Annotated in this window: 207 protein-coding genes, 2 tRNA genes and 3 pseudogenes (2 of these 212 only partly in view); 76 read left to right on the top strand and 136 right to left on the bottom strand. The window is 41.0% G+C overall.

The features are described from left to right. The 20 genes from PSH48_RS01605 to PSH48_RS01510 form a co-directional block, all read right to left on the bottom strand. Nucleotides 1-147 carry the start of a cupredoxin domain-containing protein gene (locus PSH48_RS01605; protein ID WP_273610776.1) on the bottom strand. The gene continues 204 nt to the left of window position 1, outside the view, so the window shows 147 of its 351 coding nt (coding positions 1-147); its start codon is at nucleotides 145-147; its stop codon lies off the left edge, out of view. Nucleotides 148-157: 10 nt separating this feature from the next. After that, entirely contained in the window at nucleotides 158-2,401 is a 2,244-nt protein-coding gene (locus PSH48_RS01600) for a heavy metal translocating P-type ATPase (protein WP_273610775.1), read from the bottom strand. Next, nucleotides 2,398-2,835, bottom strand: coding sequence for a MerR family transcriptional regulator (locus tag PSH48_RS01595; RefSeq protein ID WP_024033781.1), 438 nt, complete (start codon nucleotides 2,833-2,835; stop codon nucleotides 2,398-2,400). The genes PSH48_RS01600 and PSH48_RS01595 overlap by 4 nt, the downstream gene beginning before the upstream one ends. A 150-nt stretch (nucleotides 2,836-2,985) precedes the next feature. After that, a complete protein-coding gene (locus tag PSH48_RS01590) occupies nucleotides 2,986-3,483 on the bottom strand; it encodes a DUF2059 domain-containing protein (RefSeq protein ID WP_054982209.1) in 498 nt (165 codons plus the stop codon). A gap of 292 nt (nucleotides 3,484-3,775) precedes the next feature. Beyond that, nucleotides 3,776-4,108 (bottom strand): Na+/H+ antiporter subunit G, encoded by a 333-nt coding sequence (locus tag PSH48_RS01585; RefSeq protein ID WP_004585897.1) that lies wholly within the window; start codon nucleotides 4,106-4,108, stop codon nucleotides 3,776-3,778. Between the two features lie 9 nt (nucleotides 4,109-4,117). Next, complete coding sequence (locus PSH48_RS01580) at nucleotides 4,118-4,387, bottom strand: K+/H+ antiporter subunit F (protein ID WP_004585896.1); 270 nt, start codon at nucleotides 4,385-4,387, stop codon at nucleotides 4,118-4,120. After that, nucleotides 4,381-4,917, bottom strand: coding sequence for a Na+/H+ antiporter subunit E (locus tag PSH48_RS01575; RefSeq protein ID WP_029772199.1), 537 nt, complete (start codon nucleotides 4,915-4,917; stop codon nucleotides 4,381-4,383). Before PSH48_RS01575 ends, PSH48_RS01580 begins: the two co-directional genes overlap by 7 nt. Then, nucleotides 4,917-6,434 (bottom strand): monovalent cation/H+ antiporter subunit D, encoded by a 1,518-nt coding sequence (locus PSH48_RS01570; RefSeq protein ID WP_273610774.1) that lies wholly within the window; start codon nucleotides 6,432-6,434, stop codon nucleotides 4,917-4,919. The genes PSH48_RS01575 and PSH48_RS01570 overlap by 1 nt, the downstream gene beginning before the upstream one ends. Then, a complete protein-coding gene (locus tag PSH48_RS01565) occupies nucleotides 6,431-6,784 on the bottom strand; it encodes a Na+/H+ antiporter subunit C (RefSeq protein WP_004585893.1) in 354 nt (117 codons plus the stop codon). The genes PSH48_RS01570 and PSH48_RS01565 overlap by 4 nt, the downstream gene beginning before the upstream one ends. Beyond that, the gene (locus PSH48_RS01560) at nucleotides 6,784-9,576 is read right to left on the bottom strand and encodes a monovalent cation/H+ antiporter subunit A (protein WP_055253048.1); all 2,793 of its coding nucleotides are present in this window, start codon (nucleotides 9,574-9,576) and stop codon (nucleotides 6,784-6,786) included. The genes PSH48_RS01565 and PSH48_RS01560 overlap by 1 nt, the downstream gene beginning before the upstream one ends. A gap of 154 nt (nucleotides 9,577-9,730) precedes the next feature. Beyond that, a complete protein-coding gene (locus PSH48_RS01555; protein WP_054982206.1) occupies nucleotides 9,731-10,864 on the bottom strand; it encodes a hypothetical protein in 1,134 nt (377 codons plus the stop codon). Next, nucleotides 10,848-11,726, bottom strand: a complete 879-nt coding sequence (nlpI, locus tag PSH48_RS01550; RefSeq protein WP_029773956.1) for a lipoprotein NlpI — start codon at nucleotides 11,724-11,726, stop codon at nucleotides 10,848-10,850. Before nlpI ends, PSH48_RS01555 begins: the two co-directional genes overlap by 17 nt. A gap of 140 nt (nucleotides 11,727-11,866) precedes the next feature. After that, nucleotides 11,867-13,993: a polyribonucleotide nucleotidyltransferase gene (gene pnp, locus PSH48_RS01545; RefSeq protein ID WP_004585889.1), complete on the bottom strand. Its 2,127-nt coding sequence runs from the start codon at nucleotides 13,991-13,993 to the stop codon at nucleotides 11,867-11,869. Nucleotides 13,994-14,493: 500 nt separating this feature from the next. Then, the gene (rpsO, locus tag PSH48_RS01540; protein ID WP_004585888.1) at nucleotides 14,494-14,763 is read right to left on the bottom strand and encodes a 30S ribosomal protein S15; all 270 of its coding nucleotides are present in this window, start codon (nucleotides 14,761-14,763) and stop codon (nucleotides 14,494-14,496) included. A 109-nt stretch (nucleotides 14,764-14,872) separates the two neighbouring features. Then, the gene (gene truB, locus PSH48_RS01535) at nucleotides 14,873-15,817 is read right to left on the bottom strand and encodes a tRNA pseudouridine(55) synthase TruB (protein ID WP_054982205.1); all 945 of its coding nucleotides are present in this window, start codon (nucleotides 15,815-15,817) and stop codon (nucleotides 14,873-14,875) included. Continuing rightward, on the bottom strand, nucleotides 15,817-16,224 hold the full coding sequence (gene rbfA, locus PSH48_RS01530; protein ID WP_004585886.1) for a 30S ribosome-binding factor RbfA: 408 nt from the start codon (nucleotides 16,222-16,224) through the stop codon (nucleotides 15,817-15,819). Before rbfA ends, truB begins: the two co-directional genes overlap by 1 nt. 109 nt (nucleotides 16,225-16,333) lie before the next feature. Continuing rightward, nucleotides 16,334-18,991: a translation initiation factor IF-2 gene (gene infB, locus PSH48_RS01525; protein WP_004585885.1), complete on the bottom strand. Its 2,658-nt coding sequence runs from the start codon at nucleotides 18,989-18,991 to the stop codon at nucleotides 16,334-16,336. Nucleotides 18,992-19,016: 25 nt separating this feature from the next. Then, nucleotides 19,017-20,516 (bottom strand): transcription termination factor NusA, encoded by a 1,500-nt coding sequence (nusA, locus tag PSH48_RS01520; protein ID WP_004585884.1) that lies wholly within the window; start codon nucleotides 20,514-20,516, stop codon nucleotides 19,017-19,019. 38 nt (nucleotides 20,517-20,554) lie between these two features. Beyond that, entirely contained in the window at nucleotides 20,555-21,010 is a 456-nt protein-coding gene (gene rimP / locus PSH48_RS01515; RefSeq protein WP_004585883.1) for a ribosome maturation factor RimP, read from the bottom strand. Between the two features lie 280 nt (nucleotides 21,011-21,290). Next, nucleotides 21,291-21,367: transfer RNA gene (locus PSH48_RS01510), tRNA-Met, on the bottom strand. 376 nt (nucleotides 21,368-21,743) lie between these two features. Here PSH48_RS01510 and PSH48_RS01505 point away from each other — a divergent pair. Both PSH48_RS01505 and PSH48_RS01500 read left to right on the top strand, forming a co-directional pair. Beyond that, nucleotides 21,744-22,205: a globin gene (locus PSH48_RS01505; protein WP_273610773.1), complete on the top strand. Its 462-nt coding sequence runs from the start codon at nucleotides 21,744-21,746 to the stop codon at nucleotides 22,203-22,205. 90 nt (nucleotides 22,206-22,295) lie between these two features. Next, complete coding sequence (locus PSH48_RS01500) at nucleotides 22,296-23,852, top strand: cryptochrome/photolyase family protein (protein WP_273610772.1); 1,557 nt, start codon at nucleotides 22,296-22,298, stop codon at nucleotides 23,850-23,852. Nucleotides 23,853-23,910: 58 nt separating this feature from the next. Here PSH48_RS01500 and PSH48_RS01495 read toward each other — a convergent pair whose 3' ends face one another. From PSH48_RS01495 to PSH48_RS01455, 9 genes are all read right to left on the bottom strand, one after another. Continuing rightward, nucleotides 23,911-24,357, bottom strand: a complete 447-nt coding sequence (locus tag PSH48_RS01495; RefSeq protein ID WP_004585880.1) for an Hsp20 family protein — start codon at nucleotides 24,355-24,357, stop codon at nucleotides 23,911-23,913. Between the two features lie 246 nt (nucleotides 24,358-24,603). Continuing rightward, nucleotides 24,604-25,134 (bottom strand): peroxiredoxin-like family protein, encoded by a 531-nt coding sequence (locus tag PSH48_RS01490; protein ID WP_004585879.1) that lies wholly within the window; start codon nucleotides 25,132-25,134, stop codon nucleotides 24,604-24,606. A 258-nt stretch (nucleotides 25,135-25,392) separates the two neighbouring features. Continuing rightward, nucleotides 25,393-26,787, bottom strand: coding sequence for a sigma-54-dependent transcriptional regulator (locus PSH48_RS01485; RefSeq protein WP_273610771.1), 1,395 nt, complete (start codon nucleotides 26,785-26,787; stop codon nucleotides 25,393-25,395). 11 nt (nucleotides 26,788-26,798) lie between these two features. After that, nucleotides 26,799-27,170 carry an Hpt domain-containing protein gene (locus tag PSH48_RS01480; RefSeq protein WP_138577442.1) on the bottom strand — a complete coding sequence of 124 codons (372 nt, stop codon included), beginning with the start codon at nucleotides 27,168-27,170 and terminating at the stop codon, nucleotides 26,799-26,801. A 96-nt stretch (nucleotides 27,171-27,266) separates the two neighbouring features. Then, nucleotides 27,267-28,088, bottom strand: a complete 822-nt coding sequence (locus PSH48_RS01475; protein WP_223230600.1) for a putative bifunctional diguanylate cyclase/phosphodiesterase — start codon at nucleotides 28,086-28,088, stop codon at nucleotides 27,267-27,269. A 298-nt stretch (nucleotides 28,089-28,386) separates the two neighbouring features. Then, nucleotides 28,387-28,677, bottom strand: a complete 291-nt coding sequence (locus PSH48_RS01470; protein ID WP_024033795.1) for a hypothetical protein — start codon at nucleotides 28,675-28,677, stop codon at nucleotides 28,387-28,389. A gap of 538 nt (nucleotides 28,678-29,215) precedes the next feature. After that, on the bottom strand, nucleotides 29,216-32,035 hold the full coding sequence (locus PSH48_RS01465) for a PAS domain-containing protein (RefSeq protein WP_273610770.1): 2,820 nt from the start codon (nucleotides 32,033-32,035) through the stop codon (nucleotides 29,216-29,218). Then, on the bottom strand, nucleotides 32,028-32,624 hold the full coding sequence (locus PSH48_RS01460; protein ID WP_024031899.1) for a cysteine hydrolase: 597 nt from the start codon (nucleotides 32,622-32,624) through the stop codon (nucleotides 32,028-32,030). Before PSH48_RS01460 ends, PSH48_RS01465 begins: the two co-directional genes overlap by 8 nt. A gap of 21 nt (nucleotides 32,625-32,645) precedes the next feature. Continuing rightward, nucleotides 32,646-33,674, bottom strand: coding sequence for a response regulator (locus PSH48_RS01455; RefSeq protein ID WP_273610769.1), 1,029 nt, complete (start codon nucleotides 33,672-33,674; stop codon nucleotides 32,646-32,648). Between the two features lie 264 nt (nucleotides 33,675-33,938). Between PSH48_RS01455 and PSH48_RS01450 the strand changes: the two genes are divergently transcribed. The 3 genes from PSH48_RS01450 (at nucleotide 33,939) to PSH48_RS01440 (ending at nucleotide 36,905) form a co-directional block, all read left to right on the top strand. Beyond that, complete coding sequence (locus tag PSH48_RS01450; RefSeq protein ID WP_004587283.1) at nucleotides 33,939-34,202, top strand: GrxA family glutaredoxin; 264 nt, start codon at nucleotides 33,939-33,941, stop codon at nucleotides 34,200-34,202. A 162-nt stretch (nucleotides 34,203-34,364) separates the two neighbouring features. Beyond that, complete coding sequence (locus tag PSH48_RS01445) at nucleotides 34,365-36,182, top strand: DEAD/DEAH box helicase (protein ID WP_004587284.1); 1,818 nt, start codon at nucleotides 34,365-34,367, stop codon at nucleotides 36,180-36,182. Nucleotides 36,183-36,314: 132 nt separating this feature from the next. Further along, entirely contained in the window at nucleotides 36,315-36,905 is a 591-nt protein-coding gene (locus PSH48_RS01440) for a hypothetical protein (RefSeq protein ID WP_273610768.1), read from the top strand. A gap of 80 nt (nucleotides 36,906-36,985) precedes the next feature. Here the strand turns inward: PSH48_RS01440 and PSH48_RS01435 are convergent, their stop codons facing one another. The 8 genes from PSH48_RS01435 to prmB form a co-directional block, all read right to left on the bottom strand. Continuing rightward, nucleotides 36,986-38,542: an AbgT family transporter gene (locus PSH48_RS01435; protein ID WP_273610767.1), complete on the bottom strand. Its 1,557-nt coding sequence runs from the start codon at nucleotides 38,540-38,542 to the stop codon at nucleotides 36,986-36,988. Between the two features lie 151 nt (nucleotides 38,543-38,693). Next, nucleotides 38,694-38,969 (bottom strand): YfcL family protein, encoded by a 276-nt coding sequence (locus PSH48_RS01430; protein ID WP_004587288.1) that lies wholly within the window; start codon nucleotides 38,967-38,969, stop codon nucleotides 38,694-38,696. Between the two features lie 4 nt (nucleotides 38,970-38,973). After that, nucleotides 38,974-40,104 (bottom strand): ATP-NAD kinase family protein, encoded by a 1,131-nt coding sequence (locus PSH48_RS01425; RefSeq protein WP_055253039.1) that lies wholly within the window; start codon nucleotides 40,102-40,104, stop codon nucleotides 38,974-38,976. Beyond that, a complete protein-coding gene (locus PSH48_RS01420; RefSeq protein ID WP_055253038.1) occupies nucleotides 40,094-40,648 on the bottom strand; it encodes an elongation factor P hydroxylase in 555 nt (184 codons plus the stop codon). Before PSH48_RS01420 ends, PSH48_RS01425 begins: the two co-directional genes overlap by 11 nt. Before the next feature lie 101 nt (nucleotides 40,649-40,749). After that, nucleotides 40,750-41,397 carry a glutathione S-transferase family protein gene (locus PSH48_RS01415; protein WP_096042031.1) on the bottom strand — a complete coding sequence of 216 codons (648 nt, stop codon included), beginning with the start codon at nucleotides 41,395-41,397 and terminating at the stop codon, nucleotides 40,750-40,752. 118 nt (nucleotides 41,398-41,515) lie between these two features. Next, complete coding sequence (locus PSH48_RS01410) at nucleotides 41,516-41,893, bottom strand: DUF4112 domain-containing protein (protein WP_273610766.1); 378 nt, start codon at nucleotides 41,891-41,893, stop codon at nucleotides 41,516-41,518. Between the two features lie 120 nt (nucleotides 41,894-42,013). Further along, on the bottom strand, nucleotides 42,014-43,111 hold the full coding sequence (gene aroC, locus PSH48_RS01405; protein WP_024031890.1) for a chorismate synthase: 1,098 nt from the start codon (nucleotides 43,109-43,111) through the stop codon (nucleotides 42,014-42,016). A gap of 58 nt (nucleotides 43,112-43,169) precedes the next feature. Then, nucleotides 43,170-44,105: a 50S ribosomal protein L3 N(5)-glutamine methyltransferase gene (gene prmB, locus PSH48_RS01400; RefSeq protein ID WP_004587294.1), complete on the bottom strand. Its 936-nt coding sequence runs from the start codon at nucleotides 44,103-44,105 to the stop codon at nucleotides 43,170-43,172. 151 nt (nucleotides 44,106-44,256) lie between these two features. On the opposite strand from prmB, the gene smrB reads away from it, so the two are divergent. After that, nucleotides 44,257-44,814 (top strand): endonuclease SmrB, encoded by a 558-nt coding sequence (gene smrB, locus PSH48_RS01395; RefSeq protein WP_273610765.1) that lies wholly within the window; start codon nucleotides 44,257-44,259, stop codon nucleotides 44,812-44,814. A 15-nt stretch (nucleotides 44,815-44,829) separates the two neighbouring features. Then, on the top strand, nucleotides 44,830-45,762 hold the full coding sequence (locus PSH48_RS01390) for an AEC family transporter (RefSeq protein WP_055253036.1): 933 nt from the start codon (nucleotides 44,830-44,832) through the stop codon (nucleotides 45,760-45,762). A 6-nt stretch (nucleotides 45,763-45,768) separates the two neighbouring features. On the opposite strand, the gene PSH48_RS01385 is transcribed toward PSH48_RS01390, so the two are convergent. After that, complete coding sequence (locus tag PSH48_RS01385; protein WP_004587297.1) at nucleotides 45,769-46,119, bottom strand: RidA family protein; 351 nt, start codon at nucleotides 46,117-46,119, stop codon at nucleotides 45,769-45,771. Nucleotides 46,120-46,134: 15 nt separating this feature from the next. Next, nucleotides 46,135-46,605, bottom strand: coding sequence for a phosphohistidine phosphatase SixA (sixA, locus tag PSH48_RS01380; RefSeq protein WP_004587298.1), 471 nt, complete (start codon nucleotides 46,603-46,605; stop codon nucleotides 46,135-46,137). Nucleotides 46,606-46,788: 183 nt separating this feature from the next. Between sixA and PSH48_RS01375 the strand changes: the two genes are divergently transcribed. Next, nucleotides 46,789-49,512 (top strand): insulinase family protein, encoded by a 2,724-nt coding sequence (locus PSH48_RS01375; protein WP_273610764.1) that lies wholly within the window; start codon nucleotides 46,789-46,791, stop codon nucleotides 49,510-49,512. A gap of 55 nt (nucleotides 49,513-49,567) precedes the next feature. Continuing rightward, nucleotides 49,568-51,826, top strand: a complete 2,259-nt coding sequence (locus tag PSH48_RS01370) for a sensor domain-containing protein (RefSeq protein ID WP_024031884.1) — start codon at nucleotides 49,568-49,570, stop codon at nucleotides 51,824-51,826. Nucleotides 51,827-52,231: 405 nt separating this feature from the next. On the opposite strand, the gene efpL is transcribed toward PSH48_RS01370, so the two are convergent. Further along, nucleotides 52,232-52,804 carry an elongation factor P-like protein EfpL gene (gene efpL / locus PSH48_RS01360; protein WP_004587302.1) on the bottom strand — a complete coding sequence of 191 codons (573 nt, stop codon included), beginning with the start codon at nucleotides 52,802-52,804 and terminating at the stop codon, nucleotides 52,232-52,234. Nucleotides 52,805-52,998: 194 nt separating this feature from the next. Here efpL and PSH48_RS01355 point away from each other — a divergent pair, with 194 nt between their 5' ends. Next, nucleotides 52,999-53,385, top strand: coding sequence for an MmcQ/YjbR family DNA-binding protein (locus PSH48_RS01355; protein ID WP_004587303.1), 387 nt, complete (start codon nucleotides 52,999-53,001; stop codon nucleotides 53,383-53,385). A gap of 37 nt (nucleotides 53,386-53,422) precedes the next feature. On the opposite strand, the gene PSH48_RS01350 is transcribed toward PSH48_RS01355, so the two are convergent. The 3 genes from PSH48_RS01350 to fadI form a co-directional block, all read right to left on the bottom strand. Continuing rightward, complete coding sequence (locus PSH48_RS01350) at nucleotides 53,423-53,932, bottom strand: GNAT family N-acetyltransferase (RefSeq protein ID WP_248462515.1); 510 nt, start codon at nucleotides 53,930-53,932, stop codon at nucleotides 53,423-53,425. 286 nt (nucleotides 53,933-54,218) lie between these two features. Next, the gene (fadJ, locus tag PSH48_RS01345; RefSeq protein ID WP_273610762.1) at nucleotides 54,219-56,441 is read right to left on the bottom strand and encodes a fatty acid oxidation complex subunit alpha FadJ; all 2,223 of its coding nucleotides are present in this window, start codon (nucleotides 56,439-56,441) and stop codon (nucleotides 54,219-54,221) included. Beyond that, the gene (gene fadI, locus PSH48_RS01340) at nucleotides 56,441-57,751 is read right to left on the bottom strand and encodes an acetyl-CoA C-acyltransferase FadI (RefSeq protein WP_004587306.1); all 1,311 of its coding nucleotides are present in this window, start codon (nucleotides 57,749-57,751) and stop codon (nucleotides 56,441-56,443) included. Before fadI ends, fadJ begins: the two co-directional genes overlap by 1 nt. A gap of 329 nt (nucleotides 57,752-58,080) precedes the next feature. Between fadI and PSH48_RS01335 the strand changes: the two genes are divergently transcribed. From PSH48_RS01335 to PSH48_RS01295, 9 genes are all read left to right on the top strand, one after another. Further along, nucleotides 58,081-59,037 (top strand): AAA family ATPase, encoded by a 957-nt coding sequence (locus PSH48_RS01335; protein WP_004587307.1) that lies wholly within the window; start codon nucleotides 58,081-58,083, stop codon nucleotides 59,035-59,037. A 3-nt stretch (nucleotides 59,038-59,040) separates the two neighbouring features. Continuing rightward, the gene (locus PSH48_RS01330) at nucleotides 59,041-59,985 is read left to right on the top strand and encodes a DUF58 domain-containing protein (RefSeq protein WP_004587308.1); all 945 of its coding nucleotides are present in this window, start codon (nucleotides 59,041-59,043) and stop codon (nucleotides 59,983-59,985) included. A 2-nt stretch (nucleotides 59,986-59,987) separates the two neighbouring features. Next, on the top strand, nucleotides 59,988-60,422 hold the full coding sequence (locus PSH48_RS01325; RefSeq protein ID WP_029773479.1) for a DUF4381 domain-containing protein: 435 nt from the start codon (nucleotides 59,988-59,990) through the stop codon (nucleotides 60,420-60,422). Continuing rightward, complete coding sequence (locus PSH48_RS01320; RefSeq protein WP_024031872.1) at nucleotides 60,415-61,401, top strand: vWA domain-containing protein; 987 nt, start codon at nucleotides 60,415-60,417, stop codon at nucleotides 61,399-61,401. The genes PSH48_RS01325 and PSH48_RS01320 overlap by 8 nt, the downstream gene beginning before the upstream one ends. Next, entirely contained in the window at nucleotides 61,401-63,302 is a 1,902-nt protein-coding gene (locus tag PSH48_RS01315) for a vWA domain-containing protein (RefSeq protein ID WP_273610761.1), read from the top strand. The genes PSH48_RS01320 and PSH48_RS01315 overlap by 1 nt, the downstream gene beginning before the upstream one ends. Then, nucleotides 63,296-64,960, top strand: coding sequence for a BatD family protein (locus PSH48_RS01310; RefSeq protein ID WP_273610760.1), 1,665 nt, complete (start codon nucleotides 63,296-63,298; stop codon nucleotides 64,958-64,960). The genes PSH48_RS01315 and PSH48_RS01310 overlap by 7 nt, the downstream gene beginning before the upstream one ends. A 63-nt stretch (nucleotides 64,961-65,023) precedes the next feature. Next, the gene (locus tag PSH48_RS01305; protein WP_039972214.1) at nucleotides 65,024-65,581 is read left to right on the top strand and encodes a sigma-70 family RNA polymerase sigma factor; all 558 of its coding nucleotides are present in this window, start codon (nucleotides 65,024-65,026) and stop codon (nucleotides 65,579-65,581) included. Further along, the gene (locus PSH48_RS01300) at nucleotides 65,581-66,333 is read left to right on the top strand and encodes a DUF3379 family protein (protein WP_273610759.1); all 753 of its coding nucleotides are present in this window, start codon (nucleotides 65,581-65,583) and stop codon (nucleotides 66,331-66,333) included. The genes PSH48_RS01305 and PSH48_RS01300 overlap by 1 nt, the downstream gene beginning before the upstream one ends. A gap of 160 nt (nucleotides 66,334-66,493) precedes the next feature. Further along, complete coding sequence (locus PSH48_RS01295) at nucleotides 66,494-67,339, top strand: Tim44 domain-containing protein (RefSeq protein WP_273610758.1); 846 nt, start codon at nucleotides 66,494-66,496, stop codon at nucleotides 67,337-67,339. Nucleotides 67,340-67,602: 263 nt separating this feature from the next. Here the strand turns inward: PSH48_RS01295 and PSH48_RS01290 are convergent, their stop codons facing one another. The 4 genes from PSH48_RS01290 to PSH48_RS01275 form a co-directional block, all read right to left on the bottom strand. After that, nucleotides 67,603-68,793: an amino acid aminotransferase gene (locus PSH48_RS01290; protein ID WP_273610757.1), complete on the bottom strand. Its 1,191-nt coding sequence runs from the start codon at nucleotides 68,791-68,793 to the stop codon at nucleotides 67,603-67,605. 80 nt (nucleotides 68,794-68,873) lie between these two features. Continuing rightward, nucleotides 68,874-69,533 carry a GAF domain-containing protein gene (locus PSH48_RS01285; protein WP_055253026.1) on the bottom strand — a complete coding sequence of 220 codons (660 nt, stop codon included), beginning with the start codon at nucleotides 69,531-69,533 and terminating at the stop codon, nucleotides 68,874-68,876. 56 nt (nucleotides 69,534-69,589) lie between these two features. Then, nucleotides 69,590-71,239, bottom strand: a complete 1,650-nt coding sequence (locus PSH48_RS01280; RefSeq protein ID WP_029773472.1) for a fused response regulator/phosphatase — start codon at nucleotides 71,237-71,239, stop codon at nucleotides 69,590-69,592. Continuing rightward, complete coding sequence (locus PSH48_RS01275; RefSeq protein ID WP_004587319.1) at nucleotides 71,239-71,544, bottom strand: STAS domain-containing protein; 306 nt, start codon at nucleotides 71,542-71,544, stop codon at nucleotides 71,239-71,241. Before PSH48_RS01275 ends, PSH48_RS01280 begins: the two co-directional genes overlap by 1 nt. A gap of 129 nt (nucleotides 71,545-71,673) precedes the next feature. On the opposite strand from PSH48_RS01275, the gene PSH48_RS01270 reads away from it, so the two are divergent. Beyond that, a complete protein-coding gene (locus PSH48_RS01270) occupies nucleotides 71,674-72,003 on the top strand; it encodes a translation initiation factor SUI1 (protein ID WP_029773471.1) in 330 nt (109 codons plus the stop codon). A gap of 12 nt (nucleotides 72,004-72,015) precedes the next feature. Here the strand turns inward: PSH48_RS01270 and PSH48_RS01265 are convergent, their stop codons facing one another. Continuing rightward, nucleotides 72,016-75,030 (bottom strand): bifunctional diguanylate cyclase/phosphodiesterase, encoded by a 3,015-nt coding sequence (locus tag PSH48_RS01265; protein ID WP_273610756.1) that lies wholly within the window; start codon nucleotides 75,028-75,030, stop codon nucleotides 72,016-72,018. Nucleotides 75,031-75,388: 358 nt separating this feature from the next. Between PSH48_RS01265 and PSH48_RS01260 the strand changes: the two genes are divergently transcribed. Then, nucleotides 75,389-76,546, top strand: coding sequence for a chorismate mutase (locus PSH48_RS01260; RefSeq protein WP_054982179.1), 1,158 nt, complete (start codon nucleotides 75,389-75,391; stop codon nucleotides 76,544-76,546). A 104-nt stretch (nucleotides 76,547-76,650) separates the two neighbouring features. Here the strand turns inward: PSH48_RS01260 and tyrA are convergent, their stop codons facing one another. The 6 genes from tyrA to ffh all read right to left on the bottom strand — a co-directional run bounded on the left by tyrA (nucleotide 76,651) and on the right by ffh (nucleotide 81,629). Further along, the gene (gene tyrA, locus PSH48_RS01255; RefSeq protein WP_029773468.1) at nucleotides 76,651-77,784 is read right to left on the bottom strand and encodes a bifunctional chorismate mutase/prephenate dehydrogenase; all 1,134 of its coding nucleotides are present in this window, start codon (nucleotides 77,782-77,784) and stop codon (nucleotides 76,651-76,653) included. A 252-nt stretch (nucleotides 77,785-78,036) separates the two neighbouring features. After that, on the bottom strand, nucleotides 78,037-78,396 hold the full coding sequence (rplS, locus tag PSH48_RS01250) for a 50S ribosomal protein L19 (protein ID WP_004587324.1): 360 nt from the start codon (nucleotides 78,394-78,396) through the stop codon (nucleotides 78,037-78,039). Nucleotides 78,397-78,429: 33 nt separating this feature from the next. Next, entirely contained in the window at nucleotides 78,430-79,197 is a 768-nt protein-coding gene (trmD, locus tag PSH48_RS01245) for a tRNA (guanosine(37)-N1)-methyltransferase TrmD (protein WP_004587325.1), read from the bottom strand. Further along, on the bottom strand, nucleotides 79,197-79,733 hold the full coding sequence (gene rimM, locus PSH48_RS01240) for a ribosome maturation factor RimM (protein WP_004587326.1): 537 nt from the start codon (nucleotides 79,731-79,733) through the stop codon (nucleotides 79,197-79,199). Before rimM ends, trmD begins: the two co-directional genes overlap by 1 nt. Nucleotides 79,734-79,750: 17 nt before the next feature. Next, nucleotides 79,751-79,999: a 30S ribosomal protein S16 gene (gene rpsP, locus PSH48_RS01235; protein ID WP_004587327.1), complete on the bottom strand. Its 249-nt coding sequence runs from the start codon at nucleotides 79,997-79,999 to the stop codon at nucleotides 79,751-79,753. 250 nt (nucleotides 80,000-80,249) lie between these two features. Continuing rightward, on the bottom strand, nucleotides 80,250-81,629 hold the full coding sequence (ffh, locus tag PSH48_RS01230) for a signal recognition particle protein (RefSeq protein ID WP_024031859.1): 1,380 nt from the start codon (nucleotides 81,627-81,629) through the stop codon (nucleotides 80,250-80,252). A 253-nt stretch (nucleotides 81,630-81,882) separates the two neighbouring features. Here ffh and PSH48_RS01225 point away from each other — a divergent pair, with 253 nt between their 5' ends. Next, entirely contained in the window at nucleotides 81,883-82,689 is an 807-nt protein-coding gene (locus PSH48_RS01225) for a cytochrome C assembly family protein (protein ID WP_024031858.1), read from the top strand. Between the two features lie 61 nt (nucleotides 82,690-82,750). Continuing rightward, nucleotides 82,751-84,019, top strand: coding sequence for an HlyC/CorC family transporter (locus PSH48_RS01220; protein WP_004587330.1), 1,269 nt, complete (start codon nucleotides 82,751-82,753; stop codon nucleotides 84,017-84,019). 61 nt (nucleotides 84,020-84,080) lie between these two features. On the opposite strand, the gene PSH48_RS01215 is transcribed toward PSH48_RS01220, so the two are convergent. Together PSH48_RS01215 and gshA are read right to left on the bottom strand one after the other, a co-directional pair. Continuing rightward, complete coding sequence (locus tag PSH48_RS01215; RefSeq protein WP_024031857.1) at nucleotides 84,081-84,692, bottom strand: transglycosylase SLT domain-containing protein; 612 nt, start codon at nucleotides 84,690-84,692, stop codon at nucleotides 84,081-84,083. Between the two features lie 133 nt (nucleotides 84,693-84,825). Continuing rightward, nucleotides 84,826-86,412, bottom strand: coding sequence for a glutamate--cysteine ligase (gene gshA, locus PSH48_RS01210; RefSeq protein WP_273610755.1), 1,587 nt, complete (start codon nucleotides 86,410-86,412; stop codon nucleotides 84,826-84,828). 615 nt (nucleotides 86,413-87,027) lie between these two features. Between gshA and PSH48_RS01205 the strand changes: the two genes are divergently transcribed. Then, a complete protein-coding gene (locus PSH48_RS01205) occupies nucleotides 87,028-88,575 on the top strand; it encodes a methyl-accepting chemotaxis protein (RefSeq protein WP_273610754.1) in 1,548 nt (515 codons plus the stop codon). A 46-nt stretch (nucleotides 88,576-88,621) separates the two neighbouring features. Here the strand turns inward: PSH48_RS01205 and clpB are convergent, their stop codons facing one another. The 3 genes from clpB to rluD all read right to left on the bottom strand — a co-directional run bounded on the left by clpB (nucleotide 88,622) and on the right by rluD (nucleotide 93,004). After that, on the bottom strand, nucleotides 88,622-91,198 hold the full coding sequence (gene clpB, locus PSH48_RS01200) for an ATP-dependent chaperone ClpB (protein WP_273610753.1): 2,577 nt from the start codon (nucleotides 91,196-91,198) through the stop codon (nucleotides 88,622-88,624). A 97-nt stretch (nucleotides 91,199-91,295) separates the two neighbouring features. Then, nucleotides 91,296-92,027 carry a peptidoglycan editing factor PgeF gene (pgeF, locus tag PSH48_RS01195; protein WP_273610752.1) on the bottom strand — a complete coding sequence of 244 codons (732 nt, stop codon included), beginning with the start codon at nucleotides 92,025-92,027 and terminating at the stop codon, nucleotides 91,296-91,298. Further along, on the bottom strand, nucleotides 92,027-93,004 hold the full coding sequence (gene rluD, locus PSH48_RS01190; RefSeq protein WP_004587336.1) for a 23S rRNA pseudouridine(1911/1915/1917) synthase RluD: 978 nt from the start codon (nucleotides 93,002-93,004) through the stop codon (nucleotides 92,027-92,029). The genes pgeF and rluD overlap by 1 nt, the downstream gene beginning before the upstream one ends. A gap of 141 nt (nucleotides 93,005-93,145) precedes the next feature. Between rluD and PSH48_RS01185 the strand changes: the two genes are divergently transcribed. Beyond that, nucleotides 93,146-93,910 (top strand): outer membrane protein assembly factor BamD, encoded by a 765-nt coding sequence (locus PSH48_RS01185; protein WP_024031852.1) that lies wholly within the window; start codon nucleotides 93,146-93,148, stop codon nucleotides 93,908-93,910. Nucleotides 93,911-94,188: 278 nt separating this feature from the next. Here the strand turns inward: PSH48_RS01185 and PSH48_RS01180 are convergent, their stop codons facing one another. Then, a complete protein-coding gene (locus PSH48_RS01180) occupies nucleotides 94,189-96,411 on the bottom strand; it encodes a TonB-dependent receptor (protein ID WP_273610751.1) in 2,223 nt (740 codons plus the stop codon). 414 nt (nucleotides 96,412-96,825) lie between these two features. Between PSH48_RS01180 and PSH48_RS01175 the strand changes: the two genes are divergently transcribed. After that, on the top strand, nucleotides 96,826-97,416 hold the full coding sequence (locus PSH48_RS01175) for a LuxR C-terminal-related transcriptional regulator (RefSeq protein ID WP_273605720.1): 591 nt from the start codon (nucleotides 96,826-96,828) through the stop codon (nucleotides 97,414-97,416). On the opposite strand, the gene PSH48_RS01170 is transcribed toward PSH48_RS01175, so the two are convergent. The 6 genes from PSH48_RS01170 to PSH48_RS01145 all read right to left on the bottom strand — a co-directional run bounded on the left by PSH48_RS01170 (nucleotide 97,406) and on the right by PSH48_RS01145 (nucleotide 103,140). Beyond that, the gene (locus PSH48_RS01170; RefSeq protein WP_138611129.1) at nucleotides 97,406-98,251 is read right to left on the bottom strand and encodes a hypothetical protein; all 846 of its coding nucleotides are present in this window, start codon (nucleotides 98,249-98,251) and stop codon (nucleotides 97,406-97,408) included. The genes PSH48_RS01175 and PSH48_RS01170 overlap by 11 nt on opposite strands. Then, on the bottom strand, nucleotides 98,241-100,652 hold the full coding sequence (locus PSH48_RS01165) for a fimbria/pilus outer membrane usher protein (RefSeq protein ID WP_273610750.1): 2,412 nt from the start codon (nucleotides 100,650-100,652) through the stop codon (nucleotides 98,241-98,243). Before PSH48_RS01165 ends, PSH48_RS01170 begins: the two co-directional genes overlap by 11 nt. Then, a complete protein-coding gene (locus PSH48_RS01160; RefSeq protein WP_273610749.1) occupies nucleotides 100,649-101,290 on the bottom strand; it encodes a hypothetical protein in 642 nt (213 codons plus the stop codon). The genes PSH48_RS01165 and PSH48_RS01160 overlap by 4 nt, the downstream gene beginning before the upstream one ends. Nucleotides 101,291-101,376: 86 nt before the next feature. Then, a complete protein-coding gene (locus PSH48_RS01155) occupies nucleotides 101,377-102,075 on the bottom strand; it encodes a molecular chaperone (RefSeq protein WP_273610748.1) in 699 nt (232 codons plus the stop codon). A 62-nt stretch (nucleotides 102,076-102,137) separates the two neighbouring features. Next, nucleotides 102,138-102,614 carry a hypothetical protein gene (locus tag PSH48_RS01150; protein WP_029773456.1) on the bottom strand — a complete coding sequence of 159 codons (477 nt, stop codon included), beginning with the start codon at nucleotides 102,612-102,614 and terminating at the stop codon, nucleotides 102,138-102,140. Nucleotides 102,615-102,669: 55 nt separating this feature from the next. Further along, on the bottom strand, nucleotides 102,670-103,140 hold the full coding sequence (locus PSH48_RS01145; RefSeq protein ID WP_029773455.1) for a hypothetical protein: 471 nt from the start codon (nucleotides 103,138-103,140) through the stop codon (nucleotides 102,670-102,672). A gap of 512 nt (nucleotides 103,141-103,652) precedes the next feature. Between PSH48_RS01145 and PSH48_RS01140 the strand changes: the two are divergent. After that, nucleotides 103,653-103,866 (top strand): annotated as a pseudogene (locus PSH48_RS01140) (hypothetical protein); the annotation flags it as partial. A 288-nt stretch (nucleotides 103,867-104,154) separates the two neighbouring features. On the opposite strand, the gene PSH48_RS01135 reads toward PSH48_RS01140, so the two are convergent. The 7 genes from PSH48_RS01135 to rlmE all read right to left on the bottom strand — a co-directional run bounded on the left by PSH48_RS01135 (nucleotide 104,155) and on the right by rlmE (nucleotide 110,395). After that, nucleotides 104,155-104,239 (bottom strand) — tRNA-Leu (locus PSH48_RS01135). 81 nt (nucleotides 104,240-104,320) lie between these two features. After that, nucleotides 104,321-104,668 carry a preprotein translocase subunit SecG gene (gene secG, locus PSH48_RS01130; RefSeq protein WP_004587340.1) on the bottom strand — a complete coding sequence of 116 codons (348 nt, stop codon included), beginning with the start codon at nucleotides 104,666-104,668 and terminating at the stop codon, nucleotides 104,321-104,323. Between the two features lies 1 nt (nucleotide 104,669). Further along, the gene (gene tpiA / locus PSH48_RS01125; RefSeq protein WP_055253015.1) at nucleotides 104,670-105,419 is read right to left on the bottom strand and encodes a triose-phosphate isomerase; all 750 of its coding nucleotides are present in this window, start codon (nucleotides 105,417-105,419) and stop codon (nucleotides 104,670-104,672) included. A gap of 80 nt (nucleotides 105,420-105,499) precedes the next feature. Next, entirely contained in the window at nucleotides 105,500-106,840 is a 1,341-nt protein-coding gene (gene glmM, locus PSH48_RS01120; protein WP_004587342.1) for a phosphoglucosamine mutase, read from the bottom strand. Continuing rightward, entirely contained in the window at nucleotides 106,840-107,685 is an 846-nt protein-coding gene (gene folP / locus PSH48_RS01115; RefSeq protein WP_029773450.1) for a dihydropteroate synthase, read from the bottom strand. Before folP ends, glmM begins: the two co-directional genes overlap by 1 nt. Nucleotides 107,686-107,755: 70 nt before the next feature. Then, nucleotides 107,756-109,699 (bottom strand): ATP-dependent zinc metalloprotease FtsH, encoded by a 1,944-nt coding sequence (gene ftsH / locus PSH48_RS01110; RefSeq protein ID WP_064386937.1) that lies wholly within the window; start codon nucleotides 109,697-109,699, stop codon nucleotides 107,756-107,758. A gap of 66 nt (nucleotides 109,700-109,765) precedes the next feature. Continuing rightward, a complete protein-coding gene (rlmE, locus tag PSH48_RS01105) occupies nucleotides 109,766-110,395 on the bottom strand; it encodes a 23S rRNA (uridine(2552)-2'-O)-methyltransferase RlmE (RefSeq protein WP_004587345.1) in 630 nt (209 codons plus the stop codon). Between the two features lie 88 nt (nucleotides 110,396-110,483). Here rlmE and yhbY point away from each other — a divergent pair, with 88 nt between their 5' ends. Further along, nucleotides 110,484-110,780 carry a ribosome assembly RNA-binding protein YhbY gene (gene yhbY, locus PSH48_RS01100; protein WP_004587346.1) on the top strand — a complete coding sequence of 99 codons (297 nt, stop codon included), beginning with the start codon at nucleotides 110,484-110,486 and terminating at the stop codon, nucleotides 110,778-110,780. 134 nt (nucleotides 110,781-110,914) lie between these two features. Here yhbY and PSH48_RS01095 read toward each other — a convergent pair whose 3' ends face one another. After that, nucleotides 110,915-112,039: a serine hydrolase domain-containing protein gene (locus PSH48_RS01095; protein WP_443197766.1), complete on the bottom strand. Its 1,125-nt coding sequence runs from the start codon at nucleotides 112,037-112,039 to the stop codon at nucleotides 110,915-110,917. Between the two features lie 136 nt (nucleotides 112,040-112,175). Here PSH48_RS01095 and PSH48_RS01090 point away from each other — a divergent pair, with 136 nt between their 5' ends. From PSH48_RS01090 to PSH48_RS01065, 6 genes are all read left to right on the top strand, one after another. Further along, nucleotides 112,176-112,979, top strand: coding sequence for a hypothetical protein (locus PSH48_RS01090; RefSeq protein WP_029773447.1), 804 nt, complete (start codon nucleotides 112,176-112,178; stop codon nucleotides 112,977-112,979). A gap of 87 nt (nucleotides 112,980-113,066) precedes the next feature. After that, complete coding sequence (locus tag PSH48_RS01085; protein ID WP_004587349.1) at nucleotides 113,067-113,924, top strand: MipA/OmpV family protein; 858 nt, start codon at nucleotides 113,067-113,069, stop codon at nucleotides 113,922-113,924. Further along, entirely contained in the window at nucleotides 113,914-114,297 is a 384-nt protein-coding gene (locus tag PSH48_RS01080) for a DUF3019 domain-containing protein (protein WP_004587350.1), read from the top strand. Before PSH48_RS01085 ends, PSH48_RS01080 begins: the two co-directional genes overlap by 11 nt. Before the next feature lie 195 nt (nucleotides 114,298-114,492). Continuing rightward, nucleotides 114,493-115,200, top strand: coding sequence for a response regulator transcription factor (locus tag PSH48_RS01075; RefSeq protein ID WP_273610747.1), 708 nt, complete (start codon nucleotides 114,493-114,495; stop codon nucleotides 115,198-115,200). Between the two features lie 17 nt (nucleotides 115,201-115,217). Then, complete coding sequence (locus PSH48_RS01070; RefSeq protein ID WP_273610746.1) at nucleotides 115,218-116,510, top strand: HAMP domain-containing sensor histidine kinase; 1,293 nt, start codon at nucleotides 115,218-115,220, stop codon at nucleotides 116,508-116,510. Nucleotides 116,511-116,981: 471 nt separating this feature from the next. Beyond that, the gene (locus PSH48_RS01065) at nucleotides 116,982-118,334 is read left to right on the top strand and encodes a sodium-dependent transporter (protein WP_054982160.1); all 1,353 of its coding nucleotides are present in this window, start codon (nucleotides 116,982-116,984) and stop codon (nucleotides 118,332-118,334) included. 101 nt (nucleotides 118,335-118,435) lie between these two features. On the opposite strand, the gene PSH48_RS01060 is transcribed toward PSH48_RS01065, so the two are convergent. Together PSH48_RS01060 and PSH48_RS01055 are read right to left on the bottom strand one after the other, a co-directional pair. Continuing rightward, nucleotides 118,436-118,885, bottom strand: a complete 450-nt coding sequence (locus tag PSH48_RS01060) for a GNAT family N-acetyltransferase (RefSeq protein WP_273610745.1) — start codon at nucleotides 118,883-118,885, stop codon at nucleotides 118,436-118,438. Between the two features lie 58 nt (nucleotides 118,886-118,943). Further along, the gene (locus PSH48_RS01055) at nucleotides 118,944-119,687 is read right to left on the bottom strand and encodes a sporulation protein (protein WP_273610744.1); all 744 of its coding nucleotides are present in this window, start codon (nucleotides 119,685-119,687) and stop codon (nucleotides 118,944-118,946) included. A 266-nt stretch (nucleotides 119,688-119,953) separates the two neighbouring features. Between PSH48_RS01055 and PSH48_RS01050 the strand changes: the two genes are divergently transcribed. Together PSH48_RS01050 and PSH48_RS01045 are read left to right on the top strand one after the other, a co-directional pair. Beyond that, nucleotides 119,954-121,528 carry a cation:proton antiporter family protein gene (locus tag PSH48_RS01050; protein WP_054982159.1) on the top strand — a complete coding sequence of 525 codons (1,575 nt, stop codon included), beginning with the start codon at nucleotides 119,954-119,956 and terminating at the stop codon, nucleotides 121,526-121,528. 405 nt (nucleotides 121,529-121,933) lie between these two features. Then, nucleotides 121,934-122,155 carry a DUF3820 family protein gene (locus PSH48_RS01045; RefSeq protein ID WP_004587357.1) on the top strand — a complete coding sequence of 74 codons (222 nt, stop codon included), beginning with the start codon at nucleotides 121,934-121,936 and terminating at the stop codon, nucleotides 122,153-122,155. 313 nt (nucleotides 122,156-122,468) lie between these two features. On the opposite strand, the gene PSH48_RS01040 is transcribed toward PSH48_RS01045, so the two are convergent. From PSH48_RS01040 to ilvY, 6 genes are all read right to left on the bottom strand, one after another. Continuing rightward, nucleotides 122,469-123,716, bottom strand: coding sequence for an ATP-binding protein (locus PSH48_RS01040; RefSeq protein ID WP_064386818.1), 1,248 nt, complete (start codon nucleotides 123,714-123,716; stop codon nucleotides 122,469-122,471). A gap of 23 nt (nucleotides 123,717-123,739) precedes the next feature. Then, entirely contained in the window at nucleotides 123,740-124,432 is a 693-nt protein-coding gene (locus tag PSH48_RS01035; RefSeq protein ID WP_024031826.1) for a response regulator transcription factor, read from the bottom strand. A 14-nt stretch (nucleotides 124,433-124,446) separates the two neighbouring features. Beyond that, complete coding sequence (locus PSH48_RS01030) at nucleotides 124,447-124,815, bottom strand: DUF3019 domain-containing protein (RefSeq protein ID WP_036963332.1); 369 nt, start codon at nucleotides 124,813-124,815, stop codon at nucleotides 124,447-124,449. A gap of 13 nt (nucleotides 124,816-124,828) precedes the next feature. Next, a complete protein-coding gene (locus PSH48_RS01025; protein WP_273610743.1) occupies nucleotides 124,829-125,653 on the bottom strand; it encodes a MipA/OmpV family protein in 825 nt (274 codons plus the stop codon). A gap of 150 nt (nucleotides 125,654-125,803) precedes the next feature. Continuing rightward, a complete protein-coding gene (locus PSH48_RS01020; protein ID WP_004587362.1) occupies nucleotides 125,804-126,850 on the bottom strand; it encodes a GGDEF domain-containing protein in 1,047 nt (348 codons plus the stop codon). 121 nt (nucleotides 126,851-126,971) lie between these two features. After that, nucleotides 126,972-127,877, bottom strand: coding sequence for an HTH-type transcriptional activator IlvY (gene ilvY / locus PSH48_RS01015; protein ID WP_121637162.1), 906 nt, complete (start codon nucleotides 127,875-127,877; stop codon nucleotides 126,972-126,974). Between the two features lie 139 nt (nucleotides 127,878-128,016). On the opposite strand from ilvY, the gene ilvC reads away from it, so the two are divergent. From ilvC to PSH48_RS01000, 3 genes are all read left to right on the top strand, one after another. Then, a complete protein-coding gene (gene ilvC, locus PSH48_RS01010; protein ID WP_029773436.1) occupies nucleotides 128,017-129,489 on the top strand; it encodes a ketol-acid reductoisomerase in 1,473 nt (490 codons plus the stop codon). Nucleotides 129,490-129,653: 164 nt separating this feature from the next. After that, nucleotides 129,654-131,573, top strand: a complete 1,920-nt coding sequence (locus PSH48_RS01005) for a methyl-accepting chemotaxis protein (RefSeq protein ID WP_273610742.1) — start codon at nucleotides 129,654-129,656, stop codon at nucleotides 131,571-131,573. Nucleotides 131,574-131,652: 79 nt separating this feature from the next. Then, complete coding sequence (locus tag PSH48_RS01000) at nucleotides 131,653-132,831, top strand: tetratricopeptide repeat protein (protein WP_121637161.1); 1,179 nt, start codon at nucleotides 131,653-131,655, stop codon at nucleotides 132,829-132,831. Here the strand turns inward: PSH48_RS01000 and PSH48_RS00995 are convergent. After that, nucleotides 132,817-133,131: a GIY-YIG nuclease family protein gene (locus PSH48_RS00995; protein WP_273610741.1), complete on the bottom strand. Its 315-nt coding sequence runs from the start codon at nucleotides 133,129-133,131 to the stop codon at nucleotides 132,817-132,819. The genes PSH48_RS01000 and PSH48_RS00995 overlap by 15 nt on opposite strands. A 107-nt stretch (nucleotides 133,132-133,238) precedes the next feature. On the opposite strand from PSH48_RS00995, the gene PSH48_RS00990 reads away from it, so the two are divergent. Next, entirely contained in the window at nucleotides 133,239-133,598 is a 360-nt protein-coding gene (locus PSH48_RS00990) for an outer membrane protein assembly factor BamE (RefSeq protein WP_004587368.1), read from the top strand. A gap of 64 nt (nucleotides 133,599-133,662) precedes the next feature. Here the strand turns inward: PSH48_RS00990 and PSH48_RS00985 are convergent, their stop codons facing one another. Together PSH48_RS00985 and PSH48_RS00980 are read right to left on the bottom strand one after the other, a co-directional pair. After that, a complete protein-coding gene (locus tag PSH48_RS00985) occupies nucleotides 133,663-133,980 on the bottom strand; it encodes an RnfH family protein (protein WP_029773434.1) in 318 nt (105 codons plus the stop codon). Next, a complete protein-coding gene (locus PSH48_RS00980; protein ID WP_273610740.1) occupies nucleotides 133,980-134,417 on the bottom strand; it encodes a type II toxin-antitoxin system RatA family toxin in 438 nt (145 codons plus the stop codon). Before PSH48_RS00980 ends, PSH48_RS00985 begins: the two co-directional genes overlap by 1 nt. 145 nt (nucleotides 134,418-134,562) lie before the next feature. Here PSH48_RS00980 and smpB point away from each other — a divergent pair, with 145 nt between their 5' ends. Together smpB and PSH48_RS00970 are read left to right on the top strand one after the other, a co-directional pair. Further along, complete coding sequence (gene smpB, locus PSH48_RS00975) at nucleotides 134,563-135,042, top strand: SsrA-binding protein SmpB (protein WP_004587371.1); 480 nt, start codon at nucleotides 134,563-134,565, stop codon at nucleotides 135,040-135,042. A gap of 378 nt (nucleotides 135,043-135,420) precedes the next feature. Further along, a complete protein-coding gene (locus PSH48_RS00970) occupies nucleotides 135,421-138,012 on the top strand; it encodes a TonB-dependent receptor (RefSeq protein WP_024031815.1) in 2,592 nt (863 codons plus the stop codon). 88 nt (nucleotides 138,013-138,100) lie between these two features. On the opposite strand, the gene PSH48_RS00965 is transcribed toward PSH48_RS00970, so the two are convergent. Together PSH48_RS00965 and fadR are read right to left on the bottom strand one after the other, a co-directional pair. Then, nucleotides 138,101-138,706: a peroxiredoxin gene (locus PSH48_RS00965; RefSeq protein WP_004587374.1), complete on the bottom strand. Its 606-nt coding sequence runs from the start codon at nucleotides 138,704-138,706 to the stop codon at nucleotides 138,101-138,103. Nucleotides 138,707-138,941: 235 nt separating this feature from the next. Further along, entirely contained in the window at nucleotides 138,942-139,655 is a 714-nt protein-coding gene (gene fadR, locus PSH48_RS00960) for a fatty acid metabolism transcriptional regulator FadR (protein WP_004587375.1), read from the bottom strand. A gap of 522 nt (nucleotides 139,656-140,177) precedes the next feature. Here fadR and dsbB point away from each other — a divergent pair. Continuing rightward, nucleotides 140,178-140,696, top strand: a complete 519-nt coding sequence (gene dsbB / locus PSH48_RS00955; RefSeq protein ID WP_024034224.1) for a disulfide bond formation protein DsbB — start codon at nucleotides 140,178-140,180, stop codon at nucleotides 140,694-140,696. Nucleotide 140,697: 1 nt separating this feature from the next. Further along, nucleotides 140,698-141,000: a DUF6170 family protein gene (locus tag PSH48_RS00950; protein WP_054982151.1), complete on the top strand. Its 303-nt coding sequence runs from the start codon at nucleotides 140,698-140,700 to the stop codon at nucleotides 140,998-141,000. An 11-nt stretch (nucleotides 141,001-141,011) separates the two neighbouring features. Here the strand turns inward: PSH48_RS00950 and PSH48_RS00945 are convergent, their stop codons facing one another. Further along, a complete protein-coding gene (locus PSH48_RS00945; RefSeq protein ID WP_024034225.1) occupies nucleotides 141,012-141,308 on the bottom strand; it encodes a ComEA family DNA-binding protein in 297 nt (98 codons plus the stop codon). Nucleotides 141,309-141,653: 345 nt separating this feature from the next. Here PSH48_RS00945 and PSH48_RS00940 point away from each other — a divergent pair, with 345 nt between their 5' ends. From PSH48_RS00940 to PSH48_RS00930, 3 genes are all read left to right on the top strand, one after another. Next, on the top strand, nucleotides 141,654-141,968 hold the full coding sequence (locus PSH48_RS00940) for a YebG family protein (protein ID WP_024034226.1): 315 nt from the start codon (nucleotides 141,654-141,656) through the stop codon (nucleotides 141,966-141,968). Between the two features lie 138 nt (nucleotides 141,969-142,106). After that, nucleotides 142,107-143,270 carry a M23 family metallopeptidase gene (locus PSH48_RS00935; protein WP_273610739.1) on the top strand — a complete coding sequence of 388 codons (1,164 nt, stop codon included), beginning with the start codon at nucleotides 142,107-142,109 and terminating at the stop codon, nucleotides 143,268-143,270. Next, nucleotides 143,260-143,751: a bactofilin family protein gene (locus tag PSH48_RS00930; protein ID WP_004587381.1), complete on the top strand. Its 492-nt coding sequence runs from the start codon at nucleotides 143,260-143,262 to the stop codon at nucleotides 143,749-143,751. Before PSH48_RS00935 ends, PSH48_RS00930 begins: the two co-directional genes overlap by 11 nt. Before the next feature lie 7 nt (nucleotides 143,752-143,758). Here the strand turns inward: PSH48_RS00930 and PSH48_RS00925 are convergent, their stop codons facing one another. Then, nucleotides 143,759-144,232 carry a hotdog fold domain-containing protein gene (locus tag PSH48_RS00925; protein ID WP_029773430.1) on the bottom strand — a complete coding sequence of 158 codons (474 nt, stop codon included), beginning with the start codon at nucleotides 144,230-144,232 and terminating at the stop codon, nucleotides 143,759-143,761. Nucleotides 144,233-144,415: 183 nt separating this feature from the next. Between PSH48_RS00925 and PSH48_RS00920 the strand changes: the two genes are divergently transcribed. From PSH48_RS00920 to PSH48_RS00910, 3 genes are read left to right on the top strand one after another with little or no spacing between them, the layout of a single operon-like run. Next, nucleotides 144,416-145,609 carry a multidrug effflux MFS transporter gene (locus tag PSH48_RS00920; protein ID WP_273610738.1) on the top strand — a complete coding sequence of 398 codons (1,194 nt, stop codon included), beginning with the start codon at nucleotides 144,416-144,418 and terminating at the stop codon, nucleotides 145,607-145,609. Further along, nucleotides 145,606-146,247 carry a LysE family translocator gene (locus PSH48_RS00915; protein ID WP_273610737.1) on the top strand — a complete coding sequence of 214 codons (642 nt, stop codon included), beginning with the start codon at nucleotides 145,606-145,608 and terminating at the stop codon, nucleotides 146,245-146,247. The genes PSH48_RS00920 and PSH48_RS00915 overlap by 4 nt, the downstream gene beginning before the upstream one ends. A 60-nt stretch (nucleotides 146,248-146,307) precedes the next feature. Beyond that, the gene (locus PSH48_RS00910; protein WP_004587385.1) at nucleotides 146,308-146,772 is read left to right on the top strand and encodes a methylglyoxal synthase; all 465 of its coding nucleotides are present in this window, start codon (nucleotides 146,308-146,310) and stop codon (nucleotides 146,770-146,772) included. Between the two features lie 10 nt (nucleotides 146,773-146,782). On the opposite strand, the gene yegD is transcribed toward PSH48_RS00910, so the two are convergent. The 6 genes from yegD to PSH48_RS00880 all read right to left on the bottom strand — a co-directional run bounded on the left by yegD (nucleotide 146,783) and on the right by PSH48_RS00880 (nucleotide 153,739). After that, nucleotides 146,783-148,147, bottom strand: a complete 1,365-nt coding sequence (gene yegD, locus PSH48_RS00905) for a molecular chaperone (RefSeq protein ID WP_273610736.1) — start codon at nucleotides 148,145-148,147, stop codon at nucleotides 146,783-146,785. Nucleotides 148,148-148,208: 61 nt separating this feature from the next. Beyond that, nucleotides 148,209-149,051, bottom strand: a complete 843-nt coding sequence (locus PSH48_RS00900; RefSeq protein WP_273610735.1) for a DNA ligase — start codon at nucleotides 149,049-149,051, stop codon at nucleotides 148,209-148,211. Nucleotides 149,052-149,084: 33 nt separating this feature from the next. Then, a complete protein-coding gene (locus PSH48_RS00895) occupies nucleotides 149,085-149,741 on the bottom strand; it encodes an HAD family hydrolase (protein WP_096042066.1) in 657 nt (218 codons plus the stop codon). A gap of 53 nt (nucleotides 149,742-149,794) precedes the next feature. Further along, nucleotides 149,795-150,094 carry a hypothetical protein gene (locus tag PSH48_RS00890; RefSeq protein ID WP_004587389.1) on the bottom strand — a complete coding sequence of 100 codons (300 nt, stop codon included), beginning with the start codon at nucleotides 150,092-150,094 and terminating at the stop codon, nucleotides 149,795-149,797. Nucleotides 150,095-150,200: 106 nt separating this feature from the next. Then, nucleotides 150,201-152,465, bottom strand: coding sequence for a TonB-dependent receptor (locus PSH48_RS00885; protein WP_273610734.1), 2,265 nt, complete (start codon nucleotides 152,463-152,465; stop codon nucleotides 150,201-150,203). A 410-nt stretch (nucleotides 152,466-152,875) separates the two neighbouring features. Further along, entirely contained in the window at nucleotides 152,876-153,739 is an 864-nt protein-coding gene (locus PSH48_RS00880; protein WP_024034237.1) for a mechanosensitive ion channel family protein, read from the bottom strand. A gap of 197 nt (nucleotides 153,740-153,936) precedes the next feature. On the opposite strand from PSH48_RS00880, the gene PSH48_RS00875 reads away from it, so the two are divergent. From PSH48_RS00875 to PSH48_RS00855, 5 genes are all read left to right on the top strand, one after another. Then, a complete protein-coding gene (locus PSH48_RS00875) occupies nucleotides 153,937-154,143 on the top strand; it encodes a hypothetical protein (RefSeq protein ID WP_004587392.1) in 207 nt (68 codons plus the stop codon). A gap of 212 nt (nucleotides 154,144-154,355) precedes the next feature. Next, nucleotides 154,356-156,491 carry a M3 family metallopeptidase gene (locus tag PSH48_RS00870; protein ID WP_096042068.1) on the top strand — a complete coding sequence of 712 codons (2,136 nt, stop codon included), beginning with the start codon at nucleotides 154,356-154,358 and terminating at the stop codon, nucleotides 156,489-156,491. 103 nt (nucleotides 156,492-156,594) lie between these two features. Further along, on the top strand, nucleotides 156,595-157,458 hold the full coding sequence (locus PSH48_RS00865; RefSeq protein WP_248462566.1) for a carboxylate/amino acid/amine transporter: 864 nt from the start codon (nucleotides 156,595-156,597) through the stop codon (nucleotides 157,456-157,458). A 55-nt stretch (nucleotides 157,459-157,513) separates the two neighbouring features. After that, nucleotides 157,514-158,845 carry a glycerophosphodiester phosphodiesterase family protein gene (locus PSH48_RS00860; protein ID WP_273610733.1) on the top strand — a complete coding sequence of 444 codons (1,332 nt, stop codon included), beginning with the start codon at nucleotides 157,514-157,516 and terminating at the stop codon, nucleotides 158,843-158,845. A 77-nt stretch (nucleotides 158,846-158,922) separates the two neighbouring features. Continuing rightward, on the top strand, nucleotides 158,923-159,657 hold the full coding sequence (locus PSH48_RS00855; RefSeq protein WP_273610732.1) for a dienelactone hydrolase family protein: 735 nt from the start codon (nucleotides 158,923-158,925) through the stop codon (nucleotides 159,655-159,657). Between the two features lie 12 nt (nucleotides 159,658-159,669). Here PSH48_RS00855 and PSH48_RS00850 read toward each other — a convergent pair whose 3' ends face one another. Next, nucleotides 159,670-160,593 carry a LysR family transcriptional regulator gene (locus tag PSH48_RS00850; protein ID WP_024034243.1) on the bottom strand — a complete coding sequence of 308 codons (924 nt, stop codon included), beginning with the start codon at nucleotides 160,591-160,593 and terminating at the stop codon, nucleotides 159,670-159,672. Nucleotides 160,594-160,758: 165 nt separating this feature from the next. On the opposite strand from PSH48_RS00850, the gene PSH48_RS00845 reads away from it, so the two are divergent. From PSH48_RS00845 to PSH48_RS00825, 5 genes are all read left to right on the top strand, one after another. Beyond that, a complete protein-coding gene (locus PSH48_RS00845; protein WP_029773419.1) occupies nucleotides 160,759-161,442 on the top strand; it encodes a type 1 glutamine amidotransferase domain-containing protein in 684 nt (227 codons plus the stop codon). A gap of 104 nt (nucleotides 161,443-161,546) precedes the next feature. Beyond that, nucleotides 161,547-162,128: a rhomboid family intramembrane serine protease gene (locus PSH48_RS00840; RefSeq protein ID WP_024034245.1), complete on the top strand. Its 582-nt coding sequence runs from the start codon at nucleotides 161,547-161,549 to the stop codon at nucleotides 162,126-162,128. 90 nt (nucleotides 162,129-162,218) lie between these two features. Then, on the top strand, nucleotides 162,219-163,058 hold the full coding sequence (gene yghU / locus PSH48_RS00835; protein ID WP_004587400.1) for a glutathione-dependent disulfide-bond oxidoreductase: 840 nt from the start codon (nucleotides 162,219-162,221) through the stop codon (nucleotides 163,056-163,058). Between the two features lie 146 nt (nucleotides 163,059-163,204). Beyond that, nucleotides 163,205-165,145, top strand: coding sequence for a putative bifunctional diguanylate cyclase/phosphodiesterase (locus PSH48_RS00830; protein ID WP_055252986.1), 1,941 nt, complete (start codon nucleotides 163,205-163,207; stop codon nucleotides 165,143-165,145). Between the two features lie 4 nt (nucleotides 165,146-165,149). Further along, nucleotides 165,150-166,451 (top strand): MFS transporter, encoded by a 1,302-nt coding sequence (locus tag PSH48_RS00825; RefSeq protein ID WP_273610731.1) that lies wholly within the window; start codon nucleotides 165,150-165,152, stop codon nucleotides 166,449-166,451. 128 nt (nucleotides 166,452-166,579) lie between these two features. On the opposite strand, the gene PSH48_RS00820 is transcribed toward PSH48_RS00825, so the two are convergent. After that, nucleotides 166,580-167,032, bottom strand: coding sequence for a hypothetical protein (locus PSH48_RS00820; RefSeq protein WP_273610730.1), 453 nt, complete (start codon nucleotides 167,030-167,032; stop codon nucleotides 166,580-166,582). A gap of 11 nt (nucleotides 167,033-167,043) precedes the next feature. After that, the gene (locus tag PSH48_RS00815) at nucleotides 167,044-167,319 is read right to left on the bottom strand and encodes an EF-hand domain-containing protein (RefSeq protein WP_004587403.1); all 276 of its coding nucleotides are present in this window, start codon (nucleotides 167,317-167,319) and stop codon (nucleotides 167,044-167,046) included. 254 nt (nucleotides 167,320-167,573) lie between these two features. Between PSH48_RS00815 and PSH48_RS00810 the strand changes: the two genes are divergently transcribed. Then, nucleotides 167,574-168,428 carry a PA4780 family RIO1-like protein kinase gene (locus PSH48_RS00810; protein ID WP_273610729.1) on the top strand — a complete coding sequence of 285 codons (855 nt, stop codon included), beginning with the start codon at nucleotides 167,574-167,576 and terminating at the stop codon, nucleotides 168,426-168,428. Nucleotides 168,429-168,446: 18 nt separating this feature from the next. Here the strand turns inward: PSH48_RS00810 and PSH48_RS00805 are convergent, their stop codons facing one another. From PSH48_RS00805 to PSH48_RS00790, 4 genes are all read right to left on the bottom strand, one after another. Further along, a complete protein-coding gene (locus PSH48_RS00805; protein ID WP_029773415.1) occupies nucleotides 168,447-169,121 on the bottom strand; it encodes a response regulator in 675 nt (224 codons plus the stop codon). 9 nt (nucleotides 169,122-169,130) lie between these two features. Continuing rightward, a complete protein-coding gene (locus PSH48_RS00800; protein WP_273610728.1) occupies nucleotides 169,131-170,585 on the bottom strand; it encodes an ATP-binding protein in 1,455 nt (484 codons plus the stop codon). 262 nt (nucleotides 170,586-170,847) lie between these two features. After that, nucleotides 170,848-172,776, bottom strand: coding sequence for a S9 family peptidase (locus PSH48_RS00795; RefSeq protein ID WP_004587407.1), 1,929 nt, complete (start codon nucleotides 172,774-172,776; stop codon nucleotides 170,848-170,850). Between the two features lie 70 nt (nucleotides 172,777-172,846). Next, nucleotides 172,847-173,455 (bottom strand): flavin reductase family protein, encoded by a 609-nt coding sequence (locus PSH48_RS00790; RefSeq protein WP_154944808.1) that lies wholly within the window; start codon nucleotides 173,453-173,455, stop codon nucleotides 172,847-172,849. An 84-nt stretch (nucleotides 173,456-173,539) separates the two neighbouring features. Here PSH48_RS00790 and PSH48_RS00785 point away from each other — a divergent pair, with 84 nt between their 5' ends. The 3 genes from PSH48_RS00785 to PSH48_RS00775 all read left to right on the top strand — a co-directional run bounded on the left by PSH48_RS00785 (nucleotide 173,540) and on the right by PSH48_RS00775 (nucleotide 175,766). Continuing rightward, nucleotides 173,540-175,042: a cryptochrome/deoxyribodipyrimidine photo-lyase family protein gene (locus PSH48_RS00785; RefSeq protein ID WP_273610727.1), complete on the top strand. Its 1,503-nt coding sequence runs from the start codon at nucleotides 173,540-173,542 to the stop codon at nucleotides 175,040-175,042. A 1-nt stretch (nucleotide 175,043) separates the two neighbouring features. After that, nucleotides 175,044-175,181, top strand: a complete 138-nt coding sequence (locus tag PSH48_RS00780; RefSeq protein ID WP_024034255.1) for a DUF2256 domain-containing protein — start codon at nucleotides 175,044-175,046, stop codon at nucleotides 175,179-175,181. A gap of 147 nt (nucleotides 175,182-175,328) precedes the next feature. Beyond that, nucleotides 175,329-175,766: an OsmC family protein gene (locus PSH48_RS00775; protein WP_273610819.1), complete on the top strand. Its 438-nt coding sequence runs from the start codon at nucleotides 175,329-175,331 to the stop codon at nucleotides 175,764-175,766. A gap of 58 nt (nucleotides 175,767-175,824) precedes the next feature. Here the strand turns inward: PSH48_RS00775 and PSH48_RS00770 are convergent, their stop codons facing one another. Continuing rightward, the gene (locus PSH48_RS00770) at nucleotides 175,825-176,013 is read right to left on the bottom strand and encodes a 2TM domain-containing protein (protein ID WP_004587412.1); all 189 of its coding nucleotides are present in this window, start codon (nucleotides 176,011-176,013) and stop codon (nucleotides 175,825-175,827) included. A 239-nt stretch (nucleotides 176,014-176,252) separates the two neighbouring features. Here PSH48_RS00770 and PSH48_RS00765 point away from each other — a divergent pair, with 239 nt between their 5' ends. Next, nucleotides 176,253-177,038 (top strand): putative porin, encoded by a 786-nt coding sequence (locus PSH48_RS00765; protein WP_273610726.1) that lies wholly within the window; start codon nucleotides 176,253-176,255, stop codon nucleotides 177,036-177,038. A 74-nt stretch (nucleotides 177,039-177,112) separates the two neighbouring features. On the opposite strand, the gene PSH48_RS00760 is transcribed toward PSH48_RS00765, so the two are convergent. Next, nucleotides 177,113-178,600 carry a dipeptidase gene (locus PSH48_RS00760; protein ID WP_273610725.1) on the bottom strand — a complete coding sequence of 496 codons (1,488 nt, stop codon included), beginning with the start codon at nucleotides 178,598-178,600 and terminating at the stop codon, nucleotides 177,113-177,115. A 215-nt stretch (nucleotides 178,601-178,815) separates the two neighbouring features. On the opposite strand from PSH48_RS00760, the gene PSH48_RS00755 reads away from it, so the two are divergent. Further along, entirely contained in the window at nucleotides 178,816-178,989 is a 174-nt protein-coding gene (locus tag PSH48_RS00755; RefSeq protein ID WP_004587415.1) for a DUF2986 domain-containing protein, read from the top strand. A gap of 42 nt (nucleotides 178,990-179,031) precedes the next feature. Here the strand turns inward: PSH48_RS00755 and PSH48_RS00750 are convergent, their stop codons facing one another. The 3 genes and pseudogenes from PSH48_RS00750 to PSH48_RS21235 all read right to left on the bottom strand — a co-directional run. Next, a complete protein-coding gene (locus PSH48_RS00750) occupies nucleotides 179,032-181,161 on the bottom strand; it encodes a TonB-dependent receptor plug domain-containing protein (protein WP_273610724.1) in 2,130 nt (709 codons plus the stop codon). Between the two features lie 98 nt (nucleotides 181,162-181,259). Beyond that, nucleotides 181,260-181,685 (bottom strand): annotated as a pseudogene (locus PSH48_RS21240) (methyl-accepting chemotaxis protein); the annotation flags it as partial. Nucleotides 181,686-181,790: 105 nt separating this feature from the next. Then, nucleotides 181,791-182,561, bottom strand: a pseudogene (locus PSH48_RS21235) (PAS domain-containing protein); the annotation flags it as partial. A 370-nt stretch (nucleotides 182,562-182,931) separates the two neighbouring features. Here PSH48_RS21235 and PSH48_RS00740 point away from each other — a divergent pair. Next, nucleotides 182,932-184,134: an MFS transporter gene (locus PSH48_RS00740; RefSeq protein ID WP_096042083.1), complete on the top strand. Its 1,203-nt coding sequence runs from the start codon at nucleotides 182,932-182,934 to the stop codon at nucleotides 184,132-184,134. A 69-nt stretch (nucleotides 184,135-184,203) separates the two neighbouring features. Here PSH48_RS00740 and PSH48_RS00735 read toward each other — a convergent pair whose 3' ends face one another. The 8 genes from PSH48_RS00735 to PSH48_RS00700 form a co-directional block, all read right to left on the bottom strand. Next, a complete protein-coding gene (locus PSH48_RS00735; protein WP_273610722.1) occupies nucleotides 184,204-185,253 on the bottom strand; it encodes an NAD(P)-dependent alcohol dehydrogenase in 1,050 nt (349 codons plus the stop codon). 203 nt (nucleotides 185,254-185,456) lie between these two features. Further along, entirely contained in the window at nucleotides 185,457-186,170 is a 714-nt protein-coding gene (locus PSH48_RS00730; protein WP_273610721.1) for a DUF1499 domain-containing protein, read from the bottom strand. Between the two features lie 256 nt (nucleotides 186,171-186,426). Further along, on the bottom strand, nucleotides 186,427-187,767 hold the full coding sequence (locus tag PSH48_RS00725) for a DUF1501 domain-containing protein (RefSeq protein ID WP_273610720.1): 1,341 nt from the start codon (nucleotides 187,765-187,767) through the stop codon (nucleotides 186,427-186,429). 9 nt (nucleotides 187,768-187,776) lie between these two features. Continuing rightward, complete coding sequence (locus PSH48_RS00720; protein ID WP_273610719.1) at nucleotides 187,777-189,684, bottom strand: DUF1800 domain-containing protein; 1,908 nt, start codon at nucleotides 189,682-189,684, stop codon at nucleotides 187,777-187,779. Nucleotides 189,685-189,794: 110 nt separating this feature from the next. Next, nucleotides 189,795-190,835: a sterol desaturase family protein gene (locus tag PSH48_RS00715; protein ID WP_273610718.1), complete on the bottom strand. Its 1,041-nt coding sequence runs from the start codon at nucleotides 190,833-190,835 to the stop codon at nucleotides 189,795-189,797. 10 nt (nucleotides 190,836-190,845) lie between these two features. Next, nucleotides 190,846-193,080 (bottom strand): TonB-dependent receptor family protein, encoded by a 2,235-nt coding sequence (locus PSH48_RS00710; RefSeq protein ID WP_273610717.1) that lies wholly within the window; start codon nucleotides 193,078-193,080, stop codon nucleotides 190,846-190,848. Nucleotides 193,081-193,088: 8 nt separating this feature from the next. Then, nucleotides 193,089-194,363, bottom strand: coding sequence for an imelysin family protein (locus tag PSH48_RS00705; protein ID WP_273610716.1), 1,275 nt, complete (start codon nucleotides 194,361-194,363; stop codon nucleotides 193,089-193,091). 85 nt (nucleotides 194,364-194,448) lie between these two features. Beyond that, a complete protein-coding gene (locus PSH48_RS00700) occupies nucleotides 194,449-196,176 on the bottom strand; it encodes a DUF4856 domain-containing protein (protein WP_273610715.1) in 1,728 nt (575 codons plus the stop codon). An 876-nt stretch (nucleotides 196,177-197,052) separates the two neighbouring features. Here PSH48_RS00700 and PSH48_RS00695 point away from each other — a divergent pair. Beyond that, nucleotides 197,053-197,268, top strand: coding sequence for a hypothetical protein (locus PSH48_RS00695; protein ID WP_273610714.1), 216 nt, complete (start codon nucleotides 197,053-197,055; stop codon nucleotides 197,266-197,268). Nucleotides 197,269-197,350: 82 nt separating this feature from the next. Here PSH48_RS00695 and PSH48_RS00690 read toward each other — a convergent pair whose 3' ends face one another. Together PSH48_RS00690 and hrpB are read right to left on the bottom strand one after the other, a co-directional pair. Next, nucleotides 197,351-197,815 carry a nuclear transport factor 2 family protein gene (locus PSH48_RS00690; RefSeq protein WP_273610713.1) on the bottom strand — a complete coding sequence of 155 codons (465 nt, stop codon included), beginning with the start codon at nucleotides 197,813-197,815 and terminating at the stop codon, nucleotides 197,351-197,353. 94 nt (nucleotides 197,816-197,909) lie between these two features. After that, nucleotides 197,910-200,336: an ATP-dependent helicase HrpB gene (gene hrpB, locus PSH48_RS00685; protein WP_273610712.1), complete on the bottom strand. Its 2,427-nt coding sequence runs from the start codon at nucleotides 200,334-200,336 to the stop codon at nucleotides 197,910-197,912. A gap of 272 nt (nucleotides 200,337-200,608) precedes the next feature. Between hrpB and PSH48_RS00680 the strand changes: the two genes are divergently transcribed. Beyond that, a complete protein-coding gene (locus tag PSH48_RS00680) occupies nucleotides 200,609-200,806 on the top strand; it encodes a CsbD family protein (protein ID WP_002958133.1) in 198 nt (65 codons plus the stop codon). A 69-nt stretch (nucleotides 200,807-200,875) separates the two neighbouring features. Here the strand turns inward: PSH48_RS00680 and PSH48_RS00675 are convergent, their stop codons facing one another. The 8 genes from PSH48_RS00675 to metA form a co-directional block, all read right to left on the bottom strand. Then, nucleotides 200,876-203,137, bottom strand: coding sequence for a xanthine dehydrogenase family protein molybdopterin-binding subunit (locus PSH48_RS00675; RefSeq protein ID WP_273610711.1), 2,262 nt, complete (start codon nucleotides 203,135-203,137; stop codon nucleotides 200,876-200,878). Further along, nucleotides 203,134-203,631 carry a (2Fe-2S)-binding protein gene (locus PSH48_RS00670; protein WP_024034278.1) on the bottom strand — a complete coding sequence of 166 codons (498 nt, stop codon included), beginning with the start codon at nucleotides 203,629-203,631 and terminating at the stop codon, nucleotides 203,134-203,136. The genes PSH48_RS00675 and PSH48_RS00670 overlap by 4 nt, the downstream gene beginning before the upstream one ends. A 185-nt stretch (nucleotides 203,632-203,816) precedes the next feature. Continuing rightward, nucleotides 203,817-204,572, bottom strand: coding sequence for a hypothetical protein (locus tag PSH48_RS00665; protein ID WP_273610710.1), 756 nt, complete (start codon nucleotides 204,570-204,572; stop codon nucleotides 203,817-203,819). A gap of 13 nt (nucleotides 204,573-204,585) precedes the next feature. Beyond that, nucleotides 204,586-204,852, bottom strand: a complete 267-nt coding sequence (locus tag PSH48_RS00660; RefSeq protein ID WP_055019831.1) for a hypothetical protein — start codon at nucleotides 204,850-204,852, stop codon at nucleotides 204,586-204,588. A gap of 64 nt (nucleotides 204,853-204,916) precedes the next feature. Beyond that, nucleotides 204,917-205,771 (bottom strand): abortive infection family protein, encoded by an 855-nt coding sequence (locus tag PSH48_RS00655; RefSeq protein ID WP_273610709.1) that lies wholly within the window; start codon nucleotides 205,769-205,771, stop codon nucleotides 204,917-204,919. Between the two features lie 158 nt (nucleotides 205,772-205,929). Next, nucleotides 205,930-208,563, bottom strand: coding sequence for a methionine synthase (gene metH / locus PSH48_RS00650; protein WP_273610708.1), 2,634 nt, complete (start codon nucleotides 208,561-208,563; stop codon nucleotides 205,930-205,932). Between the two features lie 8 nt (nucleotides 208,564-208,571). Next, complete coding sequence (locus PSH48_RS00645) at nucleotides 208,572-209,645, bottom strand: homocysteine S-methyltransferase family protein (RefSeq protein ID WP_273610707.1); 1,074 nt, start codon at nucleotides 209,643-209,645, stop codon at nucleotides 208,572-208,574. Beyond that, nucleotides 209,635-210,582, bottom strand: a complete 948-nt coding sequence (gene metA, locus PSH48_RS00640; RefSeq protein ID WP_004587433.1) for a homoserine O-acetyltransferase MetA — start codon at nucleotides 210,580-210,582, stop codon at nucleotides 209,635-209,637. The genes PSH48_RS00645 and metA overlap by 11 nt, the downstream gene beginning before the upstream one ends. 234 nt (nucleotides 210,583-210,816) lie before the next feature. Here metA and ettA point away from each other — a divergent pair, with 234 nt between their 5' ends. The 3 genes from ettA (at nucleotide 210,817) to PSH48_RS00625 (ending at nucleotide 213,936) form a co-directional block, all read left to right on the top strand. After that, nucleotides 210,817-212,490: an energy-dependent translational throttle protein EttA gene (gene ettA / locus PSH48_RS00635; RefSeq protein WP_029773845.1), complete on the top strand. Its 1,674-nt coding sequence runs from the start codon at nucleotides 210,817-210,819 to the stop codon at nucleotides 212,488-212,490. Between the two features lie 118 nt (nucleotides 212,491-212,608). Further along, the gene (locus PSH48_RS00630; protein WP_029773844.1) at nucleotides 212,609-212,965 is read left to right on the top strand and encodes a PilZ domain-containing protein; all 357 of its coding nucleotides are present in this window, start codon (nucleotides 212,609-212,611) and stop codon (nucleotides 212,963-212,965) included. A gap of 62 nt (nucleotides 212,966-213,027) precedes the next feature. Then, nucleotides 213,028-213,936: a histone deacetylase family protein gene (locus PSH48_RS00625; RefSeq protein WP_273610706.1), complete on the top strand. Its 909-nt coding sequence runs from the start codon at nucleotides 213,028-213,030 to the stop codon at nucleotides 213,934-213,936. 21 nt (nucleotides 213,937-213,957) lie between these two features. Here the strand turns inward: PSH48_RS00625 and PSH48_RS00620 are convergent, their stop codons facing one another. Together PSH48_RS00620 and PSH48_RS00615 are read right to left on the bottom strand one after the other, a co-directional pair. After that, complete coding sequence (locus PSH48_RS00620; RefSeq protein ID WP_273610705.1) at nucleotides 213,958-214,956, bottom strand: helix-turn-helix domain-containing protein; 999 nt, start codon at nucleotides 214,954-214,956, stop codon at nucleotides 213,958-213,960. Further along, on the bottom strand, nucleotides 214,940-215,857 hold the full coding sequence (locus PSH48_RS00615) for a GGDEF domain-containing protein (RefSeq protein ID WP_121637121.1): 918 nt from the start codon (nucleotides 215,855-215,857) through the stop codon (nucleotides 214,940-214,942). Before PSH48_RS00615 ends, PSH48_RS00620 begins: the two co-directional genes overlap by 17 nt. 285 nt (nucleotides 215,858-216,142) lie before the next feature. Between PSH48_RS00615 and PSH48_RS00610 the strand changes: the two genes are divergently transcribed. The 4 genes from PSH48_RS00610 to PSH48_RS00595 all read left to right on the top strand — a co-directional run bounded on the left by PSH48_RS00610 (nucleotide 216,143) and on the right by PSH48_RS00595 (nucleotide 222,307). Continuing rightward, nucleotides 216,143-218,437, top strand: a complete 2,295-nt coding sequence (locus PSH48_RS00610; RefSeq protein WP_273610704.1) for a TonB-dependent receptor plug domain-containing protein — start codon at nucleotides 216,143-216,145, stop codon at nucleotides 218,435-218,437. A 63-nt stretch (nucleotides 218,438-218,500) separates the two neighbouring features. After that, the gene (locus tag PSH48_RS00605) at nucleotides 218,501-219,475 is read left to right on the top strand and encodes a metallophosphoesterase (protein ID WP_273610703.1); all 975 of its coding nucleotides are present in this window, start codon (nucleotides 218,501-218,503) and stop codon (nucleotides 219,473-219,475) included. Nucleotides 219,476-219,486: 11 nt separating this feature from the next. Next, nucleotides 219,487-221,454 carry a phytase gene (locus PSH48_RS00600; RefSeq protein ID WP_273610702.1) on the top strand — a complete coding sequence of 656 codons (1,968 nt, stop codon included), beginning with the start codon at nucleotides 219,487-219,489 and terminating at the stop codon, nucleotides 221,452-221,454. A gap of 133 nt (nucleotides 221,455-221,587) precedes the next feature. Then, nucleotides 221,588-222,307 (top strand): hypothetical protein, encoded by a 720-nt coding sequence (locus PSH48_RS00595; protein ID WP_273610701.1) that lies wholly within the window; start codon nucleotides 221,588-221,590, stop codon nucleotides 222,305-222,307. 11 nt (nucleotides 222,308-222,318) lie between these two features. Here PSH48_RS00595 and cyoE read toward each other — a convergent pair whose 3' ends face one another. From cyoE to nqrF, 9 genes are all read right to left on the bottom strand, one after another. Beyond that, on the bottom strand, nucleotides 222,319-223,203 hold the full coding sequence (gene cyoE / locus PSH48_RS00590; RefSeq protein ID WP_004587443.1) for a heme o synthase: 885 nt from the start codon (nucleotides 223,201-223,203) through the stop codon (nucleotides 222,319-222,321). Nucleotides 223,204-223,212: 9 nt separating this feature from the next. Continuing rightward, nucleotides 223,213-223,569, bottom strand: coding sequence for a cytochrome o ubiquinol oxidase subunit IV (gene cyoD / locus PSH48_RS00585; protein WP_004587444.1), 357 nt, complete (start codon nucleotides 223,567-223,569; stop codon nucleotides 223,213-223,215). Further along, nucleotides 223,569-224,204 (bottom strand): cytochrome o ubiquinol oxidase subunit III, encoded by a 636-nt coding sequence (cyoC, locus tag PSH48_RS00580; protein ID WP_273610700.1) that lies wholly within the window; start codon nucleotides 224,202-224,204, stop codon nucleotides 223,569-223,571. Before cyoC ends, cyoD begins: the two co-directional genes overlap by 1 nt. Further along, complete coding sequence (gene cyoB, locus PSH48_RS00575) at nucleotides 224,201-226,189, bottom strand: cytochrome o ubiquinol oxidase subunit I (RefSeq protein WP_004587446.1); 1,989 nt, start codon at nucleotides 226,187-226,189, stop codon at nucleotides 224,201-224,203. Before cyoB ends, cyoC begins: the two co-directional genes overlap by 4 nt. A 2-nt stretch (nucleotides 226,190-226,191) precedes the next feature. Then, nucleotides 226,192-227,145: a ubiquinol oxidase subunit II gene (cyoA, locus tag PSH48_RS00570; protein ID WP_154945878.1), complete on the bottom strand. Its 954-nt coding sequence runs from the start codon at nucleotides 227,143-227,145 to the stop codon at nucleotides 226,192-226,194. Nucleotides 227,146-227,455: 310 nt separating this feature from the next. Further along, nucleotides 227,456-227,875, bottom strand: coding sequence for a hypothetical protein (locus PSH48_RS00565; RefSeq protein ID WP_064386878.1), 420 nt, complete (start codon nucleotides 227,873-227,875; stop codon nucleotides 227,456-227,458). A 937-nt stretch (nucleotides 227,876-228,812) separates the two neighbouring features. Continuing rightward, nucleotides 228,813-229,025 (bottom strand): (Na+)-NQR maturation NqrM, encoded by a 213-nt coding sequence (gene nqrM, locus PSH48_RS00560; RefSeq protein WP_004587136.1) that lies wholly within the window; start codon nucleotides 229,023-229,025, stop codon nucleotides 228,813-228,815. 162 nt (nucleotides 229,026-229,187) lie between these two features. After that, nucleotides 229,188-230,219: an FAD:protein FMN transferase gene (locus tag PSH48_RS00555; protein ID WP_273610699.1), complete on the bottom strand. Its 1,032-nt coding sequence runs from the start codon at nucleotides 230,217-230,219 to the stop codon at nucleotides 229,188-229,190. Nucleotides 230,220-230,317: 98 nt separating this feature from the next. Continuing rightward, nucleotides 230,318-230,686, bottom strand: the 3' end of a protein-coding gene (gene nqrF, locus PSH48_RS00550) for an NADH:ubiquinone reductase (Na(+)-transporting) subunit F (protein ID WP_004587138.1). The gene runs 861 nt beyond the window's last position; the window shows 369 of its 1,230 coding nt (coding positions 862-1,230); its start codon lies off the right edge, out of view — the gene reads right to left on this strand; it ends in the stop codon at nucleotides 230,318-230,320.

Raw genomic sequence — 230,686 nt, 5'->3', positions numbered from 1 at the left:
TTTTATATGACTTGGTTGATAAACGCCGTTATCTACCACTATGGTTTGCGTATTATCATTACTGTGTATTTGCTTTGGCTTATAAAGCCAAAACCAATAAATAATGGCCACTATTAATACTGCACCAAGTAAATTTATCATTAACATTACCGACTCCTTAGCGCTTATTGGGTTTATAAAAACGTAAGCGATTAGCATTAGTGACTACTGTCAGTGATGAAAGCGCCATAGCTGCGCCCGCCACTACTGGGTTTAGTAGTACACCAATAAACGGATACAACACACCGGCTGCAATAGGAATGCCCGCAACGTTATAAATAAAGGCACCAAACAAGTTTTGTTTAATGTTTTTAATTGTTGCGCTGCTAATGGCAATAGCATCGGCAAGGCCATGCAGTGAGCCACGCATTAAGGTAATATCGGCGCTTTCTATGGCTACATCTGTACCTGTGCCAATTGCAAAACCGACATCTGCTTTAGCAAGCGCGGGGGCATCATTGATCCCATCACCCGTCATACCTACAATTTCGCCTTGCTGTTGACGTTTAGTGACTTCGTTTACTTTATCCTCTGGCAACACTTCTGCGATAAAATCATCAATACCGACTTTTTTAGCCACAGCGTGTGCGGTCGCTTTATTATCGCCAGTGAGCATTACTAGATGAATACCTTCATTTTGCAGGCGCTTGATTGCCTGTAATGAGTCTTCTTTCAGCGGGTCCGCCACCGCAATTAAGGCCATAAGTTGGTTATTACAGGCAAAGTACATCGGGGTTTTTGCATCATTTGCAAAGGTGTGCGCTTGCTCTGTGGCGTTATCGACTGCAATCTCGTATTTATCCATAAGCGCTTTATTGCCAAATAACAGTGTTTGCTCATTCACCGTTCCACTTACACCTTTACCGGTAATCGCATCAAAGTCGGTAACTTTACTCAAGGTTACGCTTTGTTTTTTAGCGTACTGTGTAATCGCCTCCGCAAGTGGGTGCTCAGAGCTACTCTCGAGGCTTGCAACTAATTGCATTACGTTATTTTCATCTACGTTATTAAACGTTACAACATCTGTTACCTGTGGTGCACCTTGGGTGATGGTGCCGGTTTTATCTAAAATCATGGTAGTAATTTTAGAGGTCGTTTGCAGTGACTCGCCATTGCGAATTAATATGCCAAACTCGGCGGCTTTACCTATCCCCACCATTACCGACATAGGCGTTGCTAAACCCAGCGCACACGGGCATGCAATAATCAGCACGGTGGTTAACGCTACCACTGCATAAGCAATTGAAGGGGCTGGGCCAAAATTCAACCATGCAAGGGCTGCTAGTATCGCAATTATCATTACTGTGGGCACAAAAATGCCCGATATAACATCGGCTAATCGCCCTATTGAAGGCTTAGAGTTTTGCGCGCGTTTTACCATATTAATGATATTGGCAAGGGTTGTTTCTTGCCCTATATGTGTGGCTTCAAATAATAATGTACCACTTTTATTAATGCTGCCAGCAACCACTTTATCGCCAGCTTGTTTACTCACTGGCATAGGCTCACCCGTGAGCATAGATTCATCTAATCTGCTGCTACCTTCGAGCACATCACCATCTACCGGGATTTTTTCGCCTGGGCGTACCCTTACATGGTCGCCCTTTTGCACATCACTAATGTCTATATCTTGCTCTGCGCCATCGCGTATTACACGGGCTGTTTTTGCCTGTAAGCCAATTAAACGCTTAATAGCCTGCGAAGTACGCCCACGCGCTTTCACTTCAAAAGCCAAGCCTAAACTAATTAACCCGATTATCATTGAAGAAGCTTCAAAATAAACGTGCCTTGCAACCTCAGGTAGTAAGCTAGGCGCAAGTACAACAAACATTGAATATAACCACGCAGTGCCCGTTCCCAAAGCAATAAGCGTATCCATGTTAGCCCCATGATTTTTAAATGACTGCCAAGCACCTTTATAAAATTGCTTACCTGCTACAGCCATAACGACAAACGTGATAATACCGACCACACCCCATGCAATTCGCTGGTTAGTGGTTGTTACGCTCATATCAAAAATAAGCCCATAAATCATAAGCGGTACGCCCACACCTAAAGCCAGCATCATGTTGCGCATTAGCTTTTTGTAATGTGCCTCGTCTGACTTGGCTTTTTCATCAAGCGCATCTTGCTCTGATGTGTTATCCATAGGTTTTGCGCCGTAACCTATATTTTCAACGGCGCTAATTAATGTGCTTTGCTGCGCGCTGCCCTCTACTCGTACCGTGCGATCTGCAAAGTTCATTTCGACATTGTTTGCGCCTTGCACACTATTGAGGGCTTTTTCTATTTTGGCTACACAACTGCCACAATTAGCACCTTCAATAATAAAGTTTTGCTCTGTTGTTTTACTGCTACTCATTGCACATCTCCGCTTTTGTTTGGCTCAACAAGTGGGTCAACAAACGTCTCTATTAAGCTACACACATCACTTGCAACAGCGCCATCTGCCGATGTTTCCCACTGCTTTAACGCCGCTTGCATACGCACTCGTAATTTAAGGGTTTCTTGAAACAAGGCTTCGGTTTCTTCTAAACGTTTTGCAATAATTTGCCGTGTAAGTGGGCATGGGCAATGCCCTTGTTCTGACTCGCCAATGATATGCTGTATATCTTTTAGGGAAAACCCGAGCTTTCGGGCGCTTATAATAAACTGTAAACGTTGGCGGTCTGCTTTTGTATATTGTTGATAACCATTACTTTGGCTACGTATGGGCGTTAAAAGTCCTATTCGTGTGTAATGACGAACTGTATCAGGCGTTACACCCATTAACTTCGCTAATTGCTTAACATACATAATTTAGCCCCCTTAGATTTTAGAGCTCAATTGTAAACCTATGTGTGACACACAGGTCAATAGAGGAGAGCATTAAAGCATAATTTAAATTTACTGGAGCTGATAAAATAAAAGCGCGCTAATGAGCGCGCTTAAAAAGAGGCAGAGAGATTAATTTTCTTGTTGGCGAGAGGCTTTTAGCTCTTCACTTAGTTCACCGGCTATTTGCTGAATTTTTGGCATTGCATCTTGCACTAAGCTTTGCGACATTTGCATAGACTCTTGCATTACTACGGGCATTTTTTGGAGAATTTTTTGCCCTGTTTCAGTTTTATAAAACGCCAACATGTCGGCAATTTCTTGCTCGTTAAAATGTTTGTCGTAAACGTTAACCATCATCGGCTGCATTTTTTTCCAGCTCATTTCGGTTTTAAGTACGTTGGTCATATCTGCGTAGTATTTATCAAAAATAGCTTGCTCAGAGGGCTTAACACCCATTTGTGCAGACATGTTTTTCATCATGCCTTCAACTTGCCCGTACATAGAGTCAACCATAGCATCCATGTTCATCACGTTTATCAGCTCATCTATTTTTTGCTGCTTAGTTGCCTCGTCAGCCAATACGCTGCCAGAAAATATAAGTAACGAAAGTAATAGTGCCTTAGCCATTGTCATATCCTTAAATATAAAAAGTAAGACCATACTCACATTATTAATACCAATCCGCAATAATACTTACTCATTTTGCGGGGCTAAACGGGCCGTTACTTACGTTAAAAAATGCTCATTCAGAACAACTAAATAGCTAATTTTTTTACTAAATTATCAACACGTTTTACCAGCTTCAGAATAAATCACTTAATTAAGCGAACGGGTATAAAATAGTTTGTAAATGTTTAAACCCATACTAAAAAGGCCAAATAAAACATGTTTATTTGGCCTTTTTATCAGTGCACAGGGGCTAATCGTCTTCTACGTTATCGAGCCCTTTTGTGCCTTCTTTTGCTTTAAGCTTATGATGAATCGCTGATTTTATTAACATATACCCACTAATAGGGGCAGTAATTAATAAAAACACGGTAATTAAAATCTCTTTTACGCTTATGGTGTGCACCGACGTTGCAAAAAACACCATTGCAGCAATTAATATGCTGGCCATACCCAGTGTTGTTGCTTTAGTAGGGCCGTGTAAGCGCATGTAAAAATCAGGTAATTTAATTAAGCCCAGCGACCCTATTAAAATAAATAGCCCACCAAAAAGTAGTAATATTGATACAACCCACTCGCTTATCATTTTAATATCCTATTCAATTAAGTCGCCGCGTAGTAAATACTTACAAACTGCAACAGTACTTATAAAGCCAAGCATCGCGATTAATAACGCGGCTTCAAAGTACAAACCAGTGCCCATACTAATACTGTATAAAATAATTAACGCGATAACATTAATGTACATAGTATCTAGGGCTAAAACTCTATCAGGCACTGAGGGGCCAATAATTAATCGCCATAGGTTTAACAGTAACGATAAACCAATCATGGCAAATACAATAAGTAATACAGTATCTAACATTGAAATATCTCCTTTAGGGGAGCTTCGTAGCGCTGTTTAATTTGTTTAATAAGTGCCTCTTCATCTTTTAAATCAAGCACATGTATAAGTAAATAGCGCTGTTTAGGCTTTTCGCCTTCATCTAGTGACTCAGGAATAGGATATACCTCAGCACTTACTGTACCAGGTGTAAGAGATACACAACTGGCAAGAATAGTAATGGGCATATCGTGTATTAAATCTATAGGCACTTTAACAAAAGCAGGACGTAACTTTTTAGCTGGGCCAATGATTAATAAGGCTACCTGCAAATTAGCAACCACTATATCGTAAAGTACAATGAGCAATTGTTTTAGTGCCAAACCTGGTTTTAGTATTAAGGGTTGCGGATCACGTAATGAAACACTTAATAGCGGTATAAATATCGCAAAAAACGTAGCTAATACTATATGCCCTGCGGATACACTATTATTAAGCAACAACCAAATTAAAAATAAAAACAAACTACGAAACGGCGTTGGCAACCAACGATAACGGGCTTGTAACCTCATTACTCACCTCCCTTCATAACTGCATTAATGCCACCACTTATGTCATGCAATTGCGTAGCAGCACTAACCATGTATTCACTTATTGGTCCGCCAAAAACAACTAACAAAGGTGAGCACGCAAGTAGCCCTACAATTATCATCACTTGTAATGGGTGAGCATTTTCGCCCTCGGCGCTTTCTGTTTTATTGCCTTTTCTTTCCCAAAACATACTTGTACCAGCACGAGAAAGTGCAACTAATAAAACAAAACTAGCAATTAAATAGACAGGCCAAAATAGTAAGGCTTGCTCGCTATTTAAGGTTGTTTTGAGGATCCAAACTTTTCCAACAAACCCCGATAGCGGCGGCATACCTACTACGGTTAATGCAGCAATTACAAAGCATGCTCCTAATAAGTAAGGTTGGTTTACGGCTCGTCCGGCAACCAGTCTATCCCCTACTTTGCCCCTTTGTGTGGCAATTAAATCAGCTAATAAAAATAGTGCAGCGCTGACTAATGTGGAGTGTACTAAATAATAAAGCAGTGCAGCTGTTGCAGTGACGTTTTGCAGTGCAATTAGAGCGACTAACGTCCCTACTGATACAACAACTAAATTTGCCGTTAACTTACGTAAATCTTGCGCAGCCATTACGCCAATTGCACCAACCACTATAGTCGCAATGGCTAAGCCCCATAACCACGATTGCGCCATATGTTCAAGCTCACCGGCTTGCTCACCAAAAATAACGGTATAAACGCGCAACATGGCGTATACACCCACCTTGGTCATAATAGCAAATAAAGCGGCAACCACAGGCTTTGCACTGGCATAAGTATTTGGTAGCCACAAGTGCAAAGGGAGCAATGCGGCTTTTAAAGCAAATACAACTAACAGCAGTAAGCCGCCGGCCTTCGCCAAATAGACATCATCGCCCGTTAACAGGGCTACTTTTTGCGTCATATCAGCGATGTTTAATGTACCCAGTACGCCGTATAAAATACCTAAACCAATTAAAAATACGCTCGAGCCAACCAAATTTAATATCACATATTGGAGCGCTGCACGGGTATTTTGTTTATCTCCGGCATGCATAAGTAGTGAGTATGAGGCAATCAACAGCACCTCAAAAAATACAAATACATTAAATAAGTCACCCGTTAAAAATGCCCCATTAACACCTAATATTAAAAAATGAGCTAATGGATGAAAAAAGTTTCCTTTTGCATCATCGCCGGCACAGCCATATAAAATGACTCCCATTCCTAAAAAGGATGTGAGTGCAACCAATAAAGTAGAAAGCATATCGGCAACAAGCACTATGCCAAAAGGAGCAGACCAATTACCAATAGCGTATACGTTGATACCACTGTTATATACATGGATTAACAGCAATGCACTAACAACAAATGTGATCACCGCCATAATTGATGAGGCAATACGGCGAATACGTAAACTTTTACCACAGGGTGGCAAAAGCAATATTACCGCTGCCAACATAGGTAATAAAATAGGCAAAGAGGTTAAATGTTGAATCATTTTTGCTCCTTGCTATCGGCTGCACTTTTGATGATTTGCCCATCAACATGATCGCTCCCTAAATCGGCTCTACCACGTATAGCCAAAATAACCACAAAGGCAGTCATTGCAAACCCTATCACTATTGCAGTAAGTACTAGTGCTTGAGGTAAAGGGTCGGCATATTCAGCCCCTGTACCAAGCACAACCGCTTTATTTATGGTTAAGCGACCCGCAGAAAACAAAAATAAGTTAACGGCATAGGAAATCATAGTAAGGCCAAGCACTACCGGAAACGTACGGGCCCTTAGCAGTAAAAACACACCACAACTAACTAATACACCAACGCAAGATGCGTACAATAGCTCCATTAAATATTTACCTCTTTTTTCTGGGTATCTGCTGTCATGTTGCCAAGGCTTGCTAATATCATTAACGTGGCTCCAACCACTGTTAAATAAACGCCTAAATCAAACACAATTGCGCTTGCAAGTTCTGTTTTGCCAATAAATGGGATATCGAAATAATCAAACCACGTAGTTAAAAACGGCCGTTCAAAGAACCAGCTACCGACTCCAGTAAACAAGGCAATACCGATACCTGATGCAATAATTTTCCGGTAGTTGACTGCAAAGCGCTCGCTAATCCAAGCTGAGCCATGAGCCATGTACTGCAATATAAAGGCAATTGATGTTACTAACCCTGCAATAAAGCCACCGCCAGGTAAGTTATGACCACGTAAGAAAATATAAGCCGATACTAATAATGCAAGCGGTAATAAGCTATGCGAAATACTGGCAAGTAGTATAGGGTGGCGCTCGCGTGCCCATGGGCGCCCTTCACCATCACTTGCTGGCATGAACAATGGAATGCGAGAAAGCACTTTAAATATACCCAACGCTGCAATACCTAATACGGTTATTTCGCCTAGGGTGTCAAACCCCCTAAAATCAACCAAAATAACGTTCACTACATTGGTACCGCCACCTCCTGTTTTGGCATTGGCTATGAAAAAATCTGATATCGATTCGAGTGGCCGTGTAAGTAATGCATAACATATACTTGCCACCACAACACCTAAAGTTGAGGCTATCCCTAAATCTCTGAGTACTCGTAATGAGCTAGACTCTTTAGGCGTATGTTGTGGTAAGAAAAACAACGCCAACATTAATAAAATAACGGTTGCGACTTCTACCGTTAATTGCGTAAGCGCTAAGTCGGGCGCAGAAAAACGCGTAAACGCCACCGACACCATGAGTCCTACAATAGAAATCATTAGTAACGCAACTACGCGTGAGCGATGCCAAATAACGGTAGCAAAAGCACCTATAATCAGTAGGCCTGCACCTATTGCGTTATGCACATCAACCGGAATACGCGGCATACTTCCCGCTAATTGTTGCATTTCAAATAATGGCCAACCGGCACATAACAATACCACCGCCAGCATTACAAAAATGTAGCGTTGTAATGAGCCGTTTTCGATAGTGTTTACCCTGCTTTGGCACCAATTAATAACCTTAAGCACAATTAGCTCAAAGGTTTTTTTAGCATTAAGTGGCGGTAATGATGCTTGAAATTGAAATAGGTATTTACGATTTATATAAATAAACAAACCACCCACTACCGCCATGGCGCTCATTAATAGCGGTAAGTTAAAACCATGCCATATAGCCAGTTCGTACTCTGGTACCTTTTGACCAAGTACAGCCAAAGACGCAGCAGATAAAATGCCATCGACTGAAAAATGCGGGAACAAACCAACCAGCACACACAGCACAACCAATACTTCAATAGGGAGTCGCATATAACGCGGAGCCTCATGCGGCTGGCGTGGTAAATCAATTGGCTCGCCATTAAAAAATACATCGTGAATAAAACGCGACGAATAAGCCACCGATAACGCCCCTGCAATAGTGGCTAACACCGGGATTAACCACGACATAGAGCCAAGCACTTGCTGATGTAAGGTTTCGGCAAAAAACATTTCTTTAGATAAAAAGCCATTAAGCAATGGTACACCCGCCATTGAAGCAGCCGCAACCATGGCAAGTGTGGCCGTATAAGGTAAATACCGCCACATACCATTAAGCTTACGCATATCACGAGTGCCGGTTTCATGGTCAATTATACCTGCAGCCATAAATAGCGAGGCTTTAAACGTGGCATGATTAATAATATGGAATATTGCCGCCACAGTAGAGAGCTCAGTATCTAGGCCCAATAACAGGGTAATTAACCCTAAATGGCTAATGGTTGAGTACGCTAACAGGCCTTTTAAATCGTGTTTAAATAAGGCGATATAAGCGCCAAACAAAAGCGTTGTTAAACCGGTTAAACCAACCAGTAAAAACCAAGTATCTGTACCAGAAAGCACTGGGTGAAAACGCGCTAATAAAAATATACCTGCTTTTACCATAGTCGCAGAGTGTAAATACGCACTAACAGGTGTTGGGGCTGCCATAGCGTGAGGTAGCCAAAAATGAAATGGAAACTGTGCCGATTTAGTAAATGCACCTAGCAAAACTAATACCAGTGCTATTTCGTATAAATCATGTGATTGAACAATTGCCTTGCTAGCTAAAATTACATCTAGGTCGTAACTGCCAACTATATCGGCCACTAACATTAAACCTGCCAGCAATGCTAAGCCACCGGCACCAGTAACAGCTAGCGCCATACGAGCGCCCTTTCGTGCTTCTGTTTTATGCCACCAATAGCTAATTAATAAAAACGAGCTAATGCTGGTCAGTTCCCAAAACAGCCAAAGCTGAATAACATTGTTAGACATAACAATGCCCAGCATTGCGGTCATAAACAACAATAAGTAACTATACAGCTTAGCTAAGGAGTCGTTTTTACTCAGATAATAACGTGCGTAGGTAATTACCAGTATGCCTATGCCTAAAATCATAAACATAAACAGTAAGCTCAAGCCATCAAGACGAAATGATAAGTCCAGTCCAACAGCGGGGATCCACGTTACAGCATAACGAATCGTTTCACCTGCTAAAATAGCGGGGGTGTGGTATAGCGTAATACCTAATGCTGCTAAAGGGGCAAGTACAGTGACAGCTGCAGCTTGCGTACGGGATAGTTTGCCGGTGCATGAAGAAATAACACTGCCAATTAAGGATAACAAAGGTATCCAGAGCAAAGTCATAATGTAGGGCCTTTTATAATCATAAGTTTATCCTTACGTTTTATACATCACGAAAAGATGCTTTTACTGTCTGTTTTTAAACGACATTAATACGTACAGTTATACTTATAAACGGCCATTTTGTCTATAGATAGCAAGCCTAATCGATTTAAATTTAATCAAGCTGAGCGGTTTTAGCAGCATTGATTTGATCAACCCACAAAGCCCTGTACCGCTTTGATAAACCGAGTTGTTGATACTGCATAATTGACCATTGCTTAGCTGGCTTATATGCCACGCCGCCTTGCTGGCAACTTAAGCTTTTGTGCCATCCATTTGGCGCAGCCTCACCTTGCGAAATATATAAATTTGGGGCCACGTATCCTTGGCGTTTACACAACCAACGCTGTTTAGAAATAGGTAGCGTATATTCATCTTCAAAACCACTAAAGTGCATTAGCTCATGCAAAAATACATTATAGTTTGCTTGGGTACTTAGCTGCATTTTTTTACCTGTTACATTGGCGCTGCCGCTCGTACCCATAATTACAGTGTAGTCATAGCCGTTAGTAGACTGCGCTTTTAAGTGCGCGTTTTGCCATAGGCAATTAGCCATGCCCGAGGTGGTAGCGCAGTCAATTGCGCCCCCAGCGTAAACCGGTTTACTTAAGCAATACGCCCCGCTTTGCGGCTCAGGTTTTTTATTATACTGCGCGGCAAAACTTGATAACTTAAACAAGGCTTCTCTATTTACACCCAATAGCAGCACATTGTAACTACAGCTATTGTTAATCGGCGGGCGTGTATTTAACGCTGCAAAACCAAGTTGATGTAAAAAGGAAGGCGAAACTTGCTCATAGTCACTCCCTTTGTGCAGCGCTAAATGGTTAAATGCCGCGCCTTTAGGCAGTAAGTTTTGGGTTAACAATAGTTGAAGGTCATTCCAGCGACCTTGCTTTAAAAGAGCATGCGCGAGTTGTTGGCGCTTGTTATGCCCAACATGCTCAATACTTTGTAGCCAAAATAACTTTGCTTGTTCGTTTTTGCTTGCATTAATCAGTTTTAAAGAATAATTGTACTGGGCTGATGGGATATTTTTACGCGCTAAAAAGCCTAATGTCAGCTCGGGAAGATGCGCAATATTATTTGAAAAGTAACGGGGAAATTGCCAATAACTTTGCAGCGGATTAGCCTGAGCGTGAAGTACATGCCAAAAGCTAATGCTGCTTAACTGGTTGCTAGAGCCTGCAATAAACAGGCTAAATAGCAAACCAATCAGATAACACGGGTATTTAACTAGCGTCTGCACCAGCCATAAGCTCAAGCTCTAAACGTGCATATTTGTATTCAATAAACTCATGCACATTAGTGGATAATGCCAACCTAAAGTAATCAGCAGCTAAAAACTGCTCCCCGGCTGCTTGGTGCATTTTGGCTAAATAAAAGTACGCCTCGCACAAGCGCTGTGCGTATTCTTGCTCTGACTTAACGCCCTCGCTAATACCCGATAAAAACGTATGCTCACTCATATCGCCGGTATAAAGCGAAATTAACTGATACGCCCATTGCGATTCATCAAGGGCTGCAGCATTTGTTTTAAGAGCCGCTAATGCTTGTTGTTTATCCTCTTGTGATTGTGCAAGGTAAAGCCATAACACACGATAAGGATCGTTTGGTGAACGTGCTAAAAACTCATCAAAGTCACTTTGCGCTAGGTTTGCTCTTTCACCATAATACAGTGCAATGCCACGGTTTAAATAAGCGTATTCATGCTCTTCATTAAGCTCAAGGGCTGAGTCAAAAAACTCATACGCTTTTTCGTATTGCTGCATTAAAGTGTGCTGAATACCTAAAAAGTTATACACCTCAGCTAAATCAGGCTTTAGTTTTATAGCGCGGTTAAAATCAATGCGCGATAACGTGGTCATTCCTAAGCTATCAAATAATACCCCACGGTCATAGTAAAGCTTAGCTTGTTGCTCGGTACTTAAATCGGCTCTATTTAATAGCTCAGAGTAACGTGCAATCGCAATTTCACTTCTAAAGTCAGATGCAAGGGGTGCAGTAAAAGGCACATTAACAATCGGCGTAGGTTTTGATTCAGTCGTGGTTTGGCAAGCGCTTAAAGACAAAATAGCAAAAGATGCCAAAGCTAAATGTTTGAGTATCATTAAAATCCTTAATACCAAGATATATCGCAATAAAAATAAGACAGACCTTGTCTAATAAGGTTTCATTAAAGCATAAAAAAAGGGGCTAAACAGCCCCTTTTTTATTATCCCGCGTATATTAACGGGTTAAAGTTTAGCAATTATGCGTCTTTCGACTCATCAGCTGCAGGTGCTGCTGATTCCATTGCTTCTTTAATGCTTAGACGTACACGGCCTTGGCGGTCTACTTCTAGTACTTTAACTTTAACTTCTTGACCTTCACTTAAGTGGTCAGTTACGTTGTTAACACGCTCTGTGCTGATTTGAGAAATATGCACTAGGCCATCTTTACCAGGAAGAATGTTTACAAACGCACCAAAGTCAACAATACGTACAACTTTACCAGTGTAGATAGTACCTACTTCTAGTTCTGCTGTTAATTGCTCAATACGTGTAATTGCGTTTTGCGCGCTTTCACCGTCTGTTGCAGCAATCTTAATTGTACCGTCGTCTTCAATTTCAATTGTTGTGCCTGTCTCTTCAGTAAGTTGACGGATTGTAGCGCCACCTTTACCAATTACTTCAGCAATCTTCTTAGCAGGAATTTGCATAGTGTAGATGCGAGGAGCAAACATTGATAATTCTTCAGAAGGAGCAGAAATCGCTTCATCCATCACACCTAAAATGTGTAAACGTGCAGCTTTTGCTTGTTTAAGCGCAATTTGCATGATTTCTTGTGTGATACCTTCAATCTTGATATCCATTTGTAGTGCAGTGATACCGTTAGTAGTACCTGCTACTTTAAAGTCCATGTCACCTAAGTGATCTTCATCACCTAAGATATCTGAAAGAACAACAAACTTCTCATCTTCTTTCACAAGACCCATCGCGATACCCGCAACAGACGCTTTAATTGGTACACCCGCGTTCATAAGTGCTAGTGACGTACCACAAACAGATGCCATTGAAGACGAACCGTTAGATTCAGTGATTTCAGATACAACACGAATTGAGTAAGGGAACTCAGTAAGTGTAGGCATTACAGCAGAAATACCACGCTTAGCTAGGTTACCGTGACCAATTTCACGACGCTTAGGAGAACCTACAAAACCAGTTTCACCTACACAGAATGGAGGGAAGTTGTAGTTAAGCATGAAGTGGTTTTTGTGAGTACCCGTTAAATCATCGATTAACTGTGAATCACGTTCTGTACCAAGTGTAGCTGTAACTAATGCTTGAGTTTCACCACGAGTAAAAATTGCAGAACCGTGAGTACGTGGTAATACACCTGTCATTACGTCTAGTGCACGGATCATGTCTGGTTCGCGACCATCGATACGTTTTTCACCAGCAGTGATGCGGCCACGTACAATTTTCTTCTCTAAAGAACCAAATACTTTACCTACTTCTTGCTTATCAAGTGTTTCATCTTCAGCAAGCTCGCTTGTAAGCGCTTCAATTACAGCGTCTTTTGCTGCAGTTAATGCTTCTTTACGCGCTACTTTATCGGTAATACGGTAAGCTTCACCTACTTTATCAGCAGCAAGTTCAGCTACTTTTTCTTCAAGCGATACGTTTTTCTCAGGTGCAGACCAATCCCATGTAGGCTTGCCCGCTTCTGCTTTAAATTCGTTAATTGCGTTGATAATAGCTTGAGATTGCTCATGGCCGTATACAACCGCACCTAGCATTACGTCTTCAGCTAGTACGTCAGCTTCTGATTCAACCATTAGTACTGCGTTATCAGTACCCGCTACAACTAAATCAAGTTGGCTTTCTTCAAGCTCTTTTAGTGTTGGGTTAAGTACGTACTCACCGTTGATGTAACCAACGCGTGACGCACCAATTGGGCCGCTAAATGGGATACCAGAGATAGCAAGTGCTGCTGATGTACCAATCATCGCAACCATATCTGGTTGGATTTCAGGGTTTACAGATACAACGGTTGCAATAACTTGTACTTCGTTTACGAAACCATTTGGGAAAAGTGGACGAATTGGACGGTCAATAAGACGTGCAATAAGTGTTTCGCCATCGTTAGGACGACCTTCACGCTTTAAGAAACCACCCGGGATACGACCAGCAGCGTACATACGCTCTTGGTAGTTAACTGTTAGTGGGAAAAAGTCTTGACCAGGTTGAGCTTCACGCTTACCAACGACAGTAACTAATACTGACGTGTCACCGATGCTTGCTAATACTGCGCCGTCTGCTTGACGTGCGATTGCACCTGTTTCTAGGGTAACTGTGTGTTGACCTAGTTGAAATTCTTTAATAATTGCTTGCACTTAAAATATTCCTTAAATGTTTTTATATTTCATTAATAAGTGTCATTAAAAGGGCCAATTACAGTACATAATTGTATTCAGTTGGAAATCAATTAAGTACTACAATTGGCAAAATTTTTAATGACTGCAGATAACCTATTTATCTACGCGCATAGTATATACCAAAGCGACGTAAAATTGCGAGCCTACCCAAAGATAAAACGTAATCGCTTTTGCCACATTATTTTTTAATTGTTTTATAGAAAGGCGTTTAATTAAGCGTGTAATTTTTAGCTATTAAAAACCTTTAGATAGCTAGGTGAATAATTCGCTATTAAATTGTTCTTAAAGATAATTTTAACGCAGTTGTTGCAAGCGTCGCCTACGCTTAATTGCTAAGTGCTAGCACAAGGTTGGTGTTATTTATATTAAAGGGAGATTAAGTTAACGATGGAGTGTGAAGCGTTAAATTTAGGCACAAAAAAAGGAGCTATAAAGCTCCTTTTCTCGTAATCAAGTTCTTAGCGACGTAGGCCAAGCTCTTGGATTAACGCAGTATAACGCGAGATATCTTTACCTTTAAGGTAATCAAGCAATTTACGGCGAGTACTTACTTTACGAAGCAGACCACGACGTGAGTGGAAGTCATGCTTGTGGTCAGCAAAGTGACCTTGAAGCTTGTTGATATCAAAAGTAAGTAAAGCTACTTGTACTTCAGGTGAACCAGTGTCGCCTTCAGCACGTGCAAATTTAGCAATGATATCGATTTTTTCTTGATTGCTTAGTGACATAATAACTCCAAAAGTTAAATTTAATAGGTGCTTTAGCCGATCACTAATTCAGCCAAAACGATTAAGCGGGCGTATTCTACCAACTATGAGAATAACTACAAGTTAAAGTTTACTCGGGTTGCTGATTAGACAAGCCACGCTTTGATTTTAAATGCCCGTCAGGGTTGCGCTCACCGGTACCAATAAACACACCATCGGCCAGGACTTTAATTGCCCCTTCGGGTAAATCAGTGCCTAGTACGACTGCTTGGCCATGGCTAAACGAAACGCCCTGCTCTTTGCTAATTTCTACAACGGGTAAATCAACCAATGCACTATCCATTGGCAATAGTAATTCATCAAGGTATGTAGAAGGGGCAACCTCTTCTTCTTTAGCCTTAGCTAACAAGGTTTCAAGGTGCTCAAGCGATACCATTTTATCTTTAGGGTAATGGCCAACCGCTGAGCGATGCAGCATAATAACATGTGCGCCACAGCCTAGGTTTTCGCCTAAATCATCAACAATAGTACGAATGTACGTCCCTTTAGATACATGGGCGGTCATTTGTACTTCGTTATTTGCTTCATCAAACTCATCAAGCGTTAAGCTAAACACGTTTATTTTTCGGCATTTACGCGGTACTTCAATGCCCTCACGCGCGTATTTATATAAAGGCTTACCTTCATATTTAAGCGCTGAGTACATTGATGGATACTGATCTGACTCGCCTAAAAACTTTTCAATTTCTGCGGCTAACTGTTCAGTGGTAACGTTTACATCACGGGTTTCAACCACTTCGCCATCTGAATCAGAGGTAGTTGTGCGCTCACCTAGCTTTGCTCTTACCACATAAGTTTTATCTGTATCGAGCAAAAATTGGGTAAACTTAGTCGCTTCACCAAAGCAAATAGGCAGCATGCCAGTGGCCAGTGGGTCTAGCGCACCGGTATGGCCAGCTTTTTGGGCAAAATAAATACCTTTAGCTTGCTGTAGGGCTTTGTTCGATGAAATGCCTTGAGGTTTGTTTAACAACAAAATACCATCAATCGGACGGCCTTTACTGCGTCTTGCCATTAGTCTTTAGTGCCTTCTTCGCTATCAGTTTCATCATCAACATGTTTAGCGTTATCTTCGCGAATAACCGAGTCCACTAAGTTAGAGATACGCATCCCTTCCATTAGTGAGTTATCTACTACAAATTTAAGCTCAGGCATTATACGAGCACGAATACGCTTACCCAGTAACGAGCGGATATAGCCCGTTGCTTCGTTAAGTATTTTTGCGCTTTCTTTTGCTTTGTTTTCATCTTCGGTATTAAACACCGTAATAAAAACTTTTGCGTAAGATAAATCGCGCGATACTTCTACCGCAGACACTGTCACCATGCCTAAGCGCGGATCTTTAATTTCGCGTTGTAAAATTACAGCAATTTCCTTTTGAATTTGCTGAGCAACACGATCAGTGCGAGAAAATTCTCTCATGATTGTTTTCCTAAAATCATAACTTACTGAATTAAAATAATAAGTTAATTAAATAATGGATACAGAAATGGGGGCAAAGCCCCCATTTACAATCTTAGTTTACGAGCAATTAAAGTGTACGTTGTACTTCAACTGTTTCGAATACTTCGATTTGGTCACCAACGCGAACATCGTTGTAGTTCTTAACGCCGATACCACATTCCATGCCGTTACGAACATCTTGAACGTCATCTTTAAAGCGACGTAGTGACTCAAGCTCACCTTCGTAAATAACCACGTTATCACGTAGTACACGAATTGGTGCGCTGCGTTTAATAGTACCTTCAGTAACCATACAACCAGCAATTGCGCCAATTTTTGGAGACTTAAACACGTCACGTACTTCAGCAAGACCAATAATCTCTTGCTTAAACTCAGGAGCAAGCATACCAGACATGGCTTGCTTAACTTCTTCGATTAGCGCATAGATTACGCTGTAGTAGCGAAGGTCTAAGTTTTCAGTATCAATCACTTTACGTGCAGATGCATCGGCACGAACGTTGAAGCCAACTACGATTGCGTTAGATGCAGCAGCAAGTGTTGCATCAGTTTCGGTGATACCACCTACGCCAGAACCAACAATCTTCACTTTTACTTCATCAGTAGAAAGCTTAGTTAGTGAGTCTGAAATTGCTTCGATTGAACCTTGAACGTCTGCTTTAAGTACCACGTTAACTTCTGATACATCGCCTTCAGCCATGTTAGTAAACATGTTTTCAAGCTTCGCTTTTTGCTGACGAGCCAATTTAACGTCGCGGAATTTACCTTGACGGTATAAAGCAACTTCACGCGCTTTACGCTCATCTTTAACAACAGTCGCTTCATCACCTGCAGCCGGAATACCAGAGAGACCTAAAATTTCAACTGGAATAGAAGGACCTGCTGATTTAATGTCTTTACCGTTTTCGTCTTTCATTGCACGAACACGGCCGTATTCAAGACCACACAGTACGATATCACCTTGGTTAAGGGTACCTGATTGAACTAAGATAGAAGCAACCGGACCACGCCCTTTATCAAGACGAGATTCAATTACAACACCTGCTGCCATGCCTTCTGATGGAGCACGAAGCTCTAAAAGCTCAGATTGCATAAGAACAGCTTCTAGTAAGTCATCAATACCTAAGCCTGTTTTAGCTGAGATATGAACGTACTGCGTATCGCCGCCCCAATCTTCTGGGATAACGTCTAGCTGAGCTAGCTCGTTTTTAACGCGATCTGGATCTGCGCCTTCTTTATCCATTTTGTTTACAGCAATAATTAAAGGAACGCCAGCTGCGCGAGCATGCTGTACCGCTTCTTTAGTTTGTGGCATTACACCATCGTCTGCTGCAACCACTAGGATTACAATATCTGTCGCTTTAGCACCACGTGCACGCATTGATGTAAACGCGGCGTGACCTGGTGTATCTAAGAAAGTGATCATGTTGCCGTTAGTTTCAACGTGGTATGCACCAATGTGCTGTGTAATACCACCGGCTTCGCCTGATGCAACTTTAGCTGAACGAATGTAATCAAGCGTTGATGTTTTACCATGGTCAACGTGACCCATTACAGTTACTACTGGCGCTCGCGGCTCAGACTTACCATCTTCATGACGGTCATTTAGTACTGTTTGCTCTAATTCGTTTTCTTTAACGATGATAACTTTGTGACCCATTTCTTCAGCAACAAGTTGTGCTGTTTCTTGGTCAATCACTTGGTTAATGGTAACCATGTCACCCATTTTCATCATTGTTTTAACAACTTCAGCGCCTTTAACAGCCATGCGCGATGCAAGCTCAGCTACTGTAATTGTTTCGCTAATACGCACTTCATTTTTAACATCGGCAGTTGGTTTTTGGAAACCATGTTGCAATGATGTAGGTGCTTTTAGCTTGCCTTTACGGCCTTTAGCGCCTGCAAATTTATCTTTTGCTGGGGCTTTTTTCTTTTTCTTCGCGCGGCGTGAACCTTGCTCATCACGTGCATCGGCAACATCTTCTGCCTCACGTGCATAAGTAGAAGTCGTAAGATGGTGATCCGCGGTTTCTTCGCGTTTCTTACGTTCTTCTTCTTCTTTTTTCCAGCGAGCTTCATTTTCTTCAGCTAGCTTTCTTGCCTCTTCTGCTTGACGTTTCGCTTCTTCTTCAGCTTTCTTCAATGCGGCCTCTTCTGCTTCTTTCTGCAGACGCTCAGCTTCGATGCGATCTTTCTCAGACTTAGCACTTTGCTCTGGGGTCATCTGCTGTTGTTTAGCTTTACGCTCTGCATCTGCTTTGCGTTTAGCTTCTTCTTTGGCTTTACGATCAGCGTCTTCTTTTGCTTTACGTTCTGCCTCTTGTTTCGCTTTTAATTCAGCGGCTTCTTGTGCAGCTTTTTGCTGCTCTTCGATACGCGCTTTTTCTTCAGCGGCTAGACGTTGCTGTTCTTGCTCTTGCTCCATTGCGCTCTTTTTCACGTAAGTACGTGTTTTGCGAACTTCAACTTGAACAGCTTTTGCCTTACCCGTAGAGCCCGTTACACTTAATGTGCTTTTGCTCTTACGTTGTAAAGTCATACGTGCTGGGCCATCTGAACCAGTACCACCGTGCGATTTGCTTAAGTGATCAAGTAACTGTGCTTTTTCAGCTTCAGTTACATTATCACCTGCTTTTTTAGTGATACCCGCTTGTGAAAATTGCTGAAGCAATTTATCAACAGTTGTACCTATATCGCCGGCTAGTTTTTCAACATTTACTTCTGCCATAGTGTGTAATACCTCCGTTAATAAATTACTCGTCTGCGAACCAACAAATATTACGTGCAGCCATAATTAGCTCACCTGCTTTTTCAGGTGTTAGCTCTGTAATATCTACCAATTCATCAATACCTTGCTCAGCTAAGTCTTCAAGTGTAATTACACCCTTGCTTGCCATAACAAATGCTAGATGACGCTCTAAGCCTTCAAGCGCAAGTAAGTCTTCAGCAGGCTCTACACCTTCTAAGCTTTCTTCCGTTTTAAGCGCTTTAGTGGTTAATGCATCTTTTGCACGTGAGCGCAGTAAATCAACCGTTTCTTCATCTAGGCCGTCGATTTCTAAAAACTCAGAAGCCGGCACATATGCTACTTCTTCAAGTGTTGAGAAACCTTCGTTGATAAGTAATGATGCAAATTCATCATCAATATCTAAGTTTTCAGTAAATAAGTTAATTAACTTATCTGACTCTGCTTCGTTTTTAGCGCGCATGTCTTCAACAGTCATTACGTTTAGTTCCCAGCCAGTTAATTGGCTTGCTAAACGAACATTTTGACCATTGCGACCAATTGCTTGTGCTAGGTTATCAGCTTCTACAGCGATATCCATTGAATGAGTGTCTTCATCCATTACGATTGAAGCTACTTCAGCCGGTGCCATTGCGTTAATAACAAACTGCGCTGGGTTGTCATCGTAAAGTACGATATCAACACGCTCGCCACCAAGCTCTGATGATACAGCTTGAACACGTGCACCACGCATACCAACACACGCACCTACTGGGTCAATACGCTTGTCGTTAGATTTAACGGCGATTTTAGCGCGTGAACCCGGATCGCGTGCTGCAGCACGAAGCTCAATCATTTCTTCGCCAATCTCTGGCACCTCAATGCGGAATAATTCCATCAGCATTTCTGGTTTTGAACGCGTTACAAATAACTGTGCGCCGCGAGCTTCAGGTTTAACTTCGTAAAGAAGACCACGGATACGATCTCCTGGACGGAAGTTTTCACGTGGCAGCATATCGTCACGGTAAATAACCGCTTCTGCGTTGTTACCTAAATCAAGTACGATTGCATCACGTGTTGCTTTTTTAACGACACCTGTTACTAGCTCGCCTTCTTGATCTTTATAAGCTTCTACAACTAAAGCGCGCTCAGCTTCACGTACTTTTTGTACGATAACTTGCTTTGCCATTTGTGTAGTTATGCGGTCGAATTTGATAGATTCAATCTGTTCTTCAACATAATCACCCAGTTGCAAGTCAGGTTCTTCAACTTGAGCTGCTTCTAATGTGATTTCGCTGTAAGGGTTTTCTAAAGAACCATCTTCTTGAACTTCTGCAATCTGCCAACGACGGAACGTGTCGTAATCACCGGTTTTACGGTCGATTGATACACGTACTTCAATTTCGCCATCGTGTTTTTTCTTTGTCGCTGTTGCTAGAGCGAACTCTAACGCTTCAAAAATCTTTTCTTTTGGAACCGCTTTCTCATTGGAAACGGCTTCAGCAACCAATAATATCTCTTTTGCCATGGGTAATGCCTCGCTTGCCCTATTCCTTCGCACTCGAATTAAAACTTTGCGATGATGTTCGCACGTTCGATATTGCTAAGCATGATTAAGTGCTCTTCGCCATCGCTTTTAAGTGTGATCATATCACTGCTAACTGCTACTAAGTCGCCTTTAAAATTACGGCGACCGTCTTGTGGAAGCTTAGTACGCACACGTACTTCCTCTCCTTGCGCCTTCTCGTAATGATCTTGTTTGAATAATGGACGATCAACACCAGGAGACGATACTTCCAAATCATATTCATTTGTAATTGGGTCTTCGACGTCTAAAATCGCACTAATTTGGCGACTCGCATCCGCACAATTATCAACAGATATTCCATCCTCATGGTCAATATAAACCCTTAAGGTAGAATGGCGGCCTGCTTGTACAAACTCAAGACCATGTAATTCAAAGCCTAACATTTCTACTGCAGGCGTAAGCATGGTTAATAAATCTTGCTCAAGTTTTGTCACGAAAATCCTCCATACAAACAAAAAAAGGGCTTATAGCCCTAAAATACTGAGTTTAAGTTTTGATTTAATGACAAAGCCATAAATCAATGGTGCAGATACAACAACGCCCCGAACCAAGCGGGGCGTCACACCAATAAAGCATAAAACTGTGTGGCCTCAGGCCAAGCTTGGCTGCGGGTCATTACACTGACCAAATTAAACTACATTAGCTTAAACGCAAAACGCGCATTACTTAGAATGCGCGATATAGAATTAGTAAGGATATACCTACTATAAAAATTGGTTGCGGGAGCCGGATTTGAACCGACGACCTTCGGGTTATGAGCCCGACGAGCTACCAGGCTGCTCCATCCCGCGCCAATAGATATTAAACCTAAAATTCAATATCGCTGTTAGTGGTTAATCAACCGCTAAACAATGGCGGCTATTATAAGGATATACGGGGTAATTAGCAACCATAATAACTAATAAGTTTGATAAAATCAGTGAACCCCCATTTTAAGCTTCACCAGTATGTACTATGATTATGCAGACGTTAAAATGGTAATAGTAACGTCACTAATACGTACGTAAAAAGCCGTATATTCATAAATAAAATATCTAAAATTCATAAAACTGATACAATTTTGTGCTTTTTACGTTTAGATTACGTGCGATATTTGAGCAACGCACTATACTAAAAGCTCACCGATGTGGATAAAAATAAAAATTACAAAATTTAATGAGATTGCTAATGAATACTTATCAGCCACAGTTAATTAAAAGTTTGCATATAGTAAAGCCAAACTTTCATGCGTTTACCGCGCGCTTTCATGCAAAGCTTGAAGGGTCAAATATAACAATGCAGTACCCAAGTGCCGCTTATTTTAACGAAAAAAGTTATATTTTATATTGTGTTTTAGAACGTATAGTTAGGCATTTAGATAACCCATCTTCTGTTGCCCCATTTTTAACCTTTCACTTGCAATACTTAAAAAAGATGGGCGTTACACCAAAAGAAATATCGCTACTGTGCGATGCCTTTTACGATACCTTAAACGAGCACTTAGGGCGTTTATTCACCGCACAAACACAGTTTGCTTGGCAAAAAGCGCTTCGTTATTTTGAAAGTTTTGCTAATACAACGCTGTTTAACAAAACAAATGTTATTTCGCTTGAGCAAAAAATCACTCAACTTCGCACAAGTAAGCTTTAAGTAATACAAGCTTTAGCTTTTATGCACGTATGAGCAAACTACCTAGATCCACGTTGTCGCTTTTTACGTACAACTAAATTTAGGTGGTTTATGGCTCATTATAAAGTGTTGCGCCTAATTTTAGGTGATCAACTCAATGCTTCGCATTCGTGGTTTAAAGAAAAAGAGCCTGATACGCTTTATTTAATTGCCGAGTTAAAACAAGAAACCAATTACGTTAAGCACCATGTGCAAAAGTTATGTGCTTTTTTTTATGCGATGGAGCGTTTTGCTTCAGCTTTACAAAGTGCGGATTACAGCACACTGCACCTTACCCTTGATGATACCCACCAAGACAAAACCTTGCCTGATTTACTCACGCGCATAGCTAAACTGTATCATTGCAGTGAAATACATTATCAATACCCTGATGAATTTCGCCTCAAAGCACAGCTAAGTAAATTTAAAAAAGAGTCTGATCTTCTTGTTAAAGCCTATGACACCGAGCATTTTATGCTGCCATTTGAGCGAATTTACGATCGGTTTGAAAAAAACAAACATGTGACTATGGAGCACTTTTATCGTGCTATGCGCAAGCAATACACTATTCTTATGGATGGGAGTAGCCCGCAAGGAGGGCAATGGAACTTTGATAGTAATAACAGAAACAAATTTAAAAAAGCAGATTTAAACGCTATCCCCCCGCCAAAATTATTTATTAACGATGTAAGCTCTATCATTAGCAGACTTAAAAAACATAACGTAAATTACTTTGGTGAAATAAATCCTCAGCAGTTGCCATGGCCGCTCACTCGCAAACAAGCCAAAACGTGTTTAGAGTATTTTTGTACCCACCTGCTAAAAAATTTCGGCCAGTTTCAAGATGCAATGACCGACCAAGTTACAAATAACGCCAGCTTGTACCATAGCCGTTTATCATTTGCTTTAAACGCCAAGTTAATCCACCCGCTGTACGTTATTAGGCGTGTAATTGACGAATTTAATGCTCACCCCGACACAATTTCGATTTCTCAAGTAGAGGGCTTTGTTAGGCAAATCCTAGGTTGGCGTGAATATGTTCGCTGTATATATTGGACAAACATGCCCGACTATGCACAAAAAAACCAATTACAGGCCAACCAGTCGTTACCAGGGTACTTTTGGCAGGGTAATGTAAAAATGAACTGTTTAAGCCATGCATTAACGCAGAGCTTAGACACCGCATACGCTCATCATATTCAAAGATTAATGATCATTGGTAATTTTTGCTTATTAACAGGCATCGACCCTAATGAAGTCGACCAGTGGTATTTAGGGGTTTATATTGATGCCATTGAATGGGTTGAAATGCCTAACACCCGTGGCATGAGCCAATTTGCAGATGATGCCATTATTGCCACTAAACCCTATGCAGCCAGTGGTAATTACATCAATAAAATGAGCGATTACTGCAAAAACTGTCATTATGATGTTAAGCAAAAAATAGGTGAGAAGGCGTGTCCTTACAACAGCTTATATTGGCAATTTATGGATAAACACCGCGCATTACTTGAAAAAAACCCACGCATTGGCATGGTTTATAGAAACTGGGATAAACAAACACCTCAACTTCAACAGCAGACCTTAGCCCAAGCAAATTATTATTTAACGCATATAAACGAGTTATAAAAACGAAAAAGCCGCCTCAGTTGAGGCGGCTACAATCAGGGAAAATGTTTATTAGCGATTATTTACCTTCGATTAGGTTTCCACCGCCAATTTCAATTTTACGAGGTTTAAGTGCTTCTGGGATTTCGCGCTCCAGGTCAATGCTAAGCAGACCGTTGGCTAAATCGGCACCGAGTACTTTTACATGATCCCCAAGTTGAAACTTACGCTCAAAGTTACGTTCAGCAATACCTTGATGAATAAACTTGCGCTCTTCATTTTCATCTTTGTTTGGTTTAGTGCCTGCAACTTTTAAAGTGTTGTTCTCTGACTCAATGGTCAGTTCATTTTCACTAAAACCAGCAACGGCCATAGTGATTCTGTATTTGTCTTTATCAAGTGCTTCGATATTGTAAGGAGGAAAGCTAGGCTGCTTGTCTGTACGAGCTGCCGCATCCATTAAAGATGCTAAATGATCAAAGCCGATGAATGAACGATAAAGTGGTGATAAGTCTACTGTACGCATAATAATATCCTCATATTTAAGCGATATAATGTTGTTACTTTTCGTTTGAACAAGTACAACACAATTAAATTAATAATATAAATTTCAATAACTTCTGTCTTTTTGGGGACCCATCAGGCGTCCTCACTAAACTATTTATGGGCAGTAAAATAGTTTTCAAGTAATTAAATTAAAAAAAGTGAAAAAAATAAAAAAGGGCACAAAAAAGTGCCCTCTTCGTATATTCATCAAATTACTCAATACACGTTACTTAATAAAAGTACCGCGAATTGGGTAGTCGTTTTCGCGTGAAAATTTAATACCGCCTAGCACCTGCTTAAGGCTTGGGCGAACAAATGGGCTATTTGATTTATCAAGCATCTGTACTTGGTTGTCTTCGTTTAAAACAATAATACAAGGCTCAGAAAATGGGTGATCTGTTTCAGCATCACTGCGCGGTTCACTAATGTATAAGCCTAAATCAGTCATTTGCTCAATGGTTAAATTGTAATAAAGAGGGAAATTTACGTCTATTTTTTCAAGATGCTTTTTAAGCTGCTCTTCGCTATCGCCACTTACTGCTACAACTTCTACACCTGCGCTGGCAAAATCGTCATGCATTGTTGCAAGCTCGTTGAGTTGCTCGGTACATTTAGGGCAATGCTGGCCTCTGTACACCACTATCATTTTCCAAGGTTTGTCGCTTACGCGGTCAACTAAATTCACGTCATTGTTATCTAAATCGCTTACCACTAAAGGCTGCATTACACTCGCTGGCTGTAAATTAACGTTACTCATTGTGATCTCCTTTTACTATTAAACTTGGGGTGTAGTAATAGAGCTTAGGGTATCTTTGTTTATTTCAACCATGAAAATGTAACTGAGAACGAAATGGCAGGCGCCTCGCTTTTATTAAGTAGCCTTGTTTAATGTGATTAGGAGAATTATAAGCTGTAAGCAGAATAATAAAATGTTAGATAAAACAGGCATCTTGCTCTTTTTAACTAGCATTAGCACAGTATAAACACCAAGCAGGTGTATGTAAGAAGCGTAAAGCTAACTCCAGCCTTTTATTTTTCTGTAAATAGTCGAGGCGCTTACGCCTAAATAGGCCGCAGCAAGTGGAATGTTATCATCGCATACGGCTATTGCCGACTCTATTGCCCTTTTTTCAACTTGCCAAAGGGGCTCTATGTCGTGTACGCCCATAAGCGAGTTAGTTTGTATTTGCTCTGCGGGTTGAGACGAGCTGGTATTTTTGATTGGAATAGCAGAATTAACACCAAATGAGCTTGGCAACATATCTAACTCAACTACGTCACCCTCGTTGATAACAACGATATTTTCGATAACATTTTGCAGCTCGCGGATATTACCGGGCCAATCGTAGTTACAAAAAAGGTTTTCAACTTCTTTTGAAAAGCGATGGAATAACTTAGCGTTACTTTCACTTTTTTGCTTTAAAATATGCTTTGCAAGCAACATTATATCGCCAGCTCGCTCGCGTAGCGGAGGTAACTTTACAGGAATAACATTAAGCCTATAGTATAAATCTTCTCTAAAACGCCCTTCGGCAACTTCAACTACAGGGCTTCTATTTGTTGCACACACTAGCCTTACATTACTGTGTAAAACCTCGCTACTACCTACCCGATTAAACGCACCCGTTTGTAAAAAACGCAATAACTTAGCCTGTAGGTTGAGCTCCATTTCACACAGTTCATCTAAAAATAAAGTACCACCGTTTGCAACTTCTACAGCCCCTTTCCTGTCACTTAGCGCTCCGCTAAAGGCCCCTTTTACATGGCCAAAAAACTCTGACTCAAATAACTCTCCTGGAATAGCAGCACAGTTAATTGCAATAAACGGCCCTTCACTTCGTGGGCTAGTGTCGTGCAAAGTTTGCGCGCACACCTCTTTACCTGTGCCACTCTCACCGGTAATAAAAACACATGCTTTGCTTCGCGCTGCACTATCTAAAAGCCTAAACACCGTTTGCATTGCTAACGATTCACCAATAAACCCGGAAGTGTTTTGCGCTTTTTGTTCTTGAATTTTAACTGCAGGAGGTGCTTTTTGCGAAAGCGCGCTATCTACGGCGCTCACTAAGCGCTGGCCTGAAAACGGTTTTTCTAAAAAATCAAAACCACCTAAACGCATTGCCTCTACTGCAACATCAATAGAGCTATTTGAGGTGATCATGACTACGTTAGCGGGCTTTTCTTGCTTTTTAACAAACTGCAGCACTTCTAAGCCACTAATATCGGGTAAACAAACATCTTGGACAATGACATCAGGCATCATCTCTTTTATACCTACCAAGGCCGAGTAGCCATCGGTAAAGTGTTTACATTCGTGCCCTGCTTGCTCTAATTGACTCGCATAAAGAGCCCCGCTTGCAATGCTGTCTTCTACTATGTAAACCAGTGATTTTTTTTGAGAATCGTTCATGGCAGAGCCTTTTAGGTAATATTATTAGCAATAACTTGGTATGCAGCGTGGGTTTTTTCTAGATTATGTTGAACGATCTGAGCAGCGTGAATATTTTCTTCAATGGTAACAGGGGGGTAATCATGTAATTGACTGGCAAGGGCTGCCAAAGTTAATGCGCCATATAGCGCCGCAGAATTTTTAAGTACGTGCATTATATCTTTAATATTATCTTCATCTTGCTCATCAATTGCATTTTTAAGACGAACTCGCATTTCTTCTAATTCATTAATAAATAAGTTTACCAGCCTTACTAAAGTGAGTGATCCAACATCTTGCTCTAATTGCGCTAGCACATGAGCTTGAGTGATGGTGTTATCAATATATTCTTCAGGTATTGGCATATTAGGCCTTTATTTATTATTGTGATACGAAGCTTTTATACGTTTTATACTTTTAGAGTAAGTCGTTTTTCGCATTTTGCAAATCTAAACATTAAGTTAAGTGTACATTTTTACCCATGTCGCCGTATTATTAGCTAAACTGCTTGGTCTTCCGAGTAAGTAACCTTGTGCTACATCACACCCTAGCTGCTCTAATATTTGTAATTGTTCGCGCTGTTCAATCCCCTCAGCAATGGTTTCTAAGCCGAGTCTTTGCGCCATAGCAATAATTGCGCTACACAGGGTAAAGTCTTCATTGTTCGTTGTAATGCCACTTATAAAGCTGCGATCTATTTTTAGCCCATCAATATTAAACTGCCTTAAAAGGCCTAAAGAGGCATAGCCCGTTCCAAAATCGTCTAGCCAAATTTTTACCCCTTCTTTATGAAAATGCTCAAATGTTTTAGCAATCCGCTGCGGACTTTTTATTAATGCTGTTTCTGTTAATTCTACTTTTATGGCTGCGGGGTCTATTTTATACTTATCAAGTAAGCTCATTACTTTAGAAAACACATCCCCTTCAATAATTTGTACCGGCGAAATATTCAATGAAATAGTTATATCATTCATACCTATTTTTCTCATTTGGCTTAAATCGCTTAGGGTTTGCTTAAAAATCCAATCACCTAAATCTAAAATCATACCTGACTGTTCTACATGCGGAATAAATTCATCTGGGCCAACAACACCATAGCGTGAAGATTCGCAGCGCACTAATGATTCAAAGCCAACTAATTGCCCACTTGTTAAAGATACAAGCGGCTGGTACACCATATTAAAACAATGGTTTTTCATTGCATGAGCCATAATTTGCTCAAGTTCATGCCAGCGTGCAATGTTGACCGTATTGATAGGCTCTAAACTTTTAAAAGCATTCATAAATTTCTCCACAAATAAGGGCTCACCGTAAGCTTGTTACATAAATTGCAAATTGCAGACCAAAACGACCCGTCAAAATAAAAAATAAACACATAAAATTCAATTAGTTAAAAGCGGACTGTTAGTCTAAAATTATTGATAGGTATATTTGCATTTTGCAAATCACACTGACACGCAAGCTGATTTAAAGTGGGAGCAGGAGTAAGCGATGGTTTGGGTATAAAGTGGCTTTAAAAATAAAAAGGCTGACCTAATTGCTTAGAGTCAGCCGAAATAAATACTAAAGGAGAAGTATTGTTTAGTTGTTTAAACCTTGTGTGCCTGATTGGGCAGATTGCTCATCTATGTTTTGAGCGTAGTTTAATGTGTTGCTTTCAATAGTGGCATTATCTAAATCACTATTACTAAACTTATTGGTGAACATCTCGGTATTACCTTTATTAACAGGTTCAATAGTAACGGTGCCTCGCAGTGCTGTTGCACCAACAATAACAGCTGCAACAATAATAATAGACAGCACCATTAACTCTGGAGTAAGAACAAAAGACATTTTTTTTGGTTGCTGTTTAACTTTAGTATTAGTTTGCATAATGGACACCCTTAAAATTTATTTAACTACTTAGCAAATTTATATCAATGATAACTTCGCTCTACTTGGTGTTTATATTGCGAAAGCCATGCCATAATAAATTTAATGATGATAAAAAATTTAAGTCTTTATAAATCAATGGGTAAATGAATTACTTTGATAGGGAGAATAAAAAATAGCTGAGCGGATATTTGCATTATGAGATTCAATTTCATTTTGATTTGCAAAATGCAAACCAATTTAAAAATAATCATTAAGAACCAACCCGAAAAAAATTTAAAATCAAAAAGAACTAGTATTTTAGTGCTATTTAATAATTTTTTAATACATTAAGGCTTTTTAGGCAGTAAAAGTAATTGACTACGCAATACTCAATCGCCACCGCTTTTTTGAGAAAACAGTCAATTTTAACCTTTTGAGGTTAAATTTTTGCTAAACCCACTATTTATGTTTATTTACTTAACAACTAAAAACTTTAATCACAAATACCTTAAGGCCATCTATAACTATTTACCTAAAAGCACGGTTGCATTGCTTGTTACTTTAATAATGACCAAATTTCGTTAATGCGCTCTAACTTAGAGTGTTTAGCGTCATTAAGTTTTGGTAAGTATTGATTTAAGAGCAAATTGAGTTTTTCGCTAATAATTGGTTTAGCTAAATAGTCATTCATTCCTGCTTTAATAAAACGCTCTTTATCACCATGAATCGCATTCGCTGTTAACGCTATAATAGGGGTGACAATAGCTAACTCTCTGATTTTTTTAGTGGCAGAAATACCGTCTAAAATTGGCATCTGAATATCCATAAATATTAAATCTATTGTTTGCGTTTTAACTTTTTCAATCGCCTCTTGCCCATTACTGGCTATTTTAACTAAGCACCCTTGCTGCTCTAAAAATTGCTGAATCACAATTTGGTTATTTTTATTGTCTTCAACCACGAGTACGTGCGTACCTTTAAATGGCTGAGCATTAATAGTGGCTGTGTTTAGTGTGGTTTCTTTTTTATTAGTAAAAATAATATCAAGATGAAAAAGCTCTTCCTCAAGCGCAGCAATCGCTCTGGGCAAATGCGAAGGCTTAAAAGGCCCATTAAACATCAACATACCAGAGCTCGGCGCCTCTGTTTTTTGGTTTTTACCCAGTAGGTCTATGAGTAATAAACACGGTTTATTTAGGCTCTTATAACTTTTTAAAAATTGTTGCGCTGCGTCTAAATCGGCTTTATTAGTGGTAACAATAGCGTCGGGCGTATCGATACAGTCTAGCTTTTCGATGTTTTCAAGGCGTGAAAAATCTATCGAATGGCGAGTAAGCATATGCTCTATCGCCTTGTTTAATGGCAAGTTTTTACTTATCACACACACATAGGGCTTTTTAGTTCTGGCAGAAAAGCCTTCTCTTTGCACCTGCTCGCTTGTATCTATTAATAAAGGGTAATTCACAATAAACTCACTCCCTTTACCAAACTGCGAGTTAACCGTAATACTGCCCCCTGCAGCATCACATATTTGCTTACATATGGCTAAGCCTAAGCCACTTCCGCCATATTCCCGAGTGATAGAGTTATCCGATTGTATAAACGGCTTAAACATACTCTCGAGCTTGTTTTGCGCAATCCCTATTCCTGTATCTTTAAAGCTAAGCTGCAGGGTAAATTTATTATTTTCAAACTCAACACACTGTGCTGTCACTATAAGTGAACCCTTTTGAGTAAACTTAATGGCATTGGAGAGTAAATTTATTGCAATTTGCCTAATACGACCATGATCGCCCACCACCTGCGCAGGAACATCAGGGTGCAGATCAAAAATAAGTTCGAGGCCTTTTTGCACGGCGCTTTCACTTACAATATCAATAGCCTCTTCTAAGCAAATATCGAGGCTAAATGGCTGATTATCTATTGAGATTGCTTGCGCTTCAAAGCGTGAGTAGGTCAGCACGTCATCTAAAATACTCAATAATGCATCTGAACTTGTTTTAATCATTTGGGTGTAACGTTTTTGATCTGTTGTAAGCCCAGTGTCGTGTAAGATATCTGCACAGCCAATCACTGCATTTAAAGGTGTGCGTATTTCATGGCTTATATTGGCCATAAAGCGACTTTTAGACTCAGCCAACGATTCAGCCTGATGCTTAGCATCTAAGAGTATTTGTTCAGCTATCACACGTTCTTGAATATCAACCACGGTCGCCGCTATAGACGTTAAGTGTGTGCCATTAAATGAGGTAATGGGTGTGAGGGTCATTTCAACCCAATTTGGCTCATTAAGCGCGTTGGTTAACCTAATATCTAAACGTTTAACTTCTCGATTGCCACTACTGTAACCTGTAAGAGCTGTGTTTAGCTTTTCCACATCCTCGCTCATTACAAAATTAGCAACGGGTAAACCAAGGTGTTTATTTATGTCTGTTTGGAAAAAATCTTGCCATGCTTTGTTCATAAACAATAACCCGCCCTGCGCATCTAACCTCAATACAATATCAGGGATGTTATCGACCACAGAGTGGTAGTTATATTCTATTTCTGCCATGGCTTGTTCAGCTTTTACACGCTGGGTAATGTTGGTTTCTATGGCTATAAAATGCTTAACATTACCGTCATCATCTTTTACAGGGGTAGCATCAATAGCAACCCAGTATTCGTTTTTATTTTTATCATAATTAACGGTTTCTATTTGAAAAGGCTCGGCATTTTTAATCGCTTTAGCCATTAACTGGCGCGACTCTAGGCTTGTTTTAGGCCCTTGCAACAGTTTACCGGGGCTAAGCCCGATGACTTCTTCACATTTATAACTAGTAAGCGTTTCAAAGCTTTTATTAACCCATTCTATTTTGCCAAATCGGTCGGTAATTATAACTAAATTATTGGTGTGGCTTGCCACTAAAGAAAGTCGCTTAGCGTACTCTTGTTGCTGGGTGAGTAAGTATTGGTAGTCTTTATGTCGTTGAATGTCGTGTAACGAGCCAATAAACCCGCCGCTATCGTCGCAGGCCAAGCGCATTTCAAACCAGTTAGTAAGGCCGTCATTATTTTTTACTTGCAGCTCTATACTGGCACTAAAAACGCCTTCAAAAATAGACTCAATATACGCTGACAGCTTTAACGAGTCTTTGGTCTCTAACAGCGATGTGATTTTTTTACCTATTAGCATGGCCGGCGTAAAACCCAACTTATTAAGCCATGCTTCGTTCACGTAGCTAAACACTAAATGTTTATCACATTCAAATACACATTCATCAAGTAAGGCAAGTAACTTAGTTTGCCTGCGGGTATTTGCAGAAAGCTGCTCTATTAGCGCGTAATGAACTTGTACTTGTAGCTCGTCTTTTTCTTCCATATGCGCCTCATTCATTTACTAATTCTGTATGGCTGCACACCTTGGCATAAAGCGGAAAAACCTCTTCACAGTAAAATGATTGCTCAAACGGCGTTCTGCTTGATGTACAGTCATTAAGTACCGTCACATTAAAGCCAAGCTCTACCGCTGAACGCGCCGTAGAGTCAATGCAAATAGAGGTCACCGTGCCTGCTAAAACAATGTTATTGATGCCATTTTTATTAAGCACATTTGCAAGCTCTGTATGAGTAAACGCATTTAACCCGCGTTTACCGGGTATTTGCATAATACGTTTGCCATATTTATCAAATTCTTTAATGCCTTGAGCACCATAAGAGTCGGCTTTAAAAGCCCCTACTTCGGCAATCACTTTTAATATACCAATTGGGTTTTTAAGCTCGCTATAATCTTGTGTAAAGTGAATAGGCGTACTGAGCACTAATGCAAATTTATCTATGTATTTGTCAAGCAGCGCTAACGTGTTATTTACCACGCCGGTTACTCTTGATGACTCTTCAACCACTTGGTATAAAATGCCATCAGGCGAAAAGTAATCATTTTGAAAACCAATGAGCAGCAAAGCTGTTTTTGATAAATCGTTCATAGCGTCCTCCTAAACGGGCCTTTAGGCAGCTTGCCAAGGCTTAATAAACTCTTCTAATACAGCTTTTGTTACCGGTTTTTGAAGGTAGTGCGTCACCCCTTTTTCGAATAACTGAGCAATTTGTTGCTCCTCAGTAATGCCCGTTAAAATAACTTTTGGCGTGTTATCGTTTGGGGTGTTTTGTTTAATGAGCTGCTGAGCCACATCACTGCCAAACATACCTGGCATACGCTCATCTAACAGCAGTAAATCGAAAGGTTCTTGCTGGGCAATAAGTAAGGCACTTGAGCCATTTTCTGCACAGGTTACTGCGCAGCCAAGCATTTCAAGCATGACTTTGGTCGCAACTTGGCTTGGCAAGCTGTCATCAGCAACCAATACAGATAATTTGCTGTGGGTATTTAAATTATTAACCGCATTTACTAAGTCAGTATCAAAAAACGGCCACGCCAATACAGGTTGAGAAATAGCGTGATGGCTTTGCAGCTCACTGAGCGCATCAAATGCGCAAATTTTAATACTCTGAGACGCCCCATTATTTAAAAAATCACTCACAAGTTGCTCTGCAGATAGGTGACGCGCATCTTCAATTTTTAAAGCGTTGGTGTGGTTGCTGTCGGCGAGTTTTAAACCATAGTTTTGCGCACTAAAATTAACTAGGTAATGAATGCTTTGCTCTAAGTCGTCTTTATTATTGGCTGCGCTAATAAACTCTTTGTTTGTATCTACCGCTGAAATTGGCTCACGGGTTGCAAGTAAACCGTGTATATCAATGGTGTGCATTTCAGGATTCGAATCTACCCAGTAATTTAAATTAATGCCCTGTAAATTGGCCTCTACTGTTAGCAAAAAATGGCTTTTAGCGGCTTTTAGCGAAGGCAAAATAAACGCTTCACACTGGATAATCATTTGCTCAGGAGACACCTGTAAACAAATATAATTACACTGTAATTTGTTGATGAGTGTAATTGCCACATTTGTGTTGTCTGCTTTGCAAAAGCGGGCAATTACCCCTTGAATAATTTCTAAAACATGACTGTTATTACTCATCATCGTTCCTAATAAGAATGGCTCTGTAGTTAAATATCAATTTACATGCCACTTGCAGCGTCTTTACTAATACGATGAATTCATTAGATTTAAAAATTACACATCCTTTGCATAAATGCGCTTTTGCAAATTGCAATTCAAAATGCATGGCAAATGAGTAATTAAGCGAGTTAACAGTAAAACAGAATTAACCAATCGATTTTTTGCGCTTTAAATTATTAATTAATCGTTTAATATGAACCCAACTAAATTGAGGAGAGTATTATGCTTACAGTAATTTTTGGCCGCGAAGGCTGCCCATTTTGTGTACGTGCTAAAGACGTTGCCGAACAACTATCAAATGAGCGTGATGATTTTAAGTTTCGTTACATCGATATTATCAAAGAAGGCATTAGCAAAGCGGATTTAGAAAAGTCTGCAGGAAAACCATGCCCAACTGTGCCACAAATTTTTGTAGATCAAACCCACATTGGTGGATTTACTGAATTTGAAGCTTACGCAAAAGAAAATCTAGGCCTATATAAATAACGCTTTGTATATAGCTTGTTAACCAGTTTAAAAAATCAAAAATTTAAACTGGTTAAATTTCGACCAACATCAACCACATACAAATTAGTTGTAATTTATACAAGCAATTGCCTCGTATTTCCTATACAATGCGCGCCTCTTTAAATTCGTTGAGGCGTATTAATGTCAGAACCAGTCACGTTTGAATCTCTAAATCTTTCTCCTGCAATTTTAAAGGCAGTTGAAGAGTTGGGTTACAAGACACCATCTGAAATCCAAGCTCAATGTATACCGTTATTGCTAGAAAGAAAGGACGTACTGGGACTAGCACAAACGGGTACAGGTAAAACTGCAGCATTTGCACTGCCGTTACTAAACAATATTGACCCGTCTGTGAAACAGCCACAGATCCTTGTACTCACACCTACACGTGAGCTTGCGATCCAAGTTGCTGAGGCATTTGAACAATATGCAAAAGGTACTCGTGGTGTTGAAGTATTAGCACTGTACGGTGGCCAAAGCTACAGCATTCAATTAAGCGCACTTCGTCGTGGCGCACAAATTATTGTTGCTACTCCGGGTCGATTAATCGATCACATAAACCGTGGCACTATCAAGTTTGATGCTTTACAAGCACTTGTACTTGATGAAGCCGATGAAATGTTACGTATGGGCTTTATCGATGATGTTGAAAACATCATGGAAAAAACACCGCGCGAGAAGCAAACATGTCTTTTCTCTGCGACCATGCCTAAGCAAATTCAAAACATCAGCAGCAAATATATGAATAACCCTGAACAGGTTCATATTTCTGCGCGTAACTCAACTGTATCATCTGTTGAGCAAGTGTTTTGGAATGCACACGTACATAAAAACAAAGCCATTGTTCGTTTCTTAGAAGCAGAGCAATACGAAGGTGCTATTGTTTTCGTACGTACACGTAACGACACAGTGCAACTTGCTGAGTTACTAGAGCGCGAAGGTTTCTCTGCTGCGCCACTTAATGGTGACATGAACCAGCAAGCACGTGAGCGCACGGTAGATCGCTTAAAAAGCGGTATGCTAAACGTTGTTATTGCAACAGACGTAGCAGCACGTGGTCTTGATGTAGACCGTTTAAGCTTAGTTATCAACTACGATATTCCACAAGACTCAGAAGCCTACGTTCACCGTATCGGCCGTACAGGTCGTGCTGGACGTACTGGTAAAGCAATTTTATTTGTTAAGCATAACGAACGTTATTTACTTAAAAATATCATTCGTCATACTAAGTCTGAAATTGCACAAGTTGAGCTACCTACAGCTAAAGTAGTTGAAGAAAAACGAATTAATGCGTTAAAAGAAAAGCTTACGCTTGCTCTTGAAAACAAAGACATTACGTTCTTCAATGAAGTTGCTGCTAGCATGGCACAAAAACTAGACTTATCTTTAGAAGACCTAGCGGGTGCATTACTGTGTTTAGCACAGCAACAATCGCCAATTAAAGTTGAAGAAGTTAAGATTCAACCTCGCAACGAGCGTAATACACGTAACGAGCGTGGCGATCGTAATGACCGTCGTCGTAACGAACGTGGTGACCGCCCTGAGCGTAAACCTCGCGAGCGTAACAGCCGCGATGCAGGCCCTATGGATACTTACCGTATCGAAGTGGGTCGTGAGCACGGTGTACAGGTTAAAAACATTGTTGGCGCGATTGCTAACGAAGCTGATATCTCAAGCAAGTTTATTGGTGACATTCGTCTACACGACAGTCACAGTACGGTACAATTACCGCAAAACATGCCTAAAGATGTACTTGATCACTTCCAAAAAGTGTTTATTTGTAAACGCCCAATGGGTATGACACTAACACAAGATCAAGGCCCAGCTGAGCCACGTGGTGAACGCGCTGAGCGCCCAAGTGGTGATAAAAAGCGTAGCTTTAACAAAGACAACCAACGCGGTGATAAGCGTGGCGGTCCTCGTAAAGAACGTCGCCCTGTGAGCTTCACATCTAACTAAGCTTTATAGCTTACGTTATAAAAAACCTTGCCACGAAAGTGCCAAGGTTTTTTTGTTTTAAAGCCACTGCTTTTGTAAAAAATAAAAATTCTGTAAACTAAGAAAAAACTATAATTCACGGATGAATTAAAATTGAAAAAATATAATGACAACTTGCTCTTTGCAGCAATAATAAGCTTTCCAATACTGAGCATTGCCATGCTTATGTTAATGGATTTTACCGACCCGCCATTTATCGAAAATAAAATTTATGAGGCTATTTTTTATATAGCGCTTCCTATTTTTTGCGGGGCATCATTTATCTATCTCCATGTACTTGTAATCAAAAAATATAGACGTTGCAGTGACTATAGAGAGCACCTTAAAGATAGCTTTTCAGATACAAAAATGAAGTTATCATTAATCTTCATCTACCCATTACTCCCTTTGTTAATCTATGCAACTCTCTATTTTTTACTCTCTGCCCCCATTGAGTTATGGGCTTACTACACGCAAGGCGATTATTGGTATAAGGAATATATCCTCACTGATGTACAAGAATGTGGGTCTGATTATGAAGATAGTTGTACTCGTTTATACTTTAAAGACCCTACAACTAACACAACGCACGATTTTAGATGGTACGACGATAAATCTACAATAATGAATAACAAAAACGATTATGTGTATATTGTTGGTGAGGCCAGTTTGTTTGGCTATATAGTGAGAGAATTAGAAAGGTAATTAACACTACTTTTTACATTGCAGCAATTTTATATAAAAACCTCACTCAAGTGAGTGAGGTTCATAAATTAAGGTTTAAGTTAAGGTAACGCCGGATAAACGTAACTCGCATCTAACCCTAACGGAATACCGAGTGCCCAATACCCTAGCAAGAAAATACTCCAGCCAATCATAAACGCGATTGAGTAAGGGATCATAAGCGCGATGAGCGTGCCTATACCGGTATCTTTTACGTACTTTTGGCAGTACACCACAACCAATGGGAAATACGGCATAAGTGGCGTAATTATGTTTGAGCTAGAGTCTCCGATTCTGTAAGCCGCTTGGGTTAAATCGGGTGATATACCTAGTTGCATTAACATTGGTACAAAAATAGGCCCTAGTAATGCCCATTTTGCTGAGCTTGAACCAACGAACAAGTTTACGAAGCCGGTTAAAAATATAATACCCACAACCGTTACGGCGCTGGGTAACTCCATTGCTTTTAAAAGCTGCGCCCCTTCAATGGCCATTAATGCCCCTAAGTTAGACTTAGAAAACGCAGCAATAAATAACGCACAAAAGAACGCCATTACAATGTAATAGGCCATGCCACTCATCGCGGTACTCATCGCATCTATCATATCTTTTGAGGTTTTAAAGGTACCAACGGTAAAACCATACACGGCACCGGGTATCCAAAATAATAAAAAGATTAAAGGCACGATAGATTGCATCAGGGGCGATCTAAAATTAGTCAGTGAGCCATCGGCACTGCGCATTGCTGAATCGGCAGGAGCGGATACAAACGCAAGTAAAGCAAGTCCTGCAATCATTACGCTACTGGCTATAAAAAAAGCGCGTTTTTCATCACTTTTAGCTTCATCAAACGCGGGTAAGTTTTGGGTGTCTTCATTAAGTGCTGTGTTTTTTAACCGAGGCTCTATTATTTTGTCAGTGATATACCAGCCTAATAACACAATAAATAAACTCGAGGCAGAAGTGAACGCCCAGTTATTAAGGGGGTTAATCGACATATCGGGGTTAATAATTTGCGCTGCACTTTGGGTAAAGCTTTGCAGTAATGGGTCTATTCCTGATGGGATAAAGTTAGCGCCAAATCCACCACTCACACCAGCAAATGCGGCTGCAATACCCGCTAATGGGTGTCGCCCTGCGGCAAAGAAAATTACACCCGCTAATGGGATCACTAATACGTAGCCAGCATCGGTTGCTGTATGGCTTACAATAGCTACCAAAATGACTGAAGGGGTTAGCAGTTGCCTTGGGGTAACTTTAAGCATTAGCTTAAGGCCTGTATTGATATAACCTGAGTGCTCAGCCACTCCCACACCTAACATGGCAACCAGTACCACCCCTAGCGGTGCAAAGCCTGTAAAAGTTTTTACCATGGTAGATAAGAATGTGGCAAGTGAGTCGCCCTCTAATAGGTTATTTACAACAATGGCTTGGCCTGTCCGTGGGTCTAACGCGTCAAAGCTCACCCCCGACAGTAACCACGAGCACAACCAAATAAGTAACATAGCGAATAAGAAAATAATCGCCGGATCGGGAAGTTTGTTACCAACTCGCTCCACAAAGTTTAAAAAACGCGCGATTAACCCTGTAGGTACCGCAGCTTGATTATTATTGTTCATTTAAAGCTCCCAAAATAGGTTTAAGTAACAATATACTATTAATGTGTAACAGTAAATTAACTAATAAATCTATTATGGGCACAAATAGAGCATAAAAAAACGCGGCTTCGTTATCGTCGCCGCGTTTTTATAATTGTGAACTAAACATTGGTTAAGCGAGGGCTTTCACCTCTTCCCAAAGCCTAACAACCAAGGTTTTATCTTCTTCGTTTAGCTCGCCATTACGGTATGCTTTTACTAAGCTTTGCTCCACGGTTTCGTTGAGCTCATCAATAGAGATTGTCAGCTCTTCTACTTCTGCATAGCCTACTGCAAGGTCGTAATGTCCGCGCAAGTAACCACCAGCGAACAGCTCATCATCTGTTGCTTTAATTACTAAATCATCAAAGTATTGCTGCGCAGCATCAATATAATTCACTAAACTCATTGTGTTACTTCTCCTGGTTTTCATAACCGACAGCATACATAATATGGTCGTTATAGCCGGTGGTTACTTTAATGTAACCTGTTAATTCATCATCTAAAGCGCTGTCGCCGGTGTCACAAATAAGTGGACGCCCGTTCAACGCGTGTAATTTGGTTTTAGTTGCCACCACAATAATGTTTTCTTTGCCAATGGTGCGAATAAGCTCCGGGCTTAGCTGCTGATTCCCTCGACCAAAAATATGGCCTTGCCCGCCTATTAATGTAATAACTAATTGAGTAGCTTGCCCGTGCGTGTACTCAAGTAGCTGTTTAGCAGTTAAGTCTTGCGCAACTAGGGTTTGATCTTTAATTAAATCTACGCCTAATAGAGTATTATCTAGCCCCATTTCTTGCATTATCGCTTCAACAGTTGAGCCACTACCCATAATGTAATAGGTGTCTTCATCCATTTCGCTCACCACATGCGCTGCAATGTCGGCAAGTACTAATTCGTCTGTTTCTTTACCACCATTTTTAACCGCTTGTACATAACGTACTTCGCTTGGTATTTGCATTTCTCCGTAGCGCTTAGCTTTTACGGTGCCTAGCCTAAACGCCTCTTCGTCAATATCCATTACATCGGCATCTGCAAGTGTAACTAGCTCGCCTTTTACTAGCATTTCTACTACGCGCCCTGCTGCTTTAGGTGTAATTGCATATACGCCAGAGTGGATTTTACAGCCAGCAGGTATACCCAGCACTGGTACGGTATCTTCTATGGCATGACAAATATTGCGCGCAGTACCATCGCCACCAGCAAACAGGACTAAATCTACGCCTAAATTTTTAAGTAGTTTAGCGCTAGCCTCTGTATCATCGGCGCTTGTTACGGTATTGGCGGTATAAATTACTTCAACATTGAAGCCTAGTGCGCGTGCTGCTTTTTCGCCCATCTCGCCATTTACAGTATAAATTGTTAACTGCTCTTTATAGGGTACAAGTACTTCTAGGGCTGCCTGTGTGCGGCTGTTAGCTTTGGCTTGCGCACCCAGCTCAATTGCCTTTGCAGCAGTGTTTTCGCCATCACTGCCTTTTAAAGCAACGCTGCCACCAAGTCCTGCAACAGGGTTAATAATTAAGCCTAACTTAAACTGCATTTTGTAACTCCTGAGGGTGGTGCCAATTAAATTGCTGAGCGGTTAACGGCCACGGTGTTTTATAAAAATCACTTAACGCTTTTAATAATGCATGGGTACGTGCGTTAACCCCCTGCTCTAATAACATTAATACTTGCTGGTGTACTCGCGCCTGAAAATCAAACCGACAAGTTTGCTCGCCGTTCAAGTTATCTACCGACACATTAAAATCAAAGCCAGCAGCGGTGCTGAGCAGCCACTCTATGGCTTGTGGTTTTATTTCTACGTTTTCAAATTCAGCTTGCTGGTGTTTATCTCGCCCATCTGGGCAGTACCAATACCCATAATCTTCAAGCTCTCTGCGTTTATTGCCAGCCACTAACCAATGCGCTATTTCATGTAGGGCACTGGCGTAAAAGCCGTGTGCAAATACAATTTGATTAAAACCATGGGTATTATTGGCAGGTAGATAAACAGGCTCATCATCGCCTTTTACTAAGCGAGTGTTATGGCTTTGATAAAAAACACTATCGAAAATAGATATAAGATCGGCTATATGATGCATAAAAACTGATTAATTCGTCTCGGTTACAGCGCAAAATTAGCGCACTAAAAACGAGACGAATTGTACGGGCTTTTACCTTTAAAGTAAAAGTGATGAGCAAGTTATACCTCTACTCCCGCCTCATCGCACTGCACTATATCGGTTTCTGTAAGTGCTTGGGTTATCCACTTTTGCAAAACAGGGCAACGCATCACAAAATCACAATACTGCTGCGCCGCTAGGGATAAGGTAATCTGATAGGTTTTTAAACGAAGTACAATGGGGGCATACATCGCATCGGCAATACTAAAGTCGCCAAAAAACCATTCATTAGGAAACATATCTTGCTGCTGGGAAAATATCTCATCAATACGTTGAATATCTTTTAGTGCAGCACTTGAAAGCGTTACTTTACGTGTGGCTCTTATATTCATCGGCATTTCGTTTCTCAGTGCCATAAAGCCGGCATGCATTTCAGCGCTTAATGCGCGCGCTGTAGCTCGCTGAGTAATATATTTAGGCCACCCTGCTCCCGATAAATGGGCATCGTTAATATATTCACAAATTGCGAGCGAGTCCCACACTTGCAAATCACCATCAATTAACGCCGGCACTTTTTGAACGTGGAAGTGTTGTTTTAGTTCGTCGTAAAAGTCACTGGTGTCGAGCACAAGCTGGGTTTCGTCAAACGGGACATCAAATTTACTCATTAAATACCATGCGCGTAATGACCAGCTAGAATAGTTTTTATTACCGATAAATAATTGCATTTTGTATATACCAAAGTGAATAGGCTTCCCTACCTTACTAGGTGATTAAACAACCAACAACACTTTGTTTTTTATTCTTAATGCTAAATTTAAAGCCTCTAAAAAAACAGTATTACTATCAATTATCTAACTGCGCATTTAAATGTTTTTTTAATAAACGGGTATTGCGGGTGTTGGCTTTAAAAAAAGCATCAAATATATCGCCAAAAAATGGCACTAAGCCGCCTACAAAATCAATCAGCATATTAATGATCATCTTCGTTTTTATGCGTTTACTTACGCCCAAACGCTGCGCCTCTACCAGTACATAGCTTGATAAAATAAGCCCTGCGGCATCACCTATAACGGGTATTAAACCAATCACAGCCTCTAGGCCAATATTAAATTTAGTAAAAGGAATGCCAATGCTGCTGTCTGTAAGCTTACTAAAGCGCTCTAGCCTTGCTATAGCAGCTTGGCTTTCAAGGTGTGTGTTATCGTGCTTATTATCGTTCATGATTACTCTCCTCCTTAAAACAGTATATAGCGCAAACTTGAACAACCCCTGAAAGGCTTAAATGCAAGTTACAGGCACAAAAAAACGCGGTACTCCGCGCTTTTTTTAAAATATTAACGGTTAAACAGAGCCGTTAATTGGTCCATGTTCGTGGTTAACATGTGGGTTTTGCCCGCGCTGGCGCAGTAAATGGTCCATTAAGGTAATAGCCATCATTGCCTCAGCAATAGGAATTGCACGAATACCAACGCACGGATCGTGGCGCCCTTTGGTGATCATCTCAACTGCCTCGTTTTCAGTATTAATACTTTTACCTGGAATAGTAATACTTGATGTAGGCTTAAGCGCAATAGAGGCAATAATATCTTGCCCTGTAGAAATACCAGCAAGTACGCCACCCGCGTGGTTTGAGGTAAAGCCTTCTGGGGTTAACTCATCACGATGCTCTGAGCCTTTTTGCTCTACCACATCAAAGCCATCGCCAATTTCTACACCTTTAACGGCATTAATGCTCATTAGTGAATGCGCAATTTCAGCATCTAGCCTATCAAATACAGGCTCACCTAATCCAACCGGTACGTTGCTAGCCACTACTTTTACTTTAGCGCCCACTGAGTCACCTTGCTTTTTAAGGTCTCGCATGTACTCATCAAGCGCTTCTAGCTTACTTGCATCAGGGAAAAAGAATAGGTTGTTTTCAACTTCATCCCAGTCATAACTTTCGGCTTTTATTGGCCCAAGTTGGCTTAAACATGCTTTTACTTCAATACCATGAAACTGCTTTAAGTATTTTTTAGCAATTGCGCCTGCCGCTACACGAATTGCGGTTTCACGCGCAGAAGAGCGACCACCGCCGCGATAATCGCGCAGGCCGTATTTGTGCCAGTAAGTGTAATCGCCATGACCTGGGCGAAACACATCTTTAATTTTACCGTAGTCTTTTGAGCGCTGATCGGTATTTTCGATAAGTAAGCCAATGCTGGTACCTGTGGTTTTACCTTCAAAAACACCTGAAAGAATTTTTATCTGATCGTCTTCTCGGCGCTGCGTTGTATAGCGGCTTTGCCCAGGTTTACGACGGTCTAAATCAATTTGTAAGTCAGCCTCTGTGATCTCAAGGCCTGCGGGAGTACCATCTACAACACCGCCTAGGGCAACGCCGTGGCTCTCACCAAAGGTGGACACTTTAAACAACTGCCCTATGCTATTACCTGCCATTAACTTTCCTCATTCCTAATGACTACAAAAGTTGCCGAGCATACGCTCGGCCTAAAATTTATTTTGCAAAATACGTATCAAGCTGCGCTTTGCTTATTACAAATACACCTAAGCCGCCTTGCTCAAACTCAACCCACTCAAATGGTGCGCCCGGATACAAAGCATCCATATGTACCATAGAGTTACCAACTTCTACAAATAACAAACCGTTATCAGTTAGATGATTGCTAGCATGCTCTAAAATAGTACGGGTAACGTCTAAGCCATCATGCCCAGATGCTAAACCAAGCTCAGGCTCATGATGAAATTCTCGTGGTAAATCAGCCATGTCCTCAGCATCAACATACGGTGGGTTGGCTACTATTAGGTCATACTTTTGCCCTGGTACACCACTAAATACATCTGACTGAATAGGCAGTACGCGGTCACTTAGCATATAGTCGTTTATGTTTATATCTGCTACTTCAAGCGCTTCATACGAAATATCAACCGCATCGACTTGCGCCGTTTCAAACGCCTGAGCAAGCGCAATAGCAATACAAGCAGAGCCTGTGCATAAATCTAAAATACGGTTAACGCTTTGCGGCTGCTCAAGCCACGGTGAAAACTTATTAGCAATAAGTTCAGCAAACGGCGAGCGCGGAATAAGCACACGCTCATCAACATAAAATGGCATGCCCGCAAACCAAGCAATGTTTGTTAAATAAGGAACCGGCGTGCAGTCATTTATACGCTCTGCGATTAACCCTGCTAGGCGGTTTTTTTCTGTGCTTGTTAACCGCGCATGCATTAACTCTTTGGGGGCATCAATAGGTAAACTTAGTGCAGGCAGTAATAAGCTAACAGCTTCATCCCACGCGTTATCTGTGCCATGTCCAAAAAATATTCCACTACTTGCAAATTGGCTTGTAGTCCAGCGTAACCAGTCATGTAACGTTGACAGTTCTGCAACAGCTTCATCAAGTGTTGCTTCTTCTATTTGTAAATCACTCATATTTTTTACCTGTTTTAGCTAACTGACTGTTTTGAGTCTTTGCGACGATTGCATTGCCTAACTGTGCTGAGCAAATTACAATTGCCCCTCACCTTTATATTGTACCGCCTTTTGCGCTGCGTTTTTACGTTTTTTTGTTTAGGTAAAATTTATGAAAAAAGACATCTCATCACAATCGTCCCTAAGCAATGACGACATTGACCTTTTTCGCCAAACAATTACAGGCGCTAAGGTGTTTAAACAAGATACCCATAGGTTTGATACAAAACCTAAGGTGTCACAAGCGAAGCAATTTGCCCAGCAAAAAAAGCAGGTTGAGTCTGAATTTTTCTTCTCTGACGAATATATTCCCGATATAGACACAAATAGCACCATTAATTACGTGCAAAATGGCCACGACTCTTTTTTAGCAAAACAGTTACGACGCGGCGACTTTGCGCCCGATTTAACACTCGACCTGCACGGGCTTAATAAAGAACGTGCAAAAGATGAACTCGCGGGACTTATTCACGAGTGCAAAAAACTGCATTATTACTGCGCGTGCATAGTGCATGGCATTGGCGAGCGTGTTTTAAAACACAAAGTACCGCAGTATTTGGTACAGCACCCCGATGTAATTGCCATGCATCAAGCACCGCTAGAATACGGCGGGCGCGGTGCCGTGCTGATTTTAATTGATTTACCACAAAGCGATGAGTTTAGACGTTAATTAAAGGAAGAATACGTGCAAATTTTTTCGATTATTTTTCCCTTAATTTTTATTGTCGCACTGGGCTACACCTGTTGTTATTTTAAGTTTTTTAATCAGCAGCATATTGCCGGCTTAAGTAAATTTACTTTTTATGTGAGCTTACCCGCCTTTTTAATGCTCAATATGTCGCAAATAAATTTGCATCAAAGTATTAGCCTCGAAGCATTTTTAAGCTTTTATATTCCTGTATTAGCGGTATTTGCTTTGGGCATACTTATTGATAGGTACTATTTAACTAAACAAGCCAATGCTGGAAATTATCAACAGCATAGTGTGTTTGGTCTTGCCGGTAGTTATTCAAATATGGTGTTAGTGGGTATACCCATTGTTATTGCTTCACTTGGCAAAGACATGATTGCTATCGCCTTTATGATCATCACATTTCATAGCACGCTGCTTTTTGCGTTAACTTATTTAATAGGCGCGAAAGGAAACACAGCTGACTTCTCGTGGGCAAAATTTGCTAAAAACATGGTCCTTAACCCTATAGTGTTAAGTATTGGCTGTGGATTACTTTTAAATGTGTCGGGAATTACATTATTTGCGAATTTAGCCAATGCCTTAGAGCTACTCGCCAGCCCTGCTATTGCATGTGCTTTATTTGTGTTAGGCGCTAATTTGGTGTTTTATAAGGTGGCAGCAAATTGGCAGCCGGCCCTTATTTCTTCACTGTTAAAAATACTGATTTTACCTGCTGCTGTGTGTGTAGCAGCTACGTGGGTGTTTGTACTAGATACGCAAATTCGTAACGTACTGGTATTGCTGAGCGCCTCGCCTGTTGGCGTTAATGCGTATTTAATTGCAAGCCAATTAAATACGCATCAAGTTACGCTCGCCGGTGCAGTGGTGCTTTCAACGGTGCTTAGTGTTGTAAGCTTTTCGTTTTGGCTTGCTGTGCTTTTATAAAATCGCTTATTTAAGTGCGGCCACTACCGAAATTTCGACCAATAGCGCATCGCGCGCCATTTTAGCTTCAACACAGGCGCGTGCTGGTGCATAACCTTCTGGCACCCACGCATCCCATACAGCATTCATATCGGCAAAATATTCCATGCTCTTAACGTAAATAGTTGCGCTTAGCATATGCTTTTTAGAACTCCCCGCCTGCTCAAGTAAGGCCTCTACTTTGTCGAGCATAGTTTGCGTTTGCTCTGTAATGTTTTGCTCTGCATCGCTGCATACTTGTCCGCATAAATAAACGGTTCCATTATGTTTAACTATACGGCTCATGCGCGCACCCGTTTCAAGGCGTTCTATACTCATTGTTATCTCTTTTCTCTATATGTTGGCAGGCGCGTTAATATTTACATATTCACTGCGCTGTGATGTTTCGTCATACTGAATTACAGCAACCGCTGCGGTGTTAAAAATTGGCATATTACCCGGGCTGAGCTGATCAACTATATAACTCACTATGGGCATATGGGCGACCACCAACCAGGTATTACACTGAGGATGCATGGCAATAAGTGTTTCTAAATAATCAGCTGCTATTTGTGGCTTCCCCTCGGGGATTATGTCGCTACAGGTTTCACTAAATTTAAATACATTGTTTTTTTCAACTTCTTTAGCCGTTTGCTGCGCGCGCGAGTAAGGACTTACCAATAACGCATCAACAGAAAAGTGTTTGTGTAGCCATAAGCCCATTTTTTCTGCTTCTGCATGGCCTTTCGGTGTTAGGTTTCTTGCTGCGTCGTTAGCTTGCATCGGTGTCGCTTCGCCGTGGCGCATAATTAAGATTGTTTTCATAAAAAATCAACCGATTAATGAATATAAAACAGTAGCCAGTTTGCCCATTTGTCCGCTATATTAACTATTATTCCAAAGAATAATTCTCTCATGATATTCAGGTAAATCTTTTCGCTATTTTTTCGCTGTCCTGAAGCTATCATCTGTTGTTAACAAGTAAACGTCTAGTTTCAGGAGCATCATTTGAATATCAGCCGCAATGATAACAGAGCATACCGCGCCATTACACTCGACAATGGGCTAAAAGTATTATTAGTGCAAGATAAAGATTCAACTAAAGCCGCTGCTTCTATGGCGGTTAACGCTGGCCATTTTGATGACCCCCTTGACAGGCAAGGCCTTGCACACTTTTTAGAGCATATGCTTTTTTTAGGCACCGACCAATACCCTGATTCTGGAAGCTTTAATAATTTTGTGTCTCAATCGGGCGGGAACACCAACGCCTGGACCGGCACTGAGCACACGTGCTATTACTTTGATATTAATAACCAAGCCATTGAAAAAGCACTTGCGCAATTTAGCCGTTTTTTTATTGCCCCATTATTAAACCCAGCTGAAACCGAAAAAGAACGTAATGCCATAGAGGCTGAGTTTAAATTAAAAATAAAAGATGATGGGCGTCGTATTTATCAGGCTCATAAAGAAACCGTAAACCCAGCCCACCCCTTTGCTAAATTTTCGGTGGGTAATTTACATACCCTCGCCGATAGAGAGCGCTGCATAAGTGACGAGTTAAGAGATTTTTTTTATAAGCACTATCAAGCGCAGTGGATGACACTGGTAATTTGTGCCAACGAACCGCTTGATACACTCGCGCAGTGGACACATCGCTATTTTAGTGGCATTAATGGCCATAAAGGTGCGCTTAAAGCCCCTATTGAGGAGCCATTATATCGCGCGCAAGATATTGGCAAAGTACTGCACATTGAACCACACAAGCACATGCAAAAACTCATTATTAGTTTTGCTATGCCAAATATCGATGACTTTTATCGCCACAAAACCGTCAGCTTTATAGCCCATTTACTCGGCTACGAAGGCGCAGGCTCGTTGTACTCAATTTTAAAAGAACAAGGGTGGATTAACGCACTTTCTGCTGGCGGCGGTATAAATGGCAGTAACTTTAAAGATTTTAACATTAGCATGGCGCTTACCGATGAAGGGATTGAATACTTTGAAGACATAATAGAAATTGTGTTTGAGTATATTTGCCTAATCAACGATAACACCGACAAACTACCGCGCCTGTATCAAGATAAAAAAAACCTGTTACAAATTGCGTTTGATAACCAAGAAAAATCGCGCTTAATAGATTGGGTAAGTAACCTAAGCATTAATATGCAGCACTACGACGAAGCTAACTATGTGCAAGGCGATTACTTAATGGAGGGCTTTAATAAAGCCACTCACGAAATGGCGATGCAATGGCTTACCCCACATAATATGCGCTTAGTACTTATTCATCCAGGCGTAGAGGCAGAGCACAACACCGCGTGGTACAACACCCCTTACAAAGTTGAGCCAATTTCGCCGCATTGGCTGGAGTCGCTTGCGCATATAAATAAACCGCTGAGCACTATGCTGCTGCCCACAGCAAACCCCTATTTAACAAAAGAAGTGGTGATATACGAAGTCGAAAAACCTCAAACCAAGCCTTTACTGTTAGTTAAAGAGCCTGGGTTTGACTTTTGGTTTAAACAAGACAACACCTTTAGAGTGGCCAAAGGTCATTTTTATCTAGCAATGGACTCGCACTTTGCAGTAAAAGATGTAAAGCACATGGCATTAACGCGCCTTTTTAGTGATTTATTTATGGACAGTGTTGGCGAGCAGTTTTACCCCGCAGAATTGGCAGGTTTAAGTTATCATTTAACCTCTCATCAAGGCGGGCTTACGTTGCACACAGCTGGGCTATCGACTAGTCAGCTAGAGTTGGTGGAGCAATTACTTGATGCGCTGTTTAATGTTGATATTTGCGCACGCCGCTTTGCCGAATACAAAAAGCAACTGGTAAGGCACTGGCGTAACAGCAACCAAAATAAACCGGTGAGTGAATTATTTAGCGTGTTAGGTGCCATAATAATGCCATGGAACCCACAACCCGACGAGTTAGCCACGGCACTTAAAAATACGTGTTTTCAGCAATTTAACGAATTTAGAGCCGATTTTTTTAAAGCCCTACATGTTGAGTCGTTTTTACACGGTAATTGGCAACAAACAGACGCGAAGGTATTTCATAAAAAAGTGGCAGAGCATTTAAAAAACGCCACGGCTATTGAGGATTTAACACGCCCGCTGCACGAGATAGACCAAGTGACTCGCTGCGAACTTGAACTGTCATGCAGTGATAACGCCATGGTCATTTACTACCAAGCACAAAGTGCAGAAGTGGATGAAAAAGTTAAATTAATGGCACTTAATCATATAATTAACCAAGACTATTTTAACGAGCTGAGAACCACACAACAGCTAGGTTACTTAGTTGGCTCTGGCTATGCGCCATTTAACACCCGCGCCGGTATTGCTTTTTATATTCAATCACCAAAATTTGAAGCTCAGACTCTACTGCACAGGCATAATCATTTTGTAAGCCAATTTATTGCTAACCTAGACTCCCTGGATGAAACAACATGGCAGCAGTATAAACAAGGCTTGGCAACTCACATTGCTGAAAAAGATAAAAACTTACGGTTACGTTCACAGCGCTTTTGGCTTGCAATAGGCAATAAAGATCATGACTTTCATATGCAAAAACGCCTCCTAGAGGCACTGCACGCCCTCAGCCTAAAAGAAATGAAAAGCTATGCCATAGCTACTTTTTCTAAAGATAGGCCAAGGTATGAGTTATTAAGTAGCGCAAAAGTAAATAAATCGCAAAAAATGCCGCTTTGCTCGCAATCTCTTTGACTCTGCAAGTGGCATGATTTAAATTATCATTTGTTAATTAGTAGTAATAAAACAAATGATAAAAATAACAACAATAAAATGTGGTTTTTACTGGTTGCTGCTAAGCCTAGCACCCGCAGCGGTTGCCTTTGAACACGCCTTTAATATAAATACCAACACCGTTTTAATTATTGCCAGTGCCCTACTTGCGCTGGCTTTGCCATACCTATTATTTGTAATTTATAAATTAAAGCGCTCTCGGTTACAGCACAGCCTCTCGGAAAAACGCTTAAAAAGCACGGTTGAAGGCAGTGGCGATACGCTTTGGGATTGGAATATAAAAACAGGCGAAGTTATTCGTATTAACGATAAATACATGATGGATTCAACAACGTTAATGGGTTTTCCGCCAAATAAAAGCTTGATCCACCCACACGATATTGCCTCAGTAGAGCATTTATTAAAAAAACACTTTGCTCAAAAGTCTGCTTTTTTTGAAGCCACTTACCGTATTAAAGACACCTTTGGCCACTGGCACTGGGTATTAGACCGCGGAAAAATAATAGAAAAAGATGCCAACTTAGCGCCACTGAGAATGACCGGCACAGTGCGCGATATTTCAGTGTTAAAATCAACACAAGAGCGCCTCAATTTATTTGCTAAGTGTGTAGAATCACTCACTGATGCACTTGCTATATATGATAAAAACTTTAACTTAGTTGATATTAACCCCAGCTTTTTAACGCTTTTTGGTGGCGTTAGAGAGCAATATCTCAAAAAGCCTTTTAATTTACCTGGTTACGATAAAAGCTACACAGAAAACATTAAAAATATAGTGCGAGAGCGGGAGCGAATTCAACAAGAGGTAAAACTGCGCAATAGTGAGCGAGTGTTACTGCCCATAGAGATTTCTATTGATGAGATAAAAAACGATCAACACCAAATAACAAACTATGTAGTGGTTTATTCAGATTTAACCGAACGTAAAAATGCACAATCGCAACTGCATAATTTATCAAATAGAGACCGTACGACCAGTTTACCTAACAGAAATTTATTTTTTACCGACCTACAAAAGCTAGTAAAACAAAATACCCATCATGCCCTTTTGGTATTTGATTTAGATAACTTTAAAAAGATTAATGATTCATTAGGCCACCAGCTAGGCGACAGCCTATTAGCAAAACTGGCTATGCGATTAAATAAATTAACCCGTGAGAATGATGTTTTTTACCGCCTAGGGGGTGATGAATTTGCCTTAGTTATGGCAGATACTAATGATATTCATGTTATTACTCGTATGGCAAAGCAATTTTTAGCTGCAATTGCGACCCCATTTAAAATGGCAGGCCACGAGCTCGCTATTACCTCAAGCGTAGGCATAGTGTTATTCCCTGAAGATGGCAGTACCCCAGAGCTGCTGTTAAAAAACGCTGATACCGCCATGTATCATGCTAAAAAGAAAGGCAATAGTTACCTGTTTTTTAACGACACCATGAACCGCCAAGCGGTTAAACGCTTACAAATAGAAAACCTAATGCGCTTTGGTCTAAAAGAAAACCATTTTGAAGTGTATTACCAACCAAAAATGAATATTCGCACTGGTAAACTTACCGGAATGGAAGCATTAGTGCGCTTTATAACCCCTAAAAAAGGCGTTATTAGCCCCGGTGTATTTATTCCTATTGCAGAGGAAACTGGGCAAATAATAGAAATTGGTGAAGTGGTTTTAAACAAAGCATGTCGCGATGTAAAACAATGGCTAGACGATGGACTATTTAGCGGCCGCGTTGCAGTTAACTTATCGGCTAAGCAGTTTAGCTTGCCAGATTTAACGACCCGTATTGACGTGATATTGCAAAAAAACGAGCTACCTTCTTACTTTTTAGAGCTGGAAATTACCGAAGGCACGGTAATGGACGACCCACAAGAAGCCATTGCAATTATGCGCTCGCTAAGTGCGCGTGGTATTCATTTAGCCATGGACGATTTTGGTACAGGTTATTCATCTTTAGCGTACTTAAAACAATTTCCGCTGAATACCTTAAAAGTAGATAAAGCATTTATTGATGACATGAAAACCGAACGTGGCCGCAACATGGTTGACTCTATCGTGACGATTGCACAAAACCTCGATTTACATGTGGTTGCTGAAGGGGTGGAGCAAGCAAGCCAAATTGACATACTCAAAACGCTAAATTGTGAAACCGTACAGGGCTACTTCTATTCAAAACCGCTTTCAAAAGATGAATTTACGGCCTTTTTAAAGCAGCAACAAAGCAACTCTACGCCAAGCCTTATTAGTGCTAATAAACATTTAGCGCAAATAAGGTAATGTTACGGGCACCATATACACGCACCAGCGCCTACGTTGCGTATAAAAGCACGCCTGTAATGCAAACCAAATAAGCACCATGCGCCAGGGCCTATTAGCGCCCCTAATAAAATCCACCGTTTAATTGGCATACCTTTTTTAAGCGCTTGAACGTAAATGGCCAAAGCACATAGAGCGTTAATAAAAACGAAAAGCAAACATCACCCCAACTTAGCTCAAAACAACGCTGCGCATTTTAACGGCAAATAACACACTTTTAAAGCAGCAGGCTTGATAAGCCAATGACTCACCATTTTAGCTATCAGCGCATATAAGTTAAGTATCGATGCAGATTACTATTCCCTAGTTTAAAAATTTAGCCATAAAAAAAGCCGGCATAGCGCCAGCTTTATTGTATAGCTTGGGTTACTTTTCAGCGCGACCCATAAACTTGTGCTCAACCGTATTAATACGGATACGGTCGCCCGTAGATATATGCTCAGGCACCGAAATGGTTAAGCCCGTGCTCAGGCGTGCAGGCTTAGAGCGTGCACTGGCAGAAGCGCCTTTGATTGAAGGGTCTGTTTCTTCAACAACCAGCTCTACGCTTGATGGCAAATCTAAACCTACAGGCGAGCCATCAATTACAATAACGTGTACGCCTTGCGTTTCTTCGTTAACGAATTGAATTTCTTCTGCTATCGCCTCTTTGTTTAAGTTATACGGCGTGTAGTCTTCATTATCCATAAACACGTATTCATCGCCATCAATGTACGAAAGCATTGCTTCGCGGCGAGTTAAATCTGCTAGGGTTAGCATGTCGCTGTCTTTGAAGGTTTCGTCTACTTTCGCACCTGTTACTACATCGTATAAACGCATACGGTACAAACTACCGCCTGCACGACCTTGTGGTACTGAACGTACAATATCTTTAACTACCAACACGCGATTATTAAACTCAATCGCGGTTCCTTTTTTAACTTCACTCGCCTTTGGCATGGGGGTTTTCCTATTATTTTTTTGATTGCCAGAAACATACCACGAACTGGGTATTGTTCAACTAAAAATACGTTAATTTGGGGCTACATTTAATATAGACTTGCAAATTTTTAATTTAAAACTAAATACCTATAATCAAAAGCGAAAAAAACTGCTATGGTATCTCTACCGAGTATGACTTCAAGGATTGGATCATGGACCAAAACACAGTACATGAGTATTTAGTAAAGAAGCCCTTGGTGCAAGTGACAAAACCATTTGCTCAAGAGGTTGATGTTTATAAAGTAAATCATAAAATGTTTGCCACCCTTGCCTTAGGTAATGATGGAGACGTTAATGATGATGGAGATCCTATTTGGTGGCTTAATTTAAAGTGCGATCCCGATGAAGCACTTAAATTGCGTGATATTTTTCCTGCGGTGATCCCTGGCTATCATATGAACAAGCGGCTTTGGAATACGGTGATATTAGATGGCTCTATTCCACAAGGCGAAATTGAAAGAATGATCGATAATTCGTTCAAATTAGTTGTTGAGAATATGCCAGAAAAAGACCGTAAAGCAATTGAAGCACATCTATAGAAACCACCATCACGGGCTAGCTTGCTAGCCCTATTTGCTACAATTTTAATGTGTATATCAAATCATCATAACGTGTATTATTAATAGTGTGCGCTTGCGTATTAATGCCAGTTAACGTTAATCCACACTTTTGTAATACCTTTTCAGACCCTATATTCCCCTTTGTAACCACGGCTTTAAACTGTGTAATACCGCATTGTTGCCATGCCCACTCAATCACGGCACGCAATGACTCACTGGCAAAGCCTTGATTATAATACGCGGGTAAAAACAAATAGCCTAGCTCAGCTTGCTCAAGTTCGTATGTAAACCCCGTTACACCCATGGGCTCATTTGAATGCTTATCAAATACCACAAGGCAAAGTGGATGAGTAGAAGTGCTATCCCAGCTTTTTAAACGTTGTTCAAAGCGGCTGCGTACAAACGCTTCGCTGGGCATATCGTAGCAATAACGGATCACGGTAGGATTTTGATGTAACTGCAAAAATAATGGCCAATCACTGCTTTGAAGCGGGCGCATTGCCAATCGTGCTGTAAACAACTGCATAATGGTTTACCTCTTATCTGCTTAGCTGCAAAATAAGCTAACATACTTTATAGCAAGCCACTTAATTATAAGACTTATTTGAGGGTAAAAACCTGTCAATAACTAAATAAAAACTGCCAATTTAGGTTTTATAAATGCACGTTTTTAACACAGGTAGCGACACGTTATCCCCGCAGAATAATTAAGTATTATTGCGGGTTGCTATTATTGCGCCCTAGAATTCTATATTTACAAATAGCAGATATAAAAAAACCGCATATAATGCGGTTTTTTTAATCAAGCTGTTTTACGAGTCTTGTTTTGGTGAGTCAACGCTCTCTTCTTGAGGTTGCTCATCAGCAGGTTCTGCTTCTATAGCTTGTTCAGCAACAGGTGCTGGGCTTGGCTCATCTGCAACAGGCTGCGTTTGATAAAACTTAGCGCCTGATTCAGCCATACTTACTAACGTGTCGCATGGGGCAAAATTTGCATTGCTATTAGCTAATGTAGACATTTCAGAGCTAACCTTGCTGGCGCCCAATTTATCCATATAGCTAAACGGTCCACCTAAAAACGGTGGGAAGCCAATACCAAATATAGCGCCAATGTCGCCATCACGTGGGCTGGCAATAATGCCATCGTCTAAACAACGCACGGCTTCGTTAAGCATTTGTGATACACAGCGCTTAGCAATTTCGCTTTTATTTAAACGCGGCGCAGGGGTTACACCTAATAGCTCATACACTGACTCGTCAACTTTTTTGCTCTTTTTATCGTACTCATAAAAGCCACGACCCGTTTTGCGGCCTAGGCGTTTTGAATCAATCATACGAGAAAATGCATCAGGCGCTTTAAATCGCTCGCCTAATTCTTTTTCAAGAATTGGGGCAATTTTAGAGCCTATATCAATCCCTACTTCATCAAGTAAAGCAAGCGGCCCAACTGGGAAACCAAACTCTACAAGGGCTGCATCAATTTTTTCAATTGGCTCACCGGCAAGCATTAAATTAGCTGCTTCATTTACATAAGGCGCTAAAATACGGTTTACGTAAAAACCTGCCATGTCTTTTACCACAATGGGCGTTTTACCTTGCTTACGTGCAAAGTTAACTACGCGCGCTATAGTCTCTTGTGAAGTTCCTTCGTGCGGAATAATCTCCACGAGTGGCATTTTTTCAACTGGCGAGAAGTAATGCAGGCCAATCACGTTTTCAGGGCGCTGTGCCTGTGCTGCAATTTGCGAAATAGGCAGTGATGACGTGTTACTTGCAAAAATAGTATTGCTTTGGCATTGCTGCTCTATATCGGCAACCATACCTTGCTTTAAGGCTAAATCTTCAAATACAGCTTCTACTACTAAATCAATGTGTTTAAAGCCACTGTAGTCTGTAGTACCGGTAATACGGTTCATTGTTAACTGCATATCAGCTTTAGACATAATGCGGCGTTTAAGGCGCTTATCTAAAATTTTGTAGGTGTAGTTCATGGCATTACTAATGCCCTGCTCTGCTACATCTTTAATACGTACAGGTACTTTGGCTTTTACTGCGCTTACATGCGCAATACCTGCACCCATTAGGCCGCCACCTAAAACAGCGGTTTTACTGATTGCTGGCGCATCGTCGTTGCGCCACTCTTTTTTCATTTCAGTGGTTGCAAAGAAAATACCGCGAAGCGCTTTAGATTCATCACTCATTACAAGTGTTGCAAAGCTTTCAGCTTCTGTTTTGTATGCTTTTAATTTATCCAGCTCTACACTTGCACGCACAGCCTTAATAATTGCAAGCGGCGCAGGGTAATGTCCGCCGGTTTTTTTAAGGACGTTTTCTTTGGCTTTTTTAAAGATAAAGTTACGGCCAAACGGGTTTGACTCTAATAATTTGCTTACTTTATCAAGCTTTGGCTCTTTATCTGCTGGCTTTTTCTTAGCGGCAAATTCTTTAGCGACTTTTAGTAATACGCTTTGTGGTACTACATCATCTAATACGCCTGCTTTTTTAGCTTGCTTAGGGCGAATTTGCTTGCCAGTTAGCATCCATTCAAGTGCTTTTTGAATGCCTACAATTTTAGTTAAACGCTGCGTACCGCCGCCACCTGGTAATAAACCAAGTTGTACTTCTGGCAGGCCTACTTTAGTCATATCGCTATCTGTGCCTACGCGGTAATCACACGCTAAAGCAAACTCTAAACCACCACCAAGCACAGCACCATGTATTGCACTTACTGTTGTATAAGGTAGTTTTGTCATATCAAAAAAGGCTTGATGACAAAGTTCACTAATTGCTAACGCATCTTCACGCTTTTGCACGCTATCAAGCATTTTTACATCAGCGCCCGCGATAAAGTTATCGCTTTTACCACTAATAAATACCATCCCCTTTACTGACTCTTGTTTTGCTTGTTCAAGTAAAGCTTTTAAGTCATCAGCGAATGAGTCGCGCAGGGTGTTCATTTTCTCACCCGGCACATCAATGGTTACTACGGCAATTTTGTTTTCATCTACCGTTAAATTAAATACTGAATCTGTCATTACGCGCTCTCCAATACAAAGGCTGCACCTAAACCACCAGCAGCACACGCTGTTGTTAATGCTAAACCGCCACCACGACGTTTAAGCTCGTGTAAGCTTTGCGTAATTAAGCGAGCACCGGTTGCAGCAAATGGGTGACCATATGCCAGTGAGCCGCCGTTAACGTTAAACTTATCCATGTTAATTTCGCCAATTGCTTTGCTACGACCAAGTTTTTCTTGCGCAAACTTATCTGATGCAAACATTTTCATATTGGCAAGTGTTTGCGATGCAAAGGCTTCGTGCATTTCAATTAAATCTAAATCAGCAAGTGTAATACCTGCTCTATCAAGTGCGATAGGCGTTGAATGCGCTGGGCCCATTAGCATGTCTTTTTCTACACCAATTGCCGAAAACGCAAAGCTACGTACATAACCTAAAATTTCGTAGCCTAGTGCTTTTGCTTTGCTTTCGCTCATCATCAGTACGGCAGCTGCACCATCGGTTAATGGTGTTGCATTTGCAGCAGTAACCGAGCCATGTTGGCGGTCAAATACCGGTTTAAGCTTAGCGTAGCCTTCAACTGTAGAATTTTTACGAATGTTATTATCTTCTTCAATAAAGCTTTTATATGGCGGTAAGTGCGCCGTCATTACTTCATCTTTTAACTTGCCATCGGCCCATGCTTGGGTTGCAAGTGAATGCGAGCGATGCGCTAGTGCATCTTGATCTTCACGGCTTATATTATGTGTTTTAGCCATTTGCTCAGCAGTTTGCCCCATTGAAAGGCCTGTTGAGTACTCAGCAACCGCAGGCGGTACTGGTAATAAATCTTTTAAACGCAGTTTTGAGAATATTTGTAAACGCTGGCCTAAGGTACGTGCTTTGTTTAAATCAACTAAGCTACCTGCCAATTTTTTACTTACGCCAATAGGTAATACTGAAGATGAATCGGCGCCACCGGCAATACCTACATTTACAGAGCCTGCCATAATAGACTCAGCTACATTAGCAATGGCCTGAAAGCTGGTAGCACATGCGCGCGATACTGAATACGCGTCTACGCCTACTGGCATACCCGTACCTAAAACAATTTCACGTGCAATATTTGGCGCTTCTGGCATTTGAACTACTTGACCAAATACAAGTTGATCGATTTCTGACTTGTCGAAATTTAATCGTTCAAGCATTTCGTTAACCACCAACTTACCCATATCAAGGGCTGGTACATGGTGAAACGCTGTTGCTTGTTTTGCAAAAGGAGTACGTAAGCCGCTAACGATGGCAATACGGTCGCCTTTTGGTGTTTTTAGTATGTTTTGCTCAGACATTTATGCTCTCCCGCTGACAGGTCTGACCTGTTTGTTTTCCTCGATTCTAAACAACCCGTGTGCTAAAGCCAATAGATAAACACAAATTTATACAAAAGCACTAAAGGTAGATATATACATAGTGCTTAATATTGACTACCACAATAGGCTTTTTTACGCGTTTTTACAAAGTTTTGTGGTACGCTAAAAACCGTTAAAAAATAACGAACTATTTTTAAAAATACAGTCTAACTCTTGAGTTACTCACTTATAAACCTTATAACTAGGTCAGTATTAATCACCTAAAATAAATTAGGTACAAACCCAGCTGACGAGGAAGTCTATTTATTATGGCAGCTAACGCATTCAAACAATTAAAAACGTACTTAGATACACAAATTATTGGCCAGCCAGAGCTTACTCAAGCACTCCTTATTGCCATTTTAGCGGATGGCCATCTATTAGTAGAAGGCCCCCCAGGGCTTGCAAAAACCCGTGCTGTTAACGCCCTTGCTAAAGGTATTGAAGGCTCGTTCCAGCGCGTACAGTTTACGCCCGACTTATTACCTGCCGATGTAACTGGCACCGATATTTACCGCCAACAAACCAGCGAGTTTGTGTTTGAGAAAGGCCCTTTATTTCATAACCTTATTTTAGCCGATGAAATAAACCGTGCCCCAGCAAAAGTACAATCAGCACTACTAGAAGCCATGGCAGAGCGCCAAGTAACGGTAGGCAAAAACACCTACCCGCTAAGCGATTTATTTATGGTAATGGCGACCCAAAACCCGCTGGAGCAAGAAGGGACTTACCCACTGCCAGAGGCACAATTAGACCGCTTTTTATTACATTTAAGCATTGATTACCCAGGTGCAGAGCACGAGCTAGACATACTCCGGTTAACCCGTGGTGAAGCTCTTAATGAACAACAAGCGGTTATGCAACAAATTACCCAAAGCGATTTATTTGCCGCTCGCCAAGCTATTTTAGGGTTGTATTTAGCCGAGCCGCTTGAGCAATATTTAGTACAGCTTATTATTGCCACTCGTGAAGGGGCTAAGTTTGATGAGCAACTTGGCCGTTGGATTGAGTTTGGCGCAAGCCCGCGTGCCACCATTGCACTTGATAAATGTGCCCGTGCCCACGCTTGGTTACATGGCCGCGATTTTGTAGCACCCGATGACATTCAAGCCGTTGTACATAATGTACTGCGCCATCGTATTATTTTAAGCTACGAAGCACAGGCTGATGGCATTACTAAAGATCAGGTTATAAGCCGCATTGTTGAACTTGTAGCCGTACCCTAAGTTATGCAAACACAATTAGACTCAAAGGCGTGGCTAAAAGAAAGCCACAGCCACGGTGTAAATTTAGCGCTAAAAGAACTGCTGTATTACAAAGCTAAAGCACAGTTATTAGAGCTGGCACCTAAGGTTAAAATTAAAAACAGTTTAACTGGGCAATACCTTGCGCCCCATAAAGGCCGAGGCATGGAGTTTGCCGAAGTGCGTCATTACCAGCAAGGTGATGACATTCGCTCTATTGACTGGCGAGTAACAGCGCGTACCGGCGAAACCCATACAAAGCTTTTTCAAGAAGAAAAAGAGCGCCCTGTTTTTGTATTTACTGATTTTTCAAACTCTATGCTATTTGGCTCAAAGCTGCTGCTTAAGTCGGTACAGGCTGCGCACATTAGCGCGCTAGTTGCGTGGTCGGCGTGTCAACGCGGAGATAGAATTGGCGGTATTGTGTTTAATCAACACTCGCATTTAGAACTAAAGCCCAGCGCCCGCGAAAAAGCGGTATTAAAGCTGTGTCATAATCTATGCGACAGCCACCAGCAAGCACTTAACAATATAGATAAACAAGCAACCAACAACTTTAGCGATAATTTAAAACGCCTTAACCACTTAGCTAAACCTGGCAGCTTAGTGTATTTAGTCTCTGACTTTAATGCCTTAGATGATGCAAGCTTTAAACAATTAGAAATACTAAGCCGCCACTGTGAGCTGATAGGCTGTCATATAAGTGATCCGTTTGAACATACGCTCCCCGCGTTTAAAAACGCTGTCACTGTTAATGCCAACGGCCAAGATTTTGCGCTACCGCTTATGGATAAAAGCTTTAGAGAACGCTTTGCAAAAAACGCCGAGCAAGCATTTAGCACGCGTCTAAATCGCTTAACTAAATCGGGTCTTAACTTAATATCATTCAATGCAGCCAGCCCGCTTGAGCTGCAATTAGTGAGAAAATAACCATGCAAACCAATCCACTCGATGGCCTGCACGATATAATAGCGCCAAGCCAAGTTAGTTGGTGGCCACTCGCCCCTGCTTGGTGGGTTATTATTACCCTGTTGTTTATAGCACTGTGTGCAGCTGCTTTTTGGTTTTACAAAAATTATAAATTTAAAAAGCCTAAGCGCTACGCAATCGATTTAAGCCACAACGAGCAAAGCGCGCAAACACTTCATATTATTTTAAAGCGCTTAGTAATAGAGTATTACGATAAACGCCTAGCAACGCAATCAACTGCTAACTGGTGTAACACACTTAATACCTTAACCGGTTTAAGCTTTACCGAGCATGAGCTTTTAAGCCTGTATAATGCGCAGCAAACCAATGACGCGCTTAACGAAAAATTACGCCAAGGCATAAAGCAATTTAAACTAAAGGAGCCAGTACATGTTTGAATTTAGCTGGCCATGGTTGTTTTTATTACTACCTCTGCCCTTATTACTTTTATTATTAAAACCTGCTGCCAGTAACGCACATACCCGGTTACGTATTCCAAGCTTTGCCAAACATAACTTAGCCAGCCAAAGCCTTGAAAAAAGCGCACGTAAACTAACTATTTTTGAATGGCTACTTTGGCTATTACTGGTCACTGCTGCAGCCAACCCGACATGGTTAGACGACCCTATTTCATTACCAAACGAAGGGCGCGATATAATGCTTGCGGTCGATTTATCTGGCTCAATGACCGAACAAGACATGGCTTACAACGGCCAATATGTTGACCGCCTCACTATGGTAAAGGCGGTATTGAGTGACTTTATAGAGCAGCGCCAAGGTGACAGGTTAGGCCTGATATTATTTGGCGACACCGCATTTTTACAAACGCCACTGACTCGCGATGTTAAAACCGTAAGTAAAATGCTCAGCGAGTCTCAAATAGGCTTAGTTGGGCGTGCCACTGCTATTGGCGATGCGCTAGGTTTATCGGTAAAGCGTTTTGCCAACAAAGATAAAAGTAACCGTATTGTGGTGCTATTAACCGATGGCCAAAACACCGCAGGTAATTTAAAACCTGAAGATGCCCTACTCCTTGCCCGCGAGGAAGGCATAAAAGTATATACCATAGGTGTTGGCTCAGATAACCCCCGTGGATTTAGCCTATTTAATATGGGTGGTATGAGTGGGGGCAGCTTAGATGAAAGCTTGTTAAAAGACATTGCCGAACAAACCGGTGGGTTATATTTTAGAGCCAAAGATGTAGCTGGCCTTCAGCAAATTTACGCAGAGCTTGATAAATTAGAGCCAATTAGCGCAGATGAGCAAACATTTCGCCCGCAAAGCTCATTGTTTTACTACCCACTACTTATTGCTATTTTACTCATTAGTTTAAAAGTAATGTTAAGCACCTTACGTGCATTAAAGGAGCCTAACTAATGGACTTTACATTTATTCGTCCCGCTGTTTTGTGGCTTTTAATACCTGCACTTGCGTTGTTTTTTATAGCCTTTATTAAGCATAAAAAACAAAGCGCAGATAACCTAATTGCCCCTCATTTGGCGCCGTTTATTATGAACGAGTCAAACACTAAAGCCAGCCAACCACTTTGGCTGGTCGCTGTATTTTGCTGTTTAGCTATTATTTTTAGTGCAGGCCCTAGCTTTGAAGAAAAACAGGTTCCTGTATTTCAAAGTAAAAGTGCCCGTGTGATTGTAATGGATATGTCGTACTCAATGTACAGTACCGATATAGCACCAAATCGTTTAATGCAATCACGCTTTAAAGCACTCGATATGATTGAGCTATTTAAAGAAGGCGACACCGCTTTAGTTGCCTATGCCGGCAGTGCATTTACTATTTCGCCACTTACAAACGATGCCACTACGCTTACTAATTTAATTCCGAGTTTAAGCCCCGACATTATGCCCGACAAAGGCTCTAATGTTTTAGCTGGCCTTGATATGGCAAAAGAGCTTTTAACGCAAGCAGGCTATATTGATGGCGATATAATATTAGTCACCGATGGCATAGACCAAGAAGAGCAAAGCGATATTACAAGCTTTACCAGTAATTCTTCTTATCGGCTAAATATTTATGGCGTAGGCACAGAGCAAGGCGCTCCTATTAAATTACCTGAAGGCGGTTTTTTAAAAGACAGCTACGGTCAAATAGTCATTCCCACCATTAACATAAGCCGCTTAAAAAGCCTAGCGACCCGCAGTGGTGGAAAGTTTGCCCTTTACCAACCAAGCAGCAGTGACATAGCCATTTTTGCACCAAGTGCCAACAGTGAGTTATTAAAAGATGAAAAACAAAGCCATGCCATGTGGCGCATAGACGCAGGTATATATGGGTTACTTATTTTACTGCCCTTAGGCCTTTATTTATTTAGAAGTGCAGCATTTGTAGGGGCCTTTTTAGTACTCAGCGTTTTGCCAACCCAACAGGCAAGTGCATTAGAGCTCCCCTCTTTTTTAAAAAACACTGATCAGCAAGCGCTTGATGCTTATAAAGATAAAGATTTTGAACGGGCCGCCAATGCCGACTCAAGCAGCTTAAAAGGGTCTGCATTGTACCAACAAGGTAATTTTGATGCCGCACTAGAAGCCTTTAGTAAAGATAAATCAGCCACTGGTTTTTATAACTATGCCAACGCGCTTGCCAAATCAGGACAGCTAGAACAAGCCATAGATGCTTACAAACAAGCACAAACGCTACAACCTAACTTTAGCGAAGCCGCTGATAACCAAGCTTTGGTTGAGCAGTTGCTCGAGCAACAGCAGCAACAGCAAGAGGGTGATTCGCAAGATAACCAGCAACAATCTGATCAAAGTGAGCAACAAAACAATCAGCAATCAGATCAAAACCAACAAGGTGAAAATAGCGATTCTCAATCAGAGCAAAGTCAAGGCGAGCAATCACAAGATCAGCAAGGTGAGCCAAGTGATGGGTCTGACACTGAGCAAGACCAACAAAGTGCTGAGTCGGGTTCACAATCAGATAAACAAAATGAGCCAGAACTAGAAACTCAGCCACAAGCTAATCAAGAGCAAAAACAGCCTGAGCAAACAAACGAAGAACAAGCTGAAAATACTCAGCCGCAAACAGCGCAGCAGCAAACGTTAACAGATGAGCAAAAGCAAAACGCTCAACAACAAGCCGCGCAAGCACAAACGCGTGAGCTCACCAACGAAGAGAAAGAAAAAGCCCAGCAGCTTAACCAGTTATTAAGAAAAGTACCGGACGATCCGGCAATTTTATTACGGAATAAAATGCAATTAGAAGCCCAAAAAAGACAATATCAACGTCGCCCTACAGGAGTAGAAAAATCATGGTAATGCGATTATTTTGCTGTTTATTGCTATTAAGTGCGATGCCATCATGGGCCGCCACCAAATTAGAGGCAAGTGTAGATAAAAACCCAGTCCTTGCTGGCGAATTTTTTATGCTTAACATTTCAGTGGACGACACAATAAAAAGCGAGCAACCCGACACCTCGGTGTTACTTAAAGACTTTGTAGTTGGGCCAACAAGTTTAAGTACGCGCACCAACATTATAAATGGCAGCATTAATAAGCAAACAACCTGGTCTGTTAAGTTAATGACCCGTAATGAAGGTGAATACACCATTCCGGCATTTAACGTGGCCGGTTTAAGCTCGCAGCCAATAAAATTAAAAGTGGCAAAGCGCGCTGCCGATGCTGATAAAAATAACGATATTTTTTTAAAAACATCGCTCTCAAGTGACTCGTTGTTTGTTCAAGAAGCTGGCGTATATACGATTAAACTCTACCTAGCAAAAGAGCTGCTTGATGGCAGCCTAAGTACGCCCAGTATGCAAGATGCACAGCTTACACAATTAGGTAAACAAACCGAAAGCTATGAGCTTGTAGATGGTAAACGTTATTTAGTGATCACCCGAGAATACTTACTACAACCGCAAAAAAGTGGTGTATACACCATTGTTGGCCCTACGTTTCAAGGCCGTGTACAGCAAAATTACCGCCAATTAGAGGTGTCGGCTTTAGGGGATGATCAGCAACTTGAGATAAAACCTATTCCGGCAAACTATAAAGGCGCATGGCTACCCAGTGAGTTAGTTAATATTGATGAGCAGTGGCAGCCTGATGAAAATACAGTAGAAGTTGGCACGCCTATTACACGCACTATTACTTTAACCGCGTTAGGGGTTACTAAAGAGCAACTGCCCGAAATTGATATGAAAACCATTGCGGGAATTCGCAGTTACCCCGATGATGTAGAAACAAACAATGCCGTAAGAAACGGACGGGTTGTATCTCAGCAAACAGCGTCATTTGCGTTATTACCACAAAAAGCGGGCACCTACACCCTCCCAGAAATAACACTGCCTTGGTATAACACCAAAATAAACCGCATTAGTTACGCTACATTGCCTGAGCGCACTATAACGGTAACTCCTAGCGCCAATGCTATAAACCCAGGTGCTATTGCAAACGACAACCTTAATACAGGTGAGCCAACTTTGCCTGCTAATAAAGTAAGTAATACACAGCAGCCCAATACAACAATAGCCGCGCCGCAAAATGTTATTCCGCTTTGGTTAATTATTGTTGCCGTGCTTGGGTATATTTTTTGGATAATCACTGCAATTTTTTATTGGTTAAGCCGTTCTACTAATAATGAGCAAAAAAATAACAGTGTATCTGTAAATAAAGCCCAAACGCTTTCATTAAACGCGCTTAAAAATGCAGCTAAATCAAATAATCTCAATGCATTTTATAGCGAAATAAATGAGGTAGCGATTAAGCTTACGGGCAAAAAGGTGGCTGCGATAGATACGTTAATACACAACATCAATAATGATGAACTGGCGACGCAGGTTAACCGTTTACAGTCAGCTCTTTATGCAAATAGCAGTGCAGATGTCGATCTTAATGCTATTATTAACATAATTGAGCAGCACCAAGTTCAACGTACAAAGTCGCAACAAGCTGTATTAAAAGACCTTTATTAACTAGTTTGATAAATTTAGGTCTTTTCATGCATTAAATAATAAATTTTAATTAAAAAAGTACTTATGCTTGGAAAGAAAAAATCAAATAATCAGGTCTTAGTTGATATGGCAGAGAAACAAAAGCGCTATGAAGCCTTGGTCCATGTATATAATAAGGAGCTTTATCGCTTTGCTTATTGGTTATGCCGTGACCCACATATTGCAGATGACCTAGTACAAGAAACGTTTTTACGTGCTTGGCGCTCGCTTGACTCATTATTGGATCAAAAAGCCGCCAAGCCTTGGCTGCTTACTATTTTGCGTAGAGAAAATGCACGTCGCTTTGAGCGCAAGCAGTTTGACTACAGCGATGTAGAAAACGATACACTTGTCGATGAAACCAGCCATTCGTTAGATGATGAAATGGAGCAAACGGTTATCCAACGCCAAATTGCGCTGCTATCTGATGAATACAGAGAACCCTTACTTCTGCAAGTTGTTATGGGGTGCTCTGGTGAAGAAATAGCAGAGATTCTCGATTTAAATAAAAACACGGTTATGACTCGTTTATACCGTGCCAGAAACCAACTTAAAGAGGCTTTAAGCCGTGATGATGAACAACTTAAAGGGGCATCAAAATAATGGATGAACTTGAGTTTCGTCGACGCACTATTGCGCAGCCAAACGATTTAGATAAGGAGCTTTTAGAGTTTGCTAAAGAGAGCTCTGAGCGACAAAACTTTATAAGCGATATGAAAGACTTTGATAAACAAATTCAAGATGCGTTAGATGTGCCTGTGCCTGACAATCTTGCTGAGCGTATTCTTTTAAACACCTCGTTAAAAGAAAAAGCAATGCAAGAAGAGCAAGCAACTGGAGATAACGTTGTAGATGCACGCTCACGTTTTAAGTTTGACCGTGTTCACTTAGCCCTAGCCGCGTCTTTTTTTGTAGCTATTGGCGCATTCTTTTTTAGCACAGAGCAACACATTGCTCATGAAGCAGGCGAACATGCTTTAACCCATGTTTACCATGAGATTACCGCCCTTGAAAAAACCAATGCTATTAGCCTACAAAGCGTTAACGATAAGCTTGCACTGCTTGGCGCTCATATAGAAGAGCTGCCAGGTAAAATTACTTATGCGATGTTTTGCGACTTTAAAGGTGAAAAAGGTCTGCACTTAATTTTTGAGTCGGACTTTGGCCCCATGACGGTCTTTATTGTTCCTTCTGAGAATAAGTCGTTTGGGTTTGGCGAAGATGATTTTCATGATTCGCGCTTTGCAGGTCATATTAATCGAGGCGACAAAGCCGATACTATTTTAGTGGCTAATTCCGGCGCGCCAATTAATGTGTACAACGAGCGGGTTACCAATGCCATTCGCTGGCTGTAACTAGCGCTTAACGACTAAAAACCGCTGAGTAACACTGAGCGGTTTTTTTGTGCCTATTCAGCGCTCATTTTTCATCCAAAACAATTGATTTTAAATGTAATTATTAATTTTTACTGAAAAGTTAATTATACTCACCGCTCAGTTTAACTTAGGGAATTACATGAAGAACATCATCGTTATATTTTCATTACTTGCACTACTGTGTACAGCAAGTTTTGATGCACACGCACGCAAAAAGTTTGGTAGTAGTAAACGCGGTACAACCCCAGCAACACAACAAACCACACAAAAGCAAAAAGCCGATACCACAGCACCTGCAGCCAAGACAAAAAGCAGTAAAAAAGGCATTATGGCCGGCGTATTAGGCGGACTGTTAGCCGGCGGTTTAATTGCCGCTATGCTAGGAGATAACTTCGAGGGCATGCAGCTATTAGAAATTATTTTATTAGCAGGCGTTGCCTTTATTTTGTTTAAACTTATTACGGGGTTTATGCGCGCTCGCCACTCCCCGCAATTAGCCGGTACTCACGCTACGGGGCACTCTGCTTTTAAGCAAACAGCCACAGAGCAACTTACTAACAGTGGTTTTACCCAGCAAAGCGCACACACTGAGCAAGTACCTTTCAATTTACCCCCTAATTTTGACGTAAATGGCTTTTTACAAGGCGCGCGTAGCCACTATCACACTATGCAAACTGCGTGGAATAATGCTGATTACGCCACGATGGCTGAGTATTTAAGCCCATCGTTAGCTCAAGAGTTTAAAACTGAGCGCGAAGCGATTGAACGGGTAGCGACTGAGGTGATGTTTATTGATGGCGAGCTTGTACGCGCTGAAACAACAGCAAATTCGTGGCAAGTAAGTGTGCAATTTAAAGGCAAATACCGCGACTTAGACGATAAAAAAGAAGAGCCTATTTTAGAGATTTGGCACCTTGAGCGTGCTACCACCTCAGATGCACCGTGGCTGATTGTAGGCGTAGAAGACTTAATCGATAGCGAATAGTGCTGTAATTATAGTTATACCAATTCGCTTAATTAAGTGATCTACTTTGAGGGAGGATAAACGTGTGAGAGCTCGGCAAAAAATTCGCTATTTAGGTGTTCTAAATGAGAGCTTTTTAACGCAGGTAGCGACACGTTTAGCCCGTAAAATGATTAAGTATTATTGCAGATTGGTATTAGCTAATTGGTATAAATAGCAGCTAAAAAAACCGCCCAGCCTAAAGTTTAGGCTGGGCGGTTTTTTATTACTGCTAAGTAAAAGCGTTATTTACAAACGTCAGCAACGGCGTTTGCGAAATACTCAATGTTAGTATCACTAATACCCGCTACATTTACGCGGCTAGAACCAACAATGTAAATACCGTATTCTTTTTGTAGGCGCGCAATTTGCTCTTTATTAATACCTAAGAAAGAAAACATACCGTGTTGACGTTCAATAAACGAAAAGTCTTGATCTATCTCTTTTGCTGCTAAGCTTTCTTTAATTAAGCTGCGTAAACCATTAATACGATTACGCATTTCATCAAGCTCACTGTGCCACATTTGTGTAAGCTCTGTGCTGCTTAAAATAGTGTTTACAATGTCAGCACCGTGCGCTGGAGGCATTGAGTAAATACTACGAACAACGCTTAATAGCACTGAATTTGAAATATCAGCGGTTGCAGTGTCTTTTGCAATAATTGAACACGCACCAATACGCTCACGGTATAAACCAAAGTTTTTAGAACATGATGAACAAATAATTAGCTCTTCTACTGCATCAGCTAAAATGCGCAGTCCACGTGCATCTTCTTCAAGTGACGAGCCAAAGCCTTGGTAAGCAATATCAATAAGTGGTGTAAAGCCAACTTCTTTTGCAAGCTGAGCAACTGTGTTCCACTGTGTCTCGTTTAAGTCCATACCACTTGGGTTATGACAACAAGCATGAAGTAGCACAATATCCCCTTTTGGTACTTGCTTAAGGGTGTTTATCATGTCGTCGAACAATAGATCTTTGTTTTCGTAATCGTAGTACGGGTATTCTTTAACGTTTAAGCCAGCAGCTTCAAACAAGCTAATGTGGTTTGCCCATGTTGGCGTTGTTACCCACACTGTTGCGTCTTTATTGCAACGCTTAACAAATTCAGCCGCAACGCGAAGTGCACCTGTACCACCTGGTGCTTGTGCAGTACGTACGCGGTTTGCTAAAAGTGCTTGGTGCTCACCTAGTAATAGGTTTTCCATTTTTTGACAGTAGTCTAAGTTACCCGCTAAACCAATGTAAGATTTGCTTGTTTCGTTTTCTAAACGAAATGCTTCAGCTTTTTTTACCGCTTTTAATACCGGTGTGTTGCCTTGCTCATCTTTATAGACACCTACACCTAAATCAATCTTGTTAGGGTTTGTATCTTGTTTATAGGCTGCCATAAGGCCAAGAATAGGATCTGTTGGTAATGGTTTTAATTCTGAGAACATTAGCTATCTCTTATCATTAATTAGGGGTTGGCTGTTGTAGTAAGCTTAACATAAAAGCTTACCTTCTTGGCTAGTGATATTTACACTAGAAAGTGAGGAATTTTAATGCAGCACGCAACTAATACAGCCAGTGTACGGCTATCAAAAAAGTCGTTACTAAATGCCTCTGCATCTATAATACCGACGCATTCATGTTGCTCATTAAATAAGGGTAAACAGGTTTCAGCTTTCACTTTAGGGTCGCACGTATAGTACTCGCCACCTTGTGCTAAATAGTTTTCTACGTTGTTAATTACACGCCCGCGCTTAGACAATGCAACTTGTACATTATTGCTGCCTGCTGCAAATGCTTCAGTAAGAGGAAACAGTGGACGGCTTGGCGCACCTTGATACGCCAGCTTTAATAATTGCGGACCTTGCTCAGTGTCAACCGCTTGATAAATACCATACCAATCGACCTGTGTTTGCTGCTCTATGTAATTAACTATATTTTGTAGGTTTGCTAGTTTTTGCTCGTTTTGAGAAGTCGCGCTCACGTGATCAGTAAGTTTAAATGGCTCATCTTGTAAATAACCAAACAAACTACACGCACCGCCTTCACCGAGTTCAGGAATTTGATATTCCCAACGTACAGACGGCAGCGCGCTTGCAGCAATATACTGTTCTAGCTGCTCTAGCTCTTTGGCAATTAATTGTGGGTCTATATTTAATTGCGCAATATCAAGGTAAGAAGAAATCATTTGGCCATCCATACATCTAAAATTTTCTAGATAATAACATGGAAATTTTTTCTGAGCTATAGCAACTTGTAACACATTTCGACTTGGTTACCACTTGCGTTATACGTGACTTTTTCTGCCACTTCTTCGAGTAACGATAAGCCACGGCCAAACTCTGCGTTGAGTTCGGTACGTGTAGAAGAGTCACTTGAGAACCCCCTACCCGAGTCACAAATAATAAAGTACAAGCACAAGGTATCTGGGCAATAACGCATATCAATAATAATCATCGCCTCTTTCATTTTACTCAGTGCTTGCTCTCTTAATTCATAGTATTTAAAAAAGCCATCGTCTTGTTTTTTTATGTCTGAATCAAGGCCTAACACACCATGATCAAGTGCATTGTTATACGCCTCAGAAAGCAATAAAAATATATTTGAGCGATGCGACCTAAGCCCCTCAACACTGCTTAATACATTAACAACATCATACACAGGGTCTGTGCATTTAATTTGCTGCGCGTTTAAGCTAAGTGAAAAGTTAAATGCCAAATTAGAATACGCCTCTTTGGCCTCAGGCTCAGGGGTTAGCGGCAAACAATTAAGCAGCACTAAGCTTAAGTCGTCTAATTGCTCACTGCCATTGGCAAAGGTATTTACATTATCTATAACACGCTGACTGCTGATCATCGGCTTGCTTTTAAGTGCTGCTAAAAAGCGCTGCTCACCATAAAAAATATCCGCGTCGTTGTTAGTTTCTATTATGCCATCGGTTGAAAGCACCAAGCGGGTGTTTTTATCAACTTCTAAATTAATTAGCTCATATTCAAATTCATCGCGGTCTAAAATCCCCAGCGCCATATGTTGCGACTCAAGCGTTTGCTTTACTTCACCATCGGTATTTATTAAATACGCATCTGGTAAGCCACCAAGCCAGGCTGAAATACTTTTTCCCGAGGCACTGAGTTCAATAATAGTCGCCGCGCAGAACATGTGCTCTGGCAGTAAATTATGCAGTAATATATTGATCTCAGAGGCGATATCGTTAACAGCCATGCCTTTTTGCACCATAGTGTAAAACACCCGTGATGCAGGTAATGCTCCAATCGCGGCCGCTAACCCATGCCCGGTAAAATCACCCAACATGCAATATAAATTGCCTATTGGGCTTTGCGCGACTAAAAACATGTCACCGTTAAACATAGAAGCAGGAGAAAGGCTAAAGTCTAAATGGTCTTTAAACTTATCTTGGTTTTCGAGCGAGTTATTAAAAATGTGCTCAATTATTTCGTGCTCGCGCTCTATTTGATTGCGATGATACTCAAGTAAGGTGTTTTGTTGATGGGCTTTTTTACTTAATTCGCGCGTACGACTGTGCGCTTTAATTTTTGCGTTTAAAATTACTTTTTCAAACGGCTTTTGAATAAAGTCATCCCCGCCTACTTCTAAACAACGCTCAAAGCTGCTTTGATCTTCCAGTGAAGTAATAAAAATAATGGGTAGATAAACGTCGTTGTATCGCTGCTTTATCAGCTTTGCAGCTTCAAAACCATCCATTACCGGCATAAGTACATCGAGTAGAACAATATCAATCGCTTCTTTTTCTAACACCTCAAGTGCTTCTAAGCCGTTAAACGCAATTGATATTTTATAGTTTTCTTCGAGCAGCATTTTTTCGAGCAGGATGCGATTAAGCGCCTGATCGTCAACAATAAGTACGTGGGTCATTAGTTAATATCAAACTTCTTATCAAAACGTGATATTTGCAGTATTTTTTTAAGCTGAGGCTGACAATTACTGATCTCTATTGTTTGTACCTGGCTTTCAATGGTTTTTTTCATGTTAAGCAACATACCAAGAGCAGAGCTATCCATGTAGTCGGTCTCTCTTAAATCGATAATCACTTTATTTGTTTTAGGCTCAATTTGGGCATAGGCTTGGCGAAATGATTGCACTAAATTAAAGTCAAATTTGCCTTTAATTTGTATCGTTAAAGTACTTTCATCAACCGATAAACTCTTTGTTAAACTCATTATAAACTCCAATAATATTTCCTTTGACCTAAATATAACCTGTTAAAAGTATTTAGCAAAAATAAAAACACTCGCCAGCAAATTTGTTATTATTTCATACATCAATAAAAACGTTTATTTAGGTAAATTATGAGTGATAACCGCTTAGTATATTCAACCGATATGGGCCGAATTAGCCAGCCAAAGGTTGAGCAAGAACCCACTGCAAAACTATTTAAAGATGGCTTTATCCGCATAGAGCGCCAAACTAAGGGCCGAAAAGGTAAAGGTGTGATGTTGGTTGTGGGTATAGATCCAAAAGCGCACGAGCTAAAAAAGCTAGCTAAAACCATAAAAAGTAAAATGGGCCAAGGTGGCGCGGTAAAAGAAGGGATTATTGAAGTTCAAGGCGATGATCGCGAAAAATTAAAAGGGATTTTAGAAACCCTTAAATTTAAAGTAAAAATTGCGGGTGGCTAAACCCGCAACTTTTTATTTGCTACTAGCAATGTTAGGCGCATCGTTTAATTTTTTGTATAACACTGGCAGCTCGCTCTCAGCAATCGGTTTGCTGTAATAAAACCCTTGCACAATATAACAATTATTATTTTGCAAAAACTCTACTTGTTCTATCGTTTCAACCCCTTCTGCAACTACGTCTAATTTAAGCTTTTGCGCCATGGCTATAATAGCGGCGGTAATTTCCATGTCATTAGAATCAGCAGGGATATCTTTTACAAACGAGCGGTCAATTTTTAATATGTCGACCGGGAATCGTTTTAAGTAACTTAGTGACGAATAGCCAGTACCAAAATCATCAATCGATATTGAAATGCCCAGTGCTTTTAGTTCGTGTAATTGCGTAATGGCAGCTTCAACATTGCCCATTAGCATACTTTCGGTAAGCTCCAAGTGTAACCGCTTAGCACTTACCCCTGTTTGTTTTATAATACTGCTGAGCATGGGCACTAAATTAGCGTCTTTAAACTGACGTGCCGATAAATTAATAGATACGTTGTTATCTCGTCCATCTTGCGCTAAACGCACGGCAAACTCGCACGATTGCTGTAATACCCACTCACCGAGTTCAACAATAAGTCCTGTTGCCTCAGCTATAGGAATAAACTTGGTCGGCGATATAAGCCCTTCTACTGGGTGGAACCAGCGTAGTAGCGCTTCATAGCCTACAACGTGCTGAGTTAATGAGTTTATTTGCGGCTGATAATAAACCTCAAACTGTTTTTCTTTAATCGCATGGCGTAATTCGTTTTCAATGAACAGCCTTTCATTGGCAGCCGCGTTCAGCTCTTGGCTATAAAAGTGGTAAGTATTACGCCCTTTGGCTTTTGCCTCATACATTGCTAAATCAGCATGTTTTAAAAGCTGATCTTCTTCTAGGCTATCGTAAGGGGCCATTGTAATACCAATACTAGCGCTGACTATTACTTCGTTATTGCCAAGCTTTATAGGCACATTAAGTGTTTTTTGAATAGTATTTGCGACATCACTGGCATGCTCTTGGCTTTCAATACCACTGAGTAATACAGCAAATTCGTCGCCCCCTAGGCGGGCAATTGTATCTTCGGCGCGTAAGCGTGCTTTAAGGCGGTTAGCAACTTCAATTAGTAGTTGATCGCCTGCATCATGGCCTAACGTATCGTTAATGCGCTTAAATTCATCTAAATCAAAGTAAAAAAGTGCAAACGCATAATGGCCGCGCTCAGCCAAAGCCATTGATTTACGCAGCTGCATTCTAAAAAAGGTTCTGTTTGCTAAGCCCGTTAACGTGTCAAAGTACGCAAGCTGCTCCATTTTGCGCTGGCTTTCTTTAACAAACGAAATATCTTGTGCGGAGGCTACATAACTGGTGATCTCACCGCCGTCTTCGCGAATAGGAGAAACACTTAACGATACCCAAATAGGCTGTTTATCATTGCCCTGAATCAAGGTATCACCACGCCAATAGTTTCTACTGCGAAGGTCGATATTGATATCTTCAACCAAAATGGCCATCTCAGATGCGATAATATTCAACAGCGGCGCGCGGTTAAAGTGGCTCTCTGGGTAGCCTGTCATCTCAAGCATTTTGGGGTTAACGTATTCTATAACAAAGTTTTCATCGGTGATCACCACACCGGTTCCTGAGAAGGCAACGGCTTTAGAGAGCCTATTAGCGGCTTTCTCGGCAATTTCTTTTTCTGTAATTCGCTGGTTTAACCCATCTATAAGCTTACGAATTTCTACGGTCATATCTCTAAATGAGCCGTTTAGCGTGCCTATTTCGTCTTTGTTCTCTGGCGGGAATTCGGTTAGTAATTGCCCTTTACCAAAGCCAGTAACTGCATGTACTAATGTGTGAATTCTGCGAAGCACTAGCTGATACAGCGCTTGGTGTAACAATAAGGCAACCAAGACCGCATAAAGCACAAACAAGCCAAAAAACTTCAGTTTTAAATCTTGCAGAGCAGAGAGCGTTGATGAGCGTTTTTTATAAACCCCAATATACCAGTCTAATTTATCAATTTTACGAATATTAATAATGTGTGCTTCATCGTTTTGTACAAACGAATTAGCATACTCTGGTAATTTCATGGTAATTGCTTCATTTATAATGGCTTGCAATTGCGGATTAACAAATTCGTTTGTTGTTATTGTTTTATCTTTGCTGCCATAACTTGCTTGTAGCGCTGGGTTAAGACTCGGGTGCGCAAGCAGTTGGCCTTTTTTATCAAATACCAGTAAATGTTTTTCTTTATCGCCCACAGGTAAAAATGAAATCAACGTGTTTAAATCTATATCGCTGCCGGTCACGCCTAAAAATTCATTATCAACATACAACGGGACAAGCAAACTAATAACCCATTTATGCCATACTTTATCGTAATAAACCTTAGACCACACAGGTTCTCTGCTGGGGTTTAAATCACTTTGTACATACTTAAATGTTGCACCATTAGAGCCTCTGAGTTCAGCCGGTGCGTTTAACGCCCAATTGGGAGGCGAGACACGGATGAAATCGTCTTTGGTGATCATATAAAAATTAAAAAAGTCGTGAATTAAGGTTGGTGAAATGACTTTCCATAACGACTCTGAGTTATTAAATAAACGCTTATAAAAAGGAGAATAATGCTGCTGAGGAAGAAATGCGGCTGAAAGGCCGTCGCTCGATGCACTGCGTATAGTGCCGTCGCTATTAAATTGTAACTGGGTTTTGTTAGATAAATTGATTGCTGAACTATCACTAAATAGCTGCTCTGACACAACATTATTAGCCTGTTTGGCAACGGCTGATTTTGTTTTGATTAGTGCGTCAAATTGCCTGATAAGTAATTCGGTGGAGCTTTTAAGTACTTCATGCTCTTCGAAAACTAATTGTTTCTCTTCAGATTTAAGCATCAGCGCGGCAGCGCACACACCGGCAATTAAACAAATTGCAGATATAAGCAACGACAGCTTTACACTTAAAGAATTTAGTCCAAAACGCGATGGAGGGCGTCTATACACCACAGGCCAACCTTACTATTTTAGTTGTTGTTATTTTTAGCTAATACCTGAAATATACCAGATCCCTATTCATATTTATAAACTATTTGTAAATTTTATCTAAATGTTAGCTAGGAGCTGATAATTATTCATTATGTCTATTTAAACTGGCTTGCTTGTTGACTTTGCTAGTAACACCTCATACATTAACAGCATGAAAATTATCTTATCTTGCACTTTTTTTTCTTTTTTTAGCTTCTTTATATAAAAGAGGCTGAACTGTTTGTGAGATAAAATCAATCGAATAGCAAAGCCTCCCACTTGGGAGGCTTTTTTGTTTTAGTTGCACTAAGCAACTTATTTTTGGAATGAGGAAACCAAAATGACCAACGATGTTTTAAACGCACTCAGACACGACATTAACGAAATAGACTCCGATCTATTGGTGTTATTAGCTAAGCGCCGCCGTATTAGCCACGGTGTTGTTGAGTATAAAATTGCGAATAACAAACCGATTCGTGATGAAGCGCGCGAACTAGCCTTACTCGAAAAGCTGATTGGTTATGGCAAGTCGCTTGGTCTAGATGCGTATTATGTAAATAACGTTTTTCAAACCATTCTGGAAGACTCTGTGCTGCATCAGCAAGCCATGCTGCAAAAAAACTTAAACCCCGATGCATTAAGCGAAACACATCGCGTTACTTACTTAGGCGGGCAAGGCTCGTACAGTCAGCTAGCATGTCATAAATACTTTAGCCGCCGCCCTGGCAAGTTAGTCGAAATTGGCTGTACCTCGTTTGATGAAATTACGGGCAAAGTAGAAAATGGCCAAGCAGATTTTGGTTTGCTGCCTATAGAAAACACCAGCTCGGGCAGTATTAACGAAGTATTTGATTTATTACAACATGCTCAAGTATCAATTGTAGGTGAAGTTACACACAGTGTAGAGCACTGCTTACTTGCTACCCCAGATACTGAGTTAAGCCAATTAACTAAGATTTATGCCCATCCTCAGCCATTTGCTCAATGTAGTCGCTTTTTACAAGGCCTCGGTGATTTACAACATGAAACCTGTGATTCAACCTCAAGTGCTCTTCAGTCAGCTTTAAATACGCCAAATAGTGCGGCTATTGGCTCAGCGCAGGCAGGTAAAAACGTTGGCCTTGAAGTGATTAAATCAAACCTTGCGAATCAAAGTGAAAACCACAGCCGCTTTATCGTTGTGGCGCGCAAACCTCTGCAGGTATCTAAACAAATACCGACTAAAACCAGCCTTATTATGGCTACTAAACAACAAGCAGGTTCATTGGCTGATGCGTTAATGGTGTTTAAACAACATCAAATAAACTTAGTTAAACTAGAGTCTCGTCCTGTACCGGGTAACCCGTGGGAAGAAGTGTTTTATGTAGACTTAGAGGCAAACCTTGCCGATAGCCAAGTGCAACATGCCTTAGAGGAGCTAAAAGAGCATACTCAATATGTGCGCGTTTTAGGCTGTTATCAAAGTGAGTCTTTACAAGCTGTGAGTGTAAATACCTAACCTAACACGCAAATACTAAAAAGGGCCTAAGCAGGCCCTTTTTTAATCGCTCATTTAAAAGGCTTTCAACGTATAGCTTAAGTAACTACACATTTTTAACCCTTTTAATCTAATACCTTGGCGTCATTTGCTTTATTTAGCAGGCTACGGCTTTGCGTTAAAAAGTGCGCGGTCGAGTCTGAAAAATACGCTTTAGCATCAGCAAATGCATCGATGAGTGCGCCTTTATCTCCCGCTTTTAGCTTTTCAAGAGTTTGTGCAAAGGTCTCTTGATACTGCGCTAATAAACTCTCAACATTATCAAACTGGGCCAACATTATATCTGAGTATAGCTCAGGAGATTGTGCAAATAAGCGCCCTACCATCATCAGCTCTAACTGATAAATAGGAGACGAGCAGCTTCTTAGCTCCTCAAGCGTATGGCTTTGCTTTGCTAAAAACTGCCCATAAACAAAGGTCGTTAAGTGGCGCATTACTTGTATAATTTGCATTGCTTCATCATGCTTTTTAGCATCTAGCTCAACAAGTTGGCAACCCCATACTTGCAACTGCTGTAGTAAGCCTTTTGCAGCATCATGCGCTCGGCCTTCACACACAACAACAGTTTGTTTAACCCAGTGAGAAATATCAGGGCCAAACATAGGGTGCAGGCCAACAACGGGCCCAGAGTGCGCCGCCTTTAATGCCTTAATGGGTGATTGCTTAACTGAGGTAATATCAACAAGCAAACAGTCATCATCAAGTTTAGGTAGCTTAGCAACAACGGCCTCAAGTGCATTGATAGGCACGCTGATCATCACTAATTTTGCGCCAGCTAAAATGGCTTTAGCATCGTTTTGCTGATCTTTATCTAAAATCTTAACTTCATAACCTGAACGAATAAACTGCTGAGCAAATAACTGGCCCATTGCCCCTTGCCCACCTACAATTACAATAGGTGATAAATCAGGGGCTGCACAGGCAAGTTTAGCTTGTTGGTTTTGATAGGCTTCGCGCATCATGCGCCTTAATATGTCTTCAACAAGTTCAGGGCTGACTCCTTGTTTAATCGCTTCATCACGACGAGCAGCGAGCAAAGCCGCTTCTCTTTCAGGGGCATGCAGGGGGGCGCCATTTTGCTGCTTAATAGCACCAATTTTTTGGGTTATTGCATTTCGCTTTGCAAGTAAAGCAACTAATTGCGCATCGCATTCATCAATGCCATCTCGTAATTGTGATAAATCACTTAATTCAGCCACGTTTCTCATTCCACCTATAAACAACTCATTTCGTAAATATATATTTACATTTAAGTAAACTAATCAATACGTTAAATACTAACAGGATCAAGTATGGGTTAAAAGGCTAATGTAACAACGCGAGTGAAGATTACTTAATACAGAGGGGTGCTTTTGTGAAGAGGTAGTATGTTATTTAATGCTTTAAAAACCAAAACGGGTTGCAACCGTGAGGCTGCAACCCGTTTTCTTTGCGTTGATAAACAGCGCGTATTAGTTAAGTTTTTCTCTAATACGTGCAGATTTACCAGAACGCTCACGTAGGTAGTAAAGCTTAGCACGACGAACCGCACCGCGACGCTTAACTGTTACGCTATCAATAAGAGGGCTGTGCGTTTGGAATACACGCTCAACACCTTCACCGCTCGAAATTTTACGAACTGTGAATGCTGAGTGAAGACCACGATTACGCTTAGCGATTACAACACCTTCAAAGGCCTGTAGACGCTCTTTGTTACCTTCTTTTACACGTACCTGTACAACTACTGTATCACCAGCGCCGAATGCTGGTACGTCTGTTTTAAGCTGCTCTTCTTCAAGCGCTTTAATAATATTTTGGTTTACTTTTGCCATTATGTTTCTCACTTTCCTAGGTGTAACTGTCTTCTAGCCACAAGCTTTTTGGTACTCTTGCTGAAATTGTGCGAGTAATACCGCTTGCTCCTCAGTCAGAGCTAGGTTATGCAACAAGTCAGGACGTCGTAGCCAAGTTCTGCCTAATGACTGCTTAAGCCGCCATTTTGCTATCTCTTGGTGGTTTCCACTGAGTAGTACAGCAGGCACCTGTTTGTCGTCCAATGTTTCTGGCCGTGTATAGTGAGGACAATCTAGCAAGCCATCCGAAAATGAGTCTTGCTCTGCTGACTGGTTATGACCTAACACGCCTGGCACTAATCGCGCTACTGCATCAATTAATGTCATGGCAGGTAATTCACCACCACTCAAAATAAAATCACCAATTGACCATTCTTCGTCAACGTATGACTCTATTATTCTCTCGTCTATACCTTCATAGCGACCGGCAATCAAAATCAGCTTTTCAGAGTTTGCGAGTTCGCTAGCCCCTTGCTGATCTAATTTGCGCCCTTGCGGGGACATATAAATTACTTTTGCGCCATCACCTGCCGCTTTTTTAGCGTCAAGAATGGCTTGTTTTAATGGTTCAACCATCATTAACATACCTGGGCCGCCCCCGTAAGGACGGTCATCTACGGTTCTGTGCTTATCTAAAGCATAGTCACGTGGATTCCAGCAGTTAAAGTCAATTAAGCCATTTTTCACTGCGCGACCAGTGACACCTTGGTGTGTAATAGCATCAAACATGTCTGGGAAAAGGCTTATCACCCCTACCCATAATGAACTAGTTTGAGTCATTAAAACCCAGGATCCCAGTCTACGGTAATTTCTCTCGCTTCGTATTTAACTTCTTTAATTACTGAATCAGTTAAAAAAGGAATCAAACGCTCAGCTTGACCAAATGCATCTTTACTGTTTGCCTTAACAACCAGTACGTCATTCGATCCTGTCTCCATCAGGTCATCAACAGTGCCTAAATTGTAACCTTTATCAGTTACAACCGACATGCCAATGAGATCTCGCCAATAAAACTCGCCTTGCGGGAGTTCTGGTAATTGCGCTGAATCAACAGATATTTCTGCATGGGTATAAGCCATTGCTTCGTCTCTGTCGTTTACTTGTGCAATTTTAGCGATAAAGCCTTTGTTGTGGCGACGCCAGTCGACCACTTCTAAGGTCTGCCATTTACCTTGTTGCCCTATCAACCACGGGCTGAAATCGAAGATCCCTTGGGGATCATCAGTAAATGAATGTACCTTAAGCCAGCCCTTTATACCATATGGGGCACCGAGCTTTCCTACGACAATAATTGATGAGGTGTTCTCTTGACTCATGGTTACACTTACGCCTATTAAGCCGCTTTACGAGCGTCTTTAACTAACTTAGCTACACGATCAGAAAGACCTGCGCCCTGACCTACCCAGTGATCAACACGAGGTAAATCTAAACGAAGTTTTTCTTCTTGACCTGAAGCAATTGGGTTAAAGAAACCAATTTTCTCGATGAAGCGACCGTCACGCGAGAAACGGCTATCCGCAACCACAATTTGATAGAAAGGGCGTTTTTTAGCGCCACCACGTTGCAAACGAATAGTTACCATACCGTCCTCTAAATAGATTGACTGTTTTCATTAATAAGATTTACTCCCCAGTATGGGGAGCTGGGGAATTGTACGAGTTTTTAGCAACAATGCAAGTAAGAAGTGAAGCAAAAAGCCACTTTAGTAGGTTAAACTGTGATCTGAGCCACAATTAATAGATTATCATGCACCACACGCATAATTTATTCAACAAAAAAGGGCCAATTAGCCCTTTTGTTATACATTATATAGCGGCTATTTAAGCGCTATATTAAAATTTAGGGCCACCGCCACCCATCATTCCAGGTGGTAACATGCCTTTCATGCCGCGCATCATTTTTTGCATGCCGCCTTTACCTTTCATTTTTTTCATCATTTTTTGCATTTGCGTAAACTGTTTTAGCAGTTTATTTATCTCTTGTACCTGTGTACCAGAGCCTGCGGCTATACGTTTTTTACGGGAGCCTTTAATAATCTCAGGACGCGCACGCTCTTGTTTGGTCATAGAGCTGATGATTGCTTCCATTTGAATGAAGGTTTTGTCACCCATTTGGCCTTTTACAGCATCGGGTAAGTTTTGCATACCAGGCAGCTTATCTAGCATCGACATCATGCCACCCATATTTTTCATTTGCTTTAATTGCTCTGCAAAGTCATCAAGGGTAAAGCCGTTGCCTTTAAATACTTTTTCAGCGACCTTAGCTGCTTTTTCCTTATCGACTTTCATTTCGACTTCTTCGATTAATGAAAGTACATCCCCCATGCCTAAAATACGCGATGCGATACGATCGGGATGGAAAGGCTCTAGTGCATCCGTACGCTCACCCACACCCATAAATTTAATTGGCTTGCCGGTAATATGGCGAATAGATAAAGCAGCACCACCGCGTGCATCACCATCTGTTTTAGTTAGAATAACACCGGTTAAAGGTAACGCTTCATCAAATGCTTTAGCGGTATTCGCCGCATCTTGACCCGTCATTGCATCAACCACAAATAATGTTTCGATTGGGTTGATTGCTTTATGAAGGTCTTTAATTTCGCCCATCATTTCGTTATCTACGTGCAAACGGCCGGCGGTATCGACTAAAACAACGTCTATAAATTTCTTTTTAGCATGAGAAATAGCAGCGGTGGCGATATCTACTGGCTTTTGCGAAATATCACTTGGGAAAAAATCCACGTCAACTTCGCTGGCAAGTGTTTCAAGCTGTTTAATAGCCGCCGGACGGTATACATCGGCACTAACAACTAGCACTGACTTTTTCTTACGCTCTTTTAAAAACTTAGCAAGCTTACCAACACTGGTTGTTTTACCCGCACCTTGTAAACCAGCCATCATAACAACGGCTGGCGGCTGTGCATTTAGGCTAAGCTCTTCGTTGGCTTCACCCATCGCTTTTTCAAGCTCTTCGCGCACTATTTTTATAAATACTTGGCCAGGGCTTAAGCTTTTAGTTACTTCAACACCTACGGCACGTTCTTTAACTTGCTTTACAAACTCGCGAACAACAGGCAACGCAACGTCAGCTTCTAAAAACGCCATACGTACTTCACGTAACGTATCTTTAATGTTGTCTTCTGTTAAACGGCCGCGGCCACTAATATTTTTTAAGGTTTTACCTAATCGTTCTTGGAGGTTCTCAAACATGTAACGGTTCCGATAAGACGTTTATATTGACCCAATAAGCTCACGCTTATTTGCATTTTACTTATTAGATGGGAGCAATAGTATTAAATTTCAATTAAAAACAGTATACCGTAAATGATGGCGCACAATACAGTATTGAAGCACAGCTTATTGAGTTTCTTTTTTTAGGTCTATGCAATTGCTTTGCTATAAAATACAATGTGTTTATAACAACAAGAATTATTTGACTCTAATTATAAGTGGCCCAAGCACAATGCTGATTATTAGTTTAACTATTATTGCCAGTTTATTTTATGTGTTAGCAACGTCTCACGTGTTAACACGCCTGTTTCATCAACAAGGTCCTAGCCAAAAGGTAACGGTTATTTTAAGTACCGTGGCTATACTAGCGCACATGCTGCTGTTGGTTAATTCGGTGTTTCGCTCCGACGGGCAAGATTTAAGTATTGTTAATGTTGCACTGCTGACCTGCTGGGTTATTGTGGTGTCGGTTACTGCTGTGTCGTTAAAGTTCCCTGCTACATTGCTATTACCGGTCGTCTATGGCTTTGCAGCCCTACTCACCATTGCGAGTTTGTTTATACCGCACCATATTTTATTACAAAGCTTTAATATTGAAATAGGCCTTATTACACATATATCGCTATCACTATTAGCATATTGCGTGTTAATTATTGCCACTTTATACGGCGTGCAGTTTTACTTTATTGATAAACGCTTAAAACGTAAAGATTTAGCAATTGTGCACAGCCATTTGCCACCATTAATGGTGGTAGAACGTCAGCTCTATCAACTATTAAACTTAGGTACGGTGTTACTTACCTTTGCCTTATTAACAGGGTTTGTGTTTTTAGATGGGATGTTTGCAAAAGAATTTATCCATAAAACCATTTTATCGCTTGTCGCATGGGTTATTTTTGTCACTGTTGCGCTTGGGCACATGAAAAAAGGCTGGCGTGGTAAACCTGTGGTTATTACCATCATGGTCGCTGCATTTATCCTCACACTTGCTTATTTTGGCAGCCGTTTTATACAAGAAGTGGTGTTAAATAAGTTTTAACTTGACTCTGTCAGCTCACTCTAGCTTAATACGCATTGGTTTATAAAAAAAGGATCCATCGTTGGACGACATATCGACAAGTACCTTGTTTATCATTTTAGGTTTATTGGTGCTTTTTTCTGCTTATTTCTCGGGTTCAGAAACCGGGATCATGTCAATTAATCGTATACGCTTGCGCCACCTTGCAAAAGAGGAACATCGCGCAGCTAAACGAGTCAGTAAATTACTTAGCCGTCCTGATAGACTCATTGGCCTAATATTAATTGGTAACAACCTTGTAAATATCGCTGCTGCCCAGGTAGCCACTATCATTGGTATTCGTTTATACGGTGATTTAGGTATTGGTATTGCAACCGGTGTGTTAACGCTAGTCGTACTAATATTTGCAGAAGTAACCCCAAAAACGCTTGCTGCGTTGTACCCTGAAAAAGTAGCCTTTCCAAGCTCTATAATTCTCAAAGGGTTACTCAAAATACTATTCCCATTTGTGGTTGTTGTTAACTGGATGACCAACGGTATTTTACGTCTATTTGGTATCAGCTCAGCACAAATAGATGAGCACAGCATGAGTAAAGAAGAGCTTAAAACAGTGGTGAATGAGTCAGGCGCATTACTGCCAGCTCGTCACCAAAGCATGCTGACCTCTATTTTAGACTTAGAGCAAGTGACCGTTGAAGATATTATGATCCCTCGTAACGAAATAGTGGCGATTGATATTAACGACGATTGGAAGCTCATTAGCCGCCAATTAACTCATGCTCAGCACACCCGTGTATTACTTTATCGCGACAATATTGATGACGCGGTAGGTTTTATCCATTCGCGTGACGCTCTTCGTCTTTTAACCAAAGAGCAATTTGATAAACCGTCATTATTGCGTGCTGTACGTGAGATTTACTTTATTCCTGAGGGGACGTCCCTAAATACCCAGCTATTAAAGTTCCAACAATCAAAAGAACGTATTGGTATAGTGGTTGATGAATATGGCGACATACAAGGTCTCGTAACCCTTGAGGATATTCTTGAAGAAGTGGTTGGCGATTTTACTACCACGCAAACACGTACGCCAAGTGAAGAAGTGACCACACAAAGCGATGGCTCTTACCTTGTTGATGGCGGCGCTAACGTGCGCGACTTAAACAAAGAGATGGGCTGGGAGTTTCCTCTTGATGGCCCTAAAACACTCAGCGGTTTAATTGTGGAATACCTAGAAGATATTCCAGATGCTAATTTAAGCCTTAAAATAGCCGGCTACCCTGTTGAGGTGTTAGAGGTAAAAGAGAATATGATCAAACAGGTAAAAATTAAGCCAAATCAACGTAAGTTGTAAGTTTAAATAATGCATTAAAAAAAGGAGCCTTGGCTCCTTTTTTTGCTTTTAAGATATGTAGTTAGCCAAAAAGCAGTCGCTCAAACCAGCCTTTATCAAGCTCCTCTTCACAACGTTTAAGCTGCGCACCATAACGGCTTGCGCGGTGTTTTACTTTATTAGCAACACTCATTAGCCACTTTTTCTTTTTATAGGTACCGCGTTTATAACCGCCCCACCCTTCGTGATAATTTAAGTATTGGGCGTAAGCATCCCACTTAGAGATACCATTTACTTTATGTGTTTTATAAACAAACCATGCCATAAAGTCGATTGCATCGTCAAAATCATCTCTATCAGCCCCACTGTTACCCGTTTCACGAATATAGTCAGACCAAGTTGGAGTTTTTGCTTGTGAGTACCCGTAAGCATCACTGGCACGCCCAGTTGGAATTATCCATAAAAAATACTCCATGGGTGGTGCGGCATCATGACGAAACGAACTTTCTTGGTACATCATGCTCATAAGAACATGTTTAGGTGAGCCCCATTTTTCTTGTGCATCTTTTGCATCAAAGTACCAATCTGACTTTTCTTCAAAAATTTTACAAAGATCATTAGGTTGCTTTGGCGGCGCAGTGGCACACCCAGCTAAAGAGAGGGCAAAAGATAAAATAATTGCATTTTTTTTCATTTTTATAAGATCTCACTGAACTTTTTAAAAAAGCGTGGGTCTGAGTATATGAATGCAGCAGTATAGCATTGTTTCATCCCTGAAGAATATTTACGCAGCCACCTTGGGCTGCGTTTTTTTTGCTTAAAAAAACTTAAGCGGGTGCTTTGGCATTAAAATATTCATCTAAAAAGTCAGTAAAGCTTAGCGTGTCGGCGCGCTCTATTTCTTCTCGCGCTTTATCCGAGAGAACAACTTGTTGCTCTAGCCATTCTTTAGAAAACACATTGTAGTTGGCTTGCGCATGGCTTTGCTTATATTTATTAGCTAATTGAATAGCAAATAAACCGTTATCTATACCCGCACTTTCTAGCTCGCGCACATAGCGCCCTGAAAAAGTCAGCGCTGGGTTATCAACCCAAGTAGCCATTTGTGCGATGGTTTCGCTGTAATAGGTCACTCCATACGCCTTATCCATATGCTCAGCGACTTCACTTAGTTGGTCAAAAATTTCTCTCCCCCAACTTTGTAACGTACGCTGTTGGTTGTTGTCGTTAAGCATAACACCTAACTGACGCCCCTGATTAACCACTGTATCTAAATTCTCTGTGCTGCGGGCTTGCTCTTTCCACTGCATTTCTGGAGAGTCTTTTAACAAACAATACGTTAAAAACACATCTAAAAAATGAATTTGCTCTATATCAATGCCGGTTTCACTAAACGGGTTTACATCCAGCGCTCTAATTTCAACATATTCAATGCCTGCTCTTAATAATGCATCCGTTGGTTTTTCACCACTTTTAGCATTACGTTTAGGGCGGATCGGCGAATAAAATTCGTTTTCGATTTGCAGAATATTTTTATTAAGCTGCTTAGGTGTTGCTGTGGTGTAGTCGTCAATATCGCCATATAAGTCAGAAGGCGTGTTGATTGCTTTTTTAAGCCCTGCAACGTACTCATCAAGCGAGTTATACATTACGCGTAATGAAGATTGCGCACTGTTGGTGTAACCTAAATCACCCAAGCGTAGCGCGGTTCCTACTTCTAAATAAAGTGTGCCTTTACCTAGCTTTTTAAACGGTAGGTCAGTTTTGCGACCTTGTAAAAAAGAATTACATAATGCAGGTGAGGCACCAAACAAGTAACTAATTAACCAAAGCTCGCGTTTAAAATTACGAATAAGCGCTAAATAACCATCCGAAATAAATGCTTCTAGGCTTTGCTCACTTTGCTTTAAGGTGTGTAAAGATTGCCAAAGTGTTTCTGGAAAAGAAATATTAAAATGAACACCCGCAATCGCTTGCATCATACTACCGTAACGGTTTTTTAATCCTTCACGGTATAGGGTTTTCATACGCGCAGTATTTGAGTTACCAAATTGAGCCAGTACGATGTCATCTTGCTCTTCAATAAAGCATGGCATACTGATGGGCCATAAAAGCTCATCACCCATGTGCTCAAGTGTAAACTTTTGCAGGTCTTTTAATTGCGCTAAGGTTTCTGTCGCTGATTCACTAACAGGGGTAATAAATTCAAGTAATGACTCTGAAAAGTCGGTAGTAATATGTCCGTTTGTTAATGCACTACCTACGCCTTTAGGATGTCCTAAAGTGGAAATGGCGCCATTACCTTTAATACGCAACGACTCTCGCTCAATACCACGTTTGATCCCTTTAATTGCGTGCTGATGCGGTGTTGCTGATAACGCGTTTAGCGCGCTAGATAAATCATGTATAGTCAAAAATGCTTCCTCGGCCACGTGGCTTAATCTTAGGGTTATGGGGGCTAATTGCCCATACTCAAGATTAAATTGTTAAGAACAATATAATTTTTCAAAATTTTTAGCTATTTACCCTGTTGAGCATGCGCTTGATACAACAAGCATCAACCAGCAAGCTAATCTTGCCACTGCTCACGCTAATATACAATCGCTTTGCTAGGGCGTGTTGGCCTTTGTGAATTGAAATTTGTCCAAACTAAGGGCGATTCAATTGCAGCGCGATATTTGTAACCTAATGGGCTCGATAACTGCCCTGCGTTATTCTAATGACTTACATCCATGTAAGAATAAGTAAAAACCGAACAAAGCTTTCGCGTCCTGCTCATACCCCTTGCCTAAAAACCAAACACACTGCTGTAAATTCAGCCACCAAAAACCCTCACGCCCCAAACATAAAGACCCTGCATTAATAGATTACACTTCATAAGCTTTAACATTTTAAACGCAGTATTTGATATAGATCATAAAAAGTCGCAATTTTGATGACAATTTTATTTAGCGCAGCACCTTTACTTCACCTCCTTTTGTTTACCCAATACAATGACAAGTTAATTAAAAAGGATGGTTAAAACTAACATGCGTCATAATCAAAGCTTAATAAATGAAGAGGTTCACTTTAGTGATGCTCAGCAATTGGTATCCACGACCGATTTACGAGGAGTCATTACGTATGCAAATAAGGCATTTTGCGATGTAGCAGGCTTTAGTGCCCAGGAGCTCGTTGGTAAAAATCATAATATTGTGCGTCACCCAGATATGCCCAAAGCAGCATTTAAAGAAATGTGGAGTACGCTAAAAAGCGGCCACTCATGGCGCGCCATAGTAAAAAATCGATGTAAAGATGGGCGCTATTACTGGGTTGATGCATTTGTAACCCCTATCTTTGAAGGTGATCAGTTAGTTGGCTATCAATCTGTACGTACAAAACCAGATAAAAAACATGTTTTAACAGCCCATAAACTATACGAAAAATTAAATAGCGGTAAAGCCGCTTTTAATTTTAAAGAACGCACACACTTGCGCCAAATGCTTACGTTAGCCATTGTATTTAGCTGGCTAATAATGAGTGGGTTTGCCTTTTCAACCATCGCAGCGGTTATCAACGTATTAATTTGCGTGCTTATTTTGGCCTTAAATTATCAAGAGCTTGTGGCAACCCCTGCTAAATTAAACACCTATAAACAGCATTCTGACTCTATCTCGCGCTATGTTTTTTGCGATAACTCACCGCTAAGTGTGAGTGACTATAAAGAGCAAATGTTACTTGCTAAGCTCAGAACTGTATTGGGCCGCGTAAAAGATGCTACCTATGCCTTTAATAACATTGCTGAAAACCTAGATGATAAATCGACGCTCACCGAAAAAGGCATTGAGGCGCAAAGCACACAGCTTACACAAATCGCCACTGCTATGGCGCAAATGACCGCCACTATTGGTGAGATTTCTAATAGTACAACAACTACCGCCGACAAAGTTAATTCTACTCAGCACAGCTGCGCGGATATAAAACAACATATTGCTGATAACAAAAAAATGGTATCTGAGCTGGCAACTCACGTAGATCATGCTGCCAATACGGCTAATAACCTCGCGCAAGAAGCAGATAAAATAGGCCAAGTAATGAATGAGATAGAAGGTATTGCTGAGCAAACCAATTTACTAGCGCTTAATGCAGCAATAGAAGCCGCAAGAGCAGCCGAGCATGGCCGTGGTTTTGCCGTAGTTGCTGATGAAGTACGTGCTCTTTCTTCTCGTACGCAAAGTGCTACGGGGCAAATTCACAGCTCGATTAAAGATATACAAGATACATTGGTTAATTGGTCAAAGGTAATGCAAAGTACAAAACTACAAGCTGAGGGCTGCGTACAAACAACCAAGCAAACACACCAAGAGCTCGATAGTATATTCAATCAAATTAGTGAAATAGCATTACTTACAAACAGTATATCGACGGCTGCAGAGGAGCAGCAGATGGTGAGCCATGATATTGCTAATAATGTAGATAATATAAAAGAGGTGAGTAACGAAAACTTAGCTTTAAGTTATGACGTTGCTAAAGATGCCGCAGAATTAGTTGCCGGCTCTCAAAAAGTAAACAACCTACTCTATACATTTAAAGTATAAAGCAATGCAATAAGCCGCCTGCTTGGCGGCTTATTGTGCGTCTATATTAGCGTTTTGAAAAAATCAGGCCTTGCTCATTTGCATCTATCACGACAATATCACCAGGGTTGTACTCCCCCCCTAATAGCTGCTGAGCCAGTGGGTTTTCAATTTTTTGCTGAATAGCTCGTTTTAATGGCCGAGCACCGTAAACAGGGTCGAACCCGCTAGAGGCAATTTTTTCAAGCGCCGCATCACTGATCTCTAATAAGTAGCCCATTTCTGTTAAACGCTCACGCAATTTAACAAGCTGAATATCGGCAATTTCTTTAATATGCTCATTGGCAAGCGGATGAAATACGACAGTTTCATCAATACGGTTTATAAATTCTGGCCTAAATTCGTTAACGAGCACATTCATAACTTTGCTCTTAAGCGTTGCGTAGTCGTTTGTACCCGCTTGCTCTTGAATAATATCTGAGCCTAAATTTGAGGTCATAATAATAACCGTATTTTTAAAATCAACCGTACGCCCTTGCCCATCAGTAAGGCGGCCATCATCGAGTACCTGCAATAAAATATTAAATACATCGGGATGCGCTTTTTCTATTTCATCAAGCAAAATTACAGAATAAGGCTTACGGCGAACGGCTTCGGTTAAATAGCCGCCTTCTTCGTAACCAACATAACCGGGAGGCGCCCCCACTAAACGTGCTACAGCGTGTTTTTCCATAAACTCTGACATGTCGATACGCACCATGGCATCTTCCGTATCGAACATAAAACCTGCAAGCGCTTTAGTAAGCTCTGTTTTACCCACCCCAGTGGGTCCTAAAAATAAAAATGATCCTATTGGTCGATTAGGATCGGCAAGCCCCGCACGAGAGCGTCGTATCGCATTCGCGACCGCTACAACTGCTTCGTCCTGCCCTATCACTTTACTGTGAAGTTGCTCTTCCATTTGTAACAGTTTTTCTCGCTCACCTTGCAGCATTCGCGATACTGGGATCCCGGTCCAACGAGAAAGTATTTCTGCAATTTCGTCTTCGCCTACTTGGTTTTTTAGTAAGCTCATTTCTTGCATTTCAGCTTGCGAGGCTAAATCAAGTTTTCGCTCAAGCTCTGGAATTCTTCCGTATTGCAGCTCCGACATACGCTGTAAATCGCTCGCTCGGCGGGCAACCTCTAAATCAAGGCGCGCTTGTTCAAGCTCAGCTTTAATTACTTGCGTGCCTTGTAACGAGGCTTTTTCTGCATTCCATACTTCATCAAGCTCTCGGTATTGCGCTTCTAAGTCGGTAATGAGCTGCTGCATTTCGCTGCGCCGCTTTTGGCTTGCATCGTCTTTTTCTTTAGCTAAAGCGTTATCTTCAAGTTTTAATTGAATAATACGGCGCTCAAGCTTATCTAAAGACTCAGGCTTAGAATCTATTTGCAAACGAATTGACGAGCCAGCCTCGTCAATTAAATCAATAGCTTTATCTGGTAATTGTCGGTCACTAATATAACGGTGCGATAAATGCGCAGCGGCGACAATTGCCGGGTCGGTAATATCCACAGAGTGATGTAACTCGTAGCGCTCTTTTAAGCCGCGTAAAATGGCAATTGTGTCTTCAACTGAGGGCTCTTCAACCAATACTTTTTGAAAACGACGCTCAAGTGCGGCATCTTTTTCTATGTATTGGCGGTATTCATCAAGCGTAGTGGCGCCCACACAGTGTAGCTCCCCTCTAGCAAGCGCTGGCTTCAACATATTGCCAGCATCCATAGCGCCGTCGGTTTTACCTGCGCCCACCATAGTGTGAATTTCATCAATAAATAAAATCACTTGGCCTTCTTCTTTAGCCAGCTCGTTGAGCACTGATTTTAAACGCTCTTCAAATTCACCGCGGTATTTAGCACCCGCCACCAGCGCGCCTAAATCTAGCGATAAAACACGCTTGCTTTTTAGGCCCTCTGGCACTTCGCCATTTATAATGCGCTGTGCTAACCCCTCAGCAATGGCCGTTTTACCTACCCCTGGCTCACCAATAAGCACGGGGTTATTTTTAGTACGGCGCTGCAAAACTTGAATCGTGCGACGAATTTCGTCATCTCGCCCAATAACGGGGTCGAGCTTACCTTGCTCTGCGCGCTCGGTTAAATCAATGGTGTATTTTTCAAGTGCTTGTCGGGTTTCTTCGGCGTTAGGATCATCGACCTTTTGGCCACCGCGAATTGCTTTTATGGCACTTTCTATTTTAGTTGCAGTGATATTAAGCGCTCTAAAAATATCACCTAAAGGGCCTTTGTCGTCACAGGCCGCTAATACAAATAATTCGCTCGAAATATACTTATCTTTACGTTTTTGCGCGTACTTATCACATAAGTTAATAAGCGAAGCCATGTTATTAGAAAGCTGTACGTCGCCCCCTACTCCTTCAACTTTAAACAGCTTTTCTATTTCTTGAGAAAGCTTGGTGTTGAGCTCATCCGCACTCACGCCTGCTTGTGCAAGCAAGGCGCGCACGCTAGAGCCATTTTGCTGTAAAAGCGCATACATTAAATGTACGGGTTCAATAAATTGATGATCGCGCCCTAATGCTAGCGACTGAGCATCTGAAAGCGCAGATTGAAATTTACTTGTGAATCTATCTAAACGCATGAGGGTTTACCTATTTAATAAACTAATTGCTTAATAAATGGGTATGTTAATAGAATTGTTCAAGGTGTTAAGAAGAATATTGTGGGGAAATAGTGTTTTATTTGCGCCAGATCAAACTTGCCATACGTCCTGTTTTACCTTCTCGCCGATAAGAGAAAAACAATGATGGCTGAGAAACAGTACAATAATCGCCTCCGCTAATATTAATAACGCCTAATTGCTCAAGCTCAATGCGAGCGATTAGGTAAATATCGCACAAGTATTTATTATTGCTTTGTAATTTAAACGCCTCTTTAAACAACGAGGATTTTGCAATAAATCGCGTAGCAACCTCGGCACCAACTTCAAATTGCTCAGCACCAATAGCAGGCCCAAGCCACGCAAATATTTGCTTACTAGGCGCGCTAAAACAGGCAAGCGTATTTTTTATGATCCCTTTTTCAAGGCCGCGCCAACCACCATGCACTGCTGCAACTTCATGGCCATCATGACTTGCAAACAGAATAGGCAGGCAATCTGCACTCATAATAGCAAGAGGCTGATTTTTAACTTTTGTATACAACGCATCAGCACTGTGTAATGTTTGAAAATTAAAATCTGCATCAACGCAGAGCACATCGCCACTATGCACTTGATTAAGCCACAGTGGCGGGTTTGGCAGGGATTGCTCAACCAAAGCACGGTTTTTTAGCACATGCTCTGGATCATCATCAACATGTAGGCCTAAATTTAAGCTATTAAAAGGCGGCTTTGACACGCCGCCTTCTCGTGTGGTACTGAGCGTACCTACCGAGGTTAAATTAGGCCAAGGTGCTGACAAAAAAGCCATTAATACTCTATGTTAGGGTTAGCTTTGGTATCTTCTCTAAGCACCTGAGTCATTGCCACCATGTCATCTGGAATAGGCGCTTGCCAGGTCATCATCTCGCCCGTAATAGGGTGCGCAATACTCAATTTTACTGCGTGTAAGGCTTGGCGATTAAATGTACGTAACATTTCAAACAGCTCTGGCGTAGCACCTTTAGGTGGACGAGGACGCCCGCCGTAGGCTCTATCGCCAATTAACGGGTGGTTGATATACGCCATATGAACACGAATTTGGTGTGTACGTCCGGTTTCAAGACGAAGGCGTAAACGTGTATGAGCACGGAATTTTTCAGCAACACGGTAATGTGTAATGGCAGGCTTACCCATTTCGTGAACTGCCATGTGTGTACGCTGCGTTGGATGACGGCCAATCGGCTTTTCAACCATGCCACCTGCGGTCATAGTACCATTACATAAAGCTTCGTATTCACGCGTAAAGTTTTCGCGTTTTTGCAGTGCTTTAACTAAATGTGTTTGCGCCTGAATAGTTTTAGCCACCACCATTAAGCCTGTGGTGTCTTTATCTAGACGGTGCACAATACCAGCACGCGGTACGTTAATAATATCCGGAAAATGATGCAGCAATGCATTTAGTACTGTGCCATCTGGGTTACCTGCACCTGGGTGAACGACTAGGCCCATAGGTTTGTTGATAACCAAAATATCATCATCTTCATAAACAATGTTTAATTTGATATCTTGTGCTTCGTATTCGCGTGGTGCTTCAATGCTGGTTTCAACATTTACAACTTCACCACCGAGTAGTTTTTCTCGTGGTGTGTTATAGATTTCACCGTCAACGGTGATTTTATCATCCAGTATCCATGTTTTTATACGTGAACGTGAATAATCAGGGAACAATTGCGCTAATACTTGGTCTAGACGTTTACCACCTAACTCGGTAGGAACCTCGGCTTGAAGTGAAATTTGTTCTGACATTAGTAACTTTACCCAATTTACCAGTGCAAGCTGTGCCTGACTGGGTTAGAATCGCTTTTAATAAAAGCATAATATAATACGCATAGTTTACTCGGTTTTACCGCCGTGGCCTAGCCGAAGACATCGAAGGTAACAAATAAAATGATAAATAAAATAGGGAAACGTGCATTCGCCATTGTTTTTTCAGCTTCTGTACTTACTTTAGGGGCCTGTTCTTCTGCGCCTGACCAAGAAGATATCCAACGCGTTCCTAACAAATCTGCACACGCTTTGTATGAAGATGCAAAACAAACGCTCGACTCTGGTTTATACGCCCGAGCAATTGAGCTGTTAACCGCTATTGATTCACGCTACCCATTTGGCCCTTTCTCAAAGCAAGTACAAATGGATTTAGTGTATGCCCATTACCAATCAGGTAATACAGAGCAAGCATTAGCGACCATTGACCGCTTTATTCGTTTAAACCCAAACCACAAAGATTTAGATTACATGTACTACATGCGTGGCTTGGTTAACATTAAAGCAGATAAAAATGCCTTCCAAGAGTATTTTGGTATAGACAGAGCTGACCGCGATGCAAACCGTACACGTGTTGCATTTACCGATTTATCAACGCTTGTAAAACGCTTTCCAAAAAGTGATTACGCACCAGAGGCTAAACGTCGCTTAGTGTGGCTTTTAAACCGCATGGCGCGTTACGAGCTAAAAGTGGCTAATTACTACTACGAACGTGAAGCTTACCTAGCGGCCGCTAATCGTGGTAAGTACGTTGTTGAGCATTACTCGCAAAGCAGCTATTTAGAGCCTGCGCTTGAGATGATGGAAAAAAGCTACGAAAAGCTTGGCCTGACAGATTTAAGTGAGCACGCAAGACTAACGCGTGAATACAATGAATCTAACAAATAAGAATGGCAGAGGTTTTTATTTAAACCTATGTTGATTGTTTAAAAGCCCTCTCTGAGGGCTTTTTTATTGCCTAAAAATAAGACTAGTTGATGCCTGTAGCGCTTTTTAATACTTAGCGATTAGCCTTCGCACCACACTAAATATATCAATAGCAATTGCACTACACGATTGTATAGCGCTTGTTACAAAAAGATTCGCTGTTGATCTAAGTTTTGCTTTTTACAGGTGAAAAAAAAGGTAAGCCTAAGCTTACCTTTTAATTAACTCATTGCGGGTTATTAAAGTTCAAAGTCTTTTTTGAATTTTAAACCAAACTCGCTACGGTCATTACTGCGCATTACACCAACAAAACCTGACTGCTGTAAACGACCTACATCGTAAACCTCGTTTAATACGTTTTCACCGTATAAGGTTACTTCCATATCGCCATAAGGGTTAGTGTAAGAAATATTAAAACCAACTAACTCACGCGAATCAATAGTCTCGCTTTCATTGTAAACTGACTGGCCTTGCATTTCGCTTCTGAAAGAGTAGTTAGCGTTAAATGCAACGGTTGCACCACTGTCTAAATCCATAAAGTAAGAAGGGGCAATCATTACAGTCCAACGTGGTGTTAATGCCGGTGAATCGCCTTTACCAATACCTTGTACGCCTGCATCTACTTCTGTAATTTCAGAATCTAAGTAACCTACAGAGCTGCGAATTGTGAAATCGTCTGTAATGGCAACGGTAGTTTCAAGCTCAATACCTTGCGCTTTAGACTCACCTGCATTTTCAACAATCGTTACAAAACCACCGCCTGCAGTAGGGTCAGAAAATGGTAAAGCAAGGTCAGTGTAATCAGTTACAAATACAGCCAACATCATAGATACATTTTCATGTACTTGGCCTTTTAAGCCCATTTCGTAGTTAATTGCTTTAGTTTCATCAAACGATACAAACTGATCGGGGCCGCCAAATGGACGTGGAGGGAAACCGCCTGTTTGGTAACCTTTTTGAATTTGACCATAAACATTCATGTTATTGCTGATTTGATATGATGCGTTTACATCCCATGTTACAGCGTCAAACTCTGCACTTACGTATTTACGTTCAGCAAATGTTGGGAAAATCGCATCGGCATCTTTCTCATCTTTTGAGTAACGAAGGCCACCACCAATACTTAAATCATCTGTTAAATCGTAACTTGTATTAAAATATACAGCGTATGAGTTTGTTTCTTGGTTAATTTCAAAATCGCCATAGCCACCAAATGAAGGTGTAACACCATTGTTTAATAAGCCATTAGGTGTATTGAATGGGCTAAATACAAATGGACCTGAACGTGTAAAGCCATCTTCATTAAAGAAGTAAAGGCCTGATACAAAGTCCATATTGTCGTAAGTCGCATTTAGTTGAATTTCAAACGAGTATTGGTCTGCACCACCCTCTTCTGGGAATTCAGATAAATTAAGTGGTGAGGCATCATCATCAAGTCCACCTTCGTATTCAGAAGTACGGTAACTTGAAATAAATTTAGCCGTGTACGTATCATCAATTGCCCAATCAGCAGTAAATGACGTACCCCACCCTGAGTAAGACGTAGATTCAATACCTGCAACGGTAGTGCCTAAATCATCAGGGTCAGATGGGATCATATCCTGTGTTAATAAAGGAAAGTCACCATTAAATACATCATTTGCATCAAGCGGCTCAGTTAACTCAATAGTGTAAGGCGATTGACCCGACTCGTTATCAACACCGTCAAGTGAAAAAGTAAACGCTAAATCGCTATTGGCTTGCCATTTAAGGGCTACGCGACCGCTAAACTCTTCTTCTTCACCAATTTCTTTTTCTGGGTTAGCTAAATTGACAGCTTCACCAACACCATCGCGCGTTTTGTATGATGCACTTGCAGACATACTTACTTCATCTGTTAGCGAGTTATTAAAATATACATCGCCAGCAATACGTCCGCGGCTACCAATTTTAGCTGTAGTTGAAACAATCCCTTCATCACCTGGTTGCTTAGTAATTACATTTACTGCACCACCTAAGGTATTACGACCATATAATGTACCTTGAGGTCCACGTAGAACTTCAACACGCTCTACATTTGGTAACGATAAGTTTGACCCCATCTGACGGCCTAAGTAAACACCATCTAAATAAACACCTACACCCGGATCGGTTGTAATTATGTGATCTTGTAGACCAATACCACGAATAAACACAGAGGCATGCGCCGCATTACCTACACCGTAGCGAGTGATATTTAAGTTTGGAACGTATTTACCAATATCTTCTAGGTTACTCATATTGGCTTTATCAATTAGGTTAGCACCAATTGATGTGATAGCGGTTGGAGATTCAAACAAGCTCTCTGTACGTTTACGAGCTGTAACTTCGATTTTTTCAAACGCGTCTTGTTTTGCTGTTGTTTTAGCTTCTTCAGCATTTACTGAGGTAGTTAGTGCAGCGACAATTGCGAGGCTTAACTGTGAGAGTTTGCGTAGTTTCAAAATATTCTCCAAAGGATACCGTATAATTTAGTTATGCGAACTTATTGGCTTGAGCAATAAATTTTGGGCATAAAAAAAGACGCCTAATAGCATCTTTCCTCTGGAAGGGCATTATATTACATATTTGTGAAGAAATGTATAAAAATTTTCATTTAATAAACATACAGGTACAAATTAATTATAACTTTTGATTATTGTTGGATAACCTACACAAAAAAATGGGCCTTTTGCTAAAAAGTAATCACGTTATACACACTCTAATTTTGTGCACCTTTTATGTTTACATATAAGAGAACCATTATTCCATAAAGCACATTAATTAAAGCTTCGTATAGCTTATCGAACTATGCACTATGATTGATATTAACCAAAAATAGCAATATAGTATTACTATTGCATCTACGGACAGAAATTATGGATATTAAAAATACTCCAATACGCTATATAAAGTGCTTTAATAGTCCAGACTATACTTCACTTTTCTGTGTAGCAGCTAACTACAACATTTTATTAGTTAATTACCAAGCACTTAATGTAATCACAACTTATGAACTTATCAATAAGTTTATGCAAGATAACGGTTATAAAAGCTTAGTTATTTTTGATGTTCCAAAAAATAGTGACGTATTAGCTTTAAAAGAATGGCCTAATTTAAAGGGACTTTTTTACGAAAGTTCAGATGACTCCCTTTTTCAACAAGGCCTTGAAGCTATTGAACAAGGTAAGCTCTGGTTTCCCCGTGATGTCACTGACAGCTGGATGAGACAAATGTTAGCCACTGAACAGCAAACCACCCTGCAATCAAGTAACCTTACTTGTAAAGAAATTAAAGTATTAAACTTGCTTTTCTCCGGTCTACACTCCAGTGCTATTGCAGATAGCTTATTTATAAGTGAAGCCACTGTCAGAGTGCATTTACATAAAATTTATCAAAAAATATCTGTAAAAAACAAACAACAAGCATTGCTTTGGTGCCAAAAAAACTTAAGTAAAGTTAATAATTAAGTGGGCTTATTTGAAAACGAATAACATCTGAATACTCTCCAGCGGCTTGACGTGTGAAGTCCTCCAATTGAATGCTAAGCGGAATGTAAAACTCAGTCTGGCCAGAATACGAAAAGTTTAGACTTGAAGCTTTTACTAAGTTAATTTCTTCTGAGCCTAACTGCAATGTATAGCTAATACCATATTTATTACTAAAAATAGAGTGTAATAAACGACTTTTATTCTCTGAGGTTACATTAAGTTGAACATCCGTATTAGTCACTATTTGTAAGCTAGGTAACATGGTGTATTTTTCTGCTGGCTTCAATTCTCCCAAATAAACAGTATTAGAAAAAGTGTTATAACCTAATAAAGATAAACTAGTTCGGGGTTGAATATTAGTTTCAATCTCGATTTCTATTTCATCTACGGTTTGCTTATTTTCATCATAGAGTCTCAACTCAAGCCTATCAGTGTAATACCCTGCTTTTACTGGCGTCCCTGCGGGGATCACTAGCCTGATATCTACTTTGCTATTGTTAAGCTTAACCTGATTGATGCTCCTACTTAACAACTGATTTTCTAGACGAATTTGATAGTCAATAAATTGAGAGTTACTTTTAAGGTATCCTTGGTTTTGCGAAGAAAGACTAAAATACAAAGTACAATCCGACGTATTTATTGTGTCTACTCGAATTGTCTTCTCAGCATCGACTTGTGATTTTACGTGATAAAAAGACAGGTCATCAAACAAATATTCAATTTCCCCAATACTTGCATCACACTGAGCATTAACTCTACTTGCCATAGTTAGTAAAAATATACTTATTGCTAAATACACAATTTTAATGAACATAAATAACCCCTTTTCGTTGAAGTTGCTCTGCATCACGAACCTCTATTAAAAATGTAGTACTATCTTTATTTTGTAAGGTCACTTTATACTGGCAAGGAGCAAGGCCAGTTATTGCAAAGCGGCCCCGCTTATTTGTGAAGAATGTATACTCTTTGGCCGATGCTTTATCTTGACAAATAGCCTTTCCAACCATTAAGGCTAAGGGGCTCTCGTCCTTACTTCGAAGAGTTGCAATAACAGAAATATTTGCTGCAGTCCCAATTATTGCCTTATGTCCAGTTTTGTATTTAGGGTAAAAGCTAAGCATGCCAGAGCCCATATCATAGCCAGGGGCTAGATCATCAATATCAACAGGAATGTTAATATTGTCATATGAGCTCAAATCATTAAGTAATATAGTTTTGAAATCTCTATTATCAGCTCTATAGTCATTTTCAACTCGGCCTAATGTTATCACTTTATTTTCTAAACTTTTGTGGGCGTTAACCAAAGCAAAGCTATCGTATATAGGCTTTCCAAATGCCCATGCATCATCTGCAAAAGCTATGCTAGATGAGAGGCTTACACGACTTTGATGATAAGCAGAGCGAGCATTTAAATCTTTATAAAAACTTGCATGTTCAAGGTTAGCAGCAAAACGGTTTGCGTTATATTGCATGTTTAAATCAAAGATAGTTTTATTTAATTCGTTGCTCTCTAAACCAGCTCGAAAGTTCAAAGCACCGACAAAACGCTGATTACTGTCTTGGGTAAATTCTAGCCTCGTTTTATCACGTCTAGACTGGTGGGATAGTTTAACTCTATGCTGGTTATTAAATTTATAGGTAAATGATAAATTTATACCCCACTCTCGCTCACCTTTTAACTCATCCCATTGCGCCCCTGCAGTATATCTCCACTGACTATTTACCAAGTCGCCTGAGAAATTGACTCCCAGCGATTTATCAAATTGAACACTTTGATGATCTCGGGAAATATTTGTAAAAAAAGAGGCTAACGTTCTATCGTTAACATAATAACTATAACTCGCCTGTGCATAGTGTTCTCTATAGCGGTTATTAAACGTATCTTGAGACCTAAAACCTAAAGCTGTAAAGTCTTTTGAACTGTATTCATAACCGAGCGTTAGCTCACTTCCTAAGTTGCTTATATTATAGCTACTATAAACAGTACGGTAAGCGTATCCTTGGCGTTCCGCGAAGCTAAATGCGCCCTCAAATGCCAGTCGCCCTATTTGAGCTGCATAGATTTGTTTAAAGCCAATTTGTTGCGCGTATTTATCTCCCTGCGCTGTAACTCCTGCAGTCCAACTTGGGGTCAGGCCATAATCCAGATAGGCACTGAGGAAGGGAGAATCTGGTTCATACTCGAGTTTATCGCCAGCTTCAGCAGGAACGCCTAAGTGAATTTCATATTCAAGCTGCCCTTGTGCAAATAGATCTAAGCCAGTTGCAACATCAAAGTTTACATAGCGCACAACGCCAGCTATATCAGTAATTTTTAGAGAGATATTATTGCTGCCTTCGCTCAAAGGTATGTCATCTAAAGAATAAATACCCGCAACCAAATTAAGGCGCTGAATAATTCGTTCATCGACATATACCTCTACACTTGAAGGGCTTTGAAGAGTAAAGCTACGTGAAGCGGTTGGCCTTATGGGCCTGTCTGATAATAGAGAAAAGTCATGTGCTATTGAAAAACCTAACAAGCGAGAGGAGTTTTGGAAATAACCGCCTGAACTAAAGTTATCCCCTAGAGAAAGGCGCATGCCTAAGCTAGGTAGATCATGAATAAGCCTAGTTCCTTGCCGCTTAAAGTTTGATGAAGCAGGCTGCGATATTTTATTATATTCAAATTCATTTTCTAACACCCACCCTTGCCAACTAGCTACAATTTCTGAGCGTAATGCATATTGCTCTTGAACTTGCTGCTGTTCCTTATCATCTTGATGTACGTAGCTTGCATAAGCGTTAATAAAACCACTAGTGTTAGCTGGCTCGATAGCCTTTAACTTTTTCCTTCGTTTTTGCGCACTTAATTTTTGTGGGCGAGTTAACTCTACGGGAACAACAACGTCCAAACTAAAATCGCTCATATCAAACTCAACGCTAAAACCCAGTTCCCTTAATGAAGTTACCGCTAAAGTATTGTCTTTTAATATCTTTAATAGTTCTCTCTCTTTTTCTTCAAGTAAAATTTCGCTAAGGTGTGGCTCTAACTCGTTCCACTGTAAAAAAAGTGCATCATCTTTATCGACTTTAAGTGAGACTTGACCTATTGGACTTTTATTTAATTGAACTGACACATTAAGTTCAATTGTCCTGCTAGAAGGGTTTATTTGTGCTAACACGCTAAGTGGTAAAAAAAATATAGCGAAGAGGAACACTGCTGAAGTTTTCATTGCACCAGATCTAAACTTAAATGCCCTACCTCACGGCTCTCAATATTTTCAGGTAGCTTAACTTTTATGGTCTGTGTGGCATAAGGCGCAAAAAAAACATCGTACCCCTTCTCCAATAAAGCTTGTTTTTCAAAAGTAGCTACAACGGATTTATTTGTAGTTACTTTAATTTTATAGTCACTGAGCCGCGCAGCCCCTTCTCCTTCATTTTTGATTTGGGCTAAAAGCTCCCCACTTTCTATTTTAGAAGTCAGTATTTTTAAGTTAGGTGAATATATATCCCTGTCTACATGAACAACTAAATTTACATTCATTAATATTTTAAGTTGCGAGGTATCACTACCAATATTAGAAGCCAAAGGCTGCTCAACTAAACTTACTTGATAACTTTTATCATATTTCGGAAAACTCTCAGCAACCCACCTAAATTGAATTTTCTGACCTTGCCCCTCTTGTAAAAATAAAGAGGGAGGAAAGACCCATAATGGAGAATCTTCCAACTTTTTTAACGATGGGCTAGATTCAGAAAAATTAATTTCAAACACTTCAATATCAAATGCAATCTCTCTAGGTAATTGATTGTAAATAAAACTAGAAGGTATTTTTGAGGGTTTATCCGGTGATAATGTGATCACCATAGGTGTTACTTCCAGAGCCTCTACCGAAATAGAAATACTACATATTAGTATCATTAAACATCGGGAGAACCACTGAACACAAAACATTAGAATATAACCTCTAACTCACTATCAGCAGCTTGAAACTCTTTTGGTATTGAAATTGAAATATTGCTTTTTGAATTTGGAAGTAAAATCTTACCTGATAGGGCTCTACTTAGATCCATTCCTTCTAAAATTAACACTTTACCCTTAGATTTAATATTCCACTGAGCTTTAGAAAGGCGTACATATTTATTTCCATGGTTTTCTAGCAACACACCCCATTGATTTTCTGCTAATTGTTTTTTTTCTTTAATTATTAGGTTAGCTTTAGCATTATCGGGAACAACGTTAAATAGCGTTCTAAAACTGAGTGACATACCAACACCAGATTGGGCATTTTCGTTCAAGTTAACTGACACTTGTTCTACGGTGATTCGATAAGACTTAGAGTGGTTAATAATAGGTTCGCCAATATATCTAACAATAACCGATTGACTATTTCCCGGTGGGATAATCGTTGTCATAGGAATAATTAAGAAGTCTTCTTCGTTTATCTCTAAAGACTCAACACCAGTATCACTTATGTTCATATTAAATGCTGAAACATCAATAGTTAATGGTTTATCAGATGGGTTTGTAATTCGAAGTGTTTGCTGTGACTGACTCCCCTGCGAGCTGAGATCGGCTACCATGGGTATCACCTGAAAGGCACTGACTGAAAAAGAAAGCAAACAAAATATAAAGATAAATAAAACATGCATAGAATTCCCTCCTAAATAAAGGCAGTGCATAGTCACTGCCTTTTTATTTAATTTATTTAACTTTAGTTTGCTGTAACAGTTAGCATTAGAGTATCAGCATAAGTACCTGCGTATACCGGTGTCTCAATTACTTCTAAGTCAATCATTCCTGCAACGCCCGACGTTGCTAATGTATTGTTGCCGCCATTACTTTGAGAAACGCTTTGATCATTGATGCCATTATCAGCTGTCAAAGTAAAGTCATATGCGCCTGCTGTTAAGCGAGCGGTGTACCCTATCCCTCTGTCTTCATGATCAGCGTTTTGAAGATGACCCTCAGAAGTGGTTAAAGTAAGTGTTGCACCATCCACATCATTACATTTCAAATCAAAGTTAACGCTTGTTGTATCCCCCATTGCAAGAGTTGGAAAGTAGTGATTTGTTGCAATATTACTTACTTCACATACGGATGCGACTGCACCGCCTACGTTTAAGTTATCTGCTAGTGCTGAACCAGATGAGATTGCTGCGATTGCTGAAATTACGATTAGTTTTTTCATTGTTATATTCCTTATCCATGTGACATATAGTTTGTTTTGTTAAATAAATGTGCGTTTAAAGCACGCCACCCGATACTACTGATGGTGTCATTTCTATGCGGATCACATCCTGGTAGCTTCCTGCATATATCAAGGGGTCATCTAGAGTTAACTGAATCTCAGCAATGCTATCAAATAAGATATCATCAATATTAAAGCTATATGTCGATTTGGTTGCCTGTGCCGATACAGACACACTTTTGTTGGCACCTTCCAATGACCAGTTAATATTATATGAACTTACTCTACTGCTTTGCTCATGACTTAAACCACCATTAAGAGACTGCATTGATATTCTCATTGGCGAATTACAGTTTATCTCTAATGTTGTATTAGCAACGCCACTAGAAGAAAACTCTAGGTTATTATTTTGTGAGGTAAATTCACACACCGGAGAAATATGCCCCACCAATGTAATACTTACTTCATCGTTACTATATGCATTGGATGCAAAGCAACATAATACTAACCATGCAAGCCTCTTCATCACTGTCACTTCCTTTGAACTACCTTGCTAATACAGTGGTAATGTTAAGCTAAAATTCAGGTTTAGAAAGTTGTTATTTGATTACAAAACAAAGGGTAAGACTAAATACACTGTAGCTAAGCATACCGTTTGGTATAAACATTTAAGTGACTCGTAATCGATAAAGGTAGCCTCTTTATTATTATCACTCTCTTAAAGTCCGCTTTAACGCTATGTTTAATGTTTATAAACAAGCAAAACGTAAGATAAATAAGAGATAAACAACCAATTAAACAGTAATTACTATTTTATAAATTATTAGATAAACAACTTTGATAAATTTAAGTAATTTTTAACTTCAATAAAATCAACAACTTTGATTGCCAAAAGCCGATAACCAACAATTGTAAACTTCAATATAAACAAAATGCTTAATTCTTTTTTACTAACTAGCTAAAATTATTAGATAAAAACTAAAATCACTTCTATAATCCCCATGAAATCAACAGCTAAATGACAAGTAAGAAATATATATTAAAAAACTATCTGTAGCAGTAGCAATATATGCCGTACTTGCACCTAGTTACACGAGTGCTGAAGTTTGTATAAATGGCTTTGCATCTATATTAGGTGGCAAAAGTCTAGACAGGGAGCAAACTTTATATGGGTATGGTGACGATATCTCATTTAAAAATGTGGGTGTATTTGCATTAATAGTTATCTGCCAATCTTCAGGAAATGATCAGCGGAAATAATTGTGCGTGATAAAGATAGCTATGGCGTTACTTTTGATTAGGTGTAAGTTACTTATAAATATAGTGATAGCAGCGCTTTATTATCTGATGAGGGAGCCAATGAGAAGCAATGTAGACTAGTTCATTCAACAATACTAAAGTAAATTATGCTTTTTAAATTATGTGCCTACAAAGCATTGTAAGTTAATAAACCTTAAAAGGAATAAGCGATTAATAAGCGAGCAAGTTGAAAATTTCCCATAAAAAAACCAGTAGCATTGCTGCTACTGGTTTTATAATTTGGTGCGGATGGGGGGACTTGAACCCCCACGCCCGAAAGCACTACCCCCTCAAGGTAGCGTGTCTACCAATTCCACCACATCCGCATTTTTAAGCTTTCGCTTAGGTGTTAAACTTATTGACTTACATGAGGAGTATAAGTCGTTCAACGTTAGCTTTACGCTAAATTAGTTTGGTACGTCAGAGCTCTGCTGTTGAGTAACAGGTACGTCTTCTTCTGCTGGCGCTACAGTTTCTACTGCAGGTGCTGCTTCAAGGTTTTCCCACTCATCGGTCTTTTTAATTTGACCGGCAGTTAAGTTACCTAACACAATACTTAAAACAAAAAACACTGTTGCTAAGCTTGTTGTTGTTTTGGTCATGAAGTTACCTGCACCTGATGAGCCAAAAACTGTGCCCGAAGCACCGGCACCAAATGAAGAACCCATGTCTGCGCCTTTACCTTGCTGGATTAAAACCATACCAACTAAAGCTAAAGCAACAACTAAATAAACTACTAATAAAATTTCGTACATCTTATACGGTCCCTTTTGCACTGTTACAGATTGCAGTGAACGAATCTGCTTTTAGACTAGCTCCACCAATAAGGCCGCCGTCTATATCTGGTTGTGCAAATAATAATTCGCTATTTTTTTCGTTAACGCTACCACCATATAAGATGGTAAGCCCTTGTGCTAAATCGCTATCTAATGAAGCAATTTTGTCACGGATAAATTTATGAACAGCTTGTGCCTGTTCTGGCGATGCAGTCTTACCTGTGCCTATGGCCCAAACGGGCTCGTATGCTATCACAGAATCTTTCAGTGCTGCTACACCTAATTTCTCAATTACTGCATCAATTTGTGCAGCAACCACGTGTTCGGTTTGACCGTTTTCTTGTTCGCTCTCGCTTTCGCCGATACACAAGATAGGTGTTAGTCCTACTTGCTGTGCACGGGCAAATTTTGCGGCTACGGTTGCATTGCTTTCTTTGTAAATACTGCGTCGCTCTGAATGACCTACGAGTACATACTTAGCACCTAAATCTTTAATAAGCTGAGCATCCACTTCACCAGTAAAGGCGCCTGGGGTATTTTCACTTAACGTTTGGGTACCCGTGGTAACACCACTGTCAACCAGTGCTGATACTAATGGAAATGGAGGAAATAAAACAATGTCTATCTCATTTGATTTAACACTGTTAATGGCATCAGACAGTTGAGTGACAAGCTCTAAAGAGCCATTCATTTTCCAGTTGCCTGCGACCATTGCCTTACGTATTGCCATTTTCCACTCCAGATTAGAAAGCGGGCGAGATATTAACTTTTCTCGCCCTAAGTTACAAGAGGTTATTGTTCTCAATCAGTTTATTTGCTCATAGATTCGACAACTGCTGCAATTTTTTGCGCACTGTCTATGACTATTTTTTCTTGTTCGGCTTCAACCATAACACGTACTACAGGTTCAGTGCCTGATTTACGAAGTAAAACACGGCCTTTTTCGCCTAAAGCTTGCTCTACTTGCGCAACCGCATCTTGTACTTCTGGTGCTTGTGTAGGGTCTGTGCCAGGTGTGTAACGTACATTAATCATTTTCATTGGGTACTTTGTAAAACCAGCCCCTAAATCTTGTAATGTGCGATTTTGAGCCACCATTGCAGCCAATACCTGAAGGCTTGAAATGATACCGTCGCCCGTGGTGATTAAATCGAGGTTTAATACATGGCCTGAGCTTTCACCGCCAATTCTCCACCCCTTTTGCTGCAGCATTTCCATTACATAACGGTCGCCAACTTTACTGCGCGCAAATTCAATTCCTTTTGCTTTTAATGCATTTTCAAGCCCCATGTTCGACATAACCGTGCCAACAACACCACCACCTAGCATATGATCTTCAGCCGCTTGGCAGGCAATAATGTAAACTAAGTCATCACCGTCAAATACGCGACCGTTGTGATCAACCATCATTACGCGATCACCATCACCATCGTAAGCAATACCCACATCGGCTTTATGCTCTAGCACTTTGCGCTTTAACGTATCAACGTGTGTAGCACCACATTCATGGTTTATATTCACCCCATTAGGCTCACATGCATGAGTAATCACTTCAGCGCCTAGCTCACGCATTACCGACGGTGCAATATGGTAGGTTGCGCCATTGGCACAATCTAGTACAACTTTTAAACCTTCAAGTGATAAGCCTTGTGGAAATTGGCTTTTACAAAATTCAATATAGCGCCCATCAGCACTTACTAAGCGCGAGGCTTTACCAAGTTTATCTGAGGCAACACAGGTCATTGGTTCATCAAGCATCGCTTCAATTTGTAGCTCAACGTCGTCATCCAATTTTAAGCCTTGGCCATTAAAAAACTTAATCCCGTTATCGTAATATGGGTTATGCGATGCACTAATTACAATACCTGCTTCGGCTCTGAACGTTTGCGCTAAATATGCAACAGCGGGCGTTGGCATTGGCCCAAGCAGTACGACATCTATTCCTGCGGCAATTAAACCAGCTTCAAGCGCGGTTTCTAGCATGTAGCCTGAAATACGGGTATCTTTACCTATAATTACTTTTTTTGTTCCACTTAGAGACAAAACTCGACCTGCGGCCCAGCCTAATTTCATTGCAAACTCAGGGTTAATTGGAGCTGTGCCCACTAAACCACGTACCCCATCGGTACCAAAATATTTTCTTTCGCTCATTATAAAGCTCCTTTTTCGCAAGCTTGGAGTACACCAAGCACATCTGCTGTTTCTTTTACATCGTGTACACGAATAATTTTTGCGCCATTTTGCGCGGCAATTAGCGCACCGGCTAAGCTGCCCGCTAATCGCTCATCTGTTTTTCTGTTTAGCAAATTACCTATCATCGACTTGCGTGAAAGACCTGCTAAAAGCGGTAGTGCAAATTTATTAAATGCATTAAATTTAGCAAGTATTTCAAAATTATGCTCTAGGGTTTTGCCAAAGCCAAAACCTGGGTCGAGGATAAGTTGCTCCACCTTAATACCCGCTGTTTCGCATGCGCTTATACGCTGCTCAAAAAAGAGGTTAATTTGCGCTAGCAAGTCAGTATAAGTGGGTTCACTTTGCATTGTCCGTGGCTGCCCTTGCATATGCATCAAACAAATTGCTACATCGGGATACTTAGCGAGTGTGCTAAGTGCGTGGGGCTCTTGTAATGCACGTACGTCGTTAACTATATCAGCACCTGCTAAAATCGCCTGCTCCATGACCTGCGCTTTACTGGTATCTACCGATATAACGCAGTCACTTTTAGCTCTAATGGCTTTTATTGCAGGTATCACACGATTAAGTTCATCGTCTAAATTAACATCTGGCGCGCCTGGGCGTGTAGACTCCCCGCCAATATCAATGATAGTTGCACCCTCGTCTAGCAACTGCATTGCCTGTTGCACCGCGTGCGCTGTATCTAAAAACTTTCCACCATCAGAAAATGAATCTGGGGTCACATTTAAAATACCCATCACACATGGTTTTTCTAAATTAAGTTTACGCCCACGGGGAAGGTTTATTATGTTAGTCATCGCCAACCTTTTAGTTATTTGATACAAAAAAGCCCCGAAGTACGGGGCTTTTAAAGTATTATTTTAACGATTATTCAGCTTTATCATCAAGGTTTGTTTCATCTTTTTTCGATGAATCATCCGATTTTTGGCTTTCATCAACCGGCTTTTCTTGAGGTGCGACTGTTTTAGTTGGCTTATCGTCTAAACGGTCGTGTGCATCACGTGGTTCACGCACAGGCTGACGCGCCATTAAATCATCAATTTGTTTAGCATCAATTGTTTCATATTTCATTAATGCATCTTTCATCGCATGAAGAATATCAATATTTTCTTTTAATATATCTTCTGCTCTTTGATAATTACGGTCTGAGAATAAGCGTACTTCGGCATCAATTACTTTAGCTGTTTCATCAGACATGCTCATTGCGCGACCACCGCCGCCACCCATGTACATCTCGTTTTGATCTTCAGCGTAAAGTAACGGACCTAGTTTTTCACTCAAGCCCCACTGCGTTACCATTTTACGTGCAATATCTGTTGCACGCTCAATGTCGTTACTCGCACCCGTTGTTACTTTGTCTTCGCCATAAATAAGTGCTTCAGCAATTCGGCCACCGTAAAGGCTTGAAATCATTGACTCTAAAAGCTCTTTAGAATGGCTAACACGGTCCTGTTCAGGCAGGTACATAGTTACACCAAGGGCACGGCCACGTGGAATAATCGACACTTTATAAACTGGGTCGTGCTCAGGCACCATACGGCCAACAATAGCATGGCCCGCTTCATGGTAAGCCGTCATTTCTTTCTCTTGCTCACTCATCACCATGGTCTTGCGCTCAGCACCCATCATGATTTTATCTTTAGCAGCATCAAATTCAGCCATACTTACAACACGTTTATTACCACGTGCGGCATAAAGTGCGGCTTCGTTTACAAGATTTGCTAAATCAGCACCAGAGAAACCAGGCGTACCACGTGCAATAACTGCCGCTTCTACGTTATCGCCTAATGGCACTTTACGCATATGTACTTTAAGAATTTGCTCACGGCCACGAATATCAGGCAAACCAACCACTACTTGACGGTCAAAACGACCAGGACGAAGTAATGCAGGGTCTAGTACGTCAGGGCGGTTAGTTGCCGCTATAACAATAATACCTTCGTTACCTTCAAAACCATCCATTTCTACTAACATTTGGTTTAGTGTTTGTTCACGTTCGTCGTGTCCCCCACCCATGCCAGCGCCACGCTTACGACCTACAGCATCAATCTCATCTATAAAGATAATACAGGGTGCAGCCTTTTTAGCTTGCTCAAACATGTCACGTACACGCGATGCGCCCACACCAACAAACATTTCAACAAAGTCAGAGCCTGAAATGGTGAAAAACGGTACTTTTGCTTCACCGGCTACGGCTTTTGCAAGTAATGTTTTACCTGTACCAGGAGGACCTACCATTAGTACGCCCTTAGGAATACTACCACCAAGTTTTTGGAACTTAGAAGGGTCACGTAAAAAGTCTACTAACTCTGTTACGTCGTCTTTTGCTTCATCACAACCTGCTACATCAGCAAAAGTTGTTTTAACTTGGTCTTCGCTCATCAGGCGCGCTTTGCTTTTACCAAACGACATTGCGCCTTTACCGCCACCGCCTTGCATTTGACGCATGAAGAATATCCATACACCTATAAGCAGCAACATTGGGAACCAAGAGATAAAAATACTTGCTAAAAACGATTGTTCTTCAGGCTGAACGCCTTTCACATTTACATCATTTTTAAGTAAATCATTAATTAAGTCTTCATCGTACATTGGCATTGTGGTTTGAAAACGCTCACCACTGCTTTTAGTACCTGTAATATTACCCGTTCCACGGTCAATAATAACTTCTTGTAAAGAGCCGCTACGCACGTCTTTTACAAATTGAGTGTAACTTGTTTGACGATCAACTTGATCGCCGCCATTAAAGCTCTGAAATACTGACATTAGCACAACTGCAATAACCAGCCAGAGTATTAGATTTTTCGCCATATCGCTCAAGGGGTTAACCTCTTGTATCCAATTAATTTAAATTCAACTAAACGCCAAGCAACTGTACTACAGTTTGTAGCCGGTCGCTACTATATATACTTCCCGAGAACGGGCACGTGAGGCATCAGGTTTGCGTATTTTCACTGCTTTAAAACTATTACGAACGTCTTGCAAGTATTGATCAAAGCCTTCACCTTGAAACACTTTAACAACAAATGCACCATTTTTCTTTAATACTTGATGACACATATCAAGTGCTAATTCTACCAAATACATGCTACCCGCTTGATCTACCGAGTTATTACCGCTCATATTTGGTGCCATGTCAGAGAGTACCACATCAACATTTTTACCATCAATGCGTTTTAACAATGCATCAAGTACGGCTTCTTCACGAAAATCGCCTTGTAAAAAGTCAACCCCCGCAAGTGAGTCCATAGGTAATATGTCACACGCAACAACCTGACCTTTATCAGATACTTTCTCGGCTAAGTATTGTGACCAGCTACCAGGTGCAGCACCTAAATCAACAACGGTCATACCAGGGCGAAGCAGTTTATCTTTATTTTGGATCTCATCTAATTTGAAAACAGCTCGAGAACGCCAGCCTTTTTTTTGCGCTTGCTGAACATATTGATCATCAAAATGTTCTTTCAGCCATCGCTTTGAACTGGCTGAATGTTTTTTATTTGTCATAAATTAACACGCAACTAATTAGTAATATTCTTTAGATGGCGTTAGAATACCCTTAATTCAAGCCATATTCAGCAAAATTTGTATAAACATGACATTATCAAACAAACAAAAGCAGTTTTTAAAAGGTCAGGCACATAGCCTTAAGCCTGTAGTTTTACTAGGTTCTAACGGTTTAACCGAGGGCGTAGTAGTCGAAATTCAAAGTGCATTAGAAATTCACGAATTGATTAAAGTAAAAGTACCTACTGACGATCGTGAAACAAAAGCACTTATTTTTGATGCAATCGTTCGTGAAACCGGCGCTACTAAGCTACAAACAATAGGTCACACTGTTGTATTGTATCGTCAAAGTGCAGAAAAAAAGATTCAATTACCACGCGCATAAGTTAATTGTGCAGTGAGCTTTTTATAAAAAACCAGCATTAAGCTGGTTTTTTTATTATATGTGCTTATTTATGCCTTTTACCTTTAAACAATAAATTTAAAGCACGGCGCTTTTTAAGCAATTTTAGGCCTGTTTTATTTAGTGCGTTTGTATTTTAATAAACGGTCTAAAAATTCAGTAGTTAATTCATTTATCACGCCTGTTTCCGCGTTAACAATCAAGCTAAAACCCACATTTAAATGCGGTATAACCACCAAGTCACTGCGATAGCCTTGCACCCAGCCACTATGATAATAAAGCGTTTCATCGTTATAGTTATAAACACGCCAGCCTAATCCATAATAAGCTTGTTCTAATTCCTTTTTCCATACTCGTCTATAACGCTCTTTTTTTGTAAGTGTGTAAGGACGTGTTTGTGTAGCAAGTGTATCTAAAGAGAGTACATCTAGGTTTTGCCCTAATTGCGCATTTAACCATTTTGCCATATCGGTGGCACTTGCATTTACGCCCGCAGCCGGGCCGACTTTATAATAGTTTTTTTTCAGCTTGGCTGTGTACCAACGTTTTTTGCCTCTAACGTGCGGCAGCGCATAATTTTTATCCTGCACCATTGCATCGTAGCCTAAGCTGGTATCGCTCATTTTTAATGGTGTAAAAATTCCCTCTTGCAACCACTGGTCATATTTTTTATTGGTACTGCTGTAAATTACATCATCAATTAAACTAAACATCACATTTTGATAGCCATAGCATTGGCCTGGTTCGCAAATGGGCTTTACTGTTAATAGCTTTTCGACAATATCGGGGTAATTCATTCTTGATTCGATTAAATTGTCATACGCATTAGGGACCAACCCGCTGGAGTGGCTTAATAAGTGAAACACTTTTAAATTGTCTTTATAAACCGTGCCTTTAAAAGCAGGTATATACTCACTTACCGGTTTAAATAAATCTATTAACCCTTCACTTGCAAGCTTTGCAGTTAACGACCCTGCAAATGTTTTTGACACAGAAGCCAACCTAAAGCGGGTGTGGCGGTTAACCTGTGTGCCACTTCTTGCCTTAGTGCGGCCCATGGTGTGGATATAATCAGCGTTACCAATACTCACTATCGAAAGCGCAGCGCCAGGAATACCTTTACTGTTGAGTTTTTTTTCTGCGTAGCGTCCATACTGTTTTACGAATCCATCCCAGCTTGAGTCTGCTTTAGCTATCGCCTGAAGCGGTAAAGATAGACAAATAGCGACCCAAACGTACATAAAATTAGTGAGATACTTCATTCGTTACAAATTTATTCTTTTTTAACTACATCTATGTGCATAATATCATGAAGTTTTGATAGGACTAACGTACAATGTTGCGATTATTGGCTTTTTAAGTGGGTGTTAAGTATTTATGCGTTTTATAGTTGTATCACTTTTTATATTATTATCAGCAGGTTGTGCAATTACCAAACAGCCGGCCGAGCCTTTGGCTTTACCGTTAAAGCCAACATTAAAGAGCGAAACTTACCAGCTTGAGTATAAAACAGAGCACGCATCGCCAAAAGTTAAGTCTGTACAGTTACCGGCGCACAAAGTAACACGCGGCCAAACAGTGCGTATTACAACCGATAAAGCAAGCGTAACTGACACGCTATTAAAGCAAATAACCCAAGCCTTGAACGATAAAGGCTTAGAAGTGACTGATAGCAAAAACAGTGACTACACGTTAGCTATTCATCAGTTAGATTTAGCATTTACTGACGATACAAAATATGCGTTAACTCAACCTGAAAACCCTTATCCTTTATTTGCCAAAGTAGCACAGCAATACCCTACCCAGCAATGCGCCACCATACTAGCGCAAGTGAGCATGCGCATTACGCACCGCGCCTCTGGCGATGTGGTATGGTTTGCAAAATCATCAATAGATAGCGCAAGCTTCCACCGTGAGCCTTTATTGTTTAGCTTTGCCCAAGAGCAAAAAATTACTAATGAGTTAGAAGTGGCAACATTTGTACATCAACAAAATACCGAGCAAGCCCGCATAGCGCGCGCAGGTAAGGAAGTAACTGTGCCGCCCTTTAAAACCATTACTAAATTAAGCAGCTTAACTAAACTACAAGGCCCATGTACGCGTACAGAGGTGAGTGCCTTAACGCCTATGATGCAATATTACTTAAGCAGTATTTTAATTGACAAAATAAAAGTGCAATAACGTAAAAAACTACATTTTTTTACAGATTCAAGGATTCACTTACCAATATAATACGCTTAATAACAAATAATAATTAGGTCCCCAGGGATGAAAAACGCTTTCTTACAGCATACTTTTATTAATAGCGTATTGCTTTGCGCCAGTTTTTTGAGCTTTCAAAGCCAGGCAAGCAATCGATACTATGCTGATAACACGCTAGAGCCCACCCAAGGTTTTGCGTGGGATTGGAGCGCTGGGGCTGGTTATTATGTAGAAGACTCTTACCTAATTGGCCTTGATTCCTACGACGATGGCATTGAACTCGATTTAAGCCTGGCTATTTCCTACGAAAACTTTTATCTCGACTTTGATCATAACCAGTTAAGCGGCGGCTTAGTTGTGGGTTACAGCCTTATAGATAAATTTGATTGGGGCTTGGATATATTAGGCACCAATACTCAAGCTGGCTTTGATGACAAAGGCTTAGGTTTTTACAACCACGGTGTAATAGAAGAGCTTGCGGGTATAAAATCGCGTAATTACGATTTTGATGCTGGGCTAAGATTAACGCGCCGCTTTGAAAACTCGCAAATTTCGTTTGAGTTTTTACATGATATTACAGGTACACATAATGGCTGGGTGTTTAACACCTTTTTTAGCCATATTTTGCCATGGCGTAATTGGGAGTTTAGATCTGGGGTGGGTATTAGCGCTTATTCGGGCAGTTTTACTAACTATTACTTTGGTATAGATGCAGACGAAGCCACCGCTAATCGCCCTATTTACACCCCTAATGGCAGTACCAGTATTATGTTTGAGTTTCATGCTGAGTACCCTATTTCTCAAGATTGGGTATTTTTGTCTGGCTGGTTAACAACGTGGTTTTCAAAAGAAATAGACGACAGCCCCATTATTTCTCAAGGGTATCAACATAAAGCCAAGGTAGGCCTACGTTATGTATTTTAGATGGATCTGTTTATTATTGATCTTCCCTGCTATTTCATCTGCAAAAACAACAGATAAAACGGCCCCATTAATTGCGCTGCCCGACACCTGTGTTGCACTACGTGAGGGCCGTAATTGCTACGCTGATGTAACGCTTAGCTGGCAGCAACCAACTATTGGTAATTACTGCCTAAGAGACGCAACATCAAAATATATAATGCAATGCTGGTTAAAGCAGCAACAAGGCGTATTTGAATATACCTTCGACTCCCAGCAAAGTATTTCTTTTGAATTGTTTGATAGTAATACAGCCCAAGTTATTGCCACAACAGAGGTTAAACTGCAGTGGGTTTATCAAAATAGACAAAAAAAACGCCGCTGGCGCTTGTTCTAATTAGAGGTGTGACCTTTCGTGATTGATTTTACAGCAATATGTTTGGTAATTAATTAAGTCAGCGTTTATAAAATGTGGTTGTTCAGCTAAGTAGTTACTAACGCAGCATAAACCCCAAACCTATGCAGCCCTTAGGGTTATTTAAGGGCTAGTTTCAATCCACACACGGCAACCCTCTAACACTAAGGAAGCTTTATGGATAATTACGGCACTATTTTATTAGTTGAAGATGACACCTCTTTAGCCCAATGGGTTGCAGAGTACTTAACCGAGCAAGGCTATACCCCCCATGTTTGCCACCGCGGCGATGAAGTAATAAGCCAGGTAAAAAACTTAAACCCTAACATAGTCCTGCTCGACATTATGTTGCCAGGGCAAGACGGTATAAGTGTGTGTAGAGAGCTACGTAGCTTTTACACCGCGCCCATTATTATGCTAACCGCCCGCGATGATGAAATGGATGAAGTAATTGGTTTAGAAGTAGGTGCGAGTGATTACATCATGAAACCAGTGCGCCCTCGCGCATTACTGGCCCGTATAAAAGCAGCACTGCGCCTTACCAGCGAACCGACTAAAGTAACCACTAACGAGAGTGTGATTACTGTAGGCGCACTCAGTATTGATACTCAATCACGCAGTGTAACGCTTAATAATCAAGATATGGCTATTTCTAGTGCTGAGTACCTCCTACTGCACTATTTAGCCAGTAATGCAGGCCAAGTAGTCTCGCGTGATGCTGTGTTTAAAGCAACCAAAGGCCGTGAATACGATGGGCTTGATAGAAGTGTTGATGTACTAATATCTGCGCTGCGCAAAAAGTTTCATGATGACCCGCAAAACCCAGAAAAAATTAAAACAATTTGGGGGCGTGGTTATTTACTTGTTGCCACTGCGTGGGAATAGTAACCGTGGCGGTTTAAATGAAAAAATTTTACATTTCACTACTCGGTAGTGCGCTGCTTTCTATTGTTGTATTGGGCTGGCTAATCGATGCATTTAGCCAACAAACTCAAACACCGCATGATGAATTTAGCCTACAAAGCCAAATGATCAACGGCTTTAGTAAACATTTAAGTAGTGTAGCGACCTCAGAGCGCGCAGCTTATGTAAAGCAATTGGCAAACGACTTTAATGTAAAGCTTGATTACAAAAATAATGAATCCCTAGCCCTGCCGCCGTCTTTAATACTACAAATGCATACCCAAAGCGGTCTTATTTTAGAAGACCAGCAAGGTTTTTATATGCTCTACAGTAGCGAAGTATTGTCGCCTTATCATCTTTCCATGCGCCTAGATAAAGGCCTTGAAACAGATCAGCGCAACGATATTATTTTAACTTTGTTGTTTTATGCTGGGCTCTGCATTTTTATGGGCTTTATTATTGCCCCACTTGCTAAACGCTTAACAGTATTAAACGATGCAGCTAAAAAATTTGCCGCAGGTGATGTACAAGCGAGAATAAAGGTCTCTCACTTTACCTACATAAGAGATGTTGAGCTTACATTTAACCGCATGGCTAGCCAGATAGAAAAGCTCGTGGCGGAAAACAAATTAATGGCATCGAGCTTATCGCACGATATTAGAACCCCTATCGCATGTTTACGCTTTGGCTTAGATGCAGCGCTCGACAGCGCAGATATGCCTAAAGTTAAGCAATACCTTGTGCGTATGGAAAACGATCTCGATCATATGGAATCGATGCTTAAAAGCTATTTAGCCTTTGCAACCCTTGAGCAAAATGCCAACCAGCTCACCTACTCGCAAACTAATTTATCGCACTATCTTGAAGACTTACTTACTCAGCTTTCGCCTAAAATTGAAACCAGCCAACTTAAAATACAACTAAACAGTAGTGACGATATGGTTTTTGCTGACTTACATTGGCTTGCTCGGGCTATTAGTAATTTAATTGGCAATGCCTGCGACTTTGCAAAAGACACTATTTATGTCAGTGCAAAGCGCGATGAGCATTATTTATATATTACAGTTGAAGATGATGGCCCAGGCATCGCACCAGAGAACTTTAATAACGTTTTTAGCCCGTTTTTTAGAGAAGAAAGCCACCGTAACCGTGCTGATAAAAGCTATGGCTTAGGCTTAGCCATTGTTGCAAAAGTGGCAGATTGGCATCACGGCAGTGTAAGCGTTAGTAAAAGTGCGCGGCTTCAAGGGGCGTGTTTTACCCTTAAAATTGGCCAGCATCACGATTCGTAAAATATTATTTACACAACTGTAATTAGGGCCTGTTGGCCTTTTAGGGTTATAATTTGTTCTATCTAGGGGCTGTTTAATCGCGGCGCGAGGTTTGTAACCTAGTGGGCTACGTAAAAACCGAGTAACAAAGAGTAAATAGCCCCTAGGCAGAACCCTTAGGGCAGCGCCTGTTTGGCATTTATACGTCGTTATCGCCTATTTATGGGGAACAACCACACTACATAGGCTCTGCCTTGCCTAAACACCAAACAGACTGCTGCAAATTTAACCTCGAAAGGTAAACAGGCCCTAAAATTTATTACACAAAATCAACTCCTTATTCTAAACCTGTTGATAACATTAATTAAATGCATCGCGTGATAGACACACCAGACGATAATTATTGTCACAATTGGGCAAATAAGTACTTTTTATTTATTTGCAATTCCAGTAGATTGTCAGCGCCGTCAAAAAATAGAGAAGTACAACAATATGAGCGCAGTTAGAGGTGAGTTTAGCTCTCGCTTTGGATTTATAATGGCCGCCGCAGGCTCTGCAGTAGGTTTAGGTAATATTTGGGGTTTTCCTACCCAAACAGCAAGCAATGGTGGTGCCGCTTTTTTAGTCGCTTATTTGGTACTCGCGTTCTTTTTAGCATACCCCGCACTTATGGCTGAGCTTATAATTGGCCGCCACGGACAAGCTAATGCGGTGTCTTCTTTAACAAAAATAACATCACACACGTGGCAAAAGCGCTTTGCTTTTATCGTGGGTTTTGGCGGGATTTTATGTGCGGGCTTTATTTTAAGTTTTTATGCCATTGTGGCAGGCTGGATGCTCAGCGCGACAATCGAACCTCTCACTACATTAGCTGGTGCAAACCAAGCTTCAACGTGGTTAAGTGAGCAGTCACTTTCACGAAACATCATTTTTACAGTGATATTTATCATACTCACCGTGGCTATTATTAGTCGTGGCGTAGAAAACGGCATAGAAAAATGGTCTAAGCGTCTGATGCCTGCGCTTTTAGGTATTTTATTTGCCTTAATTGCCTACGTTATGACCCAAGAAGGTGCTATGCAAGGGCTTAAAGCCTATTTAGTGCCTGATTTTTCATCTATATTTGATGCAAATTTACTCGTAAGTGCACTCGGCCAAGCGTTTTTCTCTTTGTCATTAGGCACCAGCGTGATGATTATTTATGGCTCTTACATAAGTAAAAAAGAAAACCTAGTCACGCTAGGCGCTTATGTAACATTAATAGATGTGTTTATCGCGTTTGTAGCGGGCCTTTTAATTATACCAGCCATGTATGTCGCACAAGCTCAAGGCGTAGAAATTTTTTCATCTACAGGCAAACTTCTCTCTGAAGACACACTGGTGTTTCAAGTGTTACCAGCATTGTTTGATGGTATGGGCTCTGTGGGTCTATTTATAGGCTTTGCATTTTTTGCCCTAATGAGTATAGCCGCACTTACCTCCTCTATTTCAATGTTAGAGGCGCCGGTATCGTATACTGTGGAGCGCTTTGCAATGAGCCGCCTGCAGGCAACATGGCTAATTGGCGCGCTAATAAGCGCAGTGAGCATTACCATAGTATGTAACTTAGGAAGCTTATTTGGTTTAGTGATCACCCTAACAACTAAAGTTGCTCAGCCTTTACTTGGCTTAATGTGTTGTATTTTTGTTGGCTGGATTTGGTACCGTGGCTCACTACTAAAAGCAATACAGCAAGGTAACCCTGAGGTTCATAACACACTATTTTGGAAAGTATGGCCTGTATACACTAAGTTTGTGTGCCCTATAGCTATTGGTGCTGTGTTTTTACATTCGGTGTTAAGTTAAAACGTTATTTTTAACTAACCCGAGTTCAGGTTAAGTTCTAAATTAAGTAAAGCCCACGCGTTAAGTGGGCTTTTTAATAGCTTAAATTTACTCGTAATAAATTAGCTTAGTGTATTTAACACCATATCTTGATGAGGGATGCCATCTTCTAGGTATTGCTCCCCTACTTCTGTAAAGCCAAAAGAGCGATAAAATGCTAATAAATAGGTTTGTGCGCCTATATAAATATGACGCTGTGGCCACTGCTTTTTACAACATGCTATGGCCGCATTTACAAGCTCAGTTGCCCGCCCTTTACCTCGCTCACTTTTGCAAACCAGTACACGGCCTATTGCACTGTACTGCTCGTTTTTTTCATAGCAGCGGGCATAAGCTAATAAACTATTATCTGCAATTACATATAAATGCTGAGTACTAGGGTTAATGTCTACCTCATCAAGCTCAGGGTAAGGGCATGTTTGCTCTACTACAAATACATCAACACGACCGCGCATTATCGTAAATAAAGTACGCGTATCAAGCGCATCAAAATGCGCACATTTAAACGACATATAAAATCCTAAAATAAAAAACCCAGCCTAAGCTGGGTTTAGTTAAACTACGCATCACTTAGGCAAACAAACGCTCTAATTGGTCGCACAACTGCGATAAATTCACATGGTCGTGCTCTATGGTTAAATCAACATAACCATCGCCTCTAAATGCTCTATCCAGCTCAATTAAAACATGCGTTTTGTGTGCTTCTGGTACAAACGATAATTCAATTTCTTGAATCCCAAATAAGCTGCGGCTATTAGGCTTGTACTCTAACTCTTGATAACACCCCGATACCGACTGAAAAGTAGGCGCACGTAAATGGCCTTTTTCAACATCTGCTTTTAATAAACTAAACCCTAATTTATCCATTGCTTGCATACAGGTTTTAACAGCTTCGTTAGGGTAAATATGCAAGTGGTCTTTATCTGTAGGGTCTAGTGCTAAATCAATATCAAGGCCTGTTTCAATCCATACATGTGATTGGTTGTAGCCGGCATTAATTTCAGTAATTGGGGTTTCTGGATGAAGGCGCGCTTCAAATGGAATGCTTTTAACTTCACCTGGCTTAACAGTGCCTATGTCGGTTATGCGCCACTGATCAATTACGTGATTAGTAAAGTACTCACCTTCTTCGCCATCAACTTTAACGCGAGTCATTAAAAACAAATCAAGGCCAGCAATTTCTTGAGCCACATCGCCTGCAGTTATAACGATATTAGCGTTAAAAAGTTGCCCTGGCTGAAGATGCTCAGTTTCTAAAATTGTATCTACTTTTGCAGCGCCAATACCTACCGACGCTAAAATCTTTTTAAACATATCTATCTCCTTAAGCTGAGCGGCTCAGTTTGTTGCTCAAGCTTAAACTCCTTCGTTAAAGCATCTTAACCATATTTAAAAGCCAATGTCAGTGAAAAAATGTTATTTACATGCTATTTACGATTAAATACGTGTTTAATGTGCATTTTTTATACGTAGCTGGGCAAGTAATTGATTAAACGCGCTCATTTTTAGGGCTATTTTTATTTTCAATGGTATAAAATTTTCGCTACACTGCAATCCCAAATGAAGTGATATTAAGAATTATGGAACTAATCTATTTTGCCGCCGCGTTTGTTTGTGGCTTTGGTGTTTATCAATTAAAACTTCCTCCCCTTATTGGCTTTTTACTTGCCGGTTTTGCATTAAATTTATCTGGCTATAAAAGCACCGAACTACTCGATACCATTGCGGCACTGGGTGTAACACTTCTTTTATTTAGTATTGGCTTAAAACTTAAAGTAAACAGCTTAATCAAGCCCCAAGTATGGGCACCCGCTACCCTACACATTATTTTTAGCAGTGCATTATTTAGTGGCTTTATGTTACTGCTAGGTATTTTTGCTGTGCCTATGTTTGTTGATTTAAGCTGGCAAAGTGCCTTATTAGTTGGGTTTGCGCTAAGCTTTTCAAGCACTGTATTTGCGGTAAAAGTACTTGAAGAGCGCGGTGAAATGGCAAGCCTACACGGAAAAATAGCCATTGGCATTTTAGTTATGCAGGATATTTTTGCGGTTATATTTTTAGCCATTAGCACCGGCAAAGTACCTAATATGTGGGCTCTTGCTTTAATTATTGCACTCCCTTTAGTACGCCCGCTTATGTATGCAGTGCTTAACCGCTCTAAACATGGTGAGCTATTGCCGTTATTTGGCTTTTTCTTTGCGTTGGTAGCCGGTTATAACGCTTTTGATTTTGCAGGTTTAAAGGGCGATCTAGGCGCGCTCATTATGGGGATGATGTTTGCCCCACATAAAAAGGCGGGAGAACTTTCAAAGTCGCTGCTTAATTTAAAAGATATTTTGCTGGTCGGTTTTTTCTTAAGCATTGGTTTAAACGCAGAGCTTACAGCTAATTCATTAATTGTAGCGTTAATCCTTATATTTGTTCTGCCAGTTAAAACCTTACTTTATTATGTGTTTACGAATACCTTTAAGCTCAGAGCGCGCACCTCGTTACTCACTGCATTTAGCCTTGCTAATTTTAGTGAGTTTGGCCTTATTGTGTGTGCTGTGGCAGCCTCTACAGGCATGATCACCTCAGAGTGGCTGGCGGTAATGGCTATTGCGGTGTCTATTACCTTTGTTATTGCATCGCCTCTTAATAAACGCTCAAACGAGTTATACGTAAAAATTGAGCGCTGGTTATTAAAATTCGAAAGCAAAACCCGCTTAGCTGAAGAGCTACCCGTTAATTTAAACGACACTAAAATCGTTATATTTGGTATGGGCCGCATAGGTACAGGTGCCTACGAAACAATAAATGCGACTCACCCTAATGTAGTGGCGGGCATTGATATTAAACCAGAGGTGGTAGAAAAACATATTAAACGCAATAGAAAGGTACTCCTTGCCGATGCCACCGACCCTGACTTTTGGCAGCGCGTTAACCACTCTCATGTTGAAATGGTCATGTTAGCTATGCCAAAGCATATGCAAAATATTTTTGCACTAGAGCAATTACAAGCCTCAGGCTATAACGGCCAAGTAACGGCTATCGCCAATTACCCAGATCAACAAAAAGAGCTTGAACAAATGGGCGTAAACTCGACCTATAACTTTTATTTAGAAGCAGGAAGTGGTTTTGCCGAGCACGTAAAGCAAGAGCTATTCGAAAAATAGTACTTTTATACCAAACAATAAAAACAACCAAATGAAAACGCCTTATTTTTAATAAGGCTTTTTTATTAGTTTTAGTTTAAAAACTCATTTTATTTACATTCCTTTACATTACTTCTCTCTATCTGTAAAAAAAACAGATAAACTACCGGTGTTGTTTAAATAAACGCCTTCGCACCTGTGTCACATAATTAGACTCCAGCTAATTAATGCAAGGTAAGCATTTATTTATCAACACAAATTTATTCAATCAGAGGGCCTACTCCCTCGTTCAATAGGCTGTTTCTTGCCCGTCACAGCCTATTTTATTTCTGTTTACTTGCCCGCTTACCCAGCCGCTATTTAATGCGTTTATTATTAATAAGCAGTAGTATTACTATTATACGTTTTATCAATTACTGACTTATTATGGATACAGCCGAACTCAAGCTCGCCATTAATACAATTATGCCCTTTGGAAAATACGCAGGCAGACCCCTGTTGCTTTTGCCAGAGCCCTACCTAGTGTGGTTTAAACAGCAAGGGTTTCCAGAAAGTAAACTCGGGGCGCAGCTTGCAATGATGTACGAGGTTAAATTAAATGGGCTTGAGCAAATGCTGATGCCCCTACTTAAAAAAAATGAAAAATAATTGAGAACTTTTTCCACGTAGCCGGGTCTACTATTTTGCTACTTGTTGATTTTGGTTTTTAACCACAAAAAGCGCCTTAGGCGCTTTTTTTATGTCTGGCGTTTTTAGGTGAATTGCTTTTATACCAATCCGCATAATTAAGTAATCTATTTTGAGGATGGAAAAACGTGTTGATAGCTAGGCAAAAAATTTGCTATTTAGTTGTTCTCGGCAATTGCTCCTGCATTGCTCTACCTTCTGCATTCATGCAGTCGTAAATGGGAATTTTTTAACGTAGCTAGCGACACATTTGGCCCCACAAAATGATTAAATATTATTGTGGATAGGTATTAGGTAAGGTAACTATAAACTTAGCCCCACCAAGCGATGAGTCAGTGATTGAATAGTGCCCTTTATGCCACGATACAATTTTTGCCACTATTGCTAAGCCTAAACCAAAGCCCCCTGTGCTTTTATCACGGCTTTTATCTAAACGAGTAAAAGGTTTAAATACGCTTTCTCTGTCGCTTTTTAAAATACCTTCTCCGTCATCTTCCACAATAAAGTAAATTGCATCACCCTGCGCTTTGAGTGTGACATCAACACGACTAACAGCGTACTTTAACGCATTGCCCACTAGGTTTTGCATTACACGCGCAATAAAGTGCGCATCACACTTGTACACTAAAGCCTGTGGTAACACCGCATTAAACTCTATGCCGCTTGCAAAATTTAGCTTATTAATGACCGATTGTGTTAAGGCAGCCAAATCAACGTCGCTTCTAGCTAAGCTTGGTTGCTGCGAATCAAGCCGAGCATATTCAAGCATTTCACACACAAGCGCTTCAAGTTCGCTTATATCTGCCTGCATATTAGTTAGGTAATGTTGCCCTTTTTCCGATTGCAGTGTTTCTTCTAACATGGCTATACCAAATTTTAATCGTGCAAGGGGCGTTCTAAATTCATGAGATACAGAGGAGGTCAGTTCTTGTTGCGCACTAAGAAGATGCTCTATGCGCTGCTGCATTACTTTTAGAGTATCAGTAACGGGTAAAAAAAACGATTTAGAAGGACTGCTTAAGTTAAAGTCTTGCGAGCCATCTACCGCTTCGCACGCATGGCTTAATTTAGAAAAATCACGCCATAGTAAAAAGCTCCACAGCCCCACAGGTAACCCTACAATAGCCAGTAACATTAAATACGGAATAACAGAGCTTTCAGGTGCTTTTATAACGCCTACAGGACCAATTTGAAGTAGCTTGTTATCACCAAGCTCAACATACCACACTATGCGCTGCTTTTTATCATACAGATACAGGTAATGGTTTTTATCTAATGAGGCTTGCTGCTTAAGGGGTAAAATAAGATCTTTGCGGGCAATAACTTGGCTTTCAAAGCTGTGTTTTAGCTTATCTAGACCATCATCGGTTTGCGATAATAACCAAAGTGCTTGGCCAAACTCATCATCTAACAGCACTTGCTGCTGCGTCTCTTCGTAAGGCCAAATTTGTTCTATAACACCACTAACAATAAATAAAGAAACAATGATATAAACATATAAACTTATAAATAGTTTGCCCATTATTCCTTATTTACCTTCATATATTATTTTTCCCAGGCGTCTGATACAAACAAGTAACCTTGCCCCCACACGGTTTTTATACGGTAAGGTTTATCGCTGTTATCACCTAGCTTTTTACGAATTCGTGACACGCGTACATCAACGGTACGGTCAAGCCCATCGTATTGACGACCAATCATATGTTGATGAACATGTTCACGGCTTAGTACTTCGCCTGCATTTGAGGCAAGTAGCCATAGTAGCTCAAACTCATGCGATGTAAGTACTATTTCGTTTTCGTTTAATTTAACAATTCGGCTGGTTTTATCAATGACTAAATCACCAAACTGAATCTCTTCTGCGGCCTTAACCACGGGTTGCCCGCGACGCAGTAATGCATTTACACGCGCCAGTAAAACACGCGGTTCTGCAGGTTTTACCACATAGTCATCTGCGCCAAGCTCTAAGCCAATCACCTGATCAAAGTCTTCACCTTTTGCAGTAAGCATTAAAATTGGCAACGAAAACTTATCACGTACTTGTCGACATACGCTAAAGCCATCTTTACCTGGCAGCATAATATCTAAAATCATTAAATCAGCAGCGTTATTCTCAAGATAACTAAATACTTCATCACCACGGCTTAATACGTCTACTTCTAAGCCATTATGTTCAAGATAATCTTTTGTTAGTTGTTGTAAACCTAGGTCATCTTCAACAAGTAAAATTTTTGGCATGAGTTGCTCCTAAATTAAAAATAGCTCCATGGAGAGCGAAGCCTGCGCCTACTTTTTTTAGCATCAGCACTTTGCACTTCAACGTGTGTTTTAGCAATTAACACACCGGTATGAGGATTGATTAAGGAGTATATGGTCTCTACCTGAACACGCGCTTTATACTCAAACTCACCAACAGCCTGCTGTTGCCAGCATTTAATCAGTTTGTTTTGTTGGTACAGGCATGCATCGCTTGGCGATGGTTGCTGCCAATTAAACTTTAAATCGAGATCGCAAAACGCTTGCTGCTCAGACACAACACACACTTTGGGAGAGACCTTTAAAGACGCATTTTGCGCTACAACGGGAGGGCTAAACAGAAAAACTGTAAGCACAATCAACATTAAATACTTCATATTAAAAAGTATGATCGAATCCTATAAAAGCAGTCATTGAATAGTTACGTTCAAAAAGCGGACTGCCATCCATAGCTGAATAGTCGTAATATGCTACATGAAAACGAAGACTGTTAGCCTCACTCAATGGCCAACTGGCGTCGATTTTAGCATAAGGTTGCCAGCTACTACCAACGTCAATTTTACCTAATGAGGTTTCGTGTGCTTTTAAACCATAATAGTAGCTGTTTAATTCAGCTGATTTATAGTTAACCCCAAGCGTTGGCTTTAACTTTAAACGCCCTACTTCACTGTGGTACTGCCATTGTATAGCGCCCCGAGTACCGTTATAAACATTACTTATATCGTGTAATAACTGTATCGATAGCACATGGTTTTGCTGCACATAATGATAGCTTCCCCCGGCATCTAGGGCTAAATGGCGATTATCAATATTATCGATATTTATTTTTTTAGGCTGGGGATTATTTTGCGCTAATGCAGAAGCACCTGCGGTTGCTGGTAAAACAAAGAGGTTATTAGGATGCCAATCAATAAAAAAGCGTGACTCTGCGTTCAGTTCTGAAACGATATTAAAATGATGCTTTTGATTTTCTTTAAGTGTGTAGCCAAGGCGACCATTATCGAAAAACCAACGCTCGCCATAAAAAGCAATGCGCGGGATCACAGGGAGCGGGACGTTTTTTCCGCCATGCAGAGGGTTGGTAATAACACCCGCGCCGGCACTTAGATTTACATGCCACTTCTTAACAGTAATATGTTGCTGCGCATACTCTTGTTCGTTGTAGGCCTGCGAAGCTGTGCTAGGCACGCAAACAAGACACATCACAAAGCAAAAAATGTAAATAAAAGTATTGAGCCGCATTAACCTAATCTAAATGAGTAAAATAAGTAAGTCACCCATACTAGCAAGGTAAGCACAAATGTGCGCCACCTGGTTACAATCATTCACAATTTTTATACATGCGTATCACATTTAAATATCAGGGGCTATTTCAATACGGTTGCGACCATGTGTTTTAGCTATATATAAAGCACGGTCGGCGCGCTCAATAAGTACCGAACCTTTCGTGAATGGACGCAAAATAGCGAGCCCAAAACTTGCAGAAATTGCACGTTTAGAATTTACATCGTCTTTTTTACGGATAGTTAATGAGGCAATATCTAAACGAATTTTATCAGCAAACACCATAATCTCGTTGATGCTGTCAAAATACCCGGTAATACAAAACTCCTCACCACCATAGCGGTAAACATTCAGGCTATCGGAAATATTTTGCGAAACTTTTTTGGCTACTAATTTAAGTACTTCATCGCCTTTTTGATGACCAAAATCGTCGTTAAAACGCTTAAAGTGATCAATATCAAACATGATTAGTACCGCCAATACGCTCTCGTCAGCTTGCTCTGAATAGGTTTGACAAAACTGCTGAATATCATCATCAAACTTTCTTCTATTAAAAAAGCCTGTCAGGGGGTCTGTATCGGCTGCTTCTTGAGAAAGGTTAAGTGCTTCTTTTAAATCTTTAATTTCGTTATAGGCTACCGCAAGCTTAGTTTGAAATTCTCGCGCATAGTCTTGCATAGCCACCGACTCGTCGGTTAAGCGTTCAACACAACCGAGTATTTCGTTAAACGAATTTACATTAGCTAAACTTGCCAACTCATTTTGAGAATCTACCAACGACGTGGTAAAGCTTTTAGAATGATCGAGGGTAACGCTTATATCATGCTGTACTTGCTCCATAGTGCCATGGAAGCGATCAGCCATTTCTTGAAAAAACACTAAGTCATCTTCGCTTAAATGCTTATCAAAAATTTCTTTTGCTTTATTTTGAGTACATGTTTGTTGCTCAGCAATGACGTGATCAAGCTCAGCATTTAATGCTGGCTTACTGCCTTGCACATAGCAATACCAAATAGCGTAATTGATAGGCGTTACCGGCATTCGGTATTTTACCATCAGAGGAATTGCTTTTTTTAAACATTGAGCAGAATGAGCGAGCGATACAGCATGATCCATAATTATTATAAACTCTCGTGCGTCATTATTTTTTATTATTAAGCTTTCATGTTAAGTAATAGTAAACTCATACGCAACTGTTAATCATACTATTTACTGAATTATATTAATCGTTAAAAGCTTAGATAACATTTGCGCCTAAAGTTTGTGCAATATTCCATAATGCACTGATTGCAGGGTCGTTAAGTTCTTTTTTTAGCACCGCCAAACCAATATCAAACCCTTCTGGCTGGTAATTTTCACTGGGCAGTACGTGTACCTTGTCTTGTAGCGGACTATTATCTAGCACTATTTTGGGAACCATGGCGACACCTAATCCTAGGCTCACCATAGACACCATAGCTTCGTGCCCTGCTACTTGTGCATAAATTTTTCCATGCACATTATTTTTCCGCCACCACTGCTCTAACCGCTGCCTAGAAAAACCTTGCTCAGGTACAATAAACTCCAGTTCTGACCAATCAATATGTGGGGCGTTTTTCGCTATTTTTTCGCTGATCGGGCATTGAATTTTAGGTCCAATAAGAACCAGTGGAGAGTGGCCTATATTAACAAAAGCAATTTGGGCAGGCAGTTTACTTGGCCGTGCAGCAATAGCCATTGATTCATGGGCATCCAGCACACGGTTTATTGCCAACGCCGGATCGCCGGTATTTAGCGTTATTTCTATATGCTGATGCTGCGCGCGGAGCTGTTCTAATATTTGATGCAAAAAACTATACGAGGCGGTGACTGAGCAATAAATACTCACATTACCGTAAATATGCTGGGTTGGGTCTTTCACATTCGCTTTAAAGCGCTGCCAATTAGCCAGTGTAGAGGTGGCGTAATCAATAAACGACTCCCCTTCTTTAGTTAATTTTACACTTCGGTTATCACGTATAAATAAAGCAACGCCGACCTCATCTTCAAGCTGCTTAATATTGCGACTTAATGTAGGTGCACTTATATGGCACAGCTCGCTCGCACGGGCAAAATGGAGCGTTTTAGCTAACGCTAAAAAGTAATTTAAATGCTTATGATCCATTACACGCCTCTACGTTTCATTTTTTGAAATACTTTAGTGCAAATATATCATTTTACGCAAGCAAAGTTTTTTTTTATGGTGTGTTTAAGCAAAGCAAATACGCTTTGCATCTAACAAATACGAATTATAGGACACTAACATGGCGAATTATTTTAATACCTTACCTTTACGCGAGCAGTTAGCTCAATTAGCGCAATGTGAATTTATGGACCCAAGTGAATTTACCGATGGTGTTGATGCACTTAAAGGTAAAAAGCTGGTTATTGTTGGCTGTGGCGCACAAGGTCTTAACCAAGGTTTAAACTTACGTGACTCAGGCCTAGATGTATCATACACGTTACGTCAATCAGCAATTGATGAGCGTCGTCAGTCATACCTAAATGCATCTGAAAACGGTTTTACTGTAGGCACCTACGAAGAGCTAATTCCGAGCGCTGACGTAGTATTAAACCTAACACCTGATAAGCAACATACGGCCGTTGTAACTGCCATTATGCCTTTAATGAAACAAGGCTCTACACTTGCTTACTCGCACGGTTTTAATATTGTTGAAGAAGGCATGCAAATTCGTGAAGACATTACGGTAATCATGGTTGCTCCTAAGTGTCCTGGCTCTGAAGTTCGCGAAGAATACAAACGCGGCTTTGGTGTACCTACTCTTATTGCTGTTCACCCAGAAAACGACCCACAAGGTCACGGCTTAGCACAAGCTAAAGCCTACGCTGCGGGTACCGGTGGTCATCGTGCCGGTGTACTTAAGTCATCGTTTATCGCTGAAGTTAAATCAGACTTAATGGGCGAGCAAACAATTCTTTGTGGCATGTTACAAACCGGTTCAATTTTATGTTTTGATAAAATGATTGAAAAAGGCATTGATGCGGGTTACGCATCAAAACTAATTCAATACGGCTGGGAAGTAATTACCGAAGCCCTTAAATACGGCGGCGTTACTAACATGCTTGACCGTTTATCAAACCCTGCAAAAGTAAAAGCTTTTGAACTAAGCGAAGAACTTAAAGTTATTATGCGCCCGCTTTATAACAAGCACCAAGATGACATTATCGACGGTACTTTCTCACGCGTAATGATGGAAGATTGGGCAAACGACGATGCAAACTTACTAAAATGGCGTGCAGAAACTGCCGAAACTAACTTTGAAAAAACCCCTGCTGGTGATGTAGAAATCTCTGAGCAAGAGTTTTTCGATAACGGTATTTTAATGGTTGCTATGGTTAAAGCGGGCGTTGAGCTTGCATTTGAAACCATGACTGCAGCAGGCATTATTGACGAGTCGGCTTATTATGAGTCTTTACACGAAACACCATTAATTGCCAACACAATAGCACGTAAAAAGTTATTCGAAATGAACCGTACTATTTCTGATACTGCAGAATACGGCTGTTACTTATACAACCATGCGTGTTTACCATTATTGGCCGATTTTATGAAAAACATCGACACCGATGTTATTGGTAAAGGCTTAAATGAGCAAAGTAACCAAGTAGATAACCAAACATTGATTCAAATTAACACTGCACTACGTGAGCACCCTGTTGAAATTGTTGGCGCTAGACTACGCGGCTACATGTCAGCAATGAAGAAAATTGTATAACTAGTTTCGCTTGTTAGAAACCAAGCCCACATGCATACGCTGTGGGCTTTTTCGTGCTAGTAATAATAAAAAGCGAGTATACCCTTTTAGATATATTGCAATAATTAGCGCTTAATTAATAATGTGCTAACATGGCTATCTACCTAGTTGTAAAGTTAAATAATATGACGATAAAAAACCTAACTATCACTCAAAAAATCACCATTTTAGGCAGTACCATTGCAATCTGTGTCGCTGCATTAATTGGTTTAACGTCTTTATATAGCTCTGAAGATATTATAGAACGACGTATGATTGAATCTGAGCTACCCAGCAAATTACACAGTATTAGTAATCAAATTGGTGGCGAAATAAACGAACTACTAGGTGCTGCACAGCAACTATCATCAAATGAATTTATCTTAGAGTGGGCGCGCTCAAATAACCAAGACGACACACTACTGCTTAAAGAATTAAACCGCGTAGCTAAGCAGTTTGATTTAGCAACGGCGTCGTGGGCTAACCGTGATACAGCACAATATTGGAACCAACACGGATTTTTACGCGTGCTTAAAAACGACGCGGCTGATGGGTGGTTTTTTGGCTTTACCAACTCAAATAATCCGTACTCAATCAGTATTTATCAAGAATCCCCGACTGATGTAAAAATGTTTGTAAATCATCAACAAACAAATGGGCTTGGATTAGCGGGGCTTGCAAAAAGCATCACCGACATGCAAAAGCTACTACAACAATTTAAAATTGAGCAAACTGGCTTTGTGTTTATTGCAGATAAAAGCGGCTTAATTCAGTTACATAAAGATGCAAATAAAGTGGCTAAAGTAAACATAGACACACTTTATGGCAGTAATGTTCATAGTACTTTGTATAACCCTTCTGGTTTTGCAATTACAGAATTATCACTTAATAACGAAGCCACATTTTTAGCAGCCATGCCAATAGCCAATACCGACTTATACGTATTAGCCCAAGTACCTAAAAGTGAGGTGTTTGCGACTGTAGGTACATTGGAGTGGCAAATATTTACCTTTACGCTAGTGATAGCCCTCGTTGCTAGCATGCTAAGTTACTTGTTAGCACGTTCTTTAGCGTCACCGCTTTCGGATATGGCCGAGCTGTTCTCACGTTTAGGATCAGGCGATGCTAATTTAGCATACCGTTTGCCAGAGTCTAATCAGCCAGAGCTAAACAATTTAAGCCATGGCTTTAACCAGTTTATTCATAAAATTGAAACTGCCATCAAGCAAGTCGCCAACGAAAGTACAGAAATACGCCAAAGTTCTAATCATGTATTTGAACAAGCAAAAAACAACTCGCAGTCTATTGATAATCAAAAAGAGCAAACCATTTCGGTTGCTGCAGCCATTAACGAAATGGGCGCAACTGTACAAGAAATAGCACAAAGTGCGGCTAATGCAGCTAAGTTAACGCAAAGCAGTCAAGAAAACACCAGCCAAAGCCATCAGCAAGTACTGCAAAGCCAAGCTACAATTTCAGCGCTTGCCACTGATATTGACGGCATTACCGAGCAAGTAACACTGCTTTCTAAAAAAACAATTGATATAGCGAGTATTGTTGACTCTATTCGCGGCATTTCAGAGCAAACTAATTTACTGGCCTTAAACGCAGCCATCGAATCGGCACGGGCTGGTGAGCATGGTAGAGGCTTTGCAGTGGTGGCCGATGAAGTACGCGCGCTTGCTAATCGTACCTCGCAATCAACCACCGAAATTCAGTCAATGATTGAAGAGCTAACCACTATTTCTGAAGATGTAGTAAACGATATTGGTCAATCTAAGCAAAAAGCCCAACAAAGCGTAGGCGCAATGCAAAGCTCTGTTGAATTGCTTGATGCGATAAGCGAAACAGCAAATCAAATAAACGATATGGCTACCTTAATTGCCACCGCAACTGAGCAGCAAAGTAACGTGGTTGCTGATGTAGGACGTAATATTGAGCAAATAAGTGAAATTAGTGACCGTGCTATGAATGAGCAAATAAACACCGAGCAAGCAATTCGAGATTTAGCAAATAGCGCTCAAGCGCTTGATGCACTCGTAGCCACCTTTGAAAAACACCACTAAACACGTTTTGTAACACTTTAATAAACCACCTGCGCATATTGCATCTACACTTATAGATGTAATATGTTGGAGGTGGTTTATGAACATATCTTGTTTTAACGCATTATTACTAAGTAGCTGCTTATATTTAAGCGCATGTAACACCACGGTGCGTGAACCACCACCGCTTGCCCTTGCAAACCATCCAACATTTAACCGTATTAACGTTGAAACCGAGCAAGACATATTTAAGCTCGACAAAACAATCACTTCCCAACTTGATGCCCACTTAACCAGTAAGCGCAGCGCGCATTACTTAGCGAACAGTATTTTAAGTTTTTTATTAAAAAACGGCGATAACTCGTTAACCTATCAAAGTGGCGCCACATTGAGTGCATCGCAAACCTACGCTAATTTAAATGCTAATTGCCTGTCGTTATCGATATTAGCGTATAGCTTAGCCGATTATTTAGGTATAAAAGCGCGCTTTCAAAAAGTCCATATTCCTGAATATTGGGCAATGAATAAAGGGGTTAATTTACTGACAGGGCATATTAATTTATCAATTGACAATGCGCTTATGCAAACAATACCAGCCACAATGGTTTATCAACGTGATAAGCAGTTAACCATAGACTTCGACCCGAATATAAGAAAACAACGCTTTAAAACCAGCCCAATAAGCAAAGAGTTTGTTACGGCTATGTTTTATAACAATAAAGGCGCCCAAGCTTTAGTAAATAAAAATTATAATTTAGCTTATAGCTACTTTAGTGCCGCCGTTGAAGCCGCCCCATTATACAGTGGTGGCTGGGGAAATTTAGGTATTGTATTTAGGCAGCTTAATTATTTAAAAGAAGCTGAACAGGCATATAACTATGCTTTATTGCTTGATAAAAATAACCATACTGCCATAGGTAATCTCGCTGTGCTGTACACCTTAAGTAACCGCGCTAAACAAGGTCAGCAAATGCTAAAACAGCTCAATAAAAAGCGCCAAGCTAACCCGTATTACCATATATCATTGGGTAATAGTGAACTGGTACTTAAAAATTACTCTCAAGCGATTAAGCATTTTAAAAGCGCTTATAAAATTGACGCTAAGTTACACGAAAGCCACTTTGGCCTTGCGCGAGCATATTATTTTACCGGCAATATAAAGCAGGCAACACATTATATGCGTTTAGCGGGTATAAACGCCGAGTTTAACTATGACAAAGCCCGCTATCGTAATAAATTAAAAGCATTAAAAAATGCCACAGCTTCACTTAGTCATTAGCTGTTGTACGTAGTGCTCTTTTTGGGCCCTACTTAATTTTTTAATTTGCCACTCTAACTTGCTGGCTTCGCTTTTTGAGCCCACCTTTTGTTGATGAATTAAAACTAAAGGGCCTTTGCCTTTTAAGTTTTTTGCGCCTTTACCCGCTTGATGCGTGGCTAAGCGCTTATCAACATTGGTTGTTATACCTGTATACCAGTGGCCTAAACGCGTTTGCACTATATACAAATACCACGTTGAGGGTACTTTGTGTGCTTTGCTTATATTTATACTTAAACTTTTTTGTATGTTTGTGGTCAAAACTTTACCCTAACCCTCGTAACTAAAAACAATTTCTTAAAAGGGTTTTACCTTCAGTGACTAATCGGTATCATGCAGATTATAAAAAATAAGGATCACAACTAACAATGCAGTCGTTAAAAACTTTTTCTCTTTGGCTTATCGTTGCTCTCACATTCAGCTCTTTAGCAGGTTGTTCTAGCTGGGTATATAGAATCAATATCCCACAGGGTAACTTTTTAGAGCAATCAGATGTAGATAAGCTTCGTGTAAACATGACACGAGAGCAAGTTATTTATGTATTAGGTCGTCCAATAGCAGAAGATGCGTTTGATAATAGTACCTGGCGTTATGTGTACAGCTTTAACAAAGGCCGCGATAATGAGCAGCATAAAGAGTTGCTGGTTAAATTTGAAAATGATCAACTAGTTGCTGTTTCGGGTGATTATGATCAACCAGAAAACTTTGATACTCCGCTAGAGCAGTAAACGCTTTAGTTATTAAAAAAAGGTGAGCATGGCTCACCTTTTTTATTTACTACATTAATGACCTTTATAAAGGACGCCCACCGGTAACTTTATTTGCTCGACCTTCCTCTTTTGCTTTTTCAGCACGCTTTCTTCGAGCATCTTTAGGGTCTGCAATTAGTGGACGATAAATTTCTATTCTGTCGCCATCTTTTAATTCGTAATGCGCTTTTACTGTTCTATTCCATACACCTAAAGTTAGCGCTGTTGGGTCTATTTCAGGGCACTTTTCAATGATCCCCGATTGAATAACAGCTTGTTCGGCTGTGGTTCCTTGCGCTACTTCCACCGTTAATGTGGTTGCTTTAGTCGGTAATGCAAAAACTATCTCAACGCTAATCATTATCTTGCTCCGTATACATCTTTTGCACGTTGCGTGAATGCACTAACCATATTTTTAGCTACATCATTAAAAATTTTACCAAACGCCAATTCTATAAGCTTGCTAGAGAATTCAAATTCAAGCTTAAGCTCAACTTTACAGGCTTTTTTATCTAACGCTTGAAAATACCAACGCCCTTTAAGAGTTTTAAATGGGCCATCAACCAGCCTTAATTGCACGGTTTGCTCGTCAATAAAGGTGTTTTCAGTGGTAAACCACTTTTTTATACCCGCCTTGGATATTTCTAAACTCGCGGTCATGTTATTATTGTGCTGCGAAACGATTTTAGAGTCTGAGCAATTAGGTAAAAACTGCGGATAAGCTTCTACATCATTAACTAGGTCAAACATCTCTTTAGTGCTGTACATAACCAGCGCACTTTTTTCTATTTGTGGCATACTCACTCCCAACTGTGTGGGCGAATTTTAGCAAGCTTTGCGCGTTTCCCCAAATTTTCATGGTCTTAAGTTCACCAGATTATTTTAAAGGCACATATAAAAAATCGATGTAAAACATCTCTTAATACGTATATTATAGGGCACTATGGCTAAGAACAAATCATCAAAATCGAACAGTAATACCATCGCGCTTAACAAAAAAGCGCGCCATGAGTATTTTTTACACGACAAGTTTGAAGCAGGTGTTGAACTACAGGGCTGGGAAGTAAAAAGTATCCGAGCTGGTAAGGTAAACATCTCAGAAACTTATATTCATCTTAAAAATGGCGAAGCTTTTTTATTAGGCAGTCAAATTCAGCCTTTAAATAGCGCCTCGACTCATGTTATTTGCGATCCAATGCGATACCGTAAACTGCTATTAAGCCGCAAAGAGCTTGATAGATTAGTCGGTGCCACTGAACGAGATGGCTACTCACTTGTTGCCACTGCCATGTATTGGAAAAAATGTTGGGTGAAACTTGAATTTCACTTAGCAAAAGGTAAAAAAATGCATGACAAACGTGAAGACGGCAAAAATAAAGATTGGTCGCGTGAGAAAGAACGCCTCATGAAACATAAAGTATAAACACAACGCCTAATTTATTTAGGCGTTTTTTTTAATTTCTCACCGGTTAAATTTAAAACAACCTGATCAAATTACCTTCAGCTTTATTTAATTCATCCCTGTGCATGATATAAATAAATTATTACACTTTATTTATTTTTTTAATTTCTTTAAATGCCTGTCCATTTTAGTGCGCAAATTTTATGGTACAAAGCGAGTAATTTAGCCTTGTCTATCCTTTTTCGTTGTTTCTATTATTGAATATTTTTCCTGCAACACTCTACAAAAACTCATACTAAAATCGCAAAGGGTGTAGATTGATAACACTTAAGTTACATGATATTAATGTCAGCGCTTGTTAAGCAACTAAATTTATAACATATCAACAAGGACTTAAGGATGAAGCAATCAATTGCATTTACACCTAGCATAATTGCAGGTGCTACAATCGCACTTTCAGCAGGATTTACAACAACAGCTTATGCTGCTGAAGAAGCAAAAAAAGTAGAACGCATTGAAGTAACAGGTTCGCGCATAAAACGCACCGATATCGAAGGGCCTTCGCCAGTACAATCTATTGGCAGAGCAGATATCGAAAACATGGGTTACGATAACCTTCAACAACTCCTCGAAAGAATGCCTGTGGCAGGCAGCGGTACTTTCTCAACACGCGGCAACAACCAAGATTCAACTGCAAATGGATCTGCCGCGGTCAGCCTACGTGGTTTAGGTGCTGATGCTACATTGGTACTAATCAACGGCCGCCGTGTGGCTATTAGTGCCTTTGCCGAAGGTATAACAAACTCATTTGTCGATATTAATAGTATTCCGGTATCGGCGATTGAACGCATTGATATTTTAAAAGATGGCGCATCAGCAATTTATGGCTCTGATGCAGTAGCGGGCGTAGTCAACGTTATTTTGAAAAAAGACATAGATGGCGTTGAACTAAACTTAGGCTACGGTGGTACCGATGGCCCTAATTACGAAGAAACAACAGCAAGTTTAGTATGGGGTACAACTAGCGAAAAAAGCAGCGCCTCAATTATTATTGATTACTTTAAAAACACCTCGCTTTCGTCGGATGAAATGGGCAGCTTAGGCACCGCTAATCAATCGCCTTATGGCGGCGAAGACTTTCGCTCTTCTCGTGGCTTTCCAGGCTACTTTTATGTTGATGGTGTAAAAACAATTGACCCAGATTGCCCTGCTGAAAACGCCACATCAAGCGGTAGTTGTTTATTTGATTACGGCCCATTTGGCTACATCGCCCCTGAGTCTGAGCGCGTAGGTGCTATTTCTCAATTTGAATACAATTTTGATAATGGTATTACCGGCTTTTTAGAAATGGCAGTGCAGCATAATACCTCAGTTGCAGCCGGTGCCCCTACTCCACTAGATGAAGATGCAGGTTTAACAGTACCCGCTAGCCACCCTAACAACCCGTTTGGTGAAGATATTCAAATTGGCCGTTACCGTACGGTTGATGCGGGCGCTCGCCAATGGGATATTGAATCAGACACGCTTCGCTTTGTAGCTGGCCTAAGAGGCGAAATTAACGAATGGAGTTGGGAAGCTGCAGTTCAAAAAGGCCGTAGTAAATCACTTCAAACAGGCGATCGCTCGCAAGGTTGGGTTCGCACCGACTTTTTACAACAAGAGATTGATGCCGGTAACTACAACCCATTTGGTGGCACCTATAACAGCCCAGAAGTTATTGACAGAATTACCACAAGCTTAGTACGTCGCGGTGAGTCTCATATGACCTCATTCGACGCTAACATCTCTGGTGAAGCATTCAGCTTTGGTGATGATGTGGTTATGATGGCCGCGGGTATTGAATACCGTGAAGAAGATGTAACCGATACACCGGATGACCAATTTCAGCGCGGTTTAATTTTTGGTACTGAGTCTGTGTCTGCTGCAGCAGAGCGCGACCAATACGCAGCCTATGTGGAATTTTCAATCCCACTTGCTGAAAACCTAGAGCTACAACTCGCTGGCCGTTACGATGATTACAGCGACTTTGGTAATACAACAAACCCTAAAGTCGCTTTACGCTGGGCACCTACCGACGAAATAACCATTCGTGGTTCGTGGGCACAAGGGTTTAGAGCGCCATCGCTTGCACAAGTAGGTTTAGGTCCATCACAAGAAAGTCAGTTTTTTGTAGATACTTATCGCTGTGAAGCAACTGGCCTTGATTGTGACGCGCTAGATTACAACATTGAATTTGCTGGTAACCCTGATTTAGAAGCAGAAGAGTCAGAATCATGGAACGTTGGCTTTATTTGGGCACCTTCTGCTGAGTTTGGTTTAAGCGTAGATGTGTGGAGTATTACCCAAGATAATAAAATTGATGAACAAGAATTTGGCCCAATTTATAACTCTGAGTGTAATAACCAAGATAGCACGGTGTGTGTACGCTTAGCACCTAGTGGTGGCAATAGCTTAGGCACCATTCAAAAAATATACAGCACCTTTGAAAACGTCTCTTCGCAAGAAGTGTCAGGTGTTGATTTATCAGCAAATTACAACCATTCGCTGGATGATTTAGGCTTACTTAAATTTAACTTAGAATGGGCGTACCAAAACAAGTTTGAAAAAGACGGCCGCGATTACACGGGTGAATACAATTACCCAGAGCACCGCTGGATTTTCTCTACTAACTGGGAAATTGGCCAATTTAATACCAACGTAAATATTAGCTACGTAGGCGAGTTTGAAGATACCCCAGATATAGACTTTGACGGTAATTTAGACTTTGATAGCAATACATCGCGTATGGTTGACTCGCAAGCATTGGTAGATTTACAAACATCTTACCGTGTAAGTGATGCAACTAAAGTGTCGCTTGGTGTAAATAACGTATTCGACGAAGAGCCACCATTTGCCATTGGTGATGGCGATGCCGACCTTTACGGGTATGCATCGGGCGTACACAACCCACGTGGTCGTTACTTCTACACTAAAGTAACCTTCTCGTTTTAATTTAATATAGCCCATTATTAAATGGGCTATGCTAAAAACAAAAAAACCGCCATATGGCGGTTTTTTTTATTAAAACGTAGGGGCTAAATTATAGCTCGCCTTCGTTCTCAGATAGGAACTTAGCAACACCTTCAGGGCTTGCGTCCATACCTTTTTTACCTTCTTCCCAACCAGCAGGACATACTTCGCCGTTTTCGCTGTGAAATGCTAGCGCGTCAACCATGCGGATCATTTCGTCGATGTTACGACCAAGTGGTAAGTCGTTCACTACTTGGTGACGTACGTTACCTTCTTCATCGATTAGGAAAGAGCCACGAAATGCAACGCCCGCTTCAGGGTGCTCAACATCGTATGCTTTACAAATTTCGTGCTTAACGTCTGCAACTAGTGCGTATTGAACTTTACCAATACCGCCGTCTGCTACAGCAGTGTTACGCCATGCGTTGTGTGAGAATTGTGAATCGATAGAAACACCAATTACTTCTACGCCACGCTTTTGGAATTCTTCGTAACGCTTATCAAAAGCGATAAGTTCTGAAGGACATACAAACGTGAAATCTAGTGGGTAAAAGAAGATTACTGCTTTTTTACCTTTAATTGTTTCATGAAGGTTATAGCTATCTACAATTTCACCATTACCTAGTACAGCTGCAGCGGTAAAGTCTGGTGCCTGGCGGCCTACTAATACACCCATTTTATTCTCCAAATATTTTGAGTTTGTTGTCGATTGCATACGCAATGCTGATACTTATATGGGCGCTAAAAATTAAAAAACAATAGCGCCAACACATAATTACGTGGAATTTTAAATTTAATAAGGAAAAAAGAACAATCGTATTTAGCGATGTGCACAATCGAAAATACCGAACAGATATTAAAACTTTATTACGCCTATAAAAAAACCTGCATTTGCAGGTTTTAAAAATGGGCTAATCCATGATGTCGGAAGGCATATCGCCTTTAATATTTTGCCAGATTTCACCGGTTTGATGGCCAAACTTACGCATCATTGAAATCGCGCCATCATGCTCACGGTTTTCAGCCAATACTGTTAGGTCTTTATAAAATTGACGTGCTAACTGGCGAGTGCCTGCGTCTGAGAAATAATGACAACCAATTTTAAAGTAAAACCCTCTAAAACCGTTAAGTATAAGTACGTAAATGCGGTTATTACCTGCGACAGCTAATTCGTGGTGTACTTTGTAATCGTAATCTGCAAAAGCTTGCGCAGTGTCTTCAAGTTCATCGCTTTTTGATAAAATCTCAATAACACGCTCAGGGTTAAGCTTTATCGCCGCACGGGTATAAATAGCACTAATATTAGTACGTGCAGATAATAATTGATCGGTCAGCTCTGGCATTTTGTCTTCATCTAAGCGCGCCAGCGTTTCGAGTATGTTTAAACCCGATGTTTCCCAAAAGTTATTCACTCTGGTTGGCTTGCCGTGCTGAATAGTTAGCCAGCCATCGCGTGCTAAACGTTGCAGTACTTCACGTAAGGTTGTTCTGGTTACACCAATTAACTCAGAAAGCTCACGCTCTGCAGGTAGAATTGAACCTGGAGGGAAATCGCCGTTCCAGATAGATTCAACTATATACTCTTCAGCAAATCCTGCTGGGCTTTTAGCTTTAAAAATTCTCATTCAATTCCCACTCGAATTAATCACAACTCATCGTTTTATACGAATAACTGACAGATTGTACCAGATGAAATATAACTAACAAGTAAACTCGTTGATATAAGTGCCAACCAACCGCTGAAAATTTCGCAATAGTAAATAATAAAATTCAACATGCTTAAATTAGGCCTAATTAGCTAAATAAATTAACCCTATTCATAGTAGGTACATTAATACTATTGCTGTTTTTGCTTCACCATTGCATTACTACAATAATTCCCGTGTGCGGCAACAAGCACATTCAAAATATTGCATACAGCAGAGCCTGTTAACTGTAACGTTTAATCAAGCCTTTTTAGCGTACCAATCTTATATTACATGTTTACTTAGCAAATTAAGCTTGACCTTTCCCTAAATAGGATTGGCCATAACCGCTTATTAATTTCATCTTAAAAAAAGCGACTTCGGTAGCTTTTTTACCCTTTTTGTTGCTCGTTACTTTATCCTAGTACATAATTCAACGTCTTATTTCAATGCGGATTTTTTATGAACTGGCTAGCACAACTCCCTACTCAACGTACTCCATGGCTACTATTTACAGGCATTGTATTTTTATTAGAAGTCACCGCACTGTTTTTTCAATACCAGATGGGACTTGCTCCATGCATTATGTGTATTTATCAGCGAACTGCGGTATTAGGCTTATTAGGGGCAGGCATTATTGGCGCAACTAAACCACAAAGTAAATTAGTACGCGCTATCGCTTATTTAGTGTGGGGTGTATCAAGTGTGTGGGGTTACTTTATTGCACGTGAACACATTGAAATGCAAACAACCACCGATCCCTTTGCATTTAGCTGTGAGTTTGAGCCAAACTTTCCTTCATTTATGCCATTGCATGAATGGATCCCAAGCTTTTTTCAAGCCACAGGGGATTGCGGTAATATCGATTGGCAATTTGCGGGATTAAGTATGCCAGCATGGATGGAAATACTATTTGCGTTATTTACTATCACGCTTTTTGTACTTGTTACCACTCGCTTACTTACTAAAAAGACTATTTAATATGTTTACGTTTTTTACCAGTCAGCTGCCTGAACTAAAGCACCTTAAAGTGAGGCAGCGACAAGCCGTTGTTGCTATTGCGCTAAGTATGCTACCTGCCACCGATAGAGTGTTATTAAGAATAGTAAAGCTGATATTGCTCAGCCCATTGTTTTTGTTATTTACTGTTTTTAAAGGGTGGGAACTCATTCCCTTTTTAATTTTAGGTGGCCTGTTTTACCCGCTTTTAACCACCCCGATTGAAATAAACTTCGCTAAAAAATATTTAGCCAAAGCACTTGAGCAGTATTCACAGGGCGCTTAGCGCCCTGCCTATTATAAAGACACTTTTCCTTCTAGTTTAGCTACAAGCTTTTTACCTATTCCTTTTACGTTAGTTAAATCGCTCAGCTGGGAAAATTCACCATTTTCAACCCTGTAATCAACAATAGCCTGCGCTTTTTTCTTACCTATACCAGGCAACTTGGCCAGCATTTCTGAGTCGGCACTATTAATATTAATAACTGGCGCTTGCGGCATTTCAACCATAGGCTTATCTTCAACAGGGTTAGCGTGGGTAAACGCGCTAAAGCTTAAAAAGCTAATAATAAGTAGCGTTAATAGATTTTTCATTTGTTATTCCTTATTTTTGTTTATACCAAAGCGTTATAGTTAAACGGCTAATTTGGCTTTAAACATGTGCTTAATTTTTATTTGAGGAAATAATGTTAAATAAGGAGCAACGCGCATCACTTATATTATTTCCAGTGCATAATCACCTAAATCCGAAAACCTAAAATGCAGCTGGTACAACAAGTGATTGCTTAACTAAAGTAAAGTTACGCTTTTTTGTCAAATTGATGACAAGCTAAAAATGCACCGAATACTTGCAATTTTACACACAAACATTTACTGTATATAAAAACAGTGACCTACGGGTCAGTAACCACATTACCACGCAATCAAGCAGGAGAGATCATGGCTGTTGTTGTTAAATATGTTGTAGAACGAAACGGAGTTGAGCGAATGACGTTTACTACTAAAAAAGAAGCGGATGCCTATGACAAAATGCTCGATATAGCAGAATCGCTTGAAGTAATGCTGGAAAAAGTAGATGTGCCACTGAGCGAGCAACAGGTTGAATCGCTTGCGCTTGAAATTGCAAAGAGTAAAGATGACTTTATGGCGGTGTTAAAAGGCGCAAAAGAGCCCACAACAAAAGGTACAGCTAAAGCTAAAAAAGCCGACAACGTAGCATCAATAAAAGATAACGACGAGCAACAAGCTAGCTAATTTGTGACTATTTTAAATAAAGGGCTGCTACTAAATAGCAGCCCTTTTTTATTAATTTTTGAACAGTTACAAATTTTTTCTGGCTTTTTAGACTGAAATTGATACATTAATCCGGTTAATAGCGAGTGTTTATGTGCCATGTCAGTATTTATTAAGTCTTTTTACCAAAAATTTTTCCCAGCCCGTCAGTTGCTTATTCGTCAAAATGGCGAAGTTAAGCATGTTGTTTTGGCGCCTTGGTTTCAGCTTTTTACAGTACTGCTTATTTTAGGCACTATTACTTGGGTCGGTATTTCTAGTTTTCGTGTTTATAGCCAAACAAATAAAATTACCGACATAGAACAAAGCCAAATTGACAAACAACAAGTGTGGCAAAAGCAGGTCCAAGAACAAAAAGCACTGCACGCTAAGCAATTAGAACAACTTGCTGTACTAGAGCAAAAGCAAGCACTTTTGCAAGGTATGATTGAATCCCTCCCCGCATCTATTAGTAAAGAGACAATAAAACTAGAAGAACAACTTGAGTCGCCTGTTAATCAAGACAAAGGCGAGTTTCATGAACCACTTGTAGATGAAGAGCCGAAAGACAAACATGCCAGCCTTCTAACGCCAATCACTTTTGCCGCACGTTACGAGCGCTTAAATAAATACTACGAGCACAATTTTGCGCTTATTGATGCGCAAATTAATAAACGCCATGATGCAATTTTAGCGATGTTAAAAGGCGCAGGCTTAGAATCAGCCCTTGAACAACATTTAGCACTGGGCGCACAAACCAGTGCGCAAGGTGGCCCGTTAGATGTATTTGACGAAACTAAAATACCAGGGCAGTTTTTAGCCATTGTTGATAAGCTATTATTACTTAACAACCTTGAAAACTTTTTAACAGAGCTGCCTAACTCACTGCCCTTGCCTGCGGCTAAATACTATATTTCGAGCAACTTTGGGTTACGTAAAGATCCGATGAACAACCGCCGCGCTTTTCACAAAGGTGTTGATTTAGCCGGCTGGCATAAAACCGAAATTTTTGCCCCTGCTGATGCACGTGTATTGCGCGCTGGTAAAAATGGCGGCTATGGTAACTTTATCGAGCTAGAGCACAAAAATGGCTTGGTCACCCGTTTTGGCCACTTAAATAAAATTAAAGTGAAAAAAGGCCAAACAATTGCTAAAAATGAGGTAATTGGATTAATGGGCAGTACTGGCAGAAGTACCAGCACCCACTTACACTATGAAGTGTTACTCGATGACAAACATGTCAATCCTCTAAAAATAACAAAGGCGCTTTCTCGTGTTCGGTAAAAAAAAGCAACCAAGTAGTCAAACTACGTTAAAAAGAGTAAATCATACCCCTTCTATTATTTCTGAAGATGTGCGCTTAACTGGCACACTTACCAGCCAAGGCGAAGTGCAGCTAGATGGCCGAATTGATGGCGATATAAAGGCAGAGCACCTGGTAATTGGCTCTACCGGCATTGTTGAAGGTGTGGTTGAAGCTAAAAGTGTCATTGTAAAAGGCAAAATTATTGGCTCACTAAACGCAAGTGAAGTGAATATTCAAAGCAGCGCTCACGTACATGGCGATGTTTTTCACGATACACTAAGTATTGATGCTGGAGCCATTATTGAAGGCAGCTTAAAACAGCGCTTTGAAAAAGAAGAACCGGAACTTATTAGCGAAGATTTAAAGCCGGCTAAAGAAGTAAAAACTTTGCTTGATGATGCTGATAGCGACTTGTCATTTGTTAATAAGCAAGCCGCTGATAAAGCCAAATCTAATTAAGAGCTCATTACTTTTTTTCGGTTATGTACATCGTAATATCTGCAGTGAACACCAGTTCATTGCGGGTATTGTAAAGCTTAACTGGCACCACTAAATCTTCTTTATCTACCCATTGGCGAGGCAAGTCGATTTCTGCAATAGCAGTTACATCGGTATCAACCTTTGCTAAATAGTGTACCGTCATTCCTTTTGGGATCCAGCGATGCGTTTTATAAGGCACGGTGGCATCTACCATTACACCAGCGCACAGCTCAGCTAAGTTACATTGTGCAATAGCATGAATAGTCCCAATATGGTTATGCACACTACGGCGGTTTTTTACGACAGCGCTACAGTGCCCTTCTCTTAAATCGAGCACGTAAGGTTTCATTGAGCCAAAATACGGGGCTTTTATGCATACCGCTTTGCTAAACAGCCAATTGCCAAAAGGTAAGCGTTTAAATTTAAGCCAGGTTTTTAAAAGGGCTGATTTATTACTCATTGTTATTTCCCATTTTGTGTTTATAAATTCAAATTAACACATCAGACCAGTTAAAAAAAGCGCAATTCACTGTGCTGTTAATCCTAATGTCATGAAATATTTATCACAATAAAGCGTGGCTCACTCATAAGCCCTTTCTTTTTTATATGCGGGCACCTAAAATAGCCAGCAAAAGGAGACCTAATGCAAACACAGCCCGCTAAACCTAACTTAATTTTATTACTCATCTTAGCGTTACTCGTAATATTTTGCCCTATGGCAATTGATATTTATCTTCCCGCTTTTCCAACTATTGCCACGCAATTTAACGTAACCGAACAACAGGTTCAGCAAACAGTGGCTATTTTTATGCTTACTGTGGGTTTAGGGCAATTAATTGCAGGGCCGCTTGCTGATAAGTTTGGCCGAAAGCCGGTAGCGGTTGTAGGTGTTAGCTTGTATGCAGGCTCTGCCTTGCTTGCCTACATGGCGCCCTCTTTTGCTGTATTAATGTTTGCACGCGCTCTGCAAGGGTTAGGCGCATGTGCTACGTTTGTTGTTGCTTTTGCTATTGTACGTGATAAATACGGCAGCGAACGTAGCGGGCAAATGATTACCTATTTAAATGGAATAGTGTGTTTTATTCCTGCGCTTGCGCCTATTTTAGGTGCTTGGCTTACCGTGCAATTTGGCTGGCGCATGAACTTTATGTTTTTAACCTTATTTGCGTTAGCGGGCCTAGTCATTACGCTCACCTTATTTAGAGAAACCCGCCCTGCTGATAGTCACTACCAAGGGCATATATTGGACTTACGCCGCTTTGTGCCAATATTAAAAACACCGATATTTTTATTTAATAGCTTACTGTGTATGGTCGCCATGTCGGCAATTCTTGTGTATGTCACCTTGGCACCTGGGTGGATAATTACGCACTTAGGGGGCACTGTTGCCGACTTTACTTTTTGGTTTACGCTCAATGCCGTATTAAGTATTGTAGCCAGCTTTATTACGCCCATTTATATTAAACGTAATAGCCAAAAAGCCCTGCGCGTTGGGGTTACAGTATTGGTGTCATCTGGCATATTAATGATTGCACTTAGCCATATAGAATCGGCCATTGCGCTTATGCTACCTATTTTAATTGCAGCACTTGGCTTTGCCCTGAGCTTAGGCTCTGCGGCCGGTATGGCGTTATCGCGCTTTCCAAAACAAGCCGGTACAGCCTCTGCCTTAATTGGTGCTATGCAAATGAGTGGCGCTAGTGTGCTTGTGTTTTTAACGCAATATTTAGGCCTTAACACACCTTGGCTAATTGCTTTTCATTTATTGTTACTGGCACCACTTTGGTTAATTTTAATGAGTAAAAAAGCCCATACATTGCACCCGGTAAATACATGATCAACCCTGATTTTTTAGCATCATTTTTACTGGCGAGCTTTTTAATGGCGGTGGCCCCTGGGCCATCAAACGCATTTTTAATGGCGCAAACATTTGCCAGTGGCAGAGCGGCAGGTATGCAAAGCGCATTTGGCTTTGCTTTAGGTGGAGTAATACACACATTTTTTGCTGTTATTGGATTAAGCGCGGTGTTAAAAGCCTCGCCCACCGCTTATAGCGCAGTACAGTACTTAGGCGCGGCGTATTTGTGCTATTTAGGGTTTGTGATGATTAAAAGCACTTTTTCGCAGCCAAATACCACGGATTACGCTAGTGAAGATAAGCCCCATGTAAGCACCAGTAAAAAGCCAAATGTCATGTTTCAAGCCATGATGACCGAGGTATTAAACCCTAAAGTCGCGTTGTTTTTTATTGCTTTTATCCCGCAGTTTGTAGACCCAAGCTTATCATCGGCAACGTTTCAATTAGCTTTTTTTGGTCTGCTCTACCCTATTTTTGCTTTCCCAATTGACTGTACGTATATTTACTTTGGCGACAAAATAGCGCAATTTTTCAAAAAGTACCCACATAGCCAACTTTGGATAGACCGAGTGACCGGCATGGTATTTATTGCACTGGCCATTAATTTATTATACTAATTACACTAAATTGGTATTACTTAACCAAAGCCTTAGTTACTCAACAAAATAAGATGCAGCATGGAACAAAAAAAACAATCGCTACCCGCTAATAAAAATATTGCCTTAGTTGCGCATGATGGTAAAAAAGCCGCGCTGAAATTATGGTGCGAAAAACACAAAGAAGCCTTAAGCAGACACACCTTATACGGTACTGGCACCACAGGCCATTTAATCGAAAAAACCACCGGGCTAGAGGTTATTCAGCTATTAAGTGGTCCTATGGGGGGCGATCAACAGCTAGGAGCTAAAATTGCCGAGCACGAAATTCATGTATTGGTGTTTTTTTGGGATCCGTTGGCATCGCAACCACACGACCCTGATGTTAAAGCATTACTGCGTTTAGCTGCTGTTTGGAATATTCCTGTGGCCTGTAATGAAGTCAGCGCCGACATGTTATTAAGCTCGCCCTTAATGGACACTGAGCTTGAACGTACTTTGCCAGATTACGAAAAATACCTCGCAACCCGACAAATCAGTCTTTAAATCCTTTAAGCTACTTATAAAGCATGCTGGCCCATTTTGTTAGGCCAGCCGTTACACTACCAAAGTGATCGCCATTTAGCATTTTAATATCACCTAAATGCTCACTTAACGCCGCTTTAATAAGTGGTGACTGGGCACTCCCCCCTGTTAAATAAATAACGTCTGGGGTGGTTCCTGCATCGGTAATTGCTTGTTTGGCTAACGTTACTATTTGGCTAATACTACTTTCTACTGCAAACGCTAAATCGCTAATCGATAGGTTTTTACTAAGGTCATTATCTAAAAAGCGAAGATCGCAATCAAAAGCATCTGCCGATGAAAGCGCTATTTTAGCCGCCTCACCTTGCTGTACTAACTGATGGCCCTGTTTATTTTGCTGTAAATGAATTAAGCGTTTGAAAAGCACAGGTGCACTGACATCGCGTAATTGGGCAGTGAGTTCTCGATAGTGGCTTTCACTATAAAACTGACTTTGTAAATTTACATCATTAATTTTACAGGCTTGCCAAAAAGGTTGGTTTGGTAAAGGTAGGCCCGATTTAAAGGTACTGCCTAAACCAAGCAATGGCATTAAACCATGAAAACTAAGCGCTATATCTAAGTCATTCCCGCCAACTCGCTTACCGCTGTGGGCTAAAAAGTCATTGTCGCGCTCACTGTTACCTCTAAAGCTTGGCCCCATTTGTACAAACGAGCAATCGCTGGTACCACCGCCAATATCAATAACCAGCACTTTTTGGTCTTCCACTAAACTACTTTCGTAATCAATCCCTGCTGCAAGCGGTTCGTATAGAAACTCCACGTCTTTAAAGCCCGCACGCTTAGCTGCGCGCTCTAAAATACCTACAGCTTGCTGATTTGACTGCTCTCCGCCAACAGCCTGAAAGTTAACTGGACGACCAATAACCGTTTGCGTAAGGGGGGTTTTAAGTGAAAGCTCTGCGCGTTGCTTTATTTTTAAAATCATTGCGGTAGCAATATCTTCAAAAAAATTAATTTGCCCTTGCTTTAAGCCTGTGGCACCAAAAAACGATTTAGGTGATTTTACAAAGTAGCCTTCTTCAGGAAACTGCACATATTCACTAATGGCTTCACGGCCAATAAATAGCGTTTCATCTGTAGGTTGTAAATCAAGATCTGACTTAATACGCGGGAGTGTATTTAATAAAGCTTGGCGCTTCGTTAAAAAGTCATGCTCGTGGGCAGTGCCTTTTACATGCTTTGCCACAAAGTCGACAACTAATGCGCTATGGTGCGTATAAAGAGTAGAAGGTAAATAATGTTTTCCTTGCTCAAGTGGCACTAACTGTACTTCCTCTTGCTCCATAACACCCATGGCACAATTAGAACTACCGTAATCAAAACCTACAAACATACTTCACCATACATTAGAAAAAGGGCGCGCAATTTAGCATACTTTGCCAATATTATAAACGCTAATGACCCTCCCTCACCCTTAAAAAGCTCGCAAAACGTGGTAAGCCATGTTTTGTTAACCCATGGTACCGATACGTTACCGTGCTGCCTATAGCCGGAGGTGTTTGGCGCTGTTTGTTACTAAAGCCCGTGCCTATTTTAAATATTTGCCCATGGGGTGTTTTTACTTTTAATGCACCTAACATACCGGTGTATTTTCCTTTACCCGGTAAATGTGCAATCACAACCGCTTCAGCATCAAGATAGGGCTTTAACTTTAATAATGTATTGCTGCGCCCGCTTTTATATTTAGCATTGGCTAAATGCAGCATCACCCCTTCAGCCCCTTGCTTAGTTAAATCTTCAAAGTACGCTGTTAATTGGGCTGTGCTAGTAAAGCGGTGTTGCTTAACTGCAGTTATATGCTGCTTATTGATTTGTTTTACCAAGGCTTGGTAGTTTTTATAACGCGCACTAAAAGGAAGGGTTGAGTCTGGCATATCAAATATTTGATAGCGTATAGCGTGCCAATCTGAATTACTGGGGCGTTTAGTTCTTACAATCCCACTGACCAAAGAAAACTGAGTGCGCGCTATCCACAGCTCCCCATCTAACCAAACATTTGGCAATGGCGCCGTAAACCAATTCGGGGCGTTAATCGCATTTCCTTTACGGGTAATAAATTTATCGCCCGTCCATATTGCTCTTACACCATCAAATTTTTCACTGACGAGGTATTCACTAATATTGCCATGTTTAGATTCATCATATACTTTTGCCAATAACACCTGAGGCTGCGCCGCAAAAACAAGCGATGAGCCAACTAAGCTGACAATGAAAAGTAAGTACTTTAGCTGAGCCATTACTGCATCCCTGCAAATAAAATAAGGCTTTAACTATAGTTGAGATTCGACCCACTGCCAAAACTCACCTAGGTCAGCCATTTTGTAGGTCGCCTTACTAAAGTCATGGTCAATTGTATGATGATTTGCAATCGCAACGACTCTAACCTGTGCATTAGTTGCAGCACAAACGCCCGTAAAGGTGTCCTCTACAGCAATTGCATGCTCTGGGTCTACATGTATGTGCTCAAGCGCTAAAAGATAAGGATCGCCTGCTGGCTTTGGATTTGTTACATCGTCTTTTGTCACTACAGTATCAAATAACTCATAAAAACCTAGCCCTTTTAAAATAGGCATAGCTTCGCTGCGAGCACTACCGGTAACTAACGCCATTTTTAGCCCACTGTTTTTAACAGCGTGTAAGGTTTGCTTAGTAAAAGGCATAACAGGCGGTAAATTAGTCTTTACGTATTCACCAAATAATCGATATTTTTCATCTGCTAAAAACTGTGCGCTGACGGCTAAATTATGCTCATTTTTAATATCAATTGCTGCTTCTAACGTTGGGCGCCCTGAAAAGCGCTGACAAAACTCCACTTCGTTATAACTTACATTGTAGGGTGCAAGCAGCTGGCTCCAGCACTCAAAGTGCATGCTTTCAGAGTCAACTAGCGTGCCATCCATATCAAACAATACTGCGTTTAAGCTCATCCTCATTCCTTAAATTTTGACGTTAAAAAAGGCGCCTAGGCGCCTTTATAATATTATGCTGTTAAGCCAGCAGGTGGCTCAGCAAATGCTTCTTCACCGGTTTCAACATCAACCAATTCGTAGCCTCGGGCTTTGCGCACAACCTTAAGTACTGGTTTTTCTAGCGCCGTTTTTAAACGATCGGCATCAGCTGCTAGCTCATCTAGCGTTGTACCAAAAGGTGCTGCGCCTGTTTCTGACCAATTAGTTACTTTGCCATTTAAGTTATATTCTACTTCGTGTATTTGGTATTGCGCTGCTTCATCTTTCGTTGCTTCACAAAAAATTACACGGTAGTTCCAAAATCCAGCCATTTTTCTATCTCATCAAAGTTAATTAACGCTACTTTACCAGCTTTATAAAAACATAAAAGCCTGCACAAGGCAGGCTTTTAAAAATTAATAAAATTTAAGGTAGTCTTTAGAAGAAGTTAACTTTAAATTCAGCACCAATGTAGCGCTCTTCATTAACAATACCCGTATTGTTATTGAAGTCTACCGCACCAATTGCTTGTTGCTCATCAAATAAGTTACGAACAAATGCAGATACTTGGTACTCGTAGTCACCTTCAGCCCACTCGTAGCCTGCACGTAAACCTACTTCTGTTAATGCTTTACCTTCAAATTCTACTGAATCGTATAGGAACATGTTAATTTCGCTACGGTAAGAAATATCACCTAATGCGAAGAAATTACCATCTTCAAGTTCTTTCGTATAACGAAGGGTAAAGTTAGAGATCCACTCTGGCGCATGCGGTAAGCTGTTGCCATCTAGTACGGCTAAACCTGCATCGTTAATAGGGTCATTCACGATACATTGAGCACATACCGCTACAGCTAACTCATCATCTTTAATTTCAGTCTTGTTGTAGCTTAAGTTAAATGTTGCATTAAACTCATCGCTTAATACCCATTCTGTATCTAGCTCAAAACCGTAGCCTGTTGTTTTATCAGCGTTAACTAGGCGGTTAAAGTTAACACCACCACCTACAGCAGTAAGCTGCTGGTCGTCCATTGTGTAGTAAAATACCGTTGCATTTACACGACCTTGGCCGTCTAGCACGTCTGATTTAATACCGGTTTCGAATGAAGTAACGGTTTCTGATTCAGCCGTTGTTACGTCATCACCAAATAAAATACGACCTTGTAAGCTAGGCGCGCGGAACGTGTTTGCTACACGGCTGTACCAGTTTACATCGTCATTAACTTTGTAGTTTGCAGATAAATCCCAGCTTACGTGGCTGTCACTTACACTACGCTCTACGTATAAAGCACCACCGCCAATTGGGCTAATTGTACGGTCTGCAACAAAATCTTTTTCGTCATCAGAGTAACGAAGACCCGCTGTTACTTTTAACTTATCTGAGAAGATGTAATCTACTGAGCCGAAAATAGCCCATGCTGTTGTGTCTTGTTGTTGCTGAACATAACCGTTTAAAGCGCCAGCAGGTGAAGAGAACGTATCGTAACTAAAGTTTTCGATTGTAAGCTCTTCATCAAAGTAAAAAAGACCAACTTGGTAGTTTAAGTCACCGCTGAAGTTACTAGCAAGGCGAAGCTCTTGCGTTAACTGATCTTGCTCTGGAATACCATCCGCACTTTCTGAAGAAAACGGAATAAAACCTGGACCCATGTAATCAGGGATATAAGAAGCACCGTAACCGCCATCAATATCTGCACGAGAGTATATTTCTGCACTTTCCCAACCTGAAATAGAGGTTAGCGTGTATTCATCGCTAATATCCCAATCAAGCTTTAGGCTTGCGCCTTCAGATTCAACTTGCTGGGTATTGCGTACAGCGGCATCTTGATAAACAACATCATGCTCGTAGTTGTCTACTAAATCGTTTGAGCCTGATTCAATAACGTTTGCACGAAACGCAATTGGTGAGCCGTCTAGGTCACGCGTGTGGTAGTTTAGAAGAGCAGTAAAGTCATCGCCTTCGTATAAAAACTGAATACGCGCTGCTTTTTCTGTGTAGCCGCCCTGCTCGTCTTTCGCTTCAAAGCCAGGCGCTTGGTTATCGATGTAATCATCTTTATCTTGCCATAGCAAAGAAACACGTGCAGATAAACGGTCAGTTAATGCACCACCTACAGCGCCTTCTGTATCTACAGCGCCACGGCTACCGTAAGAAACAGCACCGTAGCCTTCAAATTCTTGGCTTGGTTTAACAGTATCAAATTTAACTAGGCCAGCCGGCGTATTACGGCCAAACAAAGTACCTTGTGGACCACGTAGTACTTCTACACGCTCAACATCAAATACTGGAAAGCCTTTTAAAATGGCATTTTCTTGAACCACTTCATCAACAACTAATGAAACAGGTTGTGAAGCATTAAGATCGAAATCGGTATTACCCAGACCACGAACATAAAAACGAGGGAAAGAACGTCCAAACGATGATTCGATTGAAAGACTTGGGATTTTCGCACTCATAAAGCGAATATCCATACCAGCAGAACTATAAGCATCAAGGTTATCACCTTGTAATGCAGATACAGCAACAGGCACTTCTTGTGCATTTTCTACACGTTTACGAGCAGTAACTTGAATAACTTCTAATTGGTTATTTTTTTTTGCAGTTTCTTCTTCAGCAGCAAGAGTAGAAACAGAGGTACCAGCTGCAGATAATAAAGCAGCATTAATTATGGTCGCTATTGCAGTTTTTTTGATTGCTTTCATGTCGGGTATAAACCTTTTGTATGCACTCTTGTTCAACGGTTTTTTGTGTTGCGCAATGTATTCATTGCGGGCTCGTACAATTTTTCGCGTCTAGCTTTATGGCGCGCGGACCTCATCACCGAGAGTACAAAAACGGAGTAATGAGGCTGAACGAACGATGGAGATTATACCATCGTATTACAAATTTACTGCATAAATATGTACAAAAAAGTAAACTTTTTTGCAACATTTAACCTCATTTTATAGCTTTTTTACCCGCTTTTAGATGCAAAAGACTAACAATGCGGACATATGTCCTTTCTTTCAAAAGCCGCTTTAAAGTAGCAGACTGCGTATTTTTACAAATAAACCCAAACTAGAAACGCGCAGTTAAAACCCGTTAATGCTTGCTAAATTTTTAAAGGCTAAATTCATTGAGTACGCTTTAACGCAATTTCTCCATCAATGTGAATATCGCGCTGTGGAAACGCAATCACCACATCGTGTTTTTCAAAAACAGCATAGATACTAAAACGGATATCACTACGTACTTTTCTGAGCATGGTTTCTGACTCTGCACAAACCCAAAAAATTGCATTAAACACCAGTGAGCTATCAGCAAAGTCGTCAAATAAAACAGAGGCTTTTGGATTTGTTAGTATCGCATCATGATCATCAAGCACTTGTTGAATTAACGTTTTAACTAACAATACATCGCTGCCATAAGCAACACCTACGCTAACCGAGGAGCGGGCATTACCGTCTATTAAGGTCCAGTTAGTCACTGTGTTTTCTAATAGTTGCGAATTAGGGATTAACATATGCACACCATCGTTACGGCGAATGCGGGTAGAGCGCGTATTAATAGTTTCTACTACGCCCTTTGCATTACCTACTTCTAAAAAGTCCCCAATACGAATTGGCCGCTCCCACATTAAAATCCAGCCACTAATAAAGTTATTAATAATGTTTTGCGCACCAAATCCAACCCCAATGGCTATGGCCCCTGATACAAATGCAAAGGCCGTAAGCGGAATACTTAAAACCTCTAACGAGGTGAAAATTAATATTGCGATACTCAAAATAAAATAAATGCGCGTAAATAGATGAACCGCGTCTTGGCTGATTTTTTTTGCCAGCAGTGTTTTTTTAATAAGTTTGCCAATGCGCGTTACTACAAACCACATAGCAAATAAAATTAAAGGAACTTGTATAACCTTAGCCACAGTGATGTGTACGTCGTTATAGGTAAAAATAACCAAGCTGAGATAATGTTGAATGTGTTCGAGCGTCATGTATTTTCCAAAGTATTATTTATTGTTTGTTATTTGTTCAGTAAAAATGAGTGTGGTTCAGTCTTCGCTAAGCTTAGCACGGCATAATAGTGTTAAAACGCTAAGTTAATAGATTTAACGTTTTTGTTTAAACAATTTATTAACTCTTTATTGCACCGAGTGCTATATAAATAGTGTACAAGCACTGGAGATTACATATGTCACAACTTACTCTAAATCAAAGACTCGCTACTTTGCAGCCGCAGGTAGATTTAAATTTATTTGAAAGCAGCCTAGATTACCGCAATAAAATTTTGTGCCTTCTTGCTGAGCAAGAACAAACACTTGCTACTATTAATAAAGAATTTGGCCAGCAATCTAATAGCTTTGGTTCTGAAAAACGCTTTGTTCTTGGCTATAACTAGCCTTTAAAAAACACACACAATACAATATTTAAGTAGCCTTACGTTTATTTTTAAGGCTACTTTTACCTCCAAATCGCATTTTTAGTAGCTAATTTGCGTTTAAATCCCGCTTAATACCGATAAACTTTATTGTATAAACGCCAAAATTTGATAAGTTAACTGGGTTTTCGACTCGAAAAGCCTATTTCGGCTCATCTTTTTATGGAGTTATTATGCGTAAAACACTGATCGCCACTACTATTGCTAGTGCCCTAATCCTATCTGCTTGTTCATCTAACGAAACTCAGAACACAGCTAAAGAGAGCGCAGCACAAGTGCAAGATATGAACGCAAACAATGTATTATTCAAACCAAGCCCATTACAATACATGGCACCAGAGTTTGATAAGTTTGGTACAAAAGACTACGAAGCAGGCTTTGATGCAGGTATTGCTCAGCACACTGCGCAAGTTCAAGCAATTGCAAACAACCCAGAACCAGCAACATTTGAAAACACACTTGTTGAGATGGAAAAATCTGGTGAGTTGTTAAACCGCGTATCTGCTGCTTTTTACAACCTATCGGGTTTAATTTCAGATGACGAATACCAACGTATAAGCAAAAAAATGGCGCCGGTATTATCTGCTCACTCTGATGACATTTACCTAAATGGTGCGTTATTTAAGCGTGTACAAACTATTTACGACAATAAAGATGCGCTTAACGCTGAAGATCAACGCTTAGTTGATTTCTACTACAAGCAATTTGTAAAAGCCGGTGCTAAGTTAAGCGATGCTGAAAAAGCAAAAATGCGTGAAATAAACGCTCAGCTTGCAGAGCTATCTACTGCGTTCTCTCAAAACATTTTAAAATCGTTTAAAGAAGACGTTATTGTTGTTACAGACAAATCTAAACTTGCTGGCCTATCTGAAGGTGAAATTGCAGGCCTTGCAGCCGCAGCTAAAAAAGCAGGCAAAGACGGCTACATGATCACCTTGGTTAATACCACTCAGCAGCCTATCTTATCAAGCCTTGAAAACCGTGAGCTACGCGAGCAAATTTTTAAAGCCTCTACAAACCGTGCTGCTAAAACTAACGGCCCTATCATTATTGAAGAAACGAACCTGCGTGCACAAAAAGCAGAGCTGTTAGGCTTTAAAGATTGGGCATCGTATGTAATGACTTCGCGTATGGCACAAACAACCGACAACGTGTACGGTATTTTAGATGACCTTGCACCAAAAGCAGTTGAAAAAGCCAAAGCAGAAGCGGCCGCTATCCAAAAAGTAATTAACGATTCTGGCGAAAGCTTTGAGCTTAAGCCATGGGATTGGGCGTTTTACGCAGAAAAAGTACGTGCTGAAAAGTACGACCTAGATCCTGCGCTAGTTAAGCCATACTTTGAAATGAACTCTGTGATCCATGATGGTTTATTCTTCGCAATGAACAAGCTTTACGGTATCACCTTTAAAGAGCGTAAAGACTTACCTGTTTACCACGAAGATGTAACAGCGTACGAAGTATTTAACGCAGATGGCAGCGCTATTGGTTTATTTTACATGGACCCATACGCTCGCGAAGGTAAGCGTGGCGGTGCATGGATGAGTGCATACGTAAGCCAAAGCGGCTTAAAAGGCACTAAACCGGTTATTTACAACGCACAAAACATTCCAAAACCAGCTGAAGGTGAGCCAACGCTAATGACCTTCGACGAAGTATCGACTATGTTCCATGAATTTGGTCATGCTGCGCACGGTTTATTCTCAAATGTTAAATACCCAAGCCTAGCGGGTACTGCTACAGCACGTGACTTTGTTGAATTTCCTTCACAGGCACACGAAGACTGGATGATTGAACCTACCGTACTTGCTAACTACGCTAAGCATTACAAAACGGGTGAGCCAATTCCACAAGCATTACTTGATAAAGTATTAGCATCGCAAAAATTCAACCAAGGCTTTGGTACTACTGAATACTTAGCAGCTGCTTTACTTGATATGGAATGGCACTCATTTGGTTCTGATAAAAAAATCAGTGATGTTCAAAAGTTTGAAAGCGATGCGCTAAAAGCACACGGTATTGATTACTACCCAGTGCCACCGCGTTATAAATCAAACTACTTTAGCCATACTTTTGCCGGTGGTTACTCAGCAGGTTACTACGCCTACCTATGGACTGAAGTATTTGCAGCCGATGCGTTTGCACATATGGAAAATAACGGTGGTCTAACCCGTGAAAACGGTGACAAGTTCCGTGAAGAAATCCTATCAAAAGGTAACAGCCGCGACTTAATGCAAAGCTACATTGAGTTTAGAGGCCAAAAACCAACGACAGACGCACTTCTTAAGCGCCGTGGTTTGGTTGATTAATAACCTCGTTTATTAATTTTAACCTTATAAAAGCCCGCTTGCGGGCTTTTATTGTTTATAACAGATAAACTAGCCACACTATAAATTATAAAAAACGACAATTATGGGCTATTTATTTGCAGTTACCCTACTTTGGGCTTTTTCATTTAGTTTAATTGGTGTGTACCTAGCAGGCCAAGTTGATGCGTGGTTTAGCGTATTAATACGAGTTGCATTAGCCACATTGGTTTTTTTACCCTTTTTAAAACCTAAACTTACCTCAAAACCACTCGCACTTAAGCTGATGCTGATAGGCGCTGTGCAACTAGGTGTTATGTACAGCTTTTACTATCACTCCTTTTTATTTTTAAGCGTACCCGAAGTGTTGCTCTTTACCGTTATGACGCCGCTTTATATAACGCTTTTAAACGATGCATTTAATAAGCATTTTAACCCTCGCTTTTTTGCGGTTGCGCTTATTGCCGTACTGGGCGCGGTAGCTATTCGCTGGGAAAGCCTCAATAGTCATTTCATCATCGGTTTATTACTGGTTCAGGGTGCCAATATTAGTTTTGCCACCGGACAAGTAACTTATAAACGTTTAATGGCCACTAATCAGTTGGATGACAAAACCGTATTTGGTTGGTTTTTTATTGGCGCCTTAGTAGTGGCAAGTGCTTGCTACGCTTTATTTGGCAATACAAGCAAGTTGCCGAGTACACCTACCCAGTGGGGTATTTTAATATACTTAGGTATTGTTGCCTCGGGCCTTGGTTACTTTTTATGGAACAAAGGGGCAACAAAAGTAAATGTGGGAGCATTAGCCGTTATGAACAACGTGCTTATTCCTGCCGGTATTATTGTTAACGTGCTTATATGGAATAAAAATGCCGACATTATGCGCTTAAGTATGGGGGGGGCAATCATGTTAGCAGCACTGGTAATTAATCAAATAGGGACAAATAAACAGAACGTCACATCCTTGTAGCTAATTTGTCATTGAATGCGATTAGGGTTGAATAAAATAACGTTAAGGAACAAACATGAAACATCTCACCCTAATAACAAGCTCATTACTACTTGCACTACTGAGCGGCTGCGACGACGATGTCGAAATTGTAGAAAAAGACGTAGTCGTTACCAATACCACCGTTGAAGTGGTTGAAGTACCGACGCCTGTAATTGTTGAAGTTGCAAAAGGCGAGGCGCCTGATATTCAATTAGGTACTCGTGCCGACTACTTAATTAACGATATGGCACAGAGCGATTTAAAAACAAAATTAGAATCGTGTACAGATGGGCCATTTTACCGTACAGATTTTTCTATTGGGCATCGTGGTGCACCAATGCAATACCCTGAGCATACAAAGGAGTCTTATATAGCTGCGGCGCGTATGGGCGCAGGTATTGTAGAGTGCGATGTAACCTTTACCAGCGACAAAGAGCTCGTGTGTCGCCACTCTCAGTGCGATTTGCACACCACCACCAATATATTAGCCATACCTGAACTTGCTGCTAAGTGCAGTGTGCCTTTTACTCCAGCTAACGAGGCCAGTGGCACGCCTGCCACCGCTAAATGCTGCACAAGCGATATCAGCCTGAGTGAATTTTTAACGCTTGAAGGTAAAATGGATGGCGCCAACACCCAAGCCACTACTGTAGGTGAATATATGCAGGGCACGCCCAGCTGGCGCACCGATTTATACGCCACAGGTGGAACATTAGTAACTCATAAACAAAGTATTGAGTTGTTTAAAAGCTTGGGTGTAAAAATGACCCCAGAGCTAAAATCGCCGCAAGTGAGCATGCCTTTTGAGGGAATGACACAACAGCAATACGCGCAAAAAATGCTTGATGAATACACGCAATTGGACGTACCAAGCAGTGATGTATACCCGCAATCGTTTAATCTCGATGATGTGAAATATTGGATAAATAACAACCCCGACTTTGCAAATCAAAGCGTATATTTAGATGGCCGTGACAGCGAAGCGGGCTTTGATCCAAGTAACCCTGAAACGTGGCAACCAAGTATGGAAGAGTTAGTAGCCGATGGCGTTAAAATATTAGCGCCCCCTATTTGGATGATGCTCACCATAGACAACGAAAGTAATATTGTCCCCTCACAATACGCCATTGACGCAAAAGCTGCAGGGCTTGAACTGATAGCATGGAGCCTTGAGCGCTCGGGGCCTCTTAACGAGGGCGGTGGCTACTACTATCAATCAATCGCCGATGTTATCGATAACGATGGCGACATGATGACGGTGGTTGATGTACTCGCGCAGGATGTTGGGGTTATGGGTATATTTTCGGATTGGCCCGCGACCGTAAGCTACTACGCAAGTTGTAATAAAATGCCTGCAAGCATTTAAAAAACCAGTATCAGTGGTCGTTTATTTTTTTGCGCTCAGTTACCATAACTTTATTAATTATTTAACTGAGCGCTTTTATGATAATCCAACACCATAATACCGACCTAGCCACCCCAACAGGCTTAATGCGTACTACCGTTTACCGCCCACAAGCAGCTGGCCAATACCCAAGTATTATTTTTTACTCGGAGATTTTTCAGCAAACCGCGCCTATTGCGCGCAGCGCTGCTATTTTAGCAAGCCACGGCTTTGTTGTGTTAGTGCCTGAGGTATTTCATGAGCTAAACCCGATTGGTACTGTACTTGCGTATGATGACGCGGGTAAAGATAAAGGCAATACCGATAAATGGCAAAAGCCACTTGAGCACCACGACAGCGACACACAAGCACTCATCGACTTTGTACAAAGCCAAGATTACTGCACTGGCACAGTAGGCGCCATGGGTGTGTGCATTGGTGGGCATTTAGCTTACAGAGCCGCATTAAACCCACACATAAAAGCCGCATTTTGTTTATACGCCACCGATATTCATAGTGATACCTTAACTGCTAATGCAGGTAACAATTCGTTTGAACGCATGGCTGATATTCAAGGTGAAATACACTTTATTTGGGGTAAGCAAGACCCACATGTACCGCAACAAGGCCGAAGTAAAATTTACCAGCAATGTGTAGCCACGGGTATTAACTACCACTGGCAAGAAGTAAACGCACAGCATGCGTTTATGCGTGATGAGGGCGAGCGTTACGATGCCGCGCTTGCAATTACTATGTACCAGCAAGCAGTTGCATTATTTAATCGTACTTTGTAATTAAGTGCGGTTTTACGTGCTTTTTAGCATGCCCAGTGCAGTATGCTGTTTAACAAAATATGCTTTTAAATAATCAATAAACAACCTGAGCTTTTTGGAGCCTGCCGCCCCAGGTGGAAACACACCATAAAGCTCAATATCTTTTGTTTTATAATCATCGAGTATTATTTCTAACAGCCCTGCTTGCACTTTAGGCCACGCATCATACAGCGGAATGCGCCCAAGCCCGTGTCCAGCCTCTACAAACGCGGTACGCGCTGCGGCATTATTGGTGCTAATGCCGCCTTGAAGTATTACATCGTATTTTTTGCCCTCTTTGCTAAGGGTTAATGTTTTACTGCTAAGTTGGTACACCACCCATTTATGCAAGGCTAATTCAGCTGGCGTTTTAGGTTTGCCAAAATGCTCAAAATACTCAGCTGAGCCACAAATACAGGTACTCATGGTGGTTAGTTTGGTGGCTTGTAAGTTTGAGTCACTTAAAGCGACCCCACGAATAGCAATATCAAAGCCGTTTTTTATAATATCAACCACATCATCGGTTAGTTGCAGGTCTATTTCAATTTTGGGGTATTGGCGTTTAAACGTATTAATTGCAGGCACAATTAGTTGCATGCCTACATTAACAGGGCAGCTAATTTTTAATACTCCTTGTGGCTCACTTTTAATGTTTTCTATTTGCTGATTAGCTGCGTTTGCTTGTTCTGTGATCACTCTACAGCGCTCATAATACGCAATACCCGCCTCAGTTAAAGCCATAGTACGTGTTGATCGATTTAGCAGCGTAACTTCTAATTGCGTTTCTAATTTTTTAAGGTGATAACTTACCACCGCACGCGTTAACCCCAACTGCTTTGCAGCCGCGGTTAAACTGCCCTGCTCGACAATTTGCGCAAATACCACCATGCTCTTAAGTTGCTCAAACGACACTTTCATCACAAACCCACCAATGATTATTCAACCCAATAATTGTATCAAATAATTAAACCAATAAAGTTAAATTTATCATCGTTGTTTAAATCCTTTTAAGTGCATATAGTTATTACAGCACCTTGGTTAACACCAAGCTTTAATTTACTCACTAATCGAAGGAATATTGTTATGGCTAAAAAAATACTTATGGTACTTACCTCACATTCAGAGCTTGGCAACACAGGCGAAAAAACAGGTTTTTGGGTAGAAGAATTTGCAGCACCTTACTATGCATTTGTTGATGCTGGTGCAGAGGTAACACTTGCTTCCCCTGCGGGTGGCCAACCGCCGATTGACCCAACTAGCACGCTTTCTGACTTTGAAACCGATGCAACAAAGCGCTATGACAACGACAGCGCAGCACAAACACTTATGGCAAACACCAAAAAGTTAAGTGAAGTAAACGCCAGCGACTTTGACGCGGTATTTTACCCAGGCGGCCACGGCCCACTATGGGATTTAGTAGATAACAGCGATTCAATCTCACTTATTGAAAAGTTTGTAAAAGAGCAAAAGCCAGTAGCGGCTGTTTGCCACGCAAGTGCCGCTTTTTTAAATGTTAAAGATGCACAGGGCAATGCGCTCGTAGCCGGTAAAAAAGTAACAGGCTTTACTAACTCAGAAGAAGCCGCCGTGCAATTAACAGACGTAGTGCCATTTTTAGTTGAAGATGAACTCATTAAAAAAGGCGGCGATTATCAAAAAACTGACGACTGGGGCGTATTAGCGCTCGAAGATGGTTTAGTGATTACAGGCCAAAACCCAGCAAGTTCAGAGCTTGCGGCGAAAAAACTATTAACTAAATTAGGTTAAAATACCCCCTGTGCGCGGCGCATAACGCCGCGCTTAATAAATCGCTTTTAATAGCGAAAACATACTCCTATACTGGTACAAAATAATCCTACTAAGGCGTTTATATGCCAACTACCCCATCATCATCTTCACTGATAACCAGTACGCGATTTGCAATATTTAGCGTAGTTTTTATATGCCTAATACTACAAGTGATCAATAGTTTACCTGGCATTACGCTTAATGGTTTAGGTATTTACCCTCGCAGCGTTCAAGGGTTAATCGGCATTTTATGCGCCCCATTTTTACATGGCAGCTGGTGGCACTTTGCTAGCAACATGTTGCCTTTTGCTGTACTTAGCTGGCTAATTTGCCAATACAGTGTAAAACGCTTTTATACCGTGTTTATATTTACTGCGTTAATTGGCGGGCTATTAGTGTGGGCCTTTGGTCGAAGTAGTTTTCATGTTGGATTAAGCGGCGTTATTTATGGTTTATGGGGATTTATACTGTGCTATGGCGTGGTTAGGCGCTCATTTAAGTCTATTGTTATTGCCCTAGTAGTGGCAGTGCTTTACAGCGGCTTTATTTGGGGCGTGCTACCACAACGCTTTCATGTCTCGTTCGAAAGTCACCTTTTTGGTGCGTTAAGTGGGTTCTTTTTAGGGTATAAACTTGCCAAAGCAGATAAATTAAAAGCACGATAATTTTTTCATTGCCTTTAATTAATTTTTTACGCCCCCAGCTTGTTATCTATGAGTATATAAATTAATTACATTTTTAAATTGAGGTTATTTATGAGTAATGAACACGAATACACGCCGCCTAAAGTTTGGACGTGGGACAGCGAAAGTGGTGGTAAATTTGCTAATATTAACCGCCCTATTGCTGGCGCCACTCATGACAAAACCTTAGACATTGGCAAGCATGCGTTTCAACTTTATTCATTAGCCACGCCTAATGGCCAAAAAGCGACCATTATGTTTGAAGAGTTATTAGAGCTTGGCCTAACCGATGCCGACTACGATGCCTATTTAATTAACATTGGCGAAGGCGACCAATTTGGCTCAGACTTTGTTGATATTAATCCAAACTCTAAAATTCCTGCGCTAATGGATCACTCTACCACGCCACCAACACGCATTTTTGAGTCGGGTTCAATTTTACAATACTTGGCAGAAAAATTTGATGTGCTAATCCCAAAAGATTTTAAAGCCAAGACCGAGTGCCGTAATTGGCTATTTTGGCAAATGGGTTCAGCGCCTTATTTAGGTGGCGGATTTGGTCATTTTTATAGCTACGCACCAACAAAAATGCAATACCCAATAGACCGTTTTACTATGGAAACTAAACGCCAGCTCGATGTATTAAATCGCCACTTAAGTGAAAACGAATACATGGCGGGTAGTGAATATTCTATTGCCGACATTGCCATTTGGCCTTGGTATGGCTCGTTGGTGCTTGGAAAATTATACGACGCCGCTGAGTTTTTAGATGTTGCCTCTTACACTCATGTAATGCGCTGGGCAGAGCAAATAGCAAAGCGCCCCGCTGTTAAACGTGGTCAACGTGTTAATCGCACCTGGGGCCCTGAAGAAGAGCAACTTAGCGAACGACATAACGCCAGCGACTTTTAATCTAACAGCCCATAACAAGACATTGTGTTATGGGCATTTTTTTATTTAAAATCTGCATTTTCCCTGTCATTAAACTATATTTATTATTGTGTTTTTATAAAATGTAACCTGCTTTACCCGCATTACTTTTCATAAGGCTTTAATGAGTGCAATATAAAAATTTAAATAGTGATGAACGCAGAGAAGCCGTAAAACTTTTATATTCTAATGCTTTATCTGGCATTGGTGTTTCGGCGTTAGTTAGCTTTGTACTTGTATTTGCATTTGACCTAACGGATGAGAGAACAAATCAAGAAAAAATAATTTGGCTTTTTTTCATGCTGGTTGTTTTAGCAGCAAGGCTAATGGATGTTATTTACTTTAACTACACCAAAGGAGTTAACCAGCCTTTTAATGCAAATAGCTTTTTAAAACGCTTTTCGGTGGGGTGTATAGCGACCGCGATTTCGTGGTCATGTTACGCACTGTGGTTTCATAAAAGCTCATCCACCGTTGAAATTACCACCACAATAGCTATTTTGTCGGCATTTGCTGGAGGCTCAGCCAATTTGCTCTCGGGTAGTCGCTTTACCTCAGTGTGTTACAGCATTATTTTATTAATGCCTTACTCTATAGTACTAACCTTATCTGATGACTATTACCACTATGTATTAGGCTTTTTGGGCATTACTTTTTCGGCAATTATGGTCGCCTCTTCTTATAAGTCGGCCACGTTTACCCAAACAGCCATAAAATTACGAAATCAAAACCGCGAACTACTTAACGAAATGGAAAGCAAAGTAGAAACACGCACAGAAGAAATTTACCGTTTATCAAATACTGACCCGCTAACAAGCTTGTTAAACCGCACCGCTTTTTTAAAAGTGGCAAATAAACAACTGGCAGATCACCCCGAGGAAAAACTCGCTTTACTTTTTGTAGACCTAGATGGCTTTAAGCAAATTAATGACTCTATGGGTCATAAAGTTGGCGACCAAGTACTTAAAGAAATAGCCGAGCGACTCACTAACGTTTGCACCCGCCACTTATACAAATGCCGCTGGGGCGGAGATGAATTTTTAATTTTAACAACCTATGAGGATGAACAAGACTTATTTGATTTTGCCAAAAAGGTTATTAAAAGCATTCGTGCCGAGCATGAACGATATAAATACCAAAGCTGGGTATCTGCCACTATTGGCATAGCGTTATTTCCTGAGCATGAGGGCGATTTAAGCGCGTTAATTCGTTCAGCAGATTTAGCTATGTACCATCAAAAACGTATTGCCAAAGGCTGCGTAAATATTTACAACAATGACTTAAAGCGCCAACAAGAACGCGAACAATTGCTCAGCAAGCGCTTGGCAAGTGCAATAAAAGACAACGGCTTGCGGTTAGTGTTTCAGCCTATTGTGGATAGCCAAACAGCGAAGGTGACCTCGTTTGAGTCACTTTTACGCTGGCAGTTAAATGACGAAGCGATATTTCCTGATGAATTTATTGCCATTGCCGAGCAATACAACCTCATAACCGAACTTGGCTTATGGGTGATTGAACAAGCGTGTGTGCAAGCTTGCACGTTTAAAAACGTACAACCCCCTATTGCTGTGAGCGTTAATGTATCTGTAATACAACTTCAAGACCCTGATTTTGTCACTAAGGTTGTAAATATCGTTGATCAATACGGCGTAAAGCCAGAAAACCTACACCTTGAAATCACTGAATCTGTGTTTGCTGAAGATAAGCTCACCTTTTTAGCAGCAGTAAAAGAGCTGCAAAAACAAGGATTTTGTATTTCTATTGACGACTTTGGTACTGGGTACTCATCCTTGTCGAGCATGTTAGATATTGGTGTAGACATAGTAAAAATAGATAAAAGTTTCATTCAAAACATGGATAAGCGAGGCTTAAGTATAATTCATGCGATTGTGCAAATGGCCTCAACACTAGATTTTATAGTAGTCGCTGAAGGTGTAGAAACCCTAGAGCAAGCCAACATGCTAAAAGAAATTGGCGTGTCTCACCTACAAGGTTATTACTTTTCAAAGCCTATGGAGCAACACTTTGTAGATTCGTACCTCAAAGAGCAAAACAAATTGTGTAGCTAGCAGTATGAAAAAACTCACTAAAGAGCAAGTCTATAAACGCCTTAACAACGATGAAGACGCACGCGCCTGTAAAGACATAAACGAAGATGACTGCAAAGAAGTGGCCGGTAACTTTATTCTTTTATTAACAAGCCAGCTTTTTAGTAAGTTTGCCGATGCCCTCCTCAACCCTAAAATAACTCTGCCTTGGTTAATGCAAAGCTTAAACGTGCCAAGCGCGTTTATAGCGTGGCTCGTGCCTATAAGAGAATCTGGCTCTTTATTACCACAATTAGCGATAGCCAATATTATCCGTAAACTCTCTGTAAGAAAGTGGGTATGGGTTTGCGGTGCATTTGCCCAAGCGGTATGTATTGGCGCTATGGTTGGTGTTTCATTTGTGCTAGAAGGCGCTCAGGCTGGCTATGCAATTTTAGCTCTGCTGGTGCTCTTTAGCCTCGCCCGCGGGTTTAATTCTATTGCCGCTAAAGATGTATTAGGTAAAGTTATTCCTAAAAAAAAGCGGGGCAATATTAGTGGCCTGGCGGCAAGTATAGCTGGCTTTGCAACACTCACTTTTGGTTTAATGATGTGGTTTTTTTCGGGGCAAAAAGAGCAAAATACGGTATTAATTGCGCTGTGTTTAGGCGCCGTTTTGTGGGTTGTTGCTGCACTTTTTTATAGCCGCATAAACGAATACAAAGGGGCGACACAAGGCGGTAAAAATGGCTTTTTAAATGCGCTAAGTAAATTAAAGCTGCTTTATCAAGATAAACAATTTGCACACTTTGTAATTACCCGCGCCTTTTTACTTTGCTCAGCCCTAAGCGCGCCTTTTTATATTATTTTAGCAAGCTCTCAGCAGTTTGAATTTTCATTATTGGCAGTATTTTTAGCCGTGTCTGGCTTAGCAAGTTTAATTTCTGGGCCAATATGGGGAAGACTCAGCGATTTTTCTAGCCAAAAGGTGCTTGTGATCAGTGCGTTACTTGTCACCATAAACGGGGTGAGTGTGTTTGTAATAGCCACATGGTATAGCCAGCTGTTTGAATATGCTTGGGTAATACCTGGTTTTTATTTTTTGCTTTGCATTGCTCATCAAGGCGTACGGCTCGGGCGTAAAACCTATTTAGTAGATATGGCACAAGGCAATAAACGCACTGATTACGTGTCGGTTAGTAATACTGTAATAGGCATTTTGCTTTTAATGTTAGGCAGTATAGGGCTTTTAGAAGCATTTTTATCAACCGCACAGCTTATTTTGTTGTATAGCCTGCTCGGTTTGTTAGGGGCTATTAGCGCGATTTTTTTGCCTCAAGCAGAGTAATATCAATGCGCAATAATACGTCATCAATTAAGCGAATTGGTATAATAAAAAAGCCCAACAAAATAATTGCCGGGCTTTGGACTTAAGACCTAAGGATAAACAGTCAGCTTTACCTCAAGTTATAACACCTAAGCAGTTACATTTAGCAGTGAATCACCTTCACTTAAGCCAAATTTTTCTTGTACCGATGAAAGAATTGATTCTTTATCTTCATCAGATAGCTGGCTTGAATACTCAGTTAATAACTCATCTAAGTAGCTAACCACTTCGTCAGTATCAACAGATTCTAAAGAGTTTTGCGGCGGCGGTGGCGGGCGCTGTCCTTCAGGGCGTCCTGCATCGCCAATACTTTTAGCGTCAAAATCAAGTTCGCTCATTAAATCAGCCAACTCTTTTGTCGGTGAGCTCCCCTGCTCTTCAAATGCAGCTTGAATACTTTGCGCATCTTCCGTGCTTAGGTTTTGTGCATCAAATTCTGCAAGTGTTTCTTTAACAAACTCAGTTTGCTCTGAAGTTAAAGCGCTTACTTGGCTAGATTGTTGAGTCATAAAACTCGCTGAGCTACCAATACTGTTGATCATATTTTTCTCCCTTAACGTGCGCGGCGTGGTGGCTTGTGTTCACTTAATTCTTGTTCGCTAATTTCGCCATTCCCATCGGCATCTATTTCGTCAAAAATAGTTTGCGCATCGCCTTGCGGTGGCGCACTTTCGCTAAATTCTGCAAGGCTAATCACACCGTCACCATCTGCATCTATGCTTGAAAAGTCAGGTTTAGGTGGTGGGTTATCACCGCCTCTGGCTGCAACATTGGCTGAAAAAGCCATTGATAATAATGCAGCAACGGCAAAAGTAGAAAAATGCTTCATCGTGGTCACCTTGGGTTAAATATTAATAAAGGGTATGAATATAAAGTACGCTTAAAAAACGCAAACATTGTGCAAACAATAAGGAAATAAAAATAAATCCGATTTTTATCATGTTATTTTTACCTTATTCGGTATTTCGGTTATTGTGATAACTAATTACTTAAAACCACTTTCAACACCTGTTTTGAGAGCTAACATACTAAGGACTTATTAACATACATGTTTAATCTTCCAATTTTTCTAGTTGTATCGCAGTGAAAATACCTAAACGCCTCCAGCCACTCGTTGATGATGGCCTAATTGATGAAGTGATAAGCCGCTTAATGAGCGGTAAAGAAGCGGATGTATTTGTGCTGCGCAGCGGTGGCGAAATTCGCTGTGCTAAAGTCTACAAAGATGCCGTTAAACGCAGCTTTAAAAAGGCAGCTCAGTATCAAGAAGGCCGAAAAGTAAGAGGCGGACGCCAAGCCCGCGCCATGGATAAACGCTCTAGTTATGGGCGACAACTAGAAGAAGAAATTTGGCACAATGCAGAAGTAGACGCGCTTTCACGTTTATCACGCGCTGGCGTCAGAGTTCCTGATACTTATTACTGTATTGATGGCGTGTTGTTAATGGAGCTTGTGTGCGATGAAGACGGAGATGTTGCTCCACAGTTAGGGCATGTGACCCTTACACAGCAAGACGCTATTGAGCAGTACAGTATGATGGTTCATTATATTAAATTAATGCTGTGCGCTGGTATTATCCACGGTGACTTATCGGAATTTAACGTACTTGTTGATAGTAAAGGGCCTGTAATTATTGACCTTCCACAAGCTGTAAACGCCGCAGCCAATAACAGTGCGCAAGCAATGTTTACGCGCGATGTAAACAACATACGCCGTTATTATGCGCAGTTTGCACCTAGCCTATTAAACACCCATTACGCTAAAGAAATGTGGGCACTGTTTGAAGAGGCTAGCTTAACGCCAAACACTGTGCTCAGCGGAGAATTTGAAGACAGTAACGAATCTGCAGACGTAGATGCGGTACTCGATGAAATACAAGCGGCCGAATACGAAGAGTTCGACCGTTTAGAGCGTATTAAAAACGCTGACGATGAGTAAAACTGCGTTCACGTTTAGCTATTGAGGGTGAACAAACCGATAGCCCACACCGTAAACCGACTGAATAACGCTGTCGGTTTGCGTTACTTCATCAAGCTTTTTACGTAACTTTTTTATGTGGCTGTCTATAGTACGGTGGCTAACTATACGTTGGTCTGCGTACATGGTGTCCATTAAGCTATCGCGTGAATAGATTCTGTTAGGGTTTGAATACAAAGGCTTAAATAGCTGAAATTCAAAATTAGTAAGTTCTATACTGCTATTTTTATAATTTACACTGTAAGTACTTTCATCCAGTGTCATGGCATTATTTACCGGCTCTTTTGTGGTATTAACACGCCTTAAAATTGCTTTTACACGCGCCACCAGCTCAGCATAACTAAACGGTTTACAAATATAGTCATCGGCGCCCAGTTCAAGTCCGAGTAACCGGTCAATCTCCTCCACCTTTGCCGAAACCATAATAATGGGCACATTAGAAAACTTTCTTATCGCTTTGCACAGCTCTATACCGCTTTGCCCTGGCAACATAATATCTAATAAAATAACACTTGGCTTATTACTTTCAAGCCAGCTAAGTACTTCATCACCATGATGAATAAGGTGCGTTTGATAATGATGACTTGTTAAAAAGTCGCTCATTAAATTGGCAAGTTTTATTTCATCTTCAACAATGAGTATTTGCTCACTCATATATATCCTCTACTGAACTAATAAGGGTAATTTAATAACAATGCCAAGCCCGCCAATACTGGCTTTTTCGGCTGATATTTCGCCATTATGACCTTTAACGATATGCTGACAAATAGACAAACCTAAACCAGAGCCTCCCTCTTGGCGATTGCGAGAGCTGTCTACACGGTATAAATATTCAAACAAGTGCGATAAATGCGTTTGCTCAACGCCTATCCCGTTGTCCTCTATTATAAGCTCTAAATAGGCTTGGCCTTTAATATTTACGTTATTGGCACTTAAAGAAATAGTTGAGCACTGGGCGTAATGCACCGCATTCATTAAGATATTATCTAGCAATTGCAGTATACGTGTTTTATCTGCGTTTACTGTGGTGTTGTTAGCACTATTAAGAAAGTAAAAATTAATAGCGTGCTGCTCAAAAATAACGTGATACTTTTGCTCTATGGAGTTAAGTAAAAAGCCTACGTCGGTAGGTTGCATGGTGTAATGCATGCCACCTAGCTCTGCGCTGTTTAGCATGTGTAGGTCGTCAATCAAGCGTTTTAAATGCAGCGCTTCATCGTTAGCAGAACTTATATTTTTATTATTTGGTTCACGTATTCCAAGCAGCATAGCTTCGAGCTCACCGAGTAAAATGCTCATTGGCGTTCTTAGTTCATGAGAAATATTAGCTAACCAGCGTTTACGTACTTGCTCATCTTTAGCGAGCGTAAAGGCCAAGGTATTAAAATCTTCACTAAGCTGGCCCAGCTCGTCTTTTCTATCTAATAAAAGTTTGGTGCTGTACTGCCCTTTGGTTAGCTTATGCATACCACTGGCTATTTGCTTTACAGGGCCAACTAAATGCCTTGCCAGTAAAAAAGACAACATTAAGGTAAGTAGCCCTGCGGTTAACGCAATAAGCCATAAATAGTTAGTTTGTTGCTTTAAAAAATCCAGCTCGTACCCATCTGCTAGGCTTTTTCTTTTTGAAACAGCAAGGTAAGCAATTGTTTTACCTTCAAGCTCTATGGGCGTTTTAATGTACTTTAAATCCTCAAATAATTTACCAAAAATACGCTGCTGGTTTTCATCCAGTAGTGCATAGTGCGCGGCATGCTCGGGCGGTGGGCGTTGATCTCGTTGCGCCATATGCTGTGGGGGTCTGGGTCTGCGTTCACCGCGAATTTCTGGGCGCTGTGGCATATCGCGTAAACTAGGTAAAAACTGGCTTGATTGCAATTGCGATTCAACCAACCTTAAAAAGCGCTGATCGTTGCCTATAATTTTATCCCACGAGGGAGTTTGCGCGTATTTATTAGCCAGCTGTACCGCTAATGGCTCTAATGCTTTTACTTCTTTGGCGTTTACAAAATCAATAATACCTTGGCCAATACTGTACTGAATAAGCACAACTAGCCCTGCAATAATGCTAAAGGTGAAGCTAAATAATATTAAAAAAAGTTTGTTATGAATTTTCATTTATTTTTTATAAACCTGACTCTAAAAGCATTTGAGCTGTTATTTATTGCGTATTTTTTTACTGCTAAAACGTATTTTTAAAAGCTCTAAGCCCTTTAAAGAATAGTCTGTAATAACAATTGTATTAATTGCGTGTTCTATTATAGCGACTTATAAATAGCGCCTTTAACAACAACGTATAACGTTAACAAGTAAAAGTGCAAACAATGTGCATTATATGAAAAATTACGCTCAAAAAAGGCGACCTAAGTCGCCTTTGTTATTAATCGTTTTTTAAATGCTTATCAAAAAAATCGAGAAACGCTTGTAACGTTTTAATTCTATGCGGCTGATAGGACAAGTAATGATCGCCATCTTCTAGCTCAATGTAAGTAACATCTTTATCTTCGTCATCTAGTTCATCTTCCATTTCTCTACTATGGTAAATAGGGACAACACTGTCGTCGCTACCATGCACAAGTAAAACAGGTTTGTTGATTGATTTAGCAAAATTGACCGGCGAATTGGCCTCTAACTTATCGCTATTTGTTCCAAACTGTTTTCGTACTATGTCTTTGTTTGTAAAGTGTCGGGCTTTACTCACAATATGCTCAAGGTCAGTTACCCCTGCAAAACTTGCCGCACATTTAAATGTTTCAGGGTGTTTAATAACAGCCATTAAGGCGGCATACCCACCGTAGCTTGCGCCACCAATACAAATTTTATCTGGCTGAGCAATCCCTTGGTCTATTAACCAGTTAGCTCCATCTTGTAAGTCATCTTGCATGGCTAAACCAAAACCTTGGATCGACTGCATTAAAAAGTCATAACCATAACCACTTGAGCCACGAAAGTTAGGCTGTAACACGGCATAACCATTATATGCCAGTAGCGCAGTCCAATAGTCAAAGCCTGCATAGTCGCGCGCCATAGGCCCACCATGTGGAAATATAATAGTGGGTAACTTATCGCCTTTCTCATAGCCAACAGGCAGCGTTAAGTAGCCTTCTATAATAAGCCCGTCACGTGCTTTATAGCTAATGTGCTCTTTACCGGCGTATACGCTTTCGTTAATGTGTGGGTAAACGTCTGCAAAAAATGTTAAGTCACCTCGCTTTCTGTCACCTAACATGTAGGCGCCTGATGTTTTATCTGAGCTGACATAAAGTACATATTTTTGCTGATCGTCGCTGGTGCTAACAATATCCATTTCAAATGAATCTTTAGGTAGTGATGCTCGTAAAGAGCGATGTAGCTTGTCTAAATCTTCATCCCAATACGCAATACCATCTTCTAAATGCGAATGCGTAAAGCCTGCCACTTCGCCAGTTTTACGGGAGTAAAAAATATCGCCATCTACATCATACTTGTCGTCGCTAAAAATGAGCTCACGTTTGTTAGTTGTTAGATTAAGCTTAAATAATGCATCACGCCCTTCATGTAGCGCAGTGATGTATAAAAAGTTAGGGTCTTTATCAAAGCCAAGTATCGAAATGCTTTGCTCACTAAATACTTCGTAGCTAAATAGTGTTTGCCACGACTCATTTTGCTCGTTGTACAGCTCGTAAGTGAATTGTGTTTCATCCATTTTTTTAGCAATACGAACCTTGCCTTGTCTATCAGCAAACCAACTGGTTACATCTGCACGAGCACGTTGTATTTGTTTTTTGCGTAAGGTAGTTAGGTCAAGTTCATACACAGCTGGGGTATTGGCAATTTTAAAGTCGCCCTGCACGAGTATTTTATTTTCTTGCTCCGGTAAAAAGCTAATAATTCGGTCAGAAAACTGAGGCTGCTTTTCATCACGCGTGTTGTTTGCTCTAAACGCCAGTTTTATTCCTTTATCATCACTTAGATTATACGAATACATTAATGTAGACGCATACTTAACCCCTCCAAATTGATATTTAATGTATCGTGCGCCCAATAACAACACATCATTATTTGCCCAACTAAACCAGTCAAAAAATACAGTGTGGTTATCCGATTTAATAATCGGCTTGCCCTTGCCTGTTGTAAGGCTTTGGACCATTAAAACTAAATCGCCATCAAGGTTTCTAACATACGCAATGTTATTTCCATCTGGTGAGAGCTTAACTTGGCTTATGCTTTTTAAGCCTGCAAACGCTTCTATGGGTAGCTTTTTATCAGAGGCTGATAGGCAGCTAAAACTAAGTAGGGCAAATACTAAAGTGAGGTAAAGTTTAGACATTCAATATCCATTTGTTTTATAGGTAACGCTTAATGAGTTAACAGTAAGTGTATAAAGTTAATCTGTTATTTTACAATTGTGGCCGCTTTAGTACAAATTTATCTTTAGTAGAGCTAAAGTAGTCTCCACCCATTTTACCTACGCTGTTTAATCGCGTGGGGTCTATATAGCCATTCACTAACACGTTATCGTCAATATAAATCCCCACCACGTTGAGTAGCATAACTTTGCCGCCACCTGGTTCGTCGCTTATCTGAATAACGTCTCTTAAGGTGCACTCGTATCTTACTTTAGCCGCTGCGGCGCCTGGGGATGTTACGTGTGTACTGGCGATTGTTTCAATATTTGCCGCCTCAAATTCACTCACATTATGTGGATAATTAGCGCAGCTTTGATTCATTTTCTCTACTAGCTCTTCACTAACAATATTAACCACGCAGTTGTTAGTGGCTTGAAGGTTTAAAAGCGTATCTTTATTGGCTTTGTCGCGTGGGTTTACTTGGGTCACGCTCAGCACTGGCGGGTTACAACTGGCCACTGTAAAAAAAGAGTAAGGGGCAATATTAGCAATCCCCTCCTTACTAAGTGTGCTTACCCAAGCAATAGGCCGTGGGCTAATACCCCCCACTAAATACGAGTAAACATTGTGCTGCGTGCTTTGCGTTAAATCTAAAAACATAATTTTCCTTTATACGTCGTACTGCAAATCGTAAAAGCGCTTTATTGCGTACAGTATTTCATAACTGCAGCCACTTTTTTAAATATGCGCAAAAAAATAAACATAGTGTGGTTTAAACGCGATTTACGCCTTAGCGACCATCAACCACTTAAAAATGCATTTAGTGATGATTTACCCACGTTACTGCTATACAACTTTGAGCCACTAATGCTTGAGGATGCACATTATAATGCGCGCCATTGGCGTTTTGTTTATCAATCAATAGGCGAAATAAATCAGCAGCTAACTCGCTACAAAGCAACGCTGTATATTTTTAACCAAAACATTCTGACACTGTTAAACACGCTTAATCAAACATACCAAATAGCAAACATATTTAGCCATCAAGAAATTGGCTTAAACAATACCTTTGAACGCGATAAAGCCGTGGCTACATGGTGTAAAGCTAACAAAGTTAACTGGCTTGAGTCACAAACGGGCGGCGTTATTCGTGGCAAAAAAAACCGTAAAGATTGGAACGCACGCTGGCAACAAACAATGCAGGCTCCTATTGCTATTCCTAATTGGAAAAACATAAAAACCATTACACTTAATAACTACCAAACACCTAAATTGCCCGACAGCTACACGCAAAATGATGACAACTTTCAAGTAGGTGGGCCTTTAACTGCGCACACAATATTGCAAAGCTTTTTTGCTGAGCGCGGTAAGGGGTATCAAAAAGGCATATCTAGCCCCAGCTTAAGCCGTATTCATTGCTCTAGGCTTTCGCCTTATTTAGCTTGGGGTAATATTAGCCTTAAACAGGTTTATCAAATGGCTATTGATGCATACCATGCAAAACACCCAAGCAAAAAAGGCTGGAAGCGCCCGCTTGCTGCATTTGTATCGCGTTTGCATTGGCACTGCCATTTTATGCAAAAATTTGAAAGTGAGAGTACGATGGAATTTAAAGCGCTCAATGCGGGGTATCATCAGTTCCCATATAGAAACGATGACAACGTACAACACGATATTGAACGCTGGGCACAAGGCCAAACGGGTATACCCATTATTGATGCCTGTATGCGCTGTTTAAAAACCACGGGCTATATTAATTTTAGAATGCGCGCTATGTTGGTTAGCTTTGTAACGCATCATTTAAATATAAGCTGGCAGCAGGCAAGCTTACCTTTGGCAAATTACTTTTTAGACTTTGAACCTGGCATTCATTACCCACAAATACAAATGCAGGCCTCAGTTACGGGTATTAATACCATTAGGCATTACAACCCAATTAAGCAATCTGAAGATCAAGACCCAACCGGCGCCTTTATTAAAAAATGGTGCCCCGAACTTGAAAAGCTGCCGATAGAATATTTACACGAGCCTTGGCAACAAACACCAATGGAAGCGTTGTTTAACGACTTTAAACTTGGTGAAGACTACCCCGAGCCCATGCTTGATTTAACTCAAGCCTCTAAACAAGCGCGCGAACGTTTATGGCAATACCGCGAGCGCGCCGATGTTAAACGTGCAATTCCTAACATATTAAAAAAGCATGTAGGGCTTACTCGTAAACATAAAAACACCGCAACAAGTAATTAATATGGCACATAAAAAAAGTCACTTACCACAAAAAATGTGCCCTGTTTGCAACAAGCCTTTTGCGTGGCGTAAAAAGTGGCAGCGCGATTGGGATAACGTTATTTACTGCTCAGAGCGTTGTAAACGTAATAAAAAGTAAAAGGTATTAATCCTTTATGCTACACGTGAGCTGGCGTCTATTTTGCAATGGTATGAATAACTCGGCTTTTAAGGCTGTATTTAGGTGTTTTATGTAAATAGCACTTACTCAGCCTGAAAAGCTTACATGCAACGCAAGGAGAAGATGATGACGATTAATAAAACGGCAAACTCAACCTGGTCAGGCGATATTAAAACAGGTAAAGGCAGTATTTCTACACAAAGCGGCGCACTTGATAAACAACCATTTGGTTTTAATACTCGCTTTGAAGACGAGCCTGGTTCTAACCCAGAAGAATTAGTGGGAGCTGCGCACAGTGCCTGCTTTAGTATGGCGCTTTCGCTTGCACTTGGCGATGCCGGTTTTAAAGCCGATAAAATTGATACTAAAGCCACCGTAAGCCTTGATGAGGTTGATGACGGCTTTGCAGTCACCCATATAGCGCTTGAAGTAAACGCACGTATTAAAGATATTGCTAACGAACAATTTCAGGCATTGTGTGAGCAAACTAAAAAAAGCTGCCCTATTTCAAAGCTACTTAATACCGAAATCTCCCTAAACGCAACGCTCGACTCAACCGCATAAAACGTAATTTTTAAACCTTACGGTTTTACGCGTTAAGCCAGGTAACCTGTTACTTGGCTTAACACTCATCCCTAACCCTTTTTGAGTTATTTGAGTTTAATAACTCATTTAGCAGTGCTATACCCATCCCTAAAGCAGGCCACACTACCCATAAATAATTTGGCGATGTAATTAAGTTTATCGCGGTCAAAAATACCAAAGCCACAAAGTAACGTTTTAAATTATCAAAAAATGCTGGTGTATTCATGTTTGCTCTCCTCTTAAAATGTAAGGTTATTATTGCCTTAATTTTTAAGCCTGAAAGGTGCTATTTGTCATCAGTTAATATGACATTAGTCATAAATTTATAGCAGCCCCTTCAAGCGCATCTCTACAAATACTTATACAAACATACAGTTACTTACAATTATTTAAATGTATTTTAAAGAGTATTTAATATAATACCTTTTCTAGATACACCTATTTAATTAATAAGAAAGGATACTTATGCGCTACTTAATACCACTCTCTTTGCTTGCACTTAGCTGTGCACCGTCAGTAAACGCCGAACAATCAGCATCAAAGCAATGGTTTAATACAATTAACTACGCAAAAATTGATTCACGCTATTACAGCGATAATGTGTACGGATTATCTACGCATTATTACTTTGAAGAGCAACAAAGCTCGGGAGTGTGGGATGATTATGGCTACCTAAATACAGATAGTAATATAGGCTTAAATTACTTTAATTCAGATGGTTTTAGTAGAAAAGGGATCTTTGGAGAAGGCTTTTACGGTAATGCTTTTGCAACCATAGAGCTGCCTAATATTGGCGATACTGATACCTATTCACTTGGCATAGGTTACTTATTTGCTGATTCGTTAAAAGTATCTGCACGCATGGTAGATTACGAATATGGTGACACAGTTTATTTGTTTAAAGCTCAATATAATCACCAAATTAATGACACCGACTACATTGGTTTTACTGTTGAGACGGATGATGAAATAGAGTCGTGGGACTTATCATCACGTTACTTTGCTCACCTTTACGATGAACGCTACTTTACTATAAATGCTGACTATCTCGATGCTGGCGATGATTCAATTTTTAATGTGTTGGCAAATTATTACTTTAATAAGCATGTTGCAGTTGGCGTTGGTTTATACGACTCAGATTTAGTTGTTGAAGGTAAATACTTTATTAACGATAACTACTATTTTAGCGCTAATTACACCGATAACGATGACTACGATATATACAATCTCAGTTTTGTAGCTCAGTTTTAGTAAATACAAAAAAGCCGCCTTGCTGGAGTCACTTCAGTTAAACAAGGCGGCTTTTATATTAAAACAGCTATAACTTACATATTACCTAGCTCTATCATCATTGCGGTATACATACGTAAATTAAGCGCTAATTGCTCAAGCGTAATAAATTCATGCTCTGAGTGGCCAGTATAACGTTTGCCTGGCATTGAAGGGCCAAACGATACTGCATTATCAAATAATTTTGCGTTAGTGCCTCCGCCAATTGATACAAAGTCAGCTTGTTCGTCACCTGTAAAATGTTTAAAAATATCAAGCAGCTTTTGTGCGTGCGGTGCGCTATCTAACAGCATGGGTGTACCAATAATGGTCTCGACTTTAGTAAGCGTTACGTTATTTGCAGTTTCCCATTCCTTAATCGCACTGTTTATTTGCGCTTTAAGTAGGTTTTCATCTTTACCAACTGGGCGGCGCGCGTTAATGGCTAACGTTAGTGCGTTACCATCGCGTTCAATTACGGTAGGGGCTACGCTCATTGGGCCCATGAATTCATGCTCGTAGGCAATATTACCAAATTGCTTACCATGAATATCTAAGCCAATTAATTGATTTACAAATTTTATAAGCTGCCCATCGCTATTATTTTCAAGTGCGACGTCTTTAAATAGCTCGCTCAGGTGTGCAATAGCATTAACGCCCGACTCTGGCTCTGATGAGTGCGCAGACACCCCTTTTACAGTTATTTTTAAGCCTTCAGCTTGCTCTTCAAAGTTAAACTCAACTTCACTAAGTGTTTTAGCTTTAGCTTTTAATAAGTTAATAACTACAGCGCTTGCGTTATGCAGCACTAAGCTTGCATCTTCTGGTATTTGGCTTTTAAACGCGCCACCCGCTAAATCACTCACATACACACCTGTTTGTTTTGAGGTAGCATTAAAAGTAGGAGCAACTAAGCTCCAGCCTTTTTCGGCTACTACAACTGGGTATGATGCATCAATAGTTACGGCGTATTTTGGCTGCTCGTAGGTTTTCATAAATTCAGTAAGCGGGCCCCAGTCAGATTCCTCCGCTAGGTAAATCATCAGCTCTATGCGGTTATCAAGCTCTATGCCTTTATCTTTAATCGCTTTCATGGCGTATAGTGCGGTGGCTATTGCGCCTTTGTCGTCTTCTGTGCCTCGACCGACTAATTTTCCAGGCTCTGAGGTATCAATAATAAATGGGCTTTGTTTCCACTTACTAGCATTGGCCGGTTGTACGTCACCGTGGGTTACAACGGTAACCTTTTCGTTTTGATCTCCCATGCCTATAAGCACGGTGTAGCCTAGGTCTTGGTAATCAAACCCAAGCTCTGCAGCTTTCATTTTTAATACTGATTTAAAATTAATAAAGTCAGGATTTTGTGGCGCGGGTATCGACTCTTTATTTACCGTAGGAAAAGCCACTAAATTAGTTAACGTGTGAATTTGTGATTGTTGATAAGTATTCACAGCGTAATCGGCAACACTATCAATATTTGTATGTAATTGTGCATGTGAGCTAAAAGCAAATAAAGCACTGCAAAGCAAAGCTAACTTTTTCAAAACGTATCCTTTTGTATGAATCATTACTACCAATGCGCAATAATAAATCGCTTAAATAATTAAATTGGTATTAAAGCTAAATTATACCGCCAAGCAATAGTATTAAATAGCGCTTTGCGGCAGGGTTACAACAATCGCGCTTTAAATTTAGATAGCGGCTTACATTGCATTGGTTGTATAATGCGCGACCTTAATTAATCAGAGTATTAGTACTAATGAACCGCCGCAAAAAAATTGTCACCAAATTTCAGAAAAAAGATAAACGTGCTAATGCTAAATTGCATAAAAGTAATAAACCGGCGTATGTATCAAAAGCAGAGCGTGAAAAACTAGCTTTAGAGGCGCAGCAAACAACCAACGCCGAGCAAGTTACGCCAACATCAGATTAAACTAAAGCGCCAAGCAACCTATTCTCAATGCTTTATATGGGTTTAAAATGCGTAACTGGCACTTATATTAAATGAGCGCCCTTGCCCAGCTAATTGAGTAAACCCCGTGCTGTTACCTTGCTTAAGCGCTGCAATACTTACCCCGCCTAGGGGTAATTGGTAAAACGTATCAAATAAGTTTACCACCTCAATACCCAGCGTAAGCGCATCAAAAGAAGCTTTAGAGCTTATATTAACTAAGCTGTAACTAACGGTTTGGTTTTCTAAGCGGTTAACATCAACGCGTGATTTTGTATCCACCCATTGCCACAACAGTGCATTTTCAAATATCCCTATTTGCTGGCTTAATGAGAGCGCTGTATGTAACGGCTTAATTTGATAAAGCGGTTGGTTAGTGTCGCGGCGCTTACCACGAGTGCTCGTTATGTTTGCTTTTAATTGCCATTCGCCAAACTGTGTTGATTGATAAAGTGACTTACTTATATCAAGCTTTGCGCCATAAAGTGTGGCGTCAACATTACTAAACTGCAAAATATTACGTGTTGTATTTGCTAACCCATAACTATTAAAACTACGTACAATATTTGCGTCAATGTAGTCCGTTACATCGGTGTACCACACATTAGCACTTACCCGCCACGCATCATTTTTTGCTGTTTTTGAATACGTTGCACTAATGGTATTTGCGGTTTCTACATCAAGCTCTGGATTACCAATATAACCATTAGCGTCGCCGTACCAGCCAATCATAGTGCTTGCCATATTACTTACACCCCAACTGTAACGTTCATATAAATTAGGGGCTCTGTTTTTGCGGGCTAGGCCTAATTGCAGCTCGTCATAAAGTGTAATTTGATAATTAGCTAATACATTTACATCAACTAAGGTGTCGGTTTTGTCTCTATCTGCATTGTTGAAGTTATTGGCAGCTAGCGCATTATTGGCAGTTGTCATTGCGCTCATACTGCCCGTATTCATCATGCCATCGTTATAGGCTTGTACTTCATCAACCTGTGTATTAACACGCTCAACCCTTATACCCGTATTTAACCAGAGCTTGTTATTGATTTGGCTTGCATATTCTGCAAATAAGGCAATACGCTCACGCTTACCGTTATTAATATTTATATAATCATTTGGCCCCATCATGGTTGAGCCTTCAATCGCCGGCCACCAATCATCAATGCGGCAATTATAATATTCTTGTCCAAGTAGTAATGAGCTATTTTGATCAATTGTAAGGCGCCATTTAAGCTGTGTGCTTATATCTTTTGCATCTGTTTTCATGGGCATCATGCCAGTTTTTTCTTTACTAAAAAAACCCATTTCGTGTTTAACGCTGTGCCAATTAACTTGTCCTTGTAGCTCGCTGTTTTCAAAACTGCGCTTATATTGGGCAATAGCGCCATAACTGGTGTTATCAGTCATATCCATGTACTGATTAGCAAAACCCTGATACGGTATTTTTTGATGCGTAAGCTTTATCACAACTTGTTGTTTATCGTCACGTATCGCGCCAGTTAGGCTGTGGTTTTGAGCCCGATATAATGTATCAAGTACCACATTCCCCTTTCCATCTTTGTAGCTGTTGGCATCACTAAACGACCCTTGGTAATTAAGGCTCACAGTATCGCTTGCTAAACGTGCTCCAACACCTAGTTTTTGGCCGTTATCAACACTGCTGTACTTAGCCGAGACATAGCCTGAATGCCATGCAAGCTCACTACTTTCGCTATATTGTGGTGAAATTGAGTTAACGCTTATTACACCTGCAATGTTATCGCCACCAGCGCTTACAGGCGAGACACCAGCAACTACTTTGTAAGCCGTTACTTGATTAGCTGATACGTAAGAAAGAGGCGGGTTCATCTGATTAGCGCACGCTGCAGTAACCTCTGCGCCATCAATCAGTACTTTTACTCTATCGCCCATTAAACCATTTAAAATAGGTAAGTTAGACACCCCGCCCGCAGCCGAAAAATCAACACCTAAATTGCTAAGCATTGCCTCTGACGAACCAAGCGATAAGTGCTTGTTGTGTACCTGTCCATGCACTTCAATAATTTCTAAAGTGTTATCATCTGCAAATACTGCAGGAGATAAAAGGCCAGTTAATAAAAGTGCTAAAGGAGAGAATAAATAAGTGTGTTGGATATGTTGAATATGAGCCATTTATAATTTATGCCACTGTTATATATGGCATAAATTATATAATGTAGTTACAAGTTTAGAGCGCGACAAAATGTCGCACTTTGAGAACTTACTGCCACTTAACTCGCGTTAAGCTTAGACACTGTAGCAGAAACAGCATCTGCGCCGCGTTCTATTTCTTGAATTACTTCTGAGACTTTCGCTATTAGCTCTCGGCCTTGCTCTGACGAATCAGAGACGGAGGTGATTTGCTTTGAAATATCGTTAGTCAGCTCTTGGTTGTTTTTAACTACGGTTGCAATTTCGTTGGTTGAACTGCTGGTGCTTGCTGCAAGCTGCCTAACTTCATCGGCTACCACGGCAAAGCCTCGCCCGTACTCGCCCGCTCGGGCGGCTTCAATGGCTGCATTTAACGCCAATAAATTAGTTTGATCGGCAATACTGCTTATGGTCGACACAATAGAGCCGATAACTGCTGACTGCTCATTCAGGTTTTTAATTAAATCAACCGATTTAAGTACTTGGCTTACAATTGCATCTGAGTTTGCAATTGCATCATGTAATATATCTGAGCCCCTTTTAGCCGTTTGCGCACTCGACACCGCCGATTCATACGCAATTTGTGCGGCCTCACTAACGGCTTCGTTGTCTTTTATGCGATCGGTAATATTAGAGGCAAACTTCACTATTTTTATCACTTTGCCTTTATTATCTAAAATTGGGTTATAAGTTGCCTCCAGCCATATTTGCGAGCCATCAGAGGTTATGCGTTTAAACTTACCCGACTTAAACTGTCCATCGCTTAGCTCTTCCCAAAACCGAGGGTTATTTTGATAAAAAGAGTCGGTACAAAACATTTTGTGATGTTTGCCAACTATTTCTGCAAGTGAATAACCCACCGTAGATAAAAAGTTTTGATTTGCTTTAATTATGGTGCCGTCGGGGTTAAATTCTATTGTAGCCAGCGCCTTATCAAGCGCTTCGGTGAGCGCTTCTTGAGATTTTCGCTGTACATAATTTTTTGTAATATCCGACGCTATTTTAATAACCTTAGTAACCACCCCGTTTACTTCAACAGGAAAATAAGTAGCCTCTAGCCATAGCTTTTCGCCATTAGCGTTAAAGCGCATAAAGGTACCGCTCGTTGAGTTTGCCCCTTGCAGCGCTTGCCAAAATTGGCCGTACTCACTCGACTTAGCGTAGTCTGAATCGCAAAAAATCCGGTGGTGCTTGCCTATTACCTCTTCTCTTTTGTAGCCTACGGTATCTAAAAAAAGATCATTAGCGTCTAAAATTTTTCCCTCGGGTGTAAATTCAATATACGCTACATGGTTATAAATAGCGGATAGTAATGATTTACTTTCATTGAGTTGACGTTCCAATTCTTCAACTTTGGCGTTATCTTTTCGTAGACCAAACATGTGTTAAACCTTTAGGGAATAATAATAGGATGACAATAACAAACAAATATAAAAATAATATGTAAGCTAGCAATAAATGTAACAACTTTGTAAATATAGGTGTTTTTTAGTTTTTCTGCGAGCAATTAAACACTTGCTAGTGAGCTGCTTTGTAAAAACTTTTTATAAATTAATCTAATAAGTAGCACTTTTTGATAGTTAACAAAAGTAAAACAAGCCAAAAATACTATTTTTTATACATGACGCAGTACACTTTTTAACTTAAAATAGCCATCTCACTGACACACTCCACACCTAATATATGTTTACTCTCCACACAGTTAATGTGTGGCTATTCACTATTTTTAAAATCAAAGTTAAAGGATCTTCTATGAGTGCAGATGTTGCGTCGGCATCTAATCAGTTAAATAAAGCTGCTATTTTATTAGTGTTAGCACTAGGTACGTTTATTTTAGGATTATCAGAATTTTCAATGATGCCTATGCTGCCGCTGATCAGTGAAACGTTTGGCTCAACCCCTTCGCAAAGTGGCTATGCAATTAGCGCCTATGCTATTGGTGTTGTAGTAGGCGCGCCGGTATTAATGCTTACAACGGCCAATATGCGAAAACGCAAAGCTTTGCTGATTTTTTTAAGCCTAATGTGTATTTCTAATGGTTTGAGTGCATTAGCAACCTCATTAGAGCAGCTCGTTATTTTTCGCTTTTTAAGTGGCTTACCTCACGGCGCTTACTTTGGTGCCGCTATTTTGCTTGCCTCCGATATTGCCCCTTCGGGTAAACGCGCAAGCTTTATGTCAAAAGTATTTATGGGCTTAACCATTGCGACCATCGTTGGCGTGCCTATTGTTACCTTGGTGGGGCAAAATCTAAGCTGGCGTTATTGCTTAGGTGGCGCTGCGGTTTTAGCGTTTATTGCGTTTATATTTGTATACAAAGTAGTGCCAAATATTGATAACGCTAAGCCATCTAACTTACTTAACGAGTTTGGCGTACTTAAAAATAAACTGGTGTGGTCTATTTTAGGTATTGTTATTATTGGCTTTGGCGGCGTGTTTTGTATTTACACTTACATTGCCGATACAATTTTAGATGTAACTAAAACAGCCCCTTACACTATTTCTATCGCTATGGTGATGTTTGGTATTGGTTGTACGTTAGGTAATTACATATTAGGTAAAGCGGCCGATAAATCTGCCATTAAAACCACAGGCCTTGCACTGGTGTGCACCATCGTATTTGCAATTGCCTACGTTAGCGCAAGTTACAATATTTGGATGCTGTATGCGGTTATATTTTTTATTGGTTGCAGTGTAGGTTTGGCAACGCTTATTCAATCTTTATTAATGGATGTAGCCCCAGAGGGCCATGCAATGATTGGTGCATTAGTACAATGCGCATTTAACACCGCAAATGCTATCGGCCCTTGGGTTGGCGGGGCTGTTATTGCACAAGGTGCAGCGCCTAACCAAACAGGTTATGTCGCAGCGGCGTTGTTTTTAGGCGGCTTAGTAATGTGGTTTTTAAGCTACTTGCAACTTAATAAACAACAACCCACAGCACAAACGTGTTAAGCATATAAAAAGAGCGGCTAATACAATTAGCCGCTCTTTTACTTTAACAAGGGTATTTAGTCACCCACCTTACTGGGCCTCTAACGACGCCATATCAATAACAAAACGATAGCGTACGTCTGACTTTTCCATTCGCTCATACGCGGTGTTTATTTGGTCAATATTAATCATTTCGCACTCTGGCAATACGTTATTTTTGCCACAAAAATCTAGCATCTGCTGGGTTTCTTCTATCCCACCAATTAGTGAGCCTGCGATGCGCCGACGACCCATTAAAAGAGGCACTGTGTTTAGCTCCTCTACAGGGCCAACCTGCCCAACAATAACTAGCGTCCCATCTATGTCTAATAAGGGTGTGTAAATAGACAAATCGTGCTTAACAGGTACGGTGTCAATAATAATATCAAAAGCCGACTGCGACGCTTTCATTGCATCTTCGTCAGTCGACACTAAATAATGCTGCGCGCCAAGTTTTACTGCGTCATCTTTTTTAGACTCACTTCGCCCAACCACAGTTACACTCGCGCCCATGGCTACGGCATTTTTAACAGCCATGTGACCTAAGCCACCAAGCCCTACAACGGCAACACGGCTGCCTTTTGTAACGCCCCACTTATGTAATGGAGAGTAAGTAGTGATACCTGCACATAATAAAGGGGCAACGCGCGAAAGCTCTAGATTTTCAGGGACTGATAGTACAAATTCTTCACGAACAACAATATGTTTAGAATAGCCACCTTGGGTCATCTCGCCGGTTACTCTATCTTTACCTGCGTATGTGCCTACCATGCCTTCTTGGCAAAATTGCTCTTCGCCGTTATCACACTGTTTGCAGCTTTGGCATGAATCAACCATGCAACCTACCGCTACCGTGTCACCTTTTTCATAGTTTTTAACAGCGCTACCAATGGCTTTTACTTTACCTACAATTTCGTGCCCAGGGACTAACGGGTAACTGCTGCCTCCCCAGTCATTGCGCACTGCATGTAAATCAGAGTGGCATACGCCACAATATAAAATTTCAATTTCTACATCGTTATCGCGTAAATCGCGGCGCTCAAAAGTATATTCACCTAGTTGCGCACCTTCGCTTTTTGCTGCATATCCTACTGTTTTCATAACAACTCCATAGTCTGTAAAAATTTAAGTCGTCTACCTTTTTGCTTATTTAAGTGCTTTATTTTAAAACCAATCCCATAAGGGCTGTCTCTAAAAATAATACTGGTATGCACTTTGATGTGGTTTACACTAACGCCGGCGCAGTGAATGCACCCTGACCAAAAAAGCCCAACAAGGTTGGGCTTTTTTAACTTAAATGTTGGTTACTTATCCAGTAACGTATTTATCTCATCAATGAGTGAATGTATACGTTCAGCATTTTTTCCTAAATCGCTTCGCCCCACGCGTGACTTACTGCGTATATCGACAAAGCGCTGGCTGCCTTCATCATTGATACGCACAACTACATCGTCTTTAAAACCAAACCATGTGGTGGTATCCGTTGCTTCTACAATGCCCGTAGCCGCATTAACATTAACAAGCTCAAACCCTAAATTTTTAACCGCTTGCTCGGTAGCAGCCAATAAGTCTGTTTTTGATTGTGCATAATTTAGTGTTTTTAGCTCAGGGTAAGCTTTGCGTTGCTGCGTGGCTGTTTCTTCTCCTGCGTATTCAGCTGGGTTTTTAGCATCCGCTCGCAGCGGTAGAATTGCCACAAATTTTGGCGGGTTAATTAAATCGGTCGAAATATCATGGATCGCGGGTACACTTTTAGCCTTGCTCATCATGCTCAGTGGCATTGCAATCGCGATGGCTGCAAACACCAATGCCATTAAAGTGCTGCCCATGCTAAGCGTTTTACGCATAAAAATAACCTGTATAACAAGCAGCACTAATGCAGCGCCACCCACATACACACCAAATCTAAACCCTGTAAACGCAGTACTTAGTTCAACAACGCCATACTTATATAAAGGCCCTGGCAGTAAAACGAGTAAAAAAGCGATTAAACTTACTAAGCTCACTAAAATTTTCATTATTATGATTCCTTTATCATGTGTGATCTTTAATTTTAAGTATTTGAAACCAGTACATTATACTGCCAAGCACTGGGTTTAGATTACAATTAACAGCTCACGCCACTGTATAGTGATACTTAAGTGCTTTAAATAATAAGCTTTGTTCAAAAACCTTAAAATAAGCTAATTAAAACAACTAAATAACGCATTTTTATTATCAAGCAGCGGCGCTTTAACCTTAAACTAACGTACCTAGGCTGGCGTGTCAGTATCATTACACAAAAAAGTCTAAGGTAGCGCTGTTAAAGTTACTTAAATTAGGAAAAATATCAACCAGCTCCGAAACAGGCACGCCAAACCACTGCGCTAACGTTGCAAAGTATTGCTCGTTAGCCACTTGCGGAATTAACCGCCCGCCTCCGGTATCGTATTCGCCCTCTAATTGCTGAGTAAGTAACTGGCCATAAATAGAACGGCCTTTTACCGCGCCGCCCATTACTATTTGATTACCCGCCCAGCCATGGTCGGTGCCATCGCCGTTTGAGGTGAGCGTGCGGCCAAAGTCCGACATAGTAAACGTGGTGACTTTATCATTCATGTTCAGCTCTTTCATGGCACTGTTAAACTCGCTGAGTCCTTGAGCTAGCGTATTTAATAACGCAGGGTGCGCAGTAAGCTGATCATCGTGGGTGTCAAACCCCCCCATAGAGACAAAAAATACTTGGCGCTGAGTACTTAACGACGACTGCACACTAATAGCTTTGGCCACCGCGGCTAATTGCTCACTCAAGCTAGTATCGCTAAAGGTGGTAGTAAGCGCTGGGGCTTGTTCAAGCGCACTGTTCATCGTTTGCGTGTTGGTAATTGCGCTATTTAAGCCATTCGCATATTCACGCCCTAGTACATGGCTTGCATTGCCTAGCAAGCGGTTCATTATGTTAGTAACGTGCTCAGTGCGGGGCTGATAACCTCCAAAGGCGTTAATTGTGCTTATGCCACTTTTGTTAAGCGCAAAGGCACTGGTATTTGTGCCTGTTTGCCATAAATTAGTGCCATCGAGAGAGATATTTGCCGCAAACTGATCCTCCACAGCTAATCGCTCTAGCATACGTGCGCCCCACCCACTGTTTAAAGAGGCTTTTTCTCGGCCGTACATCCATGACGCTTGCTGATCGTTATGCGAAAATAAATGCTTAGGTAAAGGCACCGCGTTATTTTTGTAATCTGTTAATGTGGTGGGAGTAAGTAAAGTGCCTACGCCAGCAACAAAGGCTAAATCATCCGACTCAAACACGCTCTGTAAAGGCGCAAGTGAGGGATGAATTCCCACGCCACCTGCAAACTGCTGAGAAACACTTAACGCTAGCGGATTGTCTACTGCGAGGTTTTGCCGGCTTTGCTCGTATAAACTACGCTGCTCTCCCTCAAGGGGTAGCAACATATTAAGTGAGTCGTTTCCGCCGTATAAAAATACACACACTAGGGCTTTATAATCACCGAGTTCTATTGCATTAGTTGCCCCCGTTAGCGCTTGTAGCTGCAAACTGGTTAAAGCGGCTGCCGATACCCCGCCTTTTAAACATAATGACAAAAAGTCTCTTCTATTTAGGCTCATTATGCGCTCCTAATACTGCACGTTAAATTCAGGTGAAATAGCAATCATGTATAACAAGTACGAAATCCTCACGCGGTACTGTTCCTCATCAAAATAGGCATCTAAATCAAGCAAAGCTTGTGTAGTGTCAGCGCTCATATTGCCGGCAAAATACAGGGTATTATATTGCTCTATCAGTGCGCTAATGCCATTTTGCGCCAAGTAATCCACATCGCTTTGTACATAAACATAAATTCCTGCAGGGTTTAACTCGGTATGCGCTTCGGCTGTACTCCAAACCAAACTTGCAAATAAGGCATTCATTGTGCCTATTAAAGTCGCATCGTTAGCTATTTGTAATTCAGGCGCTACCAAACCTTGCGTGCGTAACGCCGCACTTTGGTAATCGGGTCTAAAAAAGTTAAATACAGAGCCCGACTGCATGGGGCCTTGCCCATAGCTATCGACTAAGTTCCACGTTTTATAATAACCTTGCTGAGACTTCGCATTAAGGTTTCGCCAAAACTGCACAGTTTTTAAAAGTGGTTCTTTAATTTTACCTTGATAGCTAAGTACACTGCCAAAATGGCGTGCTTCGTCATCTAAATAAATAGCTTTAACAACTGCGGCTAAATCGCCTCGTACACCGCTTCCATTATCGTTAAATACACGTGCAACGCGCTCTACATATTGCGCTGTAGGGTTTGAGGTAATTAACCGCTGAATAAGCTGCTTAGAAATAAACGGCGCTACGTTGTCGTGATTAAATAAATTATCGAGGGCTATTTTTAGCGACTCCTCTGGCCCATAACCAGGCGGTATAACCTCATTATTTAATAGGACTTTTTCTTTATCCGAATGGTATTCGCTGTAAGCTTGCATAGGGTTTATATAATCGCGGCTTTTGCGTTTAAAGGTTTCGCTGCCGGCAAATGTCCAGCCTGTAAATACACGCGCAAACCCCTGTATTTGAGCCTGTCCGTAAGTTGCTATGCTATTACCGTTTGCATCTAGTTTAGCGGTGCCATCAAGGTTTAACTCATCTAGGCCAATGGTAAATAATTGCATAACCTCACGGGCGTAATTTTCATCTGGGCGAATATTAAGTGCTTCATCGGCTTTTTCGTTCCCTAAATGGCTTAGGTACGTGCCCATAATTGGCGAAAGCGTTACCTCTTCGAGTAACTCTCTAAAATTGCCAAACGCATGTTTGAGCAATAAATCGTAGTAAGTGACCATACCCTCTGGTTGTGCACGCAAATCGCTATTTTCATCTGATACAACCAATATTTCACTCAGTGCAAATGCAACGCGTTGGCGTAGTTGATCGTCACTTTGTAGCACCGCTTTCCACCATGCATCTATTCGGCTTATATATTTAAAGTCTTCGTCATCTTCAAGTTTTACCAAGTAGTTTCGATGGTAGCTAACTGGCAGTGCTATTTGGTTATCGAGCCATTGTTGCTCACTTAAACCTTGAGCACTGTTTATTTCAGCAAGCGTTGGGCCCATGCTAGCTTGGTGTAATAACCTAGCGGCGCTGTGTATGTCCATGCTGTTTTTGGCTACAAATGTAACGGTTTGCGTGTTTGTTGCCCCTTCATTATCGGTGGCTGTTACGCTAAATGAATACGTTATAGGCTCATAACTTTGCGCAGCGGGTATAGTAAGGCGGGTACTTAACGCATCTAATGGTTCATTCAATAACGTGGTGCCCGCAGTTTGTTGCCAAACCACACTGCTTATTGTGCCGTCTTCATCGCTTGCTGTTGCAATTAGCTCAATGGTTTGGCCTTTAGTTAATTCGCTGGGTATGTCGGCAATCGATAAGGTAGGAATTTTATTTGAATTAACGGTGGGCGTGTCATCGCCGCCTGAGCCACCACAGGCGCTTAGCAATAAAGCACAACTTGCTAATAAAACTGATTTGTAATGCATGTTAAATCGTCATCGTAAATTAAAGAAGGTACGCGTGTATGTACCGAGTTTGATACGATTATTGAAACACAAAATTTACAATTTAACCTTTTATTTTTTGTAACCGAGCGCTATTTAACTGTTTTGTCGTTAATATTAACCTTAATAATGGGCTTTTTTTTATTAAAAACATTCACCTTATTAGCGGCTTTAGCCACACGTTGCCAAGGCGTTTGTAGGTTCTCGTAAATTGGCCGCCAATACGCATCCATTACACTGTTGTGGCCCCGGTCGTTATTGCCAACCCCCACGGTAATTTTACCTACTTGATGCGCTTTTATCAGCGTGCCACAGGCTCTATCCCAAATGGCTAACGCTGAGCCTAAGTTACGGTCAAAATGTTTTGGGTTATCGCTGTGATGAATTTGGTGCTGAGCTGGGCTAATTAACCAATTTTCTATTTTTTTACCAAAGCTCCACCACACATGTGAGTGGCGTAAATTAGCGCCTAAAGCATTAAAGGCAAATACAAATACATTAGCCCCCAAAATATCTAACATTGATAAATTTCGGCCAAAGCAATACACACAAACGCCCACTACAAAACCTTGGGCTAACGCCATTCGACAGGCATATAAATAGCTTTCAAACGGGTGGCTGCGATAAATGGTCATTGGGGTGAGCACTAACGCACTATGATGTACCTTGTGAAAATGCCACAAAAACGGCACTTTATGCAGTGCTAAATGTAATAAAAACCGTGTTAAATCATCAAATATAAACAATAAAACGGTAAAAATAATTAACACCACAGTACTTGGCAGCTGCCATACTGCGCGCTCACCAAAAAGCCATTGCAGGGCATCACTTACACCAATAGCAACAGGCACCATAGTTAACACTATAGGCACCCACAGCGCGGCTTTAAGTAAGCGGTTTATAATTAATAATTGGTAGTCGAGCTTGGCACTTTTACTCAGCCAAATACGCTTACTAAATAAATAGCGCCCCAGCCCACGCCACGTGCGCTTTTTTTGCTGCGCACGGCCCGAGAAATACAGCAACATTGCAATCACTAACGCCGCAATGCTATAGCCAATAAAAATACGTTTATTGGCATCAAACAAATAATTTGGCGTTTGAAGAAGCGTTTGCCATATAGTCTCGAGCATAACTTACCTCTTAAAATTGATATTTGTAACCCACGGCTACGCTACGCGGTTTACCCGGGCGCGCGCCATATGGGCGACGACTAACAATGTTATCTTGGTCAAACAGATTATCTACCTTAGCGTAAATATGCCCATATTGATCAAGCTCGTAGCGCGCAGCAATATCTACAACGGTTGTAGCGGGTACCTCGACACCTGCCAACGGTAATGAAAAATCATTCCCTGTGGTGTTACCAAGCTCGCCAGCGGTATAAGCTACGCCAGCGGCCTCTGGCATTTCTGAGGTGTATTTTATTAATAAATCAACCGACCAATCGTTATGTGCAAGGCCTAAGCTCAGCGCAGCTTGATGGTTAGGCAAGTACGGTAAATGATCGCCCGGGCGAATATGCCCCCACTGCGTAAATTCGCTAAATAGCTCTTCTTTAAACTCACTTTGCGTGTAGGTATAAGTTAAGCGTACCGGCACATCAATGTGCTTATTTAATGCGTAAGTGTGTGCAAATTGAGACTCAACGCCCCATACATCCACTTCCCCACCACTAAATTCGCGGTCAATTTCGTTTTCGATTCCACAATTTGACTGGCCACAGCTTTCTACTAAGTTTGAATAATCATTAAAAAAGCTCACTACTTCCACTTGGCTGTTACCGTTGTTGTAACGGCCACCAAATTCATAGTTTACGCTTTTTTCAAACTCTTCATCTCCTTCACGTACAGGGCTAGATGGGCTTGAGGGCACAAACCCTTGGTGTACACCAAAAAGTAACCCTGCATTGGCCGATAATTGGTAAAAGCCACTTAAACCAGGTAACCAAATACGGCTCGATTTATCTTGCCAATCGTTTGCTTGTCCAAGGGCGTCATTTTGATACGACATATCCATTAACTCGCCGCGCACGCCTAAACCAAGAGTTAGCTTATCGAAGGTTACTTTGTCTTCAATATATAACGACCACGCATCGGTAGATTCGGTATTTTGTGTGGTAAATACACTCGCGGTGTCTGTACGGGTGTTAACCGCGTTAACCATGGCGTATGTGTCTTCAAAATGATCGCGCTCTATTTCATCTTGATGAAAACGCACCCCGAATGAGAGTGAGTGCTCTAGCCCAAACGCAGCGACTTGCCAATCACCATCAAACTGTATGCCCTGCGAGAAAAAGGCTCTGTCGTTAGTTCCCATGGTTAAAAACACATTGCTTTCACCACTTTGAACCGAATCGGCTTGGCCACTAATAACGCTATATTCACGCTCAAAGCGTGTTGGGTCTGCCAAAATATCCGACAAACTACCACTGCTGTTAGTAACCGCGTTGAGTTTAAGCCACGCACGTTCAAAATCGTTGCGATAGGCGCGGGTTGTAAGGGCAAAATTGTCGCTGCTAAGTTGGTGGGTAAACATCACTTGCGTATGCTTAGTATCCATATTTGCAGGGCCGCTGGCGGCATAGCGGCGATACGGTGTTTGCTGGTAATCTTCTTCGGTTAACCCAAGGTAGGTTTCGTTAGAAAGCTCATCTGAATAGGCCAGCTTTAACTCAAAGCGTTGCTTAAACTGCTCGCTATTAAGTGTGTAATCTAATTTAACTAATAAATCGTCTTTTTCAAAGCCTGTATCTTGTCCACCATCAAGCTCTTTAAAACCGTCACTTTCTAGGTGAACGCCTTCAACTAAAAAGCCAAACTGCCCTTCGCGATTACCATAATACGCGTGCGCTTTTTTATAGCCATCGGAGCCTGCTGAAATATCAAGCATACCGCTGGCATCATCAGGTACTTGGCGCGAAACTAAATTAAGCGTACCCGCCACCGTTTGCGGGCCATAATGTATGGCTGCTGGGCCTTTAAACACTTCAACTGCGGTCATGCGTGTAGTAAGCGGAAAATAATAAGCCGCTGGTGCCGAATACGGCGCAGGGCCAATTAAAACACCATCTTCTAAAATGGTTATTTTTTTACTACGCTCAGGGGTTACGCCCCTAAAACCAATGTTAGGCCTTAGCCCAAAGCCGTCTTCTTCGCGTATGTTTACCCCAGGCACCTGCGATAAAATACGATGAATATCATCAAACTCAAATTGTTCAAGTTGCGCTTCGCCAATTAAAGTTGCCGAGCCTGCTTCGGTGCGCAATTTATCGTTATGGCTAATAATTTGAATATGTTCTAATTCGTTTTTTTGCTCTGCCACTGCTTGGCAACTTACGGCCATAAGCAATGCAATTGTAAGTTTATTGTATTTCATTGTCGCCCTTAGTCGTTGTCGCCTGCAGAGGTGGTGGGTAGCTCAAGTGCTAGCTCATTAATAAAGTCATTTTTTAGCTCATCGGTCAGCACTTTCACTTGGCCATGTACATCACGTACCTGTTGCTCGTTATCAATTAGCAAATCGGCCAGCGAGCTATCAATGCTATTTAAAGTGGCTTTAAGGGCTGCTATTCCTTCAACTAAACGTGTTTTAGTAGCCTGTGCTTGCTCTGCATCTAAAAAGTCATCAAAGCCAGTGCCTGCTTGCTCAGCGTCTAAATTACCCATAATTAACGCTTCAAACGCCACTAAGTTATTACGAATATTATCTAAAGAGCTTTTCGCATCTAAGCTTTCTACATCTTCAGGGCACGCCGATGCGCCACACGAATTTGAAAAAATACCAATCGGCTCTGCTAATTTTTTATCTTTTACTATTGTGTCGATATAAAACAGTGCATCGCTAATATGATTAAGTGCTTCGTGAGTTGTGCTAAAGCGAGAGCCACTTTGGCCGGTATTTTTTAATTCGTTAGCAAAACCACTATCCCCTTGCCAAGCTTGTAATAACTGCGCTGACGAACTTAAAACATCTTCACTTGCCACCACAGCAAACTCACAACGAGCCTGACGACGCGCTAAATCTGTACGGTTATTCCAATCTGCAAGGGCATCATTTGCCACACTACAGTGATGCGCTAATTGCTCGTTAAACAACACATGCCCAATTGCAAATAAGCCGCGGCGTGTTGCTGTTCTTTCGCTAATGGCATACGGGCGATTTTGATCTTGGTTAATAACACCGTCTTGGTTATACACCACGTCTTGGTCTATCCCACAGCGGCTAAAGGTAGGCCATGAATATATTTGGTTACGTAACTGGCCTGCGTTATCAAGAAGCGGCCCCATTTGCATCATTTCGGCTTGTTGCCAACCCGCCATGGTATCTAGCCAGGCTTGTTGCGCTTGAGCACGCAGCGCAATGGCCTCTTCAGAGCTTTCTTGTACGCTTTGTATTTCAGCTTGGCAGTAATTTGCAACGGCCTGTGTTTGTGTTTGTGCTTGTTGATTAAATAAAACAAACGTCGGTGTTATTACATTATCGACTAAGTTAGCAACGAGTTGTGCTTCATCAAACTCTGTAACCGCAGGCGTCGTAGTTTGCCCGCTATCACTACTTTGAAAATCACTGCCTGTGCTACTTGAGCTACTTTCACCACACCCACTAAGGGTTAGTACAGTAGCTGCAACCACAACCCCTTTTTTTGCATAATTGATCATTATTTCAACCCTAAAAACTTTGAAAATTAAACGGCAAAAGGCCAGCCCGTGGGCTGACCTTCCTTGGTGCTAAAACGGGTGGTTATTACCAGTTTTCAACGTTTTGAGCATCAAAGCCGTAAACTTCCTGCATCAAATCACGTGCCTCTCCTAACTGCGCTTTGTATGCATCTGTTAGCAGTGGCGCTTCACCGAGTAATGTATGTAGCTCGGCAAATTTACCTACGTTATCGTCGCTGTAAAAAGGTGAAAATGGGTTAAATTGAAAGTTCAGTGCAAAGCCTTTCATTTCACTAAAGTGTTTAGCTAAATTAGCAAAATCGTCAGCACTTGCCTCTGTACCTTGTACTGTATCAATGTCGGCTAATGTGTCGTTGATGTAATGTACAACGGTGGCTGCAATTGCGTTTTCCCAGTTGGCTACTGCAATATCACGTTGTGCTAATAACTGCGTTTTTTGATCATCAGTTAATGCACTTGGTGCAGCATCGTTAATAATTTTACGACCCGCAATAAACGCCGTCATTGCTGCGCTGCTAAAGTCAGTCGCTACTACCGCGCCTTTATCACGTTTAGCTGCGTTGGTAGAGTTACCCCAGTTGTATTCACTCGCTAAGTCAATTTTGCCATCACCATCAATATCAGCGCTTGCGCTACCATCAGAAATAGCCTCGTCGCTAAATTCTAAATAATGACGAGCAGCGCCAAAGTAACCAAAACCTTCATCGTATTGATGCTCTAAAGTACTGTAAGTACCATCGGCTGCTGCATCGGTGTTATCTTCATCAAGCCCTTCGTCTAGGTAATCGTCAGTGCCTTGCGAGAACATTAACGCACCTAGCGTGTGCTTTTGAATAAGCTGGTTTAAATCAAGGCCACTTGTTGTGATGTATGCCGCAGTAATGTCATTACCGTTTACATCCTCAGATTGTGTACCGCTTGCAATTGCATCTACATTGGCGGCAATTAAATCAAAGTAATGAAAAATAAGCCCTTCTGGCGTTTTTGCTTGAGTGCCGAAGTCGCTCCAACCTTCAAATGTACCTTCTGTTAGCCAATCTTCTTCCATTTTAGACGCATCGTTACCAGCAATTTTACCTGTTAAGGTTTTGCCTGAACTCGAAATTTCTGCAAACGACTGTTGCAACGTAGTTGCGCCATCAATAAACAAAAAGCTGTTATCTTTTACGGCTTCGTAATCGCTCCAATAAGCCATTAACTGCGCTTTAACGGCATCGCCCGTTAAGCCTTCGCTTTCAATGTAATCAACACTTAATAAGCTTATGTAAGCTTTAATTTGCGCCGAAAGTGCATGACGAGCCACTTGGCCTGTGTAACTTACCGCAGAATTACTAGCATTAACTGTTGAGGCAAATTCGTAAACGTTTACGCCTTCTTGCGCTTCAATATCAGTTACAGATACGCTCAGTGTTTGTGTAAAACTTAAATCGCCAGCATCGGTTGCAGTGACTGTTACATCAATTGTTTCTACTTGCTCAGCATTAAGCGCTAACGTGCTTTTAAGCGTTAGCTCATTGCTGTCATTAATTTCAAAATACTGTTCATCATCAGAAAGTGTAAATACCATGCCTGTTGCATCGTCATCGGTTGCACTTAAAGTACCGACTACTGCGCCTACTACATCTTCTGTTACAGCCGCTGTTGATAAGCTAATAGCGGTAGGTGCCGAATTAGTCACTGTTGGAGTGGTTGGTGTTTCGGTGCTATCGCTGGAGCTTGAGCCGCCACACGCAGTTAAACCCATAGTTGCAGTAATTACTGCACTAGCAAGGAGAGATTTACGCAAATTCATGTTGAATCCTAATATTGTATGTGAATCATTCTTATTTGTAATAGCGACTATTCTAATTACAAATACCTAACAATCAACCTAAATGTTGCTTTTTTGTTTTATTTTTAAAATAGTTTTAGTTTTTAGAACAAAGAAAGATCGGCAAAAATACTATTTAACATAGCTAAACTGTGCGTAAATTGCTTAGCAAAGCATTCGCTATACAAAGTTAATCTACTTATTAAAGTAATTTACTATCAAAAACTTATAACAATGCTTGGTTTGTACTAGATAAGTATTTTTAGAAAGGAACACTGCGCCTTAAAGCAAAATGCGAACATTACGTAGAAATAAAATCACATTAACTTTTTAGATATAAAAGCTATTTGTAATAATTATTATTTATTTTAAAAACGCATCACTTATAGCGTTTAAGTGTGGTTTTTTGCTCCACTTACTGTTTTAGAGGCTTATATCGGCGTATTGATTAAAGGTATACTAGGGCGTGTTGACCTTGGCGAATAGAAATTTGTTCAATCTAGGGGCGATTAAATCGCGGCGCGTGGTTTGTAACTTAGTAGGCTCGATAACGGCTCCTGCGTTATTTTAATGACTTACATCCATGTAAGAATAAGTAAAAACCAATAAACAAGAGTTTATCACCCTAGAAAGAACCCAACGGGCAGCCCATGTTTGGCTTTTATGCTGCGTTATCGCCTATTCATGGTGAATAACCAAGTTTCATAGGCTCTGCCTTGCCTAAAAACCAAACATACGGCTGCAAATTCAACCATCAAAAATCAACACACCCAAGAGAATATGAGAGGTGGTAATGCATTAAATAGTGTCATTTTACTACTCACTTTTAGCTAAGCCATACAATAACAGAGCCTTTTTATGAGAACAGAAATTCGCTACCGCTTTGAAACCTCGCAAGTTGCTAACCGCTTTGTGCATGTACTAAAAGATTGGCCCGTAAACCAAGTTAAAACTCGCCTATTTAATGGCGGCGACAGTGTAAAAGTCACTTACGAGTATGATGAAAGCGGGTTTGATTACACCTCTGCCGAGCTAGATGATTTAGCAGAGCAACACGGTGGTAAAGAAGTTTAAGCACTTAACAACAAAAAGCTATTACAGCCCAATTAGCCATTAACTTTGCTTTAATGGCTAGCGCGTTTTATCACTTTACGTTTTATTCGTGATATTTACGGATCATCGCCACTTTACCGTTTTCAACTTCTATTACTTCCATCATTACTGATGTGTACTCAATTGGCTGCTTACTTTGCGGATGAATGCCCTTAGCGTGGTTTTTATAACGAATCGCAAAGCCGCTATTGTTAAATATAAAGGTATTTAGCAGCTCGCTTTCGTATAAGGTATGCGCGCCTAAATAAAAACGCATGCCCTTACGCATTAGTTTTTTACCCTCTGCAGTGCGAGAGTCATCTACTTGATACGGTATGTGCTGGCTGCCTACATCGTCTGTTAATAAATTAAGGTAGGCTTCAAGCTCTTTTTCACTTGCGTTAGGCGCTTGCGTGGCGGTCATTGTTTTGTAGTAATGCTGTGCAAATTTGTTTAAGTCCAGTGCCTTTTCAGCATTAACCGAAAAGGTACTCACTAATAGCAAAGCTAATGTAAATAGTCGTTTCATCACTTCTTCCTTGTAGTTAAAAGTATTGATTTATTTATAGGTACACTATATTCACATGTTCAAAAATAAAACAAATATTTTTAAGTTAATAAACCTACATTTTGCTTTTTACTCTATTGGTTGCCACGCTGTTGGCTGGATCGTCGGGCCAAAAATGCTTGGGGTAACGTCCTTTCATTTCTTTTTGTACATCGCGATAACTACTAGCCCAAAAGTGCGCAAGATCTTGTGTAAGTTGTAAAGAACGCTTACCTGGCGAGAGTAATTCCATAAGCAGTGGCAGCTTGCCATTTGCGAGCATTGGCGTACTTGTTAAGCCATACACTTCTTGCATGCGTACGCTAAGTTTTGCGGGGCCATCTAGCTGGTAATTAATTTTTATATTTGAGCCACTCGGTACCGTTAACCTAAGCGGTAACAGTGTTTTTAAGGCTGTTTGCTGTGTCCAGTCAAAACAATTATGCAGTGCTTCAAAGTAGTTAAACTTTTTAAGCTGCTCCAGCGTTTTTATATCCTGTAAATATACGCCTAACCAATCATCAGCTGTTTCGATAAGTTGCTGCTCGCTTATTGCCGGGAACGTATCTGGCATAAACTGACTGGCTAAACTCATGCGTATTAATAATTGCTGCGCATCGGCTTGTTCATTAAATAATGCAAAGCCGTGCTTAGTAAATAAATTAAGCCACGCTTTGGCGCGCTCGGTTTTATCAAGCTTTTGCTTACTTGGTTGGCTTGTAAGCGTAATGGCGCCGAGCTTTACTTCGTCTTGATGGATAAACCGCGCGGTTTTCTCATCAAACTCACAGCGGGTAAGCGTAGTAAACAAGTGCGGTAAGTAATCTTGTAGCTCAAATGGGCTAAGTGCGGTGGCTGCAAAAATACGCGTGCCTTTATGGCCGCCCATGCTTGCAATAGCAAGGTAGTCATCGTTATGCCAGTAATCGGTGTTTAAATCAGCGCCCGCACCATTGGCAAGTAAGTAGCCATTGCCGCGTTTTTTTGCAATGCGATCGGGGTAAGCTAATGCCACCAGCAAACCTAAATACTCGGTGTTTAGCTCGCTGTTACTGTCGGTTACTTTTAAACGGCTTTGCCAGTATTTTAACTGCTGTTTAAATACTGGGTGTGGCCTTTGCTGTTGGCTATGTAGCGCCAAGCTTAGCTCGTTGGCGCTGTTTATTCGGCTCTCAAGCAGCGCCACTAAATAAAGTGCTAAGCGATAAATACCAGGGAGTTCTGCCTCAAGCGCTTGCGCTTTTAAAAGCATATGCGCTAAGCGAATATCCGCCCCAAAACCCAGCATTTTACTACCCAATTTAGTGAGCTTACCTTTGGAGTCGATAGCTTCAAGCATGGTTAATAAGTTTGCCGCTTGCGTGCATTGCTGCGCTGTTGGCGTATCAAGCAAGGTGAGTTCGCTAATATTTGCGCCCCACTGTTTTGCCTCCAGCATAAGTTGGCTTATGTCTGAGGTGAGTATTTCTGGGCTATCGTGGCTATTACGTCGCTCAAATGTTTGCTTTGAGCCAAGCCTGTAAACAACCCCTGGCTCTATTCGCCCTGCACGCCCCGCTCGCTGCACAGCAGAGGAGCGCGATATACTTTGTGTTGTAAGCTCAGTTACGCCTGTTTTCAAGTTAAACGTTGCGGCGCGGCGTTTGCCGCTATCAATAACAATACGAATGCCTTCAATGGTTAAACTGGTTTCGGCTACATTGGTGGTAAGCACAATTTTGCGCATACCTTTAGGCGCAGGGGCAATCGCCGCTTGCTGATTGGCTTTATCTTGCTCGCCAAATAATGTGGCAACTAAGCAGTTACTTGGTAAATCATTAAGGGCCTGCTGCACACGTACTATTTCAAATTGCCCAGGTAAAAATACTAATGCACTGCCGCTTTGCTCATTGAGTGCTTGCTTAACGATATTAGGGATGGCATCTAACCAGCGGCTCTCATCTTTTATTGGTATATATACTTCGTCAATGGGGTAACTACGCCCGCTTGATTGTATAACCGGGCAATCAAAAAACTGCGTATAGCGCTCGGTATCAAGGGTGGCCGACATAAGTAGTATGGTTAAATCGTCGCGCAGCGCACTTTGGGTCTCTAAAGCAAAGGCCAGTGAAGTGTCGGCCGCAATTGAGCGCTCATGAAATTCATCAAATATCAGTAAATCTATATCGCTTAATTCGGGGTCGTTTTGTAGCATGCGGGTAAGCATGCCCTCGGTGACTATTTCAAGGCGCGTATTACTGCTTACTTTGCTTTCACCACGTACTCGCAAACCAACACTCTGGCCCACATTTTCGTTTTGGCACTGTGCTAAGTAATTGGCAATATTACGTGCTGCTAAGCGGCGCGGCTCAAGCATTACAATACGTTTAAAATGGCCGTCGCGCATAAGCTGTAGCGGCAACCAGGTTGATTTACCTGCACCAGGCGGTGCTTGTAATAACGTTATGGGGTTACTTTGTAATGTAGTTAGAAGTTGTTGATATATGTTTTGAACCGGCAGCACTGCTATTTACCCAAAATTGCTTTGTGTACATTGTAACAAAAACCAAAAATAAACGCGCCGCAAAAGCAGATGAGTTTACGCGTATCCATAATCAGAAATAATTACAGACCGCTCTGTACATTTTTTAAGAACATACGCGCTGCAATAAAAGTAACGCCTCGCTTAAATATATAAATTAATGATTATAAACACAAAATAAAAATTTGACTGGTTGGTACACGCTTTGCTCCTTTTATACTGAACGTTATTTAAAACTAAGTAAGGAGATACTTATGAACAGCGATCGTATGAAAGGTAATTGGAACGAACTTAAAGGTAAGGCGCAACAAAAATGGGGCGATCTTACTGACGACGATTTAGACAAAATTGAAGGTAGCCGTACAGAGCTAGTGGGTAAAATCCAGCAACAGTACGGTAAATCTAAAGAAGAAGCAGAGCGTGAAGTAGATGAGTTTGAAAAAACTCACTAATCGCTAACTTCTAAAAAAACCGCCATTTGGCGGTTTTTTTGTTTAACGGCTTAAATAAAAGTACGTTATTTACGCTTTTAATTGATTACCTATAGGCAGTTGCCTAATGCGTTTACCACAAGCGGCAAAAATAGCGTTACACAGCGCTGGGGCGTAAACCGGAGTTGCGGGCTCCCCTACACCAGCAGGTGGTGCATCGCTTTGTATTATTTCTACTTCTACCTCTAAAGGTGAGTCGCTCATACGCGGTACGCGGTAATCATGAAAATTACTTTGCTGTACTCGGCCTTTATCAAAAGTAATACCGTCGCTAATTGCGGTTGTAATACCGTAAATAGAGCCACCTTGCGTTTGATTTTTAACGGTATCGGTGTTTACAACCGTACCCGCATCAATAGCGACCCACGATTTAATCACGTTTAAATCACCAGCATCCGATACCTCTACCTCAACCACAGTAGCCACATACGTTAAAAAGCTGCGGTGCGCAGCAATGCCTAACCCGCGACCTTTTGGCAGCTTTCGGCCCCATTTACTTATCTCAGCCACTTTTTCAATAACATGGCGTAATTTACCAATATCTAATGGGTAAACATCTTTATCGCCGCCATAGTTATCGTAAGACGCATTTTGCTCGGTTACATCTAAAATGCGATCAGGGCCTATGGTTTCAAGTAAATAGTCTTTTTGGTCGCGCCCTGCTTTGTGCGCAGCTTCAGCTATAAATGACTGAATAGCAAAAGCATGAAAAATATTTGATACCGAGCGCATCCAGCCTACTCTTGTTTTAGCGGGTGCTTCGCCGTTTTCTAACTTTAAGTTAGGTGAGTTTATGGGGTTATCGGTAAAGCCTAAGCGTAGCTCAAAACCTGCAGGCGACGTTGCCCCTTCTTGAAAGGTCGACATAATTGGCGAAAAAGCCGTACGGTGTAAGTAAGCTTCTATGTTACCTTTTTCATTGAGTGACGCTTCAATATGTTGAGCCGATACCGCATGATAAAAACTGTGCTGAATATCATCCTCTCGCGTCCACTGTACGCGTATAGGTTGTCCTACTTTCATTGAAATGTAGGCAGCTTCTGCTGAAAAATCAGGTTTTGATTTACGCCCAAAACCGCCACCTAACATGGTGACATGCACGTTAATTTGGCTCTCTTGCATACCAAGTAACGCAGCTACGGTTTTCATATCAGCTTGCGGGTTTTGCGTTGCAGCCCAAATATCTACCCTGTCTTTATTGTACATTGCAGTGGCGCAAGGTGGCTCCATAGGTGCTTGGGCCAAGTGCGGCGCGTAATAATCGGCTACTAACTTATTGCTCGATTTAGCCAATACGTTGGTGGTATCGCCTATTTCGCGCACATGCGCTTGCGGCTCATTAACGGTTTGTAATAGCGACTTTTTAAAGTTTTCTGAATTATAATCGCCGTTTTTACCATCATCCCACACCACTTTTAGTGCTTTACGCGCCTGCCATGCAGCCCAGGTATTTTTAGCAACAATAGCAATGCCGCCTTTGGGCTGAAATTGCGGCGCACCTTTTGGTACAGGCATTTCAATAATATTAACTACGCCATTAATTGCTTTAGCGGCGCTGGCATCAAACGATTTAACCATACCACCTACTACCGGCGGGCGCTCAATCATAGCCACCAGCGCTTTTGGCTCGCGAACATCAGCAGCAAAAGTGGCTTTACCGGTTACTAAATCGGTTAAATCTATATGCGCCATACCGGTATTTATATAACGCCATTCTTTGCGTGTTTTAAGTGTTAACTTGTCAGGCTCTGGCGGGGTAATACCAAGTGCGAGGTCAATTAAGTCTTTATAGGCAAGCGTTTTACCCGAGCTGTGGGTAACCACGTGCTGATTAGCTGTACAGGTTTGCGGCTCAACTTTCCAATATTTAGCAGCTGCATGCTGCATCATATAACGTACACTTGCGCCCATTTCGCGTAGGCGTTGCATGTTGTAGCGAATACTGCGCGAGCCATCGGTATTTTGATCCCCATATTTAGGGTCGCCCTTACCTTGAATAACAACGACTTTATCCCACGAGGCTTCCATTTCGTCTGCCACAATTTGGGCAATGGCGGTACGAATTTGTTGGCCCATTTCAGAGCGGTGACAGGTTATTTCAACCATGCCATCGGGGCGCAGTGCTATAAATAAGTTGGCACGTTTTGCTTGCTCAGAGGGCTGCTCTAACACGCCTGCAAACGCTTTTGGTGCACTGCCTACAAAATAAGTGCCTAATACTAATGCCCCTATTGCGCTGGTTTTTAAAAATTGGCGACGGTTTAGGTCAAAGTACGTATTGTCGTTTTTCATACCTCTTCCCCTTGTTCATTTGGGTCAAAATACTCAACGCCCGCAATTGTTTTAGCCGCCGACTTAATCGCTTTATGAATACGCGGATACGTGCCACAACGACAAATATTGCCCGACATATTACTCACTATTTCATCATCAGTGGGATTTGGGTTAGCGGCTAATAAGCTTGCCGCTTGCATTATTTGCCCGCACTGACAAAATCCACATTGCGGCACTTTATGCTCAACCCAGGCTTTTTGCACTGGGTGATCGCCTTGCTCGCTTAACCCTTCAATAGAGGTAATAGCACGCCCTGCCACAGCCGATACAGGTAATATGCACGAGCGCTGCGCTACGCCATCAATATGTATGGTGCACGCACCACACTGCGCCATACCACAGCCAAACTTAGGCCCGGTTAAATTTAATTCATCTCGAAGATACCAAAGCACCGGCGTTGACGGATCGCCTGTAAACTCATGTTTATTACCATTAACGGTAAGCGTGATCATATTTAACTCCTTGGCAAAGCGCTTTAAAGGAATTCCTTGTTGCGCGAGAACGGTTTGAATACTTGCTACTTTTTTAGCCTACCACTTAGGATTGGTTTATTGAAATTTTATTCGCCGAACCGCCAACCTATAGCTGTTACTAAGTGGCAGCTTTATTGGATAGAGATAAGAAGGGTTTACTGATTCTACTTAGCACTTATAACTGGCTCATTTAATAACTGCTCATCATCTTTATATACTTCAAGCCAACCAGGTGGCGATGTATCGCAGCCAATAATAGTAACGTGTAATATGTAACTATAGCGTCCGTTTTTAAACGTATAGTGGTGATTGCCGCCGCTACCCTCAAAGGTAATATCACCGTTAGATAAAACCAGATCAGGCTTGTCCTTTGGCCTTTTATCACTACTCCACACTGCATAACGGTAATTCCTATCACCTAAATCATCAACGCGAATATGGTAGCTAGCCGTTTTCCAATCCAGCACTGGCTCTTCAAATGTATTAATACTTGAATGAAGTGATTGCTTGTCTTGTTCAATTAAGCGTTTAGCAAATGCCCGCTCTTTAGCTGTGTGGCTATTTATACCGATAATTTTACCGTCAGTATTAACCCACATCACGCCGTTATTTAGCATAATGCCGCGCCAACCAACTTTATCCCAATCGGTATTAATATTAGAGCTGCCAATAACGGCAACTAGCTCGTCGTCAAACACTTCATCAAAGCGGTTAATAAACTCAGCTTCATTTTTAATGTCAGGCAATGGATATTGCCTTTTTAGAGGGTAGCGAATATGCGCAGCAATCGCAGTTTTATCCTGCGTTTTAAAAGCAGCAATAACAGGTAAAACACTCTCGTGATACTTTTGCTCAAGCGCAAATGTGTTCGATGTGAAAAATAGGGATAATAACACCACTACGTGATTTATAAACTTCATTTATGATCCTTAATCAAAGCTCAAACTTTGGCGTAAAACTTGGGTGCTCAGTTTTCATCAAAATATCATCTAGTATCCTAAGAAGTTGATCTCTTTGCTTATTAGATAATTGCTTTGTATTTGATAACATATCTTCACAAAACTTTTTGTCCCATGAATTTGGGTGATAAATATTAAGCTCTTTGAGCACCTCTTTTATTAATTTTTTTGTGCCTAAAGAAATATAACCATCTTGAATTTCTTTTCGTAAATTAACAGAGTTGTTCTGAGGTTCAGACATTAAATATCCTCTTTGTGATTTTGCCTTTCAAAGCTAAAAATTACCAAAAAACTAGCCGATAAAGTCATGATGAAAAGTTGGGTTTTATATTAGATTTAAGCTTTTTCTCATCCCAACTTTCAATTATAAAAATACTAGCCGTGTGAGCAGAGTGAACAGCAAGCCTGGCGTGTCTAGGCTTAATATTATATCTAGTCCGGCCTTCGGCATGCGCAGCACTAGCATGTGTGCGCAGTGCACCAATACCACTGACTGTTGAGAACAGCCCACTTAATATTTGTATTAAATCTTTATCTTGGATAAGGCCAATATCAAAACCCAGCTCGTCTTTAATTACTTTCCAAACACCTTGTAAATCTTTTTTAGCAGGCATAGTTAAACCTTCATCTTCTATAAACGTTTTACAAATAGCTTCTAATATATTACATGCTGCTAGTACGGCTTCTCGAGGATCACTTGTTATATTATCCATTGCGCGATCGAACTCAGCATTAATTGCAGGTAAATCTCTATTTTTTATTAACGCTGATAGCGATTGCGAAGGAGCACTTGCACCTTCCCGAATGAAACCACCTATTCTATATTCTAAGTTATAACTAGAGAGGCATTGTTTTATCTTTTGTACATATTTATAGGCCGTATTCTCAACCTTTTGAAACATTATCTCACTAAATTCATTTTGAAATTCAGGGTTCTCCATGTAGTTTTCAATTAATTTAGCGACTACTGATAGCGGGTTATCGGCTTCATTATTTATTCTTCTTAGCCACGTCTGTGCTTTAGAAGATTTAGAACCTTCAGGAGGTTCGCCTGGAGCGTTAGAGTATAAAAAAAGAGAATCCATCGTAGCATGAGTCTCCAGAGAAGAGATTACATCGGCTAGAATTGATATAAGAGGTGCTGGTATTTGTTTATTCATAAATTGAAAAGTCCTTTTAACTATCTAATTATGTTAACTGCTCTACTACAGCAAAGTCCAACAGACTTTTATTACTACTTTAAGTGCCTTACAAAAAAACGAGCCCCTCTGGGCTCGTTTTTTTTCTGATAGCTGACAGCTAAAAACTGACCGCTTCGCTATGATTCCGGCTCATACCCCAAGTTAGGCGACAGCCATCTTTCAGCCTCTTCGAGCGTCATATTAGTTCGCTTGGCGTAATCTTCTACCTGATCCTTTTGAATAGATGCTACGGCGTAGTATTTTGCCTCTGGGTGTGAGAAATACCAGCCCGAAACCGCTGCCCCTGGCCACATGGCGTATGAGCTGGTGAGCTGCATGCCAATGCGTTTTTCGGTATCGAGTAACTGCCAAATTTTCTTTTTCTCGGTGTGTTCAGGACACGCTGGGTAACCCGGCGCTGGGCGAATACCTTGGTAGTTTTCGCGAATTAGCTCATCGTTACTTAAGTTTTCATCGGCTGCGTAACCCCAATATTCTTTACGCACTTGTTCGTGCAAGTATTCTGCAAACGCTTCTGCGAGCCTGTCGGCAACCGCTTTTACCATTATTTTATTGTAGTCGTCTTGCTTGGCATCGAACGCATCGGCTAGGTCGTCTTCTTCTAAGCCGCCCGTTACTGCAAACGCGCCAAAGTAATCTGGTGTGCCTTTTGGCGCAATGTAGTCGGCTAAACAATAGTTAGCAAAGTCGGTTTTTTCGGTTTGCTGGCGTAAATGGCATGAGGTAGTTAACAGCTCTTTGCGGGTTTCGTCGGTGTAAATTTCTATGTCATCACCCGCGCGGTTTGCAGGGAATAAACCAATTACACCTAAAGGTTGCAAAGCTCCTGATTTTTCAAGGTCGTCGAGCATGTCGTTAGCGTCTTTAAATAAGCTACGTGCTTGCTCACCGACGACTTCATCGTCCATTATGCGTGGGTATTTACCAGCGATTGACCACGTCATAAAGTACGGGGTCCAATCTATGTATTTACGTAACGTGGCGATTGATACATTTTTAAATTCGGTCACGCCCAGCTTTTTAGGCACCGGTGGCGTGTAGTTATCCCAATCAAGCTTGGCTGCGTTATCGCGGGCGCGCTGTATGGTAACGGGTTTTGAACGTGGCTTTTTGCGCGCTTGTTGCTCGCGTACTTTTTCGTACTCGGCTTTAGTTTTTTCTAAAAAGGCCGGTTTTAGCTCTTTAGATAACAAGCTTGATACCACGCCCACCGCACGGCTGGCGTTATTTACATACACTACGCCTTTGTCGTACTGCGGCTCAATTTTAACGGCAGTATGCGCTTTAGAGGTAGTTGCGCCGCCAATCATAAGTGGGAGCTCAAAGCCTCTGCGGGTCATTTCTTTGGCTACGTGTACCATTTCATCAAGCGATGGGGTAATTAAACCCGAAAGGCCGATTATGTCGGCTTTTTCGTCAATCGCGGTTTGCAGTATTTTTTCAGCAGGTACCATTACGCCTAAGTCGATTACTTCGTAGTTATTACATTGCAGTACTACGCCTACAATGTTTTTACCAATGTCGTGCACGTCGCCTTTTACGGTTGCCATAACTACTTTACCGTTAGTGGCGCCTTCTTCTTTTTCAGCTTCTATGAATGGGTCTAGGTAGGCCACTGCGCGCTTCATTACGCGGGCAGATTTAACAACTTGCGGTAAAAACATTTTACCTGCGCCAAATAAATCCCCTACCACGTTCATGCCATCCATTAATGGCCCTTCAATTACGTGAATAGGTTTATCGGCGGCAGCGCGGCACTCTTCCGTGTCTTCATCTATAAAGGTAGTAATGCCTTTTACAAGGGCGTGCTCTAGGCGTTTTTCAACAGGCCATGTGCGCCACTCTAAATCTTCTACGCGTTCGGCTTGTGCCATGCCTGAAAACTTAGGGGCTATTTCTACAAGGCGCTCACCTGCACCGGGGTCGGTGTTAAGAATTACATCTTCTACGGCTTTGCGAAGTTCCTCGGGGATGTCGTCGTAAACCGCAAGCTGGCCTGCGTTTACAATACCCATATCCATACCCGCTTTTATCGCATGGTATAAAAACACTGAGTGAATGGCTTCGCGTACGGGGTTATTACCCCTAAACGAAAACGAGACATTAGACACCCCGCCCGACACTTTACAGTGCGGTAAATTTTGTTTAATGCGGCGTGTGCCTTCAATAAATTCTACGGCGTAGTTGTCGTGCTCTTCTATACCGGTGGCTACGGCAAATATATTGGGGTCGAATATTATATCTTCCGGCGGGAAGCCAATCTCTTCGACTAATATTTTGTAGCTGCGCTCACAGATTTCGTATTTGCGGTCCGCGGTGTCGGCTTGGCCGTCGGTATCAAACGCCATAACCACAGCGGCGGCGCCAAAACGTTTAATAATTTTAGCTTGGCGTTTAAACGGCTCTTCGCCTTCTTTAAGCGATATTGAGTTAACAATAGCCTTGCCTTGAATACATTTAAGGCCTGCTTCTATTACTTCCCATTTAGAGGAGTCGACCATAATGGGCACTTTAGAAATATCGGGCTCTGAGGCAATTAAGTTTAAAAACTTAACCATGGCCGCTTTTGAGTCCAACATGGCTTCGTCCATGTTTATATCAATAACTTGGGCGCCGTTTTCTACTTGCTCGCGGGCAACATTCAGGGCGGTCTCGTAATCTTCTTCCATGATTAAGCGTTTAAACATGGCAGAGCCAGTTACGTTGGTACGCTCGCCAACATTGGTAAATACTGCAATTTGCTGGGTCATGTTGGCTCCTAGTTTAAGTTACAGGCTTCAAGGCCTGATAAACGCATGCGAACATCAAGCTCTGGCAATGCGCGAGGTTTTACCCCTTCAAGCCCTTCGGCAAACGCACGAATATGCGCAGGCGTTGTGCCACAGCAGCCACCAACAATATTTATAAAGCCCGATTTGCCCCAGTCTATAATCTCTTTCGCCATGTCCTCTGCTTCTAGGTCGTACTCACCAAATTCGTTAGGTAAACCGGCATTTGGGTGTACTGAGGTAAATGTTTCGCATACGCGCGAAAGCTCCTCTACGTATTGGCGAAGTAAATCAGGGCCAAGGGCGCAGTTAAGGCCTATAGAAAGCGGCTTAATATGGCGAATAGAGTTATAAAATGCTTCGGTGGTTTGCCCCGAAAGCGTACGCCCAGAGGCATCGGTAATTGTGCCCGAGATCATTACAGGTAATGTGCGCCCTGCTTGCTCAAACGCTTCTTCTACTGCGAATGAGGCCGCTTTTGCATTTAGCGTGTCGAATATAGTTTCGATAAGTATTAAATCGGCGCCGCCTTCCATTAATGCAAGGGTAGACTCAACATACGCAGTAACCAGCTTATCAAAGGTAATATTGCGATAGCCTGGGTCATTTACATCTGGCGAAATTGAGCAGGTTTTAGAGGTTGGCCCTAACACACCGGCTACATAGCGCGGTTTTTCTGGGTTTTTAGCGGTGAACTCGTCACATATTGCGCGTGCGAGTTTTGCCGACTCTAGGTTTACTTCACAGCTTATGCTTGCCATGTCGTAATCTTCCATCGAAATGGTGGTTGAGTTAAAGGTATTGGTTTCAATAATGTCTGCACCGGCGGCTAAAAAGCTGCGGTGTATATCGGCAATTAACTCAGGTTTTGTAAGGCTTAATAAATCGTTATTGCCTTTAATTAGTACGTGCCAGTCTTTAAAGCGCTCGCCTCGGTAGTCTTCTTCTTCAAGCTTGTGAGTTTGGATCATGGTACCCATGGCGCCATCTAAAATTAAAATACGCTCTTTTAATGCAGCGCTTAATTCGCTGTGTTTATTATTGTTTTGCACGTTATTCGGCATAGTTGTTAGTCCTCACATCTTGGCTAACTAAATTAATATCATAGGGGGTCGTTTGGTACACGTAGTAATTTAACCAGTTCGAAAACAGCAAAAAGGCATGGCTTTGCCACGTTTTTGACGGCTTTTTGCTTGCATCGTTATCTGGAAAATAGTTTTCGGGTTTTGGCGCATCAGGACTTTTTTGTAAATCGCGCTCATACTCTGCTTTTAGTGTGTCGGCATCGTATTCTGGGTGGCCGGTTATAAACACTTGGCTGCCCGACTTATTTTTCATTAAGTAAGCGCCTACTTTTTCAGAGCCAGCCAGCACGACTATATCGTCGCAGGCATTTATTTTATTTATATCTATGTGGCCATAACGTGAGTGCGGCACTAAAAAGGTATCGTCAAAGCCACGAGTAAGTGCCCCGTGATCAAAGTAACACTGGTGAGTAAACACACCACAAAGTTTATCTTCTTTTAAATCGCGTTTTAAATTGTAACGATGATACAACGCGGCATGCGCCGCCCAGCACGAGAACAGCGTAGAGGTAACGTGCTGCTCTGCCCAATCAATAATCACTTTTAGCTCATCCCAGTACGCAACATCGTCGTATTCAAGGTGTGCAAGTGGCGCCCCGGTAACAATTAACGCATCGTAGTTATTGTCTTTCACTTCTGAAAAATAACGGTAAAAGGTATCTAGGTGCTCTTCTGAATTGCTACTGCTGCGGTGCGTATCTAGGCGCAATAACTCTACATTTACTTGCAAAGGAGAATTGGCAAGCAAACGAATAAACTGCACTTCGGTTTCTACTTTATTAGGCATTAAATTTAAAATAGCCAAACGCATAGGACGAATTTCTTGCGTTTTTGCGCGACTTTTTGGCATTACAAACACGTTTTCTTCACGTAAACGGGCAATAGCCGGTAGCTCGTCTTTCACTGTAATTGGCATATTTTTTACTCCTACTCATAAAAACCGAGAATTTATACGCTCTCATTATGAACAGTATGCTAAAAATATCAACCTCTAGATGTATAGATGTCTAAATGAAATTTATTCATGATTTTATACTTTATCAACCTGCAGTCATTAGCGCTTTAAAACCCGCCATTCGTTGACTGTTTCACCCGTGAGCCACTACAATACAACATTGAAATTTTTATTATTATTTGAAGGCTTTCCTCCATGGTTTTACCTGATAAGTTTATATTCTCGATGAGTCGAGTATCTAAAGTTGTGCCACCTAAGCGCACAATTTTAAAAGATATTTCGTTGCACTTTTTCCCTGGCGCTAAAATTGGTGTGCTAGGTTTAAATGGTGCTGGTAAATCTACATTACTTCGCATTATGGCCGGTGTTGACCAAGACTTTGAAGGTGAAGCTCGCCCTCAACCTGGTACTAAAATTGGTTACTTACCGCAAGAGCCAGTACTGGACGAAAGCAAAACAGTTCGCGAAATTGTTGAAGAAGCTGTTGGCGAAGTAAAACATGCCCTTAATCGCCTTGACGAAGTGTACAACGAGTATGCAATGGAAGACGCTGACTTTGACGCCCTAGCAAAAGAGCAAGGCGAGCTTGAAGCGATTATTCAAGCGCACGATGGTCACAACATCGATAACGTTTTAGAACGCGCTGCTGATGCACTTCGTTTACCTGAGTGGGATGCTAAAATTGAGCACCTTTCAGGTGGTGAGCGCCGCCGTGTTGCTATTTGTCGTTTATTACTCGAAAAACCAGATATGCTTATTCTCGATGAGCCTACTAACCACTTAGATGCTGAGTCGGTTGCTTGGCTTGAGCGCTTCTTACATGATTACGAAGGCACTGTTGTGGCGGTAACGCATGACCGTTACTTCCTTGATAATGTAGCTGGCTGGATACTAGAGCTTGACCGTGGTGAAGGTATTCCGTGGGAAGGTAACTACTCTTCTTGGCTTGAGCAAAAAGATGCGCGCTTACAACAAGAGCAAAAATCTGAAAAAGCACGTCAAAAATCAATTGCTCAAGAGCTTGAGTGGGTTCGTTCAAACCCTAAAGGTCGTCAAGCTAAGTCTAAAGCGCGTATGGCGCAGTTTAGCGAGCTACAGCAGTCTGATTACCAAAAGCGTAACGAAACCAACGAGCTATTTATTCCACCTGGCCCGCGTTTAGGTGACCAAGTGCTTGAAGTTAATAACTTACGTAAGAGTTTTGGCGATCGCGTTTTAATCGACGATTTAAGCTTTAGTATGCCAAAAGGCGCGATTGTGGGCATTATCGGTGCCAATGGCGCGGGTAAATCAACCCTATTTAAAATGCTAAGCGGCGAAGAGCAACCTGATAGCGGCAGCATTAGCGTAGGTGAAACTGTAGAGCTTGCAACGGTTGATCAGTTCCGTGGCAATATGGACGAAAGCAAAACTGTATTCCAAGAAATATCTGACGGGCAAGACGTGCTAAAAATTGGTAACTTTGAGTTCCCAAGTCGTGCATACGTTAGCCGCTTTAACTTTAAAGGTAACGATCAGCAAAAGTTTGTAAAAGACTTATCAGGTGGTGAGCGTAATCGTTTACACCTTGCTAAGCTTTTAAAAGCGGGTGGTAACGTAGTACTACTGGATGAGCCAACCAATGACCTTGATGTTGAAACACTACGCGCCCTTGAGAACGCTATTTTAGAGTTCCCAGGCTGTGTAATGTGTATATCGCATGACCGTTGGTTCCTTGACCGTATTGCAACACACATTTTAGATTACCGCGACGAAGGCCAAATTAACTTCTTCGATGGTAACTACACTGAATACGAAGAGTGGCTTAAAAAGACCTTAGGCGCAGAAGCTGCACAACCTAAGCGTATTAAGTATAAAAAAATTGGTTAATTGTTAACTGATATAACAAACCCTGCATTTATGCGGGGTTTTTTTATGCCATTTTTTATCGCTATGGGCTATTTCCCGCTATGCTTGATTTAAATATTACAATAAAGGCACTCGTTTTATGGAAAATCGACGTCAGTTCTCGCGTATTCTTTTTTCAACCGCGGCTCAATTAGAATTTGCAGGAGAGAGCTACCCATGCAAATTACTCGATGTATCTTTACATGGCGCACTCATTACTAAATGCGCGGCGTTTAGTGGCACAAAAAATAGCGAAGCCACCTTGCGCTTTACCTTGCCACAAAGCGATATAGAAATAAAAATGGAGGTGTTTATTTGCCACATAGAAGATAAACACATCGGCCTTAATTGCCACCATATAGATATAAACAGTATTACCTATTTAAAACGGTTAGTTGAACTTAATTTAGCCGATGAACAATTACTTCATCGCGAGCTTGCCTCATTGATTGAATAGCGGCAATAGACTCCCTTAGTTAAGTTTATTACCATAGCGCAAACTTTATTATTGATACGGTTATGCGCCTAAACCCTCACTTACCTTTGGTCTATCACAGTAATTATTCGTTTAGCTTTGACCCTAAGCACCGATTTGTAATGAGTAAATTTGCTCATTTATATGAGCAGGTTAAAGGTTTAGGCATTGCAGGTAATAATTTAGTAGAGCCTATTTTGGGCTCCCCTGAACCACTTGAACTGGTACACTGCGAAAACTACATTCACGATTTATGGCATAACCGTCTAGACGAAAAAGCTATGCGCCGCATTGGCTTACCTTGGTCGCAACCGCTAATAAACCGTACATTCACCGCCCCACAAGGCACGTTACAAACTGCACGCTTAGCATTAAAGCATGGCTTAGCCTGTCATTTAGCAGGCGGTACACACCATGCACACACTGATTTTGGCTCAGGTTTTTGTATGGTGAACGACTTAGCCTTTACCGCGCAAACATTAATACAAAGCGGTGAAGTGACCAACGTGCTCATTTTTGATTTAGACGTACACCAAGGCGATGGCACAGCTGCAATGCTTGCACATCAGCCGTATGCGTATACATGCTCTATACACTGCGAAAAAAACTTCCCGTTTAGAAAATCCCCCAGCGATTTAGACATAGGCCTTGCTAACAATATGCAAGACGCAGAATACTTAGGCATTGTGGATGATACGCTGCAGTTTTTACTAAAAGAACTCAACCCCGATTTAGTCTTATACGATGCGGGTGTAGATATTTGGCAAGACGATGGTTTAGGCAAACTAGATATAAGCTGGGACGGCATTAAACAGCGTGACCATTTAGTGTTTAAGCGCTGCCTTGAACATAACACCGCTATTGCCAGTGTTATTGGTGGCGGCTACGACAGAGACCATACGCGTTTAGCGCAGCGCCATGCAATAGTAATTGAGCAGGCTGCTGGTTTTTAACAGAAATATTACCTGTGCGCTTTATACTTTTAACTGGCTTGGGGTTAGCCCTGTCCAACGTTTAAATGCCCGCCTAAAGTTAGGAATATCGTAAAATGCCAAACGCTCAGCAACATGCTCATTGCACTTAGCGCGCAAGGTAAGTAAATAAATGGCTTTATGTTTATTTTGCTCATCAACTAAGCTCGAAAAGCGCATACTATGGCATTTTAGTTTTCGTTTAAACGTGGCTGGGCTCATGGCAAAATACTGGGCGGTTTGCTCTAAACTTGCCTCGTTATAAGTGTGTAGATAGCGCCAAACAGCCTCTATAAAGGTGTATTTTTCGTGTGATTTTACAGCCAATTGAGCGCGTGCTTGCATAAAGCGTAATTCGCTGGCGTACGGGTTAGCTTGGCGAAGTAATGTTTTGCTAATTACCCAACGAGTCGTTGGCTGCTCAAAACGCAGCTTTAAACCTAAATGTTGCTCGTACTGATGAATATGACGCGGTCGCTTAAAGCTAAAGTCGAACTCACATTGCGGATAGTGCGGGCTCAAACGCTTTAATAAACTATAAAACGCAGCACTGTAAATTTCTAAAATGTAGTTATGTAGGTCGTCATCAAGCCCTGTAGCAGCATTTAAAAAAATATAAAATTGCTGATTACTTACATAGTGCTGACTAAAAAACAAAGGGCAAAGCTGTAAATGCGCTCGCTGTATTTGTAACAGAGCCGCTCCTAGTTTAGCGCTGTACAATACACTTTGTGCTGCGCTACTTGAATCGTTAACTAATTGACTACCTAGTAAAAAACCGCTGTCGGGGGTGTTCATTAGGCGTTTAAATTGACTTAGTAATTTAACTTGCTGCTCTAAACTAAAGCAATGCTCAACGCTGAGTAAGTCTTGCTCAAAAATCCCGGTGCCGCGTAACAACTTATGTAGGGCAACCCCCCTACTTTGCGCAAGCTCTACAACGGCAGTTATAAGCCCCTGTGCAGTTAAATACTTGTCACTTAAGCTAACATAACTGTTCACTGCTGGTGGCTCTTTGTTGTTTTTGTAGTTGTAGGCCGCTGTGCAATTGTTGCATTAGCATGTGAGCTGTCACGCTTTTTTGCGCTTGTATGATGTGGGTAGTCACGCACTGAAACTTAGCAAGCCCAGAGCCTTCTACTTTAAAAGCACAATGTTTTAATGCGGCTGTTATTTGTCTAAGAAGCTCTTGGCCTTGCTGCTTTGATGTGGCTGGCATTAGCACCATAAAACAGTCTCCCGCATAACGACATACCACATCGCTTAACCGACAGTTCATTAGTATAAGCTCGCTTATTTCGCGTAGCAGTCGATCCCCTTCGCTAAAACCAAACTCATTATTAAAACTCGCGAAGTCGCGTATATCAATAGCGGCTAATAAAACTGGCTGCGGCGCCTTAAGCTGCGTGTTTAACACGCTTTGCAAGTATTCGGCTGTATAAACGCCGGTAACGGGGCATACTTTGTCGTGCTCACGTAAATGTGCTTCACGGCGCCTTAGCTGTTTATTTAAAACATATTGTTCTTGGTGCCAATGGTATAAACCTAAACTGGTTAGCAGCATCCCAACGGGGGCTGGCAGTGACTCTATCCAGCTTAGCCACTGCTGCGCAGGTTGCATTAACCATTCATCGAGCAAATCGAGCGTGGCCGAGAACATAAATAAACCAAGCCCAAGCACCAAATAACGAGTAACTTTACCCGGCGGGCGCGAAATAAGTAAGGCAACAATCCAAGTTAGGGTCATAATCACTATGCCGCCCTCACCAATAATATCGAGCCATTGTATGTGTTGCAGCTCTTTGAGCTCCCCTAAATAGGCACATAAAAATATGGCTAATAACGCCATAGCTATAATACTGTTTGTTAAAAGCCGATGGCTAATAAAGGGATTAAATCGCATAGTTTGTCTTATTTAAATTGCGTATGTATTTATGCTACCCGAAGTGCATTTTTTGTAGCAGGGTCATATTAGCTCAATGATGTGACAGCTAAATGATATGCACTTACTTATAACCTGCACATAGCCCATTAACGCTATATTGCTTGGGAGTGCGATTAGCTCACACGCCAAGGTAAAGCTTTTAAAACCTTAATAACCTGCTGATCTAAATAGGGTGTTGTCACATTTGCGTCATTTAATTTAATTAGTTTGCTTTCAAACCAAGCAGCAACAGGAGCAAATTACATGGCACACTTTAAACTTAAAGCACTGGTAACAGCGCTATCACTTTGCAATTTAGCAGTACATGCAGCACAAGAAGAACACACAACTGATGTAAAAATATCTGAAGAGTTAGTAGTTTATGGCGAAATAGGTTATCGCAACCGCTCACAAGAACTAGCCCCAACGCTTGAATACTCTCAAGAATACTTTCAGCGTTTTGAACCACTAACAGCAGGTGATGCACTAAAGCGTGTACCGAGTGTGACGTTTTTATCAGATGTGCTTGAGTCTGACGGCGCACGTATGCGCGGTTTGAGCCCTGCTTACACAAAAGTACTGATCAATGGCGAAGAAGTTCCAGGCGCTGGTGCTGATCGCTCATTTTTTGTTGACCGTATTCCTGCCGAATTAATCGAGCGTGTAGAAATAATTCGTTCATCAAGTGCCAACCGCTCTGCCGATGCAATTGCGGGCACCCTTAACATTGTACTTCGAGATGGCTACAGCTTAGACGGCGGTTATATTCGCGCAGGAGGATTACGCTATGATGATGGTGAACTAAAAGAAAGCTTTGCGGGCGTTTACGGTACTGAGTTTGCAGGTGGACGTTTACTACTAGGCGCTAATTTTCAAGGTCGTTATAACCCAAAACAAAAATCAAGCATACGTTATGGTGATAGCCCTGAAAATAACCCTAATTATGCAACTGATGATTTTGATAACCGTGAAGATCAATCTGATACTCGTGATGGCGATGACACATCATTAAATGCCAGCTTTGAAAAGGTATTTGATAACGGCGGTAAATTTGATATTAGCGCAATGTGGGTTGATACAGACCGTACCGAAGACGAGCGTTCTTTTGAATATGACGACGCGACGGCCACGTCTAACTCTGTGGTTGAAGGCGGTAACTTGCTTTCAGACAACGCAAATGTTTCCTACATTGACCAAACCAACTACAACATAAACTCAGGTTATGAATTACCGTTATTAGGCGGTACCAGCAAGTTTAAAGTAGGCTATGCCAGCTTTGAAGAGTCAGTTTACGAGCAAGAAGTTGAGCTTGATACATCTGAGCTCCCAATGGTTTTTGAGGAAGCAGAAGAAACTGTTGAGATTGACGATAAAGAATGGTCATTACAATGGCAACATAGCTTACTGCTCGGTGACTCAAAAGAAGTTCAGTTTGGTGCTTTTGTTCAAGGAAAAGAGCGCGACACAGCAATTTTTGAAGCGGAAGATGAAAGTGAGCAAACACTTACTAGCTGGGATCAATTTAACCAAACACCTATGTCTTTAGCTGTATTTAATAACGAATTTGAAGCAGTAGACGGAGGCGTTAATACGCTTGAAGAAGACCGTTTTGACTTATTTGCATTAATCAAACACGAAGCAGATGTGTTCTCATGGGAGATGGGTGTACGTTGGGAGTCAACTGACTCAAACATTACCGATACCAATGAAGGCGTTACTTCAAAAAATGATTATGACTTTATTTTACCGTCGGCTCACTTTCGTTACAGTGTCAGCGATAACGGTCGAGTAAGCGCCTCTGTTGCTCGTAGCTTACGCCGCCCTGACTTTGACTACATAACACCCGCCCTACTTGAAGAAGAGCTCGCTGATAATGACTTTTTAGGTAACCCAAATCTTAAGCCAGAATCTTCTTGGGGTATCGATTTAGGTTACGAATACCGTTTAGGTAAAAGTGGCGTTGTCGGTGTAAACGTATTTTATCGTGACGTTAGCGACCTAATTGAAATTGCCAGCACAGGTGTTGAAGGCTCAGAAGGTGAAGGTACATTTGTATTGCAACCACAAAATACTGGCGATGGGTCAGTTCAAGGTATTGAGTTTGATTTATCAACCCCGCTTAGCGCCTTGAACATGCCAAATACTGGTATTTTCTTAAACTACTCTTGGCTTGACAGTGAAGTTGAAGACAGTTTTGGCAAACGTAAATTTAACGACCAATCTGATTATGTTTATAACATTGGCTTTATCCAAGATTTACCAATACTACGTGCATCATTTGGTGCAACTTACCGTAACCAAGGTGATGCATACGGACGCTTTGTAGGGGAAGAAGTTACCACCTCTTACGGTGCTGATTTAGAGCTTTTTGTTGAAAAGCGCTGGGATGATGTAACACTTCGCCTAGTGGGTTCAAACTTACTTGATGCCAGTAAAGATGAAGTTTTTAACAAATTTGACTCACTTGATGATCAAAACAGCCGTGACTTTGATGAGTACGAGCTTGAATCTGAAGAAGCAGGTCCTGTGGTTCAACTAATGTTGCGCTACGCATTTTAATAGCAGGCATCATCATATTAGGCACGTAATCGCTTGCTATTAGGTGCCTTTTGGAGTTAGAACATGTTTAAATTGTCTTTCATAATGGCCGCCCTACTGAGCTCATCAGCGCTCAGTGCTGTCGAGCCTGTTATTTATAAAGATGAGCTTTATCAACAGCAAAAAATAGCTAAGTTAAATACGCTACCTGATAGCCTTAACTTTATGGTAATTGGTGATTGGGGGCACAACGGCCACTTTTATCAAAAAGAAGTGGCTCACCAATTAGAAATAGCCATGTACCAAACCGATGCTGACTTTATCGTCTCAACTGGTGATAACTTTTACCCGAATGGGGTAGCAAGCGTCAACGATCCGCTTTGGCAATCAGCCTTTGAGAACATATATCATGGCCCACATACATTTGAAGATTGGTATGTTGTTTTAGGTAATCACGATTACTTGGGTAATGCTCAAGCACAAATTGACTACACAGAAAAAAGCCAGCGTTGGCAGTTACCTGCAAGGTACTACAGTAAAACACTTGCGCTTGAAAACAACGAGCAAGTGTTAATGGTTTTTTTAGATACCAACCCGATTCAGCCGCAATACAAAGGCCGTGATAAATACCGTTCTACCCAAGGGCAAGGCTATAAAACCCAGCTTACTTGGCTTGAAACCCAACTTGCAGGCAGTAAAGCAAAGTGGAAAATTGTGGTAGGCCATCACCCGCTTTATTCAAGTGGTAAACGCTTTGGCCGTAACCAAGGGCTTCGCGACATTTTAGAACCTATTTTGGAGCGTCATAACGTGCAAGCTTATATCGCTGGGCACGAGCATGACCTGCAATACAACCAACCAAAAAATAGCAAAGTGGCTCACTTTATCTCTGGTGGAGGCAGTGAAGCACGGTTTGTAAAACAACGTGAATTTACTCGCTACGCAGAAGCAACACCTGGTTTTTTAAGTATATCTATCAATGGCGAAACACTCAGTGTAAGTGCGATTAATCACCTTGGTGAAGTACGTTTTAGCACTGAAAAGCACATAGATAAGTAAAGGATAAAATAATGAACTTTAAACTAAATACAATTTCAGCGGTGCTTGGCTGTGCACTCCTAATAACTGCAATAAGCGGTTGTACAAGTAATGACGATACGAAAAATAATGCAGCTATTGCAAAGCCATATATTAAAAAAACAAATATTAAAACTAAATTATTCGGCCCACAACAAAACATACAAGGCTCACAAGCTGCTGCACTTGGTACTAATCAATGGCTTATTGCCAGTGAAAGCCAAGGCTTATTAATTGCCGACAATGAGAAAAGCAGTGTACTGCTCGCCGGTAACTTTGAGTCAATTTCACTAAAACAATTATCAGCGCAGCAATTTTTACTCGCAAGCATTGATAAAAGCCAAGACAACGTCGCCATTTTTAAGCTTAAAAAAAATGGCCAAACTTGGCAGATAAATGAACTCTCTCGTATTTCCCCGCCCCAAGCTCAGCCTGATGCCGTGTGTTTATTTAAAAACGCAGATAATAAAACTATCTCAGCGTTTGTGCCAGATGTTAGAGGTTTGATCAGCGAAACCATCATTTATGATTTAGCCACTAAGCAAACTAAAAATATTGCAGTGCGTGAGTTCTCTGCAGTCACTGAGGCTTCAGGCTGTGCTGTTAATGATGAAACTAAAACTTTGTATGTGGGCGAAGCAGAGCTAGGTGTGTGGGCCATTAATGCTGATGCGGAATCAGATGCCAATAAACAACCTGTGGCTTTAGTGCAACCTTACGGTGAATTAAAAGCTGAAATCGGGGCATTATCAGTATCACAAGATGGTACTTTATGGCTTACTGCCACTGATGGCAATATGATCTATGCTTACCACGAAAATACTGAAAAACTAAGTCAGTGGTCACTTTCTGGCGATCACACCATTGAATCTGTTGCAGCGAGTTTGCTCAATAACAATCAAGCGCAGCTAGTTTTAATTGATGATGAAACAGGTGCCTACATTCAAGCAAATGTTAACTACACTGCGCAAACAGTTACTTCACAAAACCAAGTCGCGATGACTCACCTTCATGCCAGCGCACAAACAACGCCAGTTGCAGCATTTGGTGATGCAGCAGATGACCCAGCAATTTGGATAAATGAACAAGACGCTAAAAGCAGCTTAATTTTGGGCACAGATAAACGCCGCGGCTTGATGGTTTATGATCTTGCTGGCAACAAAATACAATCGCTTAATGTTGGGCGTTTAAATAATGTTGATGTACGCCAGCATCAGGGTATAAACAACGAAACCCAGACTTGGATCACAGCCAGCAACCGCACGCTTAACAGTATTAGCGTGTTTACTGTCGATAGCGAGAACAAAGTAAACCATGTAACAGAAGTAGCCACAAACCTGACTGAGATTTACGGTATGTGTATGTATTCGTCTGAATCTGGTCAATACGTATTTGTTAATGATAAATCAGGTTTATTCCAGCAATATAAACTCACCGGTGAGCAAGGTAACTTAAGCGGTAAACTGGTTAGAGAGTTTACCCTACCAAGCCAACCAGAAGGCTGTAGTGCCGATGATAAACTAGGCCAATTATTTGCATGTGAAGAAGATGCAGGCATTTGGTATATCGGTGCAGAGCCAACTTCTGGCAACAAAGCGGCCATGCTACAAGGTATAAATGAGCAACTTGTGGCAGATGTTGAAGGCATGGAAATCTATCATGCTGATGATAAGCGCTATTTAGTAGTATCAAGCCAAGGCGATAATAGCTATGTGCTTTATAAAATATCAGATAACACACAGCCTAGCCTAAGCTTTGCAGGTAAGTTTAATGTGATTGCTAACCTAGATAAAGGCATTGATGGCGCAGGTGAAACGGACGGCTTAACCGTTACAGCAAAACCTTTACCAGGCTATCCTGAAGGCATGCTTATAGTGCAAGACGGCTACAACCGTATGCCACTACAACCACAAAATTTTAAAATTATTGACTGGCGTGAAGTTAAAAAAGCGATTAAGTAAAAACCTACCATATTTAAACGCAATAAGGCTCTTACGAGCCTTTTTACTATGTGTATTTAAAATAAACCTATTAAATTTAGAGTTATTAAAGCTATATACTACACTTTAAGCTCATAAATTAATTGAGATTATTATGCGTTTACTTCTTACATTGTTGCTCATTACTATAAGCGGATACGCTTTTGCTGAGGAAGAGGCAGCAGAATTGCCACCACTCAACCCCAAATACAATGCTGAGCATGCAATAGCACTGGTGAATAAAGGTTCAGGAATTTATGCGTTTAACTTACCCGGCTATAAATTACCGCACGATGTACAAGTGGTGTATAGGATTAAAAACCCCGATGTGGCTTTTTTAGATATTGTGCGCAACGCAGAGCTTATAACGCTAAAGCCCAAACCTTTTAATATTCAACGCTTAATGCGCGGTGAAGAAATAACCATTACCGCAGATGTGTACGAAGGCAATTACAAAAAAGCAGGCAGCCTAATTTACACAAACAGAACAATAGAAATGAGTAAACAGCTATATGCTCGCCAATTAAAAGATTTAGCTAAACCTAGCCCCTGGCAAGAATACGACATGATAGACCTAGGTAGCACAGAGCGAATTTACATTCATAAAATTAGCCAAGCACCTAGTTTCAGCCACTTAATTTTTGTAGATTTAGTAAATGCCTGTATGCAAAAATTTAGAACCTCAACCCTCCTTCCTAGCCAGAATGAGTTAACGTATAAATTTATAAACTGCGGCACCCTAAAACCTTTATTTTACGAAGCAGAAAGTTTAAAAAATAGTTTCAAACATGAAAAAAGGCCCTTTCGAGCCTTTGGATTAACTTTGGAAATATAAAGTTTTAAAAATTATATCAGTGTAAGCAGTTGTGGCGCTGCGCTGTGGTAGTCAACGGCCATGGCAATACTGAGTGCTGTAATATTTATAATAGAAAAAGCAAACACTTGGCGTGCCCAGCTCGTTAAATTAACATTACGGCGATAGCCACGCAGTGCCATAAGTAACCACCAAAAACTGGTAATACACGCCACAGCCATAAAGGCTGCGCCAGTGTAGCCACTTATTGGTAATAGCATTACAACTAAAGCGTACACAGCAATATAAAGTACAATATGGCGCTTCGCTTTATCAATACCTTGCGCTACGGGTAATACGGGAATACCTGCGGCTTGGTAATCTTTAAAGCGAAAAATAGCAATAGCATATGAATGCGGCATTTGCCACAGACTAAACATAACTAATAATATTAATGCACCTATATCGAACTGCCCGGTTACAGCGCAGTAACCAACAACAGGAGGCACTGCGCCAGAAAGGCTACCTACAAACGTGCCATAAACAGAATTGCGCTTCATGTAAAGGCTATAAACCCCAACATAAATGACATAGCCAAACGCTGCAAAAAATACCGCGGCTTGTGTGGTGTAAGCAATGAGTAAACCAAACCCTACAACACCCAATAAGACCCCGTGACTCAGTGCAGCAAAGGCCGACATTTCGCCTGTTACTGTAACCCGCGTACGAGTACGTGCCATGGCTACATCTATGTCTCTATCAATTACATTGTTGATAGCACAGCCCGATGCAACCACAAGTGACAAGCCAATAAGCGTAACAACCATTAGCCATGGGTCTATATCCCCGCGCGAGGCAAGTAAAAAACCGCCTGCAACGCTGATAAGGTTGCCCATAATAATGCCTGGCTTAGTCACTGATAAATAACGACGAAACATCTTCAACTCCTAGTACATCATCATTGCGTTAGATTCGTAAATTATCCAAACCGATAACCCAACAACCATGACGATAATTAGGGCACTGAATAAAAATGAGAAAGTACTTGCACGACCATCTTCTGTCGTAAAATTAAGGTGTAGAAAGTATTTTAAGTGCACCCAAATTTGTACAATAGCTAAAGTAACAATGCTCCAAAGCGTAGTTACTTTTGAAAAGTCGCCTTCCATTACCATGTAAAACGGTATCGCGGTTAAAATTATTGATAGCACAAAGCCTATTAAGTACGTTTTAACACTGCCATGAGACTCATCATGGTGCTCGTTTTGCATTTGCTTTAACGCGTGCGCTTCGCTGTGGCTCATTACATTGCTCCCATTAAATAAACAACGGTAAATACACAAATCCAAACAATGTCTAAGAAGTGCCAAAATAGGCTTAGGCAGCTTAAGCGTGTCACTGTTTGTTTACCTAAGCCACGTTTAGCCACTTCTATCATCATAATACTCATCCAAATTAGACCCGCAGTTACGTGTAAACCATGTAAGCCTACTAACGAGAAGAATGAGGTTAAAAAGGCACTTTGTTGTGGACCATTACCATGCACAATTAGGTGGTGAAATTCGTAAATTTCCATGCCTATAAACACAGCACCTAAACAAAAGGTAATAAACAACCAGGTGAGTGTTAGTGCCTTTTTTTGCCCTTGTGCGGCAATCATGGCAAAGCCAAAAGTAATACTACTAATGAGTAGCGCCGCTGTTTCTACAGCGACAAAGTCGAGTTCAAAAATGTCTTTACCTGATACACCACCGGCTGTGTTCATGAACAGCACTGCGTAAGTGGCAAAAAACGAGGCAAATAATAGGCAATCGGTCATTAGGTATAACCAAAAGCCAAAGATTGTATCGCCAGAGGTATCGTGATGCTCATGTGCATGAACATCGTGCGAAACTGTGTCTAAATGGGCAGTTTCTACATTCGCAGATAGTGTACTCACGCGCTTAGCTCCTTATTTCCACTAGAATTATACGCAGCTTCAATACGTGCAATTTCATCAGGTTGTATATAGTAATCAACATCGCTGGTGTAACAACGCTTGATAAATAAGGCAATTGCGCCAACAAAACCAACGGCAGCTAACCACCAGATATGCCAGATCATGGCAAAGCTAAATACAGTTAAGCTTGCTGCAATTAACACCCCAGATGCTGTGTTTTTAGGCATATGAATTGGGCTGTAGCTTGCTTTTGTTTGATACGCTTGGCCTTTTTCTTTCGCTTCGGTCCATGCATCAATGTCATCAACGTGAGGAATAGTGGCAAAGTTATACACTTGTGGAGGTGAGCTAGTTGCCCATTCTAGTGTATGCCCGTTCCACGGATCGCCGGTTGTATCGTCAAGTGCTTCGCGGTCTCTAAAGCTAACAAAGAGCTGCACGACCTGGAAAATAATACCAAACATAATAATGACAGCACCGCCTGCGGCAATGTATAACCACATGTTCCAATCTGGGTTATTGGTGTGATTTAAGCGACGTGTCATACCTAAGAAACCAAGTACATACAACGGCATAAACGCCACGAAGAAACCAACTATCCAACACCAAAAAGACGCTTTACCCCATTTTTCGCTAAGCTTAAAGCCCATTGCTTTAGGGAACCAAAATACAAAACCTGCAAGGTAGCCAAATACAGCGCCACCAATGATTGTGTTATGGAAATGCGCAATTAAGAATAAACTGTTATGCAACACGTAATCGGCACCCGGAATAGCCAGTAGTACGCCGGTCATACCGCCTACTGTAAAGGTAACCATAAAGCCTAATGTCCAAAGTACAGGAACGCTAATACGTAAACGGCCGCGGTAAATGGTAAACAACCAGTTGAATAGCTTAACGCCAGTTGGGACGGCAATAACCATGGTCATTACCCCAAAGAACGCATTAACGTTGGCGCTCGACCCCATGGTGAAAAAGTGGTGTAGCCAAACAATAAAACCTAAAATAGAGATTGCACCGCTGGCATACACCATCGATTTGTAACCAAATAAACGTTTACCGGCAAAGGTTGAGATAATTTCAGAAAAAATACCAAAAGCAGGCAGTACTAAAATATAAACCTCAGGGTGACCCCACGCCCAAAACAGGTTGATGTACATCATGGCGTTGCCGCCTGCTGCATTGGTAAAAAAGTGAAAATCAAGGTAACGGTCAAGCGTTAGCATGCCCAGCACAGCAGTTAAAATAGGGAAAGATGCTGCAATTAAGATATTTGCCCATGTACATGCCCATGTAAAAATTGGCATTTTCATTAGGGTCATACCTGGGGCACGCATTTTAAACACAGTCGCTAAAAAGTTTACTGCAGTTAAAAGTGTACCGAGCCCGGAAATTTGCAAGGCCCATATATAATAATCGACCCCCACCCCAGGGCTAAAGGTCAGCTCCGAGAGCGGCGGATACGCCACCCAACCTGTTTTTGCAAACTCACCAAATACAAGCGACAAGTTAATTAAAATGGCACCGCTGGCAGTAAACCAAAAACTTAAGTTATTTAAAAATGGAAAAGCGACATCGCGTGCGCCAATTTGTAGTGGCAATACAATGTTCATTAGGCCAATCATAAATGGCATAGCCATAAATATGATCATGATAACGCCGTGCGCTGTAAATATTTGGTCGTAATGCTCAGGAGGCAAATAACCAGGTGCACCGCTGGTAGCAAGTGCTAACTGCGCACGCATCATAATGGCATCAGAAAAACCACGAAACAGCATTATTAATGCTAAAAAGATGTACATCACGCCTAAGCGCTTATGATCAACAGAGGTGATCCAGTCGTGCCAAAGCACGCCCCACTTTTTATATTTAGTAATAAGCCCGGCAATAATAAGCCCGGCAATCGCTATCACCGTCATGGTAACCATTATAATTGGCTCATGAAACGGAATTGCGTCGAGTGAAAGTTTACCTAAAAACGACATTATTATTCCTCGCCCTGGCTGTGAGATGAAGGCATTGCGTGTTCATTCATTTCATGGTGCTTTTTGCTCATTTGCCCATGATCGCTCATCGCTTGATGTTTTTTGTTCATATCGCCATGTGCCTGCATATACTTCATAACAATGGTATGAAATAGGCCGTCGTCGACCTTGCCATAATAGGCAACAGGATTGTTTTCACTGGCTTTTGCAAGTTCAACATAATTGGCATGGGTGAGGTTATTAGCATTGGCTTTAACGCTTGTTACCCACGTGTCAAAATCAGCTTGTGTTGGGGTGGCAATGGCATTGAACTTCATACCGGTAAAACCTGCGCCACTGTAATTAGCAGAAAAGCCTTTAAATGTGCCCGGCTCGTTTGCGATTAAATGAAGCTTGGTTTCCATGCCTGCCATAGAATAAATTTGACTACCTAGCTGAGGAATAAAAAACGAGTTCATTGTGCTTTCTGAAGTGATTTTGTATTCCACCGGCACATTTGCCGGAAATACCAATTCATTTACCGTTGCAATACCTTGTTCTGGGTAAATAAATAGCCACTTCCAGTTTAATGAAACCACCTCTACAGTGAGGTGCTCGCCTTTACCTTCAATAGGTTTATAGGGGTCTAAGTCTTGGGTAGACTGCCAGGTAATAACACCTAAAATAATAACGATAACAATAGGAACAGCCCAAACAACGGCTTCAATCTTATTTGAATGAGCCCATTTTGGTGCATAAATTTCATGATCTTGTGTGTCTCGGTATTTCCATGCGAAATACAAAGTCATCACAATAACGGGGATTACTACGAGCAGCATAAGGACAGTAGCAATGATGATTAAGTTTTTCTCATCAATACCTATTTGGCCTTTTGGATCGAGTATCCCGCCTTTACAGCCTGACAACGCCAGCACCGTACTAGCTAAAGCAATATTACAAAGGTTACGAATTAACAAGGGAGTATCCTACAAACCTAGAGTTTTAATTTGCTGCTTTAAATAAAAATTAAGCAACGATTTTTCAATATAAACCCAAGTTAACTAGAACTAAATTATAAAAATAAAGGGGACTGAACCCGCTGCAAGTGGATGCAAAAAATACCTAGCAACAAACCCAGCTTCTAAACGCATTTATATAACGTAATAAAAGTTAACTTGGGTGAGTGTTGGTTGGCTGACGTGATTAAAACACGCGGCTACATTGCTAATGCAAACTTTAATTATTTACAGCAAGAAAAAATAATTAAAACCAGCAACAAGTGAAGCCTTACAGACAACCTGTAAAGCTAGGTGGAGCACGACAACCATGTGCAGCGGACACAGGTTGGTGTACTTTTGCCTCGCGAAAAGCGAAAGCGGCTTTACGAAGGATTATTCCAGCACGACGCGCCGGAAAAATATGGAACAATAACCAGCAAAGGCCAATGAGTAACTGACTAGATATGATCGGATGAGCTAAAAATTGCATAATGTGCAGCAAAACAGGCTCAACAATAGAGCCATTGCTAAACAACGCTTCAAGCTGAAAGGCATCCTCTAATGCACCACTTAGCAGCATTACCGTATTAAACACTAATAATGTTATAGCGACACACACGCCCTTGCCCGCTTTATTCAAGCGCTCACACGTTTGCGGTTTGCTAGAAGCAAAAGCCGTATTTGTATGATGCAAAGAAAGTGTGTTCAAAGACATTAACCTACTGAATGACTAATAACAAAATTAGAGTAATAAAGCGCGCAATGGAAAAATTAAAAAAACATTGCTGCTGTAAGCCCTAAAACGAGGTGCTAAATACAATCAAACCCGGCTAGCACACATTTACCTAGTGAGAATTGATCCGTATCAAACAAACTTTCAAAACTTACTGAAAGTTCGATGCTGAGTATAACAAAGACAGTTTTCGGTTCAACAAAAAATATAAAGTTTTGCGTTAAGCTTTCGCAGCTATTTTGTTAATAGAAAATAACATAATAAAAATAAAGACTTAGTTTATAAATATTTTATATTTAGGAAGCGTGAGGAGTAGAGATAAGGGGGATTAATGAAGTTAAAAATAAAGCCGCACAAACAAAAACAGCCCAAATTCAGTCACCACCGAACTTGAGCCGCCTTTCACACTGACAACATCTTCACACACATATAAAGATTCTTAGTTTACACTGCGTGGCAATTATAGGGAATAAAAACAACTCAAAACCGGTCACCACCGACCTTGAGTTGCCTTTCACACTGACAACATCTTCACACACAATATAAAGATTCTTGGTTTACACTGCGTGGCAACTGTAGGAGATAAAAACAACTCAAGCTAAGTCACCACCAAACTTGAGTTGCCTTTCACACTGACAACATCTTCACACACAATATAAAGATTCTTTTAAGCGAGGCTAACTTTTATGCCTCAAGCTTATGACTAGAGCCTTGCTCTGTGTCTATGGTTAAACTTTAGAGTGTTAGCTCCAATTTGACAAACGAGAAAAATAAACCTAATAGGTGAAAAAAACTAAACTATAGACCTTGGTCTAATACATTAAGCTTGCGTTTATTTAAAACAGAGGTTGGACAATAAATACACAGGTACAAAAAAAGCGCCATAAGGCGCTTTTTGTCATTAAGCTACTGCTTAAATAATCTGGTTTTCTTTCCAGGCTTGCTCTTTAGCCATACGCTTTTTACGCTTATCACATGGATCGTCACAATCACAGGCTTTATCAATACCTACCGAGCCTAATCCACCGCAACTACTTGCCATAGATTTTCTTTGCACGATCATACCAACAGCCATAGCTATCACGATTAAAATTAATAAACCAAATGTAAGAAGAAAAAGTGACATTGCTTAGCCCCTATTGATCAGCAATAAATTATGCTCAAACATTGTTGAGCGACCGCTAAATTATACACCCAAAACCCACATAGATGCGAGAGAAGTCTATTTCAAAAAATCGGTTGTAATATGCGTTTAGCACTAATAAAGTTTTAGCTAAACGCTATTATATTACAAATAAGGTTTAAATGCAGTGCTCGCGTAAGTCACAATGCCTTTGTCTGATTTAGCCATTAAGTACACAGGTAAATCGTGCTTTTCAGCGTATGCTTTAGCATCGTCCATTCCCATAACCGTTAATGCGGTTGCTAAGCCATCTGCGGTCATTGCACTAGGATGTAATACAGTAACCGACACTAAGTCATGTTTGATTGGCATGCCTGTTACTGGGTCAATTAAATGAGTGTAAGTTTCGCCATCCATTTTATAAAAAATACGGTAGTCACCTGATGTTGCAATGCCATTCGTACCGGGCGCTAATACACGGTGAACTTTTCGCTCGCCTGGTGGCGCATCTGGCTGCTCTATCGCGATTTTCCAATCTTGGTTATTTGGCTTTTCACCGCCAATGCGCAGCTCCCCGCCTATTTCTACCATGTAGTTACTAATGTTTTGGCTTTCAAGTAATTGCGCTACTTTATCAATGCCATACCCTTTCGCTGTGGCCGAAAACGACAGCTCTAAACCATCAACTGTTTTAGCAAGGCCCTGCTCAGTAAGATTGAGTTTATCTACACCAATTTTTTCAATCATTGCAGCAAGTGCTTCATCACTTGGGCGCTTAGTTGGTTTTTTATCAGGTCCAAAGCCCCATAAATCTATTAACGGGCCCATCGTAACATCGAGCGTTTTGGTCGACTTACCTAAACGAATCGATTCGCTCACCACAGCCCTAAAGTCTTCACTAATTGGCATAACCTGGTTGGCGGGTAATTTATTAAATGTGTTAATTTCAGAATCGCGGATATACGTAGACATAGACTGATTAACCGCTTTCAATTGCGTATCTATTTGCTGCTGTAATTTAGTGGCATCAACGCTTTTATCGTCGGCAAAGTATTTAATATGATAGGTGGTGCCCATCGTTTTGCCTTCTAAAAATACCTCCTGAGGAGTTTTTTCAGCCCCACAGCCAGAGATAAATAGCATTATAGTTAATAAAAAAATACTGATAGCGCCTTGAGAACTGCTTACTCTGTTCATTAAATTAGCCCATGTAAAATAAAATAAAAAAAGCCCCGTAGCACAAAGTGCGACGAGGCCCGTATTTTAACCAAAACTAAGCTGTTTTGATATGGGTGTTAGCCACCGAAGTCATCTAGTAAGATGTTTTCGTCTTCTACACCTAGGTCTTTAAGCATGCCGATAACAGCCGCGTTCATCATTGGAGGACCACACATGTAGAACTCACAATCTTCTGGCGCTTCATGATCTTTCAAGTAGTTTTCATAAAGTACGTTATGGATAAAGCCTGTGTAACCTTCCCAGTTATCTTCTGGTTGTGGATCAGACAATGCGGTATGCCATACAAAGTTATCGTTTTCAGCTGCTAAGCCGTCGAAATCTTCAACATAGAACATTTCACGCTCAGAACGCGCACCATACCAGAAACTAATCTTACGCTTAGAGTTTAAACGCTTAAGTTGGTCAAAGATATGTGAACGCATTGG

The organism is Pseudoalteromonas sp. Angola-4, from assembly GCF_028599265.1.
GTDB classification, from domain to species: domain Bacteria; phylum Pseudomonadota; class Gammaproteobacteria; order Enterobacterales; family Alteromonadaceae; genus Pseudoalteromonas; species Pseudoalteromonas atlantica.
Note: the sequence above shows the minus strand (reverse complement) of the source record. Positions and strands in the feature narration are given on the sequence as shown.

Coding starts and splice junctions, on each gene's coding strand:
- PSH48_RS01055 (WP_273610744.1), bottom strand. CDS start 119,687: ATGTTTAAAAAGATTTTAGCGTCGGTAGGTATTGGCGCTGCAAAAGTA.
- PSH48_RS00645 (WP_273610707.1), bottom strand. CDS start 209,645: ATGCCGAATAACGTGCAAAACAATAATAAACACAGCGAATTAAGCGCT.
- PSH48_RS00615 (WP_121637121.1), bottom strand. CDS start 215,857: ATGCGATTTAATCCCTTTATTAGCCATCGGCTTTTAACAAACAGTATT.
- cyoD (WP_004587444.1), bottom strand. CDS start 223,569: ATGAGCCACAGCGAAGCGCACGCGTTAAAGCAAATGCAAAACGAGCAC.
- PSH48_RS00840 (WP_024034245.1), top strand. CDS start 161,547: ATGCCAACTACCCCATCATCATCTTCACTGATAACCAGTACGCGATTT.
- PSH48_RS01600 (WP_273610775.1), bottom strand. CDS start 2,401: ATGAGTAGCAGTAAAACAACAGAGCAAAACTTTATTATTGAAGGTGCT.
- folP (WP_029773450.1), bottom strand. CDS start 107,685: ATGACTAACATAATAAACCTTCCCCGTGGGCGTAAACTTAATTTAGAA.
- PSH48_RS01225 (WP_024031858.1), top strand. CDS start 81,883: ATGCTGATTATTAGTTTAACTATTATTGCCAGTTTATTTTATGTGTTA.
- yegD (WP_273610736.1), bottom strand. CDS start 148,147: ATGTTTGTAGGTTTTGATTACGGTAGTTCTAATTGTGCCATGGGTGTT.
- PSH48_RS00940 (WP_024034226.1), top strand. CDS start 141,654: ATGGCTGTTGTTGTTAAATATGTTGTAGAACGAAACGGAGTTGAGCGA.
- efpL (WP_004587302.1), bottom strand. CDS start 52,804: ATGCCAAAGGCGAGTGAAGTTAAAAAAGGAACCGCGATTGAGTTTAAT.
- PSH48_RS00700 (WP_273610715.1), bottom strand. CDS start 196,176: ATGAATTTGCGTAAATCTCTCCTTGCTAGTGCAGTAATTACTGCAACT.
- PSH48_RS01090 (WP_029773447.1), top strand. CDS start 112,176: ATGCGTTTTATAGTTGTATCACTTTTTATATTATTATCAGCAGGTTGT.
- PSH48_RS01580 (WP_004585896.1), bottom strand. CDS start 4,387: ATGTTAGATACTGTATTACTTATTGTATTTGCCATGATTGGTTTATCG.
- PSH48_RS01475 (WP_223230600.1), bottom strand. CDS start 28,088: ATGAATGCTTTTAAAAGTTTAGAGCCTATCAATACGGTCAACATTGCA.
- PSH48_RS01490 (WP_004585879.1), bottom strand. CDS start 25,134: ATGAGTAACGTTAATTTACAGCCAGCGAGTGTAATGCAGCCTTTAGTG.
- PSH48_RS00695 (WP_273610714.1), top strand. CDS start 197,053: ATGAGAACAGAAATTCGCTACCGCTTTGAAACCTCGCAAGTTGCTAAC.
- PSH48_RS01465 (WP_273610770.1), bottom strand. CDS start 32,035: ATGAATGAGGCGCATATGGAAGAAAAAGACGAGCTACAAGTACAAGTT.
- PSH48_RS01415 (WP_096042031.1), bottom strand. CDS start 41,397: ATGCAATTATTTATCGGTAATAAAAACTATTCTAGCTGGTCATTACGC.
- PSH48_RS00865 (WP_248462566.1), top strand. CDS start 156,595: ATGGGCTATTTATTTGCAGTTACCCTACTTTGGGCTTTTTCATTTAGT.
- cyoE (WP_004587443.1), bottom strand. CDS start 223,203: ATGTTTCGTCGTTATTTATCAGTGACTAAGCCAGGCATTATTATGGGC.
- PSH48_RS01050 (WP_054982159.1), top strand. CDS start 119,954: ATGGAACTAATCTATTTTGCCGCCGCGTTTGTTTGTGGCTTTGGTGTT.
- nlpI (WP_029773956.1), bottom strand. CDS start 11,726: ATGATACTCAAACATTTAGCTTTGGCATCTTTTGCTATTTTGTCTTTA.
- pgeF (WP_273610752.1), bottom strand. CDS start 92,027: ATGGCTTTTTTGTCAGCACCTTGGCCTAATTTAACCTCGGTAGGTACG.
- PSH48_RS01505 (WP_273610773.1), top strand. CDS start 21,744: ATGAATACTTATCAGCCACAGTTAATTAAAAGTTTGCATATAGTAAAG.
- PSH48_RS01385 (WP_004587297.1), bottom strand. CDS start 46,119: ATGAGTATAGAACGCCTTGAAACGGGTGCGCGCATGAGCCGTATAGTT.
- PSH48_RS00935 (WP_273610739.1), top strand. CDS start 142,107: ATGTCAGTATTTATTAAGTCTTTTTACCAAAAATTTTTCCCAGCCCGT.
- PSH48_RS01300 (WP_273610759.1), top strand. CDS start 65,581: ATGGATGAACTTGAGTTTCGTCGACGCACTATTGCGCAGCCAAACGAT.
- PSH48_RS00775 (WP_273610819.1), top strand. CDS start 175,329: ATGACGATTAATAAAACGGCAAACTCAACCTGGTCAGGCGATATTAAA.
- PSH48_RS00795 (WP_004587407.1), bottom strand. CDS start 172,776: ATGTCTAAACTTTACCTCACTTTAGTATTTGCCCTACTTAGTTTTAGC.
- PSH48_RS00630 (WP_029773844.1), top strand. CDS start 212,609: ATGGAAAATCGACGTCAGTTCTCGCGTATTCTTTTTTCAACCGCGGCT.
- PSH48_RS01160 (WP_273610749.1), bottom strand. CDS start 101,290: ATGGTGATCACATTATCACCGGATAAACCCTCAAAAATACCTTCTAGT.
- PSH48_RS00870 (WP_096042068.1), top strand. CDS start 154,356: ATGCGTAAAACACTGATCGCCACTACTATTGCTAGTGCCCTAATCCTA.
- PSH48_RS01170 (WP_138611129.1), bottom strand. CDS start 98,251: ATGTTCATTAAAATTGTGTATTTAGCAATAAGTATATTTTTACTAACT.
- nqrM (WP_004587136.1), bottom strand. CDS start 229,025: ATGTCACTTTTTCTTCTTACATTTGGTTTATTAATTTTAATCGTGATA.
- PSH48_RS00690 (WP_273610713.1), bottom strand. CDS start 197,815: ATGAAACGACTATTTACATTAGCTTTGCTATTAGTGAGTACCTTTTCG.
- ftsH (WP_064386937.1), bottom strand. CDS start 109,699: ATGGCGAAAAATCTAATACTCTGGCTGGTTATTGCAGTTGTGCTAATG.
- PSH48_RS01445 (WP_004587284.1), top strand. CDS start 34,365: ATGTCAGAACCAGTCACGTTTGAATCTCTAAATCTTTCTCCTGCAATT.
- PSH48_RS01150 (WP_029773456.1), bottom strand. CDS start 102,614: ATGAAAAAACTAATCGTAATTTCAGCAATCGCAGCAATCTCATCTGGT.
- PSH48_RS00900 (WP_273610735.1), bottom strand. CDS start 149,051: ATGGCTCAGCTAAAGTACTTACTTTTCATTGTCAGCTTAGTTGGCTCA.
- metH (WP_273610708.1), bottom strand. CDS start 208,563: ATGACCCAGCAAATTGCAGTATTTACCAATGTTGGCGAGCGTACCAAC.
- PSH48_RS01420 (WP_055253038.1), bottom strand. CDS start 40,648: ATGCATCATATAGCCGATCTTATATCTATTTTCGATAGTGTTTTTTAT.
- PSH48_RS01480 (WP_138577442.1), bottom strand. CDS start 27,170: ATGCCAATACCTGAAGAATATATTGATAACACCATCACTCAAGCTCAT.
- cyoB (WP_004587446.1), bottom strand. CDS start 226,189: ATGTCGTTTTTAGGTAAACTTTCACTCGACGCAATTCCGTTTCATGAG.
- PSH48_RS01280 (WP_029773472.1), bottom strand. CDS start 71,239: ATGACCCACGTACTTATTGTTGACGATCAGGCGCTTAATCGCATCCTG.
- PSH48_RS00985 (WP_029773434.1), bottom strand. CDS start 133,980: ATGATTAGCGTTGAGATAGTTTTTGCATTACCGACTAAAGCAACCACA.
- PSH48_RS01430 (WP_004587288.1), bottom strand. CDS start 38,969: ATGAGTTTAGTGAATTATATTGATGCTGCGCAGCAATACTTTGATGAT.
- PSH48_RS01045 (WP_004587357.1), top strand. CDS start 121,934: ATGGATACAGCCGAACTCAAGCTCGCCATTAATACAATTATGCCCTTT.
- PSH48_RS00750 (WP_273610724.1), bottom strand. CDS start 181,161: ATGGCTCATATTCAACATATCCAACACACTTATTTATTCTCTCCTTTA.
- PSH48_RS01185 (WP_024031852.1), top strand. CDS start 93,146: ATGATAAATAAAATAGGGAAACGTGCATTCGCCATTGTTTTTTCAGCT.
- rluD (WP_004587336.1), bottom strand. CDS start 93,004: ATGTCAGAACAAATTTCACTTCAAGCCGAGGTTCCTACCGAGTTAGGT.
- PSH48_RS00815 (WP_004587403.1), bottom strand. CDS start 167,319: ATGAAGCATTTTTCTACTTTTGCCGTTGCTGCATTATTATCAATGGCT.
- PSH48_RS01030 (WP_036963332.1), bottom strand. CDS start 124,815: ATGTTGATTGTGCTTACAGTTTTTCTGTTTAGCCCTCCCGTTGTAGCG.
- PSH48_RS00895 (WP_096042066.1), bottom strand. CDS start 149,741: ATGAGCTTAAACGCAGTATTGTTTGATATGGATGGCACGCTAGTTGAC.
- PSH48_RS01060 (WP_273610745.1), bottom strand. CDS start 118,885: ATGTCGTTTAAATGTGCGCATTTTGATGCGCTTGATACGCGTACTTTA.
- PSH48_RS01330 (WP_004587308.1), top strand. CDS start 59,041: ATGCAAACACAATTAGACTCAAAGGCGTGGCTAAAAGAAAGCCACAGC.
- PSH48_RS01575 (WP_029772199.1), bottom strand. CDS start 4,917: ATGAGGTTACAAGCCCGTTATCGTTGGTTGCCAACGCCGTTTCGTAGT.
- PSH48_RS00705 (WP_273610716.1), bottom strand. CDS start 194,363: ATGATCAATTATGCAAAAAAAGGGGTTGTGGTTGCAGCTACTGTACTA.
- glmM (WP_004587342.1), bottom strand. CDS start 106,840: ATGAGCGAAAGAAAATATTTTGGTACCGATGGGGTACGTGGTTTAGTG.
- PSH48_RS00610 (WP_273610704.1), top strand. CDS start 216,143: ATGGCACACTTTAAACTTAAAGCACTGGTAACAGCGCTATCACTTTGC.
- PSH48_RS00915 (WP_273610737.1), top strand. CDS start 145,606: ATGATCAACCCTGATTTTTTAGCATCATTTTTACTGGCGAGCTTTTTA.
- PSH48_RS00820 (WP_273610730.1), bottom strand. CDS start 167,032: ATGATCAACAGTATTGGTAGCTCAGCGAGTTTTATGACTCAACAATCT.
- infB (WP_004585885.1), bottom strand. CDS start 18,991: ATGGCAGAAGTAAATGTTGAAAAACTAGCCGGCGATATAGGTACAACT.
- PSH48_RS00920 (WP_273610738.1), top strand. CDS start 144,416: ATGCAAACACAGCCCGCTAAACCTAACTTAATTTTATTACTCATCTTA.
- PSH48_RS01310 (WP_273610760.1), top strand. CDS start 63,296: ATGGTAATGCGATTATTTTGCTGTTTATTGCTATTAAGTGCGATGCCA.
- fadR (WP_004587375.1), bottom strand. CDS start 139,655: ATGAGAATTTTTAAAGCTAAAAGCCCAGCAGGATTTGCTGAAGAGTAT.
- PSH48_RS00665 (WP_273610710.1), bottom strand. CDS start 204,572: ATGAAGTTTATAAATCACGTAGTGGTGTTATTATCCCTATTTTTCACA.
- PSH48_RS00725 (WP_273610720.1), bottom strand. CDS start 187,767: ATGAGCCTAAATAGAAGAGACTTTTTGTCATTATGTTTAAAAGGCGGG.
- truB (WP_054982205.1), bottom strand. CDS start 15,817: ATGGCAAGACGCAGTAAAGGCCGTCCGATTGATGGTATTTTGTTGTTA.
- rplS (WP_004587324.1), bottom strand. CDS start 78,396: ATGGCAAAAGTAAACCAAAATATTATTAAAGCGCTTGAAGAAGAGCAG.
- PSH48_RS01035 (WP_024031826.1), bottom strand. CDS start 124,432: ATGCCAAAAATTTTACTTGTTGAAGATGACCTAGGTTTACAACAACTA.
- PSH48_RS01025 (WP_273610743.1), bottom strand. CDS start 125,653: ATGTGTCTTGTTTGCGTGCCTAGCACAGCTTCGCAGGCCTACAACGAA.
- ilvY (WP_121637162.1), bottom strand. CDS start 127,877: ATGGATCATAAGCATTTAAATTACTTTTTAGCGTTAGCTAAAACGCTC.
- PSH48_RS01370 (WP_024031884.1), top strand. CDS start 49,568: ATGATAAAAATAACAACAATAAAATGTGGTTTTTACTGGTTGCTGCTA.
- PSH48_RS00980 (WP_273610740.1), bottom strand. CDS start 134,417: ATGCCACAAATAGAAAAAAGTGCGCTGGTTATGTACAGCACTAAAGAG.
- PSH48_RS01495 (WP_004585880.1), bottom strand. CDS start 24,357: ATGCGTACAGTAGACTTATCACCACTTTATCGTTCATTCATCGGCTTT.
- PSH48_RS01500 (WP_273610772.1), top strand. CDS start 22,296: ATGGCTCATTATAAAGTGTTGCGCCTAATTTTAGGTGATCAACTCAAT.
- PSH48_RS01080 (WP_004587350.1), top strand. CDS start 113,914: ATGTATTTTAGATGGATCTGTTTATTATTGATCTTCCCTGCTATTTCA.
- PSH48_RS01040 (WP_064386818.1), bottom strand. CDS start 123,716: ATGGGCAAACTATTTATAAGTTTATATGTTTATATCATTGTTTCTTTA.
- PSH48_RS01425 (WP_055253039.1), bottom strand. CDS start 40,104: ATGCAGTTTAAGTTAGGCTTAATTATTAACCCTGTTGCAGGACTTGGT.
- PSH48_RS01290 (WP_273610757.1), bottom strand. CDS start 68,793: ATGTTCTCAGAATTAAAACCATTACCAACAGATCCTATTCTTGGCCTT.
- PSH48_RS00670 (WP_024034278.1), bottom strand. CDS start 203,631: ATGATCACGCTTACCGTTAATGGTAATAAACATGAGTTTACAGGCGAT.
- ilvC (WP_029773436.1), top strand. CDS start 128,017: ATGGCGAATTATTTTAATACCTTACCTTTACGCGAGCAGTTAGCTCAA.
- clpB (WP_273610753.1), bottom strand. CDS start 91,198: ATGCGTTTAGATAGATTCACAAGTAAATTTCAATCTGCGCTTTCAGAT.
- PSH48_RS01295 (WP_273610758.1), top strand. CDS start 66,494: ATGAAGAACATCATCGTTATATTTTCATTACTTGCACTACTGTGTACA.
- prmB (WP_004587294.1), bottom strand. CDS start 44,105: ATGAGTGATTTACAAATAGAAGAAGCAACACTTGATGAAGCTGTTGCA.
- tpiA (WP_055253015.1), bottom strand. CDS start 105,419: ATGGCAATACGTAAGGCAATGGTCGCAGGCAACTGGAAAATGAATGGC.
- PSH48_RS01585 (WP_004585897.1), bottom strand. CDS start 4,108: ATGATAAGCGAGTGGGTTGTATCAATATTACTACTTTTTGGTGGGCTA.
- secG (WP_004587340.1), bottom strand. CDS start 104,668: ATGTACGAAATTTTATTAGTAGTTTATTTAGTTGTTGCTTTAGCTTTA.
- PSH48_RS01285 (WP_055253026.1), bottom strand. CDS start 69,533: ATGATTTCTTCTTACCTTGATATTGCGCAATTAAATATAGACCCACAA.
- yghU (WP_004587400.1), top strand. CDS start 162,219: ATGAGTAATGAACACGAATACACGCCGCCTAAAGTTTGGACGTGGGAC.
- rlmE (WP_004587345.1), bottom strand. CDS start 110,395: ATGACAAATAAAAAACATTCAGCCAGTTCAAAGCGATGGCTGAAAGAA.
- PSH48_RS00885 (WP_273610734.1), bottom strand. CDS start 152,465: ATGAAAGCAATCAAAAAAACTGCAATAGCGACCATAATTAATGCTGCT.
- PSH48_RS01205 (WP_273610754.1), top strand. CDS start 87,028: ATGCGTCATAATCAAAGCTTAATAAATGAAGAGGTTCACTTTAGTGAT.
- PSH48_RS01470 (WP_024033795.1), bottom strand. CDS start 28,677: ATGCAAACTAATACTAAAGTTAAACAGCAACCAAAAAAAATGTCTTTT.
- PSH48_RS01175 (WP_273605720.1), top strand. CDS start 96,826: ATGGATATTAAAAATACTCCAATACGCTATATAAAGTGCTTTAATAGT.
- PSH48_RS01350 (WP_248462515.1), bottom strand. CDS start 53,932: ATGCAGTTGTTTACAGCACGATTGGCAATGCGCCCGCTTCAAAGCAGT.
- PSH48_RS01595 (WP_024033781.1), bottom strand. CDS start 2,835: ATGTATGTTAAGCAATTAGCGAAGTTAATGGGTGTAACGCCTGATACA.
- PSH48_RS01560 (WP_055253048.1), bottom strand. CDS start 9,576: ATGACTTTGCTCTGGATACCTTTGTTATCCTTAATTGGCAGTGTTATT.
- PSH48_RS01275 (WP_004587319.1), bottom strand. CDS start 71,544: ATGAGTTTAACAAAGAGTTTATCGGTTGATGAAAGTACTTTAACGATA.
- PSH48_RS01145 (WP_029773455.1), bottom strand. CDS start 103,140: ATGAAGAGGCTTGCATGGTTAGTATTATGTTGCTTTGCATCCAATGCA.
- PSH48_RS00850 (WP_024034243.1), bottom strand. CDS start 160,593: ATGAAAGTGTCGTTTGAGCAACTTAAGAGCATGGTGGTATTTGCGCAA.
- rpsO (WP_004585888.1), bottom strand. CDS start 14,763: ATGTCACTAAGCAATCAAGAAAAAATCGATATCATTGCTAAATTTGCA.
- PSH48_RS01065 (WP_054982160.1), top strand. CDS start 116,982: ATGAGCGCAGTTAGAGGTGAGTTTAGCTCTCGCTTTGGATTTATAATG.
- PSH48_RS00890 (WP_004587389.1), bottom strand. CDS start 150,094: ATGGCTGGATTTTGGAACTACCGTGTAATTTTTTGTGAAGCAACGAAA.
- PSH48_RS01455 (WP_273610769.1), bottom strand. CDS start 33,674: ATGAGTAATAACAGTCATGTTTTAGAAATTATTCAAGGGGTAATTGCC.
- aroC (WP_024031890.1), bottom strand. CDS start 43,111: ATGGCAGGTAATAGCATAGGGCAGTTGTTTAAAGTGTCCACCTTTGGT.
- PSH48_RS01485 (WP_273610771.1), bottom strand. CDS start 26,787: ATGAACGATTCTCAAAAAAAATCACTGGTTTACATAGTAGAAGACAGC.
- dsbB (WP_024034224.1), top strand. CDS start 140,178: ATGAACTGGCTAGCACAACTCCCTACTCAACGTACTCCATGGCTACTA.
- PSH48_RS01070 (WP_273610746.1), top strand. CDS start 115,218: ATGAAAAAATTTTACATTTCACTACTCGGTAGTGCGCTGCTTTCTATT.
- PSH48_RS00790 (WP_154944808.1), bottom strand. CDS start 173,455: ATGTTTTTAGATTTAACGCAAAGCACGCAGCACAATGTTTACTCGTAT.
- PSH48_RS01075 (WP_273610747.1), top strand. CDS start 114,493: ATGGATAATTACGGCACTATTTTATTAGTTGAAGATGACACCTCTTTA.
- PSH48_RS00925 (WP_029773430.1), bottom strand. CDS start 144,232: ATGAGTAATAAATCAGCCCTTTTAAAAACCTGGCTTAAATTTAAACGC.
- PSH48_RS00785 (WP_273610727.1), top strand. CDS start 173,540: ATGCGCAAAAAAATAAACATAGTGTGGTTTAAACGCGATTTACGCCTT.
- PSH48_RS01270 (WP_029773471.1), top strand. CDS start 71,674: ATGAGTGATAACCGCTTAGTATATTCAACCGATATGGGCCGAATTAGC.
- PSH48_RS01320 (WP_024031872.1), top strand. CDS start 60,415: ATGTTTGAATTTAGCTGGCCATGGTTGTTTTTATTACTACCTCTGCCC.
- PSH48_RS00875 (WP_004587392.1), top strand. CDS start 153,937: ATGTCACAACTTACTCTAAATCAAAGACTCGCTACTTTGCAGCCGCAG.
- PSH48_RS01355 (WP_004587303.1), top strand. CDS start 52,999: ATGGACCAAAACACAGTACATGAGTATTTAGTAAAGAAGCCCTTGGTG.
- ettA (WP_029773845.1), top strand. CDS start 210,817: ATGGTTTTACCTGATAAGTTTATATTCTCGATGAGTCGAGTATCTAAA.
- PSH48_RS00845 (WP_029773419.1), top strand. CDS start 160,759: ATGGCTAAAAAAATACTTATGGTACTTACCTCACATTCAGAGCTTGGC.
- PSH48_RS01155 (WP_273610748.1), bottom strand. CDS start 102,075: ATGCATGTTTTATTTATCTTTATATTTTGTTTGCTTTCTTTTTCAGTC.
- PSH48_RS00825 (WP_273610731.1), top strand. CDS start 165,150: ATGAAAAAACTCACTAAAGAGCAAGTCTATAAACGCCTTAACAACGAT.
- PSH48_RS01165 (WP_273610750.1), bottom strand. CDS start 100,652: ATGAAAACTTCAGCAGTGTTCCTCTTCGCTATATTTTTTTTACCACTT.
- PSH48_RS01450 (WP_004587283.1), top strand. CDS start 33,939: ATGCTTACAGTAATTTTTGGCCGCGAAGGCTGCCCATTTTGTGTACGT.
- PSH48_RS00660 (WP_055019831.1), bottom strand. CDS start 204,852: ATGTCTGAACCTCAGAACAACTCTGTTAATTTACGAAAAGAAATTCAA.
- PSH48_RS00555 (WP_273610699.1), bottom strand. CDS start 230,219: ATGAACAGAGTAAGCAGTTCTCAAGGCGCTATCAGTATTTTTTTATTA.
- PSH48_RS00970 (WP_024031815.1), top strand. CDS start 135,421: ATGAAGCAATCAATTGCATTTACACCTAGCATAATTGCAGGTGCTACA.
- PSH48_RS01570 (WP_273610774.1), bottom strand. CDS start 6,434: ATGATTCAACATTTAACCTCTTTGCCTATTTTATTACCTATGTTGGCA.
- PSH48_RS00625 (WP_273610706.1), top strand. CDS start 213,028: ATGCGCCTAAACCCTCACTTACCTTTGGTCTATCACAGTAATTATTCG.
- PSH48_RS00755 (WP_004587415.1), top strand. CDS start 178,816: ATGAACCGCCGCAAAAAAATTGTCACCAAATTTCAGAAAAAAGATAAA.
- yhbY (WP_004587346.1), top strand. CDS start 110,484: ATGACATTATCAAACAAACAAAAGCAGTTTTTAAAAGGTCAGGCACAT.
- metA (WP_004587433.1), bottom strand. CDS start 210,582: ATGCCAATTACAGTGAAAGACGAGCTACCGGCTATTGCCCGTTTACGT.
- PSH48_RS01460 (WP_024031899.1), bottom strand. CDS start 32,624: ATGAACGATTTATCAAAAACAGCTTTGCTGCTCATTGGTTTTCAAAAT.
- ffh (WP_024031859.1), bottom strand. CDS start 81,629: ATGTTTGAGAACCTCCAAGAACGATTAGGTAAAACCTTAAAAAATATT.
- PSH48_RS00675 (WP_273610711.1), bottom strand. CDS start 203,137: ATGAAAAACGACAATACGTACTTTGACCTAAACCGTCGCCAATTTTTA.
- PSH48_RS00965 (WP_004587374.1), bottom strand. CDS start 138,706: ATGGGTGTATTAGTAGGCCGCCAGGCACCAGACTTTACCGCTGCAGCT.
- PSH48_RS00855 (WP_273610732.1), top strand. CDS start 158,923: ATGATAATCCAACACCATAATACCGACCTAGCCACCCCAACAGGCTTA.
- PSH48_RS00780 (WP_024034255.1), top strand. CDS start 175,044: ATGGCACATAAAAAAAGTCACTTACCACAAAAAATGTGCCCTGTTTGC.
- PSH48_RS00680 (WP_002958133.1), top strand. CDS start 200,609: ATGAACAGCGATCGTATGAAAGGTAATTGGAACGAACTTAAAGGTAAG.
- rimM (WP_004587326.1), bottom strand. CDS start 79,733: ATGAGTCAAGAGAACACCTCATCAATTATTGTCGTAGGAAAGCTCGGT.
- PSH48_RS00945 (WP_024034225.1), bottom strand. CDS start 141,308: ATGAAAAATCTATTAACGCTACTTATTATTAGCTTTTTAAGCTTTAGC.
- PSH48_RS01590 (WP_054982209.1), bottom strand. CDS start 3,483: ATGGCTAAGGCACTATTACTTTCGTTACTTATATTTTCTGGCAGCGTA.
- PSH48_RS01005 (WP_273610742.1), top strand. CDS start 129,654: ATGACGATAAAAAACCTAACTATCACTCAAAAAATCACCATTTTAGGC.
- rpsP (WP_004587327.1), bottom strand. CDS start 79,999: ATGGTAACTATTCGTTTGCAACGTGGTGGCGCTAAAAAACGCCCTTTC.
- PSH48_RS00720 (WP_273610719.1), bottom strand. CDS start 189,684: ATGCATTACAAATCAGTTTTATTAGCAAGTTGTGCTTTATTGCTAAGC.
- PSH48_RS01335 (WP_004587307.1), top strand. CDS start 58,081: ATGGCAGCTAACGCATTCAAACAATTAAAAACGTACTTAGATACACAA.
- PSH48_RS01085 (WP_004587349.1), top strand. CDS start 113,067: ATGAAAAACGCTTTCTTACAGCATACTTTTATTAATAGCGTATTGCTT.
- nusA (WP_004585884.1), bottom strand. CDS start 20,516: ATGGCAAAAGAGATATTATTGGTTGCTGAAGCCGTTTCCAATGAGAAA.
- PSH48_RS01315 (WP_273610761.1), top strand. CDS start 61,401: ATGGACTTTACATTTATTCGTCCCGCTGTTTTGTGGCTTTTAATACCT.
- smpB (WP_004587371.1), top strand. CDS start 134,563: ATGGCTAAGAACAAATCATCAAAATCGAACAGTAATACCATCGCGCTT.
- PSH48_RS00910 (WP_004587385.1), top strand. CDS start 146,308: ATGGAACAAAAAAAACAATCGCTACCCGCTAATAAAAATATTGCCTTA.
- PSH48_RS00770 (WP_004587412.1), bottom strand. CDS start 176,013: ATGAATACACCAGCATTTTTTGATAATTTAAAACGTTACTTTGTGGCT.
- PSH48_RS00740 (WP_096042083.1), top strand. CDS start 182,932: ATGAGTGCAGATGTTGCGTCGGCATCTAATCAGTTAAATAAAGCTGCT.
- PSH48_RS01095 (WP_443197766.1), bottom strand. CDS start 112,039: ATGTACGTTTGGGTCGCTATTTGTCTATCTTTACCGCTTCAGGCGATA.
- PSH48_RS00710 (WP_273610717.1), bottom strand. CDS start 193,080: ATGAAATACAATAAACTTACAATTGCATTGCTTATGGCCGTAAGTTGC.
- PSH48_RS00950 (WP_054982151.1), top strand. CDS start 140,698: ATGTTTACGTTTTTTACCAGTCAGCTGCCTGAACTAAAGCACCTTAAA.
- trmD (WP_004587325.1), bottom strand. CDS start 79,197: ATGACTCAAACTAGTTCATTATGGGTAGGGGTGATAAGCCTTTTCCCA.
- fadJ (WP_273610762.1), bottom strand. CDS start 56,441: ATGACAGATTCAGTATTTAATTTAACGGTAGATGAAAACAAAATTGCC.
- PSH48_RS00800 (WP_273610728.1), bottom strand. CDS start 170,585: ATGAAAATTCATAACAAACTTTTTTTAATATTATTTAGCTTCACCTTT.
- PSH48_RS00715 (WP_273610718.1), bottom strand. CDS start 190,835: ATGCTCGAGACTATATGGCAAACGCTTCTTCAAACGCCAAATTATTTG.
- PSH48_RS00595 (WP_273610701.1), top strand. CDS start 221,588: ATGCGTTTACTTCTTACATTGTTGCTCATTACTATAAGCGGATACGCT.
- PSH48_RS01435 (WP_273610767.1), bottom strand. CDS start 38,542: ATGAACAATAATAATCAAGCTGCGGTACCTACAGGGTTAATCGCGCGT.
- PSH48_RS00765 (WP_273610726.1), top strand. CDS start 176,253: ATGCGCTACTTAATACCACTCTCTTTGCTTGCACTTAGCTGTGCACCG.
- PSH48_RS00655 (WP_273610709.1), bottom strand. CDS start 205,771: ATGAATAAACAAATACCAGCACCTCTTATATCAATTCTAGCCGATGTA.
- PSH48_RS01215 (WP_024031857.1), bottom strand. CDS start 84,692: ATGAAAAAAAATGCAATTATTTTATCTTTTGCCCTCTCTTTAGCTGGG.
- PSH48_RS01410 (WP_273610766.1), bottom strand. CDS start 41,893: ATGAACGATAATAAGCACGATAACACACACCTTGAAAGCCAAGCTGCT.
- PSH48_RS00805 (WP_029773415.1), bottom strand. CDS start 169,121: ATGAGTGAGCAAATACTCATTGTTGAAGATGAAATAAAACTTGCCAAT.
- PSH48_RS00860 (WP_273610733.1), top strand. CDS start 157,514: ATGAAACATCTCACCCTAATAACAAGCTCATTACTACTTGCACTACTG.
- PSH48_RS01000 (WP_121637161.1), top strand. CDS start 131,653: ATGAACATATCTTGTTTTAACGCATTATTACTAAGTAGCTGCTTATAT.
- sixA (WP_004587298.1), bottom strand. CDS start 46,605: ATGAAAACAATCTTAATTATGCGCCACGGCGAAGCGACACCGATGCAA.
- PSH48_RS00605 (WP_273610703.1), top strand. CDS start 218,501: ATGTTTAAATTGTCTTTCATAATGGCCGCCCTACTGAGCTCATCAGCG.
- PSH48_RS00735 (WP_273610722.1), bottom strand. CDS start 185,253: ATGAAAACAGTAGGATATGCAGCAAAAAGCGAAGGTGCGCAACTAGGT.
- PSH48_RS01305 (WP_039972214.1), top strand. CDS start 65,024: ATGCTTGGAAAGAAAAAATCAAATAATCAGGTCTTAGTTGATATGGCA.
- fadI (WP_004587306.1), bottom strand. CDS start 57,751: ATGTCTGAGCAAAACATACTAAAAACACCAAAAGGCGACCGTATTGCC.
- PSH48_RS01565 (WP_004585893.1), bottom strand. CDS start 6,784: ATGGAGCTATTGTACGCATCTTGCGTTGGTGTATTAGTTAGTTGTGGT.
- PSH48_RS00730 (WP_273610721.1), bottom strand. CDS start 186,170: ATGAAAATTTTAGTGAGCTTAGTAAGTTTAATCGCTTTTTTACTCGTT.
- PSH48_RS00880 (WP_024034237.1), bottom strand. CDS start 153,739: ATGACGCTCGAACACATTCAACATTATCTCAGCTTGGTTATTTTTACC.
- smrB (WP_273610765.1), top strand. CDS start 44,257: ATGAAAAAAGACATCTCATCACAATCGTCCCTAAGCAATGACGACATT.
- rbfA (WP_004585886.1), bottom strand. CDS start 16,224: ATGAGAGAATTTTCTCGCACTGATCGTGTTGCTCAGCAAATTCAAAAG.
- PSH48_RS01325 (WP_029773479.1), top strand. CDS start 59,988: ATGCAAACCAATCCACTCGATGGCCTGCACGATATAATAGCGCCAAGC.
- PSH48_RS01020 (WP_004587362.1), bottom strand. CDS start 126,850: ATGGATCATGCTGTATCGCTCGCTCATTCTGCTCAATGTTTAAAAAAA.
- PSH48_RS00990 (WP_004587368.1), top strand. CDS start 133,239: ATGCAGTCGTTAAAAACTTTTTCTCTTTGGCTTATCGTTGCTCTCACA.
- PSH48_RS00600 (WP_273610702.1), top strand. CDS start 219,487: ATGAACTTTAAACTAAATACAATTTCAGCGGTGCTTGGCTGTGCACTC.
- PSH48_RS01260 (WP_054982179.1), top strand. CDS start 75,389: ATGACCAACGATGTTTTAAACGCACTCAGACACGACATTAACGAAATA.